The 230686-nt window shown below is 23.8% G+C and carries 191 protein-coding genes, 12 tRNA genes, 2 rRNA genes, 1 other RNA gene and 4 pseudogenes (1 of these 210 cut by a window edge); 102 read left to right on the top strand and 108 right to left on the bottom strand.

Annotated elements, in window-relative coordinates; translation table 11 throughout:
• The 26 genes from rplW to trkA all read left to right on the top strand — a co-directional run.
• Window positions 1-267, top strand: partial view of a 50S ribosomal protein L23 gene (gene rplW, locus AB4W77_RS02285; protein ID WP_367681387.1) — the 3' portion only. 36 nt of this gene lie to the left of the window's left edge; the window shows 267 of its 303 coding nt (coding positions 37-303); its start codon lies beyond the left edge, outside the window; it ends in the stop codon at window positions 265-267.
• 14 nt (window positions 268-281) lie between these two features.
• A complete protein-coding gene (gene rplB, locus AB4W77_RS02280; protein WP_367681386.1) occupies window positions 282-1103 on the top strand; it encodes a 50S ribosomal protein L2 in 822 nt (273 codons plus the stop codon).
• Window positions 1104-1119: 16 nt separating this feature from the next.
• The gene (gene rpsS, locus AB4W77_RS02275; protein WP_367681385.1) at window positions 1120-1398 is read left to right on the top strand and encodes a 30S ribosomal protein S19; all 279 of its coding nucleotides are present in this window, start codon (window positions 1120-1122) and stop codon (window positions 1396-1398) included.
• A 15-nt stretch (window positions 1399-1413) separates the two neighbouring features.
• Window positions 1414-1746: a 50S ribosomal protein L22 gene (gene rplV, locus AB4W77_RS02270; protein ID WP_367681384.1), complete on the top strand. Its 333-nt coding sequence runs from the start codon at window positions 1414-1416 to the stop codon at window positions 1744-1746.
• Between the two features lie 17 nt (window positions 1747-1763).
• Complete coding sequence (gene rpsC / locus AB4W77_RS02265) at window positions 1764-2465, top strand: 30S ribosomal protein S3 (RefSeq protein WP_367681383.1); 702 nt, start codon at window positions 1764-1766, stop codon at window positions 2463-2465.
• A 14-nt stretch (window positions 2466-2479) separates the two neighbouring features.
• Complete coding sequence (gene rplP, locus AB4W77_RS02260) at window positions 2480-2890, top strand: 50S ribosomal protein L16 (protein ID WP_367681382.1); 411 nt, start codon at window positions 2480-2482, stop codon at window positions 2888-2890.
• Window positions 2890-3084: a 50S ribosomal protein L29 gene (rpmC, locus tag AB4W77_RS02255; RefSeq protein WP_367681381.1), complete on the top strand. Its 195-nt coding sequence runs from the start codon at window positions 2890-2892 to the stop codon at window positions 3082-3084. Before rplP ends, rpmC begins: the two co-directional genes overlap by 1 nt.
• The gene (gene rpsQ / locus AB4W77_RS02250) at window positions 3081-3335 is read left to right on the top strand and encodes a 30S ribosomal protein S17 (RefSeq protein WP_367681380.1); all 255 of its coding nucleotides are present in this window, start codon (window positions 3081-3083) and stop codon (window positions 3333-3335) included. Before rpmC ends, rpsQ begins: the two co-directional genes overlap by 4 nt.
• A gap of 155 nt (window positions 3336-3490) precedes the next feature.
• Window positions 3491-3862: a 50S ribosomal protein L14 gene (gene rplN / locus AB4W77_RS02245; protein ID WP_367681690.1), complete on the top strand. Its 372-nt coding sequence runs from the start codon at window positions 3491-3493 to the stop codon at window positions 3860-3862.
• Window positions 3863-3880: 18 nt separating this feature from the next.
• Window positions 3881-4207, top strand: coding sequence for a 50S ribosomal protein L24 (rplX, locus tag AB4W77_RS02240; RefSeq protein ID WP_367681379.1), 327 nt, complete (start codon window positions 3881-3883; stop codon window positions 4205-4207).
• 2 nt (window positions 4208-4209) lie between these two features.
• A complete protein-coding gene (rplE, locus tag AB4W77_RS02235) occupies window positions 4210-4749 on the top strand; it encodes a 50S ribosomal protein L5 (protein WP_367681378.1) in 540 nt (179 codons plus the stop codon).
• Window positions 4750-4761: 12 nt separating this feature from the next.
• Window positions 4762-5067: a 30S ribosomal protein S14 gene (rpsN, locus tag AB4W77_RS02230; RefSeq protein ID WP_367681377.1), complete on the top strand. Its 306-nt coding sequence runs from the start codon at window positions 4762-4764 to the stop codon at window positions 5065-5067.
• A 36-nt stretch (window positions 5068-5103) separates the two neighbouring features.
• A complete protein-coding gene (gene rpsH, locus AB4W77_RS02225; RefSeq protein WP_367681376.1) occupies window positions 5104-5496 on the top strand; it encodes a 30S ribosomal protein S8 in 393 nt (130 codons plus the stop codon).
• A 12-nt stretch (window positions 5497-5508) separates the two neighbouring features.
• Window positions 5509-6045, top strand: coding sequence for a 50S ribosomal protein L6 (rplF, locus tag AB4W77_RS02220; protein ID WP_367681375.1), 537 nt, complete (start codon window positions 5509-5511; stop codon window positions 6043-6045).
• Between the two features lies 1 nt (window position 6046).
• Entirely contained in the window at window positions 6047-6412 is a 366-nt protein-coding gene (rplR, locus tag AB4W77_RS02215) for a 50S ribosomal protein L18 (protein WP_367681374.1), read from the top strand.
• 12 nt (window positions 6413-6424) lie between these two features.
• Window positions 6425-6928, top strand: a complete 504-nt coding sequence (gene rpsE / locus AB4W77_RS02210; protein ID WP_367681373.1) for a 30S ribosomal protein S5 — start codon at window positions 6425-6427, stop codon at window positions 6926-6928.
• Between the two features lie 7 nt (window positions 6929-6935).
• Entirely contained in the window at window positions 6936-7118 is a 183-nt protein-coding gene (gene rpmD, locus AB4W77_RS02205) for a 50S ribosomal protein L30 (RefSeq protein ID WP_367681372.1), read from the top strand.
• A gap of 3 nt (window positions 7119-7121) precedes the next feature.
• Complete coding sequence (gene rplO / locus AB4W77_RS02200; RefSeq protein ID WP_367681371.1) at window positions 7122-7556, top strand: 50S ribosomal protein L15; 435 nt, start codon at window positions 7122-7124, stop codon at window positions 7554-7556.
• Window positions 7557-7568: 12 nt separating this feature from the next.
• A complete protein-coding gene (gene secY, locus AB4W77_RS02195; protein WP_367681370.1) occupies window positions 7569-8906 on the top strand; it encodes a preprotein translocase subunit SecY in 1338 nt (445 codons plus the stop codon).
• 23 nt (window positions 8907-8929) lie between these two features.
• Window positions 8930-9046: a 50S ribosomal protein L36 gene (rpmJ, locus tag AB4W77_RS02190; RefSeq protein ID WP_367681369.1), complete on the top strand. Its 117-nt coding sequence runs from the start codon at window positions 8930-8932 to the stop codon at window positions 9044-9046.
• A 106-nt stretch (window positions 9047-9152) separates the two neighbouring features.
• Window positions 9153-9512, top strand: a complete 360-nt coding sequence (gene rpsM, locus AB4W77_RS02185; protein WP_367681368.1) for a 30S ribosomal protein S13 — start codon at window positions 9153-9155, stop codon at window positions 9510-9512.
• A gap of 20 nt (window positions 9513-9532) precedes the next feature.
• Window positions 9533-9922: a 30S ribosomal protein S11 gene (rpsK, locus tag AB4W77_RS02180; RefSeq protein ID WP_367681367.1), complete on the top strand. Its 390-nt coding sequence runs from the start codon at window positions 9533-9535 to the stop codon at window positions 9920-9922.
• A 29-nt stretch (window positions 9923-9951) separates the two neighbouring features.
• Entirely contained in the window at window positions 9952-10572 is a 621-nt protein-coding gene (gene rpsD / locus AB4W77_RS02175) for a 30S ribosomal protein S4 (RefSeq protein WP_367681366.1), read from the top strand.
• 25 nt (window positions 10573-10597) lie between these two features.
• Window positions 10598-11587: a DNA-directed RNA polymerase subunit alpha gene (rpoA, locus tag AB4W77_RS02170; RefSeq protein WP_367681689.1), complete on the top strand. Its 990-nt coding sequence runs from the start codon at window positions 10598-10600 to the stop codon at window positions 11585-11587.
• Window positions 11588-11632: 45 nt separating this feature from the next.
• Window positions 11633-12022 (top strand): 50S ribosomal protein L17, encoded by a 390-nt coding sequence (gene rplQ, locus AB4W77_RS02165; RefSeq protein ID WP_367681365.1) that lies wholly within the window; start codon window positions 11633-11635, stop codon window positions 12020-12022.
• 153 nt (window positions 12023-12175) lie between these two features.
• A complete protein-coding gene (gene trkA, locus AB4W77_RS02160) occupies window positions 12176-13543 on the top strand; it encodes a Trk system potassium transporter TrkA (protein ID WP_367681364.1) in 1368 nt (455 codons plus the stop codon).
• A gap of 62 nt (window positions 13544-13605) precedes the next feature.
• Here trkA and fmt read toward each other — a convergent pair whose 3' ends face one another.
• Both fmt and def read right to left on the bottom strand, forming a co-directional pair.
• Window positions 13606-14583: a methionyl-tRNA formyltransferase gene (gene fmt / locus AB4W77_RS02155; protein WP_367681363.1), complete on the bottom strand. Its 978-nt coding sequence runs from the start codon at window positions 14581-14583 to the stop codon at window positions 13606-13608.
• Window positions 14546-15079, bottom strand: a complete 534-nt coding sequence (gene def / locus AB4W77_RS02150) for a peptide deformylase (protein WP_367681362.1) — start codon at window positions 15077-15079, stop codon at window positions 14546-14548. The genes fmt and def overlap by 38 nt, the downstream gene beginning before the upstream one ends.
• A 496-nt stretch (window positions 15080-15575) precedes the next feature.
• On the opposite strand from def, the gene AB4W77_RS02145 reads away from it, so the two are divergent.
• The 6 genes and pseudogenes from AB4W77_RS02145 to cspE all read left to right on the top strand — a co-directional run bounded on the left by AB4W77_RS02145 (window position 15576) and on the right by cspE (window position 21226).
• Window positions 15576-16052 (top strand): DUF494 family protein, encoded by a 477-nt coding sequence (locus AB4W77_RS02145; RefSeq protein ID WP_367681361.1) that lies wholly within the window; start codon window positions 15576-15578, stop codon window positions 16050-16052.
• A 388-nt stretch (window positions 16053-16440) separates the two neighbouring features.
• A pseudogene (gene aroE / locus AB4W77_RS02140) lies at window positions 16441-17267 on the top strand (shikimate dehydrogenase).
• Window positions 17268-17424: 157 nt separating this feature from the next.
• Window positions 17425-17497, top strand: a tRNA-Glu gene (locus tag AB4W77_RS02135).
• Window positions 17498-17648: 151 nt separating this feature from the next.
• Window positions 17649-20573, top strand: a 23S ribosomal RNA gene (locus AB4W77_RS02130).
• A gap of 80 nt (window positions 20574-20653) precedes the next feature.
• Window positions 20654-20769: ribosomal RNA gene (rrf, locus tag AB4W77_RS02125) — 5S ribosomal RNA — on the top strand.
• 247 nt (window positions 20770-21016) lie between these two features.
• Window positions 21017-21226 carry a transcription antiterminator/RNA stability regulator CspE gene (gene cspE / locus AB4W77_RS02120; protein ID WP_265196743.1) on the top strand — a complete coding sequence of 70 codons (210 nt, stop codon included), beginning with the start codon at window positions 21017-21019 and terminating at the stop codon, window positions 21224-21226.
• A gap of 168 nt (window positions 21227-21394) precedes the next feature.
• On the opposite strand, the gene ybeD is transcribed toward cspE, so the two are convergent.
• Window positions 21395-21658 carry a DUF493 family protein YbeD gene (ybeD, locus tag AB4W77_RS02115; protein ID WP_367681360.1) on the bottom strand — a complete coding sequence of 88 codons (264 nt, stop codon included), beginning with the start codon at window positions 21656-21658 and terminating at the stop codon, window positions 21395-21397.
• Window positions 21659-22250: 592 nt separating this feature from the next.
• On the opposite strand from ybeD, the gene cysS reads away from it, so the two are divergent.
• Window positions 22251-23651 (top strand): cysteine--tRNA ligase, encoded by a 1401-nt coding sequence (gene cysS, locus AB4W77_RS02110; RefSeq protein WP_367681359.1) that lies wholly within the window; start codon window positions 22251-22253, stop codon window positions 23649-23651.
• Window positions 23652-23710: 59 nt separating this feature from the next.
• Here cysS and folD read toward each other — a convergent pair whose 3' ends face one another.
• The gene (gene folD / locus AB4W77_RS02105) at window positions 23711-24571 is read right to left on the bottom strand and encodes a bifunctional methylenetetrahydrofolate dehydrogenase/methenyltetrahydrofolate cyclohydrolase FolD (protein ID WP_367681358.1); all 861 of its coding nucleotides are present in this window, start codon (window positions 24569-24571) and stop codon (window positions 23711-23713) included.
• A gap of 169 nt (window positions 24572-24740) precedes the next feature.
• Between folD and AB4W77_RS02100 the strand changes: the two genes are divergently transcribed.
• A tRNA-Arg gene (locus AB4W77_RS02100) sits at window positions 24741-24817 on the top strand.
• An 18-nt stretch (window positions 24818-24835) separates the two neighbouring features.
• Here the strand turns inward: AB4W77_RS02100 and adk are convergent.
• The 4 genes from adk to dnaX all read right to left on the bottom strand — a co-directional run bounded on the left by adk (window position 24836) and on the right by dnaX (window position 29185).
• Complete coding sequence (gene adk / locus AB4W77_RS02095; RefSeq protein ID WP_367681357.1) at window positions 24836-25495, bottom strand: adenylate kinase; 660 nt, start codon at window positions 25493-25495, stop codon at window positions 24836-24838.
• Between the two features lie 59 nt (window positions 25496-25554).
• Entirely contained in the window at window positions 25555-27423 is a 1869-nt protein-coding gene (gene htpG, locus AB4W77_RS02090; protein WP_367681688.1) for a molecular chaperone HtpG, read from the bottom strand.
• Window positions 27424-27519: 96 nt separating this feature from the next.
• On the bottom strand, window positions 27520-27849 hold the full coding sequence (locus AB4W77_RS02085) for a YbaB/EbfC family nucleoid-associated protein (RefSeq protein ID WP_367681356.1): 330 nt from the start codon (window positions 27847-27849) through the stop codon (window positions 27520-27522).
• A 223-nt stretch (window positions 27850-28072) separates the two neighbouring features.
• Window positions 28073-29185, bottom strand: coding sequence for a DNA polymerase III subunit gamma/tau (gene dnaX, locus AB4W77_RS02080; RefSeq protein ID WP_367681355.1), 1113 nt, complete (start codon window positions 29183-29185; stop codon window positions 28073-28075).
• Between the two features lie 167 nt (window positions 29186-29352).
• On the opposite strand from dnaX, the gene ffs reads away from it, so the two are divergent.
• Window positions 29353-29448: signal recognition particle sRNA small type (gene ffs, locus AB4W77_RS02075), an RNA gene on the top strand.
• Between the two features lie 18 nt (window positions 29449-29466).
• Here the strand turns inward: ffs and AB4W77_RS02070 are convergent.
• From AB4W77_RS02070 to AB4W77_RS02045, 6 genes are all read right to left on the bottom strand, one after another.
• Window positions 29467-31236, bottom strand: a complete 1770-nt coding sequence (locus tag AB4W77_RS02070) for a SmdB family multidrug efflux ABC transporter permease/ATP-binding protein (protein WP_367681354.1) — start codon at window positions 31234-31236, stop codon at window positions 29467-29469.
• Between the two features lie 23 nt (window positions 31237-31259).
• Window positions 31260-32993, bottom strand: a complete 1734-nt coding sequence (locus AB4W77_RS02065) for a SmdA family multidrug ABC transporter permease/ATP-binding protein (protein ID WP_367681353.1) — start codon at window positions 32991-32993, stop codon at window positions 31260-31262.
• A 769-nt stretch (window positions 32994-33762) separates the two neighbouring features.
• Window positions 33763-36099, bottom strand: coding sequence for an endopeptidase La (gene lon / locus AB4W77_RS02060; RefSeq protein WP_367681352.1), 2337 nt, complete (start codon window positions 36097-36099; stop codon window positions 33763-33765).
• 175 nt (window positions 36100-36274) lie between these two features.
• A complete protein-coding gene (gene clpX / locus AB4W77_RS02055; RefSeq protein ID WP_367681351.1) occupies window positions 36275-37552 on the bottom strand; it encodes an ATP-dependent Clp protease ATP-binding subunit ClpX in 1278 nt (425 codons plus the stop codon).
• Between the two features lie 113 nt (window positions 37553-37665).
• The gene (gene clpP / locus AB4W77_RS02050) at window positions 37666-38277 is read right to left on the bottom strand and encodes an ATP-dependent Clp endopeptidase proteolytic subunit ClpP (protein ID WP_367681350.1); all 612 of its coding nucleotides are present in this window, start codon (window positions 38275-38277) and stop codon (window positions 37666-37668) included.
• Between the two features lie 838 nt (window positions 38278-39115).
• Entirely contained in the window at window positions 39116-39421 is a 306-nt protein-coding gene (locus tag AB4W77_RS02045) for a BolA/IbaG family iron-sulfur metabolism protein (protein ID WP_367681349.1), read from the bottom strand.
• Between the two features lie 409 nt (window positions 39422-39830).
• On the opposite strand from AB4W77_RS02045, the gene cyoA reads away from it, so the two are divergent.
• The 5 genes from cyoA to cyoE all read left to right on the top strand — a co-directional run bounded on the left by cyoA (window position 39831) and on the right by cyoE (window position 44539).
• The gene (gene cyoA, locus AB4W77_RS02040; protein WP_367681348.1) at window positions 39831-40673 is read left to right on the top strand and encodes a ubiquinol oxidase subunit II; all 843 of its coding nucleotides are present in this window, start codon (window positions 39831-39833) and stop codon (window positions 40671-40673) included.
• Window positions 40674-40741: 68 nt separating this feature from the next.
• A complete protein-coding gene (gene cyoB / locus AB4W77_RS02035; protein WP_367681347.1) occupies window positions 40742-42724 on the top strand; it encodes a cytochrome o ubiquinol oxidase subunit I in 1983 nt (660 codons plus the stop codon).
• Entirely contained in the window at window positions 42721-43338 is a 618-nt protein-coding gene (cyoC, locus tag AB4W77_RS02030; protein WP_367681346.1) for a cytochrome o ubiquinol oxidase subunit III, read from the top strand. The genes cyoB and cyoC overlap by 4 nt, the downstream gene beginning before the upstream one ends.
• 23 nt (window positions 43339-43361) lie before the next feature.
• Window positions 43362-43661, top strand: a complete 300-nt coding sequence (cyoD, locus tag AB4W77_RS02025) for a cytochrome o ubiquinol oxidase subunit IV (protein ID WP_367681345.1) — start codon at window positions 43362-43364, stop codon at window positions 43659-43661.
• Window positions 43662-43672: 11 nt separating this feature from the next.
• Window positions 43673-44539 (top strand): heme o synthase, encoded by an 867-nt coding sequence (gene cyoE, locus AB4W77_RS02020; protein ID WP_367681344.1) that lies wholly within the window; start codon window positions 43673-43675, stop codon window positions 44537-44539.
• A gap of 72 nt (window positions 44540-44611) precedes the next feature.
• On the opposite strand, the pseudogene AB4W77_RS02015 reads toward cyoE, so the two are convergent.
• Window positions 44612-44890 (bottom strand): annotated as a pseudogene (locus AB4W77_RS02015) (TusE/DsrC/DsvC family sulfur relay protein); the annotation flags it as partial.
• Window positions 44891-44983: 93 nt separating this feature from the next.
• Between AB4W77_RS02015 and AB4W77_RS02010 the strand changes: the two are divergent.
• Window positions 44984-46147, top strand: a complete 1164-nt coding sequence (locus AB4W77_RS02010; protein WP_367681343.1) for an MFS transporter — start codon at window positions 44984-44986, stop codon at window positions 46145-46147.
• Between the two features lie 305 nt (window positions 46148-46452).
• Here the strand turns inward: AB4W77_RS02010 and nusB are convergent, their stop codons facing one another.
• The 5 genes from nusB to AB4W77_RS01985 form a co-directional block, all read right to left on the bottom strand.
• On the bottom strand, window positions 46453-46875 hold the full coding sequence (gene nusB / locus AB4W77_RS02005) for a transcription antitermination factor NusB (RefSeq protein WP_367681342.1): 423 nt from the start codon (window positions 46873-46875) through the stop codon (window positions 46453-46455).
• A gap of 78 nt (window positions 46876-46953) precedes the next feature.
• The gene (gene ribD / locus AB4W77_RS02000; RefSeq protein WP_367681341.1) at window positions 46954-48057 is read right to left on the bottom strand and encodes a bifunctional diaminohydroxyphosphoribosylaminopyrimidine deaminase/5-amino-6-(5-phosphoribosylamino)uracil reductase RibD; all 1104 of its coding nucleotides are present in this window, start codon (window positions 48055-48057) and stop codon (window positions 46954-46956) included.
• Window positions 48058-48325: 268 nt separating this feature from the next.
• Complete coding sequence (locus tag AB4W77_RS01995) at window positions 48326-48463, bottom strand: hypothetical protein (RefSeq protein WP_367681340.1); 138 nt, start codon at window positions 48461-48463, stop codon at window positions 48326-48328.
• Between the two features lie 50 nt (window positions 48464-48513).
• Window positions 48514-48747, bottom strand: coding sequence for a hypothetical protein (locus tag AB4W77_RS01990; protein ID WP_367681339.1), 234 nt, complete (start codon window positions 48745-48747; stop codon window positions 48514-48516).
• A 72-nt stretch (window positions 48748-48819) separates the two neighbouring features.
• Window positions 48820-48933 carry an AIR synthase related protein gene (locus AB4W77_RS01985; RefSeq protein WP_367681687.1) on the bottom strand — a complete coding sequence of 38 codons (114 nt, stop codon included), beginning with the start codon at window positions 48931-48933 and terminating at the stop codon, window positions 48820-48822.
• 21 nt (window positions 48934-48954) lie between these two features.
• Between AB4W77_RS01985 and AB4W77_RS01980 the strand changes: the two genes are divergently transcribed.
• Window positions 48955-49089 carry a hypothetical protein gene (locus tag AB4W77_RS01980; RefSeq protein ID WP_367681338.1) on the top strand — a complete coding sequence of 45 codons (135 nt, stop codon included), beginning with the start codon at window positions 48955-48957 and terminating at the stop codon, window positions 49087-49089.
• 129 nt (window positions 49090-49218) lie between these two features.
• Here AB4W77_RS01980 and ribE read toward each other — a convergent pair whose 3' ends face one another.
• Window positions 49219-49689, bottom strand: coding sequence for a 6,7-dimethyl-8-ribityllumazine synthase (gene ribE / locus AB4W77_RS01975; protein WP_367681337.1), 471 nt, complete (start codon window positions 49687-49689; stop codon window positions 49219-49221).
• Between the two features lie 444 nt (window positions 49690-50133).
• Here ribE and AB4W77_RS01970 point away from each other — a divergent pair.
• Window positions 50134-50210 (top strand) — tRNA-Met (locus tag AB4W77_RS01970).
• 963 nt (window positions 50211-51173) lie between these two features.
• Here the strand turns inward: AB4W77_RS01970 and recD are convergent.
• The 8 genes from recD to AB4W77_RS01930 all read right to left on the bottom strand — a co-directional run bounded on the left by recD (window position 51174) and on the right by AB4W77_RS01930 (window position 64680).
• A complete protein-coding gene (gene recD, locus AB4W77_RS01965; protein WP_367681336.1) occupies window positions 51174-52988 on the bottom strand; it encodes an exodeoxyribonuclease V subunit alpha in 1815 nt (604 codons plus the stop codon).
• A gap of 25 nt (window positions 52989-53013) precedes the next feature.
• Window positions 53014-56502: an exodeoxyribonuclease V subunit beta gene (recB, locus tag AB4W77_RS01960; protein ID WP_367681335.1), complete on the bottom strand. Its 3489-nt coding sequence runs from the start codon at window positions 56500-56502 to the stop codon at window positions 53014-53016.
• 48 nt (window positions 56503-56550) lie between these two features.
• Window positions 56551-57921, bottom strand: a complete 1371-nt coding sequence (locus tag AB4W77_RS01955; RefSeq protein WP_367681334.1) for a hypothetical protein — start codon at window positions 57919-57921, stop codon at window positions 56551-56553.
• Window positions 57922-58016: 95 nt separating this feature from the next.
• Window positions 58017-59879, bottom strand: a complete 1863-nt coding sequence (locus AB4W77_RS01950; RefSeq protein WP_367681333.1) for an exodeoxyribonuclease V subunit gamma — start codon at window positions 59877-59879, stop codon at window positions 58017-58019.
• A 93-nt stretch (window positions 59880-59972) separates the two neighbouring features.
• Window positions 59973-60842, bottom strand: coding sequence for a small-conductance mechanosensitive channel MscS (gene mscS, locus AB4W77_RS01945; RefSeq protein ID WP_367681332.1), 870 nt, complete (start codon window positions 60840-60842; stop codon window positions 59973-59975).
• A 417-nt stretch (window positions 60843-61259) separates the two neighbouring features.
• Window positions 61260-62339 carry a class II fructose-bisphosphate aldolase gene (gene fbaA / locus AB4W77_RS01940; RefSeq protein ID WP_367681331.1) on the bottom strand — a complete coding sequence of 360 codons (1080 nt, stop codon included), beginning with the start codon at window positions 62337-62339 and terminating at the stop codon, window positions 61260-61262.
• A 47-nt stretch (window positions 62340-62386) separates the two neighbouring features.
• On the bottom strand, window positions 62387-63550 hold the full coding sequence (locus AB4W77_RS01935) for a phosphoglycerate kinase (RefSeq protein ID WP_367681330.1): 1164 nt from the start codon (window positions 63548-63550) through the stop codon (window positions 62387-62389).
• Between the two features lie 536 nt (window positions 63551-64086).
• Window positions 64087-64680 carry a YhgN family NAAT transporter gene (locus AB4W77_RS01930; RefSeq protein ID WP_367681329.1) on the bottom strand — a complete coding sequence of 198 codons (594 nt, stop codon included), beginning with the start codon at window positions 64678-64680 and terminating at the stop codon, window positions 64087-64089.
• A 648-nt stretch (window positions 64681-65328) separates the two neighbouring features.
• On the opposite strand from AB4W77_RS01930, the gene asd reads away from it, so the two are divergent.
• Complete coding sequence (gene asd / locus AB4W77_RS01925; protein WP_367681328.1) at window positions 65329-66438, top strand: aspartate-semialdehyde dehydrogenase; 1110 nt, start codon at window positions 65329-65331, stop codon at window positions 66436-66438.
• Between the two features lie 351 nt (window positions 66439-66789).
• Here asd and tusA read toward each other — a convergent pair whose 3' ends face one another.
• The 10 genes and pseudogenes from tusA to prfB all read right to left on the bottom strand — a co-directional run bounded on the left by tusA (window position 66790) and on the right by prfB (window position 79479).
• Window positions 66790-67032: a sulfurtransferase TusA gene (gene tusA / locus AB4W77_RS01920; protein WP_367681686.1), complete on the bottom strand. Its 243-nt coding sequence runs from the start codon at window positions 67030-67032 to the stop codon at window positions 66790-66792.
• A 53-nt stretch (window positions 67033-67085) separates the two neighbouring features.
• Window positions 67086-68081 carry a DNA polymerase III subunit delta gene (holA, locus tag AB4W77_RS01915; protein WP_367681327.1) on the bottom strand — a complete coding sequence of 332 codons (996 nt, stop codon included), beginning with the start codon at window positions 68079-68081 and terminating at the stop codon, window positions 67086-67088.
• Window positions 68082-68147: 66 nt separating this feature from the next.
• Window positions 68148-70745 (bottom strand): leucine--tRNA ligase, encoded by a 2598-nt coding sequence (leuS, locus tag AB4W77_RS01910; RefSeq protein ID WP_367681326.1) that lies wholly within the window; start codon window positions 70743-70745, stop codon window positions 68148-68150.
• Window positions 70746-71054: 309 nt separating this feature from the next.
• The gene (gene corC / locus AB4W77_RS01905) at window positions 71055-71924 is read right to left on the bottom strand and encodes a CNNM family magnesium/cobalt transport protein CorC (RefSeq protein WP_367681325.1); all 870 of its coding nucleotides are present in this window, start codon (window positions 71922-71924) and stop codon (window positions 71055-71057) included.
• Between the two features lie 79 nt (window positions 71925-72003).
• The gene (gene ybeY, locus AB4W77_RS01900; protein ID WP_367681324.1) at window positions 72004-72462 is read right to left on the bottom strand and encodes an rRNA maturation RNase YbeY; all 459 of its coding nucleotides are present in this window, start codon (window positions 72460-72462) and stop codon (window positions 72004-72006) included.
• A gap of 146 nt (window positions 72463-72608) precedes the next feature.
• Window positions 72609-73931: a tRNA (N6-isopentenyl adenosine(37)-C2)-methylthiotransferase MiaB gene (gene miaB / locus AB4W77_RS01895; RefSeq protein ID WP_367681323.1), complete on the bottom strand. Its 1323-nt coding sequence runs from the start codon at window positions 73929-73931 to the stop codon at window positions 72609-72611.
• A gap of 681 nt (window positions 73932-74612) precedes the next feature.
• A pseudogene (gene lgt, locus AB4W77_RS01890) lies at window positions 74613-75466 on the bottom strand (prolipoprotein diacylglyceryl transferase).
• A gap of 46 nt (window positions 75467-75512) precedes the next feature.
• Window positions 75513-76775, bottom strand: coding sequence for a diaminopimelate decarboxylase (lysA, locus tag AB4W77_RS01885; RefSeq protein WP_367681322.1), 1263 nt, complete (start codon window positions 76773-76775; stop codon window positions 75513-75515).
• A gap of 83 nt (window positions 76776-76858) precedes the next feature.
• The gene (gene lysS, locus AB4W77_RS01880) at window positions 76859-78373 is read right to left on the bottom strand and encodes a lysine--tRNA ligase (protein ID WP_367681321.1); all 1515 of its coding nucleotides are present in this window, start codon (window positions 78371-78373) and stop codon (window positions 76859-76861) included.
• A gap of 8 nt (window positions 78374-78381) precedes the next feature.
• Complete coding sequence (gene prfB / locus AB4W77_RS01875; protein ID WP_367681320.1) at window positions 78382-79479, bottom strand: peptide chain release factor 2; 1098 nt, start codon at window positions 79477-79479, stop codon at window positions 78382-78384.
• A gap of 265 nt (window positions 79480-79744) precedes the next feature.
• Between prfB and ygfZ the strand changes: the two genes are divergently transcribed.
• Together ygfZ and gmk are read left to right on the top strand one after the other, a co-directional pair.
• Entirely contained in the window at window positions 79745-80704 is a 960-nt protein-coding gene (gene ygfZ, locus AB4W77_RS01870; protein ID WP_367681319.1) for a tRNA-modifying protein YgfZ, read from the top strand.
• 186 nt (window positions 80705-80890) lie between these two features.
• A complete protein-coding gene (gene gmk, locus AB4W77_RS01865) occupies window positions 80891-81517 on the top strand; it encodes a guanylate kinase (protein ID WP_367681318.1) in 627 nt (208 codons plus the stop codon).
• Window positions 81518-81683: 166 nt separating this feature from the next.
• Here the strand turns inward: gmk and typA are convergent, their stop codons facing one another.
• On the bottom strand, window positions 81684-83504 hold the full coding sequence (typA, locus tag AB4W77_RS01860) for a translational GTPase TypA (protein WP_367681317.1): 1821 nt from the start codon (window positions 83502-83504) through the stop codon (window positions 81684-81686).
• A gap of 270 nt (window positions 83505-83774) precedes the next feature.
• Here typA and yihA point away from each other — a divergent pair, with 270 nt between their 5' ends.
• Window positions 83775-84377, top strand: coding sequence for a ribosome biogenesis GTP-binding protein YihA/YsxC (gene yihA, locus AB4W77_RS01855; protein WP_367681316.1), 603 nt, complete (start codon window positions 83775-83777; stop codon window positions 84375-84377).
• 121 nt (window positions 84378-84498) lie between these two features.
• Here the strand turns inward: yihA and AB4W77_RS01850 are convergent, their stop codons facing one another.
• Entirely contained in the window at window positions 84499-86283 is a 1785-nt protein-coding gene (locus AB4W77_RS01850; protein WP_367681315.1) for a DNA polymerase, read from the bottom strand.
• Window positions 86262-87137 (bottom strand): 5'-3' exonuclease H3TH domain-containing protein, encoded by an 876-nt coding sequence (locus tag AB4W77_RS01845; protein ID WP_367681685.1) that lies wholly within the window; start codon window positions 87135-87137, stop codon window positions 86262-86264. The genes AB4W77_RS01850 and AB4W77_RS01845 overlap by 22 nt, the downstream gene beginning before the upstream one ends.
• Window positions 87138-87441: 304 nt before the next feature.
• On the opposite strand from AB4W77_RS01845, the gene mutS reads away from it, so the two are divergent.
• From mutS to cysC, 8 genes are all read left to right on the top strand, one after another.
• Window positions 87442-90003 (top strand): DNA mismatch repair protein MutS, encoded by a 2562-nt coding sequence (gene mutS / locus AB4W77_RS01840; protein ID WP_367681314.1) that lies wholly within the window; start codon window positions 87442-87444, stop codon window positions 90001-90003.
• 347 nt (window positions 90004-90350) lie between these two features.
• Window positions 90351-92150 (top strand): assimilatory sulfite reductase (NADPH) flavoprotein subunit, encoded by a 1800-nt coding sequence (locus AB4W77_RS01835; RefSeq protein WP_367681313.1) that lies wholly within the window; start codon window positions 90351-90353, stop codon window positions 92148-92150.
• Window positions 92150-93865, top strand: coding sequence for an assimilatory sulfite reductase (NADPH) hemoprotein subunit (cysI, locus tag AB4W77_RS01830; protein WP_367681312.1), 1716 nt, complete (start codon window positions 92150-92152; stop codon window positions 93863-93865). The genes AB4W77_RS01835 and cysI overlap by 1 nt, the downstream gene beginning before the upstream one ends.
• A gap of 11 nt (window positions 93866-93876) precedes the next feature.
• The gene (locus AB4W77_RS01825; protein ID WP_367681311.1) at window positions 93877-94611 is read left to right on the top strand and encodes a phosphoadenylyl-sulfate reductase; all 735 of its coding nucleotides are present in this window, start codon (window positions 93877-93879) and stop codon (window positions 94609-94611) included.
• A gap of 133 nt (window positions 94612-94744) precedes the next feature.
• Complete coding sequence (gene cysG / locus AB4W77_RS01820) at window positions 94745-96163, top strand: siroheme synthase CysG (protein WP_367681310.1); 1419 nt, start codon at window positions 94745-94747, stop codon at window positions 96161-96163.
• Window position 96164: 1 nt separating this feature from the next.
• Window positions 96165-97073: a sulfate adenylyltransferase subunit CysD gene (cysD, locus tag AB4W77_RS01815; RefSeq protein ID WP_367681309.1), complete on the top strand. Its 909-nt coding sequence runs from the start codon at window positions 96165-96167 to the stop codon at window positions 97071-97073.
• Window positions 97074-97075: 2 nt separating this feature from the next.
• Window positions 97076-98515, top strand: a complete 1440-nt coding sequence (cysN, locus tag AB4W77_RS01810; protein WP_367681308.1) for a sulfate adenylyltransferase subunit CysN — start codon at window positions 97076-97078, stop codon at window positions 98513-98515.
• 12 nt (window positions 98516-98527) lie between these two features.
• Window positions 98528-99130, top strand: a complete 603-nt coding sequence (gene cysC / locus AB4W77_RS01805; RefSeq protein ID WP_367681307.1) for an adenylyl-sulfate kinase — start codon at window positions 98528-98530, stop codon at window positions 99128-99130.
• A 924-nt stretch (window positions 99131-100054) separates the two neighbouring features.
• On the opposite strand, the gene eno is transcribed toward cysC, so the two are convergent.
• The 3 genes from eno to glnS all read right to left on the bottom strand — a co-directional run bounded on the left by eno (window position 100055) and on the right by glnS (window position 105067).
• Window positions 100055-101365: a phosphopyruvate hydratase gene (gene eno, locus AB4W77_RS01800; protein ID WP_367681306.1), complete on the bottom strand. Its 1311-nt coding sequence runs from the start codon at window positions 101363-101365 to the stop codon at window positions 100055-100057.
• Between the two features lie 25 nt (window positions 101366-101390).
• Window positions 101391-103040: a CTP synthase gene (locus AB4W77_RS01795; RefSeq protein WP_367681305.1), complete on the bottom strand. Its 1650-nt coding sequence runs from the start codon at window positions 103038-103040 to the stop codon at window positions 101391-101393.
• Window positions 103041-103411: 371 nt separating this feature from the next.
• Window positions 103412-105067 (bottom strand): glutamine--tRNA ligase, encoded by a 1656-nt coding sequence (gene glnS / locus AB4W77_RS01790; RefSeq protein WP_367681304.1) that lies wholly within the window; start codon window positions 105065-105067, stop codon window positions 103412-103414.
• A 297-nt stretch (window positions 105068-105364) separates the two neighbouring features.
• Here glnS and AB4W77_RS01785 point away from each other — a divergent pair.
• From AB4W77_RS01785 to AB4W77_RS01765, 5 genes are all read left to right on the top strand, one after another.
• Window positions 105365-105438, top strand: a tRNA-Met gene (locus AB4W77_RS01785).
• 18 nt (window positions 105439-105456) lie between these two features.
• Window positions 105457-105538, top strand: a tRNA-Leu gene (locus AB4W77_RS01780).
• Between the two features lie 41 nt (window positions 105539-105579).
• A tRNA-Gln gene (locus AB4W77_RS01775) sits at window positions 105580-105650 on the top strand.
• A 172-nt stretch (window positions 105651-105822) separates the two neighbouring features.
• Window positions 105823-106485, top strand: a complete 663-nt coding sequence (gene rpiA / locus AB4W77_RS01770) for a ribose-5-phosphate isomerase RpiA (protein WP_367681684.1) — start codon at window positions 105823-105825, stop codon at window positions 106483-106485.
• A gap of 322 nt (window positions 106486-106807) precedes the next feature.
• Window positions 106808-107419, top strand: coding sequence for a 5-formyltetrahydrofolate cyclo-ligase (locus tag AB4W77_RS01765; protein ID WP_367681303.1), 612 nt, complete (start codon window positions 106808-106810; stop codon window positions 107417-107419).
• 778 nt (window positions 107420-108197) lie between these two features.
• Here AB4W77_RS01765 and gshA read toward each other — a convergent pair.
• From gshA to alaS, 5 genes are all read right to left on the bottom strand, one after another.
• Window positions 108198-109763: a glutamate--cysteine ligase gene (gshA, locus tag AB4W77_RS01760; RefSeq protein WP_367681302.1), complete on the bottom strand. Its 1566-nt coding sequence runs from the start codon at window positions 109761-109763 to the stop codon at window positions 108198-108200.
• A gap of 139 nt (window positions 109764-109902) precedes the next feature.
• Window positions 109903-109976: transfer RNA gene (locus tag AB4W77_RS01755), tRNA-Arg, on the bottom strand.
• 12 nt (window positions 109977-109988) lie between these two features.
• A tRNA-Ser gene (locus tag AB4W77_RS01750) sits at window positions 109989-110074 on the bottom strand.
• 237 nt (window positions 110075-110311) lie between these two features.
• Complete coding sequence (gene csrA / locus AB4W77_RS01745) at window positions 110312-110497, bottom strand: carbon storage regulator CsrA (protein WP_367681301.1); 186 nt, start codon at window positions 110495-110497, stop codon at window positions 110312-110314.
• Between the two features lie 128 nt (window positions 110498-110625).
• Window positions 110626-113256: an alanine--tRNA ligase gene (alaS, locus tag AB4W77_RS01740; protein ID WP_367681300.1), complete on the bottom strand. Its 2631-nt coding sequence runs from the start codon at window positions 113254-113256 to the stop codon at window positions 110626-110628.
• 401 nt (window positions 113257-113657) lie between these two features.
• Between alaS and rluD the strand changes: the two genes are divergently transcribed.
• Window positions 113658-114605 carry a 23S rRNA pseudouridine(1911/1915/1917) synthase RluD gene (gene rluD / locus AB4W77_RS01735; RefSeq protein WP_367681299.1) on the top strand — a complete coding sequence of 316 codons (948 nt, stop codon included), beginning with the start codon at window positions 113658-113660 and terminating at the stop codon, window positions 114603-114605.
• Between the two features lie 169 nt (window positions 114606-114774).
• Complete coding sequence (fis, locus tag AB4W77_RS01730; protein ID WP_367681298.1) at window positions 114775-115071, top strand: DNA-binding transcriptional regulator Fis; 297 nt, start codon at window positions 114775-114777, stop codon at window positions 115069-115071.
• Window positions 115072-115134: 63 nt separating this feature from the next.
• On the opposite strand, the gene aroQ is transcribed toward fis, so the two are convergent.
• Complete coding sequence (gene aroQ, locus AB4W77_RS01725) at window positions 115135-115599, bottom strand: type II 3-dehydroquinate dehydratase (protein ID WP_367681297.1); 465 nt, start codon at window positions 115597-115599, stop codon at window positions 115135-115137.
• A gap of 370 nt (window positions 115600-115969) precedes the next feature.
• On the opposite strand from aroQ, the gene tldD reads away from it, so the two are divergent.
• Complete coding sequence (tldD, locus tag AB4W77_RS01720) at window positions 115970-117418, top strand: metalloprotease TldD (protein ID WP_367681296.1); 1449 nt, start codon at window positions 115970-115972, stop codon at window positions 117416-117418.
• Window positions 117419-117544: 126 nt separating this feature from the next.
• Here the strand turns inward: tldD and rplS are convergent, their stop codons facing one another.
• From rplS to AB4W77_RS01690, 6 genes are all read right to left on the bottom strand, one after another.
• Window positions 117545-117889 carry a 50S ribosomal protein L19 gene (rplS, locus tag AB4W77_RS01715; protein WP_367681295.1) on the bottom strand — a complete coding sequence of 115 codons (345 nt, stop codon included), beginning with the start codon at window positions 117887-117889 and terminating at the stop codon, window positions 117545-117547.
• 27 nt (window positions 117890-117916) lie between these two features.
• On the bottom strand, window positions 117917-118663 hold the full coding sequence (gene trmD / locus AB4W77_RS01710) for a tRNA (guanosine(37)-N1)-methyltransferase TrmD (protein ID WP_367681683.1): 747 nt from the start codon (window positions 118661-118663) through the stop codon (window positions 117917-117919).
• A gap of 31 nt (window positions 118664-118694) precedes the next feature.
• Window positions 118695-119246, bottom strand: coding sequence for a ribosome maturation factor RimM (gene rimM, locus AB4W77_RS01705; protein ID WP_367681294.1), 552 nt, complete (start codon window positions 119244-119246; stop codon window positions 118695-118697).
• Complete coding sequence (rpsP, locus tag AB4W77_RS01700) at window positions 119239-119499, bottom strand: 30S ribosomal protein S16 (RefSeq protein WP_367681293.1); 261 nt, start codon at window positions 119497-119499, stop codon at window positions 119239-119241. The genes rimM and rpsP overlap by 8 nt, the downstream gene beginning before the upstream one ends.
• A 108-nt stretch (window positions 119500-119607) precedes the next feature.
• Entirely contained in the window at window positions 119608-120966 is a 1359-nt protein-coding gene (gene ffh / locus AB4W77_RS01695) for a signal recognition particle protein (protein WP_367681292.1), read from the bottom strand.
• A gap of 242 nt (window positions 120967-121208) precedes the next feature.
• Window positions 121209-122351, bottom strand: coding sequence for a prephenate dehydratase domain-containing protein (locus AB4W77_RS01690; protein ID WP_367681291.1), 1143 nt, complete (start codon window positions 122349-122351; stop codon window positions 121209-121211).
• Window positions 122352-122915: 564 nt separating this feature from the next.
• Here AB4W77_RS01690 and rplM point away from each other — a divergent pair.
• Window positions 122916-123344, top strand: a complete 429-nt coding sequence (gene rplM / locus AB4W77_RS01685) for a 50S ribosomal protein L13 (RefSeq protein WP_367681290.1) — start codon at window positions 122916-122918, stop codon at window positions 123342-123344.
• A gap of 17 nt (window positions 123345-123361) precedes the next feature.
• Window positions 123362-123754 carry a 30S ribosomal protein S9 gene (gene rpsI / locus AB4W77_RS01680; RefSeq protein ID WP_367681289.1) on the top strand — a complete coding sequence of 131 codons (393 nt, stop codon included), beginning with the start codon at window positions 123362-123364 and terminating at the stop codon, window positions 123752-123754.
• 101 nt (window positions 123755-123855) lie between these two features.
• On the opposite strand, the gene cgtA is transcribed toward rpsI, so the two are convergent.
• From cgtA to AB4W77_RS01660, 4 genes are all read right to left on the bottom strand, one after another.
• Window positions 123856-124872, bottom strand: a complete 1017-nt coding sequence (cgtA, locus tag AB4W77_RS01675; protein ID WP_367681288.1) for an Obg family GTPase CgtA — start codon at window positions 124870-124872, stop codon at window positions 123856-123858.
• A gap of 187 nt (window positions 124873-125059) precedes the next feature.
• Window positions 125060-125314, bottom strand: coding sequence for a 50S ribosomal protein L27 (gene rpmA / locus AB4W77_RS01670; protein ID WP_367681287.1), 255 nt, complete (start codon window positions 125312-125314; stop codon window positions 125060-125062).
• Complete coding sequence (gene rplU / locus AB4W77_RS01665) at window positions 125314-125643, bottom strand: 50S ribosomal protein L21 (RefSeq protein ID WP_367681286.1); 330 nt, start codon at window positions 125641-125643, stop codon at window positions 125314-125316. The genes rpmA and rplU overlap by 1 nt, the downstream gene beginning before the upstream one ends.
• Window positions 125644-126811: 1168 nt before the next feature.
• A complete protein-coding gene (locus AB4W77_RS01660) occupies window positions 126812-127066 on the bottom strand; it encodes a BolA family protein (protein WP_367681285.1) in 255 nt (84 codons plus the stop codon).
• A gap of 548 nt (window positions 127067-127614) precedes the next feature.
• Here AB4W77_RS01660 and greA point away from each other — a divergent pair.
• The 12 genes from greA (at window position 127615) to AB4W77_RS01600 (ending at window position 143686) form a co-directional block, all read left to right on the top strand.
• Complete coding sequence (gene greA, locus AB4W77_RS01655) at window positions 127615-128094, top strand: transcription elongation factor GreA (RefSeq protein ID WP_367681284.1); 480 nt, start codon at window positions 127615-127617, stop codon at window positions 128092-128094.
• Between the two features lie 244 nt (window positions 128095-128338).
• On the top strand, window positions 128339-128971 hold the full coding sequence (gene rlmE, locus AB4W77_RS01650; protein WP_367681682.1) for a 23S rRNA (uridine(2552)-2'-O)-methyltransferase RlmE: 633 nt from the start codon (window positions 128339-128341) through the stop codon (window positions 128969-128971).
• 58 nt (window positions 128972-129029) lie between these two features.
• Window positions 129030-130865, top strand: coding sequence for an ATP-dependent zinc metalloprotease FtsH (ftsH, locus tag AB4W77_RS01645; RefSeq protein WP_367681283.1), 1836 nt, complete (start codon window positions 129030-129032; stop codon window positions 130863-130865).
• 1701 nt (window positions 130866-132566) lie between these two features.
• A complete protein-coding gene (secG, locus tag AB4W77_RS01640; protein ID WP_367681282.1) occupies window positions 132567-132833 on the top strand; it encodes a preprotein translocase subunit SecG in 267 nt (88 codons plus the stop codon).
• 95 nt (window positions 132834-132928) lie between these two features.
• A tRNA-Leu gene (locus tag AB4W77_RS01635) sits at window positions 132929-133017 on the top strand.
• Window positions 133018-133395: 378 nt separating this feature from the next.
• Window positions 133396-134883: a transcription termination factor NusA gene (gene nusA / locus AB4W77_RS01630; protein WP_367681281.1), complete on the top strand. Its 1488-nt coding sequence runs from the start codon at window positions 133396-133398 to the stop codon at window positions 134881-134883.
• A 17-nt stretch (window positions 134884-134900) separates the two neighbouring features.
• On the top strand, window positions 134901-137534 hold the full coding sequence (gene infB, locus AB4W77_RS01625; protein WP_367681280.1) for a translation initiation factor IF-2: 2634 nt from the start codon (window positions 134901-134903) through the stop codon (window positions 137532-137534).
• A gap of 55 nt (window positions 137535-137589) precedes the next feature.
• Window positions 137590-137991, top strand: coding sequence for a 30S ribosome-binding factor RbfA (gene rbfA, locus AB4W77_RS01620; RefSeq protein ID WP_367681279.1), 402 nt, complete (start codon window positions 137590-137592; stop codon window positions 137989-137991).
• Window positions 137992-138912, top strand: a complete 921-nt coding sequence (gene truB, locus AB4W77_RS01615) for a tRNA pseudouridine(55) synthase TruB (protein WP_367681278.1) — start codon at window positions 137992-137994, stop codon at window positions 138910-138912.
• Window positions 138913-138989: 77 nt separating this feature from the next.
• Complete coding sequence (gene rpsO, locus AB4W77_RS01610; protein WP_367681277.1) at window positions 138990-139259, top strand: 30S ribosomal protein S15; 270 nt, start codon at window positions 138990-138992, stop codon at window positions 139257-139259.
• A 207-nt stretch (window positions 139260-139466) separates the two neighbouring features.
• Window positions 139467-141548 (top strand): polyribonucleotide nucleotidyltransferase, encoded by a 2082-nt coding sequence (gene pnp, locus AB4W77_RS01605; RefSeq protein ID WP_367681276.1) that lies wholly within the window; start codon window positions 139467-139469, stop codon window positions 141546-141548.
• Window positions 141549-141886: 338 nt separating this feature from the next.
• Window positions 141887-143686, top strand: a complete 1800-nt coding sequence (locus tag AB4W77_RS01600; RefSeq protein WP_367681275.1) for a DEAD/DEAH family ATP-dependent RNA helicase — start codon at window positions 141887-141889, stop codon at window positions 143684-143686.
• A gap of 124 nt (window positions 143687-143810) precedes the next feature.
• On the opposite strand, the gene AB4W77_RS01595 is transcribed toward AB4W77_RS01600, so the two are convergent.
• Window positions 143811-144200 (bottom strand): Rid family detoxifying hydrolase, encoded by a 390-nt coding sequence (locus AB4W77_RS01595; protein ID WP_367681274.1) that lies wholly within the window; start codon window positions 144198-144200, stop codon window positions 143811-143813.
• 487 nt (window positions 144201-144687) lie between these two features.
• Complete coding sequence (gene argF / locus AB4W77_RS01590) at window positions 144688-145707, bottom strand: ornithine carbamoyltransferase (protein WP_367681273.1); 1020 nt, start codon at window positions 145705-145707, stop codon at window positions 144688-144690.
• 508 nt (window positions 145708-146215) lie between these two features.
• On the opposite strand from argF, the gene AB4W77_RS01585 reads away from it, so the two are divergent.
• The 5 genes from AB4W77_RS01585 to AB4W77_RS01565 all read left to right on the top strand — a co-directional run bounded on the left by AB4W77_RS01585 (window position 146216) and on the right by AB4W77_RS01565 (window position 155737).
• Window positions 146216-147727: a leucyl aminopeptidase gene (locus tag AB4W77_RS01585; protein ID WP_367681272.1), complete on the top strand. Its 1512-nt coding sequence runs from the start codon at window positions 146216-146218 to the stop codon at window positions 147725-147727.
• 190 nt (window positions 147728-147917) lie between these two features.
• The gene (locus AB4W77_RS01580) at window positions 147918-150779 is read left to right on the top strand and encodes a valine--tRNA ligase (RefSeq protein WP_367681271.1); all 2862 of its coding nucleotides are present in this window, start codon (window positions 147918-147920) and stop codon (window positions 150777-150779) included.
• A 162-nt stretch (window positions 150780-150941) separates the two neighbouring features.
• Window positions 150942-151916: a rhodanese-related sulfurtransferase gene (locus AB4W77_RS01575; RefSeq protein ID WP_367681270.1), complete on the top strand. Its 975-nt coding sequence runs from the start codon at window positions 150942-150944 to the stop codon at window positions 151914-151916.
• Window positions 151917-153148: 1232 nt separating this feature from the next.
• Window positions 153149-154534 carry an asparagine--tRNA ligase gene (asnS, locus tag AB4W77_RS01570; RefSeq protein ID WP_367681269.1) on the top strand — a complete coding sequence of 462 codons (1386 nt, stop codon included), beginning with the start codon at window positions 153149-153151 and terminating at the stop codon, window positions 154532-154534.
• A gap of 93 nt (window positions 154535-154627) precedes the next feature.
• The gene (locus AB4W77_RS01565; RefSeq protein ID WP_367681268.1) at window positions 154628-155737 is read left to right on the top strand and encodes a porin; all 1110 of its coding nucleotides are present in this window, start codon (window positions 154628-154630) and stop codon (window positions 155735-155737) included.
• Between the two features lie 427 nt (window positions 155738-156164).
• Here the strand turns inward: AB4W77_RS01565 and AB4W77_RS01560 are convergent, their stop codons facing one another.
• The 11 genes from AB4W77_RS01560 to rluC all read right to left on the bottom strand — a co-directional run bounded on the left by AB4W77_RS01560 (window position 156165) and on the right by rluC (window position 164446).
• The gene (locus AB4W77_RS01560; protein WP_367681267.1) at window positions 156165-156509 is read right to left on the bottom strand and encodes an HIT domain-containing protein; all 345 of its coding nucleotides are present in this window, start codon (window positions 156507-156509) and stop codon (window positions 156165-156167) included.
• 147 nt (window positions 156510-156656) lie between these two features.
• A complete protein-coding gene (gene ptsG / locus AB4W77_RS01555) occupies window positions 156657-158090 on the bottom strand; it encodes a PTS glucose transporter subunit IIBC (RefSeq protein WP_367681266.1) in 1434 nt (477 codons plus the stop codon).
• A 221-nt stretch (window positions 158091-158311) separates the two neighbouring features.
• Entirely contained in the window at window positions 158312-158923 is a 612-nt protein-coding gene (locus AB4W77_RS01550; RefSeq protein ID WP_367681681.1) for a TatD family hydrolase, read from the bottom strand.
• Window positions 158924-158937: 14 nt separating this feature from the next.
• Window positions 158938-159138 (bottom strand): hypothetical protein, encoded by a 201-nt coding sequence (locus AB4W77_RS01545; RefSeq protein ID WP_367681265.1) that lies wholly within the window; start codon window positions 159136-159138, stop codon window positions 158938-158940.
• Window positions 159125-160132 (bottom strand): DNA polymerase III subunit delta' C-terminal domain-containing protein, encoded by a 1008-nt coding sequence (locus tag AB4W77_RS01540; RefSeq protein WP_367681264.1) that lies wholly within the window; start codon window positions 160130-160132, stop codon window positions 159125-159127. Before AB4W77_RS01540 ends, AB4W77_RS01545 begins: the two co-directional genes overlap by 14 nt.
• Window positions 160092-160757, bottom strand: a complete 666-nt coding sequence (gene tmk, locus AB4W77_RS01535; RefSeq protein WP_367681263.1) for a dTMP kinase — start codon at window positions 160755-160757, stop codon at window positions 160092-160094. The genes AB4W77_RS01540 and tmk overlap by 41 nt, the downstream gene beginning before the upstream one ends.
• 279 nt (window positions 160758-161036) lie before the next feature.
• On the bottom strand, window positions 161037-161276 hold the full coding sequence (gene acpP, locus AB4W77_RS01530; protein ID WP_367681262.1) for an acyl carrier protein: 240 nt from the start codon (window positions 161274-161276) through the stop codon (window positions 161037-161039).
• A gap of 51 nt (window positions 161277-161327) precedes the next feature.
• Window positions 161328-162041: a 3-oxoacyl-[acyl-carrier-protein] reductase gene (gene fabG, locus AB4W77_RS01525; RefSeq protein ID WP_367681680.1), complete on the bottom strand. Its 714-nt coding sequence runs from the start codon at window positions 162039-162041 to the stop codon at window positions 161328-161330.
• Window positions 162042-162068: 27 nt separating this feature from the next.
• Window positions 162069-163001: an ACP S-malonyltransferase gene (gene fabD, locus AB4W77_RS01520; RefSeq protein WP_367681261.1), complete on the bottom strand. Its 933-nt coding sequence runs from the start codon at window positions 162999-163001 to the stop codon at window positions 162069-162071.
• 99 nt (window positions 163002-163100) lie between these two features.
• On the bottom strand, window positions 163101-163265 hold the full coding sequence (rpmF, locus tag AB4W77_RS01515) for a 50S ribosomal protein L32 (RefSeq protein WP_367681260.1): 165 nt from the start codon (window positions 163263-163265) through the stop codon (window positions 163101-163103).
• 218 nt (window positions 163266-163483) lie between these two features.
• Entirely contained in the window at window positions 163484-164446 is a 963-nt protein-coding gene (gene rluC / locus AB4W77_RS01510; RefSeq protein WP_367681259.1) for a 23S rRNA pseudouridine(955/2504/2580) synthase RluC, read from the bottom strand.
• A 613-nt stretch (window positions 164447-165059) separates the two neighbouring features.
• On the opposite strand from rluC, the gene rne reads away from it, so the two are divergent.
• The gene (gene rne / locus AB4W77_RS01505) at window positions 165060-168122 is read left to right on the top strand and encodes a ribonuclease E (RefSeq protein WP_367681258.1); all 3063 of its coding nucleotides are present in this window, start codon (window positions 165060-165062) and stop codon (window positions 168120-168122) included.
• 164 nt (window positions 168123-168286) lie between these two features.
• On the opposite strand, the gene AB4W77_RS01500 is transcribed toward rne, so the two are convergent.
• The 10 genes from AB4W77_RS01500 to AB4W77_RS01455 all read right to left on the bottom strand — a co-directional run bounded on the left by AB4W77_RS01500 (window position 168287) and on the right by AB4W77_RS01455 (window position 176281).
• Window positions 168287-168613 (bottom strand): rod-binding protein, encoded by a 327-nt coding sequence (locus tag AB4W77_RS01500; RefSeq protein ID WP_367681257.1) that lies wholly within the window; start codon window positions 168611-168613, stop codon window positions 168287-168289.
• Window positions 168614-168629: 16 nt separating this feature from the next.
• Window positions 168630-169742 carry a flagellar basal body P-ring protein FlgI gene (locus AB4W77_RS01495; protein WP_367681256.1) on the bottom strand — a complete coding sequence of 371 codons (1113 nt, stop codon included), beginning with the start codon at window positions 169740-169742 and terminating at the stop codon, window positions 168630-168632.
• Window positions 169743-169926: 184 nt separating this feature from the next.
• The gene (locus AB4W77_RS01490) at window positions 169927-170634 is read right to left on the bottom strand and encodes a flagellar basal body L-ring protein FlgH (RefSeq protein WP_367681255.1); all 708 of its coding nucleotides are present in this window, start codon (window positions 170632-170634) and stop codon (window positions 169927-169929) included.
• Between the two features lie 66 nt (window positions 170635-170700).
• The gene (gene flgG, locus AB4W77_RS01485) at window positions 170701-171483 is read right to left on the bottom strand and encodes a flagellar basal-body rod protein FlgG (protein WP_367681254.1); all 783 of its coding nucleotides are present in this window, start codon (window positions 171481-171483) and stop codon (window positions 170701-170703) included.
• Window positions 171484-171506: 23 nt separating this feature from the next.
• Window positions 171507-172277: a flagellar basal body rod protein FlgF gene (locus tag AB4W77_RS01480; RefSeq protein WP_367681253.1), complete on the bottom strand. Its 771-nt coding sequence runs from the start codon at window positions 172275-172277 to the stop codon at window positions 171507-171509.
• 20 nt (window positions 172278-172297) lie between these two features.
• Entirely contained in the window at window positions 172298-173515 is a 1218-nt protein-coding gene (locus AB4W77_RS01475; protein ID WP_367681252.1) for a flagellar hook protein FlgE, read from the bottom strand.
• Window positions 173516-173548: 33 nt separating this feature from the next.
• Window positions 173549-174232 carry a flagellar hook assembly protein FlgD gene (locus AB4W77_RS01470; RefSeq protein WP_367681251.1) on the bottom strand — a complete coding sequence of 228 codons (684 nt, stop codon included), beginning with the start codon at window positions 174230-174232 and terminating at the stop codon, window positions 173549-173551.
• A 15-nt stretch (window positions 174233-174247) separates the two neighbouring features.
• A complete protein-coding gene (flgC, locus tag AB4W77_RS01465; protein ID WP_367681250.1) occupies window positions 174248-174658 on the bottom strand; it encodes a flagellar basal body rod protein FlgC in 411 nt (136 codons plus the stop codon).
• A 2-nt stretch (window positions 174659-174660) separates the two neighbouring features.
• A complete protein-coding gene (flgB, locus tag AB4W77_RS01460; RefSeq protein ID WP_367681249.1) occupies window positions 174661-175074 on the bottom strand; it encodes a flagellar basal body rod protein FlgB in 414 nt (137 codons plus the stop codon).
• A 1119-nt stretch (window positions 175075-176193) separates the two neighbouring features.
• Window positions 176194-176281, bottom strand: a tRNA-Ser gene (locus AB4W77_RS01455).
• Window positions 176282-176479: 198 nt separating this feature from the next.
• Between AB4W77_RS01455 and AB4W77_RS01450 the strand changes: the two genes are divergently transcribed.
• Window positions 176480-176550: transfer RNA gene (locus tag AB4W77_RS01450), tRNA-Cys, on the top strand.
• A 28-nt stretch (window positions 176551-176578) separates the two neighbouring features.
• A tRNA-Leu gene (locus tag AB4W77_RS01445) sits at window positions 176579-176662 on the top strand.
• A gap of 21 nt (window positions 176663-176683) precedes the next feature.
• On the opposite strand, the gene AB4W77_RS01440 is transcribed toward AB4W77_RS01445, so the two are convergent.
• The 6 genes and pseudogenes from AB4W77_RS01440 to zwf form a co-directional block, all read right to left on the bottom strand.
• A complete protein-coding gene (locus AB4W77_RS01440) occupies window positions 176684-177190 on the bottom strand; it encodes a methyltransferase (protein WP_367681679.1) in 507 nt (168 codons plus the stop codon).
• Between the two features lie 81 nt (window positions 177191-177271).
• A pseudogene (locus AB4W77_RS01435) lies at window positions 177272-177714 on the bottom strand (16S rRNA methyltransferase); the annotation flags it as partial.
• Window positions 177715-178735: 1021 nt separating this feature from the next.
• Window positions 178736-179392: a tRNA (adenosine(37)-N6)-threonylcarbamoyltransferase complex dimerization subunit type 1 TsaB gene (tsaB, locus tag AB4W77_RS01430; RefSeq protein WP_367681248.1), complete on the bottom strand. Its 657-nt coding sequence runs from the start codon at window positions 179390-179392 to the stop codon at window positions 178736-178738.
• A 78-nt stretch (window positions 179393-179470) separates the two neighbouring features.
• Window positions 179471-181045, bottom strand: coding sequence for a TerC family protein (locus tag AB4W77_RS01425; RefSeq protein WP_367681247.1), 1575 nt, complete (start codon window positions 181043-181045; stop codon window positions 179471-179473).
• A gap of 694 nt (window positions 181046-181739) precedes the next feature.
• Window positions 181740-182618 carry a protease HtpX gene (htpX, locus tag AB4W77_RS01420; protein WP_367681246.1) on the bottom strand — a complete coding sequence of 293 codons (879 nt, stop codon included), beginning with the start codon at window positions 182616-182618 and terminating at the stop codon, window positions 181740-181742.
• Window positions 182619-183127: 509 nt separating this feature from the next.
• On the bottom strand, window positions 183128-184597 hold the full coding sequence (zwf, locus tag AB4W77_RS01415) for a glucose-6-phosphate dehydrogenase (protein WP_367681245.1): 1470 nt from the start codon (window positions 184595-184597) through the stop codon (window positions 183128-183130).
• Window positions 184598-185101: 504 nt separating this feature from the next.
• On the opposite strand from zwf, the gene pyk reads away from it, so the two are divergent.
• From pyk to znuB, 3 genes are all read left to right on the top strand, one after another.
• Window positions 185102-186547: a pyruvate kinase gene (gene pyk / locus AB4W77_RS01410; protein WP_367681244.1), complete on the top strand. Its 1446-nt coding sequence runs from the start codon at window positions 185102-185104 to the stop codon at window positions 186545-186547.
• A 318-nt stretch (window positions 186548-186865) separates the two neighbouring features.
• A complete protein-coding gene (znuC, locus tag AB4W77_RS01405; RefSeq protein WP_367681243.1) occupies window positions 186866-187582 on the top strand; it encodes a zinc ABC transporter ATP-binding protein ZnuC in 717 nt (238 codons plus the stop codon).
• Window positions 187583-187615: 33 nt separating this feature from the next.
• Window positions 187616-188401: a zinc ABC transporter permease subunit ZnuB gene (znuB, locus tag AB4W77_RS01400; protein ID WP_367681678.1), complete on the top strand. Its 786-nt coding sequence runs from the start codon at window positions 187616-187618 to the stop codon at window positions 188399-188401.
• A gap of 86 nt (window positions 188402-188487) precedes the next feature.
• Here znuB and AB4W77_RS01395 read toward each other — a convergent pair whose 3' ends face one another.
• From AB4W77_RS01395 to trxB, 4 genes are all read right to left on the bottom strand, one after another.
• The gene (locus tag AB4W77_RS01395; protein WP_367681242.1) at window positions 188488-189204 is read right to left on the bottom strand and encodes a YebC/PmpR family DNA-binding transcriptional regulator; all 717 of its coding nucleotides are present in this window, start codon (window positions 189202-189204) and stop codon (window positions 188488-188490) included.
• Between the two features lie 185 nt (window positions 189205-189389).
• The gene (gene aspS, locus AB4W77_RS01390) at window positions 189390-191147 is read right to left on the bottom strand and encodes an aspartate--tRNA ligase (RefSeq protein WP_367681241.1); all 1758 of its coding nucleotides are present in this window, start codon (window positions 191145-191147) and stop codon (window positions 189390-189392) included.
• A gap of 294 nt (window positions 191148-191441) precedes the next feature.
• The gene (gene infA, locus AB4W77_RS01385) at window positions 191442-191660 is read right to left on the bottom strand and encodes a translation initiation factor IF-1 (protein ID WP_367681240.1); all 219 of its coding nucleotides are present in this window, start codon (window positions 191658-191660) and stop codon (window positions 191442-191444) included.
• Window positions 191661-191931: 271 nt separating this feature from the next.
• Complete coding sequence (gene trxB / locus AB4W77_RS01380) at window positions 191932-192897, bottom strand: thioredoxin-disulfide reductase (protein ID WP_367681239.1); 966 nt, start codon at window positions 192895-192897, stop codon at window positions 191932-191934.
• Between the two features lie 455 nt (window positions 192898-193352).
• Between trxB and serS the strand changes: the two genes are divergently transcribed.
• From serS to tpiA, 7 genes are all read left to right on the top strand, one after another.
• Window positions 193353-194648: a serine--tRNA ligase gene (gene serS, locus AB4W77_RS01375; protein WP_367681238.1), complete on the top strand. Its 1296-nt coding sequence runs from the start codon at window positions 193353-193355 to the stop codon at window positions 194646-194648.
• 243 nt (window positions 194649-194891) lie between these two features.
• Window positions 194892-195980 carry a 3-phosphoserine/phosphohydroxythreonine transaminase gene (gene serC / locus AB4W77_RS01370; protein WP_367681237.1) on the top strand — a complete coding sequence of 363 codons (1089 nt, stop codon included), beginning with the start codon at window positions 194892-194894 and terminating at the stop codon, window positions 195978-195980.
• A 42-nt stretch (window positions 195981-196022) separates the two neighbouring features.
• A complete protein-coding gene (aroA, locus tag AB4W77_RS01365; protein WP_367681236.1) occupies window positions 196023-197312 on the top strand; it encodes a 3-phosphoshikimate 1-carboxyvinyltransferase in 1290 nt (429 codons plus the stop codon).
• A gap of 149 nt (window positions 197313-197461) precedes the next feature.
• On the top strand, window positions 197462-198136 hold the full coding sequence (gene cmk / locus AB4W77_RS01360; RefSeq protein ID WP_367681235.1) for a (d)CMP kinase: 675 nt from the start codon (window positions 197462-197464) through the stop codon (window positions 198134-198136).
• Window positions 198137-198256: 120 nt separating this feature from the next.
• Window positions 198257-199927, top strand: coding sequence for a 30S ribosomal protein S1 (gene rpsA, locus AB4W77_RS01355; protein WP_367681234.1), 1671 nt, complete (start codon window positions 198257-198259; stop codon window positions 199925-199927).
• A 76-nt stretch (window positions 199928-200003) separates the two neighbouring features.
• The gene (gene ihfB, locus AB4W77_RS01350) at window positions 200004-200282 is read left to right on the top strand and encodes an integration host factor subunit beta (RefSeq protein ID WP_367681233.1); all 279 of its coding nucleotides are present in this window, start codon (window positions 200004-200006) and stop codon (window positions 200280-200282) included.
• Window positions 200283-200408: 126 nt separating this feature from the next.
• Window positions 200409-201173, top strand: a complete 765-nt coding sequence (gene tpiA, locus AB4W77_RS01345) for a triose-phosphate isomerase (RefSeq protein WP_367681232.1) — start codon at window positions 200409-200411, stop codon at window positions 201171-201173.
• Between the two features lie 133 nt (window positions 201174-201306).
• On the opposite strand, the gene pfkA is transcribed toward tpiA, so the two are convergent.
• Together pfkA and gpmA are read right to left on the bottom strand one after the other, a co-directional pair.
• Window positions 201307-202269 (bottom strand): 6-phosphofructokinase, encoded by a 963-nt coding sequence (gene pfkA / locus AB4W77_RS01340; RefSeq protein WP_367681231.1) that lies wholly within the window; start codon window positions 202267-202269, stop codon window positions 201307-201309.
• A 58-nt stretch (window positions 202270-202327) separates the two neighbouring features.
• Window positions 202328-203032, bottom strand: a complete 705-nt coding sequence (gene gpmA / locus AB4W77_RS01335) for a 2,3-diphosphoglycerate-dependent phosphoglycerate mutase (protein WP_367681230.1) — start codon at window positions 203030-203032, stop codon at window positions 202328-202330.
• A 673-nt stretch (window positions 203033-203705) separates the two neighbouring features.
• Between gpmA and AB4W77_RS01330 the strand changes: the two genes are divergently transcribed.
• Window positions 203706-203978, top strand: coding sequence for an OmpA family protein (locus tag AB4W77_RS01330; protein ID WP_367681677.1), 273 nt, complete (start codon window positions 203706-203708; stop codon window positions 203976-203978).
• 40 nt (window positions 203979-204018) lie between these two features.
• Here AB4W77_RS01330 and sucB read toward each other — a convergent pair whose 3' ends face one another.
• The 4 genes from sucB to phrB form a co-directional block, all read right to left on the bottom strand.
• Window positions 204019-205245 (bottom strand): dihydrolipoyllysine-residue succinyltransferase, encoded by a 1227-nt coding sequence (gene sucB / locus AB4W77_RS01325; protein WP_367681229.1) that lies wholly within the window; start codon window positions 205243-205245, stop codon window positions 204019-204021.
• 6 nt (window positions 205246-205251) lie between these two features.
• On the bottom strand, window positions 205252-208023 hold the full coding sequence (locus AB4W77_RS01320; RefSeq protein WP_367681228.1) for a 2-oxoglutarate dehydrogenase E1 component: 2772 nt from the start codon (window positions 208021-208023) through the stop codon (window positions 205252-205254).
• A gap of 111 nt (window positions 208024-208134) precedes the next feature.
• Window positions 208135-208878 carry a Nif3-like dinuclear metal center hexameric protein gene (locus AB4W77_RS01315; RefSeq protein ID WP_367681227.1) on the bottom strand — a complete coding sequence of 248 codons (744 nt, stop codon included), beginning with the start codon at window positions 208876-208878 and terminating at the stop codon, window positions 208135-208137.
• 15 nt (window positions 208879-208893) lie between these two features.
• Entirely contained in the window at window positions 208894-210315 is a 1422-nt protein-coding gene (phrB, locus tag AB4W77_RS01310; RefSeq protein ID WP_367681226.1) for a deoxyribodipyrimidine photo-lyase, read from the bottom strand.
• Between the two features lie 443 nt (window positions 210316-210758).
• On the opposite strand from phrB, the gene fldA reads away from it, so the two are divergent.
• Window positions 210759-211280: a flavodoxin FldA gene (gene fldA, locus AB4W77_RS01305; protein ID WP_367681225.1), complete on the top strand. Its 522-nt coding sequence runs from the start codon at window positions 210759-210761 to the stop codon at window positions 211278-211280.
• A 116-nt stretch (window positions 211281-211396) separates the two neighbouring features.
• Here fldA and gap read toward each other — a convergent pair whose 3' ends face one another.
• Window positions 211397-212392: a type I glyceraldehyde-3-phosphate dehydrogenase gene (gene gap / locus AB4W77_RS01300; RefSeq protein WP_367681224.1), complete on the bottom strand. Its 996-nt coding sequence runs from the start codon at window positions 212390-212392 to the stop codon at window positions 211397-211399.
• A 603-nt stretch (window positions 212393-212995) separates the two neighbouring features.
• On the opposite strand from gap, the gene mfd reads away from it, so the two are divergent.
• Window positions 212996-216460, top strand: a complete 3465-nt coding sequence (gene mfd / locus AB4W77_RS01295; RefSeq protein WP_367681223.1) for a transcription-repair coupling factor — start codon at window positions 212996-212998, stop codon at window positions 216458-216460.
• A gap of 307 nt (window positions 216461-216767) precedes the next feature.
• Window positions 216768-217757, top strand: a complete 990-nt coding sequence (pgl, locus tag AB4W77_RS01290) for a 6-phosphogluconolactonase (RefSeq protein WP_367681222.1) — start codon at window positions 216768-216770, stop codon at window positions 217755-217757.
• 11 nt (window positions 217758-217768) lie between these two features.
• Here pgl and bioA read toward each other — a convergent pair whose 3' ends face one another.
• Window positions 217769-219058 (bottom strand): adenosylmethionine--8-amino-7-oxononanoate transaminase, encoded by a 1290-nt coding sequence (bioA, locus tag AB4W77_RS01285; RefSeq protein WP_367681221.1) that lies wholly within the window; start codon window positions 219056-219058, stop codon window positions 217769-217771.
• Window positions 219059-219140: 82 nt separating this feature from the next.
• Between bioA and bioB the strand changes: the two genes are divergently transcribed.
• Both bioB and bioD read left to right on the top strand, forming a co-directional pair.
• The gene (bioB, locus tag AB4W77_RS01280; protein ID WP_367681220.1) at window positions 219141-220205 is read left to right on the top strand and encodes a biotin synthase BioB; all 1065 of its coding nucleotides are present in this window, start codon (window positions 219141-219143) and stop codon (window positions 220203-220205) included.
• Between the two features lie 763 nt (window positions 220206-220968).
• Window positions 220969-221643 (top strand): dethiobiotin synthase, encoded by a 675-nt coding sequence (gene bioD, locus AB4W77_RS01275; protein ID WP_367681666.1) that lies wholly within the window; start codon window positions 220969-220971, stop codon window positions 221641-221643.
• Between the two features lie 98 nt (window positions 221644-221741).
• Here bioD and glyA read toward each other — a convergent pair whose 3' ends face one another.
• The 3 genes from glyA to rlmN form a co-directional block, all read right to left on the bottom strand.
• Entirely contained in the window at window positions 221742-222995 is a 1254-nt protein-coding gene (glyA, locus tag AB4W77_RS01270) for a serine hydroxymethyltransferase (RefSeq protein WP_367681665.1), read from the bottom strand.
• Between the two features lie 262 nt (window positions 222996-223257).
• Window positions 223258-224526, bottom strand: coding sequence for a histidine--tRNA ligase (hisS, locus tag AB4W77_RS01265; RefSeq protein WP_367681664.1), 1269 nt, complete (start codon window positions 224524-224526; stop codon window positions 223258-223260).
• Between the two features lie 999 nt (window positions 224527-225525).
• Window positions 225526-226608, bottom strand: a complete 1083-nt coding sequence (gene rlmN, locus AB4W77_RS01260; protein ID WP_367681663.1) for a 23S rRNA (adenine(2503)-C(2))-methyltransferase RlmN — start codon at window positions 226606-226608, stop codon at window positions 225526-225528.
• Between the two features lie 150 nt (window positions 226609-226758).
• On the opposite strand from rlmN, the gene AB4W77_RS01255 reads away from it, so the two are divergent.
• Window positions 226759-227583, top strand: a complete 825-nt coding sequence (locus AB4W77_RS01255) for an inositol monophosphatase family protein (RefSeq protein ID WP_367681662.1) — start codon at window positions 226759-226761, stop codon at window positions 227581-227583.
• 1114 nt (window positions 227584-228697) lie between these two features.
• On the opposite strand, the gene sohB is transcribed toward AB4W77_RS01255, so the two are convergent.
• From sohB to AB4W77_RS01240, 3 genes are all read right to left on the bottom strand, one after another.
• Window positions 228698-229726: a protease SohB gene (sohB, locus tag AB4W77_RS01250; protein WP_367681661.1), complete on the bottom strand. Its 1029-nt coding sequence runs from the start codon at window positions 229724-229726 to the stop codon at window positions 228698-228700.
• Between the two features lie 69 nt (window positions 229727-229795).
• The gene (locus AB4W77_RS01245) at window positions 229796-230341 is read right to left on the bottom strand and encodes a pseudouridine synthase (RefSeq protein WP_367681660.1); all 546 of its coding nucleotides are present in this window, start codon (window positions 230339-230341) and stop codon (window positions 229796-229798) included.
• Window positions 230325-230540: a S4 domain-containing protein gene (locus AB4W77_RS01240; RefSeq protein ID WP_367681659.1), complete on the bottom strand. Its 216-nt coding sequence runs from the start codon at window positions 230538-230540 to the stop codon at window positions 230325-230327. The genes AB4W77_RS01245 and AB4W77_RS01240 overlap by 17 nt, the downstream gene beginning before the upstream one ends.
• Window positions 230541-230686: the final 146 nt, after the last annotated feature.

Below are 230686 nucleotides of genomic sequence, written 5' to 3'. Positions count from 1 at the left end.
TCTCCTAAAATTTCAGAAAAGTCTTCTTTATCTGCAGAAAAACATAATACAGTTGTTTTTAAAGTAAAAAAAGATGCAAAAAAATCTACGATAAGAAAAGCTATACAAGAATTGTTCAAAGTAAAAGTGAGTTCTATCAATACACTTTTAGTTAAAGAAAAAATAAAACGTAAAGGGAATCAAGTAAGTCGCCATAAAATTTGGAAAAAAGCTTATATTACTTTAAGAAAAGGTCAAAATGTAGACTTACTTAGTAACGTAGATTAGTTGTAGGAAAAAAAATGACAATTATTAAATGTAAACCGACATCTCCTGGTCGTCGTCATGTTATTAAAGTGGTTAATAAAAATTTATATAAAGGTAAATCATTTTCTTTACTAACAAAAAAGAATACTAAGACAGGTGGAAGGAATAATGCTGGTCGAATTACTACTCGTCATATAGGTGGAGGTCATAAAAGAGCGTATAGAATTCTTGATTTTAAAAGAAAAAAAGACGGTATTCCTGCTGTTGTAGAACGTTTTGAATATGATCCTAATCGTTCAGCAAATATTGCTTTAATCTTATATAAGGATGGGAAACGTAATTATATTTTAGCTCCTAAAGGTTTATCCATCGGTGATAAAGTTATTTCCGGTATTAAAGAATCTATAAAAGTAGGAAATTCATTGCCTTTAAAAAATATTCCAATTGGAGAATTAGTTCATAATGTAGAAATGAAACCTGGAAAGGGAGGTCAAATAGCACGTTCAGCTGGTAGTTACGTACAATTAGTAGCTAGTGAAAATACTTACGTTACAATTAGGTTAAGATCGGGAGAAATGAGAAAAATACCATCTGATTGTAGAGCTACTATTGGAGAAGTAGGGAACTCTGAACATATGTTAAGAGTATTAGGAAAAGCAGGAGCTTCTCGGTGGAGAGGTATTAGACCAACAGTGAGGGGTACTGCTATGAATCCTGTTGATCATCCACATGGAGGAGGAGAAGGTAGAAATTTTGGTAAACATCCAGTAACTCCATGGGGTTTTCAAACTAAAGGAAAGAAAACTAGAAAAAATAAACGTACTGATAAGTTTATCTTACGAAGTAGAAATAAATAATTATAGAGGATAAAGAATGCCGCGTTCTCTTAAAAAAGGTCCTTTTATTGATCTTAGTTTATTAAAGAAAGTAGAAAAATCTGTTAAAAAAAATGATAAAAAACCATTACGTACTTGGTCTCGTCGTTCTACTATTTTCCCAAATATGATTGGTTTAACAATAGCAATACATAATGGTCGTCAACATGTTCCTGTTTTTATTACTGAAGATATGGTAGGTCATAAATTAGGAGAATTTTCTTTAACTAGAACTTATAAAGGTCATGCTGCTGATCGTAAAGTTAAAAAACGTTAGCGAAAAGAGGAATAAATGGAAGTTTTAGCTCAATATCGTCAAGCTCGTTCATCTGCACAAAAGGTTCGTTTGGTTGCTGATTTGATTCGTGGTAAAAAAGTACAAAAAGCTTTAGAAATACTTATTTATTCTAATAAAAAAGCATCAAATTTGGTCAAAAAAGTATTAGAATCAGCAATAGCCAATGCTGAACATAATGAAGGTGCTGATATAGATAGTTTAATAATAAAAAAAATTTTTGTTAATGAAGGGCCAACTATGAAAAGAATGATGCCACGTGCTAAAGGTCGCGCTGATCGAATTTTAAAACGCACTAGTCATATCACCGTAGTTGTTTCTGATCGCTAAGATTTTGGAGACTAGTAATGGGTCAAAAAGTACATCCTAATGGCATGCGATTGGGAATAATTAAATCTTGGAATTCTGTTTGGTTTTCTAATAGTAAAGATTTTTCTGATAATTTAAACAGTGATTTTCAAGTTAGAAGTTTTTTGAAAAAAGAGTTATTTAAAGCGTCTGTATCTCGAATTATTATCGAGCGTCCAGCTAAAAGTATTCGGATTACTATCTATACAGCACGTCCAGGAATTGTTATAGGGAAAAAAGGAGAAGATGTAGAAAAATTAAGAGCAGCAATAGCTATTATTGCTGGTGTTCCTGCACAAATTAATATTTCAGAAGTAAGAAAACCAGAGTTAGATGCAAAATTAGTAGCTGATAATATTACATCTCAGTTAGAAAGAAGAATAATGTTTCGTCGAGCTATGAAAAGAGCTGTTCAAAATGCTATGAGACAGGGAGCAAAAGGGATAAAAGTTGAAATAAGTGGACGTTTAGGAGGGGCGGAAATAGCAAGAAAAGAATGGTATCGTGAAGGGAGAGTTCCATTACATACATTACGTGCTGATGTTCAATATAGTGCTTCAGAAGCACATACCACATATGGAATTGTTGGAGTAAAAGTATGGATTTTTAAAGGAGAAATTTTAGGTGGAATGTCTGCTGTAAAAATTTTAGAAAGGCCGATTTCTCAAGCTAAAAAATATCATCGTAAGAATCGTAAGTAAGGAGATTATTTTATATGATGCAACCAAAACGAACTAAATTCCGCAAAATGCATAAAGGAAGGAATCGTGGTTTTGCTATTAGTACTGGTGTTCAATTCGGTAGTTTTGGTTTAAAAGCTGTGGACAGAGGACGTTTAACAGCTCGTCAAATTGAAGCAGCAAGGATAGCTATAACTCGTTCTGTAAAAAGACAAGGGAGAATGTGGATACGAATTTTTCCTGATAAACCTATTACTCAAAAACCATTAGAAGTAAGAATGGGAAAAGGTAAAGGGAATGTTGAATATTGGGTGGCTCTAATTCAACCAGGTAAAATTTTATATGAAATTGAAGGTTTATCTGAATCATTATCTCGAGAAGCATTTAAGTTAGCAGCTGCAAAATTACCTATTAAAACTATATTTGTTACTAAAATGGTGATGTAATGAAAGTTATTAAGCTGCGTAAAAAAAATATTACAGATTTAAATTCTGAATTATTATATTTATCAAGAGAATATTTTAATCTACGTATGCAATTATCATCAGGTAAATTAAAACAATCTCATTTGTTAAAAAAAGTTCGTAAAAATATTGCTCAAGTAAAAATGTTGTTGTCGGAAAAAGGAAAAGAATCATGACCAAAAAATATAATATATTACAAGGTTGTGTGATCAGTGATAAAATGCAAAAAACAGCTGTTATAGCTGTAGAACGTTTTGTCAAACATCCTATTTATGGAAAATTTATAAAACGTACAACAAAATTACATTTCCATGATGAAAAAAATGAATGTGATATTGGAGATACTATAGAAATTCGGGAATGTCGGCCAATATCTAAAAAAAAATCTTGGATTTTATTGCGTATTTTAGAAAAATCAACGCTTTAAAAATTTTATGCTAAGCATAAACATGAACAGTGGTAATCAATTGGCTGTTCATGTTTCTAGAAACATAAAAAATGGTAAGATGTATTGTCTACATTGGTGATTATTATAAATTTGTTTATTTTTCATCAACAAGTGTTATGATTGGAGTTTCTAATATGATTCAGGAACAAAGTGTGTTAAATGTAGCAGATAATTCTGGTGCACGTTCTGCAATGTGTATTAAGGTTTTAGGGGGTTCTAGAAGACGTTATGCAGGTATTGGAGATGTTATAAAAGTTACAGTAAAAGAAGCTATTCCAAGAGGTAAAGTGAAAAAAGGTGATGTTCTTAAAGCTGTAGTGGTTCGTACTAAAAAAGGGATAAGAAGATCTGATGGTTCTATTATTCGTTTTGATACTAATTCATGTGTATTGTTGAATAATAATACTGAACAACCAGTAGGAACTCGTATTTTTGGACCAGTGACTCGAGAATTGAGAATAGAAAAATTTATGAAAATTGTTTCATTAGCTCCTGAAGTATTGTGAATAAGAGGAGAATAGAATATGGCAAATAAAATACGTTGTAATGATAAAGTGATAATTTTAGCAGGAAGAGATAAAGGTAAAATAGGAATTGTAAAAAGATTATTATCTTCACATAGGATTATTGTAGAGGGTGTTAATATAGTTAAAAAACATCAAAAATCTGTTCCTGCTCAAAATAAACCAGGAGGAATAATTAGTAAGGAGTTAGGAATTCATATTTCTAATGTAGCTATATTTAATTCGATAACAGAAAAAGCTGATCGTATAGGTTTTAGATTTGAGGAAGGGAAAAAAGTTCGTTTTTTTAAATCTAATAAAAAGACATTACATAATGTGGGACTATAATCATGTCAAGATTGTATGATTATTATAAAAAAACAGTATTACAGAAATTGATGATAAAATGTGGTTATAATTCTTTAATGCAAGTACCTAGAATTGAAAAAATTACTTTAAATATGGGAGTTGGTACTGTTATTACTGAAAAAAAAACTCTTGATCAAGCAGTTTTAGATTTAACTTTAATTTCTGGGCAAAAGCCTTTAGTGACCAAATCTCGAAAATCTATAGCTGGTTTTAAGATTCGCCAGGGTTATCCTATTGGTTGTAAAGTAACTTTAAGAGGGCAACGTAAATGGGATTTTTTAGATCGTTTAATTACTATCGCTATACCTCGCATTAGAGATTTTCGTGGTTTACCTAAAAGTTCTTTTGACGGTCGAGGAAATTATAGTATGGGAATTAAAGAACAAATCATTTTTCCAGAGATTGATTATGATAAAATTGACCGTATTCGTGGTTTAAATGTTAATATTACTACTACTGCTCGTTCTGATTATGAAGGTGAATTACTATTGTCTTCTTTTCATTTTCCATTTCGTAAATAAATAAGGTGTTAAATGGCTAAAAAATCAATTAAAGCAAGAGAAGTAAGACGTATTAAGTTAGCTAAAAAATTTTTTAAAAAACGTGAAAAGTTAAAAAAAATTATTTCTGATTTATCTCTATCAGAAGAACTTCGTTGGCAAGCTGTATTAAAGTTACAAATATTACCAAGAGATTCTAGTCCTTCACGTCAAAGGAATCGTTGTCGTCAAACAGGTAGACCGCATGCTTTTTTACGTAAATTTGGATTAAGTAGAATTAAATTAAGAGAATCAGCTATGCGTGGTGAAATTCCTGGTTTAAGAAAAGCAAGTTGGTGATTAGTTAGTAATTTTTTTTAGTTGGGAGTAAAATAAATGAGTATGCAAGATCCAATTTCAGATATGCTTACGTGTATTCGTAATGGTCAAGTGTCTAATAAATTATCAGTTACAATGCCTTCTTCTAAATTTAAAGCGGCAATTAGTGATGTTTTAAAAAGAGAAGGATATATTAAAGACTATGTTATTACAGAAAGAATTAAGTTAAAATTAAAAATTATTCTTAAATATTTTCATGGTAAGGGTGTTATTGAAAGTATACAACGTGTTAGTCGTCCTAGTTTGCGTATATATAAGCAAAAACATGAATTACCAAAAGTAATGTCTGGTTTAGGTATTGCAATTATTTCAACTTCCAGGGGTTTAATAACTGACAAAGAGGCCAGAAAATTAGGTCTTGGTGGTGAAATTATTTGTTATGTTTCTTAATAGGAGAAAAAGATGTCTCGTATCGCCAAAAATCCTATTTTTATTCCTTCTTGTGTGGATATAAAATTAAAAGGACAAAAAATTTTAATTAAAGGGAAAAATGGTGAACTGACTTATATTTTTCACAAAAGTGTAACAATAGAAGAAAAAAAATCTTTTTTATTTTTTTCAGTTAATTTAAATTATGATGATGCTTGGGCACAAGCAGGTACATGTCGAGCATTAGTTTATTCAATGATTATTGGTGTTACAGAAGGATTTTCAAAAAAACTACAATTAGTAGGTGTAGGATATCGTGTTAGTATTACTAAAAAAAATATTATTAATATGTCTTTAGGTTACTCTCATCCTATTGAATATTCATTGCCTTTTGGTGTAATAGCGGAGATTCCATCTCAAACGGAAATTATACTTAAAGGTGCAGATAAACAATTAATAGGACAAGTAGCAGCTAATTTACGTGCTTATCGTGTTCCTGAACCGTATAAAGGAAAAGGAATTCGGTATGAAAATGAAATAATACGTGTGAAAGAGGCTAAGAAAAAATAATATGACAGTAATTAAAAATAAAAGATTAGCTCGTTTACGTCGTGGTTTAAAAACACGATGTAAATTAAAGAAATTAGGTGCTGTTCGTTTAGTTGTTCACCGAACTTCTCGTCATATTTATGCACAAATTATAAATTCAACAAATTCTAGGGTGGTGGTAGTAGCTTCAACGTTAGAAAAAAAAATAAGTAAAAATATTGTTTATACAGGAAATAAAATAGCAGCAGCAGTAATAGGGAAAATAATTGCAGAACGAGCTTTAAAAAAAGGAATTATAAATGTTTCTTTTGATCGTTCAGGATTCCAATATCATGGTCGAATTCAGGTTTTAGCAGAATCTGCAAGAAAAGCCGGTTTAATATTTTAAGGATAACATCTCATGGCTATTATTGAGAAAAAAAATAATTTAGATTTTAGAGAAAAATTAATTACTGTTAATCGTGTATCTAAAACAGTAAAGGGTGGTCGTATATTTTCTTTTACTGCGTTAACGGTTGTTGGTAATGGTCAAGGTAAAGTAGGTTTTGGATACGGAAAAGCACGTGAAGTGCCGGCAGCAATCCAAAAAGCAATGGAAAAAGCGCGTAGAAAAATGATTAAGATAGAAATTGTAAATGGAACTTTGCAACATTCAGTTAGAGGTTATTATACAGGTGCTAATATATTTATGAAACCTGCTTCAGAAGGTACAGGGATTATTGCTGGAGGTGCTATGAGAGCGGTATTAGAGGTATCTGGTGTACACAATGTTTTAGCTAAAGCATATGGTTCTACTAATCCTATTAATGTGGTAAGAGCAACAATGAAGGGATTAGAAAGTATGAGATCTCCAGAAATTATTGCTGCTAAAAGAAATAAATTGATATCGGATTGTATAGGATAATATAAAAATGATAAAAACGATAAATATAACACAAGTCAAAAGTGCAATAGGTCGTTTATCTAAACATAAAGCTACATTAATTGGCTTAGGTTTACGATATATTGGACATACAGTTAACCGCAAAGATACACCAGCTATTAGGGGTATGATAAAATCTTTATCTTATATGTTAAAAATACAGGAAATATAGAAAATGTATTTAAATAATCTTTTTCCGGGGAAAAATGCTCATAAAAAAAGAAAACGGGTAGGAAGAGGAATAGGTTCTGGTTTAGGTAAAACAGCCGGTAGAGGACATAAAGGACAAAAATCACGTACGGGTGGTAGTATTAATAGAGGGTTTGAAGGAGGTCAAATGCCTTTATATCGGAGAATACCTAAATTTGGGTTTGTTTCTCGAAAAGCATGCGTAACAAAAGAAGTAAGATTATCAGAGTTAAATCAATTTTCAAAAAAATTAATTACTTTAAATTTGTTAAAAGAACATAATATCATTCATAAAAATATTAAATTTGTAAAAATTATTTTATCAGGTAGTATTTCTTCACCAATTAAGGTATCTGGTTTGCGTGTAACAAAAGGTGCACGTATGGTTATTGAAAATTGTGGTGGTAAAATAGAGGAATAAGTAGCATATAATATGGTTAAAAAATTAGGATTAGACTATCAAAAGTATCATGGTGGTTTTAATATACTTAAAAAAAGAGTTATTTTTGTTATAATGGCGTTAATTGTTTTTCGTATTGGTTCTTTTATTCCAATTCCTGGTATTGATGTTACAATACTATCCAGGTTATTAGAAAAACAACAAGGTACTATTATTGAAATTTTTAATATGTTTTCTGGTGGTGCTTTAAGTCGTGCTTCTATTTTTGCGTTAGGGATTATGCCGTATATTTCGGCATCTATTATTATTCAATTGTCAACTTTAGTTTATCCAAGATTGATTGAAATAAAAAAAGAAGGAGAGTCTGGAAGACGTAAAATTGATAGATATATTAGATATACTACTTTATTATTAGCAATTTTACAGTCTATTGGTATTGCAATAAGTTTGCCGAAAATGCCTGCATTGCGTTTTTTAATTATTCATCCTGATTTATATTTTTATTGTATTGCTGTTTTTAGTTTGGTTACTGGTACTGTTTTCTTAATGTGGTTAGGTGAATTAATTACTGAAAAAGGTTTAGGTAATGGTATTTCAATAATTATTTTTTCTGGAATTATAGCTGGTTTACCTGCTTCAATTGGTAGCACATTAGAACAAGTTAGATTAGGTGAATTAAATTTTATATTATTTTTATTTGTTATTTTTTTTATTTTTTTTATTATTTTTTTAGTAGTTTTAATAGAACGTAGTCAAAGAAAGCTCAATGTGCATTATGCAAAACGCCAACAAGGTAGACGTATTTATGCTGCACAAAGTAGTTATTTACCTTTAAAGGTTAATATGTCAGGAGTTATTCCTGCTATATTTGCTTCTAGTATTATTCTTTTTCCAGCCACTATTTTTTCTTGGTTTGGAGGTGAAAGTAAATGGAAATGGTTAATAAATATTTCATTTTATTTACAACCTAATAAATTTGTTTATATGTTTTTATATGCTGTTGCAATAATTTTCTTTTGTTTTTTTTATACTAGTGTTGTTTTTAATTCTCGTGAAACAGCAGAAAATTTAAAAAAATCGGGAGCTTTTATTCCTGGTATTCGACCAGGTGAAAAAACTGCAAGATATATTAATAAAATAATATTACGTTTAACACTTATTGGTTCTGTTTATATTACTTTTATTTGTTTAATTCCAGAATTAATGAGATTTTTTATTCATGTTCCATTCTATTTTGGAGGTACATCTTTATTAATCGTAGTAGTTGTTATTATTGATTTTATTGCTCAAGTACAAACATTGATTATGTCTACACAATACGAATCAGCATTAAAAAAGTCTAAGTTAAGTTTTAAAGATATTTATAAATAAAATATATTTTTAAGGATTTTATAATGAAAGTTAGAGCATCTGTAAAAAAGTTATGTCGTAATTGTAAGATTGTACGGAGAAAAAATGTTATTCGTGTAATTTGTACTCATGAATTAAAGCATAAACAACGTCAAGGTTAAACTAATGATTTATTTAGTAATTAATTTTTTAATTTTTATGATTTATATTTTAAGGGTATTTATATATATGCATTTTTATAAAAACATAAAAATATAGGAGTGAACAGTGGCTCGTATTGCAGGAATTAATATACCTGATCACAAACATATTATAGTAGCATTATTATCTATATACGGTATTGGTAAAACTCGTGCCAAATCAATTTGTTCTATTTCTGGAATAAAAGAAAATACTCAGGTGAAAAATTTGATTGAAAAAGAAATTGAGTTGCTACGTACTGCAGTCAGTAAATTTGTTGTTGAAGGTGATTTAAGGAGAGAAAAGACCTTAAGTATAAAAAGATTAATGGATCTCGGATGTTATAGAGGGTTACGTCATCGTCGAGGATTACCTGTTCGTGGGCAGCGTACTAAAACTAATGCTCGTACGAGAAAAGGGCCGCGTAAAGCTATAAAAAAACAATAAGAAAGGAATTATAATTTATAATGGCAAAAATATCCGTTCGTGTTAAAAAACGTGTTAAAAAACAAGTTTTAGATGGTATAGCTCATATTCATGCTTCTTTTAATAATACTATTGTAACAATCACTGATAGGCATGGAAATACTTTAGGTTGGGCTACATCTGGTGGTTCAGGTTTTAGAGGTTCTCGTAAGTCGACTCCATTTGCTGCTCAAGTAGCTGCTGAACGTTGTGCTGAATTAGTGAAAGAATACGGAATAAGAAATTTAGAAGTAATGGTAAAGGGACCTGGTCCAGGTCGGGAATCAACAATTCGTGCTTTAAATTCTGCTGGTTTTCGTATTACAAATATTACTGATGTAACTCCTATACCTCATAATGGGTGTCGTTCTCCTAAAAAACGTCGTGTATAAATTTTTATATAAATGGAAAAATTGACGAAATGGCAAAATATTTAGGTCCTAAATTAAAATTATGTAGGCGTGAAGGTAGCGATTTATTTTTAAAATCTGGAGTTCGTTCTATCGATACTAAATGTAAGTTAGAGCAATCTCCTGGTCAACATGGTAATCGTAAACCCCGTCTTTCTGATTATGGAATTCAATTAAGAGAAAAGCAAAAAGTACGTCGTTTATACGGTATATTAGAACGTCAATTTCATAATTATTATAAATTAGCAGTGCGTTTAAAAGGGAATACTGGAGAAAATTTATTAAAATTGTTAGAAGACAGATTGGATAATGTCGTTTATCGTATGGGTTTTGCTTCAACTAGATCAGAATCTCGTCAATTAGTTAATCATAAATCAATTTTAGTAAATAATCGTATTGTTAATATTGCTTCTTATCAGTTATCTATTAATGATAGAATTTCTGTTCGTGAAAAATGTAAAAATCAGTATCGTATAAAGGCAGCTTTAGAACTATCGGAACAAAGAGAAAAACCTAATTGGTTAGAAGTGGATATTAATAAAATGGAAGGTTTTTTGAAACGATATCCTGAAAGAGCGGATTTATCTGCAGAAATTAATGAACATTTGATAGTTGAACTTTATTCTAAATAAGGTTGAAATGACAAAAGAGGATATAATGCAGAGTGCTGTAACTAATTTTTTAAAACCACGTTTGGTAAATATTGAACATATTAGTTCTACGCATGCTAAGGTTGTTCTTGAACCTTTAGAACGTGGTTTCGGTCATACATTAGGTAATGCATTACGTAGAATATTACTTTCTTCTATGCCAGGTTGTGCAGTTACAGAAGTCGAAATTGATGGAATACTACATGAATATAGTACAAAAGAAGGAGTTCAAGAAGATGTTCTTGAGATTTTATTAAATTTAAAAGGTTTGGCTATAAAAATGTATGGTAAAGATCATGTTATATTAAATTTGAAAAAATCAGGAATAGGTGTGGTTACAGCTGCAGATATTATTCATACGAGTGATATAGAAATTATTAATCCTGAACATGTTATTTGTCATTTAACTTGTGAACAATCTGTAATTAATATGAGAATTACGATACAAAGAGGAAGAGGGTACGTACCAGTTTCTACTAGAATATCTTTAGAAGATAATAATCGTTTTATAGGAAAATTATTTTTAGATGCTTGCTATAGTCCTGTAGATCGTATTGTTTATAATGTTGAAGCTGCTCGTGTAGAGCAACGTACTGATTTAGATAAATTAATTATAGAAATGGAAACTAACGGCACAATTGATCCAGAAGAAGCTATTAGGCGAGCAGCAACAATTTTAGTTGATCAGCTAGAAGCTTTTGTTGATTTACGTGATGTTGGTGAGCCTGAATTAATAGAAGAAAAACCAGAATTTGCACCTATTTTATTACGTCCTGTGGATGATTTAGAATTAACGGTGCGATCTGCTAATTGTTTAAAATCCGAGAGTATTCATTATATTGGTGATTTAGTTCAGAAAACTGAGATAGAATTATTAAAGACACCTAATTTAGGTAAAAAATCTTTAACTGAAATTAAAGATGTTTTAGCGGCAAGAGATTTATCTTTAGGTATGCGTTTAGAAAACTGGCCTCCAGAAAGTATTTTAGATGATTAGTAAATTTTTATCTTTTAATACTATATCAATTAGGAGAATAAAATAATGCGCCATAGAAAAATTAGTTGTCGATTAAATCGTAGTCCTAATCATATAAAGTCAATGTTTCGAAATATGGTATGTTCTTTATTACATCATGAATTAATAAAAACAACTGTAGCTAGAGCAAAGATATTACGTAGAATAATAGAACCATTAATTACTAAATCTAAAATAGATAATGTTAAAAATCGTAGGTTTATATTTTCTAAAATCAGGAATAATGAAATGGTTAATAAGTTATTTACTGATTTAGGACCATTTTTTTTGAATCGTACAGGTGGTTATATTCGTGTATTAAAATTTGGATTCAGGGAAGGAGATAGATCACCTATCGCATATTTACAATTTGTAGATAGAAAAAAAGTAAAATCTAAAATAGTAACTAAAAAGTAAAATTTTTATTGTAAATAAAAATGTTTTACTCTAATGTTTTTAACATTTTTGGTTATTAATAATAACAAACGGCATTTTATGCCGTTCTGTTTTTGTAAGGATTTTTTAAAATATGAATTATTTATTTTTATTATTTTTTATAAGTTTTATATTATGAAGATAATTATCCTTGGAGCTAGTCAAGTTGGTATTAATATAGCAGAATTTTTACTAATTGAAAATAATGATATTACGATAGTAGATAAAAATGAATCATCTTTATTTCAATTGCAAGATAGATTAGATTTACGTGTTGTTGTAGGTTATGAATCACGTTTGGAAGTGTTACGTGAAGCAGGAGCGGAACAAGCTGATATATTAATTTCTGCTACTTGTTCTGATGAAATGAATATCATAGCATGTCAAATTGCGAATTCTTTCTTTTCTATTCCAAAGTGTATTGCAATTCTTAAATCAACAGACTATATAGAAATAGAAGATAAAATTTTTCCTGAAAATCAAAAGTATATTAATTGTTTTATACATCCAGAAAAAATGATAATAAAAAATTTAATCGATTTTATAGAATATCCAGGAATATTAAAAGTCATTTATTTGTTTAATGGTACTATAGTTTTATCTTTATTAAGAATATTTGATAATAGTAATTTAGTTGGTTTTTCTATTTTTGATATAAAAAATAAATTTTCTGGAATCGATTTTTTTATTCCTATTATTATTCGTAATGGAAGACCATTTTTTTCTATTAATTCTACTATTTTTAAATTTAATGATGAATTTTTTATTTTGTGTTTAAGTAAAAATTTTTTGGAATTAATAAAACAGTTAAAAAATATTAAACAAACAGAAAATAAAAATATTATGTTAGTTGGTGGAGGTAATATAGGATTTGGTGTAGCCCATAGTTTAGAAAAAAAATATAATATAAAGATATTAGAATTAAATAAAAAAAGAGCTAAGATGATATCTAAAAATTTAGAATATTCAACAGTATTATTAGGTGATGCTTCTGATATTAAGTTGTTTGCTGAGGAAGACGTTGGGAAAATGGATATTTTTATATCATTAACTAATAATGATGATACAAACATTATATCTAGCATAGTTGCAAAAAAGATGGGATCAAAACAATCTTTAGCTTTAGTAAAAAATAAATTTTATTTTGAATTAATAGATTTTTCTAAAGAAATCGATGAAATTATTTTTCCTCAAGAAATTATTATATCTGAATTATTAAATCAGATTAGATCATCGAATATAATTAGTTTATTTTTATTTGATAAAAGTAAAATGGAAGTTATTGAAATTATTGTTAGGAAAAAAAATGATTCTAGTTTTATTATGGGTTCCTTATTATCAGAAATTACCTTACCACCTGGTATAATAATCTTTGCAATTATTAGATATAATAATCTTATTATTTTTGATCATTTTGATGATATACGGATAGAAGAAGCAGATCATATCATTATGTTATGTACCGATAGAGTTAGTGTTAAAGTTATTGAGACATTATTTTAAAATATTTTTATAATATTTAATATCGAGTATTTATTAATTTATAATTATAAGTAATGCAATTACTAATTTAATATTTTTCCAGGTATGAACCATTTTTTTTTGGAATTAAGAAAATTTAGTACTGACATTGTTTTTTTTCCAGACATTTGTAATTTTGTGATATTTAATATTCCATTTTTTGTGTTAATTTGAATTCCATTTTTATTAGCTGATATAATTTCTCCTATTTGTTTTTTTTTATTTGAGTTATGAATTACATTAGCTTGCCAAACTTTAATTAATTGATTATGAATTCTAAAAAATGCTGATGGCCAAGGATTGAAAGCTCGGATTAATTGTTCTAATTTTATAGCGTGGTTGTTCCAATTTAATTTTCCTTGTTCTTTTTTTATTTTACTTGCGTAAGTAACAGATATGTTGTTTTGTATTTTGTATTCACAAGTGTTTAACAAACATTGATCTAACACAATTAACATTGTTTCTATTCCAATTGCAATTAATTTTTTTTCTAAACTGAAATAAGTTTCATTTAGAGAAATAGAACAACTTGTAGAATATAATATTTTTCCTGTATCGATACCTTTGTCCATTTTAATTATGCTGATACCGGTTTTTTTATCTCCACTTAAAATAGCCCATTGAATTGGTGCAGGTCCTCTCCAACGTGGGAGTAATGAAGCATGAACATTAATACAACCTAATGGGAATAGGTTTAATATTTTTTCTGGTAGTATGATACCATAAGCTACTACTAACATAATGTCTGCATTTAGTTTTTTTAATATGTTTTGTATTTCTGAATTATTAAGAGTAACAGGTTGAAATACTGGAATATAACTTTTTTTAGCTAATATTTTTACAGGAGAAAAACAATTTTTTTTTCTATTAAAGGAAGAATCTGGTTTTGTTAATACTGCTAAAATTTGATGTGGAGATTTAAGTAATGCATGTAGATGCTCTGAAGCAAAATTGGATGTACCTGCAAAAATAATTTTTAGTTTCTTATATTTGTTTATATTTTTTTTTGAGTAATAAATCATTTTTTTTTGCCATTTTTTTTATTTTTTTCTGTATATTTCTTCGTTTTAATAATGATAAATGGTCTATAAATAATTTTCCAATAAGATGGTCCATTTCATGTTGAATACATATAGATAAAAGAGAATTTGTTTGTATTTCTTTTTTTTCTCCAAAATTGTCTAAGTAATTTATTTTTATGTATTCATGTCTCGTGATGATAGCACGTTGTTTAGGAATAGATAAACAACCTTCTTCTACTTTTTTTTCGCCACTAGTACTGATTATTTCAGGATTAATTAGAACTAAAGGTTTATTATAATTGTGAATATTACTAATAACAATTATTTGTAAAGGAATGTTAACCTGTGTTGCCGCTAATCCTATTCCTTCTTCAGAATACATAGTTTCGAACATGTCATTTACTATATTTTGAATATTATTATTTATTTCTTTAACAGGTTTAGCAGTGATCCTTAAATTTTTGTCTGGATATTGTAGTATTTTTAAAATAGTCATATAATTTTATATATTAATTTTTAAGTAATTTTATTATTTTATATTTTTTTTTTATTAATTGGTAGATAAGAAAAACATATTTTTATAAATAATATTGTTTAATGTTTATTATTTACATTAATATTTTTTATATATATTATGTTTTTTATATACTTTTTTTATACATATATTTTTTATGAATATAAAATGGTAATAATAATTTTTTAATATTTTTAGGAGACTATATATTATAGATATAATTTTCAGTATTTTACTATATAAAATATATTTTATAAAGTATAATGTTTCTATAAAAAATATCGAGTATTATTAAAGATAATTTTTTAAATAAAAAAGTTTAATTTTAGTAAAAATGTATTTTATTTTTATTAAATATTTGTATATAAATTATTTTATTATATATTTTTAGTAATAATATTATTCAACATTTTTAAAATAATATTTAGATATTAATATTATTTTAATTTTTTTAAAACCAATTTTTTTCGGGGATACAATGTTTGACGTATTAATATACTTGTTTGAAACATATATTCATAATGAAATAGAAATTTTTATTGATCATGATAAATTAGCAAGTGATTTAATGGATATAGGATTTCAAAAAAAAGATATTTATAATGCTCTCATTTGGTTAAAAAGATTAGTTAATTATCAGAGTGAATCAACAGTTCCAGTACCTTCAGTTTCTGATAAATTTCCTGTACGTATTTACACCAAAGAAGAATCTCAAAGATTAAATTTCGATTGTAGGGGATTTTTATTGTTTTTAGAACAATTACAGATTTTAAATTTAGATACTCGTGAAATAGTAATAGATAGTGTTATGGCGTTAGATATCGCAGAATTTGATTTGGAAGAATTAAAGTGGGTGGTATTAATGGTTTTATTTAATATACCGAGTTGTATCGATGCTTATAGCAAACTGGAAGATATGTTATTTAATGTCAATGAAGAATTTATTTTACATTAATATTTTTATTTTAAATTTTTTAAAAAATATTAAAATATACTGATAATATATTTTTTTATATAGTATATTTTTTATATAATTTTTATAAGGATTAGTTTATAAAATAGAATATATTTTTATTAAAAGTTAAAATTAATGTTATACCATTGCATGGTAGATGTTTATTTGAATAAATTTAAAATATAATTTTATAAAACCGATTATTTATTTTATTGAAAATAAATATTTTTATCTTTATTTTTTTATAAAATTAGTTACAAAATTTAAATATTAGCATTTTAATGTACCGAGATAATAAGGAATTTTAACATATATTTTAATCTATAGTTCTATTTTTAATCAAAATTAACATGGTTTTTTTAATATTTTTTAGTAAAGAGATAGGATTATGATTAAAATAAAAAAAAATTCTTTTTCTGTTTTTGGTAATCCTATAACTCATAGTCGATCACCTAAAATTCATGATTTATTCTCAAAAAATACTGGAATTGTACATCATTATTCTGCGATTCATGTGCCTTTAGGGAAGATAGAAAATGTATTAGGTTTTTTTTTTCACATGGTGGTAAAGGTGGCAATATTACGTTACCTTTTAAAGAAAAGGCACTTAATTTTTGTCATCAATTAACTGAAATAGCAGAAATTTCTGGAGCAGTAAATACCTTAAAAAGATTAAAAAATGGGAAAATATTAGGAGAGAATACAGATGGAATAGGTATATTAAATGATTTAAAAAGATTAAAATTTATTAAAAATAAATATAATATATTAATATTCGGAGCTGGTGGTGCAGCTAAAGGTATTATTTTACCATTATTATTATTTGGTAGTCATATATTTATTACCAATAGAGACATGAATAAAGCAGAAGATATAGAAAAAAAATTTAAAAATTTTGGAAAAATCACTTCTGTTAAATTGGATAATTTTAAAAAAAAAATTAATCTTATTATTAACGCTACATCTAGTGGAATATATGGTTTATCTCCTGTATTTCCTGATTTTATTGTTTCTTCTGATACTTATTGTTATGATATATCTTATCATCCTCCGATAACACCTTTTTTATCGAGGTGTAGAGATTTAGGTGCAATAAATGTTGCAAATGGAATAGGTATGTTAGTTAGTCAAGCTGCGTATTCTTTTTTCCTTTGGCATGGTATATTACCTGAAGTGATTCCTGTAATTAATTTTTTAAATATCGATAATAAATAAAAATATTTTTTAAATGAATGATAATTATTTAATATGATTAAAATTATTTAAAATGATAAAAGTAATAAAAAAACCTTGACTCTTTTATCTCATTCTGTAACATATAGATTGTATTTTAAATATATATGTTTTATATATCGAATGTTTTAGTTTTTTAGTCCCTTTCGTCTAGAGGTCTAGGACATCGCCCTTTCACGGCGGCAACAGGGGTTCAAATCCCCTAGGGGACGAAAAAAATAAAATTATTTCTGTACTATATAATGTAGATATGTTATTCTTAATCTGTTTTTGACATAGTTAATAAAACTAAGCATAAAGTTCTTTAAAAATTTGGAAAACAAGCATATATAAACTTATAATTAAGACATCTGTGGGTTGTAAGGTTAAGCAAATAAGCGTACATGGTGGATGCCTTGGCAGTTAGAGGCGATGAAGGACGTGCTAATCTGCGAAAAGCGTCGGTAAGTTGATATGAAGCGTTATAACTGACGATTTCCGAATGGGGAAACCCGATACTTTTAATATAGTATCATTACTAACTGAATAAATAGGTTAGTAAAGCAAACCGGGAGAATTGAAACATCTAAGTATCCCGAGGAAAAGAAATCAATCGAGATTCCCTTAGTAGTGGCGAGCGAAAGGGGAACAGCCCAGAGCTATAATCAATATAATTTTCAGTAGAATATTTTGGAAAAAATAGCGATACATGGTGATAGCCCAGTATATAAAAAGAATTATTTTGTGGGCTCAAAAAGTAGAACGGGACACGAGAAATCCTGTTTGAATATAGGGGGACCATCCTCTAAGGCTAAATACTCCTAACTGACCGATAGTGAACTAGTACCGTAAGGGAAAGGCGAAAAGAACCCCGGCGAGGGGAGTGAAATAGAACCTGAAACCATGTACGTACAAGCAGTAGGAGCTTATATTCTTTAATTTAATAAGTGACTGCGTACCTTTTGTATAATGGGTCAGCGACTTGTATTCTGTAGCAAGGTTAACCGTATAGGGGAGCCGAAGGGAAACCGAGTCCTAAATAGGCGTTAAGTTTCAGGATACAGACCCGAAACCCGGTGATCTAGCCACGGGCAGGTTGAAGGTTAGGTAAAACTAACTGGAGGACCGAACCGACTGATGTTGAAAAATCAGCGGATGACCTATGGCTAGGGGTGAAAGGCCAATCAAACCGGGAGATAGCTGGTTCTCCCCGAAAGCTATTTAGGTAGCGCCTCGTGAATTCATCTACGGGGGTAGAGCACTGTTTCGACTAGGGGGCCATACCGGCTTACCAAACCGATGCAAACTCCGAATACCGTAGAATGTTATCACGGGAGACACACAGCGGGTGCTAACGTTCGTTGTGGAGAGGGAAACAACCCAGACCGCCAGCTAAGGTCCCAAAGTCATAGTTAAGTGGGAAACGATGTGGGAAGGCATAAACAGCCAGGATGTTGGCTTAGAAGCAGCCATCATTTAAAGAAAGCGTAATAGCTCACTGGTCGAGTCGGCCTGCGCGGAAGATTTAACGGGGCTAAACTATGCACCGAAGCTGCGGCAGCAATAATCTTTATTTATTTGCTGGGTAGGGGAGCGTTCTGTAAACCAAAGAAGATGTATTGTGAAATACATTGGAGGAATCAGAAGTGCGAATGCTGACATGAGTAACGATAAAACAAGTGAAAAACTTGTTCGCCGAAAAACTAAGGTTTCCTGTCCAACGTTAATCGGGGCAGGGTAAGCCGACCCCTAAGGTGAGGTCGAAAGGCGTAATCGATGGGAAACAGGTTAATATTCCTGTGCTTTGTATTACTGCGAAGGGGGGACGGAGAAGGTTAAGTTATCCAGGCGACGGTTGTCCTGGTTTAAGCGTGTAGGTATAAAGATTAGGCAAATCCGGTCTTTTTTAATCTGAGGCGTAATGACGAATCATTAAGGTGATGAAGTAACCTATACCACGCTTCCAAGAAAATCCTCTAAGCATCAGGTAATATAGAATCGTACCATAAACCGACACAGGTAGTTAGGTAGAGAATACTAAGGCGCTTGAGAGAACCTGGGTGAAGGAACTAGGCAAAATAGTGCCGTAACTTCGGGAGAAGGCACGCTGGAATGTAGGTAACAGAATAAACTTCTAGAGCCGAATCCAGTCTAAGACATCAGCTGGCTGCAACTGTTTATTAAAAACACAGCACTGTGCAAACATGAAAGTGGAAGTATACGGTGTGACGCCTGCCCGGTGCCGGAAGGTTAATCGAAGGGGTTAAAGGAAACTTGAAGCTCTGGACTGAAGCCCCGGTAAACGGCGGCCGTAACTATAACGGTCCTAAGGTAGCGAAATTCCTTGTCGGGTAAGTTCCGACCTGCACGAATGGCGTAATGATGGCCAGGCTGTCTCCACCTAGGACTCAGTGAAATTGAAATTGCTGTGAAGATGCAGTGTACCCGCGGCAAGACGGAAAGACCCCGTGAACCTTTACTATAGCTTGACACTGAATATTGATTTTTAATGTGTAGGATAGGTGGGAGGCTATGAGTATTAAACGCTAGTTTAATAGGAGCCGTCCTTGAAATACCACCCTTTAAAATTTAGTTTTCTAACCTAGTGCCGTAATCCGGCATAGAGACAGTGTCTGGTGGGTAGTTTGACTGGGGCGGTCTCCTCCCAAAGAGTAACGGAGGAGTACAAAGATTGGCTAATCACGGTCGGAAATCGTGAGATTAGTGTAAAGGCATAAGCCAGTTTAACTGTAAGCGCGATAGCGCGAGCAGATGCGAAAGCAGGTCTTAGTGATCCGGTGGTTCTGTATGGAATGGCCATCGCTCAACAAATAAAAGGTACTCCGGGGATAACAGGCTGATACCGCCCAAGAGTTCATATCGACGGCGGTGTTTGGCACCTCGATGTCGGCTCATCACATCCTGGGGCTGAAGCAGGTCCCAAGGGTATGGCTGTTCGCCATTTAAAGTGGTACGCGAGCTGGGTTTAGAACGTCGTGAGACAGTTCGGTCCCTATCTGCCGTGGGCGTTGGAAGATTGAGGGGATCTATTTCTAGTACGAGAGGACCGAAGTGGACGTATCACTGGTGTTCGGGTTGTCATGCCAATGGCATTGCCCGGTAGCTAAATACGGAAAAGATAAGTGCTGAAAGCATATAAGTACGAAACTTGCCCCAAGATTAGTCTTCCCTGAAACATTATTGTGTTTACTGAAGGGTCGTTGAAGACTACGACGTTGATAGGCTGGATGTGTAAGCATAGTGATATGTTGAGCTAACCAGTACTAATGACCCGAGAGGCTTAACCTTACAACACCAGAGGTGTTTTTATTAATAAGTACGTATGTTCTTGTTATCTAAATTTAAACACATTTTTTATTTTAAAAATGCCTGGTAATAATAGTGTTATGGTACCACCTGAAACCATTCCGAACTCAGAAGTGAAACATTTCAACGCCGATGGTATTACGGGGTTTCCCCGTGTGAGAGTAGGAAATTACCAGGCAACACATAAAAAACAACCAAGGATAAATTTATCCTTGGTTGTTTTTTATGTGTTGCCTGATATTATCATAAAATAATTAATATTTTATATGAGTAGTTTTATTTATACTTTTAAATAGAATTTTTTATTTATAATAATAAGCAACATTTTTAAAAATAATTTTTCTATTAATACAGAAAAACTTCTAAAATTTTTTTATTAACTTGTTGTATTAAGTTAGTTTTATTTTCATGTAAAGGTAATGTAGATGTCCAAGATTAAAGGTAATGTTAAGTGGTTTAATGAATCTAAAGGTTTTGGTTTCATTACTCCTGAAGATGGAAGCAAAGATGTATTTGTTCATTTTTCAGCTATCCAAAGCAACGGATTTAAAACTTTGACAGAAGGTCAAAGTGTTGAATTCGAAATTACCGAGGGAGCAAAAGGACCATCTGCTGCTAATGTAATTAGTTTATAAATTAATATATATTAATATTATATTAATTTAATTTCATTGTATAGTGCAGTGCTATTTAGCACTGCACTATTTTTTTATGTAGCATATTTAATTGTTGATAATTTTTTATTTTTAATTTTAAGTAATTATCAAATTAACGGATATTTTTATTTTAAAAATAAATAATTTTTATAAAACCATACGTACAATATTAATTTGACTTAATTCACGGTATAAAGTTTCTATTTGAGAAAAATTTTTAGCACATATTGAAATAGAAATAGAAAGATAATTACCTTTGTTACTAGATTTTATTTGAGGTATATAATCTCCAGGTAATCTAAATTGTATTACTTGTACTATTTTATCAATTAGTTCTGGTTTTGCTAAACCAATTATTTTATAAGTAAATGAACAAGGAAATTTTAACATTTTTTCTAATTTTGTTTTCATTTTTATTCCTTTTTGTTTTTTATATTTATAATATTATTTTAATATTTTTTAATTAAAAAGAATTAATATTTTAACTATTGATAAAAAATTATTTTAATATTAATTATTAAATAAATGATTAATAATTTTTTCATGTAACAAGAATTTCTATTAATAATAAAATGATTATAAATGTTCTCTTAACATGGAATATTTATATATTATTTTTATAAATAAGGATATTGAAATCAAATTTTTAATCTTTAATAATATAATTATTATTTTATATATACAAATGAAGAAAATTATGATTTTATGTTTTTTAAATGAATTATATATTTAATACCAATATTAACAAAAAGTTTTGTTAATGTATTTTTACATATGTATATGTAAATTAAGTGTATTATATATGTAATATACATATTTAATATGTGTGATTTATTTTTAATAAAATTTTACTTTTTTGATATAAAAATATCTTTATACAAAATGTATATTTCAATTGATATGAAAGAAGTGATATTATTTTGGTTGATAATTTTAAGTTTTATTTTTTAAAAGAGTGATTTTTAAAAAAATTTTTAATGATTTATTAAATAGAGATGCGGTTATGTTAAAAATTTTTAATTCATTTACTAGAAAAAAAGAATATTTTAAACCTATTTTTTCTAAAAAAGTGAGTATGTATGTTTGCGGAATAACAGCTTATGATTTTTGTCATATTGGTCATGGAAGAACATTTATTATATTTGATGTTATAGCCCGTTATTTTCGTTACTGTAGATATCAATTAAAATATGTTAGAAATATTACAGATATTGATGACAAAATTATTCATGCTTCTTATAGAAAGAAAGAAAATATTAATTCATTTACTAATCGAATAATCGAACAGATGAATCAGGATTTTAAGTCATTAAATATTTTATCTCCAGATATAGAACCAAGAGTAACTGAATATATAACATTTATTATTTCTATGATTTCTGATTTGTTAAAATTAAATCATGCTTATATATCTAAAGATGGAAATGTAATATTTTCTGTTGATAGTGATATTAATTACGGGATGTTGTCTAGACAATCTTTAAATTATTTGAAATTTAGTGATAGAATAAAAAAAATAAATGTTATAAAACAAAATAAGTTAGATTTTGTTTTATGGAAAATATCTAAAAAAAATGAACCTTATTGGAATTCTCCTTGGGGAAAAGGGAGACCTGGATGGCATATTGAATGTTCTGCCATCAGTAAAGCTATTTTAGGTGATACATTTGATATTCATGGGGGTGGTTCAGATTTATTATTTCCTCATCATGAAAATGAAAGATCGCAGTCAATGTGTGCGAATAAAAGTATTTATGTAAATTATTGGATACATACAGGTATGGTTATTCTTAATAACAAAAAAATGTCTAAATCTTTAAACAATGTATGTATTTTAAAAGATATTTTGCGTAATTATGAAGCTGAAATTGTTCGATATTATTTATTATCAACTCATTATAGGCATCCTTTGTATTATTCAGAAGAAAATTTAAAAATATCTAGTCTTTCTTTAATACGACTTTATAGAGCTTTAAAAAATACAAATGTTAGTAATACAATTATTTATAATTCTATTTTTGAGTTAGAATTTAAAAAAGCTATGGATGATGACTTTAATACACCTTTGGTATTATCTATTTTTTCAAAAATAGCCAGTCAAATTAATTTTTTTAAGAAGAAGAAAGATTTTATAGAAGTGAACAAATTAGCATCAATATTAACATTTTTAGGCAGAGAATTGGGATTATTAATGCATAATTCGGATGATTTTTTAAAAAATATGTCTAATTATACACCAAAACAAATAAAAGAAATAGAAATATTATTAGATATGCGAGATAATTTTAGAAAATTAAAAAATTGGGAAAAAGCAGATAATCTTCGTAAAATTTTATTAAGTTTAGGTATTATTATCGAAGATGATAAAAATAAAACTTTTTGGTATTGTGTGAAAAAATTATAGAATTTTTATATATAGATAAAAGTATTGATAAAAAAATTTATTTACATTTTATGTTTATTTTAATCATCGTGATATGTTTCACAAGCATATAAAGTATTTTGTAATAATGAGGTTACAGTCATGGGTCCTACTCCTCCTGGAACAGGAGTTATGTAAGATGCTTTTAAATATACGGATGAAAAATCGATATCACCGACTATTTTCCCGTTATTAAGTTTATTAATTCCTACGTCGATAACTATTGCTCCTTTTTTAATCCATGTTCCATTGATAAAATTAGGTTTGCCAACTGCTACAATTAACAAATCAGCATTTTTTACATAATTTTTTAAATTTTTTGTAAATCTATGTGTAACGGTAGTGGTACAACCGGCTAGTAATAATTCTAGACTCATAGGTCTTCCAACTATATTTGATGCGCCAATGATTACGGCATGTAATCCATAAGTATTAATATTATATTTTTTTAATAAAGTCATAATCCCTAGCGATGTACATGGTCTTAATGTAGGTTTTTTTTGACAAAGACATCCTATATTATATGGATGGAATCCATCTACATCTTTTTCAGGTAAAATTTTACTAACTATGTTCATAGTATTGATATGTTCAGGAAGAGGAAGTTGTATTAAAATTCCATCTATTCTATTATCTTTATTTAATAAATCAATTAAATTTAATATTTTTTTTTCAGAAGTTTGAATTGGTAAATTCCAATTTTTTGAAATAAATCCTACTTTTTTACAAGCAAGTATTTTTTTATTAACATAAACTTCAGAAGAAGAATTATTTCCTATTAAAATAACTGCTAAACCGGGAATTCTTTTTCCTGTTTTTAATCTTTTTTGTACTTTTTTTAAAATATTTAGTTGTATAGAATTAGCTATTTTATTACCATCTATGATGTTAGCGAAGGACATAAGAGTGCTCTTTCAGTATGTGAAATATGATATTTAAAATTGGTATAATAGTAATTATTTTTTATAAAATAGATTTTTAATTTAAATTATATGAATAATTATTTTACATATACATATAAAATATATAATATATATGATATAATAATTTAATTATTTTTAATAAAATTATGCACCCTTAGCTCAGTTGGATAGAGCAACAGCCTTCTAAGCCGTAGGTCACAGGTTCAAATCCTGTAGGGTGCACCATATCATATTACATTAAATTTATTTTAATAAATTATTTTTTATAATATTTTCTATATTTTTTTTTATTTCAAGAGTTGTATAGGAAGCGTCTATTTTATAATATTTTATATTACTTAATTTTGTTGTATGTTTATAGTATTTTATTAAAGGTACAGTAAATTTTTTATATTCTTTTATTCTTTTTTTTATTTTCTCTTCTTTATCATCGTCTCGAATGGTTAATGGTTGTCCTGTAATATTATCTTTATTTTCTATAATAGGTGGATTAAAAATTATATGATATACTCTACCTGATTCAACATGTATCCTTCTTCCTTGAATTCTTTCTAATATTAATTTTTCTGTCAGTGAAAATTCGATAATAAAGTCTATTTTTATATTTATTTTTTCTATGGCGTTGGCTTGGTTTACAGTACGAGGAAATCCATCTAATAAAAATCCTGGATTACAGTCTTTTTTTTTAATTCTTTTTTTTATTAATTGAGTCACAATATTATCATCAACTAATTTTCCGCAGTTTATAATTTTTTTTATTTTTTTGCTTAACTCAGTTTTTTTTAATATTTCATTTCTTAATAGATCACCTGTAGATATTTTAGGAATGTTATACTGATCTGTAATCCATTGAGCTTGAGTTCCTTTTCCTGTCCCAGGGGCACCAATAAAAATAATACGCATTATTATTAGTTCCTAAAATTACTAATTATTTTATTATATAATATATTTGCTATTTATATTTACACTTCTTGATTAATAAGTAATTTATTAATTCTATTAATAAATTGATTAGGATTATCTAAATTTCCTTTTTCAATTAGTAAAGCTTGTTCTAATAATAATTGTATCCAGTCATACAGTAAAATATCGTTTTTTATACTCATTATTTTTTTTACTAAAATATGATTTGGGTTAATTTCAAATATATATTTTATTTGAGGAACTTTTTGTCCAGCTGCTGAAAATAATTTTGCCATTTGGGTAGTCATTTCATTAACATCTGTTAATACTACAGCAGGAGTATCTATTAATCTATGTGTGAAATGTACATCTTTGACTTGATCTTTAAGTATTTCTTTTACTTTTTTTATAAAAATTTCAGAACTTATTTCTGAACAATTTTCTTTATTTTTATCTTCTTTTATTAATTTATTTAATGATTTATCGATTTTACTAATGGATTGAAATTTTTTTTCCTGAAATTCTGTTAAATAGTTCATCATCCATTCATCAATACGGTCAGAAAGTAGAAGAACATCTATTCCTTTTTTTCTAAAAAATTCTAAATGAGGACTACTATTAGCTGACAGATAACTATCAGAGGTAATATAGTATATTTTTTCTTGTTCTGGAATCATATTTTTAACATAATCATTTAATGATAATGTTTGTTCTGGACTATTAGTTTTAATTGAAGAAAATCTTAAAAGATTAGAAATAGTGATTTTATTTACGGTATCTTCAGCAGGTCCTTCTTTAAGAACTAATCCAAATTGATTCCAAAATATTTTATATTTTTTATCATCATTTTTTGCTAATGATTCCAACATTTGTAAAATTCTTTTCGTTAGTGCTTGACGTAAATTATGTGCAATACGATTGTCTTGTAATATTTCTCGTGATACATTTAAAGGCAGATTATTAGAGTCTATTAAACCACGTACGAATCTTAAATAGTTAGGTAAAAAATGTTCTGTATTATCCATTATATATACACGTTTTACATAAAGTTTTAATCCATGTTTATTTTCTCTGTTCCATATATCCCAATTTGCTTTTTCTGGAATATATAATAAACTTGTATATTCGTTATTTCCTTCTACATGATTATGACTCCATATTAGAGGGTCGTTAAAATCGTGAGTGATGTGTTTATAAAATTCTTTATATTCTTTTTCAGTAATATTATTTTTTTTTAAAGTCCATAAAGCTTGTGCTTTATTAATTTGATCCCAGGTACCAATTTTCTTTTTTTCATCATAATTGAATATTTTTACAGGTACCGATATATGATCTGAATATTTATTAACTATATTGCGAATTTTCCAGGTATCTAAAAATTCTTTTTCTTCTGATTTTAAAAATAAAACAATTTCTGTTCCTGTTTCTTTTTTAATAATTTCTTTAACTGTATATTCTCCATTTCCTGATGATTCCCATTGAACTCCTATTTCTTTATGAGTGGTTGCAGAACGAGATCGAACGATGACTTTACTTGATACAATAAATGATGAATAAAAACCCACACCAAATTGTCCTATCAATTGATGATCTTTTTTTTCTATTAAATCAATAAATTCTTTGGTTCCTGATTTTGCGATAGTACCTAAGTTTTCTATAATTTCTTGTCTGTTCATACCAATACCATTATCACTGATAGTTAAAGTATTATCTTTTTTATCAATTGAAATGTTGATTCCAAAATTAGTATTGTTTTGATATAGTTCAGGTGAAGAAATAGCTTTAAATCTGAGTTTATCTATTGCATCGGAAGCGTTAGATATTAATTCTCTAAGAAAAATTTCTTTATTAGAATAAAGCGAATGTATCATTAAATGAAGCAGTTGTTTTACTTCTGATTTAAATATGTATTTTTCTTTTTTTTCAATATTCATATATTTATTCCAATTTATATATATATGTGTTTTTTGTAATTACTTACAGACAATAAGATTGTAGTACTTATATATTATATTTTTAATGTTTTATAAAGGTAGATTGAATTCAGGAGGTAAATTTACTCCAGTTGAAATAGATGCCATTTTTTTTTTGTGGGCTTCAGAAATTCTTCTTTCAGCATCATTAAATGCAGCTGCAGTTAAATCTTCTAATATTTCTTTGTTATCTTTTAATAAACAGGGATCTACTTCTACTTTTTTACAATTATGTGCTCCATTAATAGTAACTTTAACTAATCCTGCTCCTGCTTCTCCTGTAACTTCCATATTGGTAATTTCTTTTTTTATTTTTGCCATTTTTTCTTGCATTTTTTGTGCTTGTTGCATTAGATTACCTAATCCATTTTTAGTAAACATATTATTCTTCTTTAATTAAATTTGATTTTTAAAATAAAAAATTTATTGGAATTATTTTACCATATTTTTTTATTTTAATGAAAAAAATATTTTTATATTAATGGAACCTTAATGCAATTTTTCTAGAAAATTTTATTTTATAGTATGTATACATATTGTAAATTTATAATTATATTTTATAACTTTTTTTTATCCTAATTTTTTTTGTTAAAATTATCTATAACTATGTGATTAAAATTGTATTAGTTTTTACATTTAATGTTCTTAATAAAATCATTTCTACGCCAATTTTGTAATTAGGTGCCATGTATAGTTCTTTACGACCTAATATTAACATTTTATAGTAAGACTGAATGTCTTTATGATCCATAGTATTTGTTATTTTTAATAACAAATTGTTTTCAGTTTTATTGTAAAGATTATTATTCCATAATGATGGAATATTTTTTAACATAGTTATGTGATGTAAAGTTCTTAAAATTTCAATTACTATTTTTTCCCAATTACTTCCTTGTAAATTTAGTGAATGAAGTGATGAGATAATTTTATGTGCATCTTTTTTTAATATGGCTATGGTTAAATTTAAAGATTGCGTTTTATCGATAGTTCCTAACATGTTGGTAACGTTAGTAATAGATATACTTCCTTGTCCTATAGATATTGCTTGTTCAATTAAATTTAAAGCGTCTCGTAAACTTCCAGAAGCATTGTGAGATATTATTTTCAGGGATTTTGTATCATAAATTATTTTTTCATTATCTAATATTTGTTTTATCTTTGTATATATTTCTTTAGGTGTTAATTCTTTTAAGTTAAATTGTAAACAACGTGAAATAACAGTTTTTGGAATTTTTTCGGGGTTTGTTGTAGCCAAAATAAATTTAACATGTTTAGGTGGTTCTTCCAAGATTTTAAGAAGCGAATTAAAACTATGTCTTGATAACATATGAATTTCATCGATTAAGTAAATGATAAAACGACCTTGTATAGGTGAATATTGAATATTATCTAATAGTTCTTTAATATCTTCTACTTTCGTTTTGGATGCTGCATCTATTTCTAATAAATCAAGAAAAATACCTTTTTCTATATTTTTACAATTAGAACATGTTCTACATGGTTTAGGTGTAATTCCGTATTCGCAATTTAAACTTTTAGCTAGTAATCTTGATAAAGTTGTTTTTCCTGTCCCTTTTGGTCCATAAAATAACCAAGCATGATGAATTTTACCAATAGATAAAGCATTTGATATAGCGGTTAATACATATTCATGACCAATAACTTGATCAAAAGATTGGGGTCTCCATTTTCTTGCCAGTACTTGATAATGCTTCATATACATACAATGTTATTATAGAATGTTTTATCCTAACATAATATTATATTGTTTTTATAGTAATGATTTTTAATTTGAACAATTAATTCAAAAATAAACTTGCAATTTATATTTTTTTAGGTAATTATAGTTACGTTATAAATTTATTTTTTAATTTTTTGGTACTCTATTAGCGGTTTAGTACTGTATATTTAAAAACTTGGTCAGATTTGGAAAAAAGCAGCCATATTAAGTTATCAGGTACATAAATTTAGCTAATAGAGTCTGTTTTATGATTATAATCATATATTTTTTAAAATCTTATTTGATTGGGCTTGATACATATTCCAGTATTTACCTTTTTTGTTTATTAATGTTTTATGGTTCCCTTCTTCAATTATTTTTCCTTGATTTAATACTACTATTTTATCTGCTTGCATAATAGTAGATAGTCGATGAGCTATTACTACCAGAGTAGCAAATTTTTTTACTGATAATAATGTTTTTTGTACATTTTTTTCAGTTTCTGAATCTATATTTGCAGTAGCTTCATCGAGAATTAATATTTTAGGATGAATAATTAATACTCTGGCAATTGCTAACAATTGTTTTTGTCCGATAGATAAATTGTTGCCTCTTTCCCGTAAATTTTCGTGTATTCCTTTTGACATCGATTGTACTAGATTAGCTAATTGTACTGTTTCTAATATTTGCCAAATTTTATTTTCCGATATGTTTCGCCCAAGTGTTATATTTTTTAAAACAGTATCTGCTAGTATTAATGGTTCTTGTTGAACTATAGAGATTCCTTTTCTTAAAGTTTTGTGACTTAGAGAATGAATAGGACGTTTATCTATATATATTTCTCCTTGATAAATAGGATAGTAACCCATAATTAAATTAGCAAGAGTGCTTTTTCCACTTCCTGTATGTCCGATAAATGCAGTAAAACTTTTGGAAGGTATGGTGATATTAATATTATTTAAAACATTAGATTGTTTTTTTTTATAACTAAAATTAAGATTTTTAATTTGAATTAAACCGCTTTTTAGATATGTATAGTCAGATCCATAAATTTGTTTTGGTGTATCAATTAATTCGAAAATTCTTTCTCCTGCAACAATAGCTTGTTGTAATATAGATTGTTGCGTAGTGATGGCTATCAAAGGTTCGTTTAATCTTCCTAAATAACTTATAAAGGCATATAAAATGCCTACTTCAAATACATTTACAGAAAAAAATTTGAATGATGTAATTAAACCACATAAAACAATAGCTGAAAATAAACTTAATAGAGGTCTCAGTAGTAATCCATCCAATCTTAAAATTTTCATACGGGATAAATAGTGTAAATTACTGGTTTTTTGTATAGATTTTTGAAATTTAGATTCTTGACTGAATTGTTGAATAATTTGCATTCCATTGATGATTTCGTTAAATTTATTGTTTATGTGTTCTACATATTCTCTAACTTTTCTTAAGATAGGAGTGCTTTTTTTTTGATAAAATAACATTACAATTATTACCATTGGAAAAATGATAGTTGCAATACTAGCCATATGCCATTCGAGAGTAAACATAGCAAATAATGTTACAATGATTAACACTACGCTACGAAATACTGTGGCTATTACTGTATCATAAAGTTCTTTAACTATTTCTGTATCGTTAGTAATTCGAGATATAATTTGTCCTATAGGTTGAGTATCAAATACATGTAATGGTTGTTTTAAAGCTGATTTAATGACATCTAATCGCAAATTTTGAACAATGTTTACGGCAGTTTTATTAAAAATGATAGTTTGAAAGTAATTTAAGATTACAGAAGTTATTTGTAATATTAAAAAGATAATGATTAATGATAACGTTAATACGTTATTAACATTATGGGGTACAATAATGTGATTTATAAAATAACTGATTAATATTGGTCCTAATACTTCAGTAATTGATGCTGTTAATAAACAGAAAAAAGCTATGATTAGCTTTTTTCTCCAAATTTTAATATATTTTAATAAACGTTTGAGAACTGTCCAAAATCTTATTAAATTAGGAGTATTATTTAATAACATATTAATATTTTATCCTTATTTATTTAAATGTTTAATTTCTGATAATTATACATTTTATTGTACCATTTTTTTTCTTTCATTAATTCAGAATGATTTCCTATTTGAGAAATTGATCCATTTTCTAACACAATGATATTATCGGCATTAATTAATGTTGATAATCTATGGGCAATTATTATCAAAGTGTGATTATTTGTTTTCCATTTATTAATATTTTTCAATATTATTTGTTGACATTCTCCATCTACAGCAGATAATGCGTCATCTAATATAAGTATTTCAGTATTTGTTAATAATGCTCTGGCAATAGCAATTCTTTGTTTTTGACCACCAGATAACATAATTCCCCTTTCGCCAACTTGGGTATCGTATCCTTTAGGTAGTGTTAAAATTTCTTGGTGAATATTAGCTAAATAAGCTGATTGTTCAATTTCTTCTTTAGTAGCATGAGGTTTTCCTAAAGATATGTTGTTAGATATGGTATCTGAAAATAGAAATGAAGTTTGATTTACCATAGCAATGCGATGACGCCATGATTTTATTTCACAATGAGATAAAGGTATATTATTATAAGATATGTAACCATCTTTTATATCAAATTGTTTTTGTATTAAATATAATAATGTACTTTTTCCTGATCCTGTTGGACCACATATTCCTAATATTTTTCCGGGATAGAGTTTAAAAAAAATTTTATTTAATGCATTTTTTTTACTGTTTGGATAAGTAAATTTATTAATTTTAATTTCTAAAATACACGGAGTAGATGGAAATTTTTTATTATTTTTTTGAGAATTAGATACTTTATTTCCTATAATTAATTGTATTCTTTCCCAAGCAGCACTTCCTCTTTCTACGATATTAAACATCCAAGCTAACGCCAACATTGGCCATACCATGAGTCCAAGATACATAATAAAACTAGTTAATTGTCCTAATGTAATTTCTCTATTCCAAATTAAACAACCACCACCTGTAATGGCAATAAGGTTAGATAATGAAATACCTAAATGTATAGTAGGATCAAATTTAGCATCTATTTTTGCTACTTCCATATTTTTTTTTCCAGCTATTTTTGCAACTTGATCAAATTTTTTACATTGTTCTATTTCTAATCCGAAAGCTTTTATCATACGGATATTAGTTAAACTTTCTTGAGTTTGATTTGTTAGCACAGAAAATGCTACTTGTGCTTTACGAAAAGTAGTATGTAGTTCTTTTCCATATTTTTTTATGATTAAAGCCATAATAGGCATGGGTATTAAAGATAATAACGTTAATTTCCAGCTAATTTGGGTAAACATAATTATCAATACTGATATTCCCATTATTAATGAATCTACTAGTGTTAAAACACCTTCTCCAGCAGCAAATACCACTTTATCTACATCGTTTGTTGCTCTAGCCATTAGATCACCAGTTCTATTTTTTAAGTAAAACATAGAATTTTGAAAACTAAGGTAATTATAAAATTGTATTCTTAATTCTACTGCTAATTTATAAGCAGCTCCAAAAAGTAAAACTCGCCACATATATCTTAGAATATAAACTAATAAAGCAGTAAACAACATAACAATAATCCAATATAAAATTTGCATATTGTTTATTTTATTTTTCATTACTAAATCAACAAGCATACCTACTACTTTAGGAGGTAATAATTGTAAAATAGCAATGGTAATTAGTAAAAATATTGCTCCTAAATAACGTTTCCATTCACGTATGAAGTACCAACTTAATTGATTAAATAATTGCACGAAAGAATCCTAAATTATGTGTTTTTAATGGTTGTTATATTTAATATATAATATTTTATTTATAATATCTAAATACATTACAATAATTTATGTATATTGTTTTATTAAATATTTAGTAGGTATTAAAGATCAAGTATATAATTTTTATTAAATTAAAATTTATTTTTTAAAAATATTTTTATAATTTTTGTATTGTCATTAAATGATGAAAATTGATTTTATTAAAATAGTTTAAAATAATTTAATAAAAATTTTTATATAAAAAAATAATTTTTTAATAATTATTATTATTATTTTTGTAATATAATTATTTTAATATATCATTAAAAATTTATTTTTATTTCTGAAAATTTTATATAGTAATATTATGTATATAGTACTTAATTAATTGTTATATATTGAAGTTTTTACTTATATATATTAATCTTTTTTTTATTTAAAAAATGTTTTTTATATAAATATATTTATATTCGTTATTTAGTTATTTACTATTATTTTCAGAACTTTTGTTTCATAAAAATATTATATATACAATATTTTTTTTTTATAAACATATATTTTTTTTTAAATGTTAAATTAATGTGTATTATATATGTAAAAATTAAAATTTTTATATAAAAATAATTTTTTTATTTTATAGTATCAATTTCTTTTAAAACATAATTTGATTAAATTAATTAAAAAAATTTTAAAAAATATAAAAACAAGTTGAAAATTAATACATATGTTCAACTTGTTTTTATTTTTAAATAATATGTTTTCAATTTTTTTAAAAAATATAAGGTTTATTCTCCAAAGCAATATTAAATACTTCTTCTATATTTTTTACAGGATGTATTAATAAACTAGAAATAATATTTTTAGGTATTTCTTCTAAATCCCGTTTATTTTCGTAAGGGATTAATACTTTTTTTATTCCTCCACGATGAGCAGCTAATAATTTTTCTTTTAGTCCTCCTATTGTTAGCACTTCACCTCTTAAAGTAATTTCTCCTGTCATTGCGATATCGGCATGTACTGGATTTTTTGTGAGAGAAGAAACTATTGCTGTACACATAGCTATTCCTGCACTAGGTCCATCTTTAGGAGTAGCACCTTCTGGAACATGTACGTGTATATCGTGTTTTTCATAAAATTCTTTATTTATTCCTAATTTTTTTGCTTGAGCTCTGACTACTGTCAAGGCAGCTTGTATAGATTCTTGCATGACTTCTCCTAGAGATCCAGTATAGGTAAGTTTACCTTTTCCTGAAACACAGGTTGTTTCAATGGTTAGTAAATCACCTCCAACTTCTGTCCATGCTAATCCTATAACTTGTCCAATTTGATTTTTATTTCCTGATTTTCCATAGTCAAATCTTTGAACACCAAGATATTTTTTTAAGTTTTTACAGTTTATTTTAACTAATTTTATTTTTTTATTTAAAACTAATGTTTTAACTGTTTTGCGACATATTTTTGATATTTCTCTTTCGAGATTTCTTACTCCTGCTTCTCGTGTATAATAACGAATGATATCAGTGATAGCATTATCTGATATTGTTAGTTCTGTTGAATTAAGAGCATTTTCTTTCATTTGTTTTGGTTTTAAATATGCTTTAGCTATATTTAATTTTTCGTCCTCAGTATAACCAGATATGCGAATCACTTCCATTCTATCTAGTAAAGGAGCAGGAATATTAGTTGAATTAGAAGTAGCCACAAACATAACATCAGAAAGATCATAATCTATTTCTAAATAATGATCGTTAAAAGTAAAATTTTGTTCTGGATCTAGCACTTCTAGTAAAGCAGAAGCGGGATCTACTCTTATATCACACGACATTTTATCTATTTCATCTAATAAAAAAAGAGGATTTTTCACTCCTATTTTTGCCATTTTTTGAATTATTTTTCCGGGCATAGATCCAATATATGTACGGCGATGACCTCTTATTTCAGCTTCATCTCTTATACCACCTAATGCCATTCTAATATATTTTCTTCCTGTTGCTCTGGCAATAGATTGTCCTAAAGAAGTTTTACCTACTCCAGGAGGACCTACTAAACATAAAATTGGTCCTTTTATTTTACTTATTCTATTTTGTACAGCTAAATATTCTAAAATTCTTTCTTTGACTTTTTCTAATCCAAAGTGATCTTTATCTAGTATTTCTTGAGCAATAGAAATATTTTTTTTTATTTTGCTTCTTAAATGCCATGGAACTTGAATCATCCAGTCTATGTAACTTCGGATTACAGTAGCTTCTGCAGACATTGGCGACATTAATCTGAGTTTTTTTAATTCGGATTTTGTTTTTATTTTTGCTTCTTTTGGCATTTTAGCAGCATTAATTTTTCTTTTTAAAATTTCATTTTCATCGGGAGTATCATCTATTTCTCCTAGTTCTTTTTGAATAGCTTTCATTTGTTCATTTAAATAATATTCTCTTTGACTTTTTTCCATTTGTCTTTTTACACGGTTCCGTATTCTTTTTTCGACTTTTAATAAATCTATTTCTGATTCCATGATTGCCATCAAATATTCTAATCTTTTATCAATATTAGGAATTTCTAATATTGTTTGTTTATCTGATAATTTTAGGGGCATATGTGCTGCTATGGTATCAGCGAGTCTAGCAGCATTATCTATATTACCAAGAGAGTTTAATATTTCTGGTGGTATTTTTTTATTTAGTTGGATATATAATTCAAATTGGTTAATAGTGGTACGTACTAATACTTTTTGTTCTTTATTTTGAATTTTGGGAGTTTTAATTAATTCTATTTCTGATGTAAAATAATGTCCATTATTGTTGAATTGATTTATTTTTGCTCTTTGTAATCCTTCTACAAGTACTTTTATGGTACCATCTGGTAATTTTAACATTTGTAAAATAGAAGCAATAGTTCCTATATTAAATAAGTCTTCAAATTTTGGTTCATCTATAGAAGCTTCTTTTTGTGAAACCAACATAATTTTCTTATTTTGTGCCATAGATGCTTCAATGCATTTTATTGATTTTTCACGACCTACAAATAGCGGAATTACCATATATGGATACACAACAACATCACGTAATGGTAAAACAGGAATTTCTATCTTTTCGGAAGATATATTGTTCATAAATATTTCTCTGAGTTAGATTTTTTCATTAGAAAGATATGATTAAGATAGATAAACATAAATTTTATAGTATGTGGTGAGTATATAGTAATGAATATCGGATATTCAATGATAAGTACTTAAAAAAATGAAAGGGGAAACTCCCCTTTCTAATGATATTACCGAGTATTTTAATTTACATTTCTTCAGATATTTTTTTAGATATATGATTTTTTTTTATTAATAATGGTAGTGATTTACCTTGTACTACTGATTTATCAATAACTATTTTTTTTATATTTTTCATAGAAGGTAATTGGTACATGGTATCAAGTAAAATTTTTTCAATAATTGAACGTAAACCTCTAGCTCCTATTTTTTTTGTTTTTGCTTTTTTTGCAATAGTTAAAATTGCTTCGTTATCGAATTCTAATTCTACTCCTTCTAATTCAAATAAAATTTGATATTGTTTTATTAAAGCATTTTTAGGTTCACATAAAATTTTAATTAAATTTTCTTCGTTTAAGTCATGTAATATGCTGATTACCGGGAGACGTCCTACAAATTCTGGAATTAGACCAAATTTAATTAAATCTTCAGGTTGTATTTTTTCTAATAATTTATTTTCATTATTTTTTTCAGATTTATTTTTTACAATTGCATTAAAACCAATATTTATTCCTATTTCTGTTCTTTCTGCAATAATTTTATTCAAACCTGGAAATGTACCTCCACAGATAAATAATATTTTAGATGTATCTACTTGTAAAAATTCTTGTTGAGGATGTTTTCTTCCACCTTTAGGAGGTACAGATGCTAGAGTTCCTTCTATTAATTTTAATAAAGCTTGTTGCACACCTTCTCCAGATACATCTCGAGTAATAGAAGGATTATCTGATTTTTTTGATATTTTATCAATTTCATCTATATAAATAATACCAATTTGGGCCTTTTGAATATTATAATTACATTTTTGTAGTAACTTTTGAATAATGTTTTCTACATCTTCTCCTACGTATCCTGCTTCCGTTAAAGTGGTAGCATCTGTTATTACAAATGGTACTTCAAGAAATTTTGCTAGCGTTTCTGCTAATAAAGTTTTTCCACTTCCTGTAGGACCTATTAATAGAATGTTACTTTTGCCTATTTCAATATTATGTTTATTAGAAATATAATGTATTTTTTTATAGTGATTATAAACAGCGACTGATAATGTTTTTTTTGTTTTATTTTGTCCAATGATGTAATTATCAAGATGTGTTTTAATCGCATGAGGAGTAGGTAAAATTTTATTTTTATTTTTTAATAATGTATCGTTAGTTTCTTCTTGTACAATTTCATTACATAAGGTGATGCATTCATTACAGATATATACTGAAGGGCCAGCTATCAATTTTAATACTGATGTTTGATTTTTTCCGCAAAAGGAACAGTATAGTATGTTAGCAGTGTTGTCTTTTTTTTTATCAGACATTAATAAACCTCTTTTTCCTATCGTTAATTCTTTTACTTACAACTATTATAGATTAAATTATATATTTAATAAGTAATGATATAAAAAATATGTTTAATTATGGAAATATTTTTTTATTTTCGATAAGTTAATATTTTGTCTACTAAACCATAATTTACTGCTTCTGATGCGGAAAGAAAACAATCTCTTTCGGTATCTTTATTTATTTTTTTAATGGATTTCCCAGTATGTAAGGATAGAATTTTATTCATATTTTTTTTAATTCTTGCTATTTCACGCGCATGTATATCAATATCTGATGCTTGTCCTTGATATCCTCCTAAAGGTTGATGAATCATCACTTTCGAATTAGGTAAACAGAATCTTTTTTCTTTTTCTCCACTTGCTAATAACAATGCTCCCATTGAGCAAGCTTGGCCTATACAAATAGTGTTTACTTGTGGTTTTATAAATTGCATAGTGTCATAAATAGACATACCTGATGTAATAACTCCACCTGGAGAATTGATATATAAATGTATATCTTTTTCAGGGTTATCAGCTTCTAAAAATAACATTTGTGCTACAACAATATTAGCTGTAATATCCTCAATATTACCGGTAATAAATATTATTCTTTCTTTTAAAAGACGAGAATAGATATCAGAATATCTTTCTCCTTGCGATGTTTTTTCTACAACAAAAGGTATTAAATTCATGTGAAATTTGTCGTTTTTATATGACATATAATCTCCAAAAACGTTTTAAGTTATCAATATTTGATTCTAAAATATTAAAAAATTTTATCTGAATTTTTAATAGTCATGTATTTTTTATATGTTTATTATTATAAAGTATATTTTTGTTTTCAGTTTATGAAATATTAGATATGTTTGTATATAAACTATTTTTTATAAAAAATAGTTAGATTTTATTTAATTGGTACTAAATAAATGTTTCATTATACGATGTTTAATAATTTTTATTATAAAAGATTATTATTTATTTTTTAATAAGGATAATGGTTGATTATATTTTTATATTTAATATTTTTTGTTAAAAAAATTAAAAATATATTTTTTCATTGGATAATTTTAGAAAAATTGTATTTTTTATTAACTAATTTTTAATGGATATATGATAATCTTATTAGGAATTGATCTATAAATTCTTTGGTAGAAAATAAAAATTTTATATAACTTTAAGATTTATATTTTTTTAATAAATTTTTTATTATTTTTTGATAATAATCATGCTTATTTTTATTTCTTAATGATAATAATTTTTTTAGTGAATATTAGAGGGTACTGTTTATATATTTTATTAGATATATTTTATGATAGAATTGATTTTTATAATTTAAATTAATTTTAATAAGTTTTTAAAATATTATATTATGTATAGTATAAAAATTAATAAATAATTTTTATATTTGTGATTAATTTTTTATTAAACGATAAAAACATTTTTATTATTATTAATTTTAATTGAGGTTAAATAATCATTTAATAAGAGTAATCTAAATAAGAAACATATATTTTTTGAATATATATAAAACGTAAATTTTTCGTTTTTAATATTATTTTATTTTTTTATGCAATGAGGAGATTTAAAATCATTATTTTTCATATTTTTAAATTCTTCTTTAGTATAGGTATGTATGGATATTCCATGAATATTATATGTATCAATAACACTTGATAATAAAGTATAAACTTCTTTATGTCTTATTATTAAACTCTTTTTAATAAATTTATCACTTATTATTATAATTTTAAAATGACTAAATGGTCTATTTAATAAATTGTGTTTTTTACTTTCATTATGAATAAATACTTTATTTTTACCAAATTGTTTTTCTAGTGTTTTTAGTATTTTATATTTGATCATATTTTCACTTGATTATTTAAGAGAATTAAAAATTTTAATATTTTAATGTTAATTAAATATTTTTGTTTTGAATGTATTTAAAATTATTAATTTTATTTAATTAAATTAAAAAATTAATAATTTTATTATTATATAATAATTTTGATCAATTTTTTTTAACATCTATTTTTAAAATAATATATTTACGTTATAGAGTATAAACATATTTTATGCATTATATTTTTATTATTATTATTTTTAAATAAAAAATGTAAATTATATATAATTTATATTTTTTCAGTATACTACATATAAATATATTTATTTATTATATTTAGATTTATAATCTATACTTTTTTAGAAAGTGTTATTTTTAAAGTATATAATTATGATATTAAAATTTTTTATTGAGCTTGTGGAATAAATACCAATGAAAGCAAAAAATTTTTTTAGGATTTTATTATTAGTTACTTCTTTTTTATTTTTAAGTGGTTGTCAAAGTATTATTTTAGATCCTAAAGGTTATATTTCAATGGAACAAAGTTCTTTGATTATTACGTCTTTTTTGATGATGTTGTTAGTTGTTGTTCCGGTTATTTTTATGACTGTATTTTTTGTATGGAAATATAGTATTACAAGTAAAAATACGAAATATAGTCCTAATTGGGATCAATCACATAAAATAGAAATATTCATTTGGGTTTTACCTATTTTAATTATTTTTTTTCTTGCTTGTTTATCGTGGAAGTCTGCTCATAGGTTGGAACCTAGTAAACCTATACATTCTTTTGTAAAACCGATAGAAATACATGTAGTGGCATTAGATTGGAAATGGTTATTTATATATCCTGAATATAATGTTGCCACGATTAATGAAATATCATTTCCAATTAATACACCAATAGTTTTTAGGATTACTTCAAATTCAGTAATGAATTCATTTTTTATTCCTGCTCTTGGAAGTCAAATATACGCAATGGCAGGTATGGAAACAAAATTGCATTTATTGGCTAATGAATCAGGTTATTATAAAGGTTTTTCAGCAAACTACAGTGGTCGTGGTTTTTCCGATATGAAGTTTTCGGTAATAGCGACCAGTAATAAAAAATTATTTGATAAATGGATAAAGAATGTTAAAAAATCTCCTTATACGTTAAATACTATGAAAATGTTCCATTATATTGCTTTTTATAAAAATAAATTTTCAGTGCAATATTTTTCTCATGTGAATAATGATTTATTAAATAAAATTATACATCAATTCAATAAATGATGTTTTATTAAAATAACAAATAAACATTTAATTTTTTTAATATTGTGCATTGCATTTAAGGAATAGATATGTTTGGTAAATTAACATTAGATGCGGTACCGTATAATGAACCTATTATTATGGTTACTTGTGCTATTGTATTTTTTGTTCTCTTATTTATATCAGTTAGATTGACTTATTCAGGTAATTGGAAATATTTATGGTCAGAATGGTTAACATCTGTAGATCATAAAAGAATAGCAGTAATGTATATTATTCTTGCGTTTGTGATGTTGTTTCGTGGTTTTATTGATGCGGTTATGATGCGTATTCAACAGGTTTTAGCATCTTCAGGAAATGCTGGTTTTTTACCTCCTCATCATTATGATCAAATTTTTACTGCTCACGGTGTAATTATGATTTTTTTCGTAGCTATGCCGTTGGTAATAGGATTAATGAATTTAGTAGTTCCTTTACAGATAGGAGCTCGTGACGTTGCATTTCCTTTTCTTAATAATTTAAGTTTTTGGTTAACTGTTAGTGCTGCTATTTTAATTAATTTATCCTTAGGTATAGGAGAATTTGCACAAACGGGTTGGCTGGCGTATCCGCCATTGTCAGGTATTCAATATAGCCCAGGAGTAGGAGTAGATTATTGGATTTGGAGTATTCAGATTTCTGGTATAGGAACAACTTTAACTGCTATTAATTTTTTAGTTACAATATTAAAAATGAGAGCACCGGGAATGATTATGTTTAGGATGCCAGTATTTACATGGACAGCTTTATGTACTAATGTATTAATGCTTGTATCTTTTCCGGTATTAACTTTAACTCTTTGTTTATTATCTTTAGATCGTTATTTAAATTTTCATTTTTTTACTAACGATCTAGGAGGTAATCCTATGATTTATATTAATTTAATTTGGATTTGGGGGCATCCTGAAGTATATATTTTAGTATTACCAGTGTTTGGTGTTTTTTCTGAAATTGTTTCAACTTTTTCAAAAAAATCTTTATTTGGATATCATTCTCTTGTATGGGCAACTATTGTTATTACAATTTTATCATTTATTGTATGGTTACATCATTTTTTTACCATGGGTGCAGGTGCTGATGTAAATGCGTTTTTTGGTATTACAACAATGATTATAGCGATACCTACAGGAGTTAAGATATTTAATTGGTTATTCACCATGTATGAAGGACGCATTCAAATGCATTCCGCTATGATGTGGACTGTAGGATTCTTAATTACATTTTCAATTGGTGGTATGACAGGGGTATTACTTTCTTTACCAGCAGCTGATTTTGTATTGCATAATAGTTTATTTTTAATTGCTCATTTTCATAATGTTATTATAGGTGGTGTTGTTTTTGGTTGTTTTGCTGGCATTACATATTGGTTTCCAAAATTATTTGGATTTACCTTAGATGAAATTTGGGGAAAACGTGCATTTTGGTTTTGGTTTATTGGTTTTTTTATTGCTTTTATGCCGTTATATTTTTTAGGTTTTATGGGTATGACTCGTCGTATTAGTCAAAATATTAATCCTGAATTTCATGTAATGTTAGTTATAGCATCTTTAGGTGTATGTTTGATTATGATAGGAATAATATGTCAAATTTTTCAAATTTATATTTCTATTCGTGATTCTCAAAATTATTTAGATTTTACAGGAGATCCATGGGATGGCAGAACATTAGAATGGTCCATTTCTTCTCCGCCTCCTGTGTATAATTTTGCAAATATTCCTATGGTAAGTGATAGAGATGATTTCTGGAGAATAAAACAATTAAAAGAAAAAAAAGTTGAAAAGGTTATTTATTCTAAAATTATTATGCCTAAAAATACTTCTTTTGGTATATTTATTAGTTTTTTTTCTTTATTATGTGGTTTTTCAGCAGTGTGGTATATATGGTGGTTATTTTTATTTTCTTTAGTATCTATTTTTTATTTGTTAATTTTAAAAAGTTTTAAGAATAGAACACATTATACTATTTCTATAGAACAAATTGAGAAAATTGAAAATAAACATTTTAAAAATTTAAAAATAGCAGGTTTAAAATGATAATAAATAATTTAATACCTATTGTTGAAATGAATAAAAAAAAATATATCAATGACGTAATAGAATCAAAAAAAATATTTGGTTTTTGGTTATATTTAATTAGTGATTGTATTTTGTTTGCAACAATGTTTTCTGTTTATTTTGTTATGGTTAATAATACTGCTGATGGTCCTACTGGAAAAGATATTTTTAAATTATCTTTTATATTATTAGAAACTATTTTACTATTATTTAGTACTATTTCTTATGGTTTAGTTAAAATATCAGTATATCAAAACAGGTTAATGAATACCGTTATTTTTTTATTTATTACATTTTTTTTTGGTTTAGGTTTTATTGGATTAGAATTTTTTGAATTTTATAGTTTAATTAAAAAAGGTTATGGTCCTAGTCGTAGTGGATTTTTATCTGCTTTTTTTACTTTAGTAGCTACTCATGGGATACATGTATTTTTTGGTGTTTTTTGGGTTTTGGTGATGATATGTCAGATAATTAAATTTGGTATATCAAAAACAACATATATTCGTATTTTATGTCTTGGTTTATTTTGGCATTTTTTAGATTTAGTATGGATTTGTTTATTTACTTTTGTATACTTAATTTGTTTTCTTTAATTTTAGGTTATTAAAATTTCATTATGCAAAATATTATTAAATTATATATATTAGGAAGTATTTTTTCTGTTATTTTAACAATGTTTCCATTTTTATTTATTATGGTAAATTATTTTTCTAAAGCAACATTATTTTTTTTGGTTTCTTTTTGTGCAATGTTACAAATTATTGTTCATTTACGTTATTTTTTAAATTTGAATACTGATATTGAAAATAGATGGAATGTTGTAGCAGTATTATTTTCTACTGTGATTATTTTTATTATTATTTCTGGTACAAGTTGGATTATGTCAAATTTAAATTCTAATTTAATGCAATGTTAAATAATATTTTTATGATAAAAGTGTATTTTTTATGTTTTTTAGAGTTAATAAAACCAAAAATTATTATAGGTAATTTAATTTCACTTATGGGTGCTTTTTTTTTAGCATCGAAAGGTAATATTGATTATAATTTATTTTTTTTAACTATAGTAGGAACATCATTGTTAATTGCATCGGCTTGTATAATGAATAATGTTATAGATAGAGATATAGATGCAAAAATGAACAGAACTAAAAATAGAATTTTAGTACATAAATTATTATCAATAAAAACAATTTTTTATATTTCTGTGATATTTTTTTGTATAGGAATGTATATATTTTTTTCTTTTATAAATATTTTATCAGCGTTTTTAGTTTTAATAGCATTTTTTATATATGTTTTTTTATATAGTATATATATGAAGAGAAATAGTATTTATTCTACTTTTATAGGTAGTTTATCAGGTTCTATTCCTCCACTTATAGGATATTGTTCTGTTGTTAATTCTTTTGATTTTTGTGCATTTTTTTTATTTTTTATGCTTGTTTTTTGGCAAATGGCTCATTTTTATTCTATTGCTATTATTTATCTTAATGATTATGAAATAGTTAATATACCTTTATTCCCTATAGAAAAAGGTATATTAGTTACTAAATATCATATTATTTTTTATATTTTATTTTTTATTTTTTTTTCATTGATGTTAACTGTCATTGGTTATACTGGTTATATATATTTTTTATGTTCATTTTTATCGGGATTTTTTTGGTTGTATTTAGGATTAAAAGGATTTTATACTTTAGATAACGTTATTTGGGCTCGTAAATTATTTCGTTTTTCTATTATTTTGATTTTTATAACTAGTGTTATGATGTCTTTAGATTTTATTCCTTAATTTTTAATATATTCATTTATTTTTTTTATATATTTTTATAAAAATATGGTAATAATTTAACAATTTTATTTTTTATAAACAAGACGTTGGGTTAGGAATACCGGCTATTTTACTAATTTTATGCAGAGCATTATCGGAGAAAAGTATAAACAAGTATGTACTATTTATTTTTTCTTTTTTTGTTTTTTTTATATAAGTTAGAAACATTCTCATCGATGGTGTCATTTTAAATTCTTCATAAAATTTTCTTATTATATATATTATTTCCCAGTGTTTAGCAGTCATTTTGATCAGTTCTTTCTGCGCAATTTTTTCAGCTGTAAATTTATTCCATGTTTGATATTTATCTAAATAATTACTGTAATTATTATTTTTTTTTTATGTTTATGTGTCATATTATACAATTAATATTAATCTGATATGAATATAAAGAAAAATTATAAAATGAAAAAAAAAGAATTACAAGCTGTAGTTGGTTTATGTTTTATTTTAAATTTAAGAATTTTTGGTGTTTTTATGATTCTTCCAGTAATTAGTACTTATGGTTTATTATTAGAAAATGGAAATAAATTTTTAGTTGGTGTAGCTATTGGTATTTATGGATTGACACAGTCTTTTTTTCAAATTCCATTTGGTTTTTTCTCAGATAAAATTGGTAGAAAATTAGTTATTTTATTTGGTTTGATTTTGTTTTTTTTAGGTAGTTGTGTATCTGGTATGACTTATTCTATTTGGGGTTTGATATTAGGAAGAGCATTACAAGGGTCAGGAGCTATTTCTGCTACTTGTATGGCGTATATATCAGATTTTGTTGAAGGTGCACAGTATACTAAAATAATGTCTTTAATTGGTATTACTTACGGATTGACATTTGCATTATCAATTATAATTGGACCATTGATTGTTAGTTTTTTAAATTTTCAAGCTTTATTTTGGTTTGTTATTTTTTTAGCTTTTATGGCTATTTTGGTAACTTATTTTTTTATTCCGAACATTGTAGTATCATCTAGTAATTTTAATTTTTATAGTTTTAAAAAAGGTATTTATACTATTTTACAAAAATATGATTTAATTAGATTATATTTTGGTATTTTTATATTACATGTATTATTAATGTTTATTTTTATTTTTTTGCCTTTACAATTGGTTTTTTTTAAATTTTCTTTAGATGATCATTGGAAGTTATATTTAGTTATTATTTTTATTTCTTTTATTTTTGTTATAGGAATATTTTTATTTACTAAAATAAAGTTAAAAATCATGTCAATATTTTTATTATCGAATATTTGTATTGTTTTATCGGAAATAATTTTTTTTAATTTTATGTCGTCATGTTATATTTTTTTACTTGGTATTGAAATATTTTTTATAGCTTTTAATATTTTAGAATCTTTAATTCCGTCTTTAGTTGGTAAAAAATCTTGTTCTCAATATAGAGGTACAGCTATGGGCATATATTCCACAGCACAATTTTTAGGGATATCTTGTGGGGGAATATTAGGTGGATGGATATTGAGCATATTTGATATATTAGGTTTATTAATATCAGGATTATTTTTTTCTATATTATGGTTTTTAGTCAGTGTTGCAATAAAAAATGAAATATGATTTTAAGAATTAAAAGATTAAAAATGGATGGATATAAATTTGAAATATTTTTTAAAAATAATATAATCAGCACTTTTTTATTTTAAATTTTAAGTATTTATTTAGGTCATGCAGAATTTAACACTATATTTGTTAATATTATTTTTAGTGAAAATAATTTATTTTTGGTAAGTATAAGTGATTTTTTATAAATTTTAATATTATTGTGTTTTTTAAAAATATTAAACATCATGTTTATTTTTTAAAATATATTTTTATATATACAAGAAGATATTAATTTTGTCTACTAAATAAATATATAAAACTTATTTTTTTTTATGGATTCTAATTTTCCATGCTGCTTTGTCAAGTACTCCATTGATAAATTTATGACTGTCTTTGGCTCCAAAAGATTTAGCTAATTCTATACTTTCGTTAATGGAAACTTTATAAGGAATATCTAATCTTTTCAATAATTCATAAAAGGATAATCTTAAAATGGATTTTTCTATTTGTCCTACTTCTTCTAATGTGCGAGAAAGAAAAGGTCGTATTAATTCATCTATATATTTGTAGTTTTTAACAATACCAACAATTATTTCGTGAAAATAATTCATATCAATTTTTTTGACATTTTTTTCTGCTAAAAATTGTGAAATAATATAATTAATGTTATTTTTAGATATTTGCCAAGAGTACAGTACTTGTATGATACATTCACGAGCTTTTCTACGAGAATTGGTTTTCATATATATTCCTAATTATATATAATTTATTTTAAAAAACAAAAAATTTATTTATAATTAAATGATATTTTTTGTTTTTTATCAAATTTTATTTTTATTTATTTTTAAAATTAAACGTATGTCAGTGCCTATTTTGGTTACATCTTTAAATGTAAACGTTGGTACTGTATTTAAATCTAGATATTTTTCTAGTATGCACAATGGTTTTGCATGATGACCTAATAATTTAGGTGCTACATAAAGAATTAATTCGTCTATTATTTTTAATTTTATTAAGGATCCTGAGAGAGAAGCTCCTGCTTCTATCCATATATTATTGATATTATAATTTCCTAGATATGATATTAAGTGTTTTAAATTTATATAATTTTTATTTTTAGAGAAAATTATTTGTTTTACATTTTTAGGCCAAATGTTTTTATCTTTTTTTAATCTGGCTAACCAAATTTCTCCTTTACTGTTAATACATTTGTGGAATGGTTGTATTCTATTTTTACTGTCTATAATTACTCGTATAGGTTGATTTTTTATTTCATTAGATACCGATAAGATATTAGTATCTTTTCTTATGTTTAATAATGGATTATCGGTTAAGATGGTTTGGCTGCTACTGAGTATTACTCCAGATTTTTTCCTAAAATATTGCACGTCTTTTCGTGATTCGGGAGAAGTAATCCATTTACTTTTTCCATTTTTTAAAGCAGAGCGTCCGTCAATGGAAATTCCTAATTTTAATTGAATCCATGGAATACCAGTCTTCATTCTTTTGAAAAAACCTTGATTGATATTTTGAGATTCTTTAGACATAATTCCTGTTGTTATTAATATTCCTGCTTTTTTTAACTGTATTATTCCTTTTCCAGATACTTTAGGATTAGGATCTGATACAGCTATAACTACGCGTAATATTCCTGCTTGAATTAACGCAAGACAGCAAGGAGGAGTTAGTCCAAAGTGACTACAAGGTTCTAAAGTTACGTAAACGGTAGCTCCTTTTGTTTTTCCTTTTGCCATAGATAAAGCATGTATTTCTGCATGTTTTTCTCCTTGTTTTTTATGCCATCCTTTTCCAACGATAATGTTATTTTTTACGATTATACAACCTACGTTAGGATTAGGTGAAGTTGTAAATTCTCCTAGTTTAGCTAATTTTATAGCTTTTTTCATATAAAAAATATCTTTCATAATTTTTTGTTAATATTATTAGTATTATTAAAATTTTATTTTTATTTATATATATAAAAATATTTTTATTTAGTAACATATCAAAATATGTGAAAATATATATTATTTATAATAATAAATGATTATTTTTATTTTTTTCCATTGTAAAATATATTAAATTTATTTTTATATTTAGTAATATTTCCTCTATAAGTAAAAGGTACTTTAATTTTATTGAGATTTTCATTTAAAATATTTTTTTAAATTTAGGTATTGTAAAATATAATTTTTAATTTTCTTCTCCATTTAATGCCCAATCTAACCATGTTTGAGGATAAAATTTTTTTAGTATGTTAGCAACAGTTATTTTATTTAAATTTATATTGGATCCACATTGAATTTCATATAATATATGTCTTAAATCCATTAGCAATCTATCAGAAATATCGATATCAGAGTTTGCAATTTTTATTAAAGTTATACCTTGTGGGATTCTTGGATAGGGACGTATTTTTTTTTAAAATTTATATATATTTTTTTTCGTAAGAGTATTTTTTTTTGTAAAATAGTTAATCGAGCAGCATTTTCTCTTAATGTGCTAGTAACATAAATTAAATCTCCTATTTTAGCTTCGTGATGAAATAAAATTTGTTTCTTAAAGTTATATCCAAAAACACTAATTTTTATACTTAGTGGATCTTTCTTGGGCATAGTATCTTTTCCTATTAATTGCATGTCATATTTACTTGTTGTCTGTAGTAAACTTTGACTAAAATTTTTTAACTATGTGGTATTTTTTTTAGGAATAGTTAAGGATAGAGTAAGCCATTTTGGTTTAGAACTCATAGCGGCTAAATCACTGAGATTAACTGCTATGGCTTTGTGTCCTAAATCTATAAGGGAAATATTGCGTAAAAAATGAATACTTTTTATGAGAGTATCAGGCTAATAGAAACTATTTGTCCATTAGGTATTTTAATAATTGCACAATCGTTTTCTATTCCTTGTATCACATTTTTTTTAATTTTATTGAAATATTTTTCTATGATTTGAAATTCATTATATAACATATTTTGAAAATTTTTAAAATAAATTTTAATTAGTGAAATGAATTGTTAATAATTTTTTAAAATTAATCGATATTAGCATTATAGTATTAAATAATTAATGATATATATATTTCTATTTCTTTATTTTTTTGATTATATTAATCATTTCTAATGCACATAATGCTGCTTCAACTCCTTTATTTCCCATTTTAGAACCAGATCTTTCGATAGCTTGTTCTATATTTTCAGTAGTAAGTATTCCAAAAGCAATAGGAATATTATTTTTTAGACTTACTTTTGCTAAACCAGAACTGACTTCTCGTGATATATATTTAAAATGAGAAGTATTTCCTTTAATAATAGTTCCTAATGCAATGATGGCATTATATTTTTTTAAATTAGCTATATTTTTTGCAATTAATGGTAATTCGTAAGCACCTGGTACTTTTATAACTAAAATATTTTCTTCTTTTACTTTACCTATTCTTTTTAAGGTATCTATAGTTCCGTTTAATAAGTTTTGATTAATAAATTCGTTAAAACGTGATATAATGATGCTTATTAATGAATCTTTGGATGATACTCCTGTTTCAATTAATATCATTTAATCCTCATTAAAAATAATGTTTTATTTATTGTGAATGGTATAATACCATAAATTTTTATAAAGTGTTTATATACTATATTTATTTTTTATTTTGATTTTAATATTTTTTGATCTTTTAAAATTTAATTTTGTGAGGTAATATTTTTACATATATTGTATTATAAATTATAGAATTGAAAGGTTTTTTTAATTGATATCATAATGAGATATAATTTTTTGTAAAATTTTTTTTGTTTTTAAATTGGTGAGTGTTAAAAAAGACAGCAGTAAAATAAATAAGTGATTTTTTTAAAAAATTAATTTTATAATCTATTCTTAATTTTATATTCATAAAATATATTGTTTTGTTTAAAAAATAAACGATTAAATTAAAAATTAATAATTTTTTAAAAAAAAGGTTGCATGATAATTCTATAGGAGTATAGTTAGTATATTAACGAACGCGGGATGGAGCAGTCTGGTAGCTCGTCGGGCTCATAACCCGAAGGTCGTCGGTTCAAATCCGGCTCCCGCAACCAATTTTAAAAATATATTTTTAAATATCTTTTTTGTTTTTTAATTTTCTATTTTTATCCATCATTTTTAAAAAATATTATTTTTGTTTTAATTTAAATAATTTTTTATTATCTTTTTTTTTAATTAATTTTTTATGATAACAGTTTATTATTTATATATATTTTTTTATGTTTTCTCTAAAAAAGATTAGATTTATAAAATTTTAACTGAATTAGTTAAAAAATATTATTATAATTTTTTTGTATTAGATTTATCAATAATAAAAATTATAAATTTATAATAAAGAGAAAATTATTTAATATAAAAATTTTTTATTTATGTTTCTAGAATTCATCTTGTTTTATAAAAATATTGGAATAGAATATTTTAAAAACCGGTATATCATATTTTTAAAAAATTAAAAGAAACGATAAATTTTATAAGAAATGGTTAATATATTTATTGATTTAAATAATGTCATTATAAAAATATCCGATTTTTTTATAAAGGAATTTATTTATATTTAATTATGAAAATATAAATAATTCGTTAATTATTATTATTTTAATGGTTAAATTTTTAGAATTAATACGAATATTTATAATTTATGTTTAAATTATAAATAAATGTTTTTTTATTTTTTGTTATTTATATTGATAATCGAAAATATTTTTATTTAATTTTTTCTAATGTTTTAAAAAAATATTTTATTATTATCAGATTATGATCATTTATTAATGTTTATTTTATTTAAAATAGTAATCAATATGTAGATAGGTAGTGAATTAAAATTATTTAGTTAATTGTAAAAATGTTTTTTTATTGTAAGAAGCATTTTTTAGATAAGATATGAGATCATTTTTAATAATAATAAAATCGTTAAAAAACTAAAGAATAATATACTGAGTATATATATAATTATTAATTTAATATTTATATTTTTTAAGAAATCATTTTTCTTCTGATTTATTTTTTTATAAAAATTATTAAGTATTTAATCCACTGTATCTTATATTTTTTCTCTTTATTATTTTAAACAATATTTTTTTTCTAGAATATATTGTTAATTTATTACGTGCTCTTGTTATAGCTGTATAAAAAAGTTCTTTTGTTAAAATTTTTTGATCTTCATTAGGTAAAATTAGTACTGTATGTTCAAATTCTGATCCTTGTGATTTATGTATTGTCATTGCCCAAGTTGTTTCATATTCAGAAATAAGTTCAATAGGTATAATTTTAATATTGTTGTAGGGTAATATAAAAAAAATTTTTAATATTTTTTTATTATCTAATAAAGTGATTCCTATGTCTCCATTAAATAATCCTAAAGATTTGTTATTTTTGGTAATTAAAATAGGTTTTCCAATGTACCAAATATTATTATTAATTCGAACAAATTCAATGATATTCATTTTTTCCATTATTTCTTCTATGAATATATTTATTTTTTTTATTCCATAAATTCCGTTTTTTATCGCACAGATAACACGATATTCGTTGAATTTTTTTATTATATTTTTTATATTTTGATCTTTTTTTATATAATTTAAATATTCAATATATCCTTTTATAATATTGTTAATCATATTAAAGTATTCTTTTTTATCATTTATTTCATGATGGGTAATATTTTTATATTTGTTGAAGAATATTTTATTTACTAGATTTAATTTGTTTTTATTTAAGTCTTCTTCTAATTTAGAAATATCTGATATAGGATTAAATCTATATTTTTTCTTTAGAATACAGATACTGTCATTAATTTTATTATTTGAAAGATTATCGATTGTTTTAATCTTGCATTCTGTAATATGTTCTAATATTTTTTTATTTTTTTGACTATAAGCGTAATGATAATTATTATATATATCTTTTAATATCGTTCCAGGATCAACAGGAGGTAATTGATTGATATCTCCTAAAAAAATGACTTTGGTTTTTTTAGGTAATGCATCAATTAATTTTTCCATAAGTAATAAATCAATCATCGAAGATTCATCAATAATTAATATATCTACATTCAATAAATTATTTTTATTAAAGAACGGTTTTTTATTTGTTTCTGAAATTCCTAATAGTGCATGTAATGTAATAGCATGTTTTGGTAACATATTTTTTTCTGATGGATTTAATTTTATTTTTTTTAAAGCATTGGTTAAAGATTCAGATAGACGTGCTGCGGATTTCCCTGTTGGAGCAGTTAGTTTTATTTTTATATTTTTTTTAGATATGCGTATTAATGTTAATAATATTTTGGCAACAACGGTAGTTTTTCCTGTTCCAGGTCCTCCGATTATAAAAGTTATTTTCCAAATTATCGTCATGGCTACGGCAATTTTTTGAAAATTATCATTTTTTTCATTGAACAATGATTTTAATGTTGTTTTAGATAATTTAACATTTATTTTTTCTTTTTTGTTACTTGATATAAATAAAGAGACTTTTTTTTCAGCTTGCCATAAATAATTTAAGTATAAATTATTTTTAAGTAATACTAAAGGAGTTAAATGAGTATTATAACTAACGATATTACTATTTAATAATGTTTTAGTCCAATTTTTAGGATTTCCTGCTAAATTCCATAATTTATTTGTGAATTTTTTTTCTTTTTTAGGAAATACAAGTTGATTTTCAAGATTAAAAATTGGTAAACATACATGACCACAATTAGTAGTATAACTTACACAAGCAGCTGCTAACATTATTGCTGGTTGATTTTTAGTTGCTACATAAGTTGCAAAATAAAAATCAATGTCATTAATTATTTTTTTTTTTAAAGCTTGATTTAGTAAAGAGATCATTTTCGTCATATTAATTTTTAATTTTTTAAAAAATTTGATCCAATTTTTCAATAAATATTTTTTTAGGAAGAGTATAAAATATTCCTTTGTTTTTGTTATTATTATCGATTGCGCGTAAAAACCAAAAAAATATTCCTCCAAAATGTAAATTAAATTGATAATTTTTAATTTTTTGTTGTAGATATCTATGTAGTGCTAAACTATATAATTGGTATTGTAAATCATATCTGTTTTTTATCATGTGGTATTTTATTTTTTTGCTATCATAAAAATGATAAGAACTTCCTAACCAATTGGTTTTGTAATCTATAAAATAATATTTTTTTTTCCAACAAAATACAAAATCAATGGATCCTGTTAAAATTCCTGTAATAGAATTAAATTTTAAATTAGGAGATGATTTAGAAATAGAATCATAAAATTTCATTAATTTATTAATTTTAGTGTCAGTAATAGTATTTTTAATTGATAAATAAAATTCTAGTTCTTTAATATATTTTTGCATATTTAATTTGGATAAATAAAATTCATTATTTATTAACGGAGTCTTACTAATGTTAGATATCCATTCTGATAACATTGACAGCCATTTATCACTTAAATTATTTTTTCTTAATTCTGTTTTTAACCATATTAAATCTATTTTTTTAAAATTTTGTTTTTTAAGAATATTATGTAAAAATGTGCCGTATATTTTCCCTTTGGGAAAATTGTGAATATTGTATTCTTTGTTCTTAATCACATTTTTATTTTTTATTAAAAATTCACCAGAGATAATATTTTTTTCTTTTTTTGATATTTGTTTTTTTTTTAATGCAGAATAACTGGTGATGCACCAATGATGATTTATATTTTTATTTATTTGTACTGATAAAGTATTTTTATGTTTTTTTTCTATGATTTTAAACTTTTTATTTTCTTTAAAATTTAAAATTAGTTCAATACATTTATTTGAGCTAATTTTTTTTAATATAATAAGTAATTCTTCGGAATTATATATTTTATCTGATTGAATAATATATCCTAATGCGCTTTTATGTAAATCTGTAAAATCTTTTTCTTTTTTTTTATTTTTTATTACGGGAGCAATTCCTATGCTACAGTGTAATATAGATCGTGTCAGTGCAACATATAATAATCTTATATCTTCAGATAAGTATTCTATTTTTGCTTTTTTTTCTTTTTGTTCATTATTATTTAAATCAAATATTGTTTGTAGTGTTTTTTTATTATGGTACAAGATATACTTTGATTTAAAAAAATTAATAGAAAAAGGTATCCATGTGATATTATATTCTAATCCTTTAGATTTATAGAAAGTAACAATTTTTATAGAATTTTTATCATAAAATGGTTTGATATATTTTTTTTTTAAATTATCATTTGAATATAAAATTTTATTTTTTAACCAAAAAATTAATGAATTATGTTCTGTAATATTTCTGGATTTTTCTTGTAATAATTCAGCTAATTGTAATAATATAAAAATATTAGATTGACTATTTGTATATGTATTATTTCTTTTAATATGATTTGTGAAAATTTTTTTGATCATATTAAAGATTCCTTTTTTTTCCCAAATAATTTTATATTTATTAAATTTTTTTATTAATGATGACCAGAAATCATATTCTTTATTTACATTTTCGATTTCATTAATGTTGTATTGTAATATGTTGGTGAACATGGCTTTTTTAAGTAATTTTTCTTTATGTGGATATAAAATAGATTGTAGTATCCAAAGTAGTTCTTTTGCTTCTATGGTATTATAAATATTTTTTTTATCAGAATAATAATAAGAATTAATGTTAACGTCACTTAAAGCTTTTTTTATTATTTCTGATTCATTTTTGTTTCTAACTAGGATAGTTATATCTTTTGCTTGAAGTGAAACAGTTTTATTTTCTTTTTTTATTATAGCTTTACCGTTTCTTCCTTTTTCTAACCATTCAGCTATACTTTGAGCACATTTATTAGCGATCCATTGTTGATATTCATCAATACATATGTTTCTTCCTTGTTTCATAAAAAAACGTAATGCTGGTTGATTATTTCCATTAATTGTAAATTTTATATCTTTTTTACCGGAATATGTTGGTTGAAAACGAATTTGAGATAAATAAAAAGGATTTTTATGTTGAGTAAAAAGTAAATTAATACTATGATTCATATCATTAGATGCTCTCCAATTTGTATCGAGGAAATAGTGTTCTTTGATTTCATTTTTAGATTGTAAATAGGTAAATATATTAGCTCCGCGAAAGCTATAAATAGATTGTTTTGGATCTCCTATTAATATTAGTAGATAACTATTTTCTTTCATATATATTTTTTTGAATATACTATATTGTAGTTTACTAGTATCTTGAAATTCATCTATAAATGTTACTGGATATTTTTTACATATTATTTGAGATAAATTATTTTTTTTTAAAGAATTTGAAAGAAAAATTAATAAATCATCAAATTCTAAATATCTTTGTTTTTCTTTTTCTTTTTTTAAAATTTTTGGAATATCGGTTAATGCATGAAATAAGAAAATTTCTTTTAGTGAAAATTTTGTTTTTAAAAAAAAATCGATTTTATCAAATAAAATATATTTAGGAATTGTTCCTGTTTTTGTTTTTTCGTATAAAAAACTTTGTTTAAAATAATTAAGTTCTTTTGGTATGAAATAGTTTTCTGTATTTTCATTGGCCCAAATTGTAATTTTTTTTATCCATTTTAATAGATTAGTTTTATGATATATCCTTTTATTTATATCTGAATGAATTATTAATGGTACAATTTTCCCTTTTTCTGTTAACCATATTTTTTTAAAATTATTAATTATTTTTATTAATTCTTCATGGTATTCGGTAATCGTTTTTGCTTCTTTTAATATAGGTTTAATAATTTTAGGAGAAATTTTTAATATTGTTAAGATATCTTTTAAAAGTGATTCAGGATTTTTCCAATATTGAGAAATGATTTTTGAAATTGTAATAGATAGTGAAAAACTTTTTTTTCTCCAAAAATCACATGTTGCTTGAAAATATAGAGGATACGTGTTTTCTAGAATTTTTCTTGATAAATATATGTTAGAAGAATATTGATGTATACTTAAGATATGATTACAAAAACCATGAATCGTAAAAATTGCTGCTTGATCTATTTGATGCTCTGCTTTTAGTAGTAACATGTTGGTATAATTAAAATTAGTAATTTTAGATATCAATTCCTTAAAAAAGGTATTTTTACTATCTTTTTTTATACAAGCTATACGAAAATTATAAATATTTTTTTTAATTCTATTTCTTAACTCTTCTTGCATATTTTTAGTGAATGTTACAATCAAAATTTCTTTTACTGAAAATGTACGTGTATTTATAGTATGATTATCTATTCCTAATAGTAATCTTAGATATAACATAATTATAGTAAATGTTTTTCCAGTTCCAGCAGAAGCTTCTATTACTTTTTTTCCATGTAGAGATATATTTAATATATCTAATTTTTTTTTTATTTTGCACATTTTAAAATAAATTTAATTTGTTATTTAAAATATATATTACCTGATGAATTAAATATTAAGTATATTGTAATGTTCATTAATTAATTGATAATTTAATATAGGAATCCACCAAAATTTTGATATATGATATATATCATTAATATAATTTTTGTTTAATATTGGAATAATTTTTTTTATATAGGGATCGCATTTTTCGCCAATATGATATTGATTTCCGTGCCATGTACTGAGCATTTTTGCGTAACCTTTATTTTTTATTTTATTATCTAGTATTATTTTTTTGTTAATTTTGTCATATATTATATTGATCCAGTTAGCACCTGATTTAATTAACAATAGAGGTTTTTTTAACCCTTCTATATATCCAGATACATATAGTTCGATATAGCGATAAGCTTCTTCTTTTTCTATATTGTAAAAATTCCATTTGCTGTTGTTCATTCCTAACATTGTGCTTTTTTCTTTTCCACCTAAATAACAATAGATTAAGTGTTCTAACCATAATTGCATGCTGTCGTTTAAATTAAGTATTTTGGGTTTCCAACGAACGAGACCAATGTTATATATTTCGTATAGAGAACCTCGCAAATAATAATTATGTATTTTAATATTAAAGTTTTTTTTGATAACAGGTAATGTTTTTATTACAGATATTTTTTTTGCTAAAGATGTAATTTTTTCTTTTTGTTTTTCTAAGAAAGAAAAACTAAAATTATCATAGGATAATAATCCAATATCAGTAAAATATTGAAAAATGTCAGATGTATCTTTATTTTCAATTAATTTCTTTGTTAAGTGTGATCTAATTTTATAAAGATCCAAAGCGTTAGGTTGAAAATTTTCTGTATTTTTGAATACTTTCAAATTGAGTTGAATGTTAAGTTGCTTATGAAAAAAGTAACGAATAGGATTATTCCAAAAAGATAAAAAATTTTTAAAGTTTATATCTTTTTTTATTATGTGTGGAATTGGTTTTACCAATTCGTGTTTTTTATTTTTTTTTGAATTAATTATTTTTAACCATGTTGCATCAAAACTTTGATAATTATTATTTTTTATAAAATTTTTTATATTAAAAGCTGTTTTTGTATGTAAATGACATAATGATGAAAAAACATCATTTGAATTTTGATTTGATTTTTTCCCTTCTTTTTTTATAATATAAACATTATTAGTAATGAAATTTATTAATTCTTCTAATAATATCGATGGATAATTTGTTGAAGAAAAAGAATTATTTTCAGCTATATAGCTGATATATAGGTATTTTTTTATAGAAAGAATTGTTTCTAAAAATAGATATCGATTTTGATTATATCTATTAGGATCACATATTCTTGGTTTTTTTTGTATTAAATTGAGTTCTTGTGATATTGTTTTTTTTGGAAAATGTTTGTGATTAAAACCGATAATATACATAAATTTAAAAGGTATCGTAGGTAGTGCAGAAAAATTAGAAAAAATAACAGGTCCAGAAAATAAATTTTTATAATTCTTATTATAATGAAAATTATTTAAGGATAGTTTGTTTCGTAATATTGAAATAGGAATTTTTTTTTATAATTTAATTTTGTTCCAGTATGGATGATTTTTATCCATTTTTCTTCAATTTTGTTAAATATATTTTCTGTATCATCACTTTTATAAAAAAAATCATTTATTAATTGACGACATAAAGGCAACCATGTTTTTAGCAATTTTGGTGTTGATAATTTTTTTTTCCATTTATGTAACATTTTAACTAAATTTATAATTTTGCATATTAATTTAACATTAGATTTGTTTTCTATGTTATATGGAAAAGTGTTTTTCCAAGCAACATGTTTATTATTTATTGAATAACCTAACATTATTTTTTTTATTCCATATTCCCATGTGTATTTTACGTTATTTGGTAATGATAAATTTTTAATATGTTCTTGATCTAAACCCCATCTGATTCCTGATTTACATACTAAAGTAAATAATATAGATAGATCTTTATTATCAATACAGAATTTTTTTGCTAATTCAGATATCTGTAATAAGTTAAATATTTCTTGATTATATAATCTATTTTGTTCTAAATGTAATAATTTATTAAAAACTGATATAATTTCATGATGTTTATTAGATAATTCGTTATAAATGATAAAAGGAATACGGTTTTTTGTAGACGTAGAATTGAATACGCTGTTAATGAAAGGTATATATAGATTTAATTGAAAAGATTTAACAATAATATCTTTTGGTAGAATTAAAGAATCTTTATTTAATATATATAATAAATTATCATGTAGTATTTCAATTTCTCTTTGTAGATTATAACAGATGTGTATTGAAACAGATTTATCTTTAGGATTAAATATGATTTTTTTTATTTTTTTATCTGTGATTTTTTTATTTTTTTTCTTTTTTGTTGATTTTAAAATATTTTTTTGAATTATATTTAATAAATTATTTTTATAAGTATTTGTATAACAATTGATATACTTATTTTTCATTAACAATAAAAAGCAAATATATTCATATCCATATTGTCCGCATGATAATAATATTGGGTTGACTTGATCTATAATACCTAATTGATAATATTGTTCATATAAATTGTAGTATTTTTCTTTAGAATAAAGAGATAAATTTAATTGTGTTTTATTATTTTCTTTTTTTGTAATAAATTTATGATTTATATAAGGTGTTGTCATTAATAAATATATTTGGTAATATTTGCTTAAAGAATATAATATAGATAGATAGGATATAGGTATATCAGAAATATTACAAATAAAAAATCTAAAAGGAATATATTTAAAGGTAGATTTTGAGATATTTATTTTTTTTAGTAACATAGGTAATAAATCTAAAATATTAAAATGCTTTTTATTATTTATATAATCAAGGGTTAATGTTCTCCATAATTTTTTTTGCCATTTTTGTTTTGATTTGAAGTTAATAAAATTATTATTTTTTTCCCAAGAGTCTAACCAATCTGGACGATAAATTAAATATTGATCAAATAATTCTGATACATGAGATGCAAATATAAATTTTTTTAATTGAGAATCTTTTTTATTAATTAAATTAGTAATTTTTTTTTCTTCTATTAATGTCATTATTTTCCATATAATGTTAGATTTATGTAATTTTTTAAGATGAATATTATCTGGAATGAATATTCTAAATAATTTCCATATGAAATCAGATATTGTAAAAAATTTAATATTCGCCGATATTTTTAATTTTTCTGCTATGCAAATTTTAATCCATTGGGCATTTTCGATATTATTTAATAAAAATATTTCGTTTTGTAGAGGATTGGATAACGGATTTTTTTTAATAATATTGCATGCTTGATGTATAAGAAGATCTAATCTGTTGGATTTATATATTAAGAACATAATTTTTTAATCTTATTAATTATAAAATTAAGAGATAATTACGAATATATTTTTAATCTTGATAAGTAATTCAAAATTAAATATGTATTAAATTTATTTAAATTTTTTTTTAAAAGGTTTTTTTGTTTTATAAACATGAACATTTATTTTAGGATAAGGTGCGTCAATATTATTAGAATCTAAAGCTTTTTTGAATTTAGCCATTAAATCCCAATAAACTATATTAAGATCATCTGTATTGCTCCAGCATCTTACTATAAAGTTAAGAGAAAATGGTCCTAATTCACTTAATCCAATAATTACACCTCGATCTTTTAAAACTCTATCATCGGTATTGATAACTTCATGTAGTATATTAATAACTAAGTCAATATTAGAGTTATAAGAGACACAAATAATAAATTCATTTCTTCTAGCAGGTTCTCTAGAATAGTTGATTATATTTCCGGATACAATTTTCCCATTTGGTACAATAGCTATTTTTCCATCAAGAGTACGTAATGTAGTATAAAATATATGTACATTTGTGACTGTTCCTGCAACAGTACCTAAATCTACATATTCTCCGGTGCGAAGAGGTCTAAGTGTTACTAATAAAACACCTGCTGCAAAATTGGATAGAGATCCTTGTAATGCTAATCCTATGGCCATACCAGCAGCACCCAGTATAGTAATTACCGATGTAGTTTGTACACCAATGCAACCTAAACTTGCAATGAGGGTAAATGTAATTATAACATATCTAGCTAAGGCTGCAAGAAAACCAGAAATAGTTGAATCGATGTTTCTAGTAAGTAAAACTTTATTTACTCCATTAGCGATGATCCTTGCAACAAATAATCCTACTATTAATATAACAATAGCGGAAGTAAGATTAATTATATATCCAAGTAGTAGTTTCTGATTTTGTATTAACCAATTTTCAGCATGATTAATATCATTCACTACATTTAAGTCTTCCATTTTTGTCCTTATTAGTTCGCTTTTTTTTAATATATTATCAGATTTAAAAATATAGATGATAAAGTAATATTTTATATGAGTATATTTTTTGTAAATAGGTATTCTTTTTTAGACAAAAAATAGTATATGAGATATTATGGTATTAATAATTATATCTCTATTTATTTTTTTATAATTTAGTGTATTTTTTAAAATATATTAAAAATTATATTTTATTTTTTTTGAAAAAACAAGAAAAAGTAAGTATATGAGTTTATGTGATTTATAATATATATTTGATTATTTATTTTAATTAATAGTATTATTAGTGAGTAACTTAATGCAGTTGAATTTTTATTTATTGATTAAAAAATCAGGGAGAATACAATTCTATTCTCCTCTAATTTTACTTTAATAAAAATGGAATTAAAAAAACAATTATAAAGTATAGCAAGCGTTTAATTTTTGAAAAACTTTTTTTAAATATTTAGACATTGATGTTTGAGATTCTCTGATCCACATACGTGGATCATAATATTTTTTGTTAGGTTCGTTATTTCCATTTGGATTGCCAAGTTGATTATGTAAATAACTTTTATTTTTTTTGTAAAATTCTAATATACCTTTCCATGATGCCCATTGTACATCTGTATCTATGTTCATTTTTACTACGCCATATTCAATAGATTTTTTAATATCCAATTCAGATGATCCAGAACCACCATGAAATACAAAGTTTAAATAATTATGTGGTAAGTTATGTTTTTTGCTAATATATTCTTGTGATTTTTTTAGAATGATAGGCTTTAGTTGAATGTTTCCGGTTTGATATACGCCATGTACGTTACCAAAGGCAGCTGCAATAGTAAAGTATGGACTAATAGAATGTAGTATTTCATAAGCGTAATTTACTTCTTCAGGACGAGTATATAAAGAAGAACTATGTAAGTGATTATTATCTATTCCATCTTCTTCTCCTCCAGTACAACCAAGTTCTATTTCTAAAAAAATGTTCATTTTTTTCATAATTTTTAAATATTTAGCACAAATATCTAAATTTATTTCTATTTTTTCTTTTGACAAATCTATCATATGTGATGAAAAAAGTGGTACTCCATTTTCTTTAAAATGATTTTCACTGGATATTAATAATCCGTTTATCCATGGTAGTATTTCTTTATGGCAATGATCAGTATGTATGATTACTGGTATTCCATAATATTTTGCCATTAAATGTACATGTTGAGCCCCGGAAATAGCTCCTATAATGGCTTGTTCTTCTGTTTTTTTTGTTTTTATACCCTTTCCAGATATAAAAGAGGATCCTCCGTGAGAGAATTGTATAATTACTGGTCCTTGAATTTCGGCTGCTGTTTCTAATACGGAATTAATAGAATCTGTACCTATGCAATTTACTGCAGGTATAGCAAATTTATTTAGTTTAGCAAATTGAAATAATTTTTGAATATCATGACCAAAAATAACTCCTGGTTTTAGGAAATTTAATACTTTTGACATAGTTGTTTTCCTATTAACAAATTATTTATTATTTATAAAAATAATTTTTATATTTTTTCTAGCGATCTTTTTTGTAATATTTTTACTGTTGGTAAAGTATTTCCTTCAAGAAATTGTAAAAAAGCACCTCCTCCAGTTGAAATATATGAAATATTCTTTTTTATATTAAACATATCTATTACAGATAATGTATCGCCGCCTCCTGCTATAGAAAATGCATGACTATTTGCAATAGTCATCGCTAGCATTTCAGTTCCTTTTCTAAAATTTGGGAATTCAAATACTCCTACTGGTCCATTCCAAAGAATAGTTTTAGCTTTTTTTAAAATATGAATCATATTTTTTATAGTTTGATCTCCGAAATCCATAATTTCTTCATTTTTTTTGATTTCATTGATTTTTTTTATTGTGACAGGACTATTTTTACTGAAGTGTGTTCCTACTCTTGAATCAACAGGAATAACGATATTATTGTTTTCTTTTAATATTTTAGCTTGATTTATAAATTTTGGTTCATGTAACGATTTTCCTACCGAGTAATCAGTAGCTATAAAAGTATTAGCTATTCCACCTCCTACAATAATAGTGTCTGCTATTTTTGTTAGTGAATTTAAAATATTAAATTTTGTAGAAACTTTTGCACCTCCTACAATAGCTATTAGAGGACGTTTAGGATTTTTTAAAGCTTGAGTTAATGTTTTTAATTCTGATTTTAACAAGGGACCTGCGCACGATATCGGTGCAAATTCTGCTATTCCATAAGTAGATGATTCAATTCGATGAGATGTTCCAAATGCATCCATAACAAAAATATCACATAAATTAGCATATTTTTTAGATAGAGAAACATCATTATTTTTTTCTCCTAAATTAAACCTTACATTTTCTAGAATTAATAATTCACCTGCATTAATGTTGACTCCATTTAGATAATCGTTAGTAAAATTGACTGTATTATATTTTATTTTTTTTTTGAGATATTTATAAATAGGAAACAAGGATAATTTTTTTTCGTATTTTTCGTATTTTGGTCTTCCTAAATGTGACATAATTATAACTTTTGCGTTTTTTTTTAATGCAAATTGAATTGTTGGTAACGCTGCAAGAATACGGGATTCAGATTCTATAATATTATTTTTAATAGGTACATTAAGATCTAATCTTATCAGGACACGTTTATTAGAAATATCTAAATCGGACAGATGTATCATATATTGGCTCTTTTTAATTATTTTATCGATTATTTTAAATATGTTATTATTAATATAATATTTTTCGTTATTTGAATTATAATTTCATTATTATTAAATTATAATTTAAATAATTATTAAAATATGAATTATATCATAATTTGATTATTATTATATTGAATATATACATGTTGTTGAGAATATAAGGATTGAAAGATATTAACATATTGAATTTTAATTTTATATTTTTATAAATATTTTATTTATTTTTTGTTATATAAAGATTATTATATTATTAATATGTAATGCAATTTTTTAAAAATAAATTTATTTATTTTATTTTAAATGAAACTAATTTATTGATATAAGATGATTTATAAATAATATATTTTTTTAAAATAAATTAAATTTATTTATATATAATATTTATATAAAAAATATTATATATAATATTTATATAAAATAATGTAGTTTATAATAAGTTATAAATATGTATTATACATAATATATTTATTAATTTTATTCATTAAGATTACTGTATTGCATTTATCTTTAATTTAATGTTGAAACCAAGATTGAATTCCATCTAGAAACATTTGGGTAGATAACATAATTAATACTAAACCCATTAATCTTTCTAAAGCGTTTACTCCTTTTTTACTAAATAAACGTAAAAACAATTCAGATAATAGTAATATTATTACTGTTGTACTCCATGCTATAATTAATGCTCCGGATAAATATAATATTTTATTAGGGTATTGGTGTGATAATAGCATTAGTGTTGCCAATAAAGAAGGTCCAGCGATAAGTGGTACTGCCAAAGGTACTAAAAAAGGTTCTTCATGAGAATTGATAACATTATTAACATTTTCTTCGGAAGGAAAAATCATTTTAATGGCAATTAAAAATAAAATAATACCACCAGATATAGATACTGTTTCAGTTCTTAAATTAAGGGCGGTTAATATTTTTTCACCTGCAAATAGAAACAGTAGCATAATTAATAAAGAAATAATCATTTCTCTAATTAAAACTATTTTACGTCGATTAGAATCAATATTTTTTAAAACTGACATAAAAATAGGTAAATTACCAAGAGGATCCATTATTAATATTAATAGTATAGTTGCAGAAATTATTTCAGTCATTTTTGGTGTTTTTCCTGTTTTTAGAATTAATATATTTATATGTTTTTTAATCTGTATTTTGACTTATATGTATATAGAATTTACTTTTTAACTTAAAAATATTATATAATTATTATATATATAATTTTTTATATAAATTATTTAATAATATATACTTTTTATGTCTTATATATATAAAGTAATATATTTTTATGATTATTAAAAATATATTACTTTATATATATAATGCATAGGATATATGTAATTAAATTTTTTAATACAATATTTAATTTATATCTTTATTTATTTAATATGAAATTATTAACAATAAATTAAGAATAAAATAATTAGTTGCTTTACTTTAAATAATACGTATTTTTTTATTTAATTATATGGTTAATATTTTATTCATAATAAACTTTAAATAAATAATGTTAGGTTAACATAAAGTATTATTTAAAAATAGAGGATAAAATAGTAAATATATAATATAGTTAGTTTATTTATTTTAAAATATGTTTTATAATCTAATTATTTATTGTAAGAATGATAAAATTTAAGATAAATAAAATTACTATTTTGATAAATTTATATTTATTTTTTTAAATAAGAGTCTATATAATATTTATTATATTATAAATAAAAACTAATCTAATATATTGTAAAAAAATGAAAAAAAAAGTCGGTTTTATAGGTTGGAGAGGGATGGTAGGATCAGTATTACTAAATAGAATGTGTGAAGAAAACGATTTTGAAAAGATTGTTCCTGTTTTTTTTTCTACATCTCAACAAGGTCAAATTGGTCCTAAAATACAAGGAGTTATTCAATCTAAATTAGAAAATGCTTATAACATTGAAGCATTGGAAGCATTAGACATTATTATTACTTGTCAAGGAGCAGAATATACCAATGCTATTTTTTATAAATTAAGGGAAATAGGTTGGAGTGGTTATTGGATAGATGCTGCTTCCACATTAAGAATGAAAAAAGATTCTGTCATAGTTTTAGATCCAGTAAATAAAAATATAATAGAGAAAAGTATACATAATGGTATAAAAAATTTTATAGGTGGTAATTGTACTGTTAGTTTGATGTTAATGTCTTTAGGTGGTTTATTTGTTTCTAACTTAATAGAATGGGTAACCGTTTCTACTTATCAAGCAGCTTCTGGTAGTGGTGCTCAAAACATGATGGAATTGTTACATCAAATGGGAGCTGTGCATACATCGGTATCTAAGGAATTAGAAAGTAAGTGTGTATCACCTTTATCCATTGAACAAAAAGTGACTAAGGTTACTCGGTCAGAGATATTACCAAAAGATTATTTTCAGGTACCTTTGGTTTGTAGCGTGCTTCCTTGGATAGATACACATGTAAAATACGGACAAACTAAAGAAGAATGGAAAGCACAAATAGAAACTAATAAAATATTGGGTTCTAAAGATAAAATTCTCATTGATGGTGTATGTGTAAGAGTAGGATCACTTCGTTGTCATAGTCAATCTTTTACTATAAAATTAAGAAAAGACATTTCAATATCGGAAATTGAAACAATTTTATCTAGTCATAATGAATGGGTACGTGTGATTCCTAATAATTGTAATGACACCTTACATAATCTGACACCTACTGCAGTTACGGGAAAGTTAATAACTCCTGTTGGAAGATTGCGTAAGTTAAGTTTAGGTAAAAAATATTTATCTGCTTTTACAGTTGGGGATCAATTATTGTGGGGAGCTGCTGAACCACTGCGTCGTATCTTAAGATTATTAGTCTGACACTTTTTCTATTATAATTAAGATAAAAAATTTTTTATTAATCAAAATTTAATATTTTTAATATGGTAAATATTTATGAGAGTTTACATATATAAATAGATGAACATTTAATTTTTAAATGATAAAATAAAAATAATAGATATTATAAATTAATTTTTTTAAATTATTATGGTTACATAAATTTATATCTAATTTTGAATTAGATAATATTTCAATCAATAAAAAAATTGATTGAAATCTGTTTTATTGTAAATTCATTATAAAAATTTTTATAATGTTAATAATTGTAATATTTTAAAGAAATCAGTTTTTTAATTTTTTATTACAATCGATAAAATTTCTATTATTCTTTTAATTTTTGAATGTATTACCTTTTTTTAATAAATATTGATAAGGAATTTTATTTATATCACTGTGTATTAATGTATGTCCCATAAAAATACAAAGTTGAGGAATTTCTCTTTTGGTAGAAGGATCATCTGTTATTACAAGTATTACTTCATGTTTTTTTATTTTTCTTAATTTTTCTCTTAGTTTCATAATAGGATCAGGACAACGTAAGTTAACTAAATTTAAAATATAATTTTCTTTAATGTACATAATTATCCTTATTGAAGAATTTTTTATTAATATTATTTTTTATAATATTAAAATTGTAAAGATAGTAATTTTAATTGTGTCCATAATGATTTATTATTGTATTCTGTTTTTATTTTTAATTCTAAATTAGTAATTATTTTTATTGCTTTATATAGATTGTCATCTGCAATATCAATACAAGCGTTAATGAATATTAAATGTCTTTTATTACAAATTTTATTTTTATTTAAAAATAGATAGTAATTTATATTTTTATTTTTTTTCATATAAATTAATGTTATTAAATCTTTTTGTAAATTTCTTATTAACACAATAGGATTGTATTTTTGTTCACTTAATCTGTGTATTATTTTTATAGACTTTTTTTTATCTTTTTCAAAAATAGAATTAATCCATTCTACAGGTGTAAATAATGATAAATTTTCTATTATTTTTTTTGATTTATTTAATGTAATCTTGTGAGATGAATAAATTAACATTAATATATTCAATATATTCGATAATGCGAATAAATTATCTTTGTAGTTTTTATACAGCATTTTTTTTACATCTTTAAGAATATTTAATTTCATTTTTTTTATTTTTTTTTCTATCCAATTGTTCCAATTTTCAGATGTAATTTTATTACAGCAAATAATTGTGGTTTTTATTTGAGATAAATTAAAAAAATTTTTTTTTTGATAATTAGTAGTATGTTTTTCTAAGTGTATTATTAGCAAAATATTTTTATTAAATATTTTAGATATTTTTATAAAATTTTTAAAAAAATTATTATCAAAATTATTTTTTTTGTATATAAGAATTATAATTTTTTTTTTAGAAAACATACATATATTTTGATACATTTTAATTACGTTTATCCAATCTATATCAAATTTAATGTATACTGTGTTTGTTTCAAGATACTGTTCTTCTTTCGCGAATTTTAATAAAAAAATTTTAGTTTCTTGAATAAAAAATTCTTCTTCTCCAACAAGTAAATAAGAATAATTTAGTTTTTTGAGGAAAGATTTTTCTAAATTATCTGCATTAATTATATGCATAATAGGTTATTTATCCTTTATTTTAATACGTTATTTATTTTTTATGAAATGAAAAATATACGAGTATCATTTAATATTTTCAGATATAACTAAATTTAATATTTTTCTAGGTATATAAATAATTTTATTAATTTTTTTATTTTTAATGAATTTGAGGATTAATGAATTTTGTTTTACTAGAGTAAATATTTGTTCTTTAGAACAATTTATATTAATTGATATTTTGCAACGTGTTTTACCATTAATTTGAATTGCGATGATATTTGATGTTTCTAATATTGCTTCTTTATCGGGAACAGGCCATAGAATTTCATCTGGTATATTACTATTTTTTTTTAATATTTGCCAAGTAAAAAAACTAAAATGTGGTGTAAATGGATATAACATTTTTATAATAATTGTTAAAGCTTCTTGCATTAATGCAGTATCTTGTTCGTTTTCTTTATTTTTTTTTATGAAATTGTTGACTAATTCCATAATTGCTGCAATAGCTGTATTAAACGTTTGACGTCGATTAATATCATCGGATACTTTTATAATAGTTTTATGTAATTTACAACGTATTTTTTTTTGTTTTTCTGTGAATAATTTTGGATTTAAATTAATATCAGTATTTTCTTGTTTTACATGGTGATAAATTAGTTTCCATAGCTTGTGTAAAAAACGATGGATTCCTTTTATTCCTGATTCTCTCCATTCAAGAGAAGCGTCGACAGGTGCTGCAAACATAATAAATAACCTAACAGTATCAGCTCCATATTTTTTAATTATTAATTCTGGTTCTATGCCATTATTTTTTGATTTTGACATTTTTATCATACCAGCATAAGTTATTTTTTTTCCATTTTTAGTATGTGCTTGTATAATTTTCCCATGTTTATCTCTTTTTACTTGTACTGATTTAGGAGAAACCCAATGACGTTGATTTTTTTCAGTTAAGAAATAAAAAGCATCTGCAAGTACCATTCCTTGACATAATAATTTTTTTATTGGTTCATCGTTATTTACTAATCCGAAATCTCGTAATAATTTATGGTAAAGTCGAATATATATTAAGTGCATAGTAGCATGTTCTATTCCTCCTACATATTGGTCTATAGGTAACCAATAATCAGCAGCTTTAGTGTTAACCATTGCGTTAAAATTTGGATCTGTGTATCTAACGTAATACCAAGATGATTCCATAAATGTATCGAAAGTATCTGTTTCTTGAAAAAACGATTGACCATTTATGTTAATTTGGTTTGATTCTTTTTCTTTTTTTAAAAAGTTTTGAATTTCTTGTACGGTATTTTTTTCAGGTAAAACAATAGGTAATTGATCATCAGGTATAGGTATAATTTCATTTTTTTTATTTGTTGCCATAGGAATTGGAGTACCCCAGTATCTTTGTCTAGATACTGTCCAATCTTTTAATTTATAATTGATTTTTTTTTGTGCAATTCTTTTTTTAATTAAATAATCAGTTATACTTAAGGTATTTTTTTTATTTTTTAAATTATTAGATGATTCAAGGTTCAATAATTCCTTTTTTTTTATTGTATTGTGGTTTATAATTTTAGAAAAAAAGTAATTCGATTCATTAGAAATAGGTTTTATTTTTAATTTATATTGTATGGCAAAAGACAAATCATTTTTATTATGAGAAGGTATGGAAATAGTTTCATTGACTATATTATCAATTAATAAGTAGTTATTTATCCAAATAGGTAATAGGGTCTTTGTTAATGGATGGATAACATATCTTTCTGTATTTTTTCCTAAATTTTGTATAGAATTGATGAGGGATTTTGAATTCATAATTTCATATGATTTTTTTATAAATTTTTTTATTTCTTGATTTTTTTTTGCTAATTTTTGTGTGAATTCATGAAAAGGAGATATAGAGATATATGTAGCTTCCATGATTAAATCTGGTTTAGTAGTGAATACTATCAATTTTTTTTTACTATTGACTATATTAAAGGTAATGTCTAATCCTTCAGAACGACCTATCCAATTTTTTTGCATTATTCTTACTTTTTTAGGCCAGTATTTTAATTTTTCAATGTTATTGAGTAGTTCTTCAGCATATTTTTTTGTTTTTATAAACCATTGTGGTATATTTCGTAAAGTTATTTTGGTATTGCAACGCCAACAACATCCGTTGATAACTTGTTCATTGGCTAATACTGTTTTATCTGCAGGACACCAATTTACAAATGATATTTTTTTATAAACAAGTTTTTTTTTATATAGTTTAGTAAAGAACCATTGTTCCCATCTATAAAAATTAGGTTCACAAGTATTTATTTCTCGACTCCAATCATAACTAAATCCTAATGATTGTAGTTGTTGTTTCATTTTTTTAATATTTTTGTAAGTCCATAATTTTGGGGATATATTATTTTTAATAGCAGTTTCTTCAGCTGGTAATCCAAAAGCATCCCAACCCATAGGATGTAAAACATTTTTACCTAACATTCTTTGGTAACGGGCAATGACATCACTGATAGTATAGTTTCTAACATGACCCATATGTAAATTACCAGAGGGATAAGGAAGCATAGCTAAACAGTAGTATTTTTCTTTTTCCTTATTTTCAGTAACTTTGAAAGTATTATTTTTATTCCAAATATTTTGTACGTATTTTTCTATTTCTTCAGGTTGATATGTTTTTTTCATGGTATTATTTAATACGATTAGAATACAAAATTCTATTTTAAAGCAGAATGTAAAAATAATCATTATTTATTATTACAATATATATATAAATTGTATTTATTTTATAAATAATTAGAATATATTTGATTAATTAATTTTTATATATCTTTACATTTTATAAAATTATTTATTTTATTTTTACTTATATTTTTTATAAAAAATGTACATATTAGATATGAAACTAGAAAAAATTATTTTTAAAATAAGTATTATATAAAATAAATTTATTATAAAATTTTTGACAGATATATACAAAATAATTATATCATTTTATTTTTTTATTTTATTTATTTCTACATTTTTTGGAAAATTAACATGGAGTTGTATAATGCGTCTGCTATTTGCTGTATGTATTTTAAATTTATAGCCTTTAATATCGATAATATCCCCTTTTCTTGGAAGATGTCCACATTCTTGCATAACTAATCCACCGACAGTATCTACGCCTTTATGTCTAAAATGGGTATTGAAAGTTTCATTAAATTCTTTAATATGGGTCAATGCTTTAATACTAAACGTATTTTGATTTAATTGAAGAATATTTATATTTACAGAGTTATCATATTCGTCTTCTATTTTTCCGACAATTAATTCTAAGATGTCTTCTATGGTTACTAGACCAGATACAGCTCCAAATTCATCTATTACTATTGCCATATGATATCTTTTCAAACGAAATTCTTTTAACATATGATTAACATATTTACTTTCAGGTACCACTATAGCTGGACGTAAAATATTCTTAATATAAAATTTTTCTTGTGATTTTTGCATAAAAGATAGTAAATCTTTAGCCATAAGTAAACCTTCGACATGATTAGTATCATTACTCATAACAGGAAATCGTGAATGAGCTGATTTAATAATTATATTTAAACATTTATTAATGTTATAATTGGGTTTTAATGTAATCATTTGTGAACGTGGAATCATAATTTCGCGTACACGTTGTTTAGTTATATCAATAACACCTTCTAACATATCGCGTGTTTCTTGATCTATTAGTTCATTTTCTTCTGAATCTCTTATTAAATTTAATAAATCTTCTTTATTTTTAGGTTCGTCATGGAAAATATGGTGTAATAAAACAGAAAAAAACCCTTTCCGATTTTCTTTATTTTGTGTATTTTCATCATTCATAGTATTTCAATATATATATTTAAAATATGTTTTATTATGTGATTTTAAATACAAGTAATTTTTGTCATTAATATGTTTATCAAAATAAATAAGGATTTTTATATCCTAATTCAAGCATTATATCAGTTTCTAACAATTCCATTTGTTTTTGTTTAATATCATTTTCGTGACTATATCCTAATAAATGTAAAGTTCCATGTATGATTATGTGTGCCCAATGAGATTTTAGTATTTTTTTTTGTATTTTTGCTTCTTCTTGTAAGATAGTATTGCAGATAATTAAATCTCCTAAAAAAATTATATTATTTTTTGCATATTCAGAATATGCAAATGATAATATATTTGTGGGTTTTTTTTTACCTCTATATTTTAAATTTATTTTTTTTATTTCTGTTTTATCCACTATTCTTATGGTAATTTCATATATTTTTTTTTGGCTTTTTAAAATTTTTTTTAACCATATTTCAAAGTCTTTTTTTTTTGGTCTATAAATTTTATTTGAACAGGCTATTTGTATATCCAGTATTATATTTTTCATTATTGTAAAAATATGATTAATATCATAAAATTTCTATGTTGATAAAGTGTGATATATATATTTGAGTAATATTTAAATTATCAGAATATATTTTTAAAATTTTTATATATCTTTTATATTTAGGTGTTATTTAATTATTTTTAAATTTAGATAACATGTCCTTTTAAAGTATTTCTATAATAATCAGTTATTTTTAAATTTATGAATTTTCCTATCATATTAGGTGATCCCGTAAAGTGTACAATTCTGTTGTTTTCTGTTCTTCCGCATAATTGCATAATATTTTTTTTAGAAATACCTTCTACTAATACTGATTGGATACTGTTTAATAATTTTTTATTCCAATATATGGTTTGTTGATTAATTAAATTTTGTAAGGTATATAATCGTTTTTTTTTCGTATCTTTTTTTACGGTATCTTTTAAATTAGCAGCTGGAGTACCTGGTCTTGGTGAGTATAAAAAACTATAACTCATATCAAATTTAATATCGTGAATTAATTTTAAGGTGTCTTGGAAATCTTTTTCAGTTTCTCCTGGAAATCCAATAATAAAATCAGAACTAATTTGAATATTTGGTCTTACGTACAATAGTTTATTAATAATTGTTTTATATTCTGAAACAGTATGAGATCTTTTCATTAATTTTAAAATTTTATCGGATCCACTTTGTACTGGTAAATGTAGAAAGCTTACTAGTTTAGGAGTATCGCGGTAAACATCAATTATATCATCTGTAAATTCAATAGGATTACTAGTAGTAAAACGGATTCGATCAATTCCATCTATTTCTGAAATTATGCGTAATAATTCTGCAAATGTACATATTTTCCCATTAAAAGTGCTTCCTTTATAAGCATTCACATTTTGTCCTAATAGATTTACTTCTCTTACTCCTTTTTTAGCTAAAACAGATATTTCAAATATAATATCGTCACAAGGTCTGCTGACTTCTTTACCTCGTGTATAAGGTACAATACAAAAAGAGCAATATTTATTACATCCTTCCATAATAGTGACAAAAGAAGATATATTGGGAGTACATGGTTCTGGGAGATAATCGAATTTTTCTATTTCAGGAAATGTGATATCTATGGTGTTTTTTTTTAATATACGGGAGGTATTTATCATTTTTGGTAAACGGTGTAGAGTTTGAGTACCAAATATAATGTCAACGTATTTTGCGCGTTTTTTTATTTCTTGTCCTTCTTGTGTAGCAACACATCCTCCAACAGCAATAATTGTATTAGGTTTGTTTTTTTTTAGGTTTTTCCATCTTCCTAATTGATGAAATACTTTTTCTTGTGCTTTTTCTCTTATAGAGCAAGTATTTAAAATTAAAATATCTGCTTTTTCTGGTATTTCTGTAACTTCATAATTTTCTTCTTTTTTTAGTATGCCTAAAATCATTGATGAATCATATTCATTCATTTGGCAACCCCAAGTTTTTATATATACTTTTTTTTTCATTTTTTTTAATTTTTTATAATTTTATTAATGGATATATTTTAAATACACTGTTATATAGAAAATATAGCATTTTTACTATTTATTATATTAATTTTTATCGTTAATAAAGTATATTTTTAATTTTTTTAAAAAAAAATTATTATAGTAAATCATACATACTTTATTTTTATGATATAAAATATGTTTTATTTTTTATAAATTACTATCTGTTTTTTTAATGCAGATATTTTTGCGTTTTTAAGGATAAAAAATTTAATATTTTATTGAAATTATAGATTATGGTTTTTAAATAATTAAAGTGGTTTTTTAGGACTCTCAATATTTTGTTAGGTTATCATTATTTAAAAATAATTATATAGGTGAATAACTACACCTGTCTACAAAAAATATTCTTCTTTAATTTATATTTTAAAGAAGAATATTTATTTTTATTTTATAAATAATAATATTAGATAGAAATTTCAGATGATATCGCAATATTTTTGGTAAATTTACTTATTTAAATTTTTTATTTTAGTTAATATTTATATGAGTTTTAGTTTTTTTATTTAAAAACATTTAATATTATGATTTTTATCATCCTATTCATTTTAAGTTAATATTTATTTTTATTAATATTTTTAATATTTTTTTATTTTTTTTAATTTAAATATTATTGTGTAATTTATTTTATGATATATATCATATATATTTAATATAACTTTTAATAATTATAGCTATACCAATTATGATCATTGGACATGATAAGATTTGACCCATAGTGATAATGCCAAATAATAAACCAATTTGTGGATCAGGTTGTCGAAAAAATTCAGCAATAATACGTAAAATACCATAACTAATAAGAAATATTGCAGAAATAGTTCCTTCTTTCGTTTTTATTTTTGAAAACCAATGTAAGATAATAAAAAGTATTACTCCTTCTAAAAAAAATTCGTATATTTGAGAAGGGTGTCTGGGAAGTAACCCAAATTTTTGTATTAAAATTTGTAGTTCTTTATTTGAATCACTAAGCATTAAATCTATTGCTTTGGATCCTGGAAATAACATTGATAAAGGCATGTTAGTAGAAATTCTACCCCATAATTCTCCATTAATAAAATTACCAATACGTCCAGCTCCTAATCCAAAAGGTACTAAGGGAGCAATAAAATCTGTAATTTGTAAAAAAGGTTTTTTTGTTTTTTTTGAAAAAAAAATATAGCTATTATAACTCCTATGAATCCTCCATGAAAAGACATTCCTCCTTCCCATATTTTAAATATATTATTTATGTTATTTAAGTAATATGATGGATTATAAAAAATAATGTATCCTAATTTCCCGCCTATTAAGAGAGCAAAAAAACAATTATAAATAAGATTTTCTATTTCTTCTTGGGTCCATTTATTGTTTTTTTTTATTTTTTTTTTACCTATATATAAAGCAAAAAATAAACCTAAAAGATACATAATTCCATACCAATGCAAAGAAATTTTTCCTATGGAAAAAACTATAGGATTTAAATTTGGAAATGGTATATAAATATGATTCATTTTGGACCTCTTTATTATTGATGTTTAATGATTTTTATTTAACAAATTATATTACACAACATTGAGTTTCTAATTTAAGCATATCTGATATAGTTTGACGTTTTCTAATTGTATAAAATTTTTTATTTTTAAATAATATTTCAGCAATTAATGGTCGACTATTATAATTTGAAGACATAGAAGCACCATAAGCTCCTGTATTATGAAAAATTAGATAATCTCCTATTTTTAAGATAGGCAATTTTCTAGTTTTAATATTTCCTTCTTCTGTTTGTGTAAAAATATCTCCTGATTCGCATAATGGACCTCCTACTATAGTATCGATTTTTTTTTCTGTTTTTATTAAAGTTCCAGTGTTAGAAAATGCAGATATACGATGATAACTACCATACATAGTGGGTCGTATCAAATCATTGAATCCAGCATCTATAAGAACAAAATTATTTCTGCCCATTGTTTTTATAGCTCTAACTTCTGTTAATAATATACCAGATTCGGCCACTAAAAAACGACCAGGTTCAATTTCTAATTCTATAGGATGTTTTAAATATTGGACGATTTTTTCACGTGCTTCATCCCAAATTTGAAAATAATTTTTTGTATTGATTTTCGTATCATTGGAGTGATATGGAATAGGTAATCCTCCACCTGCTGATATAGATAAAATATTTTGTTTTAATTTTAGGACTTCATTTACCATTGCATCACAAACTTTTTTTAAATGATCGTAATTAGAACCTGATCCTATATGCATGTGAAGACCAATTAATTTTAATTTATATTTTTTTATGATTTCTAAAGCGGAATGAGTGTTCCATATTCCGTGTTTACTATTTTCGCCGCCTGTATTAGTTTTTTTATTATGACCATGTCCAAATTTAGGATTGATTCTTAACCAAACATGGTGACCAGGAGAAATTTTACCAATTTGTTCTAACATATCTATTGATCCGGCATTAATAGTAATTTTTAAATCTACTATTTTTAATAATGTTTCTCTGTCAAATAAGTCTGCTGTAAAAACTATTTCATTATTTTTTGGTGTAAATCCTGCAGCGAGAGCTCTTTCTATTTCTCCTATGGAAACAGCATCTATTTTTACGTTAGATTTACGCATTATCTTTAAAATATGAATATTTGAACATGCTTTTTGTGCATATCTGATAGTGTCAAATTTTCTTAGTTCTTTTATTTTTTTTAGTATTATTCTTTCATCATAAATCCATATTGGGGTATGATTTTTTTTTATTAATGATATAATATTTTTTATATTTATAGATTTTTTATTTTTTTCAAAAAATATTGTCATATACATCCTTTTTTAATTTATTTTTATATTTTTTTATGCAATTAATTTTTATTTTTATGTTTAATAAAATATATTAGTAAAATCTATAGAGGACGAAGTGTAGGGAATAAGATAACATCTTTAATACTGTGTTGATTTGTAAAAATCATAATTAAACGATCTAATCCAATACCTAATCCTGCTGTTGGAGGTAAACCGTATTCAAGAGCCGTAATATAATTTTTGTCATATAAAATATGTTGTTCATTTTCGGATAATTTATTTAAAATTTGTTCATTAAATCTATTTTTTTGATCTTCTGCATCATTTAATTCAGAAAAACCATTTCCTATTTCATTTCCTCCGATAAATAATTCAAAACGATCGGCAATAGTATTATCAATACTATTTCTTTTTGCAAGAGGTGATATTTCTATTGGATAATCTGTAATAAATGTAGGTTCTATTAATTTTTTTTCTACTGTTTTTTCGAAAATTTGTGCAATATAATGTCCCAATTTCCAATTTTTATTAATTTTAATTTTTAGTTTTAATGTAATATTTTTTAGTATTGCTATGTTTTTTAGATCTAAAGGTGTTATATTTTTGTTAAATAAAAGAATAGCTTGTTTCATAGTTAATCTTTTAAATTTTTTAGAAAAATCAAATGTATATTTCCCATAGTATATTTTTGTACTATTATTTATTTTTTTAGATATATGTTTAAAAAGATTTTCTGTAAATTGCATCATATCTTTATAATCGGCGTAAGTAACATATGATTCCATCATAGTAAATTCAGGATTATGTTTTGTAGACAGTCCTTCGTTTCTAAAGTTTCGGTTAATTTCAAATATTTTATTAAAACCTCCAATAATTAATTGTTTTAAATATAATTCAGGTGCTATTCTTAGGTATAAATTTATTTTTAAAGCATTATGGTGTGTAATAAAAGGACGAGCTGTAGCTCCTCCAGGAATGCTGTGCATCATGGGTGTTTCTACTTCTAAAAAATTGTTATCTAACATAAAATTACGGATTATATTTAAAATATTAGAACGTTTTTTAAATATTTTTAGTGATTCTTCATTACTAATTAAATCTAAGTAGCGTTTTCTATATTTAATTTCTGGATCAGATAATCCATGGAATTTATTTGGAAGCGGACGTAATGTTTTAGTAAGTAATTTTAATGTATGTGAATAAATAGTGAGTTCTCCAGTTTTAGTTTTAAAAATATGACCGGTGACACCTATAATATCTCCTAAATTCCATTTTTTAAATTGGTCTGAGTAAAAATCAATAGGACATATATTTTTTGTAACGTAAATTTGTATTTTTCCATCAGAATCTTGTAGTGTAAAAAAAGAACTTTTTCCCATAATTCTTTTTTGTGTCATCCTGCCTGCAATACTAATTTCAATTTTTTTTGTTTTTAGATATTCATTTGTTTTTAAAAAATAAAGTTGATGAATTTGAATAATAGTTGTGTTAGGTTTAAAATTATTTGGAAAATTAAATCCTTCTTGACAAATTTCCATTAATTTTTTTTTTCTTATTTTTTCTTCTTGATTTAATGGTTTTTGAATTTTATTTTTTTGCACAGTTTTTTTTAACATATATTTTCCTAAAATCCTAATTTTAAATTAGTTATGATAAATTGATCTAATTTTCCGTTAAGTACAGATTGAACATCTCGAGTTTCTATACCAGTTCTTATATCTTTTATTCTAGAATCATCTAATATATAAGAACGTATTTGTTGTCCCCAACTGATATCTGATTTATTACCATTTAATTCTTTTTTTTCTATTTTCTTTTTTTGAATTTCTAATTGGTATAATTTTGCTTGCATTTGTTTTATAGCTTGTTCTTTATTTTTATGTTGTGAACGATCATTTTGACATTGAGTGATAATGCCGGTAGGTAAATGAGTTATTCTTACAGCAGATTCTGTTCTATTAACATGTTGACCGCCTGCTCCTGATGCTCGATAAACATCGATGCGTAGATCTAGAGTGTTTATATTAACGCAAATAGTATGGTCTAGATCAGGATATATAAAAGCAGAACAAAATGATGTATGTCTTCGATTATTTGCATTAAAAGGACTTTTCCGAACTAAACGATGAATTCCGTTTTCTGTACGTAACCATCCAAAAGCATACTCTCCGCTAACTTTTACAGTAGCTGATTTGATACCTGCTATGTCTCCTTCTGATTCTTCAATAATATTTGTTTTAAAACCTTTTTCATTACTCCATTTTAAATACATACGAAGTAATATTTTTGCCCAATCTTGGGCTTCTGTACCTCCAGATCCAGCTTGTAAATCAATATAACAATTTAAATGATCATGCTTTTTAGAAAACATACGATAAAATTCTAATACATTGATCTTTTTTTCTGTTATTTGTAATTTTTTTTTAATATCATATAAAACATTTTTGTTTGATTTCGTTATAGTAAGATGTAAAAAATGAATAATTTCTTTAATATTTTTTTTTATTTCTTTAATGGAATTAATGGTTTTTTTTAATCGAAAAGATTCTTGATTGATTTTTTTTATTCGTTGAGAATTGTTCCATATATCGGGATTTGTTAACTCACAATCTAGTTCTGTTACGCGTTCTTTTATTGTATTATATTTTAAAATTTTTTCTAATATTTTTGTTCTTTTATCAAGATCTTTTATTTTGTTTCTTATGAAATTAATTTCTAACATATTGTTATTGTCCTTTTTTATTTATTTTAAATAAAGTTTAGTTATATTTATAAAAATTATTACTTGTAATAAAAAATATTTTTATTATAAATCAATTCATTTCATTTCTAATTAATAAATATTTTTTAATAATTATTTTTTTAAATAAAAATAATTTTGTTTGTAATATGTATAAAATATTATAAAAAATAATATATATTATTTTTTATAAATATTCTAATAATGTAATAATAGGTTACTCAAAATTATTGAAGGTAATATCATAATGACAAAAATAAAATTTGAAAAATTAGTCTATCCTTCTAAAAGATTGTCATTTAATGTAATTGAATTAGAAGATTGGTCATTAATTGGAATATTTGGAGATGATAGTAAAGTATATTTACAAAGTCAGCTTACTATTAATATGAATTTATTAAAATTAAATAAACACATTATTTGCGCTCATTGTAATGTTAATGGTAAAGTATGGAGTGTTTTGCGTTTATTTCATTTTAATAATGGTTATGCATATATTATAAAAAATGATGTTGCTGAAATACAAATTAGTGAATTAAAAAAATATTCTATTTTTTCTAAAATCGTAATTAGTCGAGAAAATAATTTTTCATTATTTGGTATAGTCGGTTTTAAATCTCGAGAAATATTGACAGAATTGTTTATTAATCTTCCAGATAAAAATAATACGTTAATAATAGAAAAAAATATAACTATATTATATATTGATATGCCAGAAGAACGTTTTTTATTAATTATTCCTAAAGACCATAAAATAATTCATTTTTTAAAACGAAAAAATGATTTTTTAACCACAAGTAAACAATGGTTATCTTTAGATATTGAAGCTAACTTTCCTATTATTAGTAAAAAAATGATGAATAAATTTATTCCTTTGTCTATGAATTTAGACAAGTTGAATGGAATAGATTTTAAAAAAGGTTGCTATTGTGGTCAAGAGGTGATTGCTAAAATAAAATTTCGATCAATGAATAAATATTCTTTATATTGGTTAATTAGCGAATCTAATTTAAATATTCCCGAGATAGGTTCTTTGATTGAATTAAGCAAAAATGAATCTTGTTATGCAATAGGTAATGTATTAGAATCTATTGTTATGTATGACGGTTCTGTTTGGATACAAGCTATTTTACGTAACAACTTAGATATAAACAGTATATTGCGGGTATACGATGATAAAAATAGTTTGTTATATATAAATAATTAAATTTTTTTAAAAAATAAAATAGTTTTTATATTTTAAATGATTTAATTATTTATGATTTTTGATTTAAAATTCTTTAATGAATCAAATATATAGACTATATTTTTATACTAGAATAGAATATTATTTTGATTAAACATATTCATTATCGATGATATGAGTAAAAATTTGTAAATGTATTTTAAAATTATGAATAAAGGTATACTTTTTATAGTTTCTGCTCCTAGTGGTACAGGAAAATCGAGTTTGATTAAAGAAATTTTAAAAAAAGTTTCTTTTTATAAAATAAAAGTTTCAGTATCATATACCACTCGTATGATAAGACCAGGTGAAGAAAATGGGAAACATTATTTTTTTGTATCAAAGAAAGAATTTAAAAATATGATAGAAACAAAACAATTTTTAGAATATGCTAAAGTTTTTAATCATTATTATGGGACAGCACAAAAAAAAATTAATAATATTTTAATAAGAGGAATTGATGTTTTTTTAAATATTGATTGGCAAGGAGCTCAACAAATTCGTCAAAAGATACCAGAATCTAGGAGTATTTTTATATTTCCTCCATCTAATAACGAATTATTTCGTAGAATTAAAGCTCGTGGACAAGATAGTAATCTTGTTATATTAAAGCGAATGAAAGAAGCAGTAGAAGAAATGAGTCATTATTCAGAGTATGATTACTTAATTATTAATGATAATTTTAAAATAGCAGTGTCAGATTTAAAATCAATTATTTATGCAGAACATCTTTCTATCAAACAACAAAAATATAGAAATATAAATTTGATTCAAAAGTTATTAAATCATAATTAATTTATATTATATTTAATTTTATAATGAAATAATTTGTTATCGAACCTTGATTAGAATAAGCAATCTTATTAACTAAAAATAAAATAATAAAGTTATTTATTCTAATGAGGTTTGTTAAGATTCAATATGAATAGATTATTTATTAAAATTTTTATTTTAAAAGAGTTTAATGTCTATTAGATCTTGATACTCTTTTTCTTTCATTTTCTGTTAAATATTTTTTTCTTAATCTAATTGATTTTGGTGTAATTTCTACTAATTCATCATCGTTTATAAAACTTAAAGCGTTTTCTAGTGTAATTTTTATAGGTGGAATTAATACTATTGCTTCATCTGTACCAGATGCACGCATGTTGGTAAGTTTTTTTCCTGTTAAACAATTAACAGTAAGATCATTGGATCGATTATGAATACCTATAATTTGTCCTTCGTATACTTGAGCACCGTGACTTAAAAACAATTTACCTCTTTCTTGTAAGTTAAAAAGAGCAAATCCAACAGCCATACCTGTGTTATTAGAAATTAAAACACCGTTTCTTCTATGACCTGTATTATTAAATTGCATTTTCCCATAGTGACTAAAAGATGAATAAAATAATCCAGTTCCAGAAGTCATATTTATAAATTCTGTTCGAAATCCTATCAAAGATCTGCTTGTTAATATATAGTCTAATCGAACTCTACCTTTATTATCTGATATCATGTTTTTCATTTCTCCTTTTTTATTACCTATTATTGTCATTATTGCTCCTTGATGTTTTTCTTCTATATCTAATGTTACGTTTTCAAAAGGTTCTTGTATTTCACCGTGTATTTCACGAAAAATAACTTTTGGTCGAGAAACAGATAATTCAAAACCTTCTCTTCTCATATTTTCAATTAATATAGATAAATGTAATTCACCTCTACCAGATACACAAAATATATTTGCATCGGCAGTTTCTTCAATTAATAAAGCTACATTGTGTATTGCTTCTTTTTTTAATCTTTTAAAAATTTGTCTAGAAGTTAAAAACTTTCCTTCTTTTCCAGCAAAAGGAGAAGTGTTGACACAAAAAAACATTTTTACTGTAGGTTTATCTATGTTTAATATAGGAAGTGGTTGTAGATTTTTAGGATCACAAATAGTATCTGAGATATTTAATTGATTGATTCCAGTTAAAGCTACAATATCTCCGGCATGAGCGATAGGTACTTCTATGCGTTTTAATCCAAAATAATGTAAAACTTTTCCAATTTTAGCAAATTTTGTTGTTCCATCATTACCGATAATAGTCACTTGTTGGTTAGGAGAAATAGAACCTTGTTGAATTCTTCCTATTCCAATCACACCTAAATAATTATTATAATCTAGTTGAGATATTTGCATTTGCAGCGTGCCGGTTGGATTTACATATGGTGGTGAAACATATTTCACTATAGCTTGATATAAAGGACTCATATCTTTTTCCATTTTAGTATAATTTGTTCCAGCAATACCAAGTAATGCAGAAGTGTATATAATAGGAAAATCTAATTGTTCATCAGTTGCATTTAGGTTAACAAATAGATCAAATACTTGATCTACTACCCAATTAGGTCTAGAATTTTTTCTATCGATTTTATTGATTACCACAATAGGTTTTATACCGTAATTAAAAGCTTTTTTTGTTACGAATCTAGTTTGAGGCATAGGTCCATCAAGAGCATCGACGACTAATAATACAGAATCTACCATGGTCATAACTCGTTCTACTTCTCCTCCAAAATCAGCATGACCAGGTGTATCTACGATATTAATACGGTAATTATTCCATTGAATTGCTGTGTTTTTAGATAGAATGGTAATTCCTCTTTCTTTTTCTAGATCGTTGGAGTCCATAATTCTATCAGTTTTTTCTTCATGATCTTGGAAGGTACCTGATTGTTGTAGTAATTTATCTACTAATGTTGTTTTGCCGTGGTCAACATGAGCTATTATGGCTATGTTTCGTAAATTTTTGTTCATTTTACTACCTTAAAATATTAGGGATAATAAGATTAATTATTATTAAAATGTAAATTTTATTAAATGTAAATTATAAAATAAATTTAATATTTTTAGTTTATTTTAAATAATTTTCATAATGTATTATAATAAAATATGAAAATGAATTATACTAATTTTTACATATATATTTTTTACATATATAAATATAAAATTTATTTATGTATAAATAAATTTATATTTTACTCTTATTTATATATTTTTCATTAATTTATTATAAACGGAAAAAAAATGTTTAAAAATAATTATGAGAATACTTATTTCTTGACCAGTACTGCAATCGTAAAGAAACAAAGAAATTCTGATATATCTGAGGTTGCATTTGTTGGTTATTCTAATTCTGGGAAATCAAGTGCTATTAATGTTTTAACAAACAAAAGAAAATTAGCCAGAATTAGTAAAACTCCAGGAAGAACACGGTTAATTAATTTTTTTGCTGTTACTAAAAAAAAATATCTGGTAGATATGCCAGGATACGGTTATGCGAAGATAGCTAACTTATTAAAATTAGAATGGGAAAAAACTATAATTAAATATTTTGCAATGAGGACATCTTTAAAGGGATTAGTGTTATTTATGGATATTAGGAATCCTATAAAACCACTGGATAAAAATATAATTCACTCTGCTTTAAGATTTAAAATTCCAATGTTAATTTTATTGACAAAATCAGATAAAGTAATATTAGAAAAGCGAAGAGAACAATTAAAAATTGTTTCTGAAAAATTATCTAAGTTTCCATTAATATCTTGTGATATAAATTTATTTTCTGCTGTAAAAAAGATTGGTGTTTGTGAACTCCGTAAAAAATTAGATTATTGGTATCATAAATAATAATTAAACTTTTTAAATATGAATATATTTAACATTTTAATTAATTTATATTTTTATGTTTATTTATTATTTTATAATATATTTTTGATTAATATTAGTTACGTGATAGAGATATTCGTATTTATTGGATATGTTTAATGTTTTCGTTCCAGTTATTTCCTATTTTAATATTTATACATATAGGTACATCTAATTTTGTATTATATTCCATTATATGACGTATATCTTTACAAATATTCTTTATTTTTTCTTTTTTTATTTCAAAGACTAATTCATCATGTACTTGCATTATCATTTTTGCGTCTAAATGATATTTTTTTTTAAAACAATTATATATTTTTATCATGGCTAATTTTATTATGTCTGATACGGTACCTTGAATAGGAGCGTTGATGGCGGTCCTTTCTGCTGATTTACGGATTAAAAAATTTTTTGAATTAATATTAGGAATAAATATTTTTCTTCCATAAAATGTTAATACGTATCCTTTTTCCAATGCAAATTGATAAGTATTTTGCAAGTATTTACGGACGTCTTTATAACGTTGAAAATACGTTTTTATGTATTCTTTAGCTTGTAATATATTTATTTTTAATCTGTTAGATAGACTAAAAGGGCTTATACCGTAAATTAAACTAAAATTAATGATTTTTGCAAGTTGTCTTTGTTCATTTGTGATGTTAGCTATAGGAACATTAAATATTTCAGATGCTGTTATTTTATGTAAGTCATAGTTATTAAGAAATATTTTAATTAATTTTTTATCTTGTGATAAGTGTGCTAAAATTCTTAATTCAATTTGAGAATAATCGGCAGAAACTATGAAAAAATTTTGTTTAGCTATAAATGCTTTACGAATATTGTAACCTTCTTTGGTTTTAGATGGAATATTTTGTAAATTAGGATTTTTTGACGATAAACGACCTGTTAAAGTATTTGTTTGATAATAACATGTATGTATTTTACCTGTTTTTTTGTTTATTTTTTTAGGTAATTGATCAAGATAAGTTGATTTTAATTTGTATAAACTGCGGTAATTTTTTATTATATTAAGAAGAATATCTTTTTTTTGTATATTGGATTTAATATTATTTTTATTTTCTTTTATTTGTAGTAACATTTTTCTTGATTGTGTACTAGATAAGATATTAAAAGATAATCCTGTTAATTGATAAGCATCTTGTTGTAAATTTGATAGTTTAATATTAATTTCTTTTGATTGTTTTTTTAATTTTTTAATATTTATCAATACACCATTTCTTTCAATATTAGCTATTATTTCTATTAATGGTATTTCTATATTTTCTAATATTTTTTTTATTTTTTTTTCTTTTTCTAAATATACTAATATTTCTTCATATAATTTTAAATTTATGTGGGATTTTAGATCTATATATTTTTTTATATCAATATTGTTTTTATTAATTTCATTTTTTTCTATCCATGTTTTTTCTAAATCTTCTAATATTTCTTTATTTTTATATATATTTTTTAGCATGTGTGATGCGATCATGGTATCGAATTTGTTACCGGATAGTGTAATATTGTATTTTTTAAAAAAATGATAATTTTTTTTTATATTGTAACCTATTTTTAGTATGTTTTTGTTTTCAAATAAAATTTTTAATTGTACTAAAATATCGTATTGATCATGTATTTTTAATGAAAAAAAGTCATTATTAATTATAGGTATATAAAATATTTGATTAATGGTAATTGAAAAAGAGAATCCAGTAATGTAAGCGTGATTTATATTGAATAATTTTGTTTGAATTATAAAAGAAAAAAAATTAAATTTTTCTATTTTTTTTAACATTTTTTCAAATTTTTCTTTTTTTAAAATTAAAATATATTCTATATTTGGTATAACATGAGGACATAATTTTATTTTTTTGTTGTTAACCATGAATCATTTTCTACCTGTTTTTTCCATTTTTTAAAATTGTAGTGATTAAAAAAATGTAATAATTTTTGTTTTTTTAATTTTGATGTTTTTAAATTCTCTAAATCAACATCAAGTGGTATATCTAATTTAATTGTCGATAATTTTTTAGAAAGAAAAGCAATTTCTTTATTTTTTTTTATTTTTATAGATATATTTTTAGCTCCATGTATTGGTAATATTTTTATATTTTCTATTTCTTCATATATTTTTTCAAGACATCCAAAATGTTTGATTAGCATTAATGCTGTTTTTTCTCCTATTCCTGGTATACCAGGAATGTTATCGACAACATCTCCCATTAATGCTAATAGATCAATCATAAGTTTTGGTGTTATTCCATATTTTTTTTTAATTTCTTTAGGTCCAATTATAACGTCATATGTAGTATTAATAATATTGATTTTTTCAGTTACTAATTGCAACATATCTTTATCATTGCTGCTAATTAAAATAGTTAATCCAATTTTTTCAGCACGATACGATAATGTTCCTATGATATCATCTGCTTCTACTGAAGGAACAAGGATTAAAGGTATTCCAATTAATTTTATTATCTTATATAAAAATGGAATTTGTTTTTTTAAATCTTCAGGCATAGCAGGTCTATTTTTTTTATATTTTTTAAAAATAGCATGACGAAAGGTTTTATTAGGTGAGTCAAATACTACAATTATTTGATTATCTTGATATTTCAGTATTATTTTACGTAACATATTTATTACTCCATATATTGCTCCGGAAGGTTCTCCGTATTTATTTATCCAATATGGAAAAGTATAATAAGCACGATATAAATAAGATGTTCCATCTACAATTAGTATTTTTTTTTATTTTTAGAATTCATGATTTTTTTAATTTATTAAAAATTTTAATGTGTATTAAATGATGAATAAGTTATTTTTTATATATAAATAATATTTATTATAACATAATGAATATTATTTATCAAAACATATACTAATAAAATATATTATTTTAATAATAAGACAATTTATTTTATTTAATAAAAAAATTAATTTTTATGATAATAGTGATTATTAAAAATTTATATTTATTATTTATAAAAATTGGTTAGATTTAAATAAATTTGATTTATTAATAAAAAAATAGAGATTATGTATGAATAAAGAAAATAAAAAAAATGATCATACACCAATGATAAAACAGTATCTTAAATTAAAATCTAATTATCCAGATATGTTATTGTTTTATAGGATGGGTGATTTTTATGAATTATTTTATGAAGATGCTAAAAAAATATCTAATTTATTAAATATTACTTTAACGAAAAAGGGTTATTCAGCAGGAAAAGAAGTACCTATGTCTGGAATACCTTGTAATTCAGTAGATATTTATTTATTAAAATTAATGAAATTAAGAGAATCAGTTGCAATTTGTGAACAAATGGAGGAACCTAATTCAGGAAAAAAATTATTATTACGTAAAGTAGTTAGAATTGTTACTCCTGGAACAGTGACAGATGATTTTTTTTTGCAAGATCATCAAGATAATTTATTAGCGTCTGTTTTTTTTAAAAGGAATATTATTGGTTATGCTATTTTAAATATTTGTTCAGGTGAATTTGTTATTTCAGAATTTACATGTACAGAAGATTTATTATCTGAGTTACAACGAACTAATCCAAAAGAATTATTATATCCTGAAGGTTTTTTTTATTATGATTTAATAAAACATAATTATGGACTACGTAAACGTTCTTTATGGGAATTTAAACTAGATACTGCTTATCGTCAATTAAATTTACAATTTGGAACAAATAGTTTAAATGGTTTTGGTGTGGAAGGAGCAGATGTTGCTTTATGTGCTGCTGGTTGTTTATTTCAATATGTAAAAAATACACAGAATTCTTTATTACCTCATATAAAATCTATAAAAATGCATAATATAGAAGATAATATCATCTTAAATTCAACTACTCGTAAAAATTTAGAAATAATTAAAAATATTTCGGGAGGATATAAAAATACTTTATGTTGTATTTTAGATCGCACATCTACATCTATGGGAAGTAGAATGTTAAAGCGTTGGTTAAGTTCTCCTGTACGCGATATTAAAATTGTTAATGATAGACAAAATAGCATACAAGGTTTCCAAAAAGTTTTTCCTGTATTACAAAATGTTTTGTATCGTATAAGTGATTTAGAACGTATTTCTTCTCGTATTGCTTTGCGTACAGCGTCTCCTAAAGATTTAATTTCTATCAAGGAAACTTTTTTAAAATTACCTATAATAAAAAAAATACTAATAGATATTAAAGTAGAACATATTCAAAATTTATGTAATTCAATTGGAAATTTTTTAAATTTATCTAGTTTGTTAGAAAGAGCTATATCTAAATCTCCTGCTAAATCAATTCGAGAAGGTGGAGTAATAGCGGATGGTTATAATGTTGAATTGGATAAATTGAGATTAATTAATAATGATGCACAACAGTATCTTAAAAATTTTGAAATAAAAACGAGACGTATTTTAAAAATAGAATCATTAAAAATTAGACATAATAAAATTATCGGTTATTACATTCAAATTAGTAAGAGATATAGTCATTTAGTACCTAATTCTTATAAAAAATGTCAAACGTTAAAAAGTTGTGAACGGTATATTATAAAGGAGTTAAAAGATTATGAAAAAAATATTATTTTTGCTGCAAGTAAAAGTATAGAATTAGAAAAAAAATTATATGAAGAAATTTTTGATGTTTTATTTTCTCACTTGGATGAATTACAAATTAGCAGTCAAGCATTAGCAGAAATAGATGTATTGACTAATTTAGCAGAACGTTCTATTACTATGAATTATACACGTCCAAAAGTAGAAAAAAAATCAGTAATTTCTTTAACTGATAGTCGTCATCCTGTTATCGAATCAGTAATAAAGACTCCTTTCGTGCCTAATTCGGTATTTTTATCTGAATATAATAGAATGATGATTATAACAGGTAGTAATATGGGTGGGAAAAGTACTTATATGAGACAAATAGCATTAATTGTTATTATGACGTGGATAGGCAGTTATGTTCCTGCTAAAAAAGCAGTTATAGGTATGTTTGATAAAATTTTTATAAGAGTTGGATCAGCTGACAATTTATCCATGGGTCAATCCACTTTTATGATGGAAATGACTGAAATAGCAAGTATTTTACATAATGCTAGTTGTAATAGTTTAGTTTTAATTGATGAAATTGGTAGAGGAACTTCTACTTATGATGGTTTGTCTTTAGCATTAGCATGTGCTGAATATTTCATTACATCTATTAAATCTATTACTTTATTTTCTACTCATTATTTTGAATTAACTGATTTAGAAAAAAAATTTAAGGAAATTAAAAATGTTCATTGTGGTGTTATCGAATATGAAGGTGGTGTTTCTTTTACACATGTTATTAAAGATGGAGCAACAAGAAATAGTTATGGATTAGCAGTGGCTTCTTTGGCTGGTTTACCAAAAGTTGTTACCGATTTAGCAAGTATAAAATTAAAAGAATTATTAGATTTATCCAATAATTATGATGATAATCATTTTATAAATAAAATAAAAAAAAAATTTTTTAAAGATTCATCAAAAAATTCTATTTTACATTTTATAGATGTGGTAGATCCTGATACAATTTCTCCACGTCAGGCTTTAGCAATCATATATTATTTAAAAAGTATTGTATAGCGTGAAATAATTATTATAAATTTATTACATATATGTAATAAATATTTTTATAAAAATATTTATATAGTATTTAAAAAATATTTAATTTATTTAAGATTATATATTTTTAATATAATATTATATATGAATTTTGAATTGTATCTTTAAAATTGTGGTGGTAGTATTTTTATACTAATTAATTATTATTTTATATAAATAAAAGAATAATTAATTATATTTTTAATATATTAATTTATTTTGTATTGTTGATAACAATTTATTTTTTATAATATTTGTAAATAAATTATGTTTATGGTTTATTTTTGGTTTTAATTATATAAAAATAATAATATATAGGTAATAATACAATGGAAGATATTGAAAAAGATTATTTATTGCCTTTAAATGAAAAAAAAATAGCTATTTTAGAAACAGTAAGTAGTAATTTTTCTACTACAGAGCAAATCTGGTTATCTGGTTATTTCTGGGGTTTATCAAAAAGAAAAAAAAATAAATCATCAATTGAAGATATTGTTTCAAATGAGTTTATAGTTACCATATTATCTGCTTCGCAAACAGGGAATGCACGTGAGTTATCTAAGTTATTGTATGAAAAATGTAATTTAATGAATATTCAAGCTAATTTAGTTAATGCTTTTGATTATCAATTTAAAAAAATTAATAAAGAAAAAATATTTATTATTATTACTTCAACTCAAGGAGAAGGTGAACCTCCAGAGGAAGCCTTAGATTTTTATAATTTTTTAATGTCAAAAAAAGCCCCTAAATTAAATAATTTTTATTATAGTGTGTTTGGACTTGGTGACAGGTCTTATAATTTGTTTTGTCAATCTGGAAAAGATTTTGATAAAAGGTTATATGAATTAGGTGGTATTCAGTTATTAAATCGAGTTGATGCTGATATTGAATATATTGAAATAGCTAAAAAGTGGTGTGATGATTTACTTAAAAAAATAAATTTATTATTTCAAAGTGTAAATAACACAATTGATAGGAACATTTTAGGGAAAAAAGAATCTGTATCTTCTGTTATGAATTATACAAAAGAAAAACCTTTTTTTGCTAAATTATCTATTAATAAAAAAATTACAGGGCGTTATTCTATAAGAGATATTCGTCACATTGAGATAGATATTACTAATTCTGGAATTGTTTATAAACCTGGAGATGTATTGGGTATTTGGTATGAAAATGATCCATGTTTGATAAAAGAATTTTTGGAATTATTAAATATTAAAGAAGATACTGTAATAAAATTTAATGAAGAAGATAAATTAATTTTTAATTTATTAAAATATCATTTTGAACTTACTGTTAATAATATTCATATTGTGTCGTCTTATGCTAAATTATCTAATAGTAAAATGTTAAAAAATATGGTTTTAGATAAAGAACAATTAAAATTATATGCCGATAAAGTATCTATTATTAATATGATTAGAGAATATCCTATTAAAGAAAATAGTTTGCGTATTTTAAAAATTTTGAGACCAATGACTCCCCGTTTATATTCAATATCTTCATCTTTATCAGAGGTTGAAAATGAGATACATATTACTGTAAGGGTATTAAAATCTTTTCATAAAGGGAAAATATATTTAGGAGGAGCTTCTGGATATTTAGCTCATCGTGTACAAGAAGAAGATACATTGAAGATTTTTATTGTTGAAAATAATCATTTTCGTTTACCTGCAGATAATAATATTCCTATTATTATGATTTGTGCAGGAACTGGAATTGCTCCTTTTCGTGCTTTTATGCAAGAAAGAGATTTCCAAAATGCAAAAGGTAAAAATTGGTTATTTTTTGGTAATCCATCTTTTACTGAAGATTTTTTATATCAAATAGAATGGCAAAGATATTTCAAAAAAGGATTATTAACAAATATAGATTTAGCTTGGTCCAGAGATCAAAAAAATAAGATTTACGTACAAGATAAAATTAGAGAAAAAGGCGATAAAATATGGAGTTGGATCAAAGAAGGAGCTTATATTTATATATGTGGTGATGCTTCTAATATGGCTAAAGGTGTCGAATCTACTTTTCTTGATATATTTATTCAATATGACAATATGAATTTAGTTCAAGCTAAAAAATTTTTAAATCATCTTCGTATAGAAAAACGCTACCAGAGGGATCTTTATTGATGAAAGAAAACAAAAATAAAAAATTTTATATTAAAGGAAAATTAACTGATTTTGAACGTATAAAAAAACAAAGTAATTATTTAAGAGGTACCATTAATGAAGATCTGAAAGATGGTATTACTAATGGATTTAATGGGGATAATTTTTCTTTAATTCGTTTTCATGGAATGTATCAACAAGATGATAGAGATATTCGTTTAGAACGTAGTGAACAAAAATTAGAACCTCGTTATGCTATGATGTTGCGTTGTAGATTACCAGGTGGAGTAATCACGGCCAAACAATGGTTAAAAATTGACAAATTTGCAACCAAAAAAACTTTATATGGAACAATTCGTTTAACTAATCGTCAAACATTTCAATTTCATGGAATTCTTAAAAAGAATTTAAAATCTGTACATAAAATGTTACATAGTATTGGATTAGATTCAATTGGAACAGCCAATGATGTAAACAGAAATGTCATTTGCACTTCTAATCCTGTTGAATCAAAATTACATTATGAAGTGTATGAATGGGCGAAAAAGATATCTGAACATTTATTACCAAAAACCAAAGCTTATGCAGAAATTTGGTTAGATAAAAAAAAGTTATCTACTACTGATAAGGAGCCTATTCTTAGTTCTAGTTATTTACCAAGAAAATTTAAAACTTGTATAGTCATTCCTCCGTATAATGATGTTGATTTGCATGCTAATGATATGAGTTTTATAGCTATTTCGGAAAAAAAAAGATTAATAGGATTTAATGTATTAATAGGAGGTGGTTTATCTATTGAACATGGAAATAAAACTACATGGCCATCTTGTGCTACTGAATTAGGTTTTATTCCTGTTGATAAAATTTTATCTGTATCTGAAGCAATAGTTACTACGCAACGTGATTGGGGTGATCGGACTAATAGGAAAAATGCTAAAACAAGATATACTTTATATCGTGTAGGATATGAGGTTTTTAAAAAAGAAGTAGAAAAAAGAGCGAATGTGACTTTTAAAAAAAATTATCCTTATTATTTTACTGAAAGAGGTGATCGTTTTGGTTGGATAGAAGGTATAGATCAAAAATGGCATTTAACTGTTTTTATTCCAAATGGAAGAATTATTGATAATGAAGATCAGAATATTAAATTAGCTTTATCTAAAGTAGCTGAGATACATAAAGGTGATTTTCGTTTGACTGCTAACCAAAATATAATTATATCTGGAGTTAAAGAACAAGATAAAAAAGAAATTGAAAATATTTTTTTTATGAATGGGATGTTAAGTTCAATAACTGAATTAAATAAAAATGCTATGGCTTGTGTATCTTTTCCTACTTGTCCTTTAGCTATGGCAGAAGCGGAACGTAAATTACCTTTTTTTATTATGCAAATAGAAAAAATTTTATTGAAATATAATATGCAACAGGAAAAACTAATATTTAGAGTTACAGGATGTCCAAATGGTTGTGGCAGATCTTTATTAGCTGAAATTGGATTGATAGGAAAATCTCCAGGAAGATATAATTTATATATAGGTGGAAACTATATTGGTACTCGTATTGCTAAAATATATGCTGAAAATTGTACAGAAAAAGAAATATTAGATCATTTAAAATTTTTGATAAAAATTTGGTCAAAAAAAAGATATCATGGTGAACATTTTGGTGATTTTGTTGTTCGATTTGGTATCGTAAAAGCTGTAATTGATGCAAAAAATGATTTTTGGATAAAATAAAAGAGGTTATTGTGTCTGTTTTAAATTTACTTGAAATTAATGAATTAAAAAAAGAAGAACAATATCATTTTTTTTCTCATGTTAATGTATTTTTACAAGATCTTTCTGCAGAAAAACGTATTATTTGGGCAATAGAAAATTTATCGTCAGAATTTGTTTTATCATCTAGTTTTGGGATCCAATCAGTGGTATGTCTACATCTTATAATACAACAAAAACCTGATATTCCTGTTATTCTAATTGATACAGGTTATTTATTTCCTGAAACTTATATTTTTATTGATCAATTGAAAGATAAATTTAAATTAAATTTACATGTTTTTCGTTCGAAAATAACGCCAGCTTGGCAAGAAGCAAGATATGGAAAATTATGGGAGAAAGGTCTTAAAGGAATAGAATTCTATAATAAAATTAACAAGATAGAACCGATGAATGCTGCTTTGCAAAAATTATCGGCAAAAACATGGTTTTCTGGATTGCGGCGCAGCCAATCTAAAAGCAGATATAATTTATCTTTTATTAGTATACAAAAAAGAATATTTAAGTTTTTGCCTATTTTAGATTGGGATAATAATAAAATTTTTGATTATATTAAAAAAAATAATTTAGAATATCATCCTTTATTTCATCAAGGTTATTTATCGGTAGGAGATGTGCATACAACTAGTAAGTATAAGTATGGAATGAGAGAGGAAGATACACGTTTTTTTGGTTTGAAACGCGAATGTGGTTTACATATAGAATAATTTTTTGAATATAATTTTTATTTATTTTAAATTGAATGTTTTATATAAAAAATATTTAATTTACTTTTATTAAAATAATTTTTATATAAAAATGTGTTTTTATAATTTTTTATACTTTTAAAGTAGAGTTGACGTGAATTATTTACCTATTTTTGCTAATTTAAAATCGAGACGTGTATTAGTAGTTGGTGGTGGAGAAATTGCACTTCGTAAAGTTATATTGTTATTGCGTGCAGGTGCTATAATCACCGTTATAGCTCATAAAATTTGTTTGAAATTATTATATTTATTTAAAAAAAATATAATAAAATGGTTAAAAACTGAATTTAAAGAAGAGCATTTAGAACAAGTATTTTTAGTGATTGCAGCAACAAATAACAAAATTTTAAATAAAAATGTTTTTATAGCATCAAATAAAAGATGTATATTGGTTAATACTGTAGATGATCCTTCTAAATGTTCTTTTATATTTCCTTCTATTATTGATCGTTCACCTATAGTGATAGGTATTTCTTCAGGTGGATCTGCACCGGTATTATCACGTTTAATTCGTGAACGTATAGAATCTTTGTTACCTATGAAATTGGGTATGGTAGCAAATATAGCTCAAAAATGGAGAGAACAAGTTAAAAATTTTTTTTTGTTTTCATCTGAAAGGCGTTTTTTTTGGGAACGTTTATTTAATGGAGCATTCGTTGGACAGATTTTAAGTGGTAATATTAAAAATGCTATAAGTATTTTAAATAAAGAAATAAGGTTTCCTAATGTATCTACAGGAGAAATTATTTTGGTAGGAGCTGGACCAGGAGATAGCGGTTTATTAACTTTAAGGGGTTTGCAAGTGATACAGCAAGCTGATTACGTTTTGTATGATGCTTTAGTTAGCAAGGAGATATTAGGATTAGTTCGTCGTGATGCTAATTGTATTAATGTCGGAAAATGTTCAGGGGGCAAGGGAATGTTGCAAAGAGATATTAATAATTTATTAATATCTTTAGCAAAAAAAGGGAAAAAAGTTGTTCGTTTAAAAGGTGGTGATCCTTTTATATTTGGACGTGGAGGAGAAGAATTAAAGAATCTTAAAAGGTACGATATTTCTTTTCAAGTGGTTCCTGGTGTAACTGCTGCTATTGGTGCTGCGGCATATGCAGGTATACCATTGACTCATCGAACTTGTTCTCAAGGTGTTATATTTATTACAGGTGATAATGCTGATAACAATTTAAATAAAATTAATTGGTGTCATTTAGCTATATCTGCTATTACTGTAGTTATATATATGTTTAAAGTAAATGTAAATAAAATTTATAAGAAATTAATTTTTTATGGTTTTTTAAAAAAAACTCCAGTGGCTTTAATTGGACAAGCAACGACATTAAACCAGAAAATTTTAATTGGGACTGTAGAGAATATTCCATATTTGGCATTACGTATTAACAATCCATCTATATTAATTATTGGTAAAGTAGTCAATTTACATAAAAAATTGAAATGGTTTAAATCGATTAATTTATTAGATAAAATTAAATATAAAAATGTTATTGAGAAGTGATATGAAGAAAAAAAAGTTTACTTATTTAGATCAACTTGAATCAGAAAGTATTTATATTATTCGTGAAGCAGCTGCAGAATTTCAAAATCTAGTTATGTTATATTCTATAGGAAAAGATTCTTCAGTTATGTTACATCTTGCTAGAAAAGCGTTTTATCCGGGGACAATACCTTTTCCTTTATTGCATGTAGATACAGGTTGGAAATTTTCTGAAATGTATAAATTTCGTGATCAAGTGGTTAAAGATTTAGGTATTGAATTAATTATCCATTGTAATAAAAAAGGAATATCTTCTGGTATAAGTCCGTTTACACATGGTTCTACTAAATATACTGATATTATGAAGACAGAAGGATTAAAACAAGCTATTAGTAAATATGGTTTTGATGCTGCTTTTGGTGGAGCCAGAAGAGACGAAGAAAAATCACGTGCTAAAGAACGTGTATATTCTTTTCGAAATTTATCAAATCAATGGGATCCCAAAAAACAGAGACCTGAATTATGGAATCTCTATAATAGTCAGATTAATAAAGGAGAAAATATCAGGATATTTCCTTTGTCTAATTGGACAGAATTAGATATTTGGTTATATATATATATAGAAAAAATAAATATTGTTCCATTGTATTTCGCCGATCATCGACCTATTTTAGAAAGAGATGGCATGTTAATAATGGTAGATGATGACCGTATGACTGTTAAAGAAAATGAAAAAATTATACAAAAAATGGTCAGATTTCGGACTTTAGGATGTTGGCCTCTTACTGGAGCTCATTTATCGGATGCTAAAACTATTCCTGATATCATATCAGAAATGTTAATAACAAATAAAAGTGAACGAACGGGAAGATTGATTGATAGTGATAAAAATTGTTCTATGGAATTAAAAAAAAGACAAGGTTATTTTTAAATATGAATAAAAAAAATAATATTTTTGTTGGTAACAATCTTCATTATAAATTGAATTTTAAAGATTGGATAAGTTTAGATAAGAAAAAAAGTTTATTACGATTTTTAACTTGTGGAAGTGTTGATGATGGTAAAAGTACTTTAATTGGTCGTTTATTATATGATACCAAACATATTTATGAAGATCATTTACTTTCTTTACATGGTGATAGTAAAAGACATGGAACTCAAGGTAATAAATTAGATTATGCGTTGTTGGTTGATGGCCTACAAGCAGAAAAAGAACAAGGCATTACTATTGATGTTGCATATCGTTATTTTTCTACAAATAAAAGAAAGTTTATTATTGCGGATACACCAGGGCATGAACAGTATACTAGAAACATGGTTACAGGAGCTTCTAATTGTGATCTTGCTATTTTGCTTATAGATGTTCGTAAAGGATTATTAGAGCAAACATGTAGACATGCTTTTATCGCTGTGCTTCTTGGTATAAATTATTTGGTTATAGCTATTAATAAAATGGATTTAGTTGATTATAAAAAAGATTTTTTTGATAAAATAAAAAAAGATTTTATTTGTTTTTCTAATAAATTAAACAAGGAATTAAAAATTTTTTTTGTTCCGATAGTTGCTACTATTGGAGAGAATATTGTTTCTTCAAAAAATCTTATGGAATGGTATCAAGGATCAACTTTATTGCATATTTTAGAAACAGTAAAAGTTAATAATATTCTTAAAAAATCAAATGTTAGATTTCCGATTCAGTATGTTAATCGTCCTAATTTAGATTTCCGTGGTTATTCAGGAACGTTGGTTTCTGGAAATTTAAGAGTATTTGATAAAGTTAAAGTATTACCATCTGGTATGGTATCAACAATAGAAAAAATTGTTACTTTTAATGGTAATCAAGATCAAGTAGAAGAAAGGCAAGCTATTACTGTAGTATTAAAAGATAATTTAGACATTAGTCGTGGTGATATGTTAGTAGATTTAAATTCGAATTTAATAGGTTTACAAAGAGCGATTATTTATATTGTATGGATGTCGGAAACTGATTTGTTTTTAAATAAATTATATAACGTTAAATTAGGAAATCAAAATACACGTGTTTATATTAAAAATATATTATATGAGATTAATGTTAATACACTAAAAAAAAATAAAAAAAATAATTTATGTTTGAATAGTGTCGCTGTGGTGGAAATTAAATTCGAAAAACCTATATTATTTGATTTATATTGTGAAAATAAAATAACTGGTAGTATGATTTTTATTGATCCAATTAGTAATATTACTATAGCTGCTGGTATGATACAAAAAAAATTGGATCAAAAAGATAAAAAACAAGATGTAAATATGAATAATTTTGAGTTAGAGTTACGTCTTTTAATATCTAGATATTTCCCTCATTGGGGAGTAAAAAAAGTATTTAATAATTAGGATTTAATGTTAATGAAAATTGGACATAAAGAAAATGTTATTTGGTATCAATATGAAATTAATCGAAAGAAACGTGAAAAATTACATAATCATAAATCTGGTGTTCTCTGGTTTACAGGTTTATCTGGATCAGGAAAGTCGACTATTGCTGGTAAATTAGAAAAAGTTTTATATAAAAAAAATATTAGTACTTATTTACTAGATGGAGATAATATTAGACATGGTTTGTGTAGAGATTTAAACTTTACTGAAAATGATAGAAGAGAAAATATTCGTAGAATAGGAGAATTAGTTAAGTTAATGGTAGATGCTGGTTTATTGGTAATAACAGCATTTATTTCTCCATACCGAGAAGATAGAGAAAATATTCGTAATATTATAGATTGTAAAAATTTTTTTGAAATATTTGTTGATACTCCTATTCATATTTGTGAAAAACGTGATCCAAAAGGTTTGTATAAGAAATCTAGATTAAATTTATTAGATAATTTTACTGGTGTTACCTCTCGTTATGAAATTCCTTATGAACCAGATATTTATTTAAATGGAGAAGATTCTTTTTTTAAAAACATAAATAATATATTATATGTACTTAAGAAAAACAAAATATTTTGATATTAATATAAAATTAATAAGATTTTTATATTAAGTCAAGTAATAAATTTATAAAAATGAAATGCTTTTTTAGAATACTTACTATCTTTATTTTTATATTAAAATAATATAAATAATTTTTTTTGATAAAACAGATATTTTTTATAGCTGATTGATTCTTTTATATTTTTTAATTTTTCCACTGAAAAATCAGTAATTTATGTGAATTCTATGTAAAATTTTTACTTTAAATAATATTTTTTACATTATAAAAATTTCATATTAGCATTAAAATTTATATTTTATTTACAATTATTATTTTTTAAGATCATTCAACAAAAAAGATATATAATATTTTATTTATATAAAATTATATTTATTAATAGAAATAAAAAATAGTTAATGAGAAATAAGAATATGATTATTTTTTATTTATATTTCGTATATTGGTATATATTTTTAATGTTGATTAATTGTTTAAGTAAATTTTTATTTATATAAAAAATATATATAAATATTTTTATTTTTAATAAATACTATATATTTATTTTTTAAAATTTTTAAATTAATGTTTTTTAAAATATTAGTTTAAAAATTTTTAAAGTTGATAGATAAGATAAGTAAGAATAAAAAACGAATTATATATTTAATAAATTTAAAATTTAGTTTTATAAATATAAAAATTTTTCTGATTATCTTAATAATATTTAATATTTTTTATTTAAAATAAAACGTATTGCAAATAATTTATTAAGTTCTTGTTGATATTCTATCAATTTTATAATTGATATATAAATTTATAATAATTTTATATGTGTTATTTTTTCTAAATACTTTTAAGTATATACATAAATAATATTTTTCATGTAAATTATGTCATATATAAAAAATAACAGACTTTATTAAATGTCATAATTAAGTCTGTTATTTTTTAATATTTTATTTTTAAATCAATTTATAATTTTTTATTTCTTTTATACCATTAAATGGTGCAAATTCATTTCCCAATGTTTCTTCTATCCTAATTAGTTGATTGTATTTTGCTGTTCTTTCGGAACGACTGACAGAACCTGTTTTAATTTGTCCAGATGCTGTACCTACTGCTAAATCCGCAATAGAAGCATCTTCAGTTTCTCCTGATCTATGTGAAATAATTACGGTATAATTTGCTTTTTTTGCCATTTTTATTGCGGCAAGAGTTTCTGTAAGGGACCCAATTTGATTTAATTTTATTAAAATAGAATTGGCTATACCTTTTTTTATACCTTGATATAAAATATCAGTATTAGTTACAAATAAATCATCACCTACTATTTGTATTTTATTACCTAGTTTTTTTGTTTGATGAAAAAAACCTTCCCAATCTGATTCATCTTGTCCGTCTTCAATTGAAGAAATTGGATATTTTTTGGATAAATTATATAAATAGTTAGTAAATTCGTGGGAATTAAAAAGTTTTTTTTCATTTTTTAATCTATATTTTTTGGTATAAGAATTATAAAATTCCGATGCTGCACAATCGATAGCTAAAGTAATATCTTTGCCTAATATATATCCAGATTTTTCAACAGCTTCTTTAATTATTTTTAATGCTGATTCATTGGAAGATAATTCTGGAGCATATCCTCCTTCATCTCCAACAGCTGTATTCATACCTTTTTCTTTTAATATTTTCGCTAATATATGGAATATTTCAGATGATATACGAATAGCTTCCTTTATATTTTTAGCTCTAATTGGTTGTATCATAAATTCTTGGATGTCTAAATTATTATTAGCATGTTTTCCTCCATTAATTATGTTAACCATAGGAAGAGGCATAGAAAATATTCCAGATGTTCCGTTAATATCTGCAATATGTTGGTATAAAGGCATACCTTTAGCTGCTGCAGCTGCTTTGGCTGTTGCCAAAGATACTGCTAAAATAGAATTAGCTCCTAAATTAGATTTATTTTTAGTACCATCTAAATTAATCATAATACTATCTATGTTTTCTTGATCTCTAGCATCTTTTTTATAAATTGCAGAAGATATAGGACCATTTATTAGTGCAGTAGCTTTAGTTACTCCTTTTCCTAAAAATCTTGATTTATCATTATCGCGTAGTTCTAATGCTTCTCTGGATCCGGTAGAAGCTCCAGAAGGTGATGCTGCCATACCAACAAATCCACCTTCTAAATGTACTTCAGCTTCGATAGTTGGATTACCTCGGGAATCAATTATTTCTCGAGATATAATTTTCATTATTTTAGACATGTTTTATCCTTTTATTTTTTTAAGACTAATTAATTTTAGGTATTTTTTTGTTTTTTTTGTTTTTTTTTGCTGCTTTTATAAAACCTATAAATAAAGGATGACCATATCTAGGTGTTGAAGTAAATTCTGGATGAAATTGACAAGCAATAAACCAAGGATGATTAGATAATTCTATTATTTCTATTAATTGATTATTTTCTGATCTTCCAGTAATTATTAATCCAGATTTTATTATTTTTTTTAATAAGATATTATCTACTTCGTATCTGTGTCGGTGTCTTTCTGTAATTTTATTTTTTTTATATAATTTTCTAGCTAAGCTATTATATTTTAAATTGCATATTTGATCACCTAGTCTCATGGTTCCACCTAGGTTTTCATTTTTATTTTTTGTTTCTTTTTTTTTATTTTTATCAATACATTTTTTTATTAAATTTATAATGGGATATTTACATTTTGGCTCAAATTCTGTAGAATTTGCGTCTTTAATTCCTATTACGTGACGAGCAAATTCTATTATTGCTATTTGCATACCTAAACAAATTCCAAAATAAGGTATTTTTTTTTCGCGAGCATAACGTACAGATAATAATTTTCCTTTTATTCCTCTTTTTCCAAATCCACCAGGAATTAATATTCCATCGAGTGAATTTAATAAAATTACACCTTTTTTTTCAATATGTTGAGAGTTAATTAATTTAATTTTTACAGAAATACGTAATTTTAATCCTCCGTGTTTCAAAGCTTCCATGACGGATTTATACGCATCTGGTAATTCAACATATTTTCCTATCATACCGATGGTAACAGTTTCGAGAGAATTTTCTTCATCATGTATTACTTTTTCCCATTCTAATAAATTAGCTTCAGGTGCTTGGATGTTAAATTGTTCGCAAATGTAATTATCTACTTTTTGCAATTTAAGTAATTTAGGAATTTTATAAATAGAATTTACATCTTGTAATGCTATTACCGCTTTTTCTGGAACATTACAAAACAAAGCAATTTTTTCTTTTTCATTTTTCGAAATAGGAAATTCTGAACGACAAATAAGAATATCAGGTTGTATACCAATAGATAATAATTCTTTTACAGAATGTTGAGTGGGTTTGGTTTTTATTTCTCGTGATGCAGCGATATATGGAATTAGTGTTAAATGTATATATATAATTTTTTTTCTGCCTATATCGACAGCCATTTGACGAATAGCTTCTAAAAATGGGAGTGATTCAATATCACCTACTGTTCCTCCTATTTCCACAAGAACAATATTATATCCTTTTGCACCCATGATAATTCTTTTTTTAATTTCATTAGTAATATGAGGTATTACTTGAATAGTAGTTCCTAAATAATCTCCTTTTCTTTCTTTTCTTAATACTTCAGCATAAATACTACCTGTAGTGAAATTATTATATCGTGTCATTTTATTGTGAATAAAACGCTCATAATGACCTAAATCTAAATCAGTTTCTGCTCCGTCTGCGGTAACAAATACTTCTCCATGTTGCATTGGATTCATAGTACCTGGATCTAAATTTATGTATGGATCTAATTTCATAATTGTTACATTAAGATTACGAGCTTCTAGAACAGCTCCTAAAGAAGCAGCTGTGATACCTTTACCTAAAGACGAAACAACTCCACCAGTTACAAAGATATAATTTGTAGTCATAATTAACCACAGAGTGTAATTTTGATAGAAAAAATACTGAAAATTATAATATGATGTTTTTATAAACTGTTTATTTTATAAGAGATATTCTATATTTATTTTTATAAAAAATTTTATTAATACTTTTTATATTAAGTATTTATGATATATATGTGTTTAAAATAAATATAATTTGAAATTATATCGGTATAATATTTAATAAATATTACGAATTATAAACAAATTTTATTGAGTGTAACAGTTTTAAGTTTGATAGGGAATAATGATTTTTATATATATTTTAAAATTATTAAATTTTATTAACTTTAAAGTATTAGTTTGATTAATATGATTAATCATCAAACTAATACTTATAAATATAGATATTTTTGTTAATCTTGTATTTTTTTATTCTTTAGAGGTATTATTCGATTAAAGATTAAATTACTATTATTTTTATTTTTTTCAATACAAAAATAACCTTCTCTTTCAAATTGATAAACTTGATCATTGTTTTTGTTTTTTATATTTGATTCGACAAATCCTTTTTTAATTAGAAATGATTTTGGATTTATGTAATTTAAAAAATTTTTTTCTTTTTCTGGGTTTTTTATAGTAAATAATCTATTGTATAAATGAAAGGTTGCTGATAATGCATGTTTAGTAGATAACCAATGGATGACACCTTTTATTTTTCTATTTTTCGGATTTTTTCCTAAAGTATTAAAATCGCAGGTACATATAATATTGATAATATTATTTTCGATATCTTTTTTAACTTTTATAGCTTTAATCACATAACCGTAACGTAATCTTATTTCTTGACCTAGTACTAATCCACGGTAATCTTTTTTATTGGTTTCATGAAAATCAAAATAATCGATATATAATTCGTTGGTAAATGGTAAAGAACGAAAACCCATATAATTATCAGTAGGATGATTAGGAACTGTAAAAATTTCTTGATAATTATTAGGTACATTAGATAAAAGTATTTTAATTGGATTTAGTACAGCTATTTTGCGAGGAGCTGTTTTGTTAAGTTCATTTCGTATACATGATTCTAGAGAAGATGTTTCTATTAAATTGTCTTGTTTAGTAATACCTATTTTTTGACAGAATGTACGTATTGAAGATGGTGTATATCCACGACGACGTAACCCTGAAATAGTTGGCATTCTTGGATCATCCCATCCATGTACTATTTTTTTCTTGACAAGGATATTTAGTTTTCTTTTAGATAGAATAGTATATTCTAAATTTAATCTGGAGTACTCGTATTGACTAGGACGATGTGTAATAGTTATATTATCGAGTATCCAGTCGTATAATCTTCGATTATCTTGAAATTCCAAAGTACAGATAGAATGTGTTATACCTTCCAAAGAATCAGATATACAATGTGAAAAATCGTATGTTGGATATATACACCATTGATCTTTAGTTTGATGATGGTTAGAAAATATTATGCGATATAAAACGGGATCTCTCATTATCATAAAGGGAGAACTCATGTCTATTTTTGCACGTAAACATGCTGTACCTGTTGCAAAATGACCATTTTTCATTCTTTCAAATAGTAATATATTTTCCGTTATACTTTGATTTCGATATGGACTATTAATTCCTGGTTCTTTTAAAGTTCCTCTATATTGACGTATTTCTTCTTTATTTAATTGATCGACATAAGCCAGTCCTTTTTTAATTAATTCTATAGCATATTTGTTTAATATATTAAAGTATTTTGATGAATATAAAATTTCGCCATTCCATTGAAAACCTAGCCATCGAATGTCTTTTTTTATGGAATTAATGTATTCTATATTTTCTTTTGTAGGATTAGTATCATCAAATCGTAAATTACATTTACCTTTATAATATTCAGCTAGTCCAAAATTTAAACATATTGATTTTGCATGACCAATATGAAGATAGCCATTTGGTTCAGGTGGAAATCGTGTTTGTAAATAGAAATACTTTTTTTTCTTTAAATCTTTTTCGATAATTTTTTTTATAAAATTAGAATTAGAACAAGTATATTCTTTCATTTTTACCTTGATATGTATCTAAATGTATTAGATTGTATATTTTACAATTAGTTATCAATTATTGTTAATATTAAATAATAATGATGAAAATATTTTTTATAAATTATATGATTTTATGTTTATTTATTGATGTCAATTAATCGTCAATTTTAAATTATATATATATACATATATAATATATTTTTATGTCAAATTATACATTATGAAGAGGTATTTTTTTGTTTATTTAAATATTTTTATATAAACTTATTGACGATAAGTAATTTATTTTGCATAATTTAATTGTTGAATAAAAAAAGCTACGTAGCTCAGTTGGTTAGAGCACAGCACTCATAACGCTGGGGTCATGGGTTCAAATCCCGTCGTAGCTAATATTTATTAAGATATTTGCGGGAGTGGCGAAATTGGTAGACGCACCAGATTTAGGTTCTGGCACCGAAAGGTTTGCGAGTTCAAATCTCGCCTTCCGTATAATTTATAATTAAAGATAATGTGATTTTTAAATTATTTTTTGGGGTATAGCCAAGAGGTAAGGCACCGGTTTTTGATACCGGCATCCCTGGTTCGAATCCAGGTACCCCAGGTTTATTAAAATATTAAAAAGAAAGTGTTATTAAAGGAAAATATTAAATTTATGTGATTTTTTTTTAAAATTTTATAAAAATAAATTAAATATTGTACATATATCAATTTATTTTTTGATTTTGGCGTATTTTAATATTAAAAACTTTAAATAAAGCACGGATTGTATTATGATTGAATTAAATAAAATAAAAAAAACTGTGGCATGGTCAGCATTAAAGTATATTTATCCTGGCACCGTGGTTGGAGTAGGTACTGGTTCTACAGTTTCTTATTTTATTGAAGCATTATCAACCATAAAACATTTAATTGATGGAGCAGTATCTAGTTCTTTGTATTCAACTAAAATTTTAAGACAGTTTGGAATTCCTATTTATGATTTAAATGCAATAAATTTTTTAAAAACATATGTAGATGGTGCTGATGAGATTAATCCTGATATGTACATGATTAAGGGAGGAGGTGCGGCATTAACCCAAGAAAAAATAATTTCCTCTGTAGCTGATACATTTATTTGCATAATTGATGAATCTAAAAAAGTTAAAACTTTGGGTTCTTTCCCGCTTCCTGTAGAAGTTGTTCCTATGGCTTATTCTTATGTATCTAATGAATTAATAAAGTTAGGGGGTATTCCTAAATATAGGGAAAATGTTGTTACAGATCATGGTAATATAATTATTGATATTCATAATTTAAAGATAAATGATCCTATTGCTATGGAAAGTAAAATTAATTCTTTACCTGGTGTTGTTACTGTAGGGTTATTTACATTAAGAACCGCGGACATTGTATTAGTGGGTACAAAATTTGGTGTAGATGTGATAAAAAATAAGTAGTTTTGTGTGTAATTTATTTTTAAATGTATGCTAAAAAAGCAATTTATTTAATTGTATTTGTTAAAAATAATTCTATTTTTTTAGTTGATACTGAGAATCAATATAGCGTTATTTTATATATTACAGAATGATTTATATCTAGATTTTTTACTATTATAAATTTTTATTTGAAATTTAATAAAACATTAATTTTTACTAATTATTAAAAATAAAATTAATATTAAACAGTTAAAAAATAAATTAAATTATATTTAGATATTAAATATTTTATAATAATTAATTTATTTAAATGAATATTACTTATTATTATTAATAATTTTTTATGTATTTTGCATTAAATAAAAATGGTATGTTGTATAGTATGTTAATTCGTCAAAATATACGATTATATATTAGAAACATTCGTAATAGGTTGATGTCTTACGAAAAGAAAAAAGCATCACTAAAGATAGCTCAACATATTTTTCAGTATGAAATGATGAATAGAGTAAAAAATGTAGCTTTATTTTTATCGTTTGATGGAGAAATAGGTACTGAATCATTAATAATAAAATTATGGGAAAAAAATATAAACGTTTATTTACCAGTATTAGATAAATTTAATGTAAAAAATTTATTATTTGTTAAATATAACGAAAATACATCATTAAAATTGAATAAATTAAATTTTTTTGAGCCAATAAATGTTATTGATGGTAAAATATTACTCGATAAATTAGATATTATTTTTGTTCCATTAGTGGCATTTAATAAAAAAGGGTATCGTTTAGGTATGGGAGGAGGATTTTATGATTTTATTTTAAAAGATTGGCAAAAAAATAATTTTCTTCCAATAGGTTTGGCTTATAATTTTCAATTAGTATCTAATTTTCCTATTTTTCCTTGGGATGTTCCTCTTCCCGTAATTATTACTCCTACAACATTATGGAAATAAACATGTAAAAAACTTAATTAATTATAAAATATTTAATATATGTAATATAAAAATATAAATTTATTTATGTAATTTAAAATAAATAAAATAATTTTTTGATTGATTTAATCAATATTTACTAGTTGACATTTAAATTCTTTATATATATTTTTTTTGAAATTAGTTGATTAATAATATATGGTATAAATTATATATTTATAAGAATATACGGATATGGTGTTAAAAATAATTTTTGATAATTTATTGTTAATTAATGATTCAAATTTAATTTTATTATTTTTTTCAAAAATTTTTTTATAAAAATATATTAATTATTACTGAATGTTTTTATGATTTTATTGAAAAATATATTTAAAATATTTTTTTATTAAAATTATGTGAGGATAAGGATATTAATTAGAAATAGAATTCAAGATATATATAACCATATTAATACTTAATGTATTATATATGTGTATATTTTTTACATTATTGAAATATATATTTTCATGTCATTAAATGAGAATGTTTTTGGTAATATAAAAAAATCATTTAAAGAAAAGATTTATTTATATTTTTAGGAAGGGGCAAAGATATTATGTTAAGTTATATTAATTTATGTTAATAGTATGTTTTTTTATTCATGCTAAATATGTTTATATTACTTAATTTTTTATATTTTTTTATCTATTAGTGAAATAAAAATTTAGAAAATTTTTATTTAAAATATTGTAATTTTTTATAGTACTAATGAAGTATTTTAATTCTTAATTATTTAAATAAATTTAGGTTAATAGTATTAACATGAATTATATTTTTTTAAGTATTCATTAAAACTTAAATTGTCTTGTTTTTCAATTGTTTTTTGTTTTTGATGAGAAAAAGTAGATTCTTTACATAAAATTTTGTTATTTAGAATGTTCATTTTTTCTTTAATAAATTTTTTTTTGTATTTTTTTGCTAAATTTAAACCTGTTCTTTTTATTCCATTTTTTAATATTTCTGATAGTATTTTACTGGAATATGTTAATTCTGGATGTTTAAAATTCATTTCAAATTCTTTACAAATTTTTCTATAAGATTCATTTTTAGAATTTTGATCTAAATATTCCGCTATTTTATATAAATTTTTAAATATTTTTGAGCTTATGTTAATTAGTGTTTCTTTTTCATATTTATTGTTAATATTTATTTTTTGATTTGGTTTTCTTCCTTCTAGGGCAATTATTTTCCAATTTTTGTTATAGAATTCTAATTCTGAATAGTTCATTTTGGGCGCGTCTGCTAATACACACCAAATGAGAAATAAATCTAGAAATAATATTTGTTTTTTATCGATTCCTATAGGTGAAAATGGATTTAAATCAAGTGATCTTATTTCAAGATATTTTATACCTCTTTTTTCTAAAGCATCGGATAAAAATTCATCATTTTTTATTTTTTGTTTAGGTCTAATGTGTGTATAAAATTCGTTTTCCATTTGTAATAGGTTAGTATTTATTTGTTTTAAGTTTCCTAAATTATCTTTTAATCCTATTTTTTTAAATTTTTCTGAAATAGTGTTGGTAGCCTTCCTTAAAGAATTGGTATATTTTTGTAAACAATTAAAATTTATTTTTAATTTTTTTTTAGAATCATTTTGGTATCCTATTGAACTAAGTCTTAAAGAGGTGGACCATGGTAAATACAATAACCCATTTTTGCTCTTTTTAAATTTAATATCAGAGTTTTTATTTTTTATAAAAGAAGGATATACTGCGGGAGAAGCACCAAATAAATAAGGAATTATCCAGCCAAATTTATGATAATTTCGTATTAATTTTAAATATTCAGCAGAAATAATATCTTTTCCATTTTTTACATTTTTTATATTTTTCCATTTCTTCCAGAAATTAATAGGTAATGAAAAATTATAATGAACACCCGAAATTATGTTCATATAATCTCCATAGCGATTTTTTAAACCTTTTCTATAAAGTGTTTTTATTTTTCCTAGATTAGATTCTCCATATTTAGCTATTTTTACGGAACTGTTAGGGTGTATAAAGTAGGGTAAGCTAAAAGGCCATAGTAATTCTTTTTTTATTTTTTGATAAGTAAATTTATGAAGATCCTTTAAAAAAGATAATGAATAATTTAACTCATTGCTTTTGGGTGTTACGAATTCCAATAATATTTCCGCAAAATCAGTAGTAATCCATTTATGAGTAAGAGCAGATCCCATAGAATAAGGGTGGTCTGTTTTTGGCATAAATCCATTTTCGTTGATTCGTAAAGTTTCTCGTTCGATTCCTCTAGAAATATTTTTGAATATATTAGGATTATATTTTAACCAATCAAGAGCATTAGAAATATCAGGTATCAATTTTATCTCCTTGTGTTAAATATATTTAAAATTATATTTTTGCTAAAAATAAAAATATTTTAATTAATTAAGAATTAAATAGAAAGGTTATATTTTATTAAATTTTGATAGAAAATGTAATTATTTTAATTATTATTTTTGCATCCGGAAGGATTTGAACCTTCGACCTCTCGGTTCGTAGCCGAGTGCTCTATCCAACTGAGCTACGGATGCAAATATTTTTTTTGGTGAGAGAGGGATTCGAACCCTCGATGCAGTATTTACATACTCCCTTAGCAGGGGAGCGCCTTCAACCACTCGGCCATCTCACCTTGCTTTATTTTTTATAAATTTAAGTTAATTTTAGTTATTAAAAAACAAAATTAATTAATAATAAAAAAATTTTTATTTTTTAATTATAACAAATAAATATTTTTTAGCAAAAACATTTATTTGTAAAATTATAAATCTAAAATATTTTTCCATTTTATATAAATAAAAAATACGTTTAATGATTGAAAATCATGGTGTATCTTGCTGAGAGACAGCAAGATACACTATTAATTGTATTAATATTCTGGTTTTTTATTTTTTTCTGCCTGAATACGTTGATAAATTTCTTCACGATGTACTGAAACTTCTTTAGGTGCATTTACTCCAATTCGAACTTGATTCCCTTTAACTCCTAGTACTGTTACAGTGACTTCATCGCCGATAATGAGTGTTTCTCCAACTCGACGAGTTAGAATAAGCATTCTTTGCTCCTTGAACGATTGAGAGAATCTATCTTATTTGATTCCTGTTTTATATTATATAATACGGGGTTAAATACATATCGTAAAGCTATGTTAATACAAAATATCAATAGCATATATTTATAATATTATATTATTGAGTAAATCCATGATTTAATTTCTGTTAATGCTTCTGGTAATTTATGAATATAAGTACTTCCTCCTTCAGCAATATCTGGTTTACCTCCTCCTTTTCCATTTATTTTTTTTAATATTATTTTAATAAGATCATTAGCTTGTATTAATTCATGCAAATTATTAGTGACACCTACAATTAAAGTTACTTTATTATTGATAAGATTTGCTAAAATTATTATTGCTTTTTTAAATTTATTTTTTAATATATCCATTATATTACGAAGTGTTTTGGGATCTTGATCTTGTAATGTATTTATCAATAATATTATATTTTTTATTTTAATTTTGTTTTTGTTTAGTTTTGCTATTATATTAGTAATATTTTTTTCTTTTAATTTAGATATATCTTTTTCTAAATTTTTTTGTTTTATAATAATTTTTTCTAAAGTTTTTTTTAAATTATTGGGATTAGTTTTTAAATTTGAACAAATTTCAAGAACTTTTTTTTCTTGAGAGTGTATTAAATGTAATGCATTTTTACCGGTTTTTGCTTCTATACGGTATGTATTAGATGCTATTTTACGTACAGACGTAATTTTAAAAAAACCAATATCACCAGTTCTTTCAGTATGAGTGCCTTTACATAGTTCATTAGAATAATGGTCAATAGAAACAACTCTTACGTGTTTTTCGTATTTTTTGTGCGATAAGAAAATTATATTTTTTTCTTTTATATTTTTAAAATTTATTATTTTTGTTGTTATAAGAATATTTTTGGAAATATTTTTATTAATTAATTTTTCTATTTCTTGAATTTTTTTTAATGGAATAGGCATATTATGAAAAAAATCAAATCTAATCCAATCAGCAGTTACTAAAGAACCATTTTGATAAACATGATCACCTAACGTTTTATGTAAAGCTGAATTAAGTAAATGTGTGGCTGAATGATTTTTCTGAATATCGAAACGGTATTGTTCATCAATTTCAGAAAAAACTTTTTGTTCGATGTGTAAAATACCTTTTTCGACTATTCCAAAGTGAAGAATCATGTTCCCATTTTTTTCCGTATTTTTTACTTTAAATTTCCCTTCATTGTTGTAAATAATTCCAATATCTCCTATTTGTCCTCCTGATTCTGGATAAAAAGGTGTTTTATTTAGTAAAAGAATTCCTTGTTCTCCTGATGATATAAATTGTTCTGATGTTTTATTTTTAATAATATTTTTTATAATAGATTCTGTTTTATATGTGTTATATCCTATAAATATAGATATATTTTCTGTATTATGCATCATAATATAATTTTGATTAAATATTTTTTTTTCTCTAGATCTATTTTTTTGTTTTTCCATATGTTTTTCAAAACTTAAACGATCTACGTTAATATTATGTTCACGACAAATTTCTTTTGTTAAATCGAAAGGAAAACCAAAAGTATCATATAAATAAAATGTTATTTCGCTATCAAGTGTATGGTTAATTGTTTTTTTAATTTTCGAATGAAGAAGTTTTAAACCATGATTAAGAGTAGAACGAAATTGGATTTCTTCTTTTTTTAATATATTTTCAATGTATTCTTTTTTATTTAAAAGATAAGAATTATTAATATTCATTGATTTATTGACACTGGATACTAATTTATAGAGAAATATATTTTTTACTCCTAATAAGTATCCATGTCTTATAGCTCGTCGAATAATACGACGTAATACATAACCTCTATTTTCATTAGAAGGTAAAATATTTTCTACTATCATAAAATATGAAGCACGAATATGATCTGCAATAACATATAAGGATTTATTTTTTAAATCAGTAGTGTTACTTATTTTAGCTATATCATTTATTAATATTTGGAATATATCAATTTCATAATTAGAAGAAACATTGTGCATAATAGCAGAAATACGTTCTAATCCCATTCCAGTATCGACTGATGGATTAGGTAATTTTACAAGTGAACCGTCATTAATACGATTAAATTGCATAAAAACAATATTCCATATTTCAATAAAATCATTTATTTTTTTTCTAAAATTTTTAATTTGTTTGTTGCATTTATTATTTTTAAGATTATAAAATATCTCAGTGCAAGGACCACATGGACCTGTATCTCCCATTTGCCAAAAATTGTCTGAAATATCAGAATTTTCTGTTTTGTTACCAATTAGTACAATGCGATCAGGAGGAATACCTATTATATTTGCCCAGATATCATATGTTTCTTCGTCTGTTTCATAAACAGTTATTAAAAAATTTTCTTTTGGTAATGAAAACCATTTTTTAGATGTTAATAATTCCCAAGAGTACAGAATAGCTTTTTTTTTAAAATAACTTCCAAAACTAAAGTTACCTAACATTTCGAAAAAAGTATGATGATAGTTACTATATCCTACATTTTCTAAATCATTATGTTTTCCTCCAGTTCTAAGACAATATTGAGCAGTAGCAATTTTAGAATATTGATAAGATTTATCTTGTCCTAAAAAAATATTTTTAAATTGATTCATTCCTGCATTAGTAAATAAAATTGATGTATCGTTTTTAGGTATTAAAGAACTACCTTGTATTATTTTATGTTTTTTTTTGCGAAAAAATTCTAGGAATTGATTACGTATTTTTATAGTTTTTTTATTCATATGATTCAATTTAGTGTAGATATTTAATATTTTTATTTTTTTATAAAAATTTTAAATTGTTAATAAAATTATGATTTTAAATTAATTTTATTTTTACTAAAAATATTAGTATTGTTTATTAATTTATTAAATAGATAATTAGTTAGATATTAAATTAAATATTTTTTATTTTAACATTCATTAATTTTAAAATTGTAAATGACAATTATTTTCATTTTTTATGTTTTATATATCATATATTAATTATAGATTATAAGTATAAGGTATTGATTTTAATTAAATTCGTTTTATGTAGAGTTAGAATGTATTATTAAATAATAAATTTTTTATATAAAAAAAGTAAATATTTTTTTATTGAATAAAATATTGTTAGTCAATTAGAAATATTTTCAAGGTTATTTATGATTAAAAAAGAAAGAATATCATTAAAAATACCAAAATTTTATGGAATAAATAAACGTTTAGATCAAGTTTTAGCAAAGATTTTGCATCAATGTTCGCGAACTACTTTAAAAAAATGGATATTAAATAAACAAGTGAATGTTAATGGCAATATAATAAAAAAGCCTAATACTTTTGTTAATTCAGGAGATATTATAGTAGTTAATTCAATTTCCGAAAAAAAATGTAGTTTTGCTGAAAATATTTTTTTAAATATTGTATACGAAGATGATGATATATTAGTAATTAATAAACCGATTAATTTTGTTGTTCATCCTGGTGCTGGAAATATTAACGGAACTATTTTAAATGCTTTATTATATAAAGATAATTTATTTTATAAGATTCCTAGAGCAGGAATTATTCATAGATTAGATAAAAATACAACCGGTTTAATGTTAATTGCAAAAAATATTGTTTCTTATGAGATTTTAATAGAAAATTTAAAAAATAGATCAATTTTTCGTGAATACGAAGCTATAGTTGTTGGAAATGTCATTTCAGGTGGAACAGTAGAACAACCGATAGGTCGTCATATGAAATATAGAACCAAAATGTGTGTGAGTTCTATCGGTAAGAAAGCTATAACACATTTCCGTATCATTGAACGTTTTAAATATCATACTCATTTAAGAATTAATTTAGAAACTGGGAGAACACATCAAATTCGTGTACATATGCTGCATATTAGATACCCTATATTAGGAGATCCTGTTTATCATGGTACATGTATTAAACCTAAAGGTATGTCTATAACAGTTTTAAAAAAAATAAATTTTTTTTCTAGACCAGCATTACATGCTAGTAAATTACGATTTATTCATCCTAAAAAAAATAACTTAATGGAATTTAACATATTTCTTCCTAATGATATGCAAAAATTAATTAACATTTTAAAAAAAAATTAATTATATTAAAATAATTAAATAATAAATAAACATTTTTATTTTATTTAACATGATTATTATATCACATTTATTAATTTACTATCCGATAAATGTAAATTTTAAATAGTAATTTAAGAATATTTTCATTGATTTAAAATTAATTTAAGTTAACAAAAGAGATAATTTTACTATGTTAGAACAACCTATACTTGCTGATTTATTGACGGTTTCTATTATCAATTCCAATAATCAAGTTGTTAAAAAACCTTTACGAACGTCAGTAAAACAAGCTTTAAAGAATTATTTTTTACAATTTCATAATAAAGATGTAACTAATTTATATGAATTAGTCTTAGTTGAAATAGAACAACCATTATTAGATATAGTAATGCAGTATACCCGAGGGAATCAAACTAGAGCAGCATCAATAATGGGGATTAATAGAGGTACATTACGCAAAAAATTAAAAAAATACGGTATGAATTAAAATATATGTATTGCACTTTCTAAAAGGAAGAGAGAGTGCAAAGGAAATATTATAATTTATTTTTTAATTTTTTGTTAAAAGTTTATATGTTAATTTTTTAACAGCACTTTTTAAAGACCAAAAATAACCATCTAATCCAAATCCACAAATAACTCCTTCAGAAATATCAGAAAACCATGAAGTAGATCTAAATTGTTCTCTTGCAAAAATATTAGAAATATGAACTTCAATAAAAGGTATATTTACGGATAAAAGAGCGTCACGTAAAGATATACTGGTATGTGTAAATGATGCAGGATTAATTATAATATAATCAATATTATCTTTTGCTTGATGAATACGTTCGACTAAAATATGTTCAGCATTAGATTGTAAATGATCTAATTTTACATTTAATTTTTTAGCTTTTTCGTTTAATTGTATTAGTAATTCTGATAATGTTTTTGCACCGTAAATATTAGGTTCTCGGATTCCTAATAAATTGAGATTGGGTCCATTTAGTAATAAAATGTTAAATTTATTATTCATAGTAATATTTTCTTTTAAAGATTAATTTTTAATAAAATTTATTTTTATATTTATAAGTTTATCATATTAATATTTTTTATTAAAAAAAATTAATATTATATGTTTATATATGTCAGTATATCTATTTTTATAGATCGTTTTTTTAAAAAAACGAAATAATATCTATATATTTTATTTTATAAAAATGATAAATTTTTTTATAGTTTATAATAATATAAAATAATCTTTATTTAAAGAAGGTACATATATAAAATATGTGTCTTAATTTTTTGAAAGAGTTATAATATAGATTATAAAAATTTCATGTGAATAATTTATTTTTAACAAATGTAATTATTGAATAATTATTAATTACAATAAGTGAGTTACAATGATACTTGATTTAGTAACAGAAAAATTATTATTATTAAATAATATAAATAAACAAGATATTGATTTAATTTTAAGTGATTTATCTAAAAAAGATATTAATTATGCAGATTTATATTTTCAGTCTATTTTTCATGAATCATGGATATTAGAAGATAAAATTGTTAAAGAAGGTATTCACGATATTGATCAAGGAATTGGGGTGAGAGTAATTTCTGGAAAAACGACTGGTTTTTCTTATACTAATCAAATAACATTAAAAGAATTAAAAAATAGTGTAATTTTAGTTAAAGATATTGCTAAGAACCATTCTGGTAGAAAAATAAAGAATTTATCTAAATTAAAAAATAAAATTTTATATGATTTTAAAAACCCTTTAGATAGCTTTTCTGATCAAGAAAAGATTGAAATGTTGTATTTTATAGATAAAACAGCTCGAAATTTAGATCAAAGAGTTATTAAAGTTAATTCTGTTTTAAATGGTCAGTATGAACAAATTTTAATTGCAGCAACTGATGGAATTTTAGAAGCAGATATTCGACCTTTAGTGCATATTTCTATTACTGTGATAGTAGAAGAAAAAGGTAAAAGAGAAAGAGGTACCAGTGGAGGAGGAATTCGTAAAGATTACAATTATTTTTTAAGACAACATTCTTCTGGTGTTGTTTATCTTGAATATTTAGTCAGAGAAGCAATAAGAATAGCTTTATTAAACTTATTTGCAAAAGAAGCTCCTTCAGGTAGTTTTCCTGTAGTACTTGGACCAGGTTGGCCAGGAGTATTATTACATGAAGCTGTTGGTCATGGATTAGAAGGTGATTTTAACTATAAAGGAACATCTGTTTTTACAGGTAAGATTGGAGAGAAAGTTACATCTAATTTATGCACAATAGTCGATAACGGAATGATACAGTATAGAAGAGGTTCTTTAAATATAGATGATGAAGGTATTCCCGGTAAATATAATATTTTAATTGAGCAAGGCATTCTCAAAGGGTATATGCAAGATAAATTACATGCTAATTTAATGGGTGTACAACCAACTGGGAATGGAAGAAGAGAATCTTACGCTCATTTACCGATGCCAAGAATGACTAATACTTATATGTTACCAGGTAAATCTGAACCTAATGATATTATCAATAGTGTAAAATATGGAATATTTGCTTCAAATTTTGGAGGGGGACAAGTAGATATTACTTCTGGTAAATTTGTTTTTTTTACTTCAGAAGCATATTTAATAGAAAAAGGGAAAATAACTAAACCAATAAAAAAAGTAATGTTAATAGGATCAGGATTAGATAGTATGAATAAAATTTCTATGGTAGGAAATGATTTATCTATGGATAAAGGTCTTGGTATTTGTGTAAAAGATGGACAAAGCGTACCTGTAGGTGTAGGTCAACCTACTATAAAATTAGATAGTTTAACGGTAGGTGGTACTAATTAAATAATTGTATTTGCATTTTTTATGATGGGAATCAATGTTTACTAATCATTTTTTAGAATAAAAATTATGCAGTCAAATATTCACATGTGACTGCATGATATTTTTATTTGATAGTACATAAATTGGTTAATTTATTTTTTCTTTAATTCGTGCTGATTTACCTTTTCTGTATCTTAAATAGTATAATTTAGATTTTCTTACATCTCCTCGTCTTTTAACTAATATTTTATCAATTAAAGGAGAATATATTTGAAATACTCGTTCTATTCCTTCTCCATTAGAAATTTTTCTTATTGTTACAGCAGAATGTAAATTTTTGTTTCGGATGGCAATTACTACTCCTTCAAAAGATTGAATTCTTTTTTTTGAACCTTCTACAACCCAAACTTGTATTTCTAAGGTATCTCCAGGTCGAAAAAAAGGTATATTTTTTTTCATTTGTTCTGTTTCAATTTTTTTTATGATATTCATTAATTAGTTATTCCTTTAAATTAATCTTTATTTTTTATTTTTCCAATCTTTTTTAAATTCGTGTAACAGAATTTTTTGTTCTTTAGATAGATCTATAATCTTTAAAAGATCAGGTCTTTTTATCCAAGTAACACCCAAAGATTGTTTTAATTTCCATCTTTTTATTTTAGCGTGATGACCGGACAATAATATTTTAGGAACATGCATTCCATTAATAATATTAGGTCTGGTATATTGAGGACAATCTAGTAATCCATTATAAAAAGAATCTTCTTCTATATATTTTTTTTTTCCTATTAAATCTGGAATTAATCTTGACAAAGTATCTATAAATATCATAGCTGGAAGTTCTCCGCCACTGGTTATATAATCTCCAATAGACCACTCTTCGTCAATTGAACTAAAAATTAATCTTTCATCTATGCCTTTATATCTTCCACATATTAAAATAAAACTGGATATTTTAGACATTTTTTCAACATATTTTTGATTTAATTTTTTTCCTTGAGGAGAAAGATAAATAATTTTGGAATTATTTTTTATTTTCTTTTTTGCATGTTCAATAGCCATAAGCAAAGGTTTAACTTTCATTAACATCCCTGATCCTCCTCCATAAGGACGATCATCTATTGTATGATGTTTATCAGATGTATAGTCACGAGGATTCCATATTGTAATTTTGATAATATTTTTTTTAATTGCTTTGCTAATAATTCCATAATTTTTAATTGCATTAAACATTTCTGGGAATATACTAACTATATTAAATTCAATTAAAGTTTTATGTGGTTTATTTAATAATTTTTTATTCAAATATAGGATTCCAATGTACCGTTATAGTTTTATTGATAATATCGACATTTTTTATAACTTCATTTTCTATAAAGGGTATTAGTATTTCTTGTTTTCCCATATTTTTCCCGTAATTTTTTATTACCAATATATCATTTGATTTAGTTTGTAAAAATTTATCTATTTTACCTAAATAACTACCAGTGTCAGATATAATTTTAAAATTAATCAAATCATTCCAATAGTATTCATTTTTTTTTAATATTGGAAGTGTTTTTTTTTCTATTATAATATGACAGTGAGTTAATTCTTTAGCTTGATTTCTATTTTTTATGTTTTTTATTTTTATTAAAAAAAAATTTTTATTATTTTTTTTATATTCTAAATCTAAAATGATCCATTGATTTTCTTTTTTAGTAAACCAGGGATAGTATTTAAAAATATCGTTTTTATTTTCAGTAAAAGAAAATAATTTAACCATACCTAAAATACCGTGAGCTGATCCTATTTTACCTATTATAAAGGGATCGTTGGGTTTATTACTTGTTTTATATATATTAAACATTAGATTTCAGTAGTTTTTTATTTTCTTTGATTAAGTAATTGGCTCTTTTAGAAACAGCAGCTCCTTGACCGGTCCAATATTGTATTTTTTCCATATTAATATATATTTTTTTATCTTTAGAAGAAGCAATAGGATTAAAAAATCCAATTTTTTCAATAAATCGTCCATTTCTTGGAAAACGGCTATCGGATACAACAATTTGGTAAAAAGGACGTTTTTTTGAACCATGACGAGCTAAACGTATTTTTAACATATAAATCCTTCTTTTATAAAATAGTATATATTCAATATTTATGTATTTTTATCTACATTAAAGTCAAATGATTAAAATATACATTTATTAATTAATTTAACTATTTTACTAGTTAAACATATTTTTGGGAATAATATTTTTAATTTGACTTATTACTGTTTTTATATTCCATTTTTTTATTTTTGTCATTATTTTTTTTAGATCATTAAATTGTTTTAGTAACTTATTGATATCTTGTATATTTACACCAGATCCGGAAGCAATACGACGTTTTTGTGATCCTTTGATAATTTCTGGTGTTTTTCTTTCTTTTTTTGTCATTGAATTAATAATTGCTTCAAATTTAACTAAAATTTTATCATTAATAAAGGATTGTAAATGATTTAATTTTATTTGATTTTTAGGTAATTTTTCAATTAAAGTTGAAACACCTCCCATATTTTGCATTTGTTTAATGTGTATTAAAAAATCATTTAAATCAAATTTATTTTTGTTTTTAAGTTTATTTTTTAATTTTTCAGATTTTCTTTTTTTTGTATATGCTTCAATATTTTCTATAAGAGACAACATGTCTCCCATACCAAGGATACGAGATGCAATTCTATCTGGATAAAATGGTTCTATAGCATTTAATTTTTCTCCTGTTCCCATAAATTTAACTGGTTTTCCGGTAATAAATCGTATTGATAATGCTACTCCTCCTCTAGTATCACTGTCCATTTTAGTTAAAATTATACCTGATATAGGTATAATATTATTAAATACTGGCAGTATATTGATACTGTCTTGACCTATCATGGCATCAATAATCAGTAATGTTTCTATTGGTTTTATATTATCATGTATTTCTTTGATTTCATTCATCATTTTTTTTTCAACATGAAGTCTACCTGCTGTATCAATTAGTAATATGTCATAAAATTTTATTTTTGCGTATTCTAATGCTTTATTAGCAATTTCTATAGGTTTTTGATTAGAATCTGATGGGAAAAAATCGATATTAACTTCTGATGATAAAATTTCTAATTGTTTAATAGCTGCAGGTCGATAAATATCTGTGGAAACCATTAATATTTTTTTTCTTTTTGTTTCTTTTAATAATTTTGCTAATTTTACTAAATTAGTGGTTTTTCCAGATCCTTGCATACCTACTATTAATATTACTGCAGGTGGAGATACATTGAGATTTAGAGTATTATTTTGTTCTCCCATAATTAATATTAGTTCTTTTTTAATAATTTTTATAAATGTTTGTCCTGGAGTTAAAGTGTTATTAATTTCATTTCCTAATGATTTTTTTTTCACATGATGTATAAATTGTTTTATTACAGGTAAAGCAACATCTGCTTCTAACAAAGAAATTCTTACTTCACGTAATGTTGCAGAAATATTATTTTCTGTTAATCTTCCTTTGTTATAAATTTTATTTAAAGTTTCTGATATACGTTTAGTTAGATTATCAAACATAATTTTTCTCTATTATTAAGTAACAATAAAAGATTAATTTTATTCTATATAAATAAAATTTAAAGATTAAATTGTATATATTTAAAAATGGAATCTATAATCTTATATTATTAAAATGAAAATAATAATATAAATTAGTTTTTTATGTATAAAAATTTTTGTTTTAGTGATATTTTTATATTTTATTAATAATATAACTCTATTGTAATTATGTAATTTTAATATAGAGTTATATCATTTTATTATATATTAATATTTGAAGATATGTTTTGGTAATATCCTAATATTTTTAAAGATTTAGTTATATTATTTAATTTAGTTAGTGCACTGTCTGTAAGAGATGATTTTTTATGCATTAGAATATCTATATAAAATATTTCTTCCCACGGATGATCATACATCGGTCTAGATTCTAATTTTGTCATAATTAAATTATGTTCTTTTAATATTGATAATATTTCTAGTAGAGATTCTATTTTTTTTCCTATTGTTAATAATAATGTGGTTTTTATAGGTTTTTTTTCCAATATGTTTATTGGGCTATGACCTAATATTAGAAAACGAGTTATATTATTTTTTTGATTAGATATATTTTTTAATAAAACCTGCAATTTATAATATTTTCCTCCAATTTCGCTACCTAAAGCAGCAATATTTTTTTTTCTTGTTTTGGCTACATATTGAATAGCATTAGCTGAACTTGATGTATGTCTTATTTTCCAATTAGGAAATTTTTTCATAAAGTTACTACATTGCTGGAAAGGTTGTGCATGACTATAAATTTTTTCTATATTTTTTAAATTGGTATTAGGTATAGCTAATAAACAATGATTAATAGGGATATAAGTTTCTCCGACAATAGATAGACTGGTGTTTTTCAATATATCATAAACTTCATTAATAGGACCTGAAGAAGTGTTTTCTATAGGTAATATAGCAAAATTAGATTTTTTATTTTCTACAGATTCAATAATTTCTGTGAAAGAAGAATATGCTTTTTCTTTTATTTTTTTATAAATTTTTTTGCAGTTCGTAACTGCGATATGGGAATAAGAACCTTTAGGTCCAAGAAAGGAAAACACGGTAGGAAAAAAATTATTTTTTTTTTCTAGTATTTTTGTTTGAGTTGATACTGAATATTCTATTATAAGTGTAAATATATTTTTTATAAAATTGGTATTAAGATTTAATTTTTTTCCTAAATTAGTTACTTCTTTTAATAGTAATTTTTCACGTGTTACATCTCTAATAGGTTGAGAAGTGTTATTTTTCTCTATTGCTATTTTTTTAATAATTGATTGTCTTTTGGAAAAATTTTTTATTAATTTTTGATCAATTAAATTAATTTTATTACGTAAATAAAGTAAGTGATTTTTATAAATCATAATTGGCTACTTATCAAATATTTAATAAATTTGATTTCAGAAGAATAAGTTTTAAGTAATATGTTATATTTTTATTAAAATTTAAAAAAAGGTTTCTATATATTTATATATATAAATATATTTAAAATAATTTTTATAAAATTTTTAAATATTTATTTACTAAATTAAAAAAATAAATCATTATTATACGAAATATAAAATTTTAATTTTAAATTGTTTTAAATAAAAATAAATTTTGTATTAACGTAAGACATAGATATAAGATTGTTTTATTTTATTAAAAATGCTAATATTTTATATGAATAATGTTATATAAGGTATATTAATTTATTTTATTATTTTAAAAAAATAATTTATAAATTTCATTTAATAATATTAAAGTAATGAATTAATTTTGTCAAACATAAAGTATTTTGTTTTTATTTGACAGTATTGATAAATATTATCTAATTTATAAATTTTTAGTATTTTTATTTTTAATTATATAAAGCTATTTTTTTGACATTATTTTAATTTTTATAAATGATTGTATAAGATTAATTTTATTTTTTAGGTGGTTTTTAGATGAAAACTTTTTCAGCTAAATCAAGTAATGTAAAAAAAAATTGGTATGTAATAGATGCTACAGGGAAAATATTAGGTAGACTAGCAACCGAGTTGTCTAAGTACTTGCGAGGAAAACATAAAGTAGAATATACGCCACATGTTGATGTCGGTGATTATCTAATTGTTTTAAATGCTAAAAACATTTTAGTTTCTGGAAAAAAAGAAAATAATAAAATTTATTATCATCATACAGGTTATATAGGGGGAATTAAAAGTTTTTCTTTTAAGGAAATGATACAAAAATCTCCAGAACGTATTATTGAAATAGCTGTAAAAGGTATGCTTCCAAGAGGTCCATTAGGTCGTATGATGTTTAAAAAGTTGAAAGTTTATGCTGGTAATAATCATAATCATGCAGCACAAAATCCACAGTTTTTAAATATTTAAATTAGGTTTATATAATAATGACAGTAATTCAAGGTTATGGGACAGGTCGTAGAAAAAGATCTTCTGCTCGAGTTTTTATGAAGTTCGGTGTTGGTAAAATATTTATTAATAAGTGTCAGTTAGAAGATTATTTTAGTAGAGAAACAGCGTGTATGATAGTACGCCAACCCTTAGAATTAGTAGATATGGTTTCTAAATTTGATTTTCATATTACTGTAAAAGGAGGAGGAATTTCTGGACAAGCTGGTGCAGTACGTCATGGAATTACTCGAGCTTTAATTAAATATAATGCATTATTTAAAATTGATTTAAAAAAAGCTGGATTTGTTACACGTGATTCTCGTCAAGTAGAACGCAAAAAAGTAGGTTTGCGTAAATCAAGAAAGCGTCCACAATTTTCTAAGCGTTAGTAAGATATCGTTGATTTTTTATGAGGAATCCGGAATAGATTTTTACCGGGTTTCTTTTTTAATAAAAATTTTTATATAGTTTTGATAGTTTTATTTCATATTTATAAATTTTTATTTTTTAAAAAATTAGATATATCTGAACATAGTTTTTTGACACCAATTCCGTTCATTGCAGAAATAAGATAATATTTTTCTTTTTTTTCTAAAGAAAATAAAACTTTATTGATTATTTTTTTTATTTGTTTTTTTTCTAAAAGATCAATTTTGTTAAAAACTATCCATCTAGTTTTTTTATATAGTTTTTTTTTATTGTAATTTTTTAATTCATTTATAATGATATTTATATTTTCAATAATATTGGCAGGTTTATATGAAGAAATATCGATAATATGAAGTAATAAATTGCATCTTTCTAAATGTTTTAGAAATAAAAAACCTAATCCAACTCCTTTTGATGCATGTTTTATTAATCCTGGAAGATCAGCAATAACAAAACTTTTTTCATTTTTTATGGATACAACACCTAAAGTAGGTGTTAAAGTAGTAAAAGGATATTCTGCTATTTTTGGTTGAGCAGAAGATATCGATTGTACAAAAGTAGACTTTCCTGCATTTGGCAGACCTAACGTTCCAACATTAGCTAATAATATTAATTCCAGTAATATTTCTCTTTTCTCTCCTTCTGTTCCAAGAGTTCTTTTTTTTGGTGTACGATTAATAGAAGATTTGAATCTGGTATTTCCTAATCCGTGCCAACCTCCTTTTGCAATTAATAATATTTGGTTATTTTCAACCATATCACTTATAATTTCTTTGGTTTTAAAATCAATTATTCTTGTTCCTACTGGTACCAAAATAGTAATATCAACACCTTTTTTACCGGTACATTTTCCAGAAAAACCATTTTTTCCATTTCCTGCTAAAAAATATTTTTTAAATTTAAAATCTATTAATGTATTAAGATTATTGACAGATTTTAACCAAACATTTCCTCCGTTTCCGCCATCTCCTCCATCTGGACCTCCTTTAGGTATGTATTTTTCTCTTCTAAAGCTTACACATCCATTACCTCCGTTACCAGCAATGACATGAATAATTGCTTGATCTAGAAATTTCATTTTTTTTTCCTTTTTAAATTTTTCTCTAAAATATAATTTTTTCTATTTTAAAAGAAAATTTTTGATTATAAACTAAACAAATAAAAAATTTATAGATTTTTAAGACGGCATTTTAATTACTATATTACTAAGAAAGTAAAAAGATCTCTTAATTTTACAGGAGATCTTTTATTTTAAAGGTAATTTTTTATTTTACGACACTAACGTATTTTCTTTTTTTTATTCCTTTTATTTCAAATTTTATCGTTCCATTTTCAGTTGCAAATAAAGTATAATCTTTTCCACAACCCACATTAATGCCGGGATGAAATTTAGTTCCTCTTTGTTTAACGATAATGCTGCCAGAAGATATTTTTTCGCCTCCAAAACGTTTTATTCCTAAACGTTTAGCATTAGAATCGCGACCATTTCGGGTTGAACCACCTGCTTTTTTATGAGCCATTAATTAAATTCCTTTGTGTTAGTAATAATTTTTGTGATTTTAACATCGGTAAATAGTTGTCTATGACCTTGCGTTTTTTTATAATGTTTTCTTTTATTAAATTTTAAAATTTTTATTTTTTTATGTTTTCCATGATTTTCTATATAAGCTTCAATTAAAGATTGTGATAAAATAGGGGTACCTATTTTAATATTTTTTTTATCTGTAATCATTAATATTTCTTTAAATTTAATCGATTTTCCTATTTTTAAATTTATTTTTTCTAATCTTATAATTTGTCCTTCTTTTACTCGGTGTTGTTTCCCACCGTTTAAAAAAATTGCATACATGAATAACTCCAATAGTTGATAGTTTAATATAGATACTGATGTTAATATTAATAATTTTAAGATATAAATACCAATCTTAATTAATAACTGTTAATAAATTTTATTATAAAATTGTATAGGATATGTTAATATATTTTTTTAATGCTAAAAAAATATATTATTTTATTTTTTCCTATAATCAGAAAGATTAGTGAATTTTGATTATATTTTTTAATATTTTCATTATTTTTTATACATATATATTTTAATTATTAATATTGTTATAGAATATTTTAAAATTAAATATAGATAAATTATTTTATTTTTAAATAGAAGTAAGTTCTGGCGTATTTTTTTTAAAATTTATAATTTAGATAATATATGATAAATTGTATTAAAATATTATTTTTTATTATATTGATAACGAATTTTAAATTTATGAGAATAAGGGGAAAAAATTATTTTTATTAATTTAAAAGAATTTTTTATAAAAAATAACTTTTCTATTTAAAATAGTTATGAGATATACATTACTTTCAGGAAAAACTTTTATTTATTTTTTTATTATATTTAATAATATAAATTTAATTTTTATGTTTTTTATTGTTTTAGGATATAAAGTATTAGATGTTGGTATATTTTTATTTTTTTAAAATGAATTTAAAATATTTTTTATTACAGTTTTATATTTTTTATATAATTTTTAAAATGTTAAGTGTTGTGTTAGATAGAAATTATATTGAAGATATAAAATTTTATATTTTTAATATGAAAAATTAATTGTTTAATTTTTTATATATTAGTGAATGTTTAGTACAAAATATTACCAGTTATTTTTATTTTTATAGAAATAAAATTTATAATTTTTATTTGTTTTAGTCATTTTAATTTTTAGCATTTTAATATATACTTATTTCTCATATATATAGTTTTTATTCTTAAATTGAAATTATTTATATCGATTAATATGGTAAATTATATTGCATTTTTTTAGTAATGTTGTATTTTTATTTAATAATTTTTATATTTTAATTGAATACATATTAATCTAATTAATAAATAAGATAAATTTATTTATTTTTTTTAAAAAAAATCGTTTTAAATTTTTTATCGAATATATAATATTTTATTTTTTAGTACGATTTTTAAAATAATTTTTATGATATATATTTGTAATTTTTTAATATTTTTATGGACTATAATTGTGCTTTTTTTTATTCCATTCTTTAGGAGAATAAGATTTTATAGTTATGGCATGAATTTTTTTTTCCATAATATCTGACATTAAAGATGTATAAACAGATTGTTGTCTCTTTACTTCACTCATTCCTGTAAATATTTCTCCAATAGCAATAATTTCTATATGATTACTATCTCCTGTTACATATATTTCTTGTAATGCTAATTTATTCATTAGTATTTTTTTTATTTTTTTATTTTGCATAGTTATTTTTAATTTAATGTAATGGAAAAATTTTTTAAAAAATAATTTTTATTTTATTCAATATATTGGGTTGGATAAAATTTTAATTGAGTAATAAAATATTAAAAATTATTTTTTAGTATCTTTATAAAAAGCAAAAAACATATGATATATATCATATATATAACATATTATTTAATCGATATTAATAACAATTTTATTATTATATAAATAATATTTTTAGATATAATTATATTTATGTTGAATTATCGATATTTTTAAATATTATTTATATATAGAAATTATTGTTTCTTTTTGTTAATTAATTATGTTGTATAGTTATACAGTATCATTAAAATAAATTAGATATTAACATAAAAGTAATAATTTATAAAACATATTTTTTATATACGGTACTATCTATGAATATTCATTCATATGTTTTTTATTCTTTTAAAACATTTTTTAAATTAATTGCATATTTTGCTAATTTTAGTATTTTTAATTTTATTTACTTTTCTATAATATATAAAAAATAAAATAATAATATTATTATTTAGAGGTTTTGTATGAAAAGCAAAATTCCAATGACTGTAAGTGGTATAAAAAAATTACGTAAAGAATTGCAAAAATTAAAAGAAATTACACGGCCTCGTATTATTTCTGATATCTCTGATGCTAGATCTTACGGTGATTTAAAGGAAAATGCAGAATATCATGCAGCTAGAGAAGCACAGGGATTCTGTGAAGGACGGATACAAGAAATTGAATCTAAACTTGCCAATGCCGAAATTATTGATATCACTAAGGTATCTAATAATGGTACGGTAATTTTTGGTGTTACTGTAACGGTGTTGAATGTACATACTAAAAAACAATTTACTTACAGTATTGTTGGTAATGATGAAGCTAATTTTAAAAAAAAATTAATTTCTATTAATTCTCCTATGGCTCGTGGATTACTTGGTAAAAAAGTCAAAGATATTGCTGTAATAAAAACACCAGGTGGAAAAATACAATATAAGATATTAAAAATAGATTATGTATAGTATCTATATACTATAAATATATACATAATGATTAAAATAAATATGGGAAATAATATGTAAAAATTTAATATATTTTATATAGATAAAAAATTTTTGTTAGAAATGTTATAAAAAATTATTTTTTAATAATTCATAGGATTTAATGAGACTTTTATATATAACAATTAAAAACTATATCAATATTAATGAGTAAATTATTTTTTGAGTAAAAGTTATAAATTTTATTTAATTTTTATTTTTTAGGATATATTTTCATGATAAAAAAAAAATAACAAATTCTAATAAATGGTTGAAAAGGCATTTTTGTGATAAATATGTAAAATTAGCTTATAAAAAAGGATTGCGATCAAGAGCAAAATTTAAGTTAGCAGAATTAAACAATTCTGATAAAATCTTTCAAATAGGTATGAATGTGATAGATTTAGGATCATCTCCTGGTAGTTGGTCGGAATATGCTGTTTCTAAAATAGGAAAACAGGGAAAAATTGTAGCTTGTGATATACTACCGATGCTTCCTATTAAAAATGTACTTTTTATTCAAGGTGATATCAGAGAAAAAGTTATATTTGATAAATTATTACATTTTGTAAAATTGAAACCTGTTAATGTGGTGATGTCTGATATGGCTCCTAATATGAGTGGGTATTCTTGTATTGATATTCCTAAGTCTATTTTTTTATGTAATTTGGCTCTTGAAGTATCTAGAATAACTTTGGTACAAGGAGGAACATTATTATTAAAATTATTTCAAGGAGAAGGATTTGATACATTTTTAAAAAAAATCTATGATTTGTTTTCATTAGTCAAAATTCGTAAACCATATTCTTCTCTAACTAGTTCTAGAGAGGTATTTATTGTAGCAGCTAAGAGAAAATAATAATATCTTATGCTGTTTTTTATATTATTGTAATAATGAGGTTAATACCTTGAGTGACATGGTTAAAAATCTGATTCTTTGGTTAGTTATTGCAGTTGTATTCATGTCTATATTTCAAAGTTTTAATTCTGATGATGGGAACATTCGTAGAATAGATTATTCAACTTTTTTGTCAGAAGTTAATCAAGATCAAGTCCGGGAGGTACATATAAATGGGCATGAAATTAATGTTATCAAAAAAAATAATAACAAATATAAAACATATCTTCCAATTAACGATTCTAGGTTACTAGATAATCTATTAGTAAAAAATGTTAAAGTAGTAGGAGAAGCACCTGAAGAGACAAGTTTGATTACTTCTATTTTTATATCTTGGTTTCCAATGTTTTTATTAATAGGTGTCTGGATTTTTTTTATGCGTCAAATGCATATTGGTGGTGGCAAGGGTGCTATGTCGTTCGGTAAAAGTAAAGCTCGTATGTTATCTAAAGATGAGATTAAGATTACTTTTTCTGATGTAGCTGGTTGTGATGAAGCCAAGGAAGAAGTTAGTGAATTGGTAGAATATTTAAGAGAACCTAGTCGTTTCCAAAAATTAGGTGGTAAAATTCCAAAAGGAATTTTAATGGTTGGTCCTCCAGGAACAGGTAAAACATTACTTGCAAAAGCTATAGCAGGGGAAGCTAAAGTTCCTTTTTTTACTATTTCTGGATCTGATTTTGTTGAAATGTTTGTTGGAGTAGGGGCATCCAGGGTACGTGATATGTTTGAACATTCCAGAAAATCTGCACCGTGTATAATATTTATTGATGAAATTGATGCCGTAGGTCGTCAAAGAGGTACTGGTGTTGGAGGTGGACATGATGAAAGAGAACAAACATTAAATCAAATGTTAGTAGAAATGGATGGATTTGAAGGAAATGAGGGTATTATTTTAATTGCCGCTACGAATCGTCCTGATGTTTTAGATCCTGCTTTATTGCGTCCGGGTCGTTTTGATAGACAAATAGTAGTAGCTTTACCTGATGTTCGAGGAAGAAATCAAATTATTAAAGTTCACATGCGTAAAATTCCTTTAGATAAAGATGTTGATGCAATGATTATTGCTCGTGGTACTCCTGGATTTTCTGGCGCAGATTTAGCTAATTTAGTAAATGAAGCAGCTCTTTTTGCTGCTAGAATGAATCGTCATACTGTATCTATGTCAGAATTTGAAAAAGCTAAAGATAAAATTATTATGGGTTCTGAACGTCGATCATTAGTAATGACTGATGCGCAAAAACAGGCTACTGCTTATCATGAATCTGGACATGTAATCGTAGGAAGATTAGTTCCTGAGCATGATCCTGCACATAAAGTAACAATAATTCCAAGAGGTAGAGCATTAGGAGTAACATTCTTTTTACCAGAAAGCGATACTATTACTATCAGTCGTCAAAAATTGGAAAGTCAAATATCTACTTTATATGGAGGACGATTAGCTGAAGAAATTATTTATGGTGAAAAAAATGTATCTACAGGTGCTTTTAATGATATAAAGATTGCAACTACCTTAGCAAGAAATATGGTGACTCAATGGGGTTTTTCAGATAAATTAGGACCTTTGTTATATGTTGAAGAAGAGGATGAAATATTTTTAGGTCGTTCAGTTGCTAAAGCTAAACATATGTCAGATGAAACTGCCAGAATAATAGATAAAGAAGTAAAATTATTAATAGAGTTAAATTATCAAAGAGCAAGAAGTATTTTAAATGATAATATAGATATATTACATGCTATGAAAGATGCGTTAATGAAATATGAAACAATTGATGCTTTACAAATTGACGATTTAATGGCCAGAAAAAAAGTTCGTAAACCTGTAAATTGGATAGAAAATTCTTCTTTTAATTAAATTAATATTTAATATAGTTATTTTAAGATTTAAATTATATTTAATGTAATTTTATTTTTATAAAAAATTATTTAGATATAACTAAAATATTTTTTATTTATACATTTTAAATAATATTTTTAGATGAAAAATTTGGTTAAATGTTAATTTAATCATTGATGGAAAATTAATATTCAAAGTATTGCAAATTTTAAATATTTTTTTTAAAAATGTAATTTAAAATAAATATGTGTTTAATTAATATTTTTAATTTTTAAATCAAGTTCAATTTAGATGTAAAAATTATTATTTTTTATTAAAAAATGTACAACTATCTCTTTATTTTATAGGAGATAGTTGATTTATTTAAAAATAAATATGTTTATTTATATAATGAATATTACTTTTATTTTAATTTTTATTTAAAATTAAAATTTTATATTTATAAAAATATTATATTTTTATTGGATTTATTTATTTATGTAAAAATTAATTTATTTTTAAAACAATATTTTTTTATTAAAAATGAAACTAAAAGTAAAAAAATAATTTTTGTAAGTACATTTAATTAAAAAAATTAATAATAATTCTTATTATAGATAGAACAAAAAATGAAGTATGTTATACTTAATATTATGTTATGTGTTAATATAGATTAATAAAATATATAATTTTATTTAATGAAATAAAAATATATTTTCATTTTTTATTACAATAGTAAATTTAGAAAAAATTATTTTTATTGCTTTAGTTAATTTAAATACATTAGTATTGTTTATCAAATTTATAAAATTTTTATAGAAAATTATATATTAATTCTTAAAAAGAATTAATATATAATTAATTTAAAATTTACATACAAGTGCAAAGATTTGGTTTTTATTTACAAAGAATGTTTTTAATAAAATTTATAAAATTGAAATTTTGTGCAATTTTAATTATCTTATTACTGATTTTATAAACGTAAAAATCTTAATAAAGTTATGATTATAACTTATTTTTTTTTCTAATAAATTAATCTTAAGATATTTTTATTTTTAATATAAATTTTATGATAGTGAATTTATAAGATGTTAGATTTAAGTATTTATAGTTAAAAATATATTATATTGTAACTATAGAATATATAACTATCATATTTATATTTTTTACCGAAAATTTCTTTTATGGTAAGAAATGTACATTTTATTTATAATCAAAAAATTATAATGTATGACAAATTATTAAATTTTAATATTTCATTTGTATTAAATACCAGGGAGTAATAGAAAAGTTTTTTATAAAAAAATTAATTATTTAAATTAATCAAATAGTAATAAAATTACTACAATTTTATTTTAGATGTATTCAATAAAATAATTAGATTTATGTTTTTGGTATTTTTTTGAAATTTAATTAATTTATTTTTTAATAGTGTAGTATATTTATGTTTTGTAATAAATTAAATTTATATATAAAATATAGGATAAAGATTATAAAAATATTAGAAATAATGATTTTATAGAATACATATAATTTATTCTAATAAATGTTTAATTTAAATGTAGATTGAAAGCAAAAATTTTATTTACAATTTTAAAATTAGATAAATTAATTGATTTTTATTGAACATTATATTCTTAATAAATATAACATTATTTAATAAATGTATTTTATATTTTTATTAAATAATATTATATAAAAAAATTTTATAACAGTAATGACAATAGGAACATATTTCTTATGTATCATTTTTTTTTAATTTTATTAATGTTTGTATCAATTATTTTAATCTTTTTAATTATGATACAACAAGGTGATAATATAGATTCATCTTATTCTATTGGTGGTTCCGAAAAATTATTTACTCATGCTAATCGTAACAAATTAATTACTTATATTACTGTTTTTTTTGCAATTCTTTTTTTTGTTTTTGTGTTAGCTTTGTCGAACGTTCATGTTAATCATAATAAAACAATAAATTTAAGTAGTATATTAGATGATCAATGATTTTTATTATGAAAAGAATTTATCCATGAAATAAAATTAAGGTTATATTGGTATGCTATATTGCATTAATTAAAAATAAAATTAGTGAAAATTAAACCGAGGTGGTGGAATTGGCAGACACGCTACTTTGAGGTAGTAGTATCTTATTCTAAAAGATATGCGGGTTCAAATCCCGTCCTCGGTATGATTTTTAATTGATTAACGTTTTATATATAGTATATAAAATTAATTAATTTTCATTATTTTCAAAAATTTTTAAATAATAGTTAATTTTTTTATTAATGATATATTCAAGTACTACTCCCCCGATTATTCGGGGGTTTTTGTTATTTAAAAATATTCATTATATTTTAAGCTTTATTTTTATCATTTTTATATTTGAAAAATAAAGTAATTTATTTTTTATAAATACGTTAAATTGATATTTAAAGTTATATTTATGAATATCATTTTTTGTAAAGAATTTTTGTTAAAATATTTTTATATGGATTAAATATTTTTTAAAAAATTGAAATAATAAATTTATTTTCATTGTTTTAATTTAGAATTGAGGCTAATCAAGGTGAGTAAAGAAATTTTAGCTGTTGTTGAATCAGTTTCAAATGAGAAATCTTTGCCACGTGAAAAGATATTTGAAGCTTTAGAATGTGCATTAGCTACAGCTACAAAGAAAAAACATGATCAAGAAATAGATATAAGAGTAAAAATTAATCGTAAAAATGGAGATTTTTATACGTTTCGACGTTGGATGGTTGTATCTCAAGTTACTCAACCGACAAAAGAAATTACATTAGAAGCAGCTCGTTTAGAAAACAATGCCATACAATTGAACGATTATATTGAAGATTTAATGCAATCAGTTACTTTTGATAGAATTACTACCCAAACGGCAAAACAAGTTATTGTTCAAAAAGTGAGAGAAGCTGAACGAGCTATGATAGTTGAACAATTTAAAGAATATAAAGGTGATATTATTACTGGTATTGTAAAGAAAATAAATAGAGATAATATTATTTTAGATTTAGAAAATAATGCTGAAGCATTAATTATGAAAGAAGATATGTTACCAAGAGATAATTTCAGATTAGGTGATCGTGTAAGAGGGTTGTTGTATGCAATTCATCCAGAATCTCGAGGACCTCAGTTATTTATGAGTAGGTCTAAACCAGAAATGCTTATTGAGTTATTTCGTATTGAAGTACCTGAGATTGGAGAAGAAATAATCGAGATTAAAGCGGCTGCCCGTGATCCTGGATCACGAGCTAAAATTGCAGTAAAAACGAACGATAAACGTATAGATCCTGTAGGAGCATGTGTTGGTATGAGAGGAGCACGAGTGCAAGCAGTATCTAGTGAATTATGTGGTGAAAGAATAGATGTAGTTTTATGGGATAGTAATCCAGCACAATTTGTAATTAATGCAATGTCTCCCGCAGATGTATCTTCTATTATTATGGACGAAGATCATCATACCATGGACGTTTCTGTGGAATCTGCTAATTTAGCTCAAGCAATTGGTAGAAATGGTCAAAATGTTAAGTTGGCTTCTCAATTAAGTGGATGGGAATTAAATGTAATGACTGTTGATGATTTGAATTTAAAATATAAAGAAGAATCGCATTTAATTAAACGTATATTAAGTAATAGTTTAAATATTAATGATGATGTTATAAACACACTAATTAAAACAGGTTTTTCTTCTTTAGAGGAAATAGCTTATGTGCCTTTTAACGAATTGTTATCTGTTTCTGGTATTGATAAAAATATAGTTTATCAAATTAGAGAGGAAGCTAACAATGCTTTAAAAAAAAAGGAATCAGAAAAAAAAGAAAAATTAAAAAAAATGAATATTGAAGAAGCATTGTTAAATTTAAAAGGGATGAGTCGAGATTTAGCTATTAAATTAGCAAATATAAACATTTATTCTTTAGAAGAATTAGCTAATCAAGGAATTGATGACCTTAGTGATATTGAAGATTTAGATAGTGATAAAGCAGGTAAATTGATTATGGAAGCTCGTAATATTTGTTGGTTTGGTAGTAAGACCTGATAATAGGAAGAAATGGAATGGCAGATGTAAATTTACAATTATTATCAATAGAATTAAATGTTTCAGTAAAAAAAATAATTGATACTTTTTATAAGCTAGGTATATTGAAAAATATTCGTGATGTAATAACTCCACAAGAGAAAGTGGTATTGTTAAAATTTTTATATAAAAAAAAGAATATTTTTCAGGAATCATTTATTTTACAAAGAAAAATTCGTAGTTTTTTAAATGTTTCCAGTATCCGAGGAAAAAATAAATTGGTAAAAATTGAAATAAGGAAAAATCATACTTATTTTAAAAATAATATTAAACAAGATAGATTACCGACTGATAAAACAAATCTTAATTATGTTGAAAAAAACGAGGAGTTTTTAGTTATTAAAAGTAAAAAAAAATCTTTGATTAATATTAATCAAAAAAATAAAAAAGAATCAATTAATAAAAAAATACGTGAAGAGATTAATAATATAGGTGGTAATAAATTGAATGATAAATTAATTTCTTCTAAAAGAAATAAAAAAAATAATCGTGATTATAAAGTGAAAAATACAAAAAAAAATACAGATAGACGTAATATTTCTATAGAAGAAAAAAAAATATTTAAAGATATATTAAATAATAAAATAGATAAAGAAGAAATAAAAAAAGATTATCATTTAACTACATTTTTGCGTGCTCGTCAAGCAGAAGATGAAAATGATCGAGCAATTGAAGGTAATCGTCGTATTAGAAATAAAAAAACTAGAAATAACCGTTATAGAAAAAATAATAAAAATTTAGAGTCTAAAAAAGATCGTGAAGAAATAAAAACAGTAATGCGTATTGGGAAAAATAGTAAATTAAAAAATAAAGGTAGTATATTACAACAATTTTTTAAAAAGCCACTTCAAACTATTAATAGAGATATTATAATAGGTAATGAATTAACTGTATCTGAATTAGCTAATAAAATGGCAGTAAAAAGTTCAGAAGTAATAAAGAAAATGATGCAGTTAGGCTTAATGATTACTATAAATCAAATTGTAGATCAAGAAACAGCACAATTAGTAGCTGAAGAAATGGGTCATAAAGTTACTTTATATCGCGATAATGAATTAGAAGAATTATTACTGCAAGATAGAAAAATAAACAGTAATGCAATGAAATTAAGACCTCCAGTAGTTACTGTTATGGGACATGTTGATCATGGAAAAACGTCATTATTGGATTATATAAGATCAACTAAAGTTGTTTCTAAAGAAGCAGGTGGTATTACTCAACACATAGGTGCTTATTACGTAAAAACAAAAAAAGGTATTATTACTTTTTTAGATACACCTGGACATGCTGCTTTTACTTCGATGAGAGCAAGAGGAGCTAACATTACTGATATAGTTGTTTTAGTTGTTGCTGCTGATGATGGAGTAATGCCTCAATCTATAGAATCTATTCAGCATGCAAATGCTGCTAAGGTTCCTATTATTGTTGCTATTAATAAAATTGATAAAGTAGAAGGTTCTTTAGATCCGTTAAAGAAAGAATTAATAAAACATTCTATTATTCCTGAAGAATGGGGTGGTGAAAACATATTTGTTCCAGTATCAGCTAAATCGGGATATGGTATTAATAATTTACTCGATGCTATTCTATTACAGTCAGAGATATTAGATTTAAAATCTTTTTTTAGTGGTATGGCTAGTGGAGTTGTAATTGAATCTTTTCTTGATAGAGGTCGTGGTCCTATTGCTACTGTTTTAGTGCGTGAAGGTATATTAAGAAAAGGAGATATTTTACTATGTGGTTGTTCGTATGGTAAAGTTCGAGCAATGAGAAGTGAAACTAATAATAGTATAACAGAAGCAGGTCCTTCTATTCCTGTACAAATATTAGGTTTATCTAAGATACCAGATATAGGTGATATCTTTACAGTAGTTAATGATGAAAAAAAAGCTCGCGAAGTTGCTTTTTATAGACAAGGTAAATTTCGTGAAGTGAAATTAGCTAAGCAGAAAAAGATTAAATTAGAAAACGTATTTGATCATATTAAATCAGGGAAAACTTCTGAATTAAATATTGTTTTAAAATCTGATGTTCAGGGATCTTTAGAAGCAATTTCTGATTCTTTAATAAAATTATCTAATAATGAAGTTGAAATTAATATAGTGGGATCAGGTGTGGGAGGAATTACAGAGACAGATGTTTCTTTAGCAACAGCATCAAATGCTGTTATTCTTGGATTTAATGTTAGAGCAGATTCTTTAGCTAAACGAATGATTCTATTAGAAAATATAGATGTGCGTTATTATTCAATAATATATAAATTAATTGATGAAGTTAAAATAGCTATGTCAGGCAAGTTATCTCCTGAATATAAACAGGAAATTATTGGTTTAGCTGCAGTAAGAAATATATTTAAATCTCCAAAATTTTCATCTATTGCTGGTTGTATGGTAACTGAAGGTATTATAAAAAGAAATCATCCTGTACGTATATTAAGAAATAATATAGTAATATATGAAGGAGAATTAGAATCTTTACGTCGTTTTAAAGAAGACGTAAATGAAATTAGAAATGGTATGGAATGTGGCATTGGTATAAAGAATTATAATGATATTCGGATAGGAGATATAATAGAAGTATTTGAAGTTAAAGAATGTCAGAGAAATATTTAAATTACTATTATTGAATAAAAGAAATTTTAAAAAAAGATAATTTAGAGAATATATTATGTTGCAAGAAGTTAGCCGTTCTTCTAGAGTAGCCCAAGAATTAAAGAAAATATTGTCGTTTATTATCCAATATTCATTAAGAGATCCTCGTTTAAATACAATGATAACAGTATCTGAGGTTCTTTTATCTCCTGATTGTAAATATGCTAAAATTTTTGTTACTTTTTTAAATGATAAAAAAAAAATTATTATTACAGAAACTATTAAAATTTTAAATAATGCCACTGGTTTTATTAGAAAATTATTAAGCAAGAAAATAAAATTACGTATGACACCAAAATTATTTTTTATTTATGATGATTCATTTGCTAATGGTATTAAAATATCTAATATTCTTTCCAGTGTAATCAATAAAGAAAAAAAATGTTTTAATATTATTGATCATGATAAAGGGGAATAAATGTTTTTCCCCAAATTTAATTGTATGAATGGAGTGTTATTGGTAGATAAACCTTCTGGTTTGTCTTCTAATAATGTTTTACAGAAAATAAAAAAGTTATTTGATATTAAAAAAGCTGGTCATACAGGATCTTTAGATCCTCTTGCTACAGGTATGTTACCAATTTGTTTTGGGGAAGCTACTAAATTTGCACAATATTCAATTGATTCTGATAAATATTATAGAGTGATTGCTAAATTAGGTGAATCGACAACAACTTTTGATTCTGACGGTAGAATAACAAAAATTCGTTCAATTTCTTTTACTGATAATGAATTTAAAAAAGCGTTAAATCATTTTAAAGGGAAAATTAAACAATTACCTCCTTTATATTCTGCTATAAAATATAAAGGAATACCATTATATAAGTATGCAAGAAAAGGAATTTATATACCTCGTATAAAAAGAACAGTTGTGATATATCAATTAAAATGTATTAATAGAAGAAAAAATTTTTTTGAATTAGAAATAAAATGTTCTAAAGGGACGTATATTCGTACCATAATTGATGATTTAGGAGAATTATTAGGTTGTGGTGCACATGTAACGTTATTACGTCGTTTACAAGTTGGATGTTATCCAATTAGCAAAATGATTGCGTTAAATACATTGTATTCATTAACAAAAAACAATAACTTAATTGGAAAAAAAAATATATTTGATTTTTTAATGCCTGTTGATTCTCCTATTGCTTCATTTCCTAAGATTTCTATTTCTGGTGAAGTTGCGTTTTTTTTTAAAAAAGGGCAAGAGATTCAATATTTTCATAATTATAAAAATCAATTAGTACGGGTAATGGAAGAAAATAAATTTATTGGATTAGGTAAAAGTTATAATCAAAGTTGTGTAAAACCAATAAGGTTATTATCTATTATTAAATAATGTATTGATATTAATTAGAGTAATGTAAAATAAATTAAGATATTATACATCATTTACTTTAATGTATGGAGCATAAAATGTCTCTTTCTGAAACAGAAAAGAAAAAAATATTTCAAAAATATGGATTCAATGATAAAGATAGTGGAAAATCCGAAGTACAAGTAGCATTGTTAACTTCCCAAATAAATAGTTTACAAAATCATTTCTTAATGCATAAAAAAGATCATTCTGGGCGACGGGGTTTATTAAAAATGGTTTCTAAACGTAGAAAGTTATTAAATTACTTAAAAAGAAAGGATCTGGTTCGTTACAATGATATTCTTGAGTCCTTGCAACTTCGTCGTTAAAAGTTAAATATTTCAAATATTGATCGACTAATTTTATGCAATCAATAATATAATATTTTTAAGGATATACCGTTTTTTAAAAGGGCTAAATTAGCCCTTTTGCTGATATAATAAATCATGACAATATATGTCTATTTCAATTTGAAATTTAATCATATCTATTAGGTTGAATTGGTTATTAAAAAATTATATATTAAGGATGTTATTTTGCTAAACCCTATTGTTCGTAAATTTCAGTATGGTCGGCATACTGTTACTTTAGAAACTGGTATGATGGCACGACAAGCAACTTCTGCTGTAATGGTTAGCATGGACGATACTGCTGTATTTGTTACCATTGTAGGTGAAAAAATACCAAAAATAGGACAAAATTTTTTCCCTTTAACTGTTAACTATCAAGAAAGAACTTATGCTGCAGGAAGAATTCCAGGAGGATTTTTTCGTAGAGAAGGTCGTCCTAGTGAAAACGAAATATTAATAGCAAGATTGATAGATCGTCCTATTCGTCCTTTATTTCCTAAGACATTCTTTAATGAAATTCAAATAATAGCGACTGTAGTTTCTGTTAATCCTCAAGTGCATCCTGATATAGTATCGATTATTGGAGCATCAGCAGCATTAAGTTTATCTGGTATTCCTTTTAGTGGTCCTATTGGTGCAGCTAGAGTAGGATATATTAATAATAAATACATTTTAAATCCTACTGTAGATGAATTAAAATCGAGTTGTTTAGATTTAATTGTTTCTGGTACAGAAAATGCTGTCTTAATGGTAGAAGCTGAAGCTAATATATTAAATGAAGATAAAATTCTTAACGCTATTTTATTTGCACATAAACATCAGAAAGTGGTAATTGAAAATATTCGTTCTTTTTCGAATGAATATGGAAAATCTTCATGGAGTGTAAATACATTACCAATCAGTGATCATTTAAAGTTTCGTATATTAGAATTATGTAAAGATGAAATTAGTAATGCTTATAAAATTATTGAAAAGAAAGAAAGATTTGAACAGCTTAAATTAATTAAAGATAGTATAATAGAACGTTTAATGAATGAAAATATTTTTTCAGATACATCTGAAATTGAATATATTTTTTATGATATTGAAAGGAATGTTGTACGTGATCGTATTTTAAACGGAAAAGTACGTATTGATGGAAGAGAAAACGATATGATTCGTGCTTTAGATGTACGAACTGGTATTTTACCTCGAACACATGGTTCTGCTTTATTTACAAGAGGTGAAACACAAGTACTAGTTTCTACAACTTTGGGAACATCTCGAGATGCCCAAAATTTAGATGATTTGTTGGGTGATAAAACAGATAATTTTCTTTTCCATTATAATTTTCCTCCTTATTCTGTAGGTGAAATTGGTATGATAGGATCACCGAAAAGACGTGAGATAGGTCATGGAAGACTTGCAAAACGTAGTATATTAGCAGTTATGCCAAAAATAGAAGATTTTCCTTATACTGTACGAATAGTATCTGAAGTTACTGAGTCTAATGGATCTTCTTCTATGGCTTCAGTCTGTGGAGCATCGTTAGCTTTGATGGATGCAGGTGTTCCGATAACTTCTGCTATTGCTGGTATTGCAATGGGATTAGTAAAGGAAGGTGATAAATATGTTATATTATCTGATATATTAGGAGATGAAGATCATCTTGGTGATATGGATTTTAAAGTAGCAGGAACAAAAGAAGGTATTACTGCTTTACAAATGGATATTAAAATAGAAGGAATTACAAGTAATATAATGAAATTAGCATTATATCAAGCTAAAAGGGCCCGTTTACATATCTTGAATGTTATGGGAAAAGCGTTAAAAAATCCTCGTACTGATATTTCTGAATTTGCTCCACGGATACATACAATAAAAATTAATCCGGAAAAAATAAAGGATGTTATAGGAAAAGGAGGATCTGTCATTCGTATGTTAACTGAAGAAACAGGAACAACGATTGAGATTGAAGATGATGGTACAGTAAAAATTTCCGCAACTATTAAAGAAAAAGCTAATAATGCTATCCGCAGGATTGAAGAAATTACTGCTGAAATTGAAGTAGGTAAAATTTATATCGGGAAAGTAACACGGATAGTTGATTTTGGAGCTTTTGTATCTATTGGAATAGGAAAAGAAGGATTGGTTCACATTTCACAAATAGCTGAAAAAAGAGTGGAAAAAGTAACTAACTATCTTCAAATAGATCAAATAGTATCTGTTAAAGTATTAGAAGTAGATAGACAAGGGCGCTTACGTCTCAGTATTAAAGCTGCTGAATAAATATGTTACTAATGATAACAATGTATAATTGTATTGAAAAATATTTATATAAATTTTATATATATAAAATATTTTTTTAAAAAATATTTTAATTTGGAATAAAAAATTTATAGTAATTTTAATTATAAATATTACATCTAATATATTTTTTATTAAATAAATTTTCTTATATTATATGTATTTGTTATCATATTTCTTTTATAATTGTAGATAGTTTTATTTAAATTGTTTTTAATTTTTATTATTTCATTTTATACAGTGTACACTTTTAAACAAAATAAATTTTTATAGAAAATTGTATTAACTGGTATCTTTAACTTAAGAGGTACATGTACTGCATGACTCACACTGAAAATACATTTTTTGCTCTTGGTTTAAATTCTCAACTTATTCAAGCGTTAAATGAAATGGGGTATATCAAACCTTCTCCTATTCAATTAGCTTGTATTCCTCATTTATTATTAGGTAAAGATGTATTAGGTATGGCACAAACTGGTAGCGGAAAAACAGCTGCTTTTTCATTACCTTTACTTAATAATATTAAATTATCTTTAACAGCACCACAGATTTTAGTTTTAGCTCCAACTAGAGAATTAGCTGTACAAGTAGCTGATGCTTTTTCAAGTTTTTCAAAATACATATCTGGTATACAAGTTTTAGCATTATATGGTGGACAGAGATATGAATTGCAGTTAAGAGCACTTCGTCAAGGACCTCAAATTGTTGTTGGAACACCTGGTCGTTTATTAGATCATTTAAAAAGAGGAACTTTAAATCTTTCTAATTTACATAGTTTAGTTCTGGATGAAGCTGATGAAATGTTAAGAATGGGTTTTATAGAAGATGTGGAAACTATTATGGCTAAAATTCCAGCGAATCATCAAACAGCATTATTTTCTGCCACAATGCCTGATGTTATTCGTCGAATTTCACGTAGATTTATGAAAGAACCTAAAGAAGTACGTATTCAATCTAACATTTCTACTCGTCCTGATATTAAACAGAGTTATTGGATGGTGTATGGTCGTAAAACGGATGCATTGATACGTTTTTTAGAGGTAGAAGATTTTTCAGCTACTATTATTTTTGTAAGAACTAAAAATGCAACTTTGGAAGTTTCTGAAGCTTTAGAAAGAAATGGTTACAATAGTGCGGCATTAAATGGGGATATGAATCAATCTTTACGTGAACAAACATTAGCAAGATTGAAAAATGGACGTTTAGATATTTTAATAGCGACGGATGTTGCAGCTCGTGGTTTGGATGTAGATCGTATTAGTTTCGTTATAAATTACGATATTCCTATGGATTCTGAATCATACGTCCATAGAATTGGTCGTACAGGGAGAGCTGGAAGAACTGGAAGAGCTTTGTTATTTGTTGAAAATAGAGAACGTCGTTTATTAAGAAATATAGAACGTACAATGAAATTAAGTATTACAGAAGTAAATTTACCAACAACTGAATTATTAAGTCAACGTCGTCTTGAAAAATTTGCAAAAAAAGTAGAAAAACAATTAGAAAGTAAAGATTTAAAGGATTATCGTGCTTTATTATGTAAAATACAACCAGAAAGTGAATTGGATTTAAAGAATTTAGCAGCAGCTTTGTTAAAAATAGCTCAAGGAGAAAGATCTTTAATTGTTAAACCTGATTCTATAATACGAAAAAATGAAAGTTTTAATTCTTATGAAGATCGTCGCTGCGATAATGTTAGAATTAATAAAATGCGTCGTGATCGTCGAGGACATAATAAAAATATTGATTTGTATAAGATTGATGTTGGTCGTGATGATGGTGTGGAAGTTCGACATATAGTTGGTGCTATTGCTAATGAAGGGAATATTAGTAGTCGTCAAATTGGTAATATAAAATTATTTTCTTCTTATTCTACAGTTGAATTACCTTTTGGTATGTCTAAAGATTTATTACAACGTTTAATTCGTACTCGTATTCTTAATAAACAAATCAATTTAAAACTATTAAATCGTGATCATTATAGCGTTTCCAATAGAAAAACTATACGTGGTGTCGGAGACCATTTAGATGTTCGCAGACGTAATGAACGTTACGTAAATTCCAGAGGAATTCGCCGAGATAATAAAAATCATTTCTCATTTCGTCGTCGTAATATTTAATAAGTTGTTAATTTTATTTATGCCACTTTGTGGCATATTTTTTATATAATTAATGAATATAAAAATGAATTTTAAAAAATATTTTTATAAATTTATAATTTCTTGATGAATAGTATCACATTTTTTAATTAGATATAGCTAAAGCTTCTATTTCAATTTTTACATTTTTAGGTAATGCTGATACTTGTACACACGATCTTGCTGGAAAAGTAGTTATTTTATGTTTCAAAAAAAATTTTTCATAAACTGTATTTACAATTTCTAGTTGATTAATGTCTGTTAAAAAAATAGTTGTTTTAGCGATGTTTTCTATTTTAAATCCAGAAGATTTTACTATTGATAAAATATTATTTAAAGTGGTTTTTGTTTGTTTAATAATGTCTTTTTCTATTTTTCCAGATTCTAAATTAATGGGAATTTGTCCTGATAAAATCAGTAATTTTCCTATTTTTATAGCTTGAGAGTATGGTCCTATCGGTTGAGGAGCATTTTTGGTTAATATTGGAATTAACATGTATATCCTGTTTCTTATTGAGTTAATGATTTACATTAGAATATAATATATTACGTTATTGAAAATTTATTTATTATTTTATATATGAATAAAATATATATAATGATATATATTTATATATATAGAATATGTTAAATATATATTATTAAGAAAATAATAATTTTTATAGTTTTTATTAAAAATATAATTTTTTAATTGTATAGAAAATATGAACTATTTTAGATTATTATTTAATTATTATCAATAATGTCTTGAAATATATATAAAATTTTAAATTAAAAAAATTAAAATAATTTTTTAATCAAACTTTTGTGCTGTTTTTATTAAATTAAAAAATGAAAGAGTATTTATAATACATTTTTATATTGTTTGTTCTGAATAATATAAAAATTTTCTTAAATTTTATTATGTTAAATATACCATATTTTTTATTTAATTTTAATAATTTAAAAAAAATTTCAGTTATTAATTTTATTTTTAAAAAAGATTAACAAGAATAATTATTTTTTATGAGAGTAGCAATCAAGATGGCTTTTATAGTATGCAATCTATTTTCAGATTGTTCAAAAATAGTATTTGAATGTTTTTCAAATATCGAATGAGTAATTTCTATTCCTGAACATAAATTAAATTTTTCTGATATTTTTTTCCCTAAAATAGTATTTTTATCGTGAAAAGCAGGTAGACAATGTAATATTTTAACATTTTTGTTTTTAGTTAATTTAATCATATTGTTATTTATTTGGTATTTTTTTAGTAATTGAATTCTATCTGTCCATAATTTATCGCATTCTCCCATAGATACCCAAACATCTGTATATATAAAATCTACATTTTTTACGCCCTCTTCAACGTTTTCAGTGCATAGTATGGTACCTTTGTTTTCTTTTGACATTAATCGGCATTGAGAAAAAAATTGCTTGTTAGGCCAACATTGTTTAGGAGCTACTAGTCTTAAATTTAGTCCAGTAATAGCTGCTGCTTCTAACATAGTATTGCTTATATTATTATTAGCATCACCTACATAAGCACAACTAATTTCTCTTAATTTTTTTTTAGGTAGTATTTCTTGCATAGTTAACAAATCTGCTAATATTTGAGTAGGATGAAATTGATCTGTCAATCCGTTCCATACTGGAATTGTAGCAAATTTAGCTAAGATATTGATTATATTATGATTATGTCCTCTATATTCTATTCCATGATACATACGACTTAGTACTTTTGCTGTATCTATAATGGACTCTTTATATCCTAGATGGGTATTACCAGGTCCTAAATAAGTTACATTAGCTCCTTGATCAAAAGCTGCTACTTCAAATGCACATCTGGTTCTGGTTGATTCTTTTTCAAAGATTAAAACAATATTTTTTTTTTTCAAATATTGGGTTTCTTTTTCATTTTTTTTTAATTTTTTTAATTTAGAAGATAAATTAATTAAATATTGTATTTCTGAATTTTTAAAATCTAATAATCTGAGAAAACTGCGGTTATATAAAGTTGACATATTAAATATCTACCTACTTATTTTTAGTATCAGTGGTTAATAATTTGATATATGTTATATATATACATATTTTATTAAATTATTCTTTAAAAGTGAAATATATACAATTTTTATTAAAAATGTTAGCATTTTAAAAATAATTAACTAATTTTACTATTTTAGTCGATATTTTTAAATATGATTATATTTGATATATTTACTATTATGTATTTAAAATTATTCAGTCTATCAAATTTTTGATAAATAATTTTTATAAAAAATAAAATTATATTTTTAATTTTTATATGTTAAATTTATATTTTTAATATTTGATTTAAAGAAACATTTTAAAATATAGTGATTATTATTAAATATATATTAATATATATATTTGATCAATTAATTTAAAAAAATAACATATATCATTAATTAAAAAGTAATCTTTTTTAGAAATATATTTTTTTAGTAAATTAATTGATATTCTGTAATAATATAAAATATTTTATAAGTATATATTTAGGTGTATATTATGAAATTTCATATAAATTATTTAAGTATAGAAAAATTAAAAAATGAATGTCTTATTGTAGGTGTTTTTGAAGATAAAAAATTACCATTTTCTACTAAACAATTAGACGAAATTAGTCAAGGATATATTAATAAATTTATTATGTCGGGTGAATTAAATGGAAGAATAAATCAATCACTGTTATTGTATCATGTTCCGTATGTTTTTTCTGAGCGTGTTTTATTGATTGGGTGTGGAAAAGAATCAGAGTTTGATGAAAGAAATTATAGAAAGGTAATATTTAACAGTATTAAAATTTTAAAAAATACATCTGCTACAGAAGCGGTATGTTTTTTAAATGATTTATATGTGAAAAATAGAAACATGTATTGGAAGATTAGAGTTGCTGTAGAAGTAATTGATAGTGCTTTATACGATTTTAGTATATTAAAAAATGAACAAAAAAAAGAAAATATTGTGTTACACAATATGTTTTTTAATATATATAAGAAATCGGAAATGATTTCTGGAGAAGTAGCAATAAAACACGGATTCATTATTAATCAAGGAATAAAAATAGCAAAAGATCTTGCTAATTTACCACCGAATATTTGTACGCCAAGTTATTTAGAGATCAAATCACAAAATTTAGTAAAAAAGAATAACAAAAAAATAATAATAGAAATTATAGATGAAATAACACTTAAAAATTTAGGAATGAATGCTTATTTATATGTGGGGAAAGGTTCAAAAAATAAACCTTGTATGTCAGTAATTAAATATAATGGTAGTTATGATAAAGCTAGTAAACCAATTGTTTTAATTGGTAAAGGTGTAACATTTGATTCTGGAGGTATTTCTATAAAGTCTTCTAGATCAATGGATGAAATGAAATATGATATGTCAGGAGCTTCTGTTGTATATGGATTAATGCATATAGTTTCTCAATTAAAATTACCTTTAAATGTAGTGGGAATTTTAGCTTGTTGTGAAAATATGCCAGGAGGAAATGCTTATCGTCCTGGAGACATAGTTACAACAATGTCAAAAAAAACTGTAGAAATTTTAGATACTGATGCTGAAGGTCGTTTGATATTATGTGATGTATTAACTTATGTAGAAAGATTTAATCCAAGTATCGTGATTGATATAGCGACTTTAACGGGTGCATGTGTAGTTGCTTTAGGTCATTATGTAAGTGGTTTATTTTCTAATGATGATTTATTAGCTAATGATATATCATTAGCTGGTGAATTAACTAATGATAAAGTATGGCGGCTACCTATATTTCGTGAATATTATAGTGATTTAGATTCTAATTTTGCAGATATTGCTAATATCGGTTGTAGATCTGCAGGAGCAATAACTGCTGCATGTTTTTTATCTAATTTTACGAAAAAATATATATGGGCTCACATAGATATAGCTGGGACAAGTTGGAAATCTGGTAAGGAAAAGGGATCAACAGGTCGACCTATTTTATTACTTTCTCAATTTTTATTAAATAAATCTGGTTTAAATTTAAATAATTAAAATTATATCAATTTTTTAATAATAGTTTTTAATAATATTGAATATTATTCACTTTAGTACATATTTTATGTATATAAAAATTTTTTAACAATTATTATATATTGTATAAATAATTTTATTACACAGTAATATGTCCTTTATCTAAATTTATACTTAATAATAAAATTAAAGTTCTTTTATAAAAATAAATATGAAAAAAAATTTTAATCCTCAAGAAATTGAAAAAATATTGTATAATTTTTGGGAAACAAACGGATTTTTTAAAACCAATAAAAAGTGTAATAAAAAAAATTTTTGCATTATGATTCCGCCTCCTAATATTACTGGTAGTTTACATATGGGTCATGCTTTTCAGCAAACGATAATGGATATTTTAATCCGCTATCACCGTATGCAAGGTGATAATACTTTATGGCAAGTAGGTACAGATCATGCTGGGATTGCTACACAAACAATAGTTGAGAGAAATCTTATTTTAAAAGAAGGGAAAAATCGTCTTGAATATTCAAGATCTGATTTTGTAAAAAAAATATGGAATTGGAAAGAAAAATATGGTAGTAAAATAATTTCTCAAATGCGTCGATTAGGTAATTCAATTGATTGGGATCGTGAACGATTTACTTTAGATCCTGTGATATCTAATGCGGTAACGGAAGCTTTTATTGCTTTATATAAAGATAATTTAATTTATAGAAAAAAAAGATTGGTAAATTGGGATCCTAAAATTCAAACTGTTATTTCTGATTTAGAGGTGGAAAATCGTCTTACAGAAAGTTTTATATGGTATATAAAATACCCTTTATTTGAGGATTGTTCAAATTTTTATAATAAAAAATATTTAGTTGTAGCAACAACTCGTCCTGAAACTTTATTAGGTGATGTAGCTGTAGCAGTGAATCCTGAAGATAACAGATATTCTAAATTATTAGGAAAACATGTTGTAATTCCTATAATTAATCGTGTTATACCTATTATTTTTGATAAGCATGCTAATTTAAACAAAAATACTGGATGTGTTAAAATCACTCCGGGTCACGATTTTAATGACTATAGAGTAGGATTAAGACATAAATTACCAATGATTAACATTTTGACATTTGATGGAAAAATACGTGATATTCCTGAAATTTATGATACCAATAGTATTAAAAATAATGTTAGTTATGATTTTATCCCTAAAAAATTTAAACATTTAAATCGTTTTGTTGCAAGAGAAAAAATAATTTATGAAATAAAATTATTAGGATTACTAGAAAAAATAATGCCATACAAAAATATGATTCCATATGGAGATCGTAGTGGAGATATCATTGAACCTATGTTAACTGATCAATGGTATTTACGTACTTCTCAATTAGCTCCAATGGCTATAAAAGCAGTTAAAAAAGGTTTTATTAGTTTCATCCCCAAACAATATAATAATTTGTATTTTTCTTGGATGGATAAAATTCAAGATTGGTGTATTTCTAGACAGTTGTGGTGGGGTCATCGTATTCCCATTTGGTATGATGATAACAAAAATGTTTATATAGGGAAAAATGAAGCAGAAATTCGTAAACAGTACTCTGTTTCTGATCATGTAAAATTAATACAAGAAGAAGATGTATTAGATACATGGTTTTCTTCTAGTTTATGGACTTTTTCTACATTAGGTTGGCCAGATAAAACTGATTTATTAGATTTTTTTCATCCTACTAATGTATTGGTAAGTGGTTTTGATATTATATTTTTTTGGATTGCTCGAATGATAATGTTAACAATGTACTTTTTAAAAGATAAGAGTGGTCAACCTCAAGTTCCATTTAAAACTGTGTATATCACAGGTTTAATTCGGGATGAACAAGGAACAAAAATGTCTAAATCAAAAGGTAATGTAATTGATCCAATAGATATGATTGATGGTATCACTTTAAAAGAGTTAATTAAAAAACGTACTAAAAACATGTTAAAACCAAATTTAGCAAAAGTAATAAAAGAAAGAACAAAAAAAATATTTCCACAAGGTATTGTTGCTACAGGTACTGATGCATTACGTTTTACTTTTTCTGCTCTTGCTTCGGTAACACGAGATATTGTTTGGGATATGAATCGGTTAAAAGGATATCGAAATTTTTGTAATAAATTATGGAATGCAAGCCGATTTATTTTGATGAATGTTCAACGTGAAGAATTAATAATAAAAAAAGATTCTTATAAATTATCATTGGCTGATCAATGGATAAGATTAGAATTTAATTCTACAGTAAAAATATTTCGTTATGCTTTAGACAATTATCGATTTGATAATGCAGCCAAGGTATTGTACGATTTTGTATGGTATAAATTTTGTGATTGGTATTTAGAATTTTCTAAAATTGTTATGAGTCATACTAATACTGTAAATTTAATAGGTACTAAATGTACTTTAGTACATATATTAGAATCTTTATTGCGATTAGCTCATCCAATTATTCCTTTTATTACTGAAGAAATTTGGCAACGTATTAAAGTATTAACTAATATTAAAGATAAAAGTATTATGTTACAAAATTTTCCTAAATATAACAGTAAATTAGTAAATGAATCGGTTATTAATGACATGACATGGATTCAAAGTGCCATCACAGCAATAAGAAATATTCGTGCTTCTATAAAAATTATTTCAAATAAATTAATTCCTGTTCTATTCCAAAATGTTAATTCTAAAGTCAAAAGAATTATTCATTTACATGGTAATTATTTAAAAATATTAGCTAATGTAGAAAGTATCACCATTTTATCATCTTTAAGCAAAACTCCTTTATCTATCACAAAAGTGATAGATGGTGCAGAAATATTAGTTCCGATAACAGGAGAATTAAATAAAAAATTAGAAATTAATCGTTTATATAAAGCAATTGATAAAATCAATATAAGTTTACAAAGATTAGAATTTACATTATCTAATAAAAAATTTATTATGTATGCACCTCAAGAGATAATTGAAAAAAATAAATTAATTTCAGATAGATTGAAAGATAAGAAAATTAAATTGATAAAAAGAATTGAATTAATATCAGATATTGATAAATGACATTTATATTTATAAAAAATATATTTCATTAACCATTATATATATTTTAAAAAAAATATTTTTTATTTTTATACATGTAATTATAAAATTAATTTTATTTACATAAAAACATTTAAGTATTAGATATTAATAGTTGATAATTATCTATTAGGAAAATATCAAATGTCATTTTTACACAATCGTATTCCAAATCATATTTTAAAAAATCGTATGTTACTCGATACTGAAAAACGTGTAACCGTATCTTTTTATAAATATTGTATAATTAATTTTCCTAAAAAATTTAGAGATAATTTGTACGTACATTTTAGTAAATTAAAAATTTTGGGAAGAATATTTATATCTGAAGAAGGTATTAATGCGCAAATCAGTGTTCCTGTTAAATTTTATTCTTTAATGAAGTTACATTTAAAAAAAATACATCTTGATTTCAGCAATTTAAGAATGAATCTAGCTTTAGATAATAAGAAATCTTTTTGGGTGTTACGTATAAAAGTAAGAAAAAAAATTGTATCAGATGGTATTGATGAAAATATAAAGTTTAATCCTAACAATGTTGGTATATATTTAAAAGCAAAAGAAGTAAATAATATGTTAAATGATAAAAATGTAATTTTTATTGATGTACGTAATCCATATGAATACGAAGTAGGTCATTTTAAAAAATCAATATCGATTCCTGCTAATACTTTTCGTGATCAGTTAAGAATAATGATTGATTTATTTAAAGATTATAAAGATAAAAAAATTGTTATGTATTGTACAGGTGGAATTCGTTGTGAAAAAGCTACTTTTTGGATGAAGTACAATGGGTTTAAAAAAATATATCATATTGATGGTGGTATTATCGGATATTTTCATGATGCTAAAAAAAATAAATTACCAATATTTTTTGAAGGGAAAAATTTTGTTTTTGATGCACGTTTGGGAGAAAGAGTATCTGATCAAGTAATATCTTATTGTCATCAATGTGGACTGAAATGTGATTCTCATGTTAATTGTAGATATAATTTATGTCATTCTCTTTTTATTCAATGTTATAGATGTAGTGTTAAATTCCAAAGTTGTTGTTCTGAAAAATGTTTGTATAATTTAATCTCACAAAATAAAAATTCAAGGTCTTTAGAAGTAATTTAAATTTATTAAATTTGTATTTTAAAATTAATAATTTTATTTATATCAATATTTTAAAATTATTATCCAAATAGTACTAATATTATTTAATAGATTAAAATTTAAAAATTATTAAAGATAAAAGATGTTTTTATGATTATTAAATGTTTTAATTATCAGAGTAATTTTTATTTTTATTAATATTCAAATAATTTTTATCTTAAGCATTGTTTATTATTAAATTTTTAATAAGAGTCAATATTATTTCAATATATATTAACAATGTTTTATTATCATATTAATCATGTTAATTTTTATTAAATATTATGATATATATTTTTTATATGGCATATAAGTCATTTTTATAATATTAAAATAATTTTATATTTTTTATACGTTAAATTTAATTGAAAAATTGTTTTATAATATCATGTTATTTTTTATAAAAAATAATATTTTATGATATATTATGTTATTTTTAAATATTTTTTAAATTTTATTTAAAAATTTTTAGAAATAACATAATAAAGTATTTTTAAAAATTAAAAAATTACTAAAAAATTAATTTAATATAAAAAAAATTTTATTTATACTAAATATATTTGTTTTATTTTTTAATAAATTAAATATATTTAAACTCAATTTTTATGATTAAATATTTATTCTTTTAAAACTTGTAAAAATATTAATTATTTATTATCTGGATTATTCATGGAAATTTAGAGATATTATCAATATAAGATAAAAATTAAAGTTAATTATAAATTAATTTTTAAAAAATTTACTAACTACAAAATTATTTTTTAAAATATTTTAATTTTTAAAAAATATCTATTGATTTTTATTTTAGAAAAAATTAATTTTATTTAAGTATTTTAATAAATTAATATACAGTATTTATGAAATTAAATTTTTTGTTATTTTTATAATTTAATGGATTAAAATTATAGTTAGATATCTAAATGATTTAATATTTTAGAAAAAATTATGTATATATAAAAATTTTTGTAATGTACCGTATTAATAATTGGGTTATAAAATTAATATTTGTAAGAAATAAAATATATACTTATTAATTTTAATTTTTTAAAATAGAAAATATTAAATTTTATAAAATTATAGTATCATAGTTATGATAATTAAAATTATAAATAATACGTCTTAATTTTTTATCATTATTGAAATTTATTATTTTTATAAAATATTTTTTTAAAATTTAATTTTAAATTATATATAATTTCATTATGGAAAAAATTATGAAAACAGTATCGATAGCAAATTTTTATCTCCATCGTATTCCAGTTAATAGTATCATTAAAGTTCAAGGATGGATACGCAGTAAAAGAGATTCAAAATCTGGCATATCATTTCTTAATGTTTATGATGGATCATGTTTTAATTCAATTCAAGTAGTAGTTAGTCATGATTTAGTTAATTATGCGGAAATATTGCGTTTAACTACGGGTTGTTCGGTTTCTATTATTGGTAGCTTAATTTTATCACCTGGTAAAAAACAAAATTATGAAATTCAAGCCACAGTAGTTGAGGTTATTGGTTGGATTGAAGATCCTAAAAGTTATCCTGTTTCAGCAAAAAAACATACTGTTGAATATTTAAGAGATATTGCTCATTTAAGGCCTCGTACTAATTTTATTGGAGCAATTACTCGTATTAGACATACTTTAGTGAAAGCATTACATGATTTTTTTGATAAAAAAGGATATTATTTAATTGCTACACCGATTATAACAGAAACAAATGCTGAAGGAGCAGGTGAAATGTTTAGAGTATCTGCAACAGATATGAAAAATATTTCTAAAAATATTAATTTTTGTAAAGATTTTTTTGGAAAAGAATCTTTTTTAACTGTATCTGGACAATTAACTTTAGAAACTTATGCTTGTGCTTTATCTAAAGTATATTCATTTGGACCTGTTTTCCGTGCAGAAAACTCAAATACCAGTCGACATTTAGCAGAATTTTGGATGTTAGAAGTAGAAAAATCTTTTTCGACATTAGAAGATATGCATTTATTATCTGAAGAAATGTTAAAATATATAGTATCGGTTGTTTTAAAGGAATGTGAATCAGATATTTTATTTTTTAAAACATCTTATGAACTTAATATTTTAAATAGATTAAGAAATTTTTTAGAAAATGATTTTGTTAAAATTAATTATAAAGATGCGATAGAAATTTTACTTTCATCAAAGATTAAATTCCAAAGATCTGTTTTTATGGGAGTTAATTTATCCACAGATCATGAACGGTATATAGTAGAAAAATATTTTAAAAAACCTGTAATAATTAGTAATTATCCAAAAGATATAAAAGCATTTTATATGAGATTAAATACAGATAAAAAAACAGTAGCAGCAATGGATATATTATTACCTGGTATTGGAGAAATTATAGGTGGATCGGAAAGAGAGGAAAGACTCGAAATTTTAGATAATCGGTTAATAGAGTTAGGATTAGAAAAGAAAAATTATTGGTGGTATCGTGATTTAAGACGCTATGGGACAGTCCCTCATGCGGGTTTTGGCTTAGGAATAGAACGTTTAATAGTTTATATTACAGGAATTAAAAATATAAAGGATGTAATTCCTTTTCCAAGAACTGTTGGTCATGCTAATTTTTAATTAATCATAAATGCACATTTAATATTTTTTGTAAAATAAATTAATAATTTTAATTTTTTAAAACTAACTGAAATTATGAGGTAATAAACAATAATGATAAATTATATTTTTTTGCTAATTATAATTCCATTTTTATTAATCATAAACACGGCTAATGCTGTAGAAATATATAATAAAAATGGTAATAAATTAAAAATTTATGGAGGAATGAATCAAAAATATCAATTTCTTGATTTTTCTAGCTCTACGACTAAAAAATATGATAAAGATCCTAGTGAATATATGCTTGGTTTATTTGGAGAAACAAAAATAAATAACGAATGGTCAGGATATAGTTGTTTAGAATATAGAGGAAAAGGTTTTGTTTCAGAAAATAGCATAGATAACAATCTTAATAATAAAATCAGTTTAGGACTAATAGGTTTTAAATTTAGAAAATGGAGTTCTTTAGATTATGGTAGAAATCATGGTGTTATATATGATGCTAAATCGTTAACAAATCGCCATTCTTTTATTAACGTTGATCATGTATTTAAAGAAAACGATGTTTTTTTAATGGATAGAGCAAGTAATTTAATAACTTACCATAACTATAATTTTTTTGGTTTATCCAATAATTTAACTACTAGTTTACAATATCAAGAGAAACATAAAAATAGTAATTCTATGCAGGAAAATGGAAGTGGATGGGGTAGTTCAATAAAATATGATAATAAAAAAGGGATAACAGCAGTAGCTTCTTGGTTTTCTGAAAATCGTACTTCACGTCAAATTATTGATGGTCAAGGAGATAGTGCTGATGCATATGGAGTAGGCGTAAAATATGAAAAAAATCATGTGTATATGGCAGCTTTTTATGGAGAAGGACGAAATATTACACCATATGCGAAGTTCACAAAATTTGCTGGTGAATCAGGTAATTTAGAATTATTTGGTGAATATGATTTTGATAATGGTTTAAGTTCTTCTTTAACATATTCTGAATCTTATGGTAATAATATGAAATCTATTAATTCTACGTTATTTAGTAAAAAAAGAATTTTTAGTAGACAAATGAACATTTCCAGTCATTATAATTTCAGTAAAAAGATATATACTTATATAGATTATAAGTTAGATTTTTTGAAATATAATCAAGATATTAATGTTCCTGATGAATCTCATGATAATATTTTAAGGGCTGGTATGGTTTATAAATTTTAATAAAATACCTATGTTTTATTATTATATAATTGAATTATTTTTATAATATATTAAAGGAATACTTCCATATCTCTGCTGATTTTTTATTGCACTATAAATGTAGTAATTTTATTTTTCTTAAGTATTATTAAAAAATAAAATATTCAGCAGAGAAAAATTTATTTATAAACAATTATTTTATTAAGTTAATTATTAATGATTAAAAATTTTATATTAGAAACATAATTTCTAGATATGGTATTGTATCTTTAACATTTTTAATAGGATTGTTAAAATTTTTAGTATTTTTGTAAGAAATATTTCCTTTAATTTCTAAAATATTTTTTTATATTTTTTTTTTAATATATAAAAACTAATTTAATTGAGTTAATAAAATATATTTAATCAATTATATCTAACAATTTTTTTGAATTTTTAAATATATATTTTATAATATATCTCCTAGATATTCACCTCCAAGTAAATGTAAATGTAAATGAGGGATTTCTTGACCTCCATTTTTGTTACAATTTAATATTAAACGGTATCCTGTTTGATCTATGCCTATTTTTTTTGCTATTTTAATAGCTGTGGTAAATATATGGGTTAGTATATTTTCATTCTTTTCATTTATATCATTTGCTGAAGTAATTAATGTATTTGATATAATCAAAATATGTACAGGCGCTTTTGGTTTGATATCTTTAAACGCTGTTACTATTTTATCTTGATATATAATATCAGCTTTAATTTCTTTTTTTAAAATTTTTAAAAAAATATTTTTTTGATTCAAAATTTAATTTTCTTTTTTAATTAATAATATATCTATATTACATTATAATTATATATTGTTCTTGTTAATTAATCATATATTTTAATATATATTTTATGTTGATAAAAAATAAGGGCAAGTATTGAATTCTTACCCTTTGATGTATTTTCATAACTGAAGTATATAATGATCCATAGCTGTTTTTAGATTGTCAGATTTTGTTCCGAAGACAACTTGAACTCCTGATCCAGATATAACTATACCAGCAGCTCCGAGTTGATATAGTTCTTTTTTATTTACTTTAGATACGTTAATTACAGTAACACGTAAACGTGTAATGCAAGCGTCTAAATGTTTTATATTATTTTTTCCACCAAATGCTTTGATAAGATATGGTGCCATTTCATCTGCATTTTTATTAAAGAAAACGTTGTTTGTTTTTTCTCGTCCCGGTGTTTTTAAATTTAATTTTTTTATTAAAAAATAAAAAATACAATAATATACAGTACCATACATTAAACCTATTATTGGAAAAAGCCATATTCTGTTACTATTTCCACTGAGAATAATGAAATCTATGATTCCATGAGAAAAACTTGTTCCTGCTCGCATATCCAGTAAAATACAAACTGGAAAAGCCAAACCTGCTAATATAGAATGTATAACGTATAACATTGGAGATGCTAAGATAAAAGAAAATTCTATAGGTTCTGTTATTCCAGTTAAAAAAGCTGTTAATGCTGCAGATAACATGATTCCTCCAATTTTAGCTCTATTTTTTAAATTAGCAGTGTGCCATATAGCAATAGCTGCAGCAGGAAGACCATACATCTTAAAAATAAAACCACCTGATAATTTTCCTGCAGTATTATCCCCTGCCATATATCTAGCAATATCGCCGTGGAATATTTGTCCCATATTATTGGTATATTCTCCTATTTGCATTTGAAATGGAACGTTCCATATATGATGCAATCCAAAAGGGACTAAAGCTCTTTCTACTATTCCATAAATAGTAAAAGCAAAAATAGGATTTTGATAAGCAGCCCATTGGGAAAATATTTGAATACATTTTCCAATTGGAGGCCATATTAAAGCTAAAATTACACCTATTATTATGGCAGTAATACCTGATATGATTGGAACAAAACGTTTTCCAGAAAAAAAACCTAAATATTCTGGTAATTGGATTCGATAAAATCGATTAAACATGTATGCTGAAATTGATCCGGCTATGATACCTCCTAAAATTCCAGTATCTATAAGATTTTTGTTATTTATTTCTGTTATCGGTATATTTAAGAATATAGGTGTTACAACAGATAAAGTTTTAACCATAATGCCGTAAGCGATTACTGAAGCTAATGCCGATACTCCATCATTATTTGTAAATCCAAGAGCAACTCCTACAGCGAATATTAACGGCATGTTAGAAAATACAGAACCTCCTGATTCTGCCATAATTCTAGAAAAAATATCTGGAATTATGCTAAATTTAGCTGATCCTATTCCAAGTAAAATACCAGCGATTGGTAAAACTGATACTGGTAACATCAGTGATTTACCTATTTTTTGTAGGTTAGAAAATGTATTTTTAAACATTTATAGAAACTCCTGAATATTGAGAAATAATTGATGTGTACTTATACGTGTGTATTTTATTGTAAATAAAATTAGTATTGATTTTAGTTGGTAAAAATAATTTTTTTTAATATTTCTATTCTTATATTTGCAATATGCTCAAGATTTTAACATGAAATATATATCGTAATATTACAATAGATAGTTTATTTATATTTTTACTATTTAATAAAATTGAATTTTTATTTTTTATCTTTTAACTGGAAGAGTTTATAAAAATTTTTTTGTGTAATTTCTGTAAAATATTCCATGTTAATTTTTCTTAGTTTCACAATGTAATCAGCTATATATTTTAAATAAGATGGTTGATTTTCTTTTCCACGTTTTGGTACAGGGGTTAGATAGGGAGAATCGGTTTCTATTAGTAAACGGTCTAAAGGTATGTATTTTGCTGTTTTACGTATTTCATCTGCATTTTTAAAAGTAATGATTCCTGAAAAAGAGATATAGAATCCCATATCTAATATTTTTTTAGCAGAAGATATATTTCCAGTAAAAGAATGTATAATTCCTTTGCATGTTTTTGATTCTGTTTCTTTTAAAATAGATAAGGTATCATCGATAGATTCTCTAGTATGCACTATAAGTGGTTTATTTAATTTAATACTAGTTTGAATATGTTTACGAAATACGTATTTTTGTTCCTTTTTATTTTTTTTTTGGTAATAATAATCTAGACCAGTTTCTCCTAATGCAATAACATCATTTTCTTGTGCCAGTTTTTTCAAAAACTTTAAATTTATTTTATTATTCTTATCTAAGTATAAGGGATGAATTCCACATGAGAATAAAATATTTTTGTGATTTCCTATTTTTTTTTTATGTGTAGAAAATTTTTTATAGAAGTGGATATTGTTAAAATTAGACCTATATTATTTTCAATGGATTTTTTTAATATATTTTCTATTCCGTAATGTGTTTTTGCTTTTTTTAGGAGATCTATATGACAATGTGAATCTATTAAAAATATATTTTTTTTTGATGAGATTAATTTATTAAAGTTTTTCATTATAAAATATTTTTTTTTCCCAATTTAATAATTGTTCTGCTAATAATAATTCATAGTTAATTCCCATAATATGTGTTAGTCTGTGTCGACACATTATCCAAGACTGAATACTATGATCTAAAAACGTAATAGTACAATTTAAAGATAAATATATAATAAAATTTTTTTTATCTAAATTTTGTATGTATGGAAATAAATTATATTTCCATTTAATGACATCAAATAGTAAGTAACAAAGCCAATCTATATAAATAGATACATATATGTTTTTTTTAGTAAAAAAAAATAATAAATTAAACAATTTTTTTTTGTAAATAGCATTTTCTAAATTAAAAAAAAATAATTTTCTTTCTGACCATAAATTTCCTTGAATTATTTTTTTTGCTAAAAGAGGAGCACCTTCTGTAATGCGTAAAGCTGTCAAAGATAGTAATTCATTTTTACAATAATTATTTTTTTTTAACCAAATTAAACTTTTTTTTTCTGAAGGTGGAAATAAAGTATATGAAAAACAGCGACTACGTAAAGTTGAAGATATATTGAGTGCATTATAATTTACAATAAAAAACCAGGTATTTTTAGGAGGTTCTTCTAAAATTTTTAGCAAAGCACAAATTCCTGAATTAGAAATATATGAAATATCTGGTATCCATATTATTTTTTCTCCATTTTGTTGAGATGTCTGAGATACTTTATCAATAATTTTTCTGATTATATCAACACTTAATATATTAGTTTTACTTTTTATTTTTAGTTGGTACCAATCAGGATGATTATTAGACATCATTAAATAACAACTATGACATTTACCACAACTTTTTATGTCTTTTCGATTTTTACATAACAACCAACGAGTAATAGCCCAAAAAAGATTTAGCACACCTATGCCTCTACATGTGTTAATTAAGATAGCATGATGGGCCTTTCCTATTTGATGTTGTTGTATAATCTCTTTATAAGGTTTTATTAACCAAGGATACCAATTTATAAGCATTTTTTTTTAACCAATTTTTTAATTTTTTTTGTAATATTTCTTTGACAATTTCTATATTTTGATTAGTATTAATAGTAATAATATTGGGATTAGATTTTACTAGTTCTAAATATTTTTCTCTAGTACGTATAAAAAAAATTAATTTATTATTTTCTATGCGATCAGGGACACCTCTGGCATAAACACGTTGTAGACCTATTTTAGGATCAACATCTAAATAAAAAGTTAAATGTGGTTGAAATTTTCCTAATAATATTTTATGTAATTTAAAAATTTTTTTTATATCTATGTTACCACCTCCGCCTTGGTAAGCAAAAGAAGACAAATCATGACGATCACTAATAACCCAAGTTCCTTTTTTTAGTGCAGGTTTTATTATATTTTCAACTAATTGAATTCTAGCTGCATACATTAATAATAATTCGCTAGTATTAATTAATTTTTCTTTATGATTTTTTTTTATTAAAGAACGTATTTTTTCAGAAATAGGAGTACTACCGGGTTGACGTACATAAATGATGTTTTTTATATTGTTTTTTTTTAATATTTTTGATATAAGTAAACAAGAATTAGTTTTTCCAGATCCTTCTATACCTTCAACTACAATAAATTTACCATTATTCATTTGATTAAATCACTTATATGCATTTTACTTAAATTGAATTCAATAAAACTAAAATTATTATTTCTGTATTGATTAATGTTAAAATATGCAGTATTTTTTAATTTTTTATTTTAAAAATTGATTTAAATGAAAGAAATTAATTTGATTTGATTTTACTAATAATGTAAGAGTTTTATATATATTAATATATAAAAATCAATAAGTTTGAATAAGTATTTAATTTTAATTAAACATCAGTAATATTTTTGTAAAAATATTGATATTTAATTTAAAATTTTTTTACTTTTTTAAAATGTTTTTAATATAATCAATAGTATTCTTTACTGTACTAAATTTTTCAGTATCTTTATCTGATATTTCAATATTAAATTCTTCTTCTAATTTCATAATTAATTCTATGAAATCAAGTGAATCAGCACCGAGATCTTTTGAAAATGAGTGATAATTAAGTATATCTTTTTCTTTTATACTTAATTGTTCAGAAATAATTTTTTTAATACGGTTATCTATGGTGTTCATAATATTTTAGTTCCATTATTTTAATATAAAAAAATTTATATATATAAATGATTAACACATATACATACCGCCATTGATATGCAATGTTTGACCTGTTATATAAGATGCTTTATTAGATGCTAGAAAAATTACTGCTTCAGAGATATCATTAACTTCTCCAAAGCGTTTCATAGGTATTCTTTCGATATATTTTTTATATTTTTTATAGTTAAGAGTATCTGTCATATCTGTTTTAATCAATCCTGGAGCAATGATATTTACTGTTATTCCATAAGATGCTACCTCTAATGCTAGAGATTTATGAAATCCAATTAGTCCAGATTTAGTTGCTGCATAATTTGTTTGTCCATAATTTCCAATGTTTCCAACGATAGAGCCAATTGTAATAATACGGCCTTGCCGATTTTTTATCATTGAAGATATAATTGCTTTTGATAGATGGAATATTCCTGTTAGATTAACATTTAATACATCAATCCAATTCTTTGTAGTCATATTAATTAATAATTTATCACATTTAATACCAGCATTATTGACTAATATATCAATATTATTAAAATTTTTATAAATTTTATTTATTGTTTCTTTAATACTGATAGAATTATGTAAATTTAATACGATACCTTGTCCTTCATAGTTTTTTAAATAATTATTAATTTTTTGTACACCTAATAAGGTTGTGGCAGTACCAATTACAAAAATTCCTTTTTTTGCTAATTTTTTTGCAATATCTAAGCCAATACCACGAGATGCTCCTGTCACTATTGCAGTTTTTTTTTTATTATCATATTTTTATTTTGTTAATTTTAGAGCTTTTAAAAAATTTTTTCTGTTATGTAATGATATTGCTTCTAAAAAAAAATTTCTTTTATTTATATTTGTTAAAGTAGAATTAGGACCTGCTTCTAAAATTAATGACACGCCTTTTTTAATCATGTACTCTATACTTTCATGCCATCTTACTGGTTTTGTTAGTTGTTTTAATAAGGCTTCACAAATTTTTTTTTTAGAAGATTCACATTTTACATCAATATTATTAATAATAGGACATGTTGGTTCATTAAATTTAATATTATTTAAAATATACATCATTTTTTCTTTAGCCGGTTGCATTAATTTACAATGAGCAGCAATATTAACAGATAATGGAAATATATGTTTAGCGCCGTATTTTTTACAAGCAACACTAGTTTTTTCTACTGCTTCTTTGTGGCCTGATATAACTATATGATTTAATGAATTAAAATTTGATGGTTCTACTACTTTATTTGTATTATAAATTTTACAAATATCAATTATTTTTTCTTTATTTAAACCAATAATCGCTGACATAGCAACTGGTATGTTATGTACTAATTGTTGCATTAATTTACCACGAAATTTAACTAATTTTATTGCATCATGTAATGTAATTACTTTAGCGCATACTAAAGCTGAATATTCTCCTAAACTATTACCTGCCATAATGAATGGTTTAGGTCCTTTTTTATGTCGCCATAAACGATAAATAGCAACAGATATACTTAAAATTGTTGGTTGTGAAAATTCACTTTGATTTAATTTTTTTTTTGGATCATTTTTTATTAATTTAAATAAATCATAACCGAGAGCATAGGATGATTCTTCAAATGTTTTTTTGATAATAGGATGTTGATATAATGATGAAGCTAATATTCCTTTTATCTTTATACTTTGTCCTGGAAAAATTATGGAAAATATGCGCATTTCCACTACCTTAAATTTGATTTTTAAATATAGTTAACTCTTTAATGTTATTAAAAGAGAACTATATTTAGAATTTTAATAATTAATAATTTTTTATTTTTAAAAAATTTTATTGCCTTTATAATATCCTTTTTTTGTAATGTGATGTCTAATATGAATTTCTCCAGATAAACGATCTATCGATAAATTTGGTGTTTTTAATTTATCATGAGATCTACGCTTACCTCTTTTTGCACGAGTAGGTTTATTTTTTTGTACTGCCATAAATATTATTCCTTTTTTTATGTAAACATAAAACGACATTTAAAAAAATAAAAATTCGATTTTTTATCATAAACTAAATTTTGATAAAAAGTAATATTTTATATCAAAAATAATGTAAGTATTTATCTATTATATTGAATTTATATATTCAATGAATATTACGAATTAATTAATTAATGTTATTTTTACATAATGTTAAATATTTTTCATTTTATTTTTTATAAAAGTAAATCTAAATATTTTTTAAATTTTTTTTCTAATGGTGCTAATATAGTCATGTTATGTTTATAATATGGATGTATAAAACTAACTTTATAAGAATGGAGCAATAATCTATTTTTTAAATTTTTATTTTTTAATTTAAGATCCAAAGTTTTTTCTCCATAACGCGAATCGAAAACTATAGGATGTCCAGTATAAGCTGTGTGTACTCGTATTTGGTGAGTTCTTCCTGTAATTGGAGTAGCTAATAAAAGAGTATGATTGATGTATTGGTGTTTAATAAAAAATTGAGTTTCTGATTGTTTTCCTTTTTCGCTAATTTGAACGATGTTTTTTTGATTAAATAATTTTGTTTTTAATAAAGGGACGGTAATTTTATTTTTATTTTTAGGCCATTGTCCGTGTACTAAAGTAATATATTTTTTTTTTATTTTTTTTTCTCTCAATTGTTGATGTAAATTTCGTAATGTTGAACGTTTTTTAGCTAATATTAAAATTCCAGATGTATCACGATCTAAACGATGAACTAATTCAAGAAAATAATTTTCTGGTTTTAATTTGCGAATAATTTCTATTATTCCAAAGTTTATTCCACTTCCACCATGTACTGCTATTCCAGATGGTTTGTTAATAATTAGCAAATATTCATCTTCATATAAAATATTTTTAAATATATTTTTTATTTTTTTTGTGTGTAAAATAATATTCTTAACTGTATTTTTTTTTATTTCTTTTTCGGTTATGTTAATTGAAGGTATTGTGATTTGATCTCCTATTTCTAATTTATATTTTGGTTTTATTTTTTTTTTATTTATTTGAATCTTTCCTGTTCTGATAATTCTATAAATCATACTTTTAGGTATATTTTTTAACTTTTTTGTTAAAAAATTATCAATACGTTGTTTTTCTATTGCTTCTGTAACAAGTATAGTTTGTATGTTTAATATTTTTTTTTTCATATATCTATTTTTTTTTATTAATTATTTTTAAAAAATATTTTATTATATATGTATAACATATAATTTCTGATCTATAGTACTTTTATAGAATAATTATATTAAATTAATAAAAACATTTTTTAGTGTTTATTTTATGTATAAAATATTTAATTTTTTATTTTCCATAAGAATTAATACATTGATAAATAATTAAATAATAATTTTTATATTTTAAAAATATTTAAAACATATGTGATAAAATGTAAGTAAATATATAATTAATTGATATATTTTATGTCAATTAAATATATTTATTTATTTTTTATATAAAAATGAGTATTTATATATTGAAGGAAAATATAACATTATTATTTTTTGTACTTTATAAATATGATCGATGATCAAAATATGAAAATGAATATTTTATATAATAAAAGTATTATATAAATTAAAATATGTATTTATTAAAAGTAATAAAGAATAAAAATTAATCAATTTTAAAAAATGTTATTTATATATAATTATTTATGATGTTAAAAATAAATTTAGAAAGAAGACATATAAATTTATTTTTTATTTAATTTCTATATTTCCTACCATTTTAACACTTATCGAAAGTACGAGAGATGTTCTAATGAAAAGAATGTTAATTAATGCAACCCAACAAGAAGAGTTAAGAGTGGCGCTTGTAGATGGGCAACGTTTGTATGATTTAGATATAGAAACATCTGGATATGAACAAAAAAAATCCAATATTTACAAAGGGAAAATATCTCGTATTGAACCTAGTTTAGAAGCTGCTTTTGTTGATTACGGTTCTGAAAAACATGGATTTCTTCCTTTAAAAGAAATTTCTAAAGACTATTTTTTAAAGTACGATACATGTTTCACTAAACCTAATATAAAAGATATTGTGAAAGAAGGACAAGAGATTATTGTACAAATTGATAAAGAAGAAAGAGGTAGTAAAGGTGCTGCATTAACTACATTTATTAGTTTAGCTGGTAGTTATTTGGTTTTATTACCTAACAATCCTCGAGCTGGTGGTATTTCTAGAAGAATAGTAGGTAATGAGCGATCTGAATTAAAGTTGGCATTATCTTTACTAAAGTTACCTGATAACATGGGTTTGATTATTAGAACAGCTGGTTTAGGTAAATCTTTATCAGCACTTAAGTGGGATTTGAATTTCAGATTACAACATTGGAAAACAATTCAAGAATCTGCAAAGAAAAATTCAGCTCCTTTTTTAATTCATCAAGAAAGTAATGTAATTGTACGTGCTTTTCGAGATTATCTAAGACCGGACATTGGAGAAATTCTTATAGATAATCCTAAAATATTAGAATTAGCACACCAACATATTACTTCATTAGGTCGTCCTGATTTTAGTAATAAAATTAAATTATATACAGGAGAAATTCCGTTATTTAGCCATTATCAAATAGAATCGCAAATTAATTCAGCATTTCAAAGAGAAGTTAGATTACCTTCTGGAGGTTCTATTATGATAGATTCAACAGAAGCTTTAACAGCTATTGATGTAAATTCAGCACGTTCTACTAAAGGTCTTGATATTGAAGAAACGGCATTAAATACTAATATTGAAGCTGTTGATGAAATTTCTCGTCAATTAAGATTACGTGATGTAGGAGGTTTAATAGTTATTGATTTTATAGATATGATACCTGTTTGTAATCAACGTAAAATTGAACATCAATTACGCGAATCTGTGAGACAAGATCGTGCTAAAATACAAATAGGAAACATTTCTAAATTTGGTTTATTAGAAATGTCTCGGCAACGAATTAGTCCTTCTTTAGGTGAATCAAATTACCATATTTGCCCTAGATGCAGTGGAACAGGTACGATAAGAGATAACGAATCTTTATCTTTATCTATTTTAAGGGTAATAGAAGAAGAAGCTTTGAAAGAAAATACCCATGAAGTGCATGCTATTGTACCTGTAGAAGTGGCATGTTATTTATTAAATGAAAAAAGAGAAGCTGTTAATGCAATTGAAAAACGTCAAAGCGGTGGAAAAACAATTATTATTCCGCATGATCAAATAAAAACACCTCATTATTCTGTTTTACGTATTAGAAAAGGTGAAGAAATAGAAACTACTAGTTATCGACTTCCTAAATTTCATAAAAATGGTGTTATTCGGACTGTTGAAGAAGTCGTAGATAGAAAAAAGAATAAAAGTTCTATTTTTTCTACATTATCTATTTGTAATACTTTTTTATTAAAAAAAACAATAAACAATAAAAAAAAAATAGAAACTCATACATCTGTAAAAAATAAACCCATTTCTCCATCTTTATCTAAATCAAATTTATTAGAAAAAATAATTTTTTGGTTAAAATCACCTTTTTTTAATTTTAATTTAAATTTGTTAAAAAAAAGAAGTAAAAAAATTAATTTAATAAGCAAAAAAGATCAAGATTTGAAAAATATTAATCAAATGAAAGATGAATGTCATATATGTAATATAGAAGAAGATAATAAAATTGAAAGTATTCAACTGAGACAATTGAATACTAGTTTTCCTTATAAAAATAATTATTTTTTAAAAAATAATTATTTCTATAACATAGAAAAAACAAAATATTACGAATATTTTGAAAAAAAAATGTTTAGAAATCAATGTAACTTAGATAAGTTAAATGAAATATTGAAACCAAAATGTTATGATATAAAAGTAAAATATAATAAAAAATTATTAAAAATAATATCAGATGGTTCTGAAAAAGAAATTTTTTTACCAAAAAATACGTTGAAAAAATATTTCAAAAAAATAATTTTGAATAATTTTTATTTGAATATGCACAATTTACAAACAACGTATTATATTAATAATGTTTTATATAAAAAGATTATTAAATTTTATTTTTCTAAAATAAGAAATAAAATTTCTTTTAAAAAAGAATATGTAAAGTTAAATACTTTTAGTACTATACCATATAAAATATCTCATAAAAGAATAGATAGAAAAAATAATGTTATTTTCGAAAAATCTAAATATTTAAAATTAAGAATGTTTTCTAATGATTGTAGTGTTTTTAAAAATAAATCGAATTATTTTAAAAATCCTATGTTTATTATATCAGGTGTATCTTCATTAGAAATAACTTTAGGAAAAGTATGGATTAGTTATAAAAAAGATATACCTGGTAAAAAAATAAATGATAAGAATAAAACATATAAAAAATCTTTATTTAACATATTTCCTGCAAATAAAAATAATGATATATCAAGAAATCATGTAATATCTATTTATCAGAATAAAATAAAATCAATTTTTTATAAAAATTATAGCAGAAAAGATAACAAAATTATAAAAAAAAAATTCGATAAAGAAAATATAAATATTACATTTTGTTCCAAAAAACCATTATTAAATACGTCATCTTATGAAAAAGTAAAAGATAAAATTGAATTAAAATTTAAAGATAATAAAAAAAGTGAGTGTTTTTCCAATTTAATCTCTAAAAATTTTAATAAATTAAAAAAAAATAAAAATAAAAAATGTATATCTAGTGCTCCAATTACAAAAATTCCAGTATCTATTCAAAATAGAAAAAAAAAATTAGTTAATAATGTAATATCATATAAAAATCAGTCTGACACAATACATGCTGCAGGTGGACATGCTGCAAGTAGTGTCGCAAGCGCTCCTGTTACACGAGTTTAATTTATGATTTATTAAATTATTATTAATATATTTTTCGTTGCATCCCATCATTCTTTATTAATTTTTTAAAATATTATGGGATGCTTTATACATACAAATAGATTTTATAAAAAAATAGAAAAAATAATTTTTTAATAAATTTTTAATATGTTAATAAAAATTTATTAAATATAATCAATATTGTAGTTATTTTTTTTTAAAATTTGTTCTAGTAACATTTTTGCTAAACCAAAACCTTTTTTACTTATTTGTTGAGATATGGTTTGATCATATATATCTGCATACAGACTTTCAGTTTCATTATTTAATAAATCATTTTTTATTTCGCTATTTCTGATACTTTTTAAAATAATATTTAAAAATAATCCTTCAACTTGTTGAGCAGCATTCAACGTATTTTTTTCAATATTTTCTTTTGATTTTATAATAGGTATATTTATGTTTTCTGTATTTCGTATAGGGTTAATGAAAAAATTAAATTTATTTTCCATTTGACTTGTTCCATTTTTATATAATTTCTAATTTAGCATGAAGACATCCTGCGTTTTTCATAGCTTGTAATATTGACATTAATTCCACAGGTGTAGTTCCTAAAAGATTTAACGCGTGAACGATGTTATGAAGATTAACACTATTAATATCAGATTTTATATTGGTAGTAATAGATTTTATTTTGTTGTTTTTTTTGGATGTAGATCTTATTTGTGTGTTTAAGACAAATATATGAGATTTATTTTTTTTATTTTTTTTATTAATAATTACCGATACATTTCCATTAGCTATAGCACATATATCTAATTTTACTTCTTTGTTCATAATAATAGATCCGGTACGAGCATTGAAAATTACTTTTGCATCTTGTTCTGGTAGGTCAATATTGATATTTTGAATATCGGAGATCATACGTATTTTCATACTATTATCATCTGATGTATTAAGTTGTATAGTTCTAGCGTCTAATACTATAGATGAATTCGGATAGTGTATATTAATTGCATCGCTGATATATTGAGCGGTAGTAAAATCTTCCTGATTTAATTGTAAATTAAATTTTTTATTTTGACCAAATTGTGTTTTTATTTCTTTTTCAATAATTGCCCCATTGCTAATTCTTCCACCATTTAATTGATTAATGTAATTTTGACGATGATATATAAAATCTTGTTTAGTATGACTACCTATTAAAATATTTCCTTGGGCAATAGCATAAATTTTATTATCTATTCCTTTTAATGGAGTCATCAATAATGTACCGCCTTTTAAACTTTTGGCATCACCTATAGACGACACGACAACATCTATTTTTTGTCCTTGATGGCTAAAATTAGGTAACTCTGCTGTAACTACTACTGCTGCTATATTTTTAATTTGGACCCGTGTGTTTGATTGAATGTCAATTCCAAATTGAGATAACATGTTATTTAAAGTTTGTAGTGTTAAAGGGACATGTATAATTTGATCTCCTGTTCCATCTAATCCTACTACTAAACCATAACCAATTAATAGGTTTTCGTGTGTTCCTTGAATACTTGTAAGATCTCTAATTCTATCGGCATATATTGTGGAGCTTATTCCTAAAAAAAGTAAAAGAATAAATCTTAAAAGTAGTGAATATAACATAAATATACTCTTATATATATAATATGATTATAAAAGGTAATGATTATAAAGAAAAAATTTTAAAATCAATAATTTTTAGAGACTTACTAAAAAATTATGTTTAACATTTTTTTAAGTAAGCTCTAAAAATATTGAGTATATGTTAATCTGATATGATTGTTTTAATCAAGATATTAATTAGTATTTACATTGGTGAAATTTTAAATAAAAAACGTTGTAACCAACCTATTTTATTTGATGTTCCTGAATAATTATTACTAAAATATTCTATATGTGCATTAGCAACTTGAGCAGATACAATTGTGTTATTTTTTGAAATTATACGAGGATTGACAATTCCAGAAAAACGAATACATTCTTTCCCTTGATTAATTGATATTTTCTTTTCTCCAAAAATATTAAAGTTACCGTTAGGTAGTATTTCATTAATAGTGACTGTAATAATTCCTAAAAAAGAATTTTGAGCAGATGAACTTCCTTTTCCAGAAAAATTATTTTTTGCTAATGTATCTAATCCTGATTTATTGCCACGATTAGACGTAAAACTATCTGCAAGACTTGGTATACCTATGGCAATACTACTGCTTCCGTTGCGACTGATGTTAGAAGACATTTTATTACTGGTAATTAAGTTTTCCTGTAATATAACAGTAATTGTATCTCCTATATTTCTAGGTTTATAATCTTCAAATAAAGGATGATAAGTATTATTTGTAGGTGCAATTTCTTTCAGTAATGAATTGTTTTCTGTAATTGATTTTTGACTAGATAATTGATCATTCTTCATATTCTTTTCTTCTTTATTAGCAAAATATGATGAACTACAACCATTTAATGTTAATAATAATAAAATTACTAGAAAAAATTTAAATTTTAATAATAAATTTAACACTAAAAGTACCTTATAATGATTTTAAATTAGTTTATAAAATAATTTTTTATTAAAAATTTATACATATTATAGTTGAGATAATTTCTGCAACATTTGATCAGAAGCATTGATTGCTTTACTGTTAATTTCATAAGCTCTTTGTGTTTGAATCATGTTTACTAGTTCTTCTGCTACGTTAACATTAGATGTTTCTACATAACCTTGATATAATAACCCCGTACCATTAAAACCTGGCACAGTATCAATAGGAGCACCTGAAGACGGAGTTTCTTGATATAAATTTTCTCCAATACTTTCTAGTCCAGAACTATTTATAAAATTAACTAGATTTAATTGTCCTATTTGTGCAGGTTGAGCTTGATTTTGTACTTTAGCAGCCACAATACCATCTCGACTAACAGTTAAATCAATAGTATTTGTCGGTAAATTTATACTAGGTAAGATAGGAAATCCACTATTAGTTACTAATTGACCACTTTGATTAATTTGAAAGGAACCATCTCTGGTATAAGCTAAATTACCATCTGGTAGTTGAACTTGAAAAAAACCTTGACCATTAATTGCAATATCTTTTGATGAATCAGTTTTAGAAAGGTTACCTTGACTATGAATACGTTCTGTAGATACCGGTCTTACTCCTGTTCCTAATTGTAAACCTGAAGGTAAAATTGTATCTCCTGATGAATCAGAACCAGGTTGTCGTAAGTTTTGATAAATCAGATCTTCAAATATAGCTCTTGATTTTTTAAATCCGTTAGTGCTAACATTAGCTAAATTATTAGAAATAACGTTCATGTTAGTTTGTTGAGAATCTAATCCAGTTTTTGCTATCCATAAAGAAGGAATCATAATTTATTACATCCTTATTTTAGTTAATTATTAATATTTAGTAATTGATTTGCACGTTGTATATTTTCATCAGAAGTGGAGATTATTTTCATTTCTATAGAAAAATGTCTTTCATTTGAAATCATATTAATTAAATTTTCATTTAGATTAACATTGCTATCTTCTAACATTCCTTTATTTAATTTGATATTTTTATCGTCAGGTATGTGATTTTCCCATTTTTTTAATCCTTTTTTATTTAGATAAAATATACCACCATTCCCTCTTTCTAAATATTTAGGATTAGGATTGACTAATTTTAATTTTCCAATAATATTTTGTTTCATTTTTTCTTTTTCAAAATCGATATAATTAATTATACCCGATGAGGATATGGAAACTTTTTTATTTTTTTTTAATGAAATAATTCCTAATTTACCTACAACTAGATGATTATTAATCATTAATTGTCCATCGGTATTAATTTTAAAATGTCCGTTTCTAGTATATCCTTCTTTATTTTTAGCATTGTGATCTTGTATTACAAACCATCCGTTTCCTTTAATGCATAAATCTAAATCTCTTTTTGTATAATTTATAGGTCCTGAAGAAAAATTAGAATAAGGATAATTATTTTCTGATAAAATTTGTTTATTAATCAATGATTGTGAATTGTTTACTAATGATGACGTTTGGAAAATTAATTGTTCTTTGAAACCAAGAGTAGATGCATTAGCTAAATTGTTAGCTATTATTGCTTGTTTATCTAAAATTTTATTAGCAGTTAACATACTGGTATATATTGTTTTATCCATATCGTTATCCTGTTATTTATTTATAATAAATTCATTAAGATATTAAACATTTTCTCTTCTACTTTAATTACTTGAACGTTTGATTGATAATTTCTTTGAGCTATAATCATATTTATAAATTCTTTATTTAAATCTACATTAGATTTTTCTAATCCACCGCATGTTATTTGTCCAAATCCAAGACTACTGGGTGTACCTGTTGTTTCTATACCAGACATTTCATTTTTAGAAAAAATTCCGTTACCTTCCGATTTTAAATTTTCAGCATTAGTAAAATTAGATAATACAATGTTACTTAATGGAATTTTTTTTTGATTAGAGTAAATACCGTAAATCATTCCGTTATTTTCGATTTTATAATTTTGAATAATTCCTTTTGTATATCCATTATGAGAAAAGTAATTTTTTTTGTCTGTTACTTTTTTTTGTAATGTTGTTTCTAAATTTAGTAAAATTTTTTCTTCTTTTCCATTGTTATTTAGTTTTATGTCCATTTTTAGTATTTTATCGGAAATAATATTTCCATTGTTATCAAATTCTATCTTAAATGGTGTTATTTTTTTATTTTTATTTTGTTCTAATGGATAAATATCCCATATTTTATTCGCAGTTTTTACAAAATAAAAGTTTATAAATCTTTTTTTTCCGAAAGAATCTATAATTCTTGTTTTTAATTTATGGTTATAGGTAGTGGATATTTGTGTATTGAATTCTTTTTTTATCTTTATTTTATCATGAGGATTTAACGTAACAAAAAGTTTTAAGATAGTAGTGGGTTGACCAGTTATTTTAGTATGATTAGATAAATCAATAGGACGTAAATTAGAATAATTATTACCAAATTTTAGGTAATAATTATCTATAGAATATCCTGTAAGACTCATACCAGCTGAATTAACAATATGGTGTTTTTTATCTATATAAAAATGACCATTCCTAGTATAATAAACAGAACCGTTTTCTGCTAATAAACGAAAAAAACCATTTTTGTTTATATTTAAATCTAAATTTCTGTTAGTAAAAAAAATTTCTCCAGTGTCGACATTAGATTTTTTTTTTAAAATATCAACACCCATGCCTTCTGTTTTGTTTGTTTGATTTCTTCTACTAGTTAAATCAGCAAACACAATACTTTTAGATTTAAATCCAATAGTAGAAGCATTAGAAATATTGTCACTGATGATATCCATTGCAGTATTAGCAGCATTTAATCCGCTAATAGCTTGTAATAGTCCCATTTTATTTCCTTAATTACGGTGTTTTATAATTGATTAAAAAATTTTACGAATGTTTTCTAATTCTATTATTCCTGATTCTCCTAAATCAATCATTTGTTTTTTATTTTTAAGATTAATGATACCGTGTACTACTCCGTATCCCAATGGTTCGCAGGATATATTTTCATTTTTATTTCTAGCATATATAGCAAGATGATATGTTTCGTTATTTATTTTTTTGCTATTATTGCTAATGTCATTCCAAGTAAAATCATATACACCAGATTTTAAATTTCTTAAATTTTTAAAGAATAACATTCTTCCGTCTCTGTCACTGATTACTATTTCAGCAGATGAGATATCTTTAGGTAAATATACACCAAAAATGGTATCTTGTTTATTGCTATATTTAATTGTAGAATTAGGGAATAAAATACCATGTCCGATTAATTTAGAAGCTTTAAATGATATTTGATTATTAATATCTTTAGTAATACTAGATAGTTTATAATTAATTTTTTCAATACCGTTATTTATGTTTATTTGTGCTAATTGAGATGTTAAATCATTATTTTTTAAAGGATTAGTTGGATCTTGATTTTTTATTTGTGCTAAGAATATATTTAAAAAATCATTTTTTAAGTTAATACGATTGTTTTTTCTTGATAAATTTTTATCGGTATCTATATTAACAGTAGGTATTTGAGGTTTTGTGTAAAATTTTATTGAAGAGTTCATTTTATTTTTCCTATTTTATTGACCAATATTAAGTGTTTTCATAATCATAAATTTTACTGTATTTACAATTTCTACATTAGCTTGATAACTACGTGCAGTAGATATACTATTTACCATTTCTGTAATAACATTTACATTAGATGTACGTATATAGCCTTTTTCGTCAGCCATAGGATTATTAGGACTGTATATTAATTTACAAGGACTAGGATCTTCTATAATTTTATCGATTTCAATTTCTCCTATATTGTCTTCAAAATTATTTTTTTGTTTTAGAATTACTTGTTTCGCAATATATGGATAAAATTTACCGTTTTTATTAATAATACTATCTATGTTAGCTAGATTGTTAGCATGAACATTCATTTTTATTGCTTGTGCAGTCATTGCAGAACCTGCAATATTAAAGATATTTAATAATGACATTTTCATTGTCCGAGTATGGTATTGGTAATATTTTTTATTTCAAACGTTAAAAAATTTATTTGAGATTGATACTGTAAAGCATTTTTTATAAATTTTATACGTTCTTGATTAATATCTAAATTATTTTTTTTAAAGTTTAATTTTTCATAATGTTTAGAGAAGATATTAAATGCAACTTTATTTTTTCTGTTTGAAGAAAAATGTTTTGTAGATGTTTTTAACAAAGATATTTGTTGTTGTTTTCTTATTTTATTATCTAGAATAGTATTAATTTCTTTTTTTAAATCTATATTTAAAGGATGATAATTAGGAGTATCAGAATTTGCTATATTAGACGATATTATTTTTTGTTGATAAGCTGCTAAATTTAAAAAATTTTTACTGTTTTCAAATAAATTATTGATTTTATCAAACATATTATATTCCCGATTTTTTTATCGCAATATTATACTAATTAAAAATTAAAATTGAAAATTGTTATGTAAAATTAAATAATATAGAAAAATAAAATATCTATTTTTATAAAAAAACAAAAATTTTTGTTAAACACCAATATATATCTATTTTCCTTATATTTTAAAAAATAGATATTTTATCAATATTTTTATATATGAATATTATCCTTACAAATAAAATTGTATTTTAATTTTTAAAAATAATTTTTATAAATTTAAATAATACGTTATTATTCCAACTTTTTTATTTTTATATATTTTTTATTAAAAATCAATAAATATAAAAAAATAGATATGTTCTAAAATAATAAATTTGCTTATTTAAAAAAATTATTAATACAATACATCTTATTTTTTTATGATTTAGATATCAAGTATTATATATAATACTACATATTATTTTTAAATGTTATAATTGTTATAAAAAATTGCTTATTTATTTACATGATAAAAATATTTATCATGTGTCATGATAATATTTATAAAAATTTTTATATATAAAGAATATGTTAAATATATAAATTTAAAATTATAGTATTTTAAAAAGTAATTTTTTATTTAATTTTTTAATTCAATATATTAAAAAATAAGAGTATTTATCTTGGTATTTTTATAATATGCTTTATGAAATAAAATATATTAAATTTCAGATAGAAAATAATTCTATGTAAAACATTTTAGTATTATATGAAACATTTTTATTAATTAAAAATTACTGACTTATTGTTAATTAAATTACTTTCGTTTCTCAGTAATTTTTTTGTTTACATAAAATAAAATTTAAATTAGTGCATATTTGTCAATATCATATAATTTTTATATTTGATATAATTTTAAAATTAGTCAAGTGTCAATTATTTTATATTTTTTCTAATTTCATCATTTTAAAAAATTTATTGATATAATATTTATTTTTTAAAATTATTTAATATATTGTGTTAAATTGAATAAATTTTATTTATTAAGTAAATAAAGTTAATTAACATAATTTTATTAAAATATATTTTTATTTTTTAATAGTATTAAACATTATTTAATTTAATTTTTTAATAATTCATTTGTTATTTTACAATATTACTTTGGAGGAGGAGGAGAGATTCGAACTCTCGGATAATTTCTCATCGGCGGTTTTCAAGACCGCTGCCTTAAACCACTCGGCCACTCCTCCAAAACAATTAATTTAAATATTTCTTATTCAAAAGTATATCATACTATTAAAAATAGTAATAACATTTTACTAAAGTAAAATAAAAAATCAATAAAATATTTTTATAAATACTATTTAAATAGTATTGTAAATACTATATCATTTAGATATAATAAATTTGAAATTTTATATATATTTTCAAAACATTACTAATATTTAGGCGTATTGGCAGATTGGTGATGCAGCGGATTGCAAATCCGTAAAACTCGGTTCAATTCCGGGATACGCCTAAAAATAATAAAAAATAGAAATATATATGCCCGGATGGTGAAATTGGTAAACACAAGGGATTTAAAATCCCTCGGCGTAACAGCTTTGCGGGTTCAAGTCCCGCTCCGGGTATAAATATGTTTGATATAAAAATTAAACAATAGCTTGGTAAACTTTAAAATATTTATTTTTTTTTAATATAGTATATTCATTAAAGGTATCATTTAATATCCTATCAAATGATAAAAATGTATTTGTAACAAATCTTAATTCTCCTTTTTTTGTTAAATAATTTACGGAATTTTTAATCATATTTATTATTGTCTTAAAAGATATTTTTAAATCTCTGTGTATTGGAGGATTACTAATTATTATATCAAATCTCTTGTTTATATCATTGTATAAATTACTGGATAATATATTACCGTTAATGTTATGATGGTATAAGTTTATTTTACATGATAATAAAGCAATAAGATTAATATCTGTTAAAGTCAAATGAATTTTTTTTGATATATTGTCTAATAATATAGATAGAATTCCTGAACCTGTTCCTAAATCTAATATATTTCCTCTCATCTTATCAGTAAAAGTAGAAATAAGTAATTTACTACCTGCATCTATTTTTTTATGTCCAAATACACTTGGTAAAGTTTTTATTTTATAATTTTGTAATGTATGATTATTAAAGTAATTTTTTAATTGAAAGTATGAATTTTCATTTAAACTTCCATAAAGAAGTATAGCATGTTTAGCTGTATCAATTTTTTTTAACATAATCCAATTTTTTAACATTAATATTGAACTTTTAACTCCACTACAATTTTCTCCTACTATAAAAACATTAGTTTTTTTTTTAAAATTGAAAATAAATATTCTAACTGAAATTTTGCTTCTGATTTATTTTTAGGCCAAAAATATATTAAGGTATCAAATTGTAAAATAATTTTTTTATTAAGAAAAATTGAGTAAAATATTTTTTTTCTTTTTAGAAAACTTAATTTTTTATAAGTATCATACATATTTGTAAAAACTATGGTTGAGATCGTTTCGATATAAAAAGGAATTTGATCTTGTATATTTCCTGAGAAAATTATTTTTTTATTAGTAAAAAGAAAATGATTTTTTGAAATTAATTTACTTGATTGAGTAAGATTAAAAATAATAAGCTCCTTATAATTCATATATATAAATAAATTAAAAAAATTTATAGTTCATATTGAACTGTTATTTTTTATTTTTTAAATAAAAATTTATTTTTTAAAAATTTAATATTCTCATTATTAGGTTGAATGTGCATAAAAATATAATTTTTATATAGAAATATAATGAAAATAATAAAATTATAAAATATTTTAATAATAAATAAATTTTATAAATAAAAGGAATAAATATGTAACTTGCTTAGATCATATTTTTAAAAAAAAATAATTTAAATTTAAAAACATTTTATAAAAATCTGTATAGATTATATGTATTGCTATTAATATAAAAATTAATGGGTAATATATTAAAATTTTAAATTTATGTTTTTAGATAAAAAAAATAATTTTTTATTTTTACATTATTAGATTTGTATGTTTTTATTTTAAAATTATTAAATAATGACGTTATTTATTGAAGTTAATTTATTGTATTAAGAATTAAAAATGATTTTTTATTAATATTTATATTGGTAATATTTAATATTTTTTTATTCAATGATATTCATTTAATTAAAACAAATGAAATTGATGAATATAAAATTTAATTTTTACATAAAAATTTATTTTTTAATTTATGAATATTTTATTTTTTAAAGAAATAATATTTATGTAGAATATAAATATGAATAATTTTACATTATTAATAGTTTTATCAGAAAAATCTTTATGTTTTTACATCTAAAAAAATTAAAATAAAGTTATATTTTTTATAAAAAATAGTTTAAAGATAGTTATAAAATTAAATAAAAAAGTATTATATTATGTAATTTATAACATTTCTTAAAAAATATTATATATTGTGATAATATAATTAAAAGAATAAAAAATAAAATATTTTTTGTTTATAAAATAAACATAAAAAAATTAACATTATTTTAAAATAATCATCTAAAAATTGATGTTTGATATATTAATCTAAAAATATATCTAATTCGGAATTACAGATATTGTATTTTCATGATATTAATTTCAATTTTCAGATATACTTCACGATATTATTTTAATATATGGGTACTATGTTTTCGAATATTAAACTATTATTCTTTTTTAATAACAAATTGGTAAAAGTGATAATATCTTTAGCATGAGGTAAAACAATCTCTGTAGAAATTAAATTTATTTTTTTTGTATTTTTAAAATTAATTTTTTTCCATCCGTTACCGACAGTTGTCCATGATCCAGATAATTTATTAATTTTAGTATTTACATGTTCCGTTTTTAAACATATTTCTGTATTTTCTCCTTCCCATATTCCATTATTGTTTCTAACATATTCAGCCCAATAAATCCCCTTTTTTTTTGCATCGAAAGCAATAAGCACTTTTTTTGTAGCGTATTTTCTCCAAGCTTGTTCTGCCATACTAGCAAAAGTCGACACACCTATCAAAGGTATTTTTTTTTGCAAAGCCATTGCTTGTGCAATACAAATAGCAAGCCGAATTCCTGTGAAGTTACCAGGTCCTTTAGAACAAGCTATCGCATTAAGTTCATTAATTTTTATGCAACAAGTATTTAAAATTTTTTCAATCATAGGTAAAATTATTTCTGTATGTTTTTTTTTACATAATTTAAATTTATTTGTGATAAAGTTATTTTTCAATAAGGATACGGAACATCCGTCCATGGACGTATCAATTGCTAATATTTTTTTAAACATATTTTTCTCGAAAATTTTTGAAAAGTTATAATTTTAACTGATCATATTTTTATATGATTGTATCAGTAAATATTCTATTTAATTACATTCATTGATTTCTTTATCTTTTGTTACACGAACGAGGTTAATACGATATTGTGAGGCTTCTACGATATAAAAATGTAAAGGAGCAATGTAAATAGTTTCTCCTGTCAAGGGTAATTGACCTTTTTGTGCAATTAACAAACCAGCTAAAGATGCATAAGAATTTTTATTTTGTATTAATTTTTCGGTATTTAACAATTGTTGTAAAGAATGTAAATCAGTGCTTCCTTTGACTAACCAACTATTTTCTTCTACTATTACTTCTGGTGTTTCATCTTCGTCTGGAAATTCTCCAGCAATGGCTTCTAACATGTCTACTGGAGTAATTAATCCTTGAATAACTCCAAATTCATTGGTAACTATTACTAAACTACCTTTAGCTCGTCTTAAAACTCCCAACAAATTAATAGGATCTAAAGTTTCGGGAATAATGATAGGAGGTGTTTTAGATGCAAATGTAGTTACGTCTATTTCTCGGTCTATAGCTACTAATAATTCTTTTGCTCTTACTATACCAATAATTTCATCTAATTCGTTTTTACATACTGGGAATAAACTATGAGGAGTATCGAGTAATTGTAATCTAATATTATTCATATCTTGATCTACATTAACCCATGATATTTCTCTTCTTGGAGTCATAATACTTCTAATAGAACGTGCAGCAAGTGTTAGTACACCGTTTATCATGTATCTTTCTTCGTCTTTAAAAGATTCTGTTTCAGATATTGATTTATAAGATATTTTTTTATCTTTTTGTTTATTTAATATTTTAATTGCATTATTTTTTTGTTCTCTAACAATTAAACGAAAAATAGCTTCAGCTGCTCTTTGTCTCATGGGACGACAAGATTGATGACGTAAAAAATTACGACGTGCAATTTGATTAAATAATTCAATTAAAATTGAAAATCCTATTGCTGCGTATAAATATCCTTTAGGTATTTTAAATCCTAATGCTTCTGAAACTAAACTTAATCCTATCATGAGAAGGAAACTCAAACATAATACCACAACAGTTTGGTGTAGATTAACGAATCTGGTGAGAGATTTTGACATTAGCAACATTAAACCTGTAGCTATCATTACTGCTGTCATCATAATTATCAAGTTATTAACCATACCAACCGCAGTTATTACAGCGTCTAATGAAAAAATAGCATCTAATAATACTATTTGAATAACTACAATCCAAAAATTAGCACAATTTTTATTATGTATATTTTCTTCGGGATGATTTTCTAATCTTTCATGTAATTCTATAGTTGCTTTAAACAGTAAAAAAAAACCTCCAAATAATAAAATTAGATCTCGTCCTGAAAGTATTAAGTATTGATTAGAAATTAATATAGATCTTAATGATACCATCCAAGATATTAGTGATAACAATATCAAACGTATAAATAAAGTAAAACTGATTCCTAATAAACGCGCTTTATCTCGTTGATATACGGGTAATTTTTCTACTAAAATAGCTATAAATATCAAATTATCAATGCCCAGTACTACTTCTAATACAATAAGTGTAAATAATCCAACCCAGGTAGCTGGATCTAAAAGAAATTCCATTAAAAACTCCATGGAAAAATAAAACAGTATACTATTTAGTATAATTAATAAGAAAAAATTAAGTAAAGGAATATAAGATGTAAAAATATTTTTTGTCAATAAAAGAATATTTTTTATTAATGATAACTTTAGAAAAATATAAAGATATTTTTATTTTCATGTATAATATATATTTTATTTATATATATAAAAATAATTGAATTTTTTATGAAAATTATATAAAATTAATAATTTATCTGAAATAAAACGTTTATTGTGTACATTTTAAAATATTGTTAAAAAATAAAATTTTATTTATAAAATAATGTATTGTATTTCATATTTTTAACATAATAATTTTCTTTAAAACAATTACAGTAAAAAATACATTCTAATTTGATTAGAAATAATGTTCTAATCTTGTTTAAGTAAAATTTCTGTATTTTATTTTAAATATACTATTTTAAATTTTATTTTTCTTAATTTTAAATAACATTTAAAATAAAAAATTTTTAAAAATTTAGTATAAAATATTTTAATTTGAAATACAATAGAATAAAATTAAGGAAGTATAATGAAATTAATAAACAACTTAATTTCATTATACGTAGTGTTATTACTATAAGTAATAAATGTATTTTTTAAAAACTATTAATTTTAACATTATATATAATATATTATTATATTTGATACCAATATATTTTCTATAATATTTTTATAAATACAAATTATTATATAATGCTTCAATTCTTTTATTTAATGGAGGATGAGACATAAATAAATTTATTATTGATTTATTTTTTCCGTTGATACAAAAAGCAAGGATACTACTTGATTCGTTAGGTTCATAACTCATTTTTAATCTTTCTAGAGCAGCAATCATCTTATTGCGACCAACTAATTTAGCTGATCCTGCATCAGCATGAAATTCTCGGTAACGTGAAAACCACATAGTAATAATACTGGCAAACATTCCAAATATTAATTCTAATACTATATAAGTTATAAAATATATCAAAGAATGACCATTTTTGAAATCATTTTCTTCTTTGCTTCCAGATATAATGGAAGTAACTGATTGAGCAATAATACGTGATATAAAAATCACAAACGTATTTACTACTCCTTGTACTAAAGTCATGGTAACCATATCACCATTAGCAATATGGCTAATTTCATGTGCAATTACTGCTTCAGCTTCTTCCTGAGTCATATTTTTTAATAATCCAGTAGAAACGGCAATTAAAGAAGAATTACGACGAGGTCCTGTAGCAAAAGCATTCATATCTAAAGCATCATAAATAGCTATTTCTGGTGGTACAAGCCCCATTTTTTTAGCTTGTTGATGCACTGTTTTAGTTAACCATATTTCACTTTCATTTGATGGATAATGAATGATTTTTCCATTAACAGATCGTAAAGCTATCCATTTTGATAAAAGTAATGAAAATATAGAACCTCCAAATCCGAATAATCCAGATACAATTATTAAACCATATATACTATGAGATTGAATTCCTGTAAGACTAAGGATTATTCCAAATATGAACATAACGGATAAATTAGTTAACATAAAAAGAATAATACGCATCATAATATTTTTCCTTTAATTCGTAAAATAAGTATTATTAAAAATTATTTATATATTTATAAAAAATTATTTTTTATTAATAAATTTAATTTAATAAAAAATAATTTAATTTCTATTAATTGAAATAAATTTTATTTAAATTTTATATTTAAAAAATATTTTAACATCTACTAAAAGTTTTTTATTATAACATTTTTATTTTTTTATATTTTAGTATATTTAAAAAAATATTAAAATATAAATTTTATATTACAAATTTATTTATAAAAATAAATATTTTTTAAAATATTGAAATATAAATTATTATTTAGTTTTTTAAAAAGTTTTTAATTAAAAAAATATAATTATTTATTTTAATACTGAATATTAAATTCATTTAATATTAATAAATAAAATCTATTTTTATATAAAATTTAAAATAATAAAATGTATACTTTTTATTATTCGATAAAATTAATTTTTAATAAATGAAATTAATAATATTATAAAATAAATGTATAATAATTTCATTATTAATCATTATGCCAAATTCTAGCGTCCTGTTGGATAATTTTTTCAGATTCATCTGGACCCCACGTACCAGATTTATAAAGTGCTGGAAATTCATTTTTTTTGTTCCAAGCATCAATAATTAAATCTATCCATTTCCATGATTCTTCTATTTCTTTTTTACTTACAAACAATGTTTGTATTCCTTTCATACTTTCTAATAATAATCTTTCATAAGAGTCTGATAAATTATTTTTATAAATTGTATCGGAATATTTGAAATTTAAATCAATATTATCCAGAATATATTCAGAATTTAAACTGGGTATTTTATTTAAAACTTGAAGAGTAAATCCTTCATTTGGTTGTAATTTGATTACAAGTTTGTTAGATGGTAATATTTTATTATGATTATCAAATAAATTTTTAATAGGTTTTTTAAAAAAAATAACTATTTTAGAACATTTTACTGGTAACCTTTTACCTGTACGCAAATAAAATGGTATGCCAGCCCATTTCTTATTATCTATGTTTACTTTAATAGCTACAAAAGTTTCAGTTTTACTTTTTTTATTAGCACCATTTTCATCAATATAAGAGGGTACTTCTATACCATTTAGCGTACCAGCTGAATATTGACCAAGAACAACATTTTTATCAAAATTAGCATCATTAATATGACGTAAAGACTGTAATATTTTTATTTTTTCTTTTCTAATATTATTGGCATTTAAGTTTTCAGGCGGAGACATGGTAACAATAGTTAAAATTTGTAATAAATGATTTTGAAGCATATCTCTAATTTGTCCTGATTGATCAAAATATCCCCATCTACCTTCTATTCCAACTTGTTCAGCAACAGTGATTTGAACATGATCTATAATTTTATTGTTCCAATTATTAAAAAATAAAATATTTGAAAAACGTAATGAAAGTAAATTTAATATGGTCTCTTTTCCTAAATAATGATCTATTCTAAATATTTGATGTTCTTTAAAATATTTACTGACCTGATTATTAATTTTTTGTGATGTTTTTAGAGATGTACCTAACGGTTTTTCCATTACTATGCGAGTTGGAGAAAGATTTAATTGATTTTTACTCAAACCTTGACATATAGAACTAAATAAATTTGGAGGAACAGCGAAATAATTAATAATTGTGTTATTTTTTTGACTTAATATGATTTGTAATTTTATAAAATCATTGGTATTTTTTACATCAAGATTACAAAAATCTAACCGAAGAAATAATTTTTTTAAAAAATAATCATTTAATTTCTCTTTCATAAATATTTCTAACGATTCTTTTACAAAAGAATGAAAAAAATTTTTATTCCAATCAGCACGTCCAACTCCGATAATCCTTGTATTTTTATGTAATTTATTAAATTTTTCTAACTGATAAAGAGCAGGTAATAATTTTCTACGAGTTAAATCACCTTTAGCTCCAAAAATAACTAAATCACACGCTTGATTTATTTTTGAAATCATTTTATCTCCTACTTATTATTTATTTTTTTATTTAACAATTTTTTAAAATAATTAGAATTAATATTCTTTAAAAATTTTTTATGAAACTTAAAAATTGTTAAATTTAATTTATTTTTAATCGCATTAGCATTTTTATAAAAAAAATATACAGAATATAAATAAATATATGTAATACTTATTTTTATGTTTATATAAATGTCGTTTATTTTTCGTTTACGCACATTATATATATATCAAATTATATTTTTAACATGTATATACTGAATTAATTATACATTTTATTTTTAATAAAAAATGATATTATTTACTATATTTTCAATAATATCATTATTGTTACTATATTTTATTAATGAGGTAATATTTTGGTATTAATTATATATGAAGCGTTTTTATTATTTGACATAACTATATTATACTTGTATTTTTTATCAATTAAAGAAAAAATAAGTTGTGAAAGATATTATTTAGAATAATATTTTTACTTCTTTTAATCGAGAAATTTTTATGTTAGAACGTCTTAGAAGAACAAAAATAGTTGTTACATTAGGACCATCTACAGATAAAGAAGATTGTCTTGAAAAAATTATTCAATCGGGAGCAAATGTACTAAGATTAAATTTTTCTCATGGTACTAAAGAAGAACATACATACAGAGCAATAACTGCGAAAAAAATAATTAAAAGGTTAAATTGTAATTTAGCTTTACTTGGTGATCTACAAGGTCCTAAAATTCGTATTGCTAGATTCAAAAAAAATAAAATTAATTTAAATATTGGCGATTTATTTTTACTAGATTCAACATTAAGTGACAATGAAGGTAATCAAAATCAAGTAGGAATTGATTATAAACAATTACCTAAAGATGTCAGACCTAATGATATTTTATTATTAGATGATGGAAGAATTCAATTAAAGGTAATTAAATCTACTCATGAAAAAATATTTACAACAGTATTAATAGGAGGATGTTTATCAAATAATAAAGGTATTAATAAATTAGGAGGAGGATTATCTTCAGAATCTTTAACAAAAAAAGACAGGAATGATATTATTTTAGCATCTAACATTGAAGTAGATTACTTGGCGGTATCTTTTCCACGGTGCGCCCAAGATGTGAAATTAGCTAGAAAATTAGCACAAGAAGCGGGTAGTTATGCAAAAATTATTGCTAAAATAGAAAGAGCTGAAGTAGTAGCTAATGATAAAGTGATAGATGAAATTATATGTTCTTCTGATGCTATTATGGTAGCAAGAGGAGATTTAGGTGTGGAAATTGGTGATCCTGAACTAGTAGGAATTCAAAAAACTTTGATCAGAAGAGCTCGTCAATTAAATAGGGTGGTAATAACTGCAACTCAAATGATGGAATCTATGGTTAAAAATCCTATACCTACTAGAGCAGAAGTTATGGATGTTGCTAATGCTGTATTAGATGGAAGTGATGCAGTTATGTTATCAGCTGAAACAGCAACAGGAAAATATCCTGTAGAAACAGTTTTAGTAGTATCTAAAATATGTCAAGGAGCAGAAAAAGTTCCTAGTATTAATATTTCAAGACATCGATTAAACTTAAAATTTAGTGATATATCAGAAGCTGTTTCTATGTCTGCTATGTATGCAGCTAATCATTTAGAAGGAGTACGTGCTATCATTGCCATGACAGAATCAGGACGTACTGCATTAATCCCTTCTCGAATTACGTCAGGTCTTCCTATTTTTGCTTTATCTCGTCACAAAAAAACATTAAATTTAATTACTTTATATAGGGGTGTTGTACCAATATATTTCGATAGTGAAAAATCAGGAATATTTCTTGCAAAAGAAGCTATTCATTTGTTATATAAAAAAGGATTGCTATCATTAGGAGATTTAGTAATTGTTACGCAAGGTGATACTATAAAACAAAGTGGTAAAACTAATACTACTAGAATTTTAAGAGTTTTAAAATAACATTAAAATGCATTAAGCAAAATATATTTATATAAAAATATAAATATATTTTGCTAAGTTAGCATTACATATTATTTGGTATTTTTTAATGAATTATGAAACGAAATTTTTTATAAAAAAGTATTATTTTAATTGTTAGCAATACATTGCTATTTATTTTAAAGTTTACATATATGAATATCTTATTATATATTTTTTATATCAAATTAATATTATTTTTCATGATTAAAAAATTTAAGTAGTAATATATTTTAAAAATTTTTACTACTAATGTAGTAGTATATTACTAATTAATTTTATATACATTATGTGTTTTATATGTACTCATTAATTAAATTAAAAAACGTTTTTATCAAATTTAATCATCGATGTATTTTGTCAAATATTTCATTAAATTTAATACCTAATCAAATTTTAACTTTAATAGGACCAAATGGTGCAGGAAAATCTACATTAGTAAGGGTAATTCTAGGTTTATTGAAACCTAATTCTGGGAAAATTATTAAAAAAATTAATATTAAAATTGGTTATGTACCTCAAAAATTACATTTAAATGCGGGTTTGCCTATTACAGTAGATCGTTTTATGAGATTATCTCACGGTACAACAAAATTATCAGTAAAAAAAGCATTACATCGTTTGAATATAATTCATATAAAAAATTATCAATTAAAAAAATTATCCGGTGGTGAAATGCAAAGAATGTTATTAGCTCGTGCTCTATTAAAAGAACCAGAATTATTGATATTAGATGAGTGTACTCAAGGTATAGATATTTTGGGGCAAGTTGCTTTATATAAATTAATTAACAAAATTCGCAATGAATTAAAATGTTCTGTTCTAATAGTATCACATGATTTAAATTTAGTCATGGCAACAACAGATAAAGTGCTATGTTTAAACCAACATATATGTTGTTCAGGAACACCAGAGATAGTTTGTAAAAATTCAGAATTTATTTCTCTTTTTGGTGAAATAGGAATAAAAAATTTTGCATTATATCGTCATGAACATAATCATCGTCATGATTTTTAATACTTAATAAATGAGGTAAAATTTATTTTAAATATAACTTTGTTACTTTTTCAAGGATGGTTAGCAGGCATTTTATTTACTTTTGTTACTGGTCCTTTAGGTTCTTTTATCATATGGCGTCGTATGTCTGCTTTTGGAGATACGTTATCTCATGCTTCTTTATTAGGATTAGCAGGAGGAGTTTTATTAAATATTAATTATTTCTATATGATTTTATTTTTATTATTAGTTATTTCTATTCTTATCGTGTTTTTAGAACATGTTTCTTTTCTTTCTTTAGATGCAATATTAGGAATAATATCTCATAGTGCTTTATCTTTAGGTATGATTATATTAAGTATGATGTCAGAAATAAAAAGAATTAGTATTTCTAATTACTTCTTTGGTAACTTATTAAAAGTAAATATATCAGATTTAATAGTTATTTTATTGGTAATTTTTTTTGTTTTGTTTATTTTAATTTGTTATTGGAGAGAAATATTATATTTAACTATTAACAGAGAATTGGCAATAGTAGATGGAATTAATGTTTCTAAAATGCGTGTAATTTTTATATTCATAACTACTTTAGTGATAGCTATTTCTATAAGATTTATTGGTTCTTTAATTATTACTGCATTATTAATTATTCCTGCTGCTACTGCTCAAAAATTTTCTACTTCTCCAGAAAATATGGCTATATTTTCTACATTTATAGGTATGTTAGGTATTACATTTGGAATGATAATAGCTGCATTTTTTGATTTTCCAACCAGTCCATCTGTGGTGTTATTTTTATCATTGTTCTTTTTTTTAAGTCATTTTAAAAAAAATAATTGAATATAAGTATACTATATATTTATAAAAATAAATTTCATATATATATTTATTGTAAAAAAAATATATATTTTAAATATATAAACTAATTATTTTATATTATGGTAAATATTTTGTATATCTGTGTTTTTTTTCAGTTTTTTAATCAATTTATAAAAGATTATATTTTCTTCTGGATTTATTTTAATAAAAACATAAGGAGTGAATAAAAATTCAGTATAAATTGGTTTAATATCGAAAGAATTCAGTGTTGATTTAATAATTTCTAATGAATTGGTATTAGAAATCAATTGGACACATTTATTGTTATGATTAGAAATATATTCAGCTCCGTATTGTATGGATATATTTTTAATTTTTAAAAAATCATTTTTTTTTGAGTAAAACATTACTATCTTTTTTTTAAATAGATATTCTACGGATGTAACAGGTGTTAAAGTAAAATTAAATTTTGAAAAAATATAACGTATTTCAGCAACAGTTCTATTTTTATTATTACTTAAACAATCTAATATAACAGCAATTCCTTTTTTACCATATCCTCCATATTGAATTCTTTTAAGAGAAGAATTTTTATTAATACTATTTTTTTTATTGATAGTTCTATTAATTGTATTAAGAGACATATTATGATTCAAAGCTTTTTCTATAATAGCACGTAAATTAGGATTTGTATCGGGATTTTTTCCTCCAAATTTGGAAGCAATAATTAGTTCTTTAATAATTTTTGTAAAGATTTTACTTTTTTTAAAGTCTTGAGAAGCTTTGCGATGCTTTGTATTTGCCCATTTACTGTGTCCTGCCATCTTATTTTCTCTAAATATTTTTACATATTTTTATGATATACATTTTTTAAAATTTTTTATTACATCAAAATAGTTTTTATAGTATATTATGTACTAAAAAATTAGCAACACATATTACATCTATAATAACTAAAAATTAATTTTTATAACAATTTTATTAATTACGATATCCATAATAAATAACATTATTTTTTATGAATATAAATAGATAATTCTTCTAATATACTAGAATCCATGTTACTCGGTGCATCAGTCATAAGACAAGATGCTGCAGTAGTTTTCGGAAAAGCAATTACATCTCTAATATTACTACTGTTAGTCAATAACATTGCTAATCGATCTAATCCGAAAGCGATACCTGTATGAGGAGGTGTTCCATAACTCAATGCCTCTATAAGGAAACCAAATTTTTCTTTTTGAGTATCAATTGAAATTCCCAGAATGTCAAAAATAGTTTTTTGCATTTTTTTGTTATGATTTCTTACTGAACCACCTCCTATTTCATATCCATTGATAACCATGTCATAAGAATTAGCAATAGCTTTTTCTGGGTTTTTTTGTATTTGTTCAATTGTTATATTTTTAGGAGCTGTGAAAGGATGATGTATAGGAGAAAAGCCACTTATCTTATTTTTTTTAAACATAGGAAAATCAATTATCCATAATGGTTTCCAACTTGATTTTTTAATAATATTAATATCTTTTCCTATTTTTAATCGTAAAATACCTAAAGCTCGAGTAACTGTGTCATTTTTATCCGCAATTAATAATATTAAGTCTGTACTTTTTGCTGATGTTTTTAGGATTATTTTTTTTAGCGTTTTTTTATTTAAAAATTGATATATTGAATTTTTCGTATCTTTTTTTTCTAGTTTAATATCATCAACTTTTATATCAAATAATTTTTTTGCTCCATATTGTTTTACTAAATTTTTATATGAATTTATTTTTTTATGAGAAAGAATATTACCTCCTGGAATACATAAAACTGCAATTCGGTAATCTTCATTTTTAATACATTTTAAAAATATAGGGTGATTATTGTCTTGTAATATATCGTCAATATCTACTAATTCTATAGGATTCCTTAAATCTGGTTTATCAGTACCAAAACGACGTAAAGCTTCTTTATATGTTATTACAGGAAATATTTTTAAATCTATCTTTTTTATTTTCATCCATAAATTTCGTATCATATTTTCCATTAAATTTCGAAATTTTATAGTTTTTATAAAAGACATTTCTATGTCAATTTGTGTAAATTCAGGTTGTCTGTCTGAACGTAGATCTTCATCTCGAAAACATTTTGTAATTTGGTAATATCTATCAATACCTGAAATCATTAGTAATTGTTTAAATAATTGAGGTGATTGAGGTAATGCATAAAATTTTCCTAAATGTATTCGACTGGGTATTAAGTAATCTCTGGCGCCTTCAGGTGTTGATTTTGTAAGCATTGGTGTTTCAATTTCTAAAAATTTATTTTTTTTCATAAAAGATCTTATAGTATTACAAATTTTATTACGTATTTTTATTTTTTCTATCATGTCAGAACGACGAAGATCTAAATACCTGTATTTTAAACGTAATGCTTCAGAGTTATTTTTTTTATAATCTAAAGGTAAAATGTCAGAAGTATTAATTATATTCAAATTTATTGCTAATACTTCTATATTTCCAGTACATAAATTAGGATTAATATTTTTTTTTTCTCTTTTTCTAACAACTCCAGTTACTTGAATACAAAATTCATTTTTTAATTTTAAAACATCTTTTAAAAACATTTTTTCACCATCAAAAAAGATTTGAACAATACCTTCTTGATCACGCATATCAATAAAAACAATATTCCCAAAAATACGAATTTTATTAACCCAACCACATAAAATAACCGTTTCATCGACATCTGATAATCCTAATTGTCCGCAATATTTAGTTCTCATTAGTATCCTTTTTAATATAAATTTTTATTTTAATAATATGCAAGAAGTAATTTTTAGATATTTTAATATTGTAAACATATTTAATATAGTTTAATTTTTGAAATTGACATATAAACATTATTTATATGATAAAATAATGTTTTATCAAAAAATATAGTAGTATTATTTATGTTTTTTTGAAAAAATAACAATTATTATTATAAAAAATATTGATTATTATTTAAGATAAAAAGTAATATTTAAAGTATTAAGAATTGGTTAAAAATAATTTTTTAAAAGTAAAGTTATTCATTGTTATCGACTTCTAAATATAATTCTACCTTTACTTAGATCATAAGGAGTTAGTTCTACGGTTACTTTATCTCCAGTTAATATACGAATATAATTTTTTCTCATTTTCCCTGATATATGAGCGGTAATAATATGTTTATTCTCTAATTCTACTCGAAATGTAGTATTCGGTAATGTATCTATTACGATACCTTGCATCTCTATATTTTCTTCTTTTGTCATTGCATTCTCTATCTTTAATTATTAAGTTTACGTTATTTATAATAACATTAATTAATATAAAATATTTAAAATATTACTATAAAATTAGTTTTCAATCATTTTTTTTATAAATATAAATTAAAAAAAATATTTTATATTTTAAAAATTTTAAATTATTTAAGTAAATATATTTATATATAACATTTCTCATTATAAAATTAAAATATATATATAAAGTTAATTTTTATATTTAGAATATAATTTTAAGATACATATATTATTTAAAAATTAATTAAATAAGCGTATCTAAATAACGTTCAGCATCTAATGCAGCCATACATCCTGTGGCAGCAGATGTAATAGCTTGTCTATATACATGATCTATTACATCCCCTGCTGCAAAAACACCTGGAATACTAGTTGCAGTTGAATTTCCATGCAGATTAAAATTAACTTTTATATAACCGTTGTGCATTTCTAATTGATTTTTAAACAAGTAACTATTAGGAGTATGTCCTATTGCTATAAATAAACCAGATATATTTAATATTTTAGATTTATTTTTATTTTTTATGTTTTTAATTTGTACTCCAGTCACTCCATATTGATTTCCCAATATTTCATTTATTATGAAATTAGTATGTAAAATAATTTTTCCTTCATCTACTTTTTTAAAAAGACGAGATATTAATATTTTTTCTGCACGAAAGGTGTTTTTTCTATGAATCAAATGAACTTTAAGTGCTATGTTAGATAAATATAAAGCTTCTTCTATAGCTGTATTGCCTCCTCCTACAACAGAAACATCTTTGTTTTTATGAAAAAAACCATCACATACAGCGCATGCTGAAACTCCTTTTCCTTTAAAGATAGTTTCAGAAGGTAAACCTAAATAACGAGGTGATGCACCAGTAGCAATGATAACGGCATCAGATGTATACTGTTTTTTAGATTCTGTAACGAAAAGAAAAGGTTTAGTTTTAAGATGAACTCTGATTATTATTTCTTCTAAAATTTGTGTTTTTAATTTTTTTGCATGTAAATACATTTTGTGCATTAAGTGAGAACCAGTTAATTTTTTATAATCTCCAGGCCAATTTTCAATTGTATCGGTGTTCATTAATTGTCCTCCAGGATTTGGTCCTGTTATTAACATTGGATCTAAATTAGCTCTTGATGCATAAACAGCTGCAGTATATCCAGCAGGACCAGAACCGATAATAATTAATTTTTTACTGTCATTTATTTTTTTTTTCATTTTTGCAATTATTATTTGATAATATTATAATATATCGTTTATTTTTTATTAAAAATAATAGATATTACTTATTTTAATTTTATTTTACTTTCGAGATTGAATTATTTTTTTTTCGTAAAAAAATATTTTAATGTTATATAAAGATATTTTTTCAATAAAAAATAATTAATCATTTTTTGATATTTTTTATAATTCTAATTATAAATTAGATATTTATGAATTAATTTTTAAATAATGTTTAAAAAATAAATATATAGTTAGATAAACATATTTTAAAAATATTATTAATTTATGAACAATTTAACTTTTTATATTTTGTATTTATTACTTATTTATCAAATTCATTAAAATTTATATAGAAATATTACTTTTATTATATTTAATGATATTTAATATATCATTATGTCATAACACTCACAACTATTAAAAATAGTATAAATATACTGAAATAAATTATGCTTGATTTTAATCTTTTACGCAATGAACTTGAATTAATTTCTAAAAAATTAGCACGACGTGGTTTTTCATTAAATATAAAAAAATTCTCATCTATGGAGCGAAAAAGGAAAAAATTACAAATAAAAACCGAACAACTACAATTTAGTCGTAATCAATTATCAAAATTAATTGGACAAAAAAAAAATACCAATATAGATGTTACATTATTAATTAAGAAAGTAAGTAAAATTAATCAAGATTTAAGTATTATTCAATTAGAATTTAACGAATTGAAGGAAAAACTATATAATTTTTTAATCAATTTACCTAATATACCTGATAACAACATACCAGATGGGATAGAATCTATAAATAATAAAGAGATAATGCGTTGGGGAAAAATAAAAAAATATAATTTTCTAGTACAAGATCATGTTTATTTGGGAGAAAATGTACATGGATTTGACTGGAATACAGCAGCCAAAATGTCTGGATCCAGATTTGTCATTATGAAAGGGAAAATTGCTTTGTTACATCGTGCTTTAGGTCAATTTATGTTAGATATACATACACAAGAAAATGGATATTTAGAAACTAATGTACCGTATTTAGTTAATCAAAAAAGTTTATATGGAACTGGTCAATTACCTAAATTTAGTGATGATTTATTTCACATTAATGATTTATCTAAAAACAATAACAAAAATAATTATGTATTAATACCTACAGCGGAAGTCCCACTTACGAATATTATTCAAAATAAAATTTTAAAGGAAAACGAATTGCCCATTAAGCTAACAGCTCTTACTCCTTGTTTTCGGTCAGAATCTTCTTCTTATGGTAAAGACACCAGAGGTTTAATACGTATGCATCAATTTGACAAAGTAGAAATAGTTCAAATCGTGCATCCTGATAAATCTATGGAAGCATTGGAAAAATTAACAAATCATGCTGAAAAAATATTGCAATTATTAAAATTACCTTATAGAAAAGTATTATTATGTTCAGGTGAAATTGGTTTTTCTGCAACTAAAACTTACGATTTAGAAGCATGGTTTCCTAGTCAAAATATTTACCGAGAAATTTCTTCGTGTTCTAATATGTCGGATTTTCAAGCTCGTCGAATACAGGCTCGTTTTTTTAATGAATCAGATAAAAAAAAATATTTTGTTCATACTATTAATGGTTCTGGATTAGCAATAGGAAGAACATTAGCAGCAATTTTAGAAAATTATCAGTGTAAAAATGGTATTATTAAAGTACCAGAAGTATTAAGAAAACCTTATATGAATAATTTAAAATTTATATCTTAATGTAAATTTTACTGGTTACATTATCGAAATAATTAAAAAATTCTTTTAGAAATATTTTTTAATTCTATTATTAATAATTTTATTATGTATTTATTTTCGTTGAATTGAAGTTCATTCATAATTGCTAATCTTAATTATTCAAATAGATTATTAATAATTCGTAATTTTATTCATTAAAATAAATATATGTTTTAAATCTCTATTAAGAACAAGATCGATAAATTAAAAGATAGGGTGAAAATCATGAAAAAAATTTATAATTTCAGTGCTGGACCATCTATGTTACCTTTCTCAGTCTTGAATCAAATAAAAAAAGATTTATATAATTGGAAAGGATTAGGTATATCAGTAATGGAAATAAGTCATCGTAATGAACATTTTCTTCAATTAGTTCAGGAAATTGAACAAGATTTAAGAAATTTGTTAAAAATTCCATCCAATTATAAAATTTTATTTTGTCAAGGAGGTGCAAGAGGACAATTTTCTGCTGTTCCTATAAATTTGTTAGATAAATTTAGTAATAATCCGGATTATATAGAAAGTGGTTATTGGTCACAAGCAGCACGTATAGAAGCTGAAAAATATTGTGTTCCTAATATCATTAATATAAAAAAAGAACATAATGGAAAAAAAACTATTTTATCTCCATATAATTGGAAAATATCAAAAAAACCTGCATATATTCATTATTGTCCAAATGAAACTATAGATGGCATTGCTATTTATGAAGAACCTATTTTTGATAACAAAATTATTGTAGGTGATTTTTCTTCTACTATTTTATCAAGTTTTATTAATATAAAAAAATATGGTATTATTTATGCCAGTACTCAAAAAAATATTGGTATATCTGGAATAACTTTAGTTATTATTCGAGATGATTTATTAAAAAAATCAAACAATGTTGTACCTTCTATACTTGATTACAAAATATTATCTTACCATAATTCGATGTTTAACACTCCTTCTACTTTTTCCTGGTATGTATCTGGATTAATTTTGAAATGGTTAAAAGATATGGGTGGTATTAAAAAAATAGAATTGATTAATAAATTAAAATCGGATTTGTTATATAAAACAATAGATAGTAGTAATTTGTATTTTAATGATATTAATCATTTAAATCGATCTAATATGAATGTCACATTTCGATTATTAAAAGAAAATTTAACTAATTTGTTTGAAAAAGAATCGTACAATAATGGTTTACATGCTTTAAGAGGACATCGTATAGTAGGAGGATTTAGAGCTTCTATTTATAATGCTATGCCCATAGAAGGAATTAAAGAATTAATTAAATTTATGGTGTATTTTGAAAGTAGATACGGATAAAAATTTTAATTTAAATATTAATCTAATTAGAAGGAGATTATTTTGCATACTAAGGACTTTTTAACCTTAAATCCTATTAGTTATATTAATGGAAATATAAAATTGCCTGGTTCTAAAAGTATTTCCAATAGAGTGCTATTACTAAGCGCTGTAGCACACGGAAAAACATATTTAAAAAATTTATTAGTTAGTGATGATATATATCATATGTTACATGCTTTAAAAAAAATTGGTATTAAATATACTCTTTATAATAAAAAAACAGAATGTAAAATATATGGTCAAGGTAAACCATTTGAAATTAAAGAAAAATTGTCTTTGTTTTTAGGAAACGCAGGAACTGTAATGAGACCATTAGTTTCTATGTTTTCTTTAAGAAAAAATAATATTTTACTCACTGGTGATAATAGAATGAAAGAAAGACCTATTCATCATTTAGTAGATGTTTTAAGACAAGGAGGAGCTACAATTGAATATTATGATAATAAATATTATCCTCCTATTCATGTTAAAGGAGGATTTTTAGGAGGAAAATTAAAGATAAATGGTAGTATTTCTAGTCAGTTTTTAAGTGCATTATTGATGTCAGCTCCTCTTGCTGCGTTAGATACAGAAATTACGGTAAAAGGAGAACTTGTTTCTAAACCTTATATAGATATCACTTTAAATTTAATAAAATTGTTTGGAGTTATCATTCATAATAATGCTTATCGTTTTTTTTATATAAAAGGGAATCAAAAATATCAATCTCCTGGAAAATATTGGATAGAAGGTGATGCATCTTCAGCTTCTTATTTTTTAGCAGCAGCAGCAATTAAAGGTGGTACAGTATGTGTAACTGGCATCGGATCAAAAAGTATACAAGGAGATATTAATTTTGCTAATGTATTAAAAAATATGGGAGCAATTATCAATTGGGGAGATAAATTTATTTCATGTACTAGAAATACGTTATACGCTGTTAACTTAGATATGAATCATATTCCTGATTCAGCAATGACAATAGCTATTGTTGCACTTTTTGCTAAAGGTACAACTACTATTCGCAATATTTATAACTGGAGAGTTAAAGAAACTGATAGATTAGCTGCAATGTCTACAGAATTAAGGAAAATAGGTGCAGAAATCACAGAAGGAAAAGATTACATATCTATTACTCCTCCAAAAAAATTTTTAAATGCCAATATCGAAACTTACAATGATCATCGTATAGCTATGTGTTTTTCTTTAATAGCATTATCGAATGCTATTGTTTCAATTATAAATCCAAAATGTACTTCGAAAACATTTCCTAATTATTTTCCTGTATTATCAAGCATTAGTTTTAATTAATATATTTTATATGTATATTATTAGAGAACAATATTTTATTGATATATTAACAAAGACATTTTAAGATTAAATTTTATTTTTATTCTTAAGTATCATTAAATAATTTTATAATACTAAATTATATAAAATCATATATATTAGGAAAATGAATGAAAAAACTAGTTCCTGTGGTTGCAATTGATGGATCCAGTGGAGCTGGGAAGAGTGTGCTTAGTCAGAATATTTCTAAAGCATTGAAATGGAATTTACTTGAATCAGGATTTATATACAGATTAGTGTCATTTGTTATATTAAAAAATAAACTTTCTGTTGATACAAGGAACATTGATATTATTGAAAAAAAATTAGATTCTTATTTGGATTTGCAAAACAATTTTTTAAGAAATTATTATTTCATGAATGTTTTAAAAAAAAAATTGATGTTACAAAATATTGTAAATTTTGCATCGGAAATTGCTACTTTACCTCACATTAGAAAGTTTCTATTACATAAACAAAGATTATTTAGAAAATCTCCAGGTCTGGTAACTAATGGTCGTGATATGGGAACCGTAGTTTTTCCAGATGCTATAGTTAAAATATTTTTATACGCTGATATTAAAATTAGAGCCAAAAGACGTATTTCAGAATTACGAAATAACGGTATTAATACTAATTTTAATACTATTTTATCCGACATGCAAAAACGGGATCAACGGGACCAAAATAGATTATGTTGCCCTTTATCAGTGCCAAAAGATGCTTTGATGATAAATTCCACTGATATTACTATTGAAGAGGTATTTAATATCGCTATAAGCGCCATATATAAAAAACTAAATTAATTTTTTATTAAAATTTGATATTATAATTTTATGATAAGGAATATCGTAAATCATACAAATAACACTAATTTAGCAAGATGCTAAATCTACGTTTATAAAAAGTGTTTTAACATTATTAATATGACAGAATCTTTTTCCAAATTATTTACTGAATCTTTACAGGAAATTACAACTCAACCAGGATCTATTATTCAGGGTATAGTTGTTTCTATAAATAAGGATATCGTATTAGTCGATGCAGGTCTTAAATCGGAATCAGCTATTCCTGCTGAACAATTTAAAAATTCTCAAGGTAAGTTTGAAATAAAATTAGGAGATATAGTTGATGTAGCTTTAGATGCTATAGAAGATGGATTTGGTGAAACTATTTTATCACGCGAAAAAGCAAAGCGGCATGAATCTTGGATAATTTTAGAAAAAGCACACGAAAAATCTGATTCAGTGTTAGGGATAATTAATGGAAAAGTTAAAGGTGGATTTACAGTTGAATTAAATGATATTCGAGCATTTTTACCAGGATCTTTAGTTGATGTCAGACCGGTTCGTGAAACTATACATTTAGAAGGAAAAGAATTAGAATTTAAAGTAATTAAATTGGATAAAAAAAGAAATAACGTTGTAGTGTCTCGTCGAGCGGTGATAGAATCAGAAAATAGTGCAGAACGAGATTATCTTTTAAAAAATTTACAAGAAGGAATAGAAGTTAAAGGAATAGTAAAAAATCTTACTGATTATGGTGCTTTTGTAGATTTAGGTGGTGTAGATGGTTTACTGCACATTACTGATATGGCTTGGAAAAGAGTAAAACATCCTAGTGAAATAGTTAATGTAGGCGATGAAATTAATGTTAAAATTTTAAAATTTGATCGTGAGAAAACAAGAGTATCATTAGGTTTGAAACAATTAGGAGAAGATCCATGGATAGCCCTTTCTAAACGTTATCCTGAAGAAAAAAAAGTTACAGGTAGAGTAACCAATTTAACAGATTATGGATGTTTTGTTGAAATAGAAGAAGGTGTAGAAGGTCTTGTACATGTATCAGAAATGGATTGGACAAACAAAAACATTCATCCTTCTAAAGTAGTGAAAGTCAATGATATAGTACAAGTGATGGTATTAGATATAGATGAAGATCGTCGCCGAATTTCTCTAGGTTTAAAACAATGTAAGGTAAATCCTTGGAAAGAATTTTCAGAAATACATAAAAAAGGTAATAAAGTAGAAGGGAAGATTAAATCTATTACAGATTTTGGAATTTTTATTGGATTATCCGGTGGTATTGATGGATTAGTCCATTTATCTGATATTTCTTGGAGTAAATCTGGAGAGGAAGCTGTTCAAGAATATAAGAAAGGAGATGAAATATCTGCTGTTGTATTACAGGTAGATGCTGATCGAGAACGTATATCCTTAGGTATTAAACAATTAGAAGATGATCCTTTTCATACTTACATCATGAATAACAAAAAAGGATCTGTAGTTACTGGTAAAATAATTAAAAGTGATACAAAATCTTTCACCGTTGAATTATCAGACGGGGTAGAAGGTATTTTTAAACATTCTGATATATTATTTCCTGTTAATCATAATTTAGGAAAAGAAGTAAAATTTAATATCGGAGATTTCGTAGAAGCTAAATTAAATAACATTGACCGTAAAAATAGATTTATTCATCTTATTGTTCAATTAAAAGAAATAGAACCAGTCTTAAATTCTGATAATAAAACAGAAGATAAAAAATTTTCTAATGCTATGACAGAGGCATTTAAAGCGGCTAAAAATATAGAATAATTTTTTTTTAGTAAATAAAAATGTTTTAGAATATTAATTGATTCTTATATAAATAATAATATTTACTAGAGGATTTATGACTAAATCAGAATTGTTTAAAAAAATTTTTAAGTCTGTTAATTATATTCCAAAAAAAACAATAGATTCAGCAGTAAAAAAGATTTTAGAACACATAATTTATTCATTAAAACCAGGTAATCGTGTAGAAATTAGAGGATTTGGCAGTTTTTCTTTACATTATAGACATTCTAGGAAAAGTAGAAACCCTAAAACAGGTGATATAATTTATCTTGTAGATAAACATGTTCCTTATTTTAAAGCTGGTAAAAAATTAAGAGATAGAGTAAATTTATGATTTGTTTTTCTTATAAATGTTAACTATATTATAATTTAATACAACTAAGTAACTATCATTATGGTATTTTAACTTAGTTGTATTAATAGTTATATAATGTTTTAATTTAAAAGGTGAACTTTTAACATGAAAAAAAAGTTAATTATAGCTAATTGGAAGTTAAATGGTAATAAATTGAGTATTCTTAATTTTTTAAATCAATTGAATAAGTATGATTATAAAGAAAAAAAAGAAAAATGTAAAATAGTAATGTCTTTTCCAGTAATATATTTATATTTAGCTAAGACAATAATTTATAAAAAAAATATTTTTTTAGGAGCACAAAATGTAGATTTAAATCTTTGTGGTCCATTTACAGGAGAAATTTCTGTAAATATGTTAAAAGATATAGGTATCAATTATGTTATTCTTGGTCATTCTGAACGTCGAAAATACCATAAAGAAAATGATGCACTTATTGCAAAAAAATTTAAAATAGTTAAAGAAGCTAATTTAATTCCAATATTATGTGTTGGTGAAAATAAAGAAGAAAAAAAATTAGGAAAAACTCAAGAAGTATGTGCAAGACAATTAAACTCTGTTATTTCTATGTGGGGTCCGCAAATATTTAATGATACCATTATTGCTTATGAACCAATTTGGGCAATTGGTTCAGGGGAAACAGCTACTCCATGTTCTGTACAGAAAATACATAAATTTATTAAAGAATATATAAAAGAATACGATATTGCGAATTCTGAAAAAATAACAGTCCAATATGGTGGATCGGTAGATGAAAATAATGTAACTCAATTGTTATACGAAGCTGATATTGACGGTGTTTTGGTAGGAGGAGCTTCTTTAAATTATAACAAATTTAAAAAAATAATTGATATTGTAAATTCATTATAGTTTTTGAATATAAAATTAATTATTTTTATCTATATTTAATTTTATCAGTATATTTTTGATAAAAATAATTAATTTATATAATTTATATAATATATAAATTATATTTTATGTATAGATAATTGATTATAACATTTTAATATAATTTTTTTGCAATTTTTAACCAATCTTTTTTGAAAGTACGTTTCATATTTTTAAGAGCATAAGTAATATCATTATGTATCATAATGTCATTTTTTATTCCTATGCAATGTCCTTTATATCCTTTCAATAATAATTCTACAGAATAAGCACCCATTCTAGAGGCTAAAATTCGATCATAAGCAACAGGAGACCCTCCTCTTTGAATATGTCCTAAAATAGTGGCTCTAGTTTCTCTTTGAGTTTTTTTTTCAATATATTTTGCTAATTCTTCAACATCATAAATATATTCTGTTATTACTACTATGGCGTGTTTTTTACCTTTTTTGATACCTTTTTTTATTTCCTTTAGTAATTCTTCTCTTGTAGAATTAATTTCTGGTAACACAATAAACTCACATCCTCCTGCAATGGCAGCAGCAAGAGTTAAATCTCCACAATGTCTACCCATAATTTCTACAATAGAAATACGTTGATGAGAAGACGATGTGTCTCGTAATCGATCAATAGCATCTACAATAGTTTCTAATGCCGTAAAATATCCTATAGTATAATCTGTTCCGACTACGTCATTATCTATTGTACCTGGTAAACAAATACAAGGAAGACCCATTTCCGTTAATAATTTAGCTCCAATATAAGATCCATCTCCTCCGATTATTATAAGAAAATCTATTTCTTTTTTTTTTAAATTTCTAATGGCTATTTCTCTTACTTCAACCTCTTTAAATTTTGGAAAACGTGCAGAACCTAGAAAAGTACCCCCTCTATTAATCATATCAGAAACGCTATATCTATCTAATTTAACAATCCTATTATTATATAATCCTAAATAACCATCATAAATACCAAACACTTCTAGTTTTTTACTGAGTCCTGTCCTTACAATACCTCTGATAGCTGCATTCATACCAGGAGCATCACCTCCACTGGTAAGTATTCCTATTTTTTTAATCATATTTTCCTCATAATAAATATTATTATAAATTAAAAATAATTTTATTTAAATATGAACATTATGAATTATTTTTTAAATAAAAATATTTAATAGGTTCTAATTTTTTATTGAATTCATAAACGATAGGCATACCTGTAGGTATTTCTAATTCTAATATTTTATCATTTTCTATATTATTTAAATATTTTATTAATGCACGTAATGAATTACCATGAGCTACTATTATTATTTTTTTGTTTTTTTTTAAAGATGGAAAAATTATTTTATTCCAATAAGGGATAACTCTGTTTGTTGTTATTTCTAAACTTTCAGAAACTGGTAGTTCTTCGGGTTTTAAGTGAGAATAACGAATATCGTTACCAGGAAATCGTTTATCTAAAATATCTAGTTTAGGAGGAACAGTATTAAAACTTCTTCTCCATTTTTTTACTTGTTCTACTCCGTATTTTTCAGCAGTTTCTAATTTATTTAAACCCTGTAAAGCTCCATAATGTCTTTCATTTAAATGCCAAGATTTATTAATTGGAATCCAAGATTGATTAAGATCTTTGAGAATTAACCATAGAGTATGAATAGCTCTTTTTAACATTGAAGTATATGCTGTATCAAAAGTAAATTCTTTTAATTTTAATAATTGTGCGGCGTTTTTAGCTTCTCTTATACCTTTAGATGATAAATCTATATCTTCCCAACCGGTAAATTTATTAAGTTTATTCCATTTACTTTCACCATGTCTGATTAAAATTAATTTAGTGAATACCATGATTTGCCTTTTACATTATATTATGTTAAAAAATAAATAAATATTATTGCATAATAATTAAATATTTCCTATTGTTAAAATAGTAAATATTTTTTATTTCAATACTACTCATTAATATTTAATTAATTATATACATAAGAATTAATATTTTATAGAACAAAAACTACAAAGAATATATATATTTAATATATGAACTAAATTTGAGATATTTATATATTATTCTGTTAATAATTTGCTGAAAATAAATAATATATATTATTAATATGGACATAAAAGTTTTCGATAATGTTAAAAAATATATCTTAATTATTGATTTTTTCTTGGGAAAAAATTGAAATAATCTATTGATGTGAAATTGATTTGATAGGATTTCAAAATGAAATTAAAAAGAATAATTAATATATTAATACTTATATTTTTTATCACGACTATTTTTTCATGCAATCATTTAAATGATAAATATAAAAATATTAAAAATAAAAGAATCATAAATACAAATTTAAAAAAAATAAAAAAAAAATTGACAAGAATTTCTAATACACAATAAATTTTACAAAATTTATATAAAAATAATATCATTTATTTTAATTCTAATTAATTTAGTATTAATCCAATTTTTTTTAAAATATCTTGATATTATTGCTAACTGTTTATGTAATAATAAAAAAATAATATATGTATAGAAGGACATGCAGATAAAAATGGTTCTTTTAAATATAATTTTTTATTATCAGAAAAAAGAGTTAAAGAAATAAAATTATATCTTATTAGAAAAGGTGTTTTAGATAAAAAAATTTCTTCTTTTATTTACGGTGAAGATAAACAAGTCATTGATTGTAATACAGAATTATGTTACATGAATAACAGACGAGTAGTAATAAATTTTTATTCAACAGATTTATTAAAATTATATCAATTGGTGCTAAGATTAATCATAGCACCATAAATTTTTATATTTTATTTTTAAATTCATTAGATATAATGAATTATATATGTAGTATAATTCTATTAAAATCTTCTAATATTTTTTTTATACTTAAAAGAAATCCCACAGCTTCTTTTCCATCTATAATTCTGTGATCATAAGAAAGAGCTATGTACATCATAGGACGTATGCAAATTTTATTATCTATAACTACCGGACGGTCTTTAATATTATGTAACGCTAAAATAGCAGATTGAGGAGGATTAATAATTGGTGTAGAAAATAAAGAACCGAATATACCTCCATTTGTAATAGTAAAATTACCTCCTGTTAAATCTTCAATTTTTAATTTAGATTCATTCGCTTGTATTGCAAATTTTTTTATTTTTTTTTCAATTTCAGACATACTCATTAAATTTGCATTTCTTAATATAGGTGTAACTAAACCTTTTGAAGTAGAAACAGCGATACTGATATCATAGTAATGATATTGAATGATTTCGTCTTTATCAAGCATTGCATTAATTTCTGGAAAACGTTTTAATCCTTCTATTACTGCTTTAACGTAAAAAGACATAAAACCTAATTTTACTCCATATTTTTCTTTAAATTTTTCTCCGTATTTTTGCCTTAATTTAATGATTGGTTTCATATTTACTTCGTTAAAAGTAGTTAATATAGCTGTATTTTTTTTTACATTCAGTAATCTTTCTGCTATACATTTGCGTAAATTACTCATTTTAATTTTAGTTGTACTTCTTTCATATGTATGATTTATTTTTTTTTCTACGTTGTATTTTATTTGATTATTTTCATTATTTTTCTTTTTATTATTCATATATATTTCAATATCTTGAGGAGTAATTCTATTATTTACACCTGTTCCTTGAAATTTAAAATCTTTAATGTTATAGCAAGATATTAAACGCCTTACTGTCGGACTTAAAGTATCATTTATTTTTTTATTTAATGTTTGGTTATCGTTCAATTCTTTTTTTTCAGATATTTTTTTTTCTATTTTATCCAAAGATTTTTTTGTCACATTTTTAACGTTTTTTATTTTACCTAATATTTGTTGAGATCTTACTGTGGATCCTTGTACTTCAAAGATAGTATGCAAGATACCAGAAGAGATAGCAGGTACTTCTAAAATAATTTTATCAGTTTCTATTTCTACTAATATTTCATCTATTGTTACAATATCTCCTACATTTTTATGCCATTTTGCAACTTGAGCCGTATTAACTGATTCGGGTAAATGAGGTACGAGAATGTCAGAACTGTTCATATATCATTATCCTTTTATCAAATATGTATTTAATGCATTGTTGACAATCTCTTTTTGCTGTTTTTGATGAATGTAAAAGTTTCCTACAGCTGGAGAAGAGGATGCTGGACGTCCTATATATTTTAAAGATGAATTAATTGGTAATAATTTCTGTAAATTAGGTTGAATATAATTCCATGCTCCCTGATTACAAGGTTCTTCTTGACACCATATAAAATTTAAAACATTAGTATAAGACAGCATAATTTGGGAAAATAACATTTTAGGAAAAGGATACAATTTTTCAATACGAATGATAGCTGTGTCATTTTGTTTATTGATACGACGTTGTTGTAATAAATCATAATATATTTTTCCTGAACAAAAAATAACCTGCTTTAAAAACTCTACTGGTATAGAATCTATTTCATCTATAATTGCTAAAAAGTTTTTATGTTGTAATTCTGTAAAATCAGAAAAAGATAAAGGATGTCGTAAAAGTGATTTTGGAGACATAATAATAAGCGGTTTTGTTAAGGATTTTAAAACTTGACAACGCAATATATGGTAAATTTGGGCAGAAGTACTTGGTATACATATTATTATATTGTCTTCAGCAGCAAGTTGTAAATAACGTTCTAATCTAGCAGAAGAATGTTCAGGACCTTGTCCTTCATAACCATGAGGTAATAACATTACTAATCCACATTTATATCCCCATTTTTGTTCACCAGAACAAATAAATTGATCTATTACGACTTGTGCTACATTAGCAAAATCACCAAATTGTGCTTCCCAAACAGTTAAAATATCATTATTTGTACTAGAATAACCGTACTCAAAAGCTAAAACAGATTCTTCTGATAAAACAGAATCCCAAATATAAAATTTTCCTTTTTTATTTTTAATATTTTTAATAGGTATATAAATTGAACCATTACTTTGATCATGTATAACGGAATGACGATGAAAAAATGTACCACGACTGATATCTTCACCAGATAAACGACAAGAAATACCTTGACTCACTAAAGATGCATATGCTAAATTTTCAGCTGTTCCCCAATCTATTTTTTTTCTTCCATGAATCATTTCAAGTCTATCTTGGTATATTTTTCTCACTTTAGGATGCATGTCTATTTCATAAGGTATGGTATTTATAGAAATACCAATATTTTTTAATTCTTTAAAACTTAATTTTTTTATTTCAATGTTTTGTTTTATTTTATATTTTTTGTTTTTATTGATATTATTTATTTTATGTCGTATAAAAAAAGAATATTCTTCTTCTAATTTACATTTATTTTCATATTTAATCTTATTGTAATAATTTTTATTGATGATATTTTTTAATATTAAATGATTTCGATATATTTTTTGTACTGTAGGATGTTTATTAATTTTTTGATACATTATAGGCTGAGTGACATTAGGATCATCGGCTTCATTATGTCCTCTTCTTCTATAACAAACTAAATCTATAAAAACATCTCGTTTAAAATTAAAACGAAAATCTAATGCCATACGTGTTACAAATATTGCAGCTTCTGGATCATCAGCATTAACATGAAATATCGGACAATTGATTATTTTCGCGATATCAGTACAATAATCACTAGATCTAAGATTTTTTTTATCTGAAGTAGTAAAACCAATTTGATTATTAATGACTAAGTGAATAGATCCTCCAACGTTATAACCTTGTGTTTGTGACATATTTAGTGTTTCTTGAACTATTCCTTGTCCTGCAATTGAAGCATCTCCATGAATGACAACAGATAATATTTTATTAGTATCATACTTATTTAACATATCTAAATAAGCTCGGGAACAACCCATTACAACTGGATTAATTATTTCTAAATGAGAAGGATTACATTTTAAAATCAAATTTATAAATTTATCATTATATTTTATTTTTGAGTGATACCCTAAATGGTATTTTACATCTCCGCTTTTAAAGTGGTCTTGATAAGAATTAGAAAATTCATTAAATAAATTTCTTTCTTTTTTTCCAAAAACATTAATTAATACATTTAATCTTCCTCTATGAGCCATCCCAAATAGTATATCAGATACTTGTAGAGATCCTGAATAATTGATAATTTCATGTAGCATAGGAATTAATGTTTCAGAACCTTCTAAAGAAAATCTTTTGGCACCTGGAAACTTTTTAGAAAGAAATATTTCTAATTCTTCTGCATATATCAATTTTTTTAATATTTTTCTTTTTTCTTCTTTATTTAAAAAGTGTTCTTTTACAAAACGTTCTATGTAATTTTGAATCCATATTTTTTCTTTATTATCTTCTATATGCATATATTCAAAACCTATCGAATTACAATAAATTTTTTTTAGATTTTGATATAAATCAGTAGTAGAACTTAATTGATTATTTTTTTCAAAAAAATTTACATTGTTATCAATACATAAATCTGTTTCTGATAAATTATAATAATTTAAATTTAAATTAGGTATAGTTTGTTTTTGATATAGATTTAAAGGATCTAAACGAGCATTTTTATGGCCATCTTTACGAAAAGCATCAACTAATTGTGATATTTTATATTTTTTTAAAATAGTGGCATATGGATCTGTGGTGTTAATATGATATTTTTTTTTAGACAGTTGTTCTTTTTTTAGTTCTTCGTTATATATTTTAGAAAAAAATATTCTCCATTCTTTTTCAACAGAATTAGGGTTTACTAAAAATGTATCATATAAACTTTGAATATAAGTTTGATTATCTCCAGATAAATAAGAAGAGTTTAGCCAAGATGTTATCTTCGTATCTTTCATAATATTCTCTTAAAATTTCGTTTTTATAAAATTTTTATTTACATTATAAAAATATAATAAAATTATTTTTTATATTAAGTAATATGTTTTTAATTATATAACAGTTAAAAATTAAATAGGATTATTGGTATCAATAAATGTTATATCAAGATCATAATTATCTTTTAACCAATTGCCAAGTGCTATAATTCCATCTCTTTCACTAGCATGATGACCTATTGAGAAAAAGTGCAAAGAATTTTCTCTAGCAACATAAATTGTTTCTTCAGATACTTCTCCGGTTAAAAATGCATCTAAATTATAAAGATCAATTTTATTTATAAAATTTTGTCCTTTTCCACTACACCAAGCTATTTTAAAAATTTTAGAATTATATTTTGGCTTTTCATAGAAAGGGGTACGATTATATTTTTTCTTGATAATACTAGATAATTCTTCTCCTGATATACCATTATCAAATGTTCCCCATGGAACTAATGGCAAAAGATATCCTTGAATTTTAATATTTAATTTTTTTGCTATATGTGCATTATTTCCTAATTCTGTATGTGCATCTAATGGTAGATGCCAACTATACAAATTAATGTTATTACTGATAATAGTTTTTAATCTTTTTCTTTGCATATTTTTAATAATTTTTTCTGTGTTATTCCAAAAATAACCATGATGCACAATAATCGCAGTAGCATTTAATTTTACTGCTTGATCTAATAAATCTTGACATGCACTAACACCAGTAACTATTTTTTTTATATTTTTTAATCCTTCTATTTGTAATCCATTTGGAGCGTAATCTTGAAACATATGTGCGTTTAATTTTTTATTAATTATTTTTTCTAAATTAAAATTATTCATTTATAAATCACTTTTTTAAAGTAAAGATTTGGCTAGTTTAAAAACAGAAATAACGTTTTTTTTAGTTTTTTCATGATTAACTATTGGAATAGGATAATTAATTTTATTTCCTGTTCTTTGAGACCATAAATGGGGAGTAAAAATATCTGAATTTGGAATTGAACGTAATTCAGGAAGATATGTTTTGACAAAAATTCCTTCTTTATCGAATTTTTTTGCTTGATTTATGGGATTAAATATTTTAAAATATGGATTACTATTAATTCCAATAGAAGCTATCCATTGCCAATTTCCGTTATTTATAGCTAGATCTCCATCAATTAATTTTGATATAAAATATTTTTCTCCTTCTTTCCAATTTATTAAAAGATCTTTTACTAAAAAACTTGCAGTAATCATTCTAATACGATTATGCATCCATCCTAATTTATTTAATTGTCTCATACCAGCATCAACAATGGGATATCCAGTTTTCCCTTTTTGCCAAGCATTTAAATGTTCTTTGTTGTTATTCCATAATATTTTATTATCTAAATGAGATAGTGCTTTATTTTGACTTATTTCTGGATATCTAATTAATAAATATTTGTAAAACTCTCGCCATATTAACTCATTTAACCATAAACATTGATCTATTGTTTTTAGTTCATAATTTTTTTTTTTTAAAAGTAATGTTATACATTGACGAAAAGATAAAATTCCTATTGAAAAACTTGCGGATAAGAAACTAGTAGAATTTAAATTAGGGGAATGGTGTTCTGAATTATAATTTATTATTTTTTTATTTATAAAAAATAATAAATTATTTAAAGCACATTTTTCTCCAATAGGAAATAAACGTTCATCAATTTTTTCACGAGGATAAGTAAATTTTATAACGTTTTTTTCCATTTTTGAACATATTCTTATATTTGGTATAGGAAAAGATAGTGGTACTTGTTCTTGTATTTTTTTAATAATATTTTTTTTAAAGGAAGAAAAAATGTTATAAGGTTGTCCATTTTTTTTATGTATTTTATCAGGAGAAAATAATATTTCATCATGGAAAGCATAAGTAGAAATATTTTCTTTTTTAAGCATTTTTTTTATAAGATAGTCTCTTTTTCTTTCATTAAATTCATATTGATAATTATAAAAAATAGCATTTACTTTATGTTTTTTACAAAATATGATTAAAAATTTAATTGACGTTAAAAAATCTTCAGATTCGTAAAAATATAAAGGAATTCCTAATTGCATAATATTTTTTTTTAAAATTAATAAATTTTTATAAATATATTCAGATTTTTTAAAAGACATTAAGTGGGATTCCCACTGTTTAGGAGTAGCAATAAAAATAGATAACACATTTGCTTTCGTATTTTTACAAGCAGAGTACAATGCTGTATTATCATGGATTCGTAAATCATTACGAAACCACATAAGATGTACATTCATTTTTATTCCTTAACATTTTATATGTATTGAAAATCTATTATTGTATATATTTTAAAATATATAAAGATATTAATATACATTAGAAATTGTATTTGATATCGAATTTTTAGTTAAAATATATTTCTAATTCTTTATTTTTATGTTTATTTTATTATTGAAATACATGTAATTATTATAAAAAATATATAGATGTCAGTTTTTTGAAATTCAATAATATATTATATATTATTGATAATAAAAATTTAATTATATTTTACATATATTAATATTTATTGAAATCATAATAAAATTTTGATATACATAATTTATTTTATAAATATTGTTATCTAATAAAAGACTTTCTTTATCTGTTAATTTTAAAAAATTAAACATTTATTAGGTATATATCGTTATGTTAATAATTATTTTTTGTTAAAAAAATTAATTATTTTTTGGGTAAAAAAATGAAACCAATTGGCATATTTTTTGGAAGTGATACTGGTAATACAGAAAAAATTGCAAAATTAATTCACAAATATATAGGTTTAAAAAATGCTCAAATTTATGATATTTCTGAAACTAAAAAATCAGACATAGAATTTTTTGATATTTTAATTTTTGGGATACCAACATGGTATTATGGTGAAATACAATGTGATTGGGATAATTTTATGCCTATTTTAAAAGAAATTAATTTTGGGAAAAAAGTAGTTGCTTTATTTGGATGTGGAGATCAAGAAGATTATTCAGAATATTTTTGCGATGCAATAGGTATAATTTATAATATTGTAAGCAAAAGAGGAGCAAAAGTAATAGGAACATGGCCAAAAAAAGAATATAAATTTGAATCTTCTAAAGCTTTAAAAGATGCTAATAATTTTTATGGTATGATTATAGATGAAGATAGACAACCAGAAAAAAGTGAAAAAAGAGTAAAAATGTGGATTAAACAACTATATAGTGAATTATCATTCTATAATATTTAATAAGTAATATTATTAAAAAATAAAATAAAATTTATCATTTTGCATATTATTTTAAAAGACATTAAAAAAAATAAAAATTAATTTTATTTTTTTTAATGTGATATTAATCTTAGTTATTAAGATGCAATTAAAGCAACTAAATCTAAAACTTTGCTAGAATAACCACTTTCATTATCATACCAAGAAATTAGTTTAAAGAAATTATTATTCAAGGCTAATCCTGCTTTTGCATCAAAAATTGATGTTAACACTTCTCCGTTAAAATCTGTCGATACAACATCATCTTCTGTATAACCAATGATACCTTTCATTTCATTTTCTGAAGCATCTTTAATTATTTTGCAAATTTCTTCATAACTAGCTGATTTTTTTTGACGAATTGTTAAATCAACAACGGAAACGTTGGGTGTTGGAATTCGGAATGCAATTCCTGTTAATTTTCCATTTAGTTCAGGTAATACTTTACCTACTGCTATAGCTGCACCTGTTGAAGAAGGAATAATATTTTGTAAAGCACTTCTTCCTCCTCTCCAATCTTTATGAGAGGGACTATCTACTGTTTTTTGAGTAGCAGTAGTAGCATGAACTGTTGTCATTAATCCTTCAAGAATAGTGAATTTATCATTTATTATTTTAGCAAGTGGAGCTAGACAATTAGTAGTACATGATGCATTAGAAACAATTTTTTGACCAGCATATTTGTTAAAATTAGCACCTCTAACAAACATTGGAGTGTCATCTTTAGAAGGTCCTGTAATCACTACTTTTTTTGCACCAGCAATAATATGTTGGTAAGCACTTTCTTGAGTTAAGAAGATTCCTGTAGATTCTACAACAACATCAATTTTTAATGATTTCCACATCAATTTGGTGGGATTTTTTTCTGAAGAAAGATAAATGTTTTTATGATCTATTATTAAAAGGTTATCTTTCACTTCTATTTCTTTATGAAATCTTCCGTGAGTGGAATCATATTTCAACATATATCCGATATATTTTGGATCTAAAATATCATTAATAGCTACTATTTCAATATCGGAACGTAGTTGAGCCATACGAAATACTACTCTTCCTATACGTCCAAAACCGTTTATTCCTACTCTAATAGTCATATTGATTGCCAATTTTTATAAATTTTAGTTAATGTTATTTGATCAATAATTTTATATTTAAAATAAACTATTTAAAAAAATATGTTTATGTATATGTAATAAAGTTTTATGCAATTACTTAGTTTTATTTTAATAATGCAAACAATAAATATATTCAATTTACAATACTAGATGATATTTATATATACAATAATAAATAAAAATAAATCTATAAAATTAAAAGTTTGAAATATTTATCGTATAATAAAAAGCATTATATTTAATAAAAAAAATTTCGTACTTATATTACTCAGTTTTTATAAATTAAAATTTTTTATTAAAAATTTTTAATACATATAATTTTATATTTTATTTTTAATAAAGATCAAAAATAATTTTTATAATATTAATCTATTTTTTAATAAAAATGAATTGATATTTCAAATTTAAAAATTTTTATGTATATAAATAATTATTGGTTTTTAATAAACATAACAGTTCTACATCTAAAATAATAGTTAATAATAAATAATATTTAAAATATATTCATATTATTTTTAAATATAAATGTAACTTTTATATAAAAGAACTTAGTTAACTATAAACATATGAGAATAAAAAATTATGTCGGAACATATTATGTATTCATTACCGAAAAAAGCTGGAGAAAAAAAGATATTGGGTCAATTAACTAAATCGGCAATTTCTTTTGAATCTGCTAAAATTATTGAATGTTCAGATGATTTAGTAGTATTAATTACAAAAAATGTACAAGAATCACTAAAATTAAAAAAAGAAATACAATCATTTACAAAAAGAAAGATTCATATTTTTTTTGATTGGGAAACTTTACCATTTGATATTTTTTCTCCCAATCGAGATATTATTTCTTCTAGACTTTCTCTTTTATACAAATTACCTAAGTTACAAAAAACATTATTAATTATCTCTATAAATGCATTTTTACAAAAAGTCTGTCCTCATAAATATTTAAGTAACGAAGTATCAGTAATAAAAAAAAATATGCATATATCATATAATATGTTAATAAATATGTTAAAAGATAAAGGATATACATTAGTTAATCAAGTAATACAATATGGTGAATTTTCTGCTATAAATAATGTTATAGAATGTTTTTTTATAGGAAATAATTTACCATATAGATTATGTTTTTTAAATAATAAAATTTTTTCTATTAATAGTTTTGATATTAATACAAGAGAATTAATAAAGAATATAAAATCAATAACATTTATGCCTGCTCATGAATTTCCGATAAATCAAAATGGAAAAAATTTGTTTTTTTACCATTGGAAAAAAAATTTCCATACTGATCCAAAAAAAGATGTTATTTTTCAACAGGTTAAACAAGGTTTCTTTTCTTTAGGAATCGAATATTGGCAACCATTTTTTTTTAAAGATAAATTAGAAACAATTTTTGATTATTTACCTAAACATACGTTAATACTTTATTCGGAAAATATAAAGAAATATATCCTATTTTTTTGGAAAAAAATCAAAAAAAGATATTTTCACTTTTATAAAAATAAAGAACGGTTATTAATTCAACCTAATAAGCTTTGGATAGATTCAGATTTTTTTTTTCTTAATTTAAAAAAATGGCCACAAATTAAATTTAAAAAAAAAATAATATCGAAAAATATTCATAGTACTAATTTAAAATATTATTGTTTACCTGATATTTCTATTTCCGTAGATAATAATAAAAAAAATTACAAAAAATTAGCTAATTTTTTAAAATCATTTTTAGGTTCCATTATTTTTTTTACAAAAAATAAATCTAATTTACAAAAATTATCAGAATTATTAATAATTTTTAACATCAATATAAGAAAAATAAATACTTTAAATATACTAAAAAAAATAAAATGTTTAAAAAATAAAAAAAAATATTTCGGTGTAATTAATTTTTATGATCGTGGATTTATTGATGAAGATAGAAATATAGCGTTTATTTCTGAAAATGATATTAAAGTAAATTATCAAATTGATAATAATCAAGATTTAGATAAAAAAAACCATCTAGATATTACGATAAATAATTTATCTGATTTGAAAATAAACCAAATAATAGTACATTTTGAACATGGTATTGGCAGATATAAAGGATTAAAAACCATAGAACATGCAGGTGTTCAAGGTGAATATGTAATATTAGAATATGCTGAAAAAGTAAAGTTATATGTACCGGTTGCTTATTTACATTTGATCAGCCGATATACTGGTTTTTCAGAAAAAAATGTTACTTTACATAAATTAGGTGCTGATAATTGGAATAAAGTAAAAAGTAAAGCTATAAAAAAAATAAATGATACTGCTGCCATGTTATTAGATGTATATGCAAATAGAAAAGCTAAAAAAGGTTTTTCTTTTAAAATAAATATAGAACTATATGATCTTTTTTGTAATGATTTTCCATTTACGATTACTTCAGATCAAAAACAAGTAATAAATTCTGTTTTATACGATATGAGCAAACCAGTACCTATGGATAGATTAGTTTGTGGAGACGTTGGATTTGGTAAAACAGAAGTGGCGATGAGAGCTGCTTTTTTAGCAGTTTGCAATAATAAACAAGTAGTAGTACTAGTACCTACTACACTTTTAGCTCAACAACATTTTAATAATTTTAAAGAACGTTTTTTTAATTTTTCTTACAATATTATAATGTTATCTAGATTTTGTGATCCTAAAACATTATCTCTTGGTATAAGAGATGCACAAAATGGCAAGATAAATATTTTGATTGGTACTCATATAATTTTATTTAAAAAAATTAAGTTAAAAAACTTAGGTTTATTAATTGTAGATGAAGAACATAGATTTGGAGTTAGAGATAAAGAAAAAATTAAAGCTATGTGTTCAAATATAGATATATTAACATTAACTGCTACACCTATACCTCGTACATTAAATATGGCTATTAGTGGAATTCGAGATATGTCGGTTATCACAACTCCACCAGATAAAAGATTGACTGTAAAAACTTTTGTACGAGAATATGAAGATTCTCTTGTAAAAGAAGCAATTTTTAGAGAAATATTAAGAGGAGGACAAGTTTTTTATGTTTTTAATGAAGTAAAAAAAATTGATATTAAAGCTAAAAAAATTATAAAATTAGTTCCAGAAGCAAATGTAGCTGTTGCACATGGTCAAATGTGTATTCATGATTTAAAAAAAATTATGAACGATTTTTTTCAAAAAAAAATAAATGTATTAGTATGTACAACTATTATTGAAACAGGTATCGATATCCCTAACGCAAATACTATCATTATAGAACAAGCAGATTGTTTTGGTCTAGCTCAATTACATCAATTAAGAGGTAGAGTTGGTAGATCCTGTTATCAAGCATATGCGTGGTTTTTAATATCTGATTTTAAAAAAATTACATTAGATGCAAAAAAAAGACTTGATGCAATCATTTCTCTTAAAGATTTTGGTTCAGGTTTGACGTTAGCTATGCAAGATCTTGATATCAGAGGAGTTGGAGAAATATTAGGTGATGATCAAAGTGGACATGTTAAAAATATTGGTTTTTCTTTGTATACAGAATTGTTACAACATGCTGTAAAAAATATAAAAAATAAAAAACAATTATCGTTAGAAGATACTATAAAAAATCAACCTGAAGTAGAATTGCATATTTCAGCATTAATTCCTGCTGAATATATTTCTAACATCAATTTTCGGCTTTCTTATTATAAAAAAATGGCAGTAGTAAAAAATATACAAGAATTAATAGATATAGAACATGAATTAGAACATAAATTCGGATCTATTCCTCATGAAACAAAAAATTTAGTTATTTTATCCAAAATCAAATTAATAGCAAAAAAAATAGGAATTCAACGTGTTGAATCTAATAAAACAAAAAGTATTATCTGTTTTTTCGAGAAAAATATAATTGACACTGTATTTTTATTGAAAATATTAGAAAAAGAATTAAAACAGTGGAAATTTGAAAAACCTTATCGTTTGATATTTAAATATAAATTTCATTCCTGTTATCTTAGAATAAAATGGATATTGAATTTTATAGAAAAATTGGATTTAATTAAATAATTTTATTTATAAAATCGGTATATTTTTCTAATTGAGAAATATCAAAAACATATTTTCACAAAGTTAAAGTAAAAATTTTAATGAATGATTAAAAAATATTGTTCAATATATGAAACTAATTACTAAATTAATGAACATCTTTTCTAAAAAAATATTAATGTTAATTAATAACATTTTTATTTTATATAACATATAAAATATGATTTATATAGTATAATAAATTATATTTTATGTAAATATATTTAATTGGTGACATATAAAATTATAGAAAAAATCATATTAAATTAATATAAAACATAGAGGATTTATGAAAACCATTATTTATATTTCTGCTCCAGGAAATAATCAAATACAAGTATTAAAAATTAATAAAGATTTTAATTTAAAAATTATTCAAACATTAAATGTTAATGGAGAAGTTCAACCAATTTTTGTGTCTGAAAATCTCCTCTATGTAGGTATTCGACCTAAATTTCAAGTAATTACATATAGTATTAAATATGATGGTACATTAGAAAAAATTGGAGAATCTCCTATTCCAGGTAGTCCGAATTATTTATCTATAGATAAAAAAAAACGTTTTTTATTTTGTGCTTCTTATGGTAAGGGATGTCTTAGTGTCAGTCCAATAAATAAATTAGGAATTCCTCAAGAGCCAATACAAATATTTAATAATATTGAAGGTTGTCATTATTGTAATACTGATTTTGAAAATAAAATTTTATATGTCACAGCTCTTAAAAAAAATTGTATTTATCTTTATGATTTAACATGTAAAAATTTACCGTTACATAGAAAATCATATGTATTAAAAACACATTCAGACTCTGGACCTAGGCATATGGATTTTCATCCGAAAAAAAAATATATTTATAGTATTAACGAATTAAACGGTACAATTGATGTATGGGAAATAAGAGAAAATGAAAAACCAATAATATTTCTTCAAAATGTTAGTTTATTACAAAGAGAAGATAACTACGTACCTTGGGCCTCTGATATTCATGTACATCCTTCTGGATCTTATTTATATGCATGTGATCGTTCTTCTAGTCTTTTATTTATATTTGAAATTAATAAAAATAATAATAAATTAAAAAAAATCAGTAGTTTACCTACAGAAAAACAACCAAGATCGTTCGCTATTAGTTCAAATGGTCAATACTTGGTTGTTGCAGGGGAAATTTCAAATAGCATTACATTATATGAAATATCAAATAATTCTTTCTATTTACAAGAGAGGGGGAAAATATCTGTAGCTAAAAGACCAGTTTGGGTACATATACACCAATTTTAAAATATAAATATTTAATAAATGAAAAATTGATCATTATCCAATGCTTTTGAAATAGTATCAATAAGTTGTTTAAGTGAAAGACTATCTATTATATAAGGAGGTATCAAATATATCAATTTATTGAATGGTCTTATCCAGACTCCATTTTGAATAAAGAAAAATTGAATTTTTTTTATATTAATTTTATAAAAACATTCAACAACACCAATTGCACCTAATACACGAACATCTAATACTTTGGGATGTTTTTGTAACGGTAATAAATTAATTTTTAATATTGATTCAATTTTTAATACTTGATTTTTCCATTTTTTTTCTTGTAATATTGCAATATTTTCACTAGCAACTGCGCATGCTAAAGGATTACCCATAAAAGTAGGACCATGCATAAAGCAATTAGCTTTACTATTACTGATAATATGTGCTATTTTTTTTGTTGTAATAGTAGCTGATAAACTGATCATACCACCAGTAAGAGCTTTTCCTATACACAGAATATCAGGAACAATATCAGCATGTTTATAAGCAAACAATTTTCCTGTACGTCCAAATCCTGTGGCAATTTCATCTATAATTAATGGAATTTTATAATAATTACATAAATATCTAACTTTTTTTAAATATTTAGGATGGTAAAATTTCATACCACCAGCTCCTTGCACTATTGGTTCCATAATTACAGCTGCAATATTTTTTCTATTTTTCTCAATTAATTTGCTGAAAGAATATATATCTTTTTCATCCCAAACTTCTCCAAAATTACATTTAGGCGCATTCGCAAATAAATGTGATGGCAATAAATAATTATATAAACTATGAATGGAATTAGTAGGATCAGAAACAGACATAGCGAAAAAAGTATCACCATGATATCCATTTCGAATTGTTAAAAATGTACACCTTTTTTCGCCTAATGCTTGCCAATATTGTAACGACATTTTCATTGCAACTTCGATAGCTACAGAACCTGAATCACATAAAAAAATACATTCTAATTTTTTTGGTGTAATTTCAATTAATTTTCGACATAATAAAATAGCTGCAGGATGTGTAATACCACCAAACATCACATGAGACATATTTTTAATTTGGTTTTTTAATGATTTATTTAATCTAGGATTATTATATCCATGTATAGCAGACCACCAAGAAGACATTCCATCTATTATTGTTTTTCCATTATTTAACTTTAGATAGACTCCTTTAGCTGATATAATGGGATAACAAGGTATCGGATTATTCATAGAACTATAAGGATGCCAAATATGTTTCAAATCAAAATATAAATCAGATTTATTCATAATTTGTATATGTTTTATATAAAATGTTTTTTTATATTATAAACTTTTATAAGCATAAGACCATCTAACTTTTGGAGAATATATGAAAAAAATGTGGTTTCTTAAAGATATAAAATTATTGTTTGAAAAACCTCTTTTAGAATTGATATTTGAAGCTCAAAAGATTCATAGAAAATATTTTGATCCTAATAAAATACAAGTTAGCACTTTACTTTCAATTAAAACAGGAGCTTGTCCAGAAGACTGTAAATATTGTCCTCAAAGTGCTCGATATAAAACCAGTACGAAAACTGAAAAATTATTGACAATAGAAAAAATATTAAAGGCTGCTCATCAAGCAAAAAAAGCAGGATCAACTCGTTTTTGTATGGGAGCTGCTTGGAAAAATCCGCACAATCGAGATATACCTTATTTAGAAAAAATAATAAAAAAAGTAAAAAATTTAGGTTTAGAAACTTGTATGACACTAGGTTCATTAACTGAACAACAAGCAAAAAAATTAGCTGATGCAGGATTAGATTTTTATAATCATAATTTAGATACTTCTGAAAAATTTTATAGCAAAATTATCACTACTCGTACTTATAAAGAACGTATTGATACTTTAGAAACAGTCAGAAAATCTGGAATGAAAATATGTTCGGGAGGTATTATAGGCCTTGGAGAAACAATACAAGATAGAATGGAATTATTATTAAAGTTAGCTAATTTACCAATTCCTCCTGAGAGTGTACCTATTAATATGTTGGTTAAAATAAAAGGAACTCCTCTCGAAAATAATATAGAAATCGATGCTTTTGAATTTATACGAATAATATCGATTGCACGTATAATGATGCCACGTTCATATATACGACTTTCTGCTGGACGTGAAAAAATGAATGAACAAACACAAGCAATGTGTTTTATGGCTGGTGCTAATTCAATTTTTTATGGTTGTAAATTACTTACTACTCCTAATCCAGAAGAAACTAAAGATATAAATCTATTTAACAAATTAGGATTAAATATACAAAAAAAACATATAAATTCTGGAAATAATGAAAGATCAATGTCATTATATGATCAACTATCAAAATTAAGTCATAAAATGTATTATAACGCAGCTCTGACAGAAATAAAAAGAGATAATATAGTTAAAGAATAAATTTGTAAAAATATAAAATAATACTAAATTTCATATCAAAATTATTTTGATAATAACTTGATTAAATAAATAAAAAATGAAATATAAAAAAATTGCTATTTTAAATGTAAATAAATAATTTTTTTATAAAAAATGTGTATTTTTTATCTTTTAAATAAAGATATAAATTTGTGAGTAAATAATTTTTAAATAAATTTATTATATTTAAAAAACTAAAACTTTTATTTGATCATTAATAAATAAAATTAATACTAAAAACAAATATATATATTAAAATGTAATTTTATGAATATTTGAAAAAATAATTAGGTATTAAATATCTATTTTTATGCTTAAATGAAATAGATAATGATAGAGAATAATTTTTACTAAAAATTATTCTCTATCTGTTAAATTTATTTAATTAAAATTAATTACGTAATATTAACAATATATTTTTAATCACAAACAATTCTGTTTTAATACTATAAAATATAAATTTGATTGATAATCACATATCAAATTACTAAAAATATTAATAATATTTTAAATTAAAAATAATTATAAAAATTATATATATATCAAATATAAAAACAATAATTAAAATTACAATAAATCAATCATTAATTTTATATTAAAAATAAAATTTTATTTATAAAAATTAATAAAATTAATCTCATAATAGAATTATTAATCTATCAATAAAAATATTAATTATTATTTATATTTATTTTATAGAACAAACTTCTATGGAAAAATAAATTATTTTAGGAGTTATTTAAAAATGAATAACTGTTGGTTTATTACTGGAACAGATACCAATATAGGGAAAACTGTTGTAAGTAGTCTATTGTTAAGAAATGCTAAAAAATTAGGATATCGAACAGCTGGTTATAAACCAGTGGCTTCTGGTATAAAAAAAAAATATAAAAATTTTAAAAATAATGATGCTTTAATATTTCAAAAATTAAGTAGTATTAAACTTAAATATGAAGAAATTAATCCATTTTGTTTTTATGAAAAAGCAGCTCCCCATATTTTAAGTATTAAACATAATATAAAAATTAGCTTTGAAAAATTATCTTTGGGATTATCTGAATTAAAGAAAAAATCCAACTGGATATTAATAGAAGGTGCTGGTGGTTGGTATACTCCATTATCTCATCATATTACTTATGCTGATTGGGTATTTCAAGAAAATTTGCCAGTTATTTTGGTAGTAGCTATCAAATTAGGTTGTATTAATCATGCTATTTTAACAAGTCATGCTATTTTAAAATATAATCTAAATTTTTCTGGATGGATAGCCAATAATATTAAACCAATAGAAAAATTTCATAAAGAAAACATTTTAACTTTAAAAAAATATTTAAAAGCTCCATTTTTAGGAGAAATTCCATATTTCCAAGATATGAAAAAAATTTATACTTGTGAAGTTCCACTTATATTACCTAAATAACATTTTAAAATAATATAATTAAAATAATTATTAATTTTTTTAAGGTTAAATGTTATATTAATTTAGTATCACCATCTACAAGATGGTGTATACAAAATTTATAAATATACTGGATATTTTTTACATATATTTAAAATATGATCTTTAATTTTTTTTATTTTATTTTTGTTTTTAATGTTATTTAATATCTTTATAATTAAATAAGATAAATTTTCTGCTTCTTTTTCTTTTAAACCACGGCGAGTAATAGATGGTGTTCCTATTCTTATACCTGAAGTAATTAAAGGACTTTTTTGATCATTCGGTATACTATTCTTGTTTACAGTAATATTAGCAGAACCTAAAGCTAATTCTGCTTCTTTTCCTGTAATATTTTTATCAGTTAAATCAATTAAAAAAAGATGATTATAAGTATTATTAGATATTATTTTATAACTATATTTAATAAACGTATTAACCATACATTGTGAATTTTTTAAGACTTGAATTTGATATTTTTTAAAAGATGGTTCCATTGCTTCTTTAAATGCTATTGCTTTAGCCGCAATTACATGCATTAAAGGGCCTCCTTGAATACCTGGAAATACCGAAGAATCTATTTTCCGATATAAATCCATAGTGCCATTTTTAACTAATATTAAACCACCTCTAGGACCTGCTAAAGTTTTATGTGTTGTTGATGTTACAACATGCGCATGATCCAATGGATCAGGATATAATCCTGTAGCAACTAAACCAGCAATATGAGCCATATCAACAAGTAAATAAGCATTAATACTATCTGCAATATAACGCATTCTCTCCCAATTACATAATCCAGAATATGCTGAAAATCCACCGATAATAATTTTAGGATTATTTTTTTTTGCTAATTTTTCTAATTGTAAATAATCAATTTCACCATTTTCATCGATACCGTATGAAATTGAATTATATAATTTTCCAGAAAAATTTACAGAAGAACCGTGAGTTAAATGACCTCCATGAGATAATGCCATTCCTAAAATTAAATCTCCAGGTTTTAACAAAGCGTTATATACTGCGAAATTAGCTTGAGATCCAGAATGAGGTTGTACATTGGCATAATCAGCATTAAATAATATTTTTGCTCTTTCTATGGCTAATTTTTCTATTAAATCAACATTATGGCATCCTCCATAATATCTTTTTCCAGGATACCCTTCAGCATATTTATTTGTGAGTTGTGAACCTTGTGCAAGCATCACATATGAACTAACATAATTTTCTGAAGCTATTAATTCAATATGATTTTCTTGACGATGTTTTTCTTTTTCTATAAATGTCCAAATATCTGGATCATACTCCGCAATTGTCATGTTATTTTTTAACATTAATTATCCTGTTTTTAAAAATTATATTATTTTAAATAACAATATTAATTGTATATAATAGAAAATTTTTAATAATGTTACTATGTAAAAATAAAATTGAAAAATTATGGAATTGAGAACGTATATTTTTATTTTATAAAATATATATACAATATATTTTTGAAAAAAATCAATTTAAGTTGTATATTACATTAATAATGTAAATATTTAATTTTTAATTAAAATATTTAAATAAATTTAATATATAAGTATAAGTTATATTTTATAATAAAAAAGAAAGTTCATTAATTAATTCAGTTTTTAATACTATTTTTTGTGTTTTATTAGTTAAATCTTTCATTAATATAGATTTTTTTTCTTGTTCTTTAGGACCTAATAATAACGCTACTCGAGAATTATGTTTATTAGCCAAACGAAATTGTTTAGTCACATTAACTCCATAAAAATTAGTCATTACTTTTAATTCAGGTAATTTATTTCTTATCAATTCACTCAATTTTATCGCTTCTAATTTAAAAGAATCATCAAAAATAAGAATATAGACATCTATAAAAAAAGGTAAAATTAAAGATGAAACTTCTTTTATTAATAAAATTAAGCGATCCATTCCTATGGCAAAACCAACAGCAGGTACTTTTGGACCTCCTAATTTTTCAATTAATTTATCGTATCGACCTCCAGCACAAACGGTATTTTGTGAACCTAATTTATTTGTTTTCCATTCAAACACAATATCGTTATAATAATCTAATCCTCGAATCAAATTATTATTGATAGTATAAGGAATTCCAATATCAGACATAAAATAACATAATTTTTTAAAAAAAATAGAAGAATTTTTATCAAGATAATGATGTAATTTAGGTCCATTTTTTAATAAAATTTGTATAGATGGATTTTTGCTATCTAAAATTCTAAGAGGATTTATACCTAAACGTTTTTTAGAATCATCATCCAATAGTGATTCATTTTTTTTTAAAAATTTTAATAAATCCTTTTTATATTTATTTCTAATATCAATAGAACCTATAGAATTAATTTCTAAAATTAAATGTTTATCTATACCTAAATTTTTCCAAAAACGGGATGTTAGTAAAATCAATTCTACTTCTATATCAGGCCCTTTGAGACCAAATGCTTCAACACCCATTTGATAAAATTGTCGATATCTTCCTTTTTGAGGACGTTCATACCTGAACATAGGACCTAAATACCATAATCTTTGTTCGTTATTATTTAACAATTTATGTTGAATGTTTGCTCTAGCACAACCGATAGTACCTTCTGGTCGCAAAATTAATTTTTTTTTATTACGATCTTCAAAGGAATACATTTCTTTGGTAATAATATCTGTTGTATTACCTATCGTATTTTTAAATAATGTAGCATATTCCAAGATAGGTAAACGAATTTCATTATAACAGTAACTAAATAGAATTTTTTTAAGAATAGTTTCTACATGATTCCAAATTATTATTTCTTTTGGCAAATAATCATGCATGCCTCTTATAGATTCATTTTTTATATTCATAAAAAATATCTCTTTAATTTTTAAAATGATTAAGCATTGATTATAAAATAAAATATTAATTTTAAAATAGAACATTATATCATATATAATAATAAAAAAATAAACATAAAAATTTATATATTAATTTAAATTTTTTAATATCTATTTTTTATTATTTTAGATTATATTTTAAATATTTAAAATATAATTTCATTACAAATATTTTATTTTTAATAATATCAATATATAAAAACTATTTTTATCTTAAAACTTAACAGTAAATCATATGAAATAATTCAATTTATTGTATAGATATAAATTTAAAAACTATTTAATTTTTTACTTATTTAAATGTTTTTTAAATTTATATCTTTATTAATGTTATTAAATAACATATCAAAAAAAGTTAATAAAAAATAGGATAAAATATTCTAGAATTAATACTTTTTTATTAAATTCATAAAAAAATTAATCTATTTCTTTAGATAAAAATCTATAAAAACATTAATAAAATAATATTAAAAAATAAAATATTTAATCTAATATAAAACAGTAATTGATATAATTGGTAGATTTATATCTATATTATATATTGACTATCTATTAAATGTACTTTTTAATCAATATTAAATAATTAATCATTTTTTTATTATTATATTTTAAAGTTAATATAAATCTTAACACTTGTGTTTCATGTTAGTTAATCGCAAAAAATCTTTATTTTTTAAATTTTAAAAATTTTTTATTTTAATTTTTAAAATTTATATCTAATATTTTTAATACTGATCCAATTTAGAAAATAAGTTCATTTTTTATTCATTCAATACCAATATTTAAAAATTGATAATTAATCGAAAAAATAGATAAATTATTATTGATTATTTTTTTCGATATAAATATTAATTTTATTAATTCATTATATAAAACTGTTTTACATATATAAATTAATATATATAATTTGGTTAAATTAATATTTTCATTTGAATATTTATTTTATTTTTTGATTTATAAATTTATTTTTTAAACAATTTTACCAATTAACTGACCACAAGCTGCATTAATATCTGTTCCTCTATTTTTTCTAATAATGGTAAAAAATCCTTTTTTTGTCAAGATTGAAGCAAATTTTTCTATTCTTTTAGGATGACTACTTTTATAAATAGAATTTGGAAAAATATTCCAAGGAATTAAATTAATTTTGCTAGGAATTTTTCTTAAAAGCAATGCTAATTCTTCAGCATGAATTATTTCATCATTAATATGATCTAACATAACATATTCTATGGTAACACCTCCTCGATTTGCTTTAGATACACTTAAATAACGATTAACTGAACGTAATAAATTTTGAATATTATACTTTTTATTAATTGACATTATTTGATTACGAATTAAATCATTAGGAGCATGAAGAGAAACAGCTAAATTGACATCAATCATATTACTTAATTTATTTAACGCCGGGACTATACCTGCAGTAGATATGGTAACTTTATTTTTTGATATGTTAAAACCAAAATTATTTAATATAATTTTTAACGAATTTACTACATTTTTCAAATTTAATAAAGGTTCTCCCATTCCCATAAAAACTATATTGGTGATAGGACGTTTTTTTTTGGATTGATTAAAACGTATTCTTTTGATAGCATTCCATATTTGACCAACTATTTCTGAAACTTTTAAATTACCTTTAAATTTAATTTGTCCAGTAGAACAGAATTTACATTCTAAAATACATCCTATTTGAGTAGAAACACATAATGTGGAACGATTTTTTTCAGGAATGTAAACTGTTTCTATTAAATTATTATTTATTGCTACTTTCCATTTTATGGTACCATCAATAGATAAGTGTTCTTCTATAAAGTGAGGAGCTTTAATAATGCATATATTTTTTAATTTTTTTCTCAAAATTTTACTAATATTAGTCATTTTATCAAAATCATCACAATATTCACGATAAATCCAATTCATAACCTGATCTGCACAAAATTTTTTTTCTCCAATAGAAAGAAAAAAATTACACATTTTTTGATAATCTAAATTTAATAAATTGATTTTATTATCAATGTTCTCAAATTTATATAAATTATTGTACATATTATGTTTCCTATCTTTTACATAAGAAAAATTTATTTTTTGATAAAAAATTGAATTAATAAATATCAATTATTTAATTTTTTCTTAAAATATAAACGTTGCAAAAATTTATTCGATAATATTAACATTTAATATGTTATTATCATATTTATGTTTTTTTTTATTAAAAAAGTAGAAAAAATGTATCCTATGCTAAATATTGCAGTACGTGCTGCTAGAAAAGGTGGAAGTATAATAATTCAAAAATATGATACTCAAAAAAATTTTATAGAAAGCAAAAAAAATTATAAAGAAAATACAATTAGTAAGATTATACAAACTGTCCATAAAATAATGACAGACATAATCAGTAAAGCATATCCTAATCATTTCATTTGCACTACAAAATATAACAATTATTTTAAAGAAAATTATGTTACATGGATTATTAATCCTTTAGATGGGCTCAATAATTTTGAAAAAAAAATTCCACATTTTTGTCTTTCAATATCCGTTGTTATTAAAAATAAAACTGTCATATCTGTAATATATGATCCTCTAAAAAATGAACTTTTTACGGCTATTAGAGGAAAAGGAGCTCAACTAAATGGTTATCGAATGAGATGTTCAAATATAAATTCTTTGAATAATAGCAAAATAGGAATTAATTTTTTAATGAAAGAACAATATGAAACAAAAAATTATTTTAAAATAATAGAATTATTACTCTCAAAAAGTATACGTTTCATATCTTCTGGTTCTAGCGTACTAGATTTAGCTTATCTAGCAGCAGGTAGATTAGATGGCGTATGTAATTTTTCCTTTAAACCACGTAATATTATATCTGGAGAATTACAAATTAGAGAATCAGGAGGTATAATTAGTGAATTAACTGGAAAATGTTTTAATTATTTTAATTCAACATCATTGGTAACAGGTAATTCTAAATTTTTGAGAGTTATTCTATCAGAAATTAGAGAAATAAATAATATATAATTAAAAAATACTTTATTAAGATTAATCTACTATTACAATATATTGAATTAATTATATATTAAAAATTTACTCTAATTTTAATATCGTGTCTATATTTTGGTTACGCTAAATTTTTTTTCATACAGTTAAATAAAATTAAATCAATTCAAAATAATATTTAAGAAACTTAAGAAAATACTTACATAATTTATATTATAATTTTATTTTTTATAAAAGAATATTTTATAAAAAATAAAAATACTGATATATATTTTATATAAAAATTGTACAACCTGTATATTACTTGTTTTTGATAAGTAATTAAAATTATTTAAAATAATATATATTTTAATTTTTTTATTCATTTTTAAAATTATGGTTTTATATATTGAAAATTATTACTGAAGTAAAGAACCATTTGTTTTGATAATTTAATAGTTTATATTGATATTTTATAAATTTTTAATAAAAAATTTTTATTAATTTGTCTCCGTTAGTTTTATACATTTTAATATAAATAAAATATGATTTATGAAATTTTATATTATTTATGATTTTTTATTAAAAATTAATTCATATATACAAAACACATATTTAAAATTTTTAATTTCTAAAATAATTTATGAAATCACATATGTAATAATTTGATTCTTACGATAAAAACTAATTTATATAAATAATTATTTTTTATCTGAAAAAATGAACGTATATTCTATATTTTTTATCTAAATTAATATCTATATTAATATAATCGGTTTTTTAATTCTTATTTAATATAATTTTGGTAGATGTTGATTGACAGTTAGTTTAATAACTTTAATATTTATAAATATTAACTATATATATAAAATTATTTTTTTTAAATTTTATAATTTTTAATATTTTATTAAAATTTTTATTAAATTAAATTTTTATATCAAAAATCATTTTTTATATAATTCTTCTAAAAATTTATTAATAAAAATTAAATTTAAATAAAATTAAACAGAAATTAATTTTAATTTATATACATAAACGAAGATTATATAAAAATAGTTAGTTTAAAACTAATAATACATATAAACCTCTAATGTAAATATTTTAATTTATATCAAAATAATTTTTATGTAATAAATTTTAAAATTAATATAAAATATTATTTATTTAATATTACTGAAAATATATTTTTAACGATATTATTGATAATATTACCTATAATGTTTTTTTTAGATACATATTTTATTTCTAATAAAGTGAACTTATTTTTTTTTGAAATTAAAAAATCATCACTATTATTAATACTATCTACAAGATTTTTTTTTAAAGCAAGAGAACCGAACCAATATTCTCCGGTAGCAACAGAATCAATATTTAAAGATGGTCTCATTTCTTGAATAAATTTTTTAAAGAGATTATGAGTTGTCTCCAATTCACTACAAAATTTCTCTCGTGATTCTTGAGTATTTTCACCAAATAAAGTTAAAGTGCGTTTATATTTTCCAGCTGTATGTAATTCTACATCGATATTATTATTTTTTAATATTCTATTAAAGTTAGGAATTTGTGCAACAACTCCAATAGATCCAATAATAGAAAATGGTGCAGCCATAATATGATCGGCAACACTAGCCATCATATATCCTCCGCTAGCAGCAATTTTATCTATTGCAATTGTTAAATAAATCCCTTTTTGACGTAATCTTTGTAATTGAAAAGCAGCAAATCCATAACCATGTACAATTCCACCTGAACTTTCCAGTCTTAATAATACTTCATCGTTTTTTTCTGCAACTGTAAGAATAGCAGATATTTCTTTTCTTAAATTACTAACTGCACTTGCATGTACATCGCCTTTAAAATTTAATATATATAATGTCGGCATTTTTTCTTCTAAATATATTTTTTTATTCGTAATATATTTTTTTTTATTACTTATCATTTCTTTTTTTTGTTTTTTTTTATTTTTTTGATTCCATATTTTTTTTTCATAAGGTGTCATTTTTAAAAAAAGTATATTTTTTTTTATATTTTCGTATTTTTCCCCTAATAAAGTTAATTTAAAATCTCCTTTCTCTTTATTTTTACGTTGTAATATACGTGTGAAAAACAACAATATAGTTAATATTGTCACTAATACAGTAATATTTTTTGCTAAAAAAAGTACATAATTTAAAATAAAATTCATAAGTTCCACGCTTATATTATATTTTATAACGTTTTTATATTACAAAAACATAATTTTTAATTATAAAAATTAATAATATTTTAATTGAATTAAATTATACAAAGCATTAACTAAATCATCTTTAAGATACAACCATGATCTAGGAGATAAACATGGAGGTAAAATAACATTTGCATAACTAATACGAATTAGTTTATTAACTTGAACTCCTACTTTTTCCCATATTCTTCTTACTTCACGATTTCTACCTTCTGTTAAAGATACTATAAACCATTTATTTTTAGAATTGTTAGATTTTAATTCAATGGTTTTAAAAACTGCATATCCGTCTTCAAGGTATACTCCTGATTTTAATTGATTTATTTTTTTTTCATCTATATTTCCAAATACACGAACTGCGTATTTTCTTGTAATATTAAATTTTGGATGCATAAGACGATAAGCTAATTCTCCATCAGTTGTAAATAATAATAAACCACAACTATTTAAATCTAATCTACCTACCATAATCCATTTAGTATTTTTCAATACTGGTAATGTTTCAAAAACTGTAATACGATTTTTAGGATCATTACGAGTGCAAATATATCCTTCTGGTTTATAATAAATTAGCACACGTGGTTTTTTTTTTTATATTAAATAAAAAAAATTTTTTATCAATAGTTAATGATTGTATATTGTTTTTTAAAAATCGTTGGCCAATATTAATTTTTTTTCCATTAACAAAAATAAGATTAGATCTTATCATTTTTTCAATATAACGACGGGATCCATAACCCGAATTAGCTAATATTTTTTGTATTTTTTCATTCATATTTAACTCATTAATTAATAGTGATATTAAAAACTTTTATGTATTTAATTAAAAACAAAGTATTTTTGACATTATCAAAAAACATTTTTGATAAAATTTTAAAAAGTAAAATATTTAATTAATTCATTTTTATAAAAAATTAATAT

This window comes from Buchnera aphidicola (Pemphigus immunis) (assembly GCF_964059115.1).
Taxonomy (GTDB): Bacteria; Pseudomonadota; Gammaproteobacteria; order Enterobacterales; family Enterobacteriaceae; genus Buchnera_C; species Buchnera_C aphidicola_C.
The sequence above is the reverse complement of the archived record's forward strand: the minus strand, read 5'-3'. Positions and strand labels throughout refer to the sequence as shown.

Excerpts from the sequence above, each read along its gene's own strand:
- rplB (WP_367681386.1), top strand. The coding sequence starts at position 282 with ATGACAATTATTAAATGTAAACCGACATCTCCTGGTCGTCGTCATGTT.
- rpsS (WP_367681385.1), top strand. The coding sequence starts at position 1,120 with ATGCCGCGTTCTCTTAAAAAAGGTCCTTTTATTGATCTTAGTTTATTA.
- rplV (WP_367681384.1), top strand. The coding sequence starts at position 1,414 with ATGGAAGTTTTAGCTCAATATCGTCAAGCTCGTTCATCTGCACAAAAG.
- rpsC (WP_367681383.1), top strand. The coding sequence starts at position 1,764 with ATGGGTCAAAAAGTACATCCTAATGGCATGCGATTGGGAATAATTAAA.
- rplP (WP_367681382.1), top strand. The coding sequence starts at position 2,480 with ATGATGCAACCAAAACGAACTAAATTCCGCAAAATGCATAAAGGAAGG.
- rpmC (WP_367681381.1), top strand. The coding sequence starts at position 2,890 with ATGAAAGTTATTAAGCTGCGTAAAAAAAATATTACAGATTTAAATTCT.
- rpsQ (WP_367681380.1), top strand. The coding sequence starts at position 3,081 with ATGACCAAAAAATATAATATATTACAAGGTTGTGTGATCAGTGATAAA.
- rplN (WP_367681690.1), top strand. The coding sequence starts at position 3,491 with ATGATTCAGGAACAAAGTGTGTTAAATGTAGCAGATAATTCTGGTGCA.
- rplX (WP_367681379.1), top strand. The coding sequence starts at position 3,881 with ATGGCAAATAAAATACGTTGTAATGATAAAGTGATAATTTTAGCAGGA.
- rplE (WP_367681378.1), top strand. The coding sequence starts at position 4,210 with ATGTCAAGATTGTATGATTATTATAAAAAAACAGTATTACAGAAATTG.
- rpsN (WP_367681377.1), top strand. The coding sequence starts at position 4,762 with ATGGCTAAAAAATCAATTAAAGCAAGAGAAGTAAGACGTATTAAGTTA.
- rpsH (WP_367681376.1), top strand. The coding sequence starts at position 5,104 with ATGAGTATGCAAGATCCAATTTCAGATATGCTTACGTGTATTCGTAAT.
- rplF (WP_367681375.1), top strand. The coding sequence starts at position 5,509 with ATGTCTCGTATCGCCAAAAATCCTATTTTTATTCCTTCTTGTGTGGAT.
- rplR (WP_367681374.1), top strand. The coding sequence starts at position 6,047 with ATGACAGTAATTAAAAATAAAAGATTAGCTCGTTTACGTCGTGGTTTA.
- rpsE (WP_367681373.1), top strand. The coding sequence starts at position 6,425 with ATGGCTATTATTGAGAAAAAAAATAATTTAGATTTTAGAGAAAAATTA.
- rpmD (WP_367681372.1), top strand. The coding sequence starts at position 6,936 with ATGATAAAAACGATAAATATAACACAAGTCAAAAGTGCAATAGGTCGT.
- rplO (WP_367681371.1), top strand. The coding sequence starts at position 7,122 with ATGTATTTAAATAATCTTTTTCCGGGGAAAAATGCTCATAAAAAAAGA.
- secY (WP_367681370.1), top strand. The coding sequence starts at position 7,569 with ATGGTTAAAAAATTAGGATTAGACTATCAAAAGTATCATGGTGGTTTT.
- rpmJ (WP_367681369.1), top strand. The coding sequence starts at position 8,930 with ATGAAAGTTAGAGCATCTGTAAAAAAGTTATGTCGTAATTGTAAGATT.
- rpsK (WP_367681367.1), top strand. The coding sequence starts at position 9,533 with ATGGCAAAAATATCCGTTCGTGTTAAAAAACGTGTTAAAAAACAAGTT.
- rpsD (WP_367681366.1), top strand. The coding sequence starts at position 9,952 with ATGGCAAAATATTTAGGTCCTAAATTAAAATTATGTAGGCGTGAAGGT.
- rpoA (WP_367681689.1), top strand. The coding sequence starts at position 10,598 with ATGCAGAGTGCTGTAACTAATTTTTTAAAACCACGTTTGGTAAATATT.
- rplQ (WP_367681365.1), top strand. The coding sequence starts at position 11,633 with ATGCGCCATAGAAAAATTAGTTGTCGATTAAATCGTAGTCCTAATCAT.
- trkA (WP_367681364.1), top strand. The coding sequence starts at position 12,176 with ATGAAGATAATTATCCTTGGAGCTAGTCAAGTTGGTATTAATATAGCA.
- fmt (WP_367681363.1), bottom strand. The coding sequence starts at position 14,583 with ATGATTTATTACTCAAAAAAAAATATAAACAAATATAAGAAACTAAAA.
- def (WP_367681362.1), bottom strand. The coding sequence starts at position 15,079 with ATGACTATTTTAAAAATACTACAATATCCAGACAAAAATTTAAGGATC.
- AB4W77_RS02145 (WP_367681361.1), top strand. The coding sequence starts at position 15,576 with ATGTTTGACGTATTAATATACTTGTTTGAAACATATATTCATAATGAA.
- cspE (WP_265196743.1), top strand. The coding sequence starts at position 21,017 with ATGTCCAAGATTAAAGGTAATGTTAAGTGGTTTAATGAATCTAAAGGT.
- ybeD (WP_367681360.1), bottom strand. The coding sequence starts at position 21,658 with ATGAAAACAAAATTAGAAAAAATGTTAAAATTTCCTTGTTCATTTACT.
- cysS (WP_367681359.1), top strand. The coding sequence starts at position 22,251 with ATGTTAAAAATTTTTAATTCATTTACTAGAAAAAAAGAATATTTTAAA.
- folD (WP_367681358.1), bottom strand. The coding sequence starts at position 24,571 with ATGTCCTTCGCTAACATCATAGATGGTAATAAAATAGCTAATTCTATA.
- adk (WP_367681357.1), bottom strand. The coding sequence starts at position 25,495 with ATGCGTATTATTTTTATTGGTGCCCCTGGGACAGGAAAAGGAACTCAA.
- AB4W77_RS02085 (WP_367681356.1), bottom strand. The coding sequence starts at position 27,849 with ATGTTTACTAAAAATGGATTAGGTAATCTAATGCAACAAGCACAAAAA.
- dnaX (WP_367681355.1), bottom strand. The coding sequence starts at position 29,185 with ATGAAGCATTATCAAGTACTGGCAAGAAAATGGAGACCCCAATCTTTT.
- AB4W77_RS02070 (WP_367681354.1), bottom strand. The coding sequence starts at position 31,236 with ATGTTATTAAATAATACTCCTAATTTAATAAGATTTTGGACAGTTCTC.
- lon (WP_367681352.1), bottom strand. The coding sequence starts at position 36,099 with ATGAACAATATATCTTCCGAAAAGATAGAAATTCCTGTTTTACCATTA.
- clpX (WP_367681351.1), bottom strand. The coding sequence starts at position 37,552 with ATGTCTGATAAAAAAAAAGACAACACTGCTAACATACTATACTGTTCC.
- clpP (WP_367681350.1), bottom strand. The coding sequence starts at position 38,277 with ATGTCATATAAAAACGACAAATTTCACATGAATTTAATACCTTTTGTT.
- AB4W77_RS02045 (WP_367681349.1), bottom strand. The coding sequence starts at position 39,421 with ATGATCAAATATAAAATACTAAAAACACTAGAAAAACAATTTGGTAAA.
- cyoA (WP_367681348.1), top strand. The coding sequence starts at position 39,831 with ATGAAAGCAAAAAATTTTTTTAGGATTTTATTATTAGTTACTTCTTTT.
- cyoB (WP_367681347.1), top strand. The coding sequence starts at position 40,742 with ATGTTTGGTAAATTAACATTAGATGCGGTACCGTATAATGAACCTATT.
- cyoC (WP_367681346.1), top strand. The coding sequence starts at position 42,721 with ATGATAATAAATAATTTAATACCTATTGTTGAAATGAATAAAAAAAAA.
- cyoD (WP_367681345.1), top strand. The coding sequence starts at position 43,362 with ATGCAAAATATTATTAAATTATATATATTAGGAAGTATTTTTTCTGTT.
- cyoE (WP_367681344.1), top strand. The coding sequence starts at position 43,673 with ATGATAAAAGTGTATTTTTTATGTTTTTTAGAGTTAATAAAACCAAAA.
- AB4W77_RS02010 (WP_367681343.1), top strand. The coding sequence starts at position 44,984 with ATGAAAAAAAAAGAATTACAAGCTGTAGTTGGTTTATGTTTTATTTTA.
- nusB (WP_367681342.1), bottom strand. The coding sequence starts at position 46,875 with ATGAAAACCAATTCTCGTAGAAAAGCTCGTGAATGTATCATACAAGTA.
- ribD (WP_367681341.1), bottom strand. The coding sequence starts at position 48,057 with ATGAAAGATATTTTTTATATGAAAAAAGCTATAAAATTAGCTAAACTA.
- AB4W77_RS01995 (WP_367681340.1), bottom strand. The coding sequence starts at position 48,463 with ATGGATTTAAGACATATATTATATGAAATTCAATGTGGATCCAATATA.
- AB4W77_RS01990 (WP_367681339.1), bottom strand. The coding sequence starts at position 48,747 with ATGCCCAAGAAAGATCCACTAAGTATAAAAATTAGTGTTTTTGGATAT.
- AB4W77_RS01980 (WP_367681338.1), top strand. The coding sequence starts at position 48,955 with ATGAATACTTTTTATGAGAGTATCAGGCTAATAGAAACTATTTGTCCA.
- ribE (WP_367681337.1), bottom strand. The coding sequence starts at position 49,689 with ATGATATTAATTGAAACAGGAGTATCATCCAAAGATTCATTAATAAGC.
- recD (WP_367681336.1), bottom strand. The coding sequence starts at position 52,988 with ATGATCTCTTTACTAAATCAAGCTTTAAAAAAAAAAATAATTAATGAC.
- recB (WP_367681335.1), bottom strand. The coding sequence starts at position 56,502 with ATGTGCAAAATAAAAAAAAAATTAGATATATTAAATATATCTCTACAT.
- AB4W77_RS01955 (WP_367681334.1), bottom strand. The coding sequence starts at position 57,921 with ATGTATATTATCGGTTTTAATCACAAACATTTTCCAAAAAAAACAATA.
- AB4W77_RS01950 (WP_367681333.1), bottom strand. The coding sequence starts at position 59,879 with ATGTTCTTAATATATAAATCCAACAGATTAGATCTTCTTATACATCAA.
- mscS (WP_367681332.1), bottom strand. The coding sequence starts at position 60,842 with ATGGAAGACTTAAATGTAGTGAATGATATTAATCATGCTGAAAATTGG.
- fbaA (WP_367681331.1), bottom strand. The coding sequence starts at position 62,339 with ATGTCAAAAGTATTAAATTTCCTAAAACCAGGAGTTATTTTTGGTCAT.
- AB4W77_RS01935 (WP_367681330.1), bottom strand. The coding sequence starts at position 63,550 with ATGATACATCTGTCCGATTTAGATATTTCTAATAAACGTGTCCTGATA.
- AB4W77_RS01930 (WP_367681329.1), bottom strand. The coding sequence starts at position 64,680 with ATGACTGAAATAATTTCTGCAACTATACTATTAATATTAATAATGGAT.
- asd (WP_367681328.1), top strand. The coding sequence starts at position 65,329 with ATGAAAAAAAAAGTCGGTTTTATAGGTTGGAGAGGGATGGTAGGATCA.
- holA (WP_367681327.1), bottom strand. The coding sequence starts at position 68,081 with ATGCATATAATTAATGCAGATAATTTAGAAAAATCTTTCCTCAAAAAA.
- leuS (WP_367681326.1), bottom strand. The coding sequence starts at position 70,745 with ATGAAAAAAACATATCAACCTGAAGAAATAGAAAAATACGTACAAAAT.
- corC (WP_367681325.1), bottom strand. The coding sequence starts at position 71,924 with ATGAATGATGAAAATACACAAAATAAAGAAAATCGGAAAGGGTTTTTT.
- ybeY (WP_367681324.1), bottom strand. The coding sequence starts at position 72,462 with ATGAAAAATATAATACTGGATATACAAATAGCCTGTTCAAATAAAATT.
- miaB (WP_367681323.1), bottom strand. The coding sequence starts at position 73,931 with ATGAAAAAAAAAGTATATATAAAAACTTGGGGTTGCCAAATGAATGAA.
- lysA (WP_367681322.1), bottom strand. The coding sequence starts at position 76,775 with ATGACAATATTTTTTGAAAAAAATAAAAAATCTATAAATATAAAAAAT.
- lysS (WP_367681321.1), bottom strand. The coding sequence starts at position 78,373 with ATGTTAAAAAAAACTGTGCAAAAAAATAAAATTCAAAAACCATTAAAT.
- prfB (WP_367681320.1), bottom strand. The coding sequence starts at position 79,479 with ATGTTAGAAATTAATTTCATAAGAAACAAAATAAAAGATCTTGATAAA.
- ygfZ (WP_367681319.1), top strand. The coding sequence starts at position 79,745 with ATGACAAAAATAAAATTTGAAAAATTAGTCTATCCTTCTAAAAGATTG.
- gmk (WP_367681318.1), top strand. The coding sequence starts at position 80,891 with ATGAATAAAGGTATACTTTTTATAGTTTCTGCTCCTAGTGGTACAGGA.
- typA (WP_367681317.1), bottom strand. The coding sequence starts at position 83,504 with ATGAACAAAAATTTACGAAACATAGCCATAATAGCTCATGTTGACCAC.
- yihA (WP_367681316.1), top strand. The coding sequence starts at position 83,775 with ATGTTTAAAAATAATTATGAGAATACTTATTTCTTGACCAGTACTGCA.
- AB4W77_RS01850 (WP_367681315.1), bottom strand. The coding sequence starts at position 86,283 with ATGGTTAACAACAAAAAAATAAAATTATGTCCTCATGTTATACCAAAT.
- mutS (WP_367681314.1), top strand. The coding sequence starts at position 87,442 with ATGAATAAAGAAAATAAAAAAAATGATCATACACCAATGATAAAACAG.
- AB4W77_RS01835 (WP_367681313.1), top strand. The coding sequence starts at position 90,351 with ATGGAAGATATTGAAAAAGATTATTTATTGCCTTTAAATGAAAAAAAA.
- cysI (WP_367681312.1), top strand. The coding sequence starts at position 92,150 with ATGAAAGAAAACAAAAATAAAAAATTTTATATTAAAGGAAAATTAACT.
- cysD (WP_367681309.1), top strand. The coding sequence starts at position 96,165 with ATGAAGAAAAAAAAGTTTACTTATTTAGATCAACTTGAATCAGAAAGT.
- cysN (WP_367681308.1), top strand. The coding sequence starts at position 97,076 with ATGAATAAAAAAAATAATATTTTTGTTGGTAACAATCTTCATTATAAA.
- cysC (WP_367681307.1), top strand. The coding sequence starts at position 98,528 with ATGAAAATTGGACATAAAGAAAATGTTATTTGGTATCAATATGAAATT.
- eno (WP_367681306.1), bottom strand. The coding sequence starts at position 101,365 with ATGTCTAAAATAATGAAAATTATATCTCGAGAAATAATTGATTCCCGA.
- AB4W77_RS01795 (WP_367681305.1), bottom strand. The coding sequence starts at position 103,040 with ATGACTACAAATTATATCTTTGTAACTGGTGGAGTTGTTTCGTCTTTA.
- glnS (WP_367681304.1), bottom strand. The coding sequence starts at position 105,067 with ATGAAAGAATATACTTGTTCTAATTCTAATTTTATAAAAAAAATTATC.
- AB4W77_RS01765 (WP_367681303.1), top strand. The coding sequence starts at position 106,808 with ATGTATTTTGCATTAAATAAAAATGGTATGTTGTATAGTATGTTAATT.
- csrA (WP_367681301.1), bottom strand. The coding sequence starts at position 110,497 with ATGCTTATTCTAACTCGTCGAGTTGGAGAAACACTCATTATCGGCGAT.
- alaS (WP_367681300.1), bottom strand. The coding sequence starts at position 113,256 with ATGAATAAAAAAACTATAAAAATACGTAATCAATTCCTAGAATTTTTT.
- rluD (WP_367681299.1), top strand. The coding sequence starts at position 113,658 with ATGATTAAAAAAGAAAGAATATCATTAAAAATACCAAAATTTTATGGA.
- fis (WP_367681298.1), top strand. The coding sequence starts at position 114,775 with ATGTTAGAACAACCTATACTTGCTGATTTATTGACGGTTTCTATTATC.
- aroQ (WP_367681297.1), bottom strand. The coding sequence starts at position 115,599 with ATGAATAATAAATTTAACATTTTATTACTAAATGGACCCAATCTCAAT.
- tldD (WP_367681296.1), top strand. The coding sequence starts at position 115,970 with ATGATACTTGATTTAGTAACAGAAAAATTATTATTATTAAATAATATA.
- rplS (WP_367681295.1), bottom strand. The coding sequence starts at position 117,889 with ATGAATATCATAAAAAAAATTGAAACAGAACAAATGAAAAAAAATATA.
- rimM (WP_367681294.1), bottom strand. The coding sequence starts at position 119,246 with ATGTTTAATATATATAAAACAAGTAATAAACCCAACGATCCCTTTATA.
- rpsP (WP_367681293.1), bottom strand. The coding sequence starts at position 119,499 with ATGTTAAAAATACGTTTAGCTCGTCATGGTTCAAAAAAACGTCCTTTT.
- ffh (WP_367681292.1), bottom strand. The coding sequence starts at position 120,966 with ATGTTTGATAATCTAACTAAACGTATATCAGAAACTTTAAATAAAATT.
- AB4W77_RS01690 (WP_367681291.1), bottom strand. The coding sequence starts at position 122,351 with ATGATTTATAAAAATCACTTACTTTATTTACGTAATAAAATTAATTTA.
- rplM (WP_367681290.1), top strand. The coding sequence starts at position 122,916 with ATGAAAACTTTTTCAGCTAAATCAAGTAATGTAAAAAAAAATTGGTAT.
- rpsI (WP_367681289.1), top strand. The coding sequence starts at position 123,362 with ATGACAGTAATTCAAGGTTATGGGACAGGTCGTAGAAAAAGATCTTCT.
- cgtA (WP_367681288.1), bottom strand. The coding sequence starts at position 124,872 with ATGAAATTTCTAGATCAAGCAATTATTCATGTCATTGCTGGTAACGGA.
- rpmA (WP_367681287.1), bottom strand. The coding sequence starts at position 125,314 with ATGGCTCATAAAAAAGCAGGTGGTTCAACCCGAAATGGTCGCGATTCT.
- rplU (WP_367681286.1), bottom strand. The coding sequence starts at position 125,643 with ATGTATGCAATTTTTTTAAACGGTGGGAAACAACACCGAGTAAAAGAA.
- AB4W77_RS01660 (WP_367681285.1), bottom strand. The coding sequence starts at position 127,066 with ATGCAAAATAAAAAAATAAAAAAAATACTAATGAATAAATTAGCATTA.
- greA (WP_367681284.1), top strand. The coding sequence starts at position 127,615 with ATGAAAAGCAAAATTCCAATGACTGTAAGTGGTATAAAAAAATTACGT.
- ftsH (WP_367681283.1), top strand. The coding sequence starts at position 129,030 with ATGGTTAAAAATCTGATTCTTTGGTTAGTTATTGCAGTTGTATTCATG.
- secG (WP_367681282.1), top strand. The coding sequence starts at position 132,567 with ATGTATCATTTTTTTTTAATTTTATTAATGTTTGTATCAATTATTTTA.
- infB (WP_367681280.1), top strand. The coding sequence starts at position 134,901 with ATGGCAGATGTAAATTTACAATTATTATCAATAGAATTAAATGTTTCA.
- rbfA (WP_367681279.1), top strand. The coding sequence starts at position 137,590 with ATGTTGCAAGAAGTTAGCCGTTCTTCTAGAGTAGCCCAAGAATTAAAG.
- truB (WP_367681278.1), top strand. The coding sequence starts at position 137,992 with ATGTTTTTCCCCAAATTTAATTGTATGAATGGAGTGTTATTGGTAGAT.
- rpsO (WP_367681277.1), top strand. The coding sequence starts at position 138,990 with ATGTCTCTTTCTGAAACAGAAAAGAAAAAAATATTTCAAAAATATGGA.
- AB4W77_RS01600 (WP_367681275.1), top strand. The coding sequence starts at position 141,887 with ATGACTCACACTGAAAATACATTTTTTGCTCTTGGTTTAAATTCTCAA.
- AB4W77_RS01595 (WP_367681274.1), bottom strand. The coding sequence starts at position 144,200 with ATGTTAATTCCAATATTAACCAAAAATGCTCCTCAACCGATAGGACCA.
- argF (WP_367681273.1), bottom strand. The coding sequence starts at position 145,707 with ATGTCAACTTTATATAACCGCAGTTTTCTCAGATTATTAGATTTTAAA.
- AB4W77_RS01585 (WP_367681272.1), top strand. The coding sequence starts at position 146,216 with ATGAAATTTCATATAAATTATTTAAGTATAGAAAAATTAAAAAATGAA.
- AB4W77_RS01580 (WP_367681271.1), top strand. The coding sequence starts at position 147,918 with ATGAAAAAAAATTTTAATCCTCAAGAAATTGAAAAAATATTGTATAAT.
- AB4W77_RS01575 (WP_367681270.1), top strand. The coding sequence starts at position 150,942 with ATGTCATTTTTACACAATCGTATTCCAAATCATATTTTAAAAAATCGT.
- asnS (WP_367681269.1), top strand. The coding sequence starts at position 153,149 with ATGAAAACAGTATCGATAGCAAATTTTTATCTCCATCGTATTCCAGTT.
- AB4W77_RS01565 (WP_367681268.1), top strand. The coding sequence starts at position 154,628 with ATGATAAATTATATTTTTTTGCTAATTATAATTCCATTTTTATTAATC.
- ptsG (WP_367681266.1), bottom strand. The coding sequence starts at position 158,090 with ATGTTTAAAAATACATTTTCTAACCTACAAAAAATAGGTAAATCACTG.
- AB4W77_RS01545 (WP_367681265.1), bottom strand. The coding sequence starts at position 159,138 with ATGAAAAACTTTAATAAATTAATCTCATCAAAAAAAAATATATTTTTA.
- AB4W77_RS01540 (WP_367681264.1), bottom strand. The coding sequence starts at position 160,132 with ATGCTTATAAATTGGTATCCTTGGTTAATAAAACCTTATAAAGAGATT.
- tmk (WP_367681263.1), bottom strand. The coding sequence starts at position 160,757 with ATGAATAATGGTAAATTTATTGTAGTTGAAGGTATAGAAGGATCTGGA.
- acpP (WP_367681262.1), bottom strand. The coding sequence starts at position 161,276 with ATGAACACCATAGATAACCGTATTAAAAAAATTATTTCTGAACAATTA.
- fabD (WP_367681261.1), bottom strand. The coding sequence starts at position 163,001 with ATGCGCATATTTTCCATAATTTTTCCAGGACAAAGTATAAAGATAAAA.
- rpmF (WP_367681260.1), bottom strand. The coding sequence starts at position 163,265 with ATGGCAGTACAAAAAAATAAACCTACTCGTGCAAAAAGAGGTAAGCGT.
- rluC (WP_367681259.1), bottom strand. The coding sequence starts at position 164,446 with ATGAAAAAAAAAATATTAAACATACAAACTATACTTGTTACAGAAGCA.
- rne (WP_367681258.1), top strand. The coding sequence starts at position 165,060 with ATGAAAAGAATGTTAATTAATGCAACCCAACAAGAAGAGTTAAGAGTG.
- AB4W77_RS01500 (WP_367681257.1), bottom strand. The coding sequence starts at position 168,613 with ATGGAAAATAAATTTAATTTTTTCATTAACCCTATACGAAATACAGAA.
- AB4W77_RS01495 (WP_367681256.1), bottom strand. The coding sequence starts at position 169,742 with ATGTTATATTCACTACTTTTAAGATTTATTCTTTTACTTTTTTTAGGA.
- flgG (WP_367681254.1), bottom strand. The coding sequence starts at position 171,483 with ATGATTCCTTCTTTATGGATAGCAAAAACTGGATTAGATTCTCAACAA.
- AB4W77_RS01480 (WP_367681253.1), bottom strand. The coding sequence starts at position 172,277 with ATGGATAAAACAATATATACCAGTATGTTAACTGCTAATAAAATTTTA.
- AB4W77_RS01475 (WP_367681252.1), bottom strand. The coding sequence starts at position 173,515 with ATGGGACTATTACAAGCTATTAGCGGATTAAATGCTGCTAATACTGCA.
- AB4W77_RS01470 (WP_367681251.1), bottom strand. The coding sequence starts at position 174,232 with ATGAACTCTTCAATAAAATTTTACACAAAACCTCAAATACCTACTGTT.
- flgC (WP_367681250.1), bottom strand. The coding sequence starts at position 174,658 with ATGTCATTATTAAATATCTTTAATATTGCAGGTTCTGCAATGACTGCA.
- flgB (WP_367681249.1), bottom strand. The coding sequence starts at position 175,074 with ATGTTTGATAAAATCAATAATTTATTTGAAAACAGTAAAAATTTTTTA.
- tsaB (WP_367681248.1), bottom strand. The coding sequence starts at position 179,392 with ATGTTTAAAAAAATATTAGCAATTGATACGTCCATGGACGGATGTTCC.
- AB4W77_RS01425 (WP_367681247.1), bottom strand. The coding sequence starts at position 181,045 with ATGGAATTTCTTTTAGATCCAGCTACCTGGGTTGGATTATTTACACTT.
- htpX (WP_367681246.1), bottom strand. The coding sequence starts at position 182,618 with ATGATGCGTATTATTCTTTTTATGTTAACTAATTTATCCGTTATGTTC.
- zwf (WP_367681245.1), bottom strand. The coding sequence starts at position 184,597 with ATGATTTCAAAAATAAATCAAGCGTGTGATTTAGTTATTTTTGGAGCT.
- pyk (WP_367681244.1), top strand. The coding sequence starts at position 185,102 with ATGTTAGAACGTCTTAGAAGAACAAAAATAGTTGTTACATTAGGACCA.
- znuC (WP_367681243.1), top strand. The coding sequence starts at position 186,866 with ATGTACTCATTAATTAAATTAAAAAACGTTTTTATCAAATTTAATCAT.
- AB4W77_RS01395 (WP_367681242.1), bottom strand. The coding sequence starts at position 189,204 with ATGGCAGGACACAGTAAATGGGCAAATACAAAGCATCGCAAAGCTTCT.
- aspS (WP_367681241.1), bottom strand. The coding sequence starts at position 191,147 with ATGAGAACTAAATATTGCGGACAATTAGGATTATCAGATGTCGATGAA.
- infA (WP_367681240.1), bottom strand. The coding sequence starts at position 191,660 with ATGACAAAAGAAGAAAATATAGAGATGCAAGGTATCGTAATAGATACA.
- trxB (WP_367681239.1), bottom strand. The coding sequence starts at position 192,897 with ATGAAAAAAAAAATAAATGACAGTAAAAAATTAATTATTATCGGTTCT.
- serS (WP_367681238.1), top strand. The coding sequence starts at position 193,353 with ATGCTTGATTTTAATCTTTTACGCAATGAACTTGAATTAATTTCTAAA.
- serC (WP_367681237.1), top strand. The coding sequence starts at position 194,892 with ATGAAAAAAATTTATAATTTCAGTGCTGGACCATCTATGTTACCTTTC.
- cmk (WP_367681235.1), top strand. The coding sequence starts at position 197,462 with ATGAAAAAACTAGTTCCTGTGGTTGCAATTGATGGATCCAGTGGAGCT.
- rpsA (WP_367681234.1), top strand. The coding sequence starts at position 198,257 with ATGACAGAATCTTTTTCCAAATTATTTACTGAATCTTTACAGGAAATT.
- ihfB (WP_367681233.1), top strand. The coding sequence starts at position 200,004 with ATGACTAAATCAGAATTGTTTAAAAAAATTTTTAAGTCTGTTAATTAT.
- tpiA (WP_367681232.1), top strand. The coding sequence starts at position 200,409 with ATGAAAAAAAAGTTAATTATAGCTAATTGGAAGTTAAATGGTAATAAA.
- pfkA (WP_367681231.1), bottom strand. The coding sequence starts at position 202,269 with ATGATTAAAAAAATAGGAATACTTACCAGTGGAGGTGATGCTCCTGGT.
- gpmA (WP_367681230.1), bottom strand. The coding sequence starts at position 203,032 with ATGGTATTCACTAAATTAATTTTAATCAGACATGGTGAAAGTAAATGG.
- sucB (WP_367681229.1), bottom strand. The coding sequence starts at position 205,245 with ATGAACAGTTCTGACATTCTCGTACCTCATTTACCCGAATCAGTTAAT.
- AB4W77_RS01320 (WP_367681228.1), bottom strand. The coding sequence starts at position 208,023 with ATGAAAGATACGAAGATAACATCTTGGCTAAACTCTTCTTATTTATCT.
- AB4W77_RS01315 (WP_367681227.1), bottom strand. The coding sequence starts at position 208,878 with ATGAATAATTTTAATTTAGAAAAAATAATTAATAAAAAATTAAACGCA.
- phrB (WP_367681226.1), bottom strand. The coding sequence starts at position 210,315 with ATGAATGTACATCTTATGTGGTTTCGTAATGATTTACGAATCCATGAT.
- fldA (WP_367681225.1), top strand. The coding sequence starts at position 210,759 with ATGAAACCAATTGGCATATTTTTTGGAAGTGATACTGGTAATACAGAA.
- gap (WP_367681224.1), bottom strand. The coding sequence starts at position 212,392 with ATGACTATTAGAGTAGGAATAAACGGTTTTGGACGTATAGGAAGAGTA.
- mfd (WP_367681223.1), top strand. The coding sequence starts at position 212,996 with ATGTCGGAACATATTATGTATTCATTACCGAAAAAAGCTGGAGAAAAA.
- pgl (WP_367681222.1), top strand. The coding sequence starts at position 216,768 with ATGAAAACCATTATTTATATTTCTGCTCCAGGAAATAATCAAATACAA.
- bioA (WP_367681221.1), bottom strand. The coding sequence starts at position 219,058 with ATGAATAAATCTGATTTATATTTTGATTTGAAACATATTTGGCATCCT.
- bioB (WP_367681220.1), top strand. The coding sequence starts at position 219,141 with ATGAAAAAAATGTGGTTTCTTAAAGATATAAAATTATTGTTTGAAAAA.
- bioD (WP_367681666.1), top strand. The coding sequence starts at position 220,969 with ATGAATAACTGTTGGTTTATTACTGGAACAGATACCAATATAGGGAAA.
- glyA (WP_367681665.1), bottom strand. The coding sequence starts at position 222,995 with ATGTTAAAAAATAACATGACAATTGCGGAGTATGATCCAGATATTTGG.
- hisS (WP_367681664.1), bottom strand. The coding sequence starts at position 224,526 with ATGAATATAAAAAATGAATCTATAAGAGGCATGCATGATTATTTGCCA.
- rlmN (WP_367681663.1), bottom strand. The coding sequence starts at position 226,608 with ATGTACAATAATTTATATAAATTTGAGAACATTGATAATAAAATCAAT.
- AB4W77_RS01255 (WP_367681662.1), top strand. The coding sequence starts at position 226,759 with ATGTTTTTTTTTATTAAAAAAGTAGAAAAAATGTATCCTATGCTAAAT.
- sohB (WP_367681661.1), bottom strand. The coding sequence starts at position 229,726 with ATGAATTTTATTTTAAATTATGTACTTTTTTTAGCAAAAAATATTACT.
- AB4W77_RS01240 (WP_367681659.1), bottom strand. The coding sequence starts at position 230,540 with ATGAATGAAAAAATACAAAAAATATTAGCTAATTCGGGTTATGGATCC.